At 71.9% G+C, this 230,686-nt stretch carries 102 protein-coding genes and 3 pseudogenes (1 of these 105 running past the window's edge); 44 read left to right on the top strand and 61 right to left on the bottom strand.

Annotation, left to right across the window (positions count from 1 at the left end):
• The 11 genes and pseudogenes from KHP12_RS00740 to KHP12_RS00690 all read right to left on the bottom strand — a co-directional run.
• Positions 1–4,118, bottom strand: the 5' portion of a protein-coding gene (locus KHP12_RS00740) for an SDR family NAD(P)-dependent oxidoreductase (protein ID WP_372455150.1). 2,794 nt of this gene lie to the left of the window's left edge; only the first 4,118 of its 6,912 coding nucleotides appear in the window; the start codon lies at positions 4,116–4,118; the stop codon falls past the left edge of the window.
• A 139-nt stretch (positions 4,119–4,257) separates the two neighbouring features.
• Positions 4,258–11,988: pseudogene (locus KHP12_RS00735) on the bottom strand (SDR family NAD(P)-dependent oxidoreductase); the annotation flags it as partial.
• A gap of 53 nt (positions 11,989–12,041) precedes the next feature.
• The gene (locus KHP12_RS00730; RefSeq protein WP_211831238.1) at positions 12,042–27,017 is read right to left on the bottom strand and encodes a type I polyketide synthase; all 14,976 of its coding nucleotides are present in this window, start codon (positions 27,015–27,017) and stop codon (positions 12,042–12,044) included.
• A 71-nt stretch (positions 27,018–27,088) separates the two neighbouring features.
• Positions 27,089–36,709 carry a type I polyketide synthase gene (locus KHP12_RS00725; RefSeq protein WP_211831237.1) on the bottom strand — a complete coding sequence of 3,207 codons (9,621 nt, stop codon included), beginning with the start codon at positions 36,707–36,709 and terminating at the stop codon, positions 27,089–27,091.
• 45 nt (positions 36,710–36,754) lie between these two features.
• A complete protein-coding gene (locus tag KHP12_RS00720) occupies positions 36,755–61,522 on the bottom strand; it encodes a type I polyketide synthase (protein WP_211831236.1) in 24,768 nt (8,255 codons plus the stop codon).
• 77 nt (positions 61,523–61,599) lie between these two features.
• Positions 61,600–75,846 carry a type I polyketide synthase gene (locus KHP12_RS00715; protein WP_211831235.1) on the bottom strand — a complete coding sequence of 4,749 codons (14,247 nt, stop codon included), beginning with the start codon at positions 75,844–75,846 and terminating at the stop codon, positions 61,600–61,602.
• 25 nt (positions 75,847–75,871) lie between these two features.
• Complete coding sequence (locus KHP12_RS00710) at positions 75,872–90,664, bottom strand: type I polyketide synthase (protein ID WP_211831234.1); 14,793 nt, start codon at positions 90,662–90,664, stop codon at positions 75,872–75,874.
• Between the two features lie 85 nt (positions 90,665–90,749).
• Entirely contained in the window at positions 90,750–101,117 is a 10,368-nt protein-coding gene (locus KHP12_RS00705; protein ID WP_210608714.1) for a type I polyketide synthase, read from the bottom strand.
• 91 nt (positions 101,118–101,208) lie between these two features.
• Positions 101,209–113,070, bottom strand: coding sequence for a type I polyketide synthase (locus KHP12_RS00700; protein WP_211831233.1), 11,862 nt, complete (start codon positions 113,068–113,070; stop codon positions 101,209–101,211).
• 261 nt (positions 113,071–113,331) lie between these two features.
• Positions 113,332–113,538, bottom strand: a complete 207-nt coding sequence (locus KHP12_RS00695) for a ferredoxin (RefSeq protein WP_014057308.1) — start codon at positions 113,536–113,538, stop codon at positions 113,332–113,334.
• A gap of 110 nt (positions 113,539–113,648) precedes the next feature.
• On the bottom strand, positions 113,649–114,494 hold the full coding sequence (locus tag KHP12_RS00690; RefSeq protein ID WP_241788046.1) for a cytochrome P450: 846 nt from the start codon (positions 114,492–114,494) through the stop codon (positions 113,649–113,651).
• 587 nt (positions 114,495–115,081) lie between these two features.
• Between KHP12_RS00690 and KHP12_RS00685 the strand changes: the two are divergent.
• Positions 115,082–115,540 (top strand): annotated as a pseudogene (locus KHP12_RS00685) (hypothetical protein); the annotation flags it as partial.
• A 222-nt stretch (positions 115,541–115,762) separates the two neighbouring features.
• Here KHP12_RS00685 and KHP12_RS00680 read toward each other — a convergent pair.
• Positions 115,763–115,909 (bottom strand): hypothetical protein, encoded by a 147-nt coding sequence (locus KHP12_RS00680; RefSeq protein WP_167442519.1) that lies wholly within the window; start codon positions 115,907–115,909, stop codon positions 115,763–115,765.
• A 220-nt stretch (positions 115,910–116,129) separates the two neighbouring features.
• Between KHP12_RS00680 and KHP12_RS00675 the strand changes: the two genes are divergently transcribed.
• The 5 genes from KHP12_RS00675 (at position 116,130) to KHP12_RS00655 (ending at position 125,232) form a co-directional block, all read left to right on the top strand.
• Entirely contained in the window at positions 116,130–117,542 is a 1,413-nt protein-coding gene (locus tag KHP12_RS00675; protein ID WP_211831231.1) for an acyltransferase, read from the top strand.
• Between the two features lie 226 nt (positions 117,543–117,768).
• Complete coding sequence (locus KHP12_RS00670; RefSeq protein WP_211831230.1) at positions 117,769–118,452, top strand: DUF4158 domain-containing protein; 684 nt, start codon at positions 117,769–117,771, stop codon at positions 118,450–118,452.
• Positions 118,437–119,735, top strand: a complete 1,299-nt coding sequence (locus KHP12_RS52695; protein ID WP_211831229.1) for a Tn3 family transposase — start codon at positions 118,437–118,439, stop codon at positions 119,733–119,735. The genes KHP12_RS00670 and KHP12_RS52695 overlap by 16 nt, the downstream gene beginning before the upstream one ends.
• A gap of 278 nt (positions 119,736–120,013) precedes the next feature.
• Positions 120,014–124,588, top strand: a complete 4,575-nt coding sequence (locus KHP12_RS00660; RefSeq protein WP_244202832.1) for a hypothetical protein — start codon at positions 120,014–120,016, stop codon at positions 124,586–124,588.
• Positions 124,585–125,232 (top strand): hypothetical protein, encoded by a 648-nt coding sequence (locus KHP12_RS00655; protein ID WP_211831227.1) that lies wholly within the window; start codon positions 124,585–124,587, stop codon positions 125,230–125,232. The genes KHP12_RS00660 and KHP12_RS00655 overlap by 4 nt, the downstream gene beginning before the upstream one ends.
• Before the next feature lie 57 nt (positions 125,233–125,289).
• Here KHP12_RS00655 and KHP12_RS00650 read toward each other — a convergent pair whose 3' ends face one another.
• Genes KHP12_RS00650 through KHP12_RS00550 form a run of 21 tightly spaced genes read right to left on the bottom strand, consistent with a single transcriptional unit; the run spans position 125,290 to position 149,746 of the window.
• Positions 125,290–125,601 (bottom strand): hypothetical protein, encoded by a 312-nt coding sequence (locus tag KHP12_RS00650; RefSeq protein ID WP_211831226.1) that lies wholly within the window; start codon positions 125,599–125,601, stop codon positions 125,290–125,292.
• A gap of 5 nt (positions 125,602–125,606) precedes the next feature.
• Positions 125,607–127,709: an ATP-binding protein gene (locus KHP12_RS00645; protein WP_211831225.1), complete on the bottom strand. Its 2,103-nt coding sequence runs from the start codon at positions 127,707–127,709 to the stop codon at positions 125,607–125,609.
• A gap of 5 nt (positions 127,710–127,714) precedes the next feature.
• The gene (locus KHP12_RS00640) at positions 127,715–129,610 is read right to left on the bottom strand and encodes a hypothetical protein (RefSeq protein WP_208653014.1); all 1,896 of its coding nucleotides are present in this window, start codon (positions 129,608–129,610) and stop codon (positions 127,715–127,717) included.
• Positions 129,607–130,137 carry a hypothetical protein gene (locus tag KHP12_RS00635; RefSeq protein ID WP_078559394.1) on the bottom strand — a complete coding sequence of 177 codons (531 nt, stop codon included), beginning with the start codon at positions 130,135–130,137 and terminating at the stop codon, positions 129,607–129,609. Before KHP12_RS00635 ends, KHP12_RS00640 begins: the two co-directional genes overlap by 4 nt.
• Before the next feature lie 2 nt (positions 130,138–130,139).
• Positions 130,140–131,276: a hypothetical protein gene (locus KHP12_RS00630; protein ID WP_086882111.1), complete on the bottom strand. Its 1,137-nt coding sequence runs from the start codon at positions 131,274–131,276 to the stop codon at positions 130,140–130,142.
• Positions 131,273–133,288 carry a hypothetical protein gene (locus KHP12_RS00625; protein ID WP_086882112.1) on the bottom strand — a complete coding sequence of 672 codons (2,016 nt, stop codon included), beginning with the start codon at positions 133,286–133,288 and terminating at the stop codon, positions 131,273–131,275. Before KHP12_RS00625 ends, KHP12_RS00630 begins: the two co-directional genes overlap by 4 nt.
• A 2-nt stretch (positions 133,289–133,290) precedes the next feature.
• Complete coding sequence (locus tag KHP12_RS00620) at positions 133,291–134,550, bottom strand: hypothetical protein (RefSeq protein ID WP_211831224.1); 1,260 nt, start codon at positions 134,548–134,550, stop codon at positions 133,291–133,293.
• A 12-nt stretch (positions 134,551–134,562) separates the two neighbouring features.
• The gene (locus KHP12_RS00615) at positions 134,563–136,524 is read right to left on the bottom strand and encodes a phage tail protein I (RefSeq protein ID WP_210608716.1); all 1,962 of its coding nucleotides are present in this window, start codon (positions 136,522–136,524) and stop codon (positions 134,563–134,565) included.
• Positions 136,521–138,584 (bottom strand): putative baseplate assembly protein, encoded by a 2,064-nt coding sequence (locus KHP12_RS00610; protein WP_086886103.1) that lies wholly within the window; start codon positions 138,582–138,584, stop codon positions 136,521–136,523. The genes KHP12_RS00615 and KHP12_RS00610 overlap by 4 nt, the downstream gene beginning before the upstream one ends.
• Positions 138,581–140,521, bottom strand: a complete 1,941-nt coding sequence (locus KHP12_RS00605) for a baseplate J/gp47 family protein (RefSeq protein WP_086886104.1) — start codon at positions 140,519–140,521, stop codon at positions 138,581–138,583. The genes KHP12_RS00610 and KHP12_RS00605 overlap by 4 nt, the downstream gene beginning before the upstream one ends.
• A complete protein-coding gene (locus tag KHP12_RS00600) occupies positions 140,518–140,940 on the bottom strand; it encodes a GPW/gp25 family protein (RefSeq protein ID WP_037957285.1) in 423 nt (140 codons plus the stop codon). The genes KHP12_RS00605 and KHP12_RS00600 overlap by 4 nt, the downstream gene beginning before the upstream one ends.
• The gene (locus tag KHP12_RS00595; RefSeq protein WP_241787876.1) at positions 140,937–141,632 is read right to left on the bottom strand and encodes a phage baseplate assembly protein V; all 696 of its coding nucleotides are present in this window, start codon (positions 141,630–141,632) and stop codon (positions 140,937–140,939) included. Before KHP12_RS00595 ends, KHP12_RS00600 begins: the two co-directional genes overlap by 4 nt.
• Before the next feature lie 2 nt (positions 141,633–141,634).
• Positions 141,635–142,816, bottom strand: coding sequence for a phage late control D family protein (locus KHP12_RS00590; protein ID WP_086885839.1), 1,182 nt, complete (start codon positions 142,814–142,816; stop codon positions 141,635–141,637).
• Between the two features lie 10 nt (positions 142,817–142,826).
• Positions 142,827–143,498, bottom strand: coding sequence for a CIS tube protein (locus tag KHP12_RS00585; protein WP_037957275.1), 672 nt, complete (start codon positions 143,496–143,498; stop codon positions 142,827–142,829).
• Complete coding sequence (locus tag KHP12_RS00580) at positions 143,495–143,671, bottom strand: putative phage tail protein (protein WP_245009810.1); 177 nt, start codon at positions 143,669–143,671, stop codon at positions 143,495–143,497. Before KHP12_RS00580 ends, KHP12_RS00585 begins: the two co-directional genes overlap by 4 nt.
• A 14-nt stretch (positions 143,672–143,685) precedes the next feature.
• The gene (locus tag KHP12_RS00575; RefSeq protein ID WP_037957270.1) at positions 143,686–144,204 is read right to left on the bottom strand and encodes a phage tail protein; all 519 of its coding nucleotides are present in this window, start codon (positions 144,202–144,204) and stop codon (positions 143,686–143,688) included.
• On the bottom strand, positions 144,201–145,694 hold the full coding sequence (locus tag KHP12_RS00570; protein ID WP_211831223.1) for a phage tail sheath family protein: 1,494 nt from the start codon (positions 145,692–145,694) through the stop codon (positions 144,201–144,203). The genes KHP12_RS00575 and KHP12_RS00570 overlap by 4 nt, the downstream gene beginning before the upstream one ends.
• Position 145,695: 1 nt before the next feature.
• Positions 145,696–146,151: a phage tail protein gene (locus KHP12_RS00565; protein WP_037957264.1), complete on the bottom strand. Its 456-nt coding sequence runs from the start codon at positions 146,149–146,151 to the stop codon at positions 145,696–145,698.
• 19 nt (positions 146,152–146,170) lie between these two features.
• Entirely contained in the window at positions 146,171–148,435 is a 2,265-nt protein-coding gene (locus KHP12_RS00560; protein ID WP_211831222.1) for a phage tail sheath C-terminal domain-containing protein, read from the bottom strand.
• A gap of 10 nt (positions 148,436–148,445) precedes the next feature.
• Entirely contained in the window at positions 148,446–149,171 is a 726-nt protein-coding gene (locus KHP12_RS00555; protein ID WP_086885843.1) for a carboxypeptidase-like regulatory domain-containing protein, read from the bottom strand.
• Positions 149,168–149,746 (bottom strand): Pvc16 family protein, encoded by a 579-nt coding sequence (locus KHP12_RS00550; RefSeq protein ID WP_037957257.1) that lies wholly within the window; start codon positions 149,744–149,746, stop codon positions 149,168–149,170. Before KHP12_RS00550 ends, KHP12_RS00555 begins: the two co-directional genes overlap by 4 nt.
• Positions 149,747–149,926: 180 nt before the next feature.
• Between KHP12_RS00550 and KHP12_RS00545 the strand changes: the two genes are divergently transcribed.
• Positions 149,927–150,124 carry a hypothetical protein gene (locus KHP12_RS00545; RefSeq protein WP_086885844.1) on the top strand — a complete coding sequence of 66 codons (198 nt, stop codon included), beginning with the start codon at positions 149,927–149,929 and terminating at the stop codon, positions 150,122–150,124.
• A 175-nt stretch (positions 150,125–150,299) separates the two neighbouring features.
• The gene (locus tag KHP12_RS00540) at positions 150,300–151,196 is read left to right on the top strand and encodes an AfsR/SARP family transcriptional regulator (protein ID WP_086885845.1); all 897 of its coding nucleotides are present in this window, start codon (positions 150,300–150,302) and stop codon (positions 151,194–151,196) included.
• Between the two features lie 32 nt (positions 151,197–151,228).
• On the opposite strand, the gene KHP12_RS00535 is transcribed toward KHP12_RS00540, so the two are convergent.
• Positions 151,229–153,064 carry an ABC transporter ATP-binding protein gene (locus KHP12_RS00535; protein ID WP_086885846.1) on the bottom strand — a complete coding sequence of 612 codons (1,836 nt, stop codon included), beginning with the start codon at positions 153,062–153,064 and terminating at the stop codon, positions 151,229–151,231.
• Positions 153,065–153,203: 139 nt separating this feature from the next.
• Between KHP12_RS00535 and KHP12_RS00530 the strand changes: the two genes are divergently transcribed.
• A complete protein-coding gene (locus tag KHP12_RS00530) occupies positions 153,204–153,644 on the top strand; it encodes a MarR family winged helix-turn-helix transcriptional regulator (RefSeq protein ID WP_037957250.1) in 441 nt (146 codons plus the stop codon).
• 39 nt (positions 153,645–153,683) lie between these two features.
• Here KHP12_RS00530 and KHP12_RS00525 read toward each other — a convergent pair whose 3' ends face one another.
• Positions 153,684–154,424 carry a L,D-transpeptidase family protein gene (locus tag KHP12_RS00525; RefSeq protein WP_208653256.1) on the bottom strand — a complete coding sequence of 247 codons (741 nt, stop codon included), beginning with the start codon at positions 154,422–154,424 and terminating at the stop codon, positions 153,684–153,686.
• A 159-nt stretch (positions 154,425–154,583) separates the two neighbouring features.
• Between KHP12_RS00525 and KHP12_RS00520 the strand changes: the two genes are divergently transcribed.
• Both KHP12_RS00520 and KHP12_RS00515 read left to right on the top strand, forming a co-directional pair.
• Positions 154,584–156,575: an ABC transporter transmembrane domain-containing protein gene (locus tag KHP12_RS00520; protein ID WP_211831221.1), complete on the top strand. Its 1,992-nt coding sequence runs from the start codon at positions 154,584–154,586 to the stop codon at positions 156,573–156,575.
• Positions 156,572–158,353, top strand: coding sequence for an ABC transporter ATP-binding protein (locus KHP12_RS00515; protein WP_211831220.1), 1,782 nt, complete (start codon positions 156,572–156,574; stop codon positions 158,351–158,353). Before KHP12_RS00520 ends, KHP12_RS00515 begins: the two co-directional genes overlap by 4 nt.
• Positions 158,354–158,445: 92 nt before the next feature.
• On the opposite strand, the gene KHP12_RS00510 is transcribed toward KHP12_RS00515, so the two are convergent.
• On the bottom strand, positions 158,446–159,237 hold the full coding sequence (locus KHP12_RS00510; protein ID WP_037957242.1) for a metal-dependent hydrolase: 792 nt from the start codon (positions 159,235–159,237) through the stop codon (positions 158,446–158,448).
• A 136-nt stretch (positions 159,238–159,373) separates the two neighbouring features.
• Between KHP12_RS00510 and KHP12_RS00505 the strand changes: the two genes are divergently transcribed.
• The gene (locus KHP12_RS00505; RefSeq protein WP_086885041.1) at positions 159,374–161,902 is read left to right on the top strand and encodes a DEAD/DEAH box helicase; all 2,529 of its coding nucleotides are present in this window, start codon (positions 159,374–159,376) and stop codon (positions 161,900–161,902) included.
• Between the two features lie 61 nt (positions 161,903–161,963).
• The gene (locus KHP12_RS00500; protein WP_211831219.1) at positions 161,964–162,854 is read left to right on the top strand and encodes an acyl-CoA thioesterase; all 891 of its coding nucleotides are present in this window, start codon (positions 161,964–161,966) and stop codon (positions 162,852–162,854) included.
• Here the strand turns inward: KHP12_RS00500 and KHP12_RS00495 are convergent.
• Positions 162,761–163,918, bottom strand: a complete 1,158-nt coding sequence (locus KHP12_RS00495) for a DUF6397 family protein (protein WP_211831218.1) — start codon at positions 163,916–163,918, stop codon at positions 162,761–162,763. The two genes, KHP12_RS00500 and KHP12_RS00495, sit on opposite strands and share 94 nt — an antisense overlap.
• Positions 163,919–164,016: 98 nt before the next feature.
• The gene (locus tag KHP12_RS00490; RefSeq protein WP_020865999.1) at positions 164,017–164,421 is read right to left on the bottom strand and encodes a roadblock/LC7 domain-containing protein; all 405 of its coding nucleotides are present in this window, start codon (positions 164,419–164,421) and stop codon (positions 164,017–164,019) included.
• Positions 164,422–164,540: 119 nt separating this feature from the next.
• Here KHP12_RS00490 and KHP12_RS00485 point away from each other — a divergent pair, with 119 nt between their 5' ends.
• Positions 164,541–164,969 (top strand): PPOX class F420-dependent oxidoreductase, encoded by a 429-nt coding sequence (locus tag KHP12_RS00485; protein ID WP_086885039.1) that lies wholly within the window; start codon positions 164,541–164,543, stop codon positions 164,967–164,969.
• Between the two features lie 53 nt (positions 164,970–165,022).
• Here KHP12_RS00485 and KHP12_RS00480 read toward each other — a convergent pair whose 3' ends face one another.
• Entirely contained in the window at positions 165,023–166,216 is a 1,194-nt protein-coding gene (locus tag KHP12_RS00480) for a zinc-dependent alcohol dehydrogenase (RefSeq protein ID WP_037957230.1), read from the bottom strand.
• A complete protein-coding gene (locus KHP12_RS00475; protein ID WP_211831217.1) occupies positions 166,185–166,706 on the bottom strand; it encodes a roadblock/LC7 domain-containing protein in 522 nt (173 codons plus the stop codon). The genes KHP12_RS00480 and KHP12_RS00475 overlap by 32 nt, the downstream gene beginning before the upstream one ends.
• A gap of 242 nt (positions 166,707–166,948) precedes the next feature.
• On the opposite strand from KHP12_RS00475, the gene KHP12_RS00470 reads away from it, so the two are divergent.
• The 3 genes from KHP12_RS00470 (at position 166,949) to KHP12_RS00460 (ending at position 169,214) form a co-directional block, all read left to right on the top strand.
• Positions 166,949–167,569, top strand: coding sequence for a class I SAM-dependent methyltransferase (locus KHP12_RS00470; RefSeq protein ID WP_211831216.1), 621 nt, complete (start codon positions 166,949–166,951; stop codon positions 167,567–167,569).
• A 214-nt stretch (positions 167,570–167,783) separates the two neighbouring features.
• Positions 167,784–168,323, top strand: coding sequence for a PadR family transcriptional regulator (locus KHP12_RS00465; protein WP_037957324.1), 540 nt, complete (start codon positions 167,784–167,786; stop codon positions 168,321–168,323).
• Between the two features lie 99 nt (positions 168,324–168,422).
• Entirely contained in the window at positions 168,423–169,214 is a 792-nt protein-coding gene (locus tag KHP12_RS00460; protein WP_037957222.1) for a hypothetical protein, read from the top strand.
• A 308-nt stretch (positions 169,215–169,522) separates the two neighbouring features.
• Here KHP12_RS00460 and KHP12_RS00455 read toward each other — a convergent pair whose 3' ends face one another.
• Positions 169,523–169,705, bottom strand: coding sequence for a tail-anchor membrane protein (locus KHP12_RS00455; protein ID WP_037957219.1), 183 nt, complete (start codon positions 169,703–169,705; stop codon positions 169,523–169,525).
• A gap of 141 nt (positions 169,706–169,846) precedes the next feature.
• Between KHP12_RS00455 and KHP12_RS00450 the strand changes: the two genes are divergently transcribed.
• From KHP12_RS00450 to KHP12_RS00440, 3 genes are all read left to right on the top strand, one after another.
• Positions 169,847–172,810: an SCO1167/SCO6262 family helicase gene (locus tag KHP12_RS00450; protein WP_210608717.1), complete on the top strand. Its 2,964-nt coding sequence runs from the start codon at positions 169,847–169,849 to the stop codon at positions 172,808–172,810.
• Entirely contained in the window at positions 172,807–174,096 is a 1,290-nt protein-coding gene (locus tag KHP12_RS00445; protein WP_210608718.1) for an SWIM zinc finger family protein, read from the top strand. The genes KHP12_RS00450 and KHP12_RS00445 overlap by 4 nt, the downstream gene beginning before the upstream one ends.
• A gap of 433 nt (positions 174,097–174,529) precedes the next feature.
• The gene (locus KHP12_RS00440) at positions 174,530–175,618 is read left to right on the top strand and encodes a pectinesterase family protein (protein WP_208653078.1); all 1,089 of its coding nucleotides are present in this window, start codon (positions 174,530–174,532) and stop codon (positions 175,616–175,618) included.
• Between the two features lie 96 nt (positions 175,619–175,714).
• Here the strand turns inward: KHP12_RS00440 and xylA are convergent, their stop codons facing one another.
• Positions 175,715–176,887, bottom strand: a complete 1,173-nt coding sequence (xylA, locus tag KHP12_RS00435; protein WP_037957206.1) for a xylose isomerase — start codon at positions 176,885–176,887, stop codon at positions 175,715–175,717.
• 118 nt (positions 176,888–177,005) lie between these two features.
• Between xylA and xylB the strand changes: the two genes are divergently transcribed.
• Entirely contained in the window at positions 177,006–178,463 is a 1,458-nt protein-coding gene (xylB, locus tag KHP12_RS00430; RefSeq protein ID WP_244202950.1) for a xylulokinase, read from the top strand.
• Between the two features lie 69 nt (positions 178,464–178,532).
• Positions 178,533–179,831, top strand: coding sequence for an ROK family transcriptional regulator (locus KHP12_RS00425; protein WP_086882906.1), 1,299 nt, complete (start codon positions 178,533–178,535; stop codon positions 179,829–179,831).
• Here the strand turns inward: KHP12_RS00425 and KHP12_RS00420 are convergent.
• A complete protein-coding gene (locus KHP12_RS00420; protein ID WP_208653079.1) occupies positions 179,812–180,300 on the bottom strand; it encodes a GNAT family N-acetyltransferase in 489 nt (162 codons plus the stop codon). The two genes, KHP12_RS00425 and KHP12_RS00420, sit on opposite strands and share 20 nt — an antisense overlap.
• A 490-nt stretch (positions 180,301–180,790) precedes the next feature.
• Between KHP12_RS00420 and KHP12_RS00415 the strand changes: the two genes are divergently transcribed.
• Together KHP12_RS00415 and KHP12_RS00410 are read left to right on the top strand one after the other, a co-directional pair.
• Entirely contained in the window at positions 180,791–181,573 is a 783-nt protein-coding gene (locus KHP12_RS00415; protein WP_086882908.1) for an inositol monophosphatase family protein, read from the top strand.
• A gap of 35 nt (positions 181,574–181,608) precedes the next feature.
• Positions 181,609–182,895: pseudogene (locus KHP12_RS00410) on the top strand (1-deoxy-D-xylulose-5-phosphate synthase N-terminal domain-containing protein); the annotation flags it as partial.
• A 504-nt stretch (positions 182,896–183,399) separates the two neighbouring features.
• Here KHP12_RS00410 and KHP12_RS00405 read toward each other — a convergent pair.
• Positions 183,400–184,317 (bottom strand): phosphatidylinositol-specific phospholipase C/glycerophosphodiester phosphodiesterase family protein, encoded by a 918-nt coding sequence (locus KHP12_RS00405; protein WP_210608720.1) that lies wholly within the window; start codon positions 184,315–184,317, stop codon positions 183,400–183,402.
• 393 nt (positions 184,318–184,710) lie between these two features.
• On the opposite strand from KHP12_RS00405, the gene KHP12_RS00400 reads away from it, so the two are divergent.
• Both KHP12_RS00400 and KHP12_RS00395 read left to right on the top strand, forming a co-directional pair.
• The gene (locus KHP12_RS00400) at positions 184,711–186,123 is read left to right on the top strand and encodes a family 2B encapsulin nanocompartment shell protein (protein WP_211831215.1); all 1,413 of its coding nucleotides are present in this window, start codon (positions 184,711–184,713) and stop codon (positions 186,121–186,123) included.
• A 91-nt stretch (positions 186,124–186,214) separates the two neighbouring features.
• Positions 186,215–187,603: a family 2B encapsulin nanocompartment shell protein gene (locus KHP12_RS00395; protein ID WP_210608722.1), complete on the top strand. Its 1,389-nt coding sequence runs from the start codon at positions 186,215–186,217 to the stop codon at positions 187,601–187,603.
• A gap of 36 nt (positions 187,604–187,639) precedes the next feature.
• Here KHP12_RS00395 and KHP12_RS00390 read toward each other — a convergent pair whose 3' ends face one another.
• Positions 187,640–187,834, bottom strand: a complete 195-nt coding sequence (locus KHP12_RS00390) for a hypothetical protein (RefSeq protein ID WP_020866016.1) — start codon at positions 187,832–187,834, stop codon at positions 187,640–187,642.
• Between KHP12_RS00390 and KHP12_RS00385 the strand changes: the two genes are divergently transcribed.
• Positions 187,833–187,979 carry a hypothetical protein gene (locus tag KHP12_RS00385; RefSeq protein ID WP_157857019.1) on the top strand — a complete coding sequence of 49 codons (147 nt, stop codon included), beginning with the start codon at positions 187,833–187,835 and terminating at the stop codon, positions 187,977–187,979. The genes KHP12_RS00390 and KHP12_RS00385 overlap by 2 nt on opposite strands.
• A 19-nt stretch (positions 187,980–187,998) precedes the next feature.
• On the opposite strand, the gene KHP12_RS00380 is transcribed toward KHP12_RS00385, so the two are convergent.
• The 4 genes from KHP12_RS00380 to KHP12_RS00365 all read right to left on the bottom strand — a co-directional run bounded on the left by KHP12_RS00380 (position 187,999) and on the right by KHP12_RS00365 (position 193,010).
• Positions 187,999–189,537 carry a GMC family oxidoreductase gene (locus tag KHP12_RS00380; RefSeq protein ID WP_210608723.1) on the bottom strand — a complete coding sequence of 513 codons (1,539 nt, stop codon included), beginning with the start codon at positions 189,535–189,537 and terminating at the stop codon, positions 187,999–188,001.
• Between the two features lie 121 nt (positions 189,538–189,658).
• Complete coding sequence (locus KHP12_RS00375) at positions 189,659–190,810, bottom strand: acyl-CoA dehydrogenase family protein (protein ID WP_211831214.1); 1,152 nt, start codon at positions 190,808–190,810, stop codon at positions 189,659–189,661.
• Positions 190,807–192,012: an acyl-CoA dehydrogenase family protein gene (locus KHP12_RS00370; protein ID WP_086883334.1), complete on the bottom strand. Its 1,206-nt coding sequence runs from the start codon at positions 192,010–192,012 to the stop codon at positions 190,807–190,809. The genes KHP12_RS00375 and KHP12_RS00370 overlap by 4 nt, the downstream gene beginning before the upstream one ends.
• Positions 192,009–193,010, bottom strand: coding sequence for an NADPH:quinone oxidoreductase family protein (locus KHP12_RS00365; protein ID WP_086883333.1), 1,002 nt, complete (start codon positions 193,008–193,010; stop codon positions 192,009–192,011). Before KHP12_RS00365 ends, KHP12_RS00370 begins: the two co-directional genes overlap by 4 nt.
• A gap of 241 nt (positions 193,011–193,251) precedes the next feature.
• Here KHP12_RS00365 and egtA point away from each other — a divergent pair, with 241 nt between their 5' ends.
• The 5 genes from egtA (at position 193,252) to KHP12_RS00340 (ending at position 199,047) form a co-directional block, all read left to right on the top strand.
• Positions 193,252–194,514, top strand: a complete 1,263-nt coding sequence (egtA, locus tag KHP12_RS00360) for an ergothioneine biosynthesis glutamate--cysteine ligase EgtA (RefSeq protein ID WP_086883332.1) — start codon at positions 193,252–193,254, stop codon at positions 194,512–194,514.
• Positions 194,511–195,839 carry an ergothioneine biosynthesis protein EgtB gene (gene egtB, locus KHP12_RS00355; RefSeq protein ID WP_086883331.1) on the top strand — a complete coding sequence of 443 codons (1,329 nt, stop codon included), beginning with the start codon at positions 194,511–194,513 and terminating at the stop codon, positions 195,837–195,839. The genes egtA and egtB overlap by 4 nt, the downstream gene beginning before the upstream one ends.
• Positions 195,839–196,594: an ergothioneine biosynthesis protein EgtC gene (gene egtC / locus KHP12_RS00350; RefSeq protein ID WP_086883330.1), complete on the top strand. Its 756-nt coding sequence runs from the start codon at positions 195,839–195,841 to the stop codon at positions 196,592–196,594. Before egtB ends, egtC begins: the two co-directional genes overlap by 1 nt.
• Entirely contained in the window at positions 196,591–197,556 is a 966-nt protein-coding gene (egtD, locus tag KHP12_RS00345; RefSeq protein ID WP_037957181.1) for an L-histidine N(alpha)-methyltransferase, read from the top strand. Before egtC ends, egtD begins: the two co-directional genes overlap by 4 nt.
• A 267-nt stretch (positions 197,557–197,823) precedes the next feature.
• Positions 197,824–199,047 carry a transglycosylase family protein gene (locus tag KHP12_RS00340; RefSeq protein WP_086883329.1) on the top strand — a complete coding sequence of 408 codons (1,224 nt, stop codon included), beginning with the start codon at positions 197,824–197,826 and terminating at the stop codon, positions 199,045–199,047.
• On the opposite strand, the gene KHP12_RS00335 is transcribed toward KHP12_RS00340, so the two are convergent.
• Complete coding sequence (locus KHP12_RS00335) at positions 199,037–200,659, bottom strand: phytoene desaturase family protein (RefSeq protein WP_211831213.1); 1,623 nt, start codon at positions 200,657–200,659, stop codon at positions 199,037–199,039. The genes KHP12_RS00340 and KHP12_RS00335 overlap by 11 nt on opposite strands.
• A gap of 272 nt (positions 200,660–200,931) precedes the next feature.
• Between KHP12_RS00335 and KHP12_RS00330 the strand changes: the two genes are divergently transcribed.
• Positions 200,932–201,924 (top strand): patatin-like phospholipase family protein, encoded by a 993-nt coding sequence (locus tag KHP12_RS00330; protein ID WP_086883327.1) that lies wholly within the window; start codon positions 200,932–200,934, stop codon positions 201,922–201,924.
• Positions 201,925–202,563: 639 nt separating this feature from the next.
• On the opposite strand, the gene KHP12_RS00325 is transcribed toward KHP12_RS00330, so the two are convergent.
• Positions 202,564–203,478: an SDR family oxidoreductase gene (locus KHP12_RS00325; protein WP_086883326.1), complete on the bottom strand. Its 915-nt coding sequence runs from the start codon at positions 203,476–203,478 to the stop codon at positions 202,564–202,566.
• A gap of 1 nt (position 203,479) precedes the next feature.
• The gene (locus KHP12_RS00320) at positions 203,480–204,295 is read right to left on the bottom strand and encodes an SDR family oxidoreductase (protein ID WP_086883325.1); all 816 of its coding nucleotides are present in this window, start codon (positions 204,293–204,295) and stop codon (positions 203,480–203,482) included.
• Positions 204,296–204,374: 79 nt separating this feature from the next.
• On the opposite strand from KHP12_RS00320, the gene KHP12_RS00315 reads away from it, so the two are divergent.
• The 6 genes from KHP12_RS00315 to KHP12_RS00290 all read left to right on the top strand — a co-directional run bounded on the left by KHP12_RS00315 (position 204,375) and on the right by KHP12_RS00290 (position 210,445).
• Positions 204,375–205,130 carry an enoyl-CoA hydratase family protein gene (locus KHP12_RS00315; RefSeq protein WP_211831212.1) on the top strand — a complete coding sequence of 252 codons (756 nt, stop codon included), beginning with the start codon at positions 204,375–204,377 and terminating at the stop codon, positions 205,128–205,130.
• 21 nt (positions 205,131–205,151) lie between these two features.
• Positions 205,152–206,000 carry a CoA transferase subunit A gene (locus tag KHP12_RS00310; RefSeq protein WP_086883339.1) on the top strand — a complete coding sequence of 283 codons (849 nt, stop codon included), beginning with the start codon at positions 205,152–205,154 and terminating at the stop codon, positions 205,998–206,000.
• The gene (locus tag KHP12_RS00305; protein ID WP_086883323.1) at positions 205,997–206,752 is read left to right on the top strand and encodes a CoA-transferase subunit beta; all 756 of its coding nucleotides are present in this window, start codon (positions 205,997–205,999) and stop codon (positions 206,750–206,752) included. Before KHP12_RS00310 ends, KHP12_RS00305 begins: the two co-directional genes overlap by 4 nt.
• Positions 206,752–207,810, top strand: a complete 1,059-nt coding sequence (locus KHP12_RS00300) for an NAD(P)H-dependent flavin oxidoreductase (RefSeq protein WP_211831211.1) — start codon at positions 206,752–206,754, stop codon at positions 207,808–207,810. The genes KHP12_RS00305 and KHP12_RS00300 overlap by 1 nt, the downstream gene beginning before the upstream one ends.
• Before the next feature lie 38 nt (positions 207,811–207,848).
• Positions 207,849–209,351: a glutamate synthase subunit beta gene (locus tag KHP12_RS00295; RefSeq protein WP_086883321.1), complete on the top strand. Its 1,503-nt coding sequence runs from the start codon at positions 207,849–207,851 to the stop codon at positions 209,349–209,351.
• A gap of 95 nt (positions 209,352–209,446) precedes the next feature.
• Entirely contained in the window at positions 209,447–210,445 is a 999-nt protein-coding gene (locus KHP12_RS00290) for an MBL fold metallo-hydrolase (RefSeq protein ID WP_211831210.1), read from the top strand.
• An 8-nt stretch (positions 210,446–210,453) separates the two neighbouring features.
• Here KHP12_RS00290 and KHP12_RS00285 read toward each other — a convergent pair whose 3' ends face one another.
• Both KHP12_RS00285 and lpdA read right to left on the bottom strand, forming a co-directional pair.
• Positions 210,454–213,111, bottom strand: coding sequence for a SpoIIE family protein phosphatase (locus tag KHP12_RS00285; protein WP_244203011.1), 2,658 nt, complete (start codon positions 213,109–213,111; stop codon positions 210,454–210,456).
• Between the two features lie 66 nt (positions 213,112–213,177).
• Positions 213,178–214,578 carry a dihydrolipoyl dehydrogenase gene (gene lpdA, locus KHP12_RS00280; protein WP_086883319.1) on the bottom strand — a complete coding sequence of 467 codons (1,401 nt, stop codon included), beginning with the start codon at positions 214,576–214,578 and terminating at the stop codon, positions 213,178–213,180.
• Between the two features lie 30 nt (positions 214,579–214,608).
• On the opposite strand from lpdA, the gene KHP12_RS00275 reads away from it, so the two are divergent.
• The gene (locus KHP12_RS00275; RefSeq protein ID WP_037957154.1) at positions 214,609–214,998 is read left to right on the top strand and encodes an RNA-binding S4 domain-containing protein; all 390 of its coding nucleotides are present in this window, start codon (positions 214,609–214,611) and stop codon (positions 214,996–214,998) included.
• A gap of 7 nt (positions 214,999–215,005) precedes the next feature.
• Here KHP12_RS00275 and KHP12_RS00270 read toward each other — a convergent pair whose 3' ends face one another.
• The 3 genes from KHP12_RS00270 to KHP12_RS00260 form a co-directional block, all read right to left on the bottom strand.
• Positions 215,006–216,259 (bottom strand): NAD(P)/FAD-dependent oxidoreductase, encoded by a 1,254-nt coding sequence (locus tag KHP12_RS00270; protein ID WP_086883318.1) that lies wholly within the window; start codon positions 216,257–216,259, stop codon positions 215,006–215,008.
• Entirely contained in the window at positions 216,256–217,683 is a 1,428-nt protein-coding gene (locus KHP12_RS00265) for an NAD(P)/FAD-dependent oxidoreductase (RefSeq protein WP_086883337.1), read from the bottom strand. The genes KHP12_RS00270 and KHP12_RS00265 overlap by 4 nt, the downstream gene beginning before the upstream one ends.
• A gap of 64 nt (positions 217,684–217,747) precedes the next feature.
• The gene (locus KHP12_RS00260; RefSeq protein ID WP_086883317.1) at positions 217,748–219,244 is read right to left on the bottom strand and encodes an FGGY family carbohydrate kinase; all 1,497 of its coding nucleotides are present in this window, start codon (positions 219,242–219,244) and stop codon (positions 217,748–217,750) included.
• 266 nt (positions 219,245–219,510) lie between these two features.
• Between KHP12_RS00260 and KHP12_RS00255 the strand changes: the two genes are divergently transcribed.
• Positions 219,511–220,518 (top strand): hypothetical protein, encoded by a 1,008-nt coding sequence (locus KHP12_RS00255; RefSeq protein WP_086886088.1) that lies wholly within the window; start codon positions 219,511–219,513, stop codon positions 220,516–220,518.
• Between the two features lie 59 nt (positions 220,519–220,577).
• Positions 220,578–222,098 (top strand): amino acid permease, encoded by a 1,521-nt coding sequence (locus KHP12_RS00250; RefSeq protein WP_086886089.1) that lies wholly within the window; start codon positions 220,578–220,580, stop codon positions 222,096–222,098.
• 59 nt (positions 222,099–222,157) lie between these two features.
• Here the strand turns inward: KHP12_RS00250 and KHP12_RS00245 are convergent, their stop codons facing one another.
• A complete protein-coding gene (locus KHP12_RS00245) occupies positions 222,158–223,411 on the bottom strand; it encodes an FAD-dependent oxidoreductase (protein WP_086886090.1) in 1,254 nt (417 codons plus the stop codon).
• A 183-nt stretch (positions 223,412–223,594) separates the two neighbouring features.
• On the opposite strand from KHP12_RS00245, the gene KHP12_RS00240 reads away from it, so the two are divergent.
• Positions 223,595–224,338 (top strand): peptidoglycan-binding domain-containing protein, encoded by a 744-nt coding sequence (locus KHP12_RS00240; protein ID WP_244203453.1) that lies wholly within the window; start codon positions 223,595–223,597, stop codon positions 224,336–224,338.
• Positions 224,339–224,374: 36 nt separating this feature from the next.
• On the opposite strand, the gene KHP12_RS00235 is transcribed toward KHP12_RS00240, so the two are convergent.
• The 3 genes from KHP12_RS00235 to KHP12_RS00225 all read right to left on the bottom strand — a co-directional run bounded on the left by KHP12_RS00235 (position 224,375) and on the right by KHP12_RS00225 (position 228,746).
• On the bottom strand, positions 224,375–225,787 hold the full coding sequence (locus tag KHP12_RS00235) for a CAP domain-containing protein (protein ID WP_086886139.1): 1,413 nt from the start codon (positions 225,785–225,787) through the stop codon (positions 224,375–224,377).
• Positions 225,788–225,925: 138 nt separating this feature from the next.
• The gene (locus tag KHP12_RS00230; protein WP_086886140.1) at positions 225,926–227,398 is read right to left on the bottom strand and encodes an NAD-dependent succinate-semialdehyde dehydrogenase; all 1,473 of its coding nucleotides are present in this window, start codon (positions 227,396–227,398) and stop codon (positions 225,926–225,928) included.
• Between the two features lie 88 nt (positions 227,399–227,486).
• Positions 227,487–228,746 (bottom strand): aspartate aminotransferase family protein, encoded by a 1,260-nt coding sequence (locus KHP12_RS00225; RefSeq protein ID WP_037957403.1) that lies wholly within the window; start codon positions 228,744–228,746, stop codon positions 227,487–227,489.
• Positions 228,747–228,948: 202 nt separating this feature from the next.
• Here KHP12_RS00225 and KHP12_RS00220 point away from each other — a divergent pair, with 202 nt between their 5' ends.
• Positions 228,949–230,634 (top strand): PucR family transcriptional regulator, encoded by a 1,686-nt coding sequence (locus tag KHP12_RS00220; RefSeq protein ID WP_086886141.1) that lies wholly within the window; start codon positions 228,949–228,951, stop codon positions 230,632–230,634.
• Positions 230,635–230,686: the final 52 nt, after the last annotated feature.

Here is a 230,686-nt window from a genome sequence, read left to right as displayed (position 1 = left end):
AGCAGCCCGGCCACCCGCGCCCGGTCGGCGCCGATCACCGCCGTGGACGTGCCGTCCACGGTCCGCTCGCCGTCCCGCGCGGCGGCGAACTCGTCCCAGTTGGCCCGGAGCAGCGTTCCGTCGCTGCCGGCGGCGCGCGGCCCGGAGGCGAACCGCTCGGCCGCCACCTCGCGCATCACCAGCGACTCCACCGAGGCGACGGGAGCGCCCGTGGCGTCCGTCACCAGCAGCGCGACCGTGTCCTTGCCCTGCGGGCGCAGCCGCACCCGCACCCGTCCGGCGCCCGCCGCGTACAGGGTCACCCCGGTGAAGGAGAACGGCAGGGTCACGCGCCCGCTCTCGCCGCCGAAGTCGCCCATCTCCATGGCGTGCAGGGCGGCGTCGAGCAGGGCGGGGTGCAGGCCGAACCGTCCGGCTTCCTGGGCGGCCGAGTCCGGTAGCGCCACCTCGGCGTAGACGTCGCCGTCCAGCCGCCAGACCGACTCCAGCCCCTGGAAGACCGGCCCGTATCCGTAACCGACCTGGGCCAGGCCCTCGTAGAAGCCCTCCATCGGCACCCGCTCGGCGCCCGGGACGGGCCACCGCAGCAGGCTGTCGGTGACCGCGGCGCCGCTGTCGGCCTCGAGGACGCCCTGGGCGTGCCGCACCCACTCCTCCCCCGGCTCGTCGCTGTCGGAGCGGGAGTACACGCCGAGGGACCTTACGCCGGACTCGTCGGCGGGGCCGACCACGAGCTGGACGCGGACGCCGCCCTGCTCCGGCAGGAGGAGCGGGGTCTCGAGGGTGAGTTCCCCGAGCCGTCCGGCACCGGTCTCGGTGCCGGCGAGCAGGCCCAGTTCGACGAAACCGGTGCCGGGGAAGAGCACTCCGCCGGCCACGGCGTGGTCGGCGAGCCACGGGTGGGTCTGCAGCGACAGGCGCCCGGTCAGCACCGTGCGGTCGCCCTCGGCCAGTTCGGTGATCCCGCCGAGCAGCGGGTGGTCCACCCTGCCGAGGCCGACGCTCCGGGCGTCGCCGGTCCCGGCGCCGCCCGACTCGAGCCAGTACCGCTTGTGCTGGAAGGCGTAGGTCGGCAGGGCGACCCGGCGGGCGCCGCGCCCGGAGTACACCGCGTCCCAGTCCACGCCCACGCCGTTCGCGTACAGGGTGGCGACCGCCTCCGCCAGCGTCTGGGCCTCGGCGCGCCCGGAGCGGGCCAGGGGCACGAAGGCCGCGTCGGCGCCGACGGCGTCCAGGCAGTCCTGGCCCATCGCGGTCAGCACGGCGTCGGGGCCGAGCTCCACACAGGTCGTCACGCCCTGGTCGGCGAGGCGGCGCATGCCATCGTCGAAGCGGACCGCCTCCCGAACGTGGCGGACCCAGTACTCCGGGGTGGCCAGTTCGGCGCCCGCGACATCGCCGGTGACGTTGGAGATGACCGGGATCGCCGGGGCCGAGTACGCCAGGCAGGCGGCGATCTGGCCGAACTCCTCCAGCATGGCGTCCATCCGGGGGGAGTGGAACGCGTGGCTCACCCGCAGCCGCTTGGTCTTGCGGCCCTGGGCCTCCCAGTGGCCGGCGAGTTCGAGGACCGCGTCCTCGTCGCCGGAGAGCACCACCGAGGTGGGGCCGTTCAGCGCCGCCAGCGACACCTGGTCCTCGCGGCCCGTCAGGCTTCCGGCCACCTCCTCCTCCGACGCCTGGACGGCCACCATCGCGCCGCCCTCGGGCAGTTCCTGCATCAGCCGCCCGCGGGCCGCCACCAGGGCGCACGCGTCCTCCAGGGACAGCACCCCGGCGACGTGGGCCGCGGCGATCTCGCCCACCGAGTGCCCCATCAGGAAGTCGGGGCGCACGCCCCAGGACTCCAGCAGGCGGAACAGGGCCACCTCGAAGGCGAACAGCCCGGCCTGGGCGAACATCGTCTGGTTGAGCTCGTCACCGGTGGCGGCGGCCGCGTCGTCGTCCTCGGGGCCGAAGACCACGTCGAGCACCGAGGTGCCCAGGCGCACCTCCAGATAGTCGCACGCCTCGTCGAACACGTCGGCGAAGAGCGGGTAGGTCTCGTAGAGCTCGCGGCCCATGCCCAGCCGCTGGGCGCCCTGTCCGGTGAACAGGAACGCCATCCGCTGCGCGGTGGACCTGCCCAGCACCAGGCCCGGCGCGTCGGTGTCCTCGGCGAGGGCGGCGAGGCCGCGCAGCAGCCCCTCGCGGTCGGAGGCCACCACCACGCCCCGGTGCTTGAGTGCGGCACGTGTCACGGCGGACGACCATCCGATGTCGACCGGCCGCGCGTCGGGGTGGTGCACCACGTGCTCGCGCAGCCGCGCGGCCTGCGCCCGCAGCGCCTCCTCGCTCCTGGCGGACACCAGCCACGACACGGGCTGGGACGCCGTGTCCTCGTCGGCGTCGTCCGTCGCGGGGGCGGGCTCCACCGGCGGTGCCTGCTCGATGATGGCGTGTGCGTTGGTGCCGCTCATGCCGAACGAGGAGATACCGGCACGGCGTGGCTGCCCGGTCTCCGGCCAGGAGCGCTGCTCGGCGAGCAGCGCCACGCCGCCCGACGACCAGTCCACGTGCGGGGTCGGCACCTCCACGTGCAGCGTCTTGGGCAGGATGCCGTGGCGCATGGCCATCACCATCTTGATGACGGCACCCACACCGGCCGCCGCCTGGGTGTGGCCGATGTTCGACTTGAGGGACCCCAGCCACACCGGCTGTCCCTCCGGTCGGCTCTCTCCGTAGGTGGCGATCAGCGCCTGCGCCTCGATGGGGTCGCCGAGCGAGGTTCCGGTGCCGTGCGCCTCGATCACGTCGATCTGGTCCGCGGTCAGCTCGGCGTTGGCCAGCGCCTGCCGGATGACACGCTGCTGGGAACGGCCGTTGGGGGCCGTCAGACCGTTGCTGGCGCCGTCCTGGTTGACGGCGGAGCCACGCACGATCGCCAGCACCTCGTGGCCGTTGCGCCGGGCGTCCGAGAGCCGCTCCACCAGGAGGACGCCGACGCCCTCGGCCCACGAGGTGCCGTCGGCCTCGGCGCCGAACGCCTTGCAGCGCCCGTTGGAGGAGAGCCCGCGCTGGCGGCTGAAGAGGATGAAGTCACCCGGGGTGGGCATCGTGGCGACACCGGTGGCGAGCGCCAGATCGCACTCCCCCTGGCGCAGCGACTGCGCCGCCTGGTGCAGGGAGACCAGCGACGAGGAGCACGACGTGTCCACGGTCCACGCCGGGCCCTCGAAGCCGAAGGTGTAGGCGATGCGCCCGGCGGCGAGGCTGCCCGCGGTTCCGGTCAGCGCATAGCCTTCGAGGCCGCTCTTGGTGCTTTGCAGGTGGGGCCCGTAGTCGTGGTGCTCCGCGCCGGTGAAGACGGCGGTCCTGCTCCCCCGCAGCTTGGTCACGTCGATGCCGGCCCGCTCGAAGACCTCCCAGCTGGTCTCCAGCAGCAGCCGCTGCTGCGGGTCCATGGCGAGCGCCTCACGCGGCGATATGCCGAAGAACTCCGCGTCGAACTCGGGCGCGTCGTGGATGAACCCGCCCTCGGTCGCGTAGCTGGTGCCGGGCTGGTCCGGGTCCGGGCTGTAGAGCGCCTCCAGGTCCCAGCCCCGGTCGGTGGGGAACGGGGTGATGGCGTCCACGCCCTCGGAGACGACCTTCCACAGGTCCTCGGGGCTGTTGACACCGCCGGGGAAGCGGCAGCTCATCCCGACGATCGCGATGGGGTCGTCCGAGCCCACGACAGCACGCGCGGGGGCGGTGTCGTCCGTGGCCACGGGGAAGATCTGCCGGTGGAGGTGGTCCACCAGCTCGCTGGGCGTCGGGTAGTCGTAGGCGAGCGACACCTCCAGCGTGAGGCCGGTGGCCGCCACCAGTCCGCGGTGCAGATTGACCGCCGCCAGCGAGTCAAGACCCAGGTCGAGGAACGAGCTCTCCGCGTCGAGCGTACGCGGCGACTCGGACCGCAGCGCCGCGGCAACATGTGCGCGCACCAGGTCGAACAGGACCCTTCGCTGCTCGTGGTCCAGCAGTTCTCGGAAGTCCGGTGCGAGTGATGGAAGTTCGCCTGGGCCCTCGCCGTGATCCGGCCCAGCCTGGATTCCGGACTCGTCTGAGTCGCTGGACCCGCGCAACATGCTGCTCACCTAACTCCTGCTTCGTGGAAGACCTTGCGTCAAAGCTGTGTGCCGCGCTGAACGCGGCTTCGGCGTGGGGCGCCCGCCCGCCATTCATCGGTGCCGGGCGGGCGCGTGGCCGCTAAAGGTTGGCCACCCAGTCCTCGACGGCTTGGGCGGTGGTGTCCGCGTGCTTCTCCATCATGGTGAAGTGATCTCCGGGCACGTCGATGGCGGAGTCGGCGGGCCAGTCCGCCTGCCAGCTCTGCGCATCCGCGTCCGGAGCCGCCGCCAGCACCCGCTCCGTCGCACGAACCTGGAGGCTGGGAACCGAGATCTGCGGCGGCTTCCACCCCTCGAGCAGATGCACGTACCAGCCCATGGCGGACATCCGGACACCGTCCATGGAGACGAGTTCCTCCCGCTCGTACATTTCGTTCGTCCAGGCGTCCTCGAACTGGCCGAGCTTCGTGGTGTACGGAAGGTAGGTGTCCATCAGGACGACTCCCGCGGCCGGTGTGCCCTGGCCCTCCATGGCGGCGGCCACCGAGTGGGCGAACATTCCACCGGCCGAGGAGCCGCACAGGACGACCGGGTCGCCCTGGGCATACTCGGCAACGAGCCGCGCCTGCAAGCGGAACAGCGCGTCCAGGGTGGCCGGAAGGCTCTCACCCGGGACGGACCCCACAGTGCCGAGGGCCGCCACGTCCCGGTTGCCACGGAACGGCGCGGCGAACCGCGCGTACTGGTGGACGCCGCCCAGGGCGACGTGGGAGGAGAAACACACCAGCCGGGGACGTCCAGGGCCCCGGGAGAGCCGCGCGGGCCTGATGGTCCCCTCGAAGTCGGCGGGGTCCTCGAAGGTCGGACGGAGCCTTGCCGCGTTCACCAGCAGATCCATGCCGACCTTGTGCTTACCCTGCTGCGCCGCCTGCCGGTAGAGAGAGCCGAGGGTGTCGTCCGCCTGCGGCGCCGCGGGAGCGGGCTCGGTCACGGGCGCGGGCGCGGCGACCGGAGCGGCCGGGGCGGTCCGCTCCTGGACCTGGCGGTTGACGGGGCTGGACGGGACCTCGGCCGCGAGCCGGGGCCGCAGATGGGCCACCATCTCGCCCGGGCTCGGGTAGTCGAAGACGACCGTGGTGTTCAGCCGGAGGCCGGTAAGGGCAGCGAGCTGGTTACGGAATTCCACCGCGGTAAGGGAGTTGAAGCCCATCTCCATGAACTCGTGGCTCGTGTCGATGTCATTGTGCGATGCGAACCCGAGCACCGCGGCGGCGACGGTACGCACCAGTTCGAGAAGCACCTCGTCCGTCTCGGCCTCCGACAGCCCGGCCAGCCGCTGCCGCAGCTGGGTGGGCTGGTCCACCTCGGACTCCGCCGCCCGAGCCGCACGGCGGACGGGGGCGTCCGGGACGACGGAACGGAACACGGCGGGCATCGCGGCGCCCTGGGCGCGCAGCACACCGATGTCCAGCCGGGCGGGAACCACCACGGCCGTGTCGGAGACGACGCCCGCGTCGAAGAGCTCCAGGCCCTCCTCGGAGGAGAGGGGCACCAGACCGGTGCGCGCCACATCGTTCCATGCCGTGTCCAGCCGCTGGACCTCGTAGAGATCGCTCAGGAACCGGCTGGGCCGGACCGAGGTGAACGAAGGCGCGAACCGCTCCCAGTCCACGTCCACGACCGTCACCACGCCGTCGCCGCCCGCTACCGCGCGTTCCAGACCGGCGATCGCCGGCTCCGGCGCCATCCGGGGCAGCCCACGTCGCGCCAGCTGCTCCCCGGAGACGTCCCCCGCCGCCATGCCGCTCTCGGCCCAGGGGCCCCAGACCACGGACGTGCCGACGAGACCCCGTCCACGACGCTCCTCCACCAGCGCGTCCAGATAGGCGTTGGCCGCGCTGTAGGCGGCCTGGCCACCGCTGCCCCACATACCGGAGACCGACGAGAAGAGCACGAACGCGTCAAGCTCCCGGTCGCCCAGCAGCTCGTCCAGGTTGCTGGCGCCCGCCACCTTGCCCGCTACCAGGGCGGCGGCATCGGCCAACCCGGTCTCCATCAGTGGCACCACCCCGGTGGCCCCCGCCACGTGCACGACCGCCGTCAGCGGATGCTCCCGCTCCACCGCGTCCAGCACCGCGGCCAGCTGCTCACGGTCGGCCACATCGCAGGCCGCCACCGTCACCCGGGCTCCCAGCGCCTCCAGCTCCTCGCGCAGTTCGGACGCGCCCGGCGCGTCAGGACCACGACGGCTGGTCAGCACCAGATGTTCGGCACCGCTACGCGCCAGCCAGCGGGCCGTATGAGCGCCCAGCCCGCCCGTGCCACCGGTCACCAGCACGGTGCCCCGCGCCCGCCACGTCGCCTTACCGGTGGTCGCGGCCGACCGCACCAGACGGCGTACGAAGACACCGGAACCACGCACCGCGACCTGGTCCTCGCCGCCCTCGACGGACAGCACGCCGGCCAGCCGCGCCGCACCGCGCTCATCCAGCGACTCGGGCAGATCGACCACACCGCCCCACAGCGGCGGCAGCTCCAGCGCGGTCACCCGGCCCAACGCCGACACCATCGCCTGCACCGGGTTGGTGAGCCGGTCCGAACCGCCCACCGAGACGGCCCCTCGCGTACCGCTCCACAGCCGAGCCGGAATCTTCGCCTCGACCATGGCCCGCACCAGCGCCAGGCTCAGCGCGTAGCCGCCCGGCAGGGCCGGGTGCCCCGGGCAGGGCTCCTCGTCCAGGGCCAGCAGCGACAGGACACCGCCTAGCTCGGGCGCCTGCTCGGCGACCTCGCGCAACCGCTCCGCCAGCACGTTCGCGTCCAGGTCCCGCTCGTCCACCACGACCGAGACCACATCCGCACCATGCCGCTCGAGCCCGGCGACAACGCCCGAGACCAGCTCGTCCCCCGCCCGGGACGCCGGAACCACCACCGGCCAGGTCCCTGACAGCGAGCCCCCGGCCACGTCCGGGACCGGCTTCCACGACACCTGGTAGCGCCAGTTGTCGATCTCCTCCTGCTGTGTCACTCCGCTGTCCTGGGCCCACCGGCCCCACGCCAGCGAGACACCCGGCAGTCCCTGAGCACGACGCCATGACGCGAGGCCGTCCAGGAACACATTGGCCGCGGCGTAGTTGCTCTGCCCGGCCGCGCCGAGCAGACCCGCGGTCGATGAGAACAGCACGAACGCCGACAGGTCCATGCCCGCGGTCAGCTCATGCAGGTTCCAGGCCGCGTCCACCTTCGCCCGCAGCACCGCGCTCGCCCGCTCGCGTGTCAGCGATGCGAACAGCCCGTCATCGAGCACCTCGTCCGCATGCACTACGGCGCTCAACGCGAACTCCTCGGACAGTCCTGCCAACACCGCGGCAAGCGCTTCACGGTCCGCGGCGTCACAAGCCGCGACCACCACCTCGGCGTCCGCGGCCTCCAAATCGGCCCGCAACTCGACCGCGCCGTCCGTCTCCGCACCACGGCGGGACAGCAGCACCAGCTTCCTGACACCGTGCCGGGCCACCAGATGCCGGGCCACCAAACCGCCCAGAGCTCCCGTGCCCTCCGTCACCAGCACGGCGCCGGAACCGAACACCTCCGGCTCGGGAGCGTTGCCCGCGGGCAGCGAGCGGGCCAGACGTGGCACGCGGACCTCGCCCGAACGCACCACCACCTGCTCCTCACGAGCGGTTACCACGCCCGCGAGCAGTTTCACCGCACGCTCGACATCATCCGTGTCGACCAGCACGACCCGTCCCGGGTGCTCCGACTGCGCCGACCGCACCAAACCCCATGCCGCCGCAGCCGCCAGATCCCGCACACCGTCGCCAGTGTCAACGGCCCCCTGTGTCAGCACCACCAGCGGGGTGCCCACGAACCGGTCGTCCGCCACCCATGACTGAACGGTCTCCAGCACCTCACCGACCCGTGTGTGGACCTCGTCCACCACAGCGGGGCCGTTCGAAGCCACCGGCAGTACCACCATTCCGGGCATGCTCGTGCCCGCCGCCACGGTGTCACTCAGCGCCGCGGGGTCCGGGTACACATCGGCGGGGTAGGTGCCCGCCGCCTCCAGAGCGGCGCCCACGCCAAGGCAGTCGTCGACCAGCACCGCCCACCAGCCGGGTGCCACGCCCTCGGCGGGCTTCACCGCGCCCGCTGTCCACTCCATGCGCAACAACGCGTCACCGGCCGTCCGGCCCGTGTTCTGCAACGTGGCGGCCTGCATGGGCCGGAAGAGGAGGGAATCGACGGAAGCCACCGGGCGGCCCGAGGTGTCGGCCATGGCCAGCGACACGGCCTGCCGTCCGTCCGGGATGATCCGGACGCGAAGCGCTTGGGCACCGACTGCTTCCAGGGAGAATCCCCGCCACGAGAACGGCATCAGACTGCCCGCGCTCGGCGCGTCGTCGCCGCCGCGCAACGCGTTGTTCGCGCCCATCGCCTGGATGGCCGCGTCGAACAGGGCCGGGTGCAGACCGAAGTACTTCGCGATGCCGCGCTGGTCCTCAGGCAGCTCGACTTCGGCGAACACCGCATCGCCGCGCTTCCAGGCGCGCCGCAACCCCCGGTACGCGGGGCCGTAGTGCAGCCCGTGCTCCTCGGCGTGCTCGTAGCCGCCGGAGATATCGACAGGCTTGGCCCCGGAGGGCGGCCACTTCGCGAAGTCGAAGGAGGCCGCGGGACCGGGCGGCGTGAGCACGCCGTGAGCGTGCCGCACCCACGGCTCCTCGAGGTCGGCCTTGTCGTCGGCCGGCTCCATCCGTGAGTACACGCTCACCTCGCGATGGCCCGAGGCGTCGGCCTCCCCCACCTCGACCTGGATTTGCACCCCTCCGCGCTCGGGCACCGCCAAGGGCGCCAGCAGCACCAGCTCATCGACCCGGCCGCACCCGACCTGGTCCCCCGCCTGCGCGACCATCTCCGCGAAGGCGGTCCCGGGCACGAGCGGCACCCCTTGCACCGCGTGGTCGGCGAGCCAGGCGTGCGTGGCCATCGACAGCCGCCCGCTGAGCACCACTCCGCCGCCGCCCGCAAGCGAGACCGCGGCGCCCAGCAGGGGATGCCACACCGCCCCGAGGCCCACCGATCCCACGTCGCCGACGGCCGCCACCGAGTTCAGCCAGTAGCGCTGACGCTGGAAGGCGTAGGTCGGCAAATCGACCCGGCGGGCACCACGGCCCTCGTACACCGTCCGCCAGTCCACGCCGACGCCACTGACGTGCAGCTCGGCGGCGGAGGTCAGGAACCGCTCCAGGCCGCCCTCATCCCGCCGCAGCGTGCCCACGACCACCGCCTTCTTCTCAGCGGCCTCCACCGTCTGCTGAACGGGAAGCGTGAGGACGGGGTGCGGGCTCACCTCGGCGAAGGCCGTATGACCGTCATCCAGCAACGTGCGCGTCGTGGACTCCAGCTCAACGGTCTGCCGCAGGTTCCGGTACCAGTACTCCGCGTCCAGACCTGCCGTATCGACCTGCGCACCGGAGACCGTCGAGTAGAACGGCACCTCCGACGAACGCGGCTGAAGGTCCGCCAGAACCTTCAGCAGCTCCTCGCGGATCGCCTCCACGTGGGCGGAGTGCGAGGCGTAGTCCACCGGAACCCGGCGAACCCGCACCTCCTCGCCCTCCAGCTCGGCCACCATCTCATCCAGCGCCCCCGGATCACCGGAGACCACGACCGAACCGGGGCCGTTGACCGCCGCCACCGAGATCGCACCATCCCAGGAGACGATGCGCTCCTTGACCTGGTCGACCGGCAGCCCGACCGACACCATGCCACCACGACCGGCAAGACTCGCCGCGATCGCCTGCGACCGCAGCGCCACCACCTTCGCCGCATCCTCCAGCGAGAGCGCACCCGCCACACACGCCGCCGCGATCTCACCCTGGCTGTGACCCATCACCGCGTCCGGCACCACACCCACCGAACGCCACAGCCTCGCCAACGAGACCATCACCGCGAACAACACCGGCTGAACGACATCCACCCGGTCGAAACCAGGAGCACCCTCAGCCTCGCGCAGCACATCCGTCAACGACCAGTCCACATACGCCGACAGAGCCTTCTCACACTCGCCGATCGCCTCGGCGAACACCGGCGAGGACTCCAGCAAGTCCACCGCCATCCCCGCCCACTGCGCCCCCTGCCCCGGGAACACGAAGACGGTCCTGGGCCGCTTCACCGTCTGTCCCTTGACCACGCCCGGAGCGATCTCGCCCTGAGCCACGGCCTGGAGACCGCGCAGGAGGCTGTCGCGGTCCTCGCCGATCACCACGGCACGGTGTTCGAGCGCCGACCGGGACACTGCCAGGGAGTAACCGATGTCCGCCACCGACGCGAGCGCGAGATCGTTGTCCTGAGAAGCACCCTGGGCCGTCAGACTCGCGTGCAGCCGCTCGGCCTGTGCCCGCAGCGCGGCCTCGCCCTTGCCGGAGACCAGCCATGGCACAACGGAGGAGGCGGCAGGCGCAGGCTCACCCCCAGCACCGGCCTGCGGATCGGCCGGCTCCGGCTCCTCGGCTTCGGGGGCCTGCTCGATGATGGTGTGCGCGTTGGTTCCGCCGATTCCGAAGGCCGAGATCCCCGCCCGACGGGGCCGGCCTGTCTCCGGCCAGGGCCGAGCCTCGGTGAGCAGCTCCACGGCCCCCGCCGACCAGTCCACATGGGGTGTCGGCTCGTCCACGTGGAGTGTCTTCGGCAGGATACCGTTCCGCATGGCCATCACCATCTTGATGACCCCGGCCACACCCGACGTCCACTGCGTATGGCCGATGTTGGACTTGAGGGCGCCCAGCCACAGCGGCTTGTCCTCCGGCCGCTCCTTGCCGTAGGTGGCGAGCAGCGCCTGCGCCTCGATCGGGTCGCCCAGCGACGTACCCGTGCCGTGCGCCTCCACCGCATCCACATCAGCGGGCGTCAGGTCGGCGTTCTTCAGCGCCTGGCGGATCACCCTGCGCTGCGAGGGGCCATTGGGAGCCGTCAGACCATTGCTGGTGCCGTCCTGGTTGATTGCCGAACCTCGGATGACGGCCAGCACCGGGTGGCCGTTGCGACGGGCGTCCGACAGCCGCTCCACGAACAGCACGCCGACGCCCTCGGACCAGTTGGTGCCGTCGGCGGCCGCCGCGAAGGGTTTGCAGCGGCCGTCGGTCGCGAGTCCTCGTTGGCGGCTGAACTCGGTGAACCCTCCCGGGAGGGCCATCACGGCGACGCCCCCGGCCAGAGCGAAGTCACACTCGCCCTGACGCAGCGCCTGCACGGCCATGTGCAGGGCGACCAGAGACGATGAACACGCCGTGTCCACCGTCACCGCGGGGCCTTCGAGGCCGAGCACATAGGAGATCCGGCCGGAGGTGACGGCAGGGTGCTGCCCTGTGAGCAGATGGCCTTCGACCTCTTCGGCCTCCATCGCCCCGGCCGCGCCGTACCCCGTGTTGGCACCGCCTATGAACACGCCGCCCGCGGCGCCCTTGACAGACAGCGGGTCGATGCCCGCCCGCTCCACGACCTCCCAGGACGTCTCCAGCAGCAGCCGCTGCTGGGGGTCCATCGCCAGCGCCTCACGCGGGGAGATCCCGAAGAACACGGGGTCGAAGAGCGCGGCGTCGTACAGGAACCCGCCCTCGTTCACATAGCTGGTCCCCTGGCTGTCCGGGTCGGGATTGAACAGCTCCTCGTGCCAGCCCCGGTCCTTCGGGAACGGTGAGAGCACGTCGATCTCGTCGGCGACGATGCGCCACAGCTCCTCCGGCGAGGTGACCCCACCAGGAAAACGGCAGCTCATCGCGACGATCGCGATCGGCTCCCGCTGCTTCGCCTCCACATCCCGAAGGCGCTGACGGGTGCGGTGCAGATCAGTCGTCACCCTGTTCAGGTAGTCGCGGAGCTTTGTCTCACTCATTGTTTGCCGCTACTTTCTTCGCAGTCACAAGTTCACGAGGTCTTGGGCAGGATTCAGGAAAGGCCGAGTTCCTGGTCGATGAAGTCGAACAGCTCGTCGTTGGAGGACGATCCGATCCGTTCGGCCACATCCGCGGTGGCGTCGACGCTCTCGGGGGCGTCATCCAGCTTGTTCAGGAACTCCCTCAGCCGTTCGGCCACCTTCGCCCGTACCTCACCCTCGGAGCCGAGCGCCGACAGGGTGGACTCCAGTCGGTCGAGTTCTCCGAAGACGGGCTCGGTCACGGGCCCGTCGGCGGGGGTGACCTCCTCGAGCAGAACCCGTGCGAGCGCCGTCGGGTTCGGGTAGTCGAACACCAGGGTCGCCGGCAGCCGCAGCCCGGTCTCCGCGTTGAGACGGTTCCGCAGTTCCACCGTGGTCAGGGAGTCGAATCCCATGTCCTTGAACGCGTGTTCCGGCTCGATCGCCTCTCCCGACGGGTAGCCGAGGACAACGGCCGTCTGGTCGCACACCAGGTCCATGAGGACGCGCTCGCGCTCCGCTTCGGACTTCCCGGCCAGGTGCTGCTTGAGCGCGGCGGCCGGATCGGCGACCGGCTCCACGGCCCTCCGCGCGCGTGCGCGCACCAGTCCGCGCAGCAGCGCGTGTACCGGCTCGCCCATCGAGGACATGTCCATGGTGATGGGCACCAGGACGGCGTCGTCGAGATAGCGGGTCGCGTCGAACAGCGCGAGTCCGGCCTCGGGGGTGAGGGCGACCATGCCGTTCCTGGTCATCCGGGTGATATCGCTGTCGGCCAGTTCGGTGGTCATGCCGCCGTCCTGCGTCCACGGCCCCCATGCGAGCGAGGTGGCCGGGAGCCCCGCGGCCCTGCGGTGCTGGGCCAGGGCGTCCATGAACGCGTTGGCCGCCGCGTAGTTGGCCTGGCCGGCGCTGCCGAACGTACCGGAGGCGGAAGAGAACAGGATGAAGGCGGCGAGGTCCAGGTCGCGGGTGAGCTCGTGCAGGTGCAGCGCGGCGTCCACCTTCGGACGCAGCACCTTGTCCACCCGCTCCGGCGTCAGCGACTCCACCACACCGTCATCCAGCACACCCGCCGCATGCACCACCGCCGACAGCGGATGCTCCGAACCGATCCCCGCCAGCAGCTTCTCCACCGCGGCCCGGTCGGCGACATCACACGCCACCACCCGCGCCTCGGCACCCAGCCCGGCCAGCTCCGCCACCAACTCCGCCGCACCCGGCGCCTCCACGCCACGACGACTCGTCAGCACCAGACGCTCAACCCCGTGATCCACCACCAGATGACGGGCCAGCAACGCACCCAGACCACCCGTACCACCCGTGATCAGCACCGTCCCCGGACCATCCAGCGTCCGCGGGGCGTCGCCGCCCGAGGAGACCCGCGCCAAGCGCAGACCGAGCACCGTTCCCTCGCGGACCGCGACCTGCGGCTCCTCGGAGGCGAGCGCCGACCGTAGCGCCGAGGACACGTCCCCGTGCTCCTCCGGGTCGAGGTCGACCAGGAGGAACTTCCCGGGATGCTCGCTCTGCGCGGAGCGCAGCAGACCCCACACGGCTGCCTCGGCAGGGGTGCGCACGTGGTCGGAGGGTCGGACACCCATCGCGCCGCGGGTCACGAACACCAGGTAGGAGTCGGCGAACCGCTCATCGGTGACCCACGACCGCACCAGGTCCAACGCCCGATAGGCGACGCCACGCACCCGCCCCGCCAGGTCGTCGTCGTCATCGATGCCAACCGCCTCCGCGGTGCCCGTGACCATGACGACGTCCGGTACGGCGGCGCCGGACTCGATCGCCTCGCGCATCGCGGTCAGATCCGCGTATGCCTCCACGTCGGCACCCGCCGTCTCCAAGCCGGAGCGCACCCCCAGACCGTCCGTGCCCAGCACGGCCCACGTCCCTTCGGACGCGGGAGCCGGCGCGGCGACGGGAACGGGGGTCCACTCCAGACGGAAGAGCGAGTTATGCACGGCCGTCGTGGAACCGGGCGCCTGGATCTGCCCGTCCGCCACCAGTCGCAGCGCCAGGGAGTCGACGGAGGCCACGTGACGGCCGGTTCCGTCGGCGACCTGGAGGCGGATCGAGTCAGGCCCGAGCGAGCTGAGGCGCACCCTCAACTCCGGGGCGCCCACGGCCCGCAGCGAGACACCGGTCCAGGAGAACGGAAGCCTCGCGGGCATCGGCTCCTCCCGCGGTACGAACATGACGGCGTGAAGCGCCGCATCCAGCAGAGCCGGGTGCAGCCCGAACTCCTCGGCGTCCGCGGCGTTCTCCTTGGGCAGACGGACCTCGGCGAAGACCTCGTCACCACGGCCCCACACGGACCGCAGCCCTTGGAAGATCGGACCGTAACCGAAGCCGCCCTCGTTCATCCGGCCGTAGACGTCCCCGATGTCGATCGGCTCCGCGCCCTCCGGGGGCCATACGGTGAGATCGGCCTGCCCGGTCTCCTGCCGTGCGCCGCCCGGCGACAGCAGACCGAAGGCGTTCTGTGTCCACGGCTGTGTCACGGTGCCGTCTTCCAGCCGCGAGTAGACGTTCAGCGCACGCGCGCCGCTCTCGTCCGGCCCGCTCACCGCGAGTTGGAGGTGCACCGCGCCCTGTTCGGGCAGCGCGAGGGGCGCCGTGAGGGTCAGCTCCTCGACCCGATCACAGCCCACCTTCTCGGCAGCGTGCAACGCCAGTTCGAGGAAGGCGGTGCCGGGCAGGAGAATCGTGCCCTGAACCATGTGGTCAACGAGCCACGGATGGGTCTGCGGCGAGAGACGGCCGGTGAACAGGAAGCCGTCCGTGCCGGGCAGTTCGACGGCAGCGCCCAGCAACGGGTGCACCGGCGGGGTGAGCCCCACGGCGGTGACATCGCCGACGAACGTCGTCGGGGCCTCCAGCCAGTAGCGATCCCGCTGGAAGGCGTACGTCGGCAGGTCGATCCGGCGGGCGCCGTATCCGGCGAACACCTTCGGCCAGTCGACGTCGGGCCCGTTGACATGAACCTCGGCGATCGAGGTCAGGAACCGTCCCAGACCGCCCTCGTCGCGGCGCAGCGTGCCCACGACCACGGCCCGGGCCTCGGCGGCCTCGACGGTCTGCTCAACGGGAAGGGTGAGCACCGGATGCGGGCTCACCTCGATGAACACACCGTGGCCGCTGCCGAGCAGGGTACGGGTGGTGGCCTCCAGCTCAACGGTCTGCCGCAGGTTGCGGTACCAGTACTCCGCGTCCAGACCGGCGGTGTCCATCAGCTCACCGGAGACCGTGGAGTAGAACGGCACCTCCGAGGAACGCGGCTCGAGGTCCGCCAGAACCTTCAGCAGCTCCTCGTGAATCGCCTCCACATGCGCGGAGTGCGAGGCGTAGTCCACCGGAACCCGGCGAACCCGGACATCCTCACCCTCAAGCCGCGCGACCATCTCGTCCAGCGCCCCCGGATCACCGGAGACGACCACCGAGCCGGGGCCGTTGACCGCGGCGACCGAGATCGCGCCGTCCCAGGCGGCGATACGGTCCTTGACCTGGTCGACCGGCAGTCCGACGGACACCATGCCACCACGGCCGGCCAGACCCGCGGCGATGGCCTGCGAGCGCAGGGTCACCACCTTCGCGGCGTCCTGGAGCGAAAGCGCACCCGCCACACAGGCCGCCGCGATCTCGCCCTGGCTGTGACCCATGACGGCGTCGGGCTCGACGCCCATCGAACGCCACAGCTTCGCCAGCGACACCATCACCGCGAACAGCACCGGCTGGACCACATCCACCCGGTCGAATCCGGGAGCGCCGTCGGCGCCACGCAGCACCTCGGTCAGCGACCAGTCCACGTAGGCCGACAGGGCCGTCTCACACTCGCCGATCGCCTCGGCGAACACCGGCGAGGACTCCAACAGCCCCACCGCCATGCCCATCCACTGCGCACCCTGGCCGGGGAAGACGAACACCGTCTTACCGGCCCTCCCCGCCACACCGCGCACCACACTCGGCGCGGTCCCGCCCCGCATGACGGCCTCAAGGCCGCGCAGGAGCTCCTCATGGTCCTCACCGACCAACACGGCCCGGTGGTCGAAGAGCGATCGGGTCGCCGCCAGGGAGTAGCCGACATCCACAACGACCGCGGAATCGTCGACAGCCGAGGCCAGCTGACCGAGCAGCCGTTCGGCCTGGCCCCGAAGAGCCGCCTCGGTCTTACCGGACAGGACCCAAGGAACCGGGCCCGCGGTGGAGCCCGCGACATCCCCCGCCTGCTCCGTACCGGGCCCGTCAGCGGTCGGCGCCTGCTCGATGATCACATGCGCGTTGGTGCCACTCACCCCGAACGCGGACACTGCCGCCCTGCGCACACGGCCCGTCTCCGGCCAGGGCGTCGCCTCGGTCAGCAGCTCGACATCACCCGCCGACCAATCCACATGCGGCGACGCCTCATCCACATGCAACGTCTTGGGAAGCTTGCCCTCCCGCATCGCCATGACCATCTTGATCACACCAGCCACACCGGAGGCGGCCTGGGTGTGCCCGATGTTCGACTTCAACGCGCCCAGCAGCAGCGGCTGCCCCTCGGCGCGCTCCTGACCATAGGTGGCCAGCAGCGCCTGAGCCTCGATCGGGTCACCCAGCGAGGTGCCCGTACCGTGCGCCTCCACCGCGTCCACCTCGGCGGCCGAGAGACGAGCGTTGGCCAGCGCCTGGCGGATCACCCGCTGCTGCGACGGACCGTTCGGCGCGGTCAGACCATTCGACGCACCGTCCTGGTTCACCGCCGAGCCCCGCACCACCGCAAGCACCTGGTGGCCGTTGCGCTCCGCGTCCGAGAGCCGCTCCACGAGCAGCACATCGACACCCTCGCTCCAGCCCGTACCGTCCGCCGCGGCCGAGAACGGCTTGCACCGGCCGTCGGGGGCGAGCCCGCCCTGCCGGCTGAACTCGACGAACGCCATCGGAGTCGCCATCACGGCCACACCGCCGACCAGCGCCATGGAGCACTCGCCCTGACGCAGCGACTGACAGGCCAGATGCAGGGCCACCAGCGAGGAGGAGCAGGCCGTGTCCACCGTGACGGCGGGGCCCTCCAGACCGTAGGTGTAGGAGAGACGGCCGGAGACGACACTGCCGGAGTTACCGGTCAGCAGATGGCCCTCGACGTCCTCGGGCACCGTCTCCAGGTTGGCGCCGTAACCGGAGCCCGAGGAGCCGACGAACACGCCGACCTGGCTGCCCTTCAGCGACGCGGGGTTGATGCCCGCCCGCTCGAACGCCTCCCAGGAGGTCTCCAGCAGCAGCCGCTGCTGCGGGTCGGTCGCCAGCGCCTCACGCGGCGAGATCCCGAAGAACCCGGGGTCGAACTCGGCCGCGTCGTACAGGAATCCGCCTTCACGGACGTAGAACCCGCCCGACTGCTCCGGGTCCGGGTCGTACATGCCCAGGTCCCAGCCGCGGTCCGACGGGAAGGAGGAGATGGCGTCACTGCCGCTCTCGACCAGCTGCCACAGGCCCTCCGGGCTGCGCACCCCGCCGGGGAAGCGGCAGCTCATGGAGACGATCGCGATGGGTTCGTCGGCCGCGCCGGAACCGGCGGGCGCCCCGGACCCGGCGGCGATCGCCGGGGACGACGCCCCCAGCGCCTCGGTCCGCAGATACGCCGCGAGCACCGTGGCGCTGGGGTAGTCGAAGACCAGCGTGGCGGGAAGGCTGAGACCGGTCTCCGCGGCCAGCCGGTCGCGGAACTCCAACGCTGTGAGCGAGTCGAAACCCAGCTCCTTGAAGGCCCGCCCGGGCTCAACCGCCTCCGTGCCGGTGAATCCCAACACCGCGGCAGCATGGTCCCGGACCAGATCGAGCAGGACCCGGTCGGTCTGGGCCCCGGTCAGCCCCGCCAGCCGCTCCCGCAACGCCGCACCCGCACCGAGCCCGGCGTCCTCGGTCTCCCCGGCCTCCGCCAGCACCCGCTCGACCTCGGGCAGATCACCGATCAGCGGACTCGGCCGCCCCATGGTGAACGAGGGGGCGAACCGCTCCCAGTCCACATCGGCGACCGCCACCACACCGTCATCACCCGCGACCGCCCCCTGCAACGCGGCGATCGCCAGGTCAGGCGCCATCGCGGGCAGACCACGCCGCGCCAACTGCTCGCCACCATCGCCCTCCGCCATACCGCCCTCGGCCCAGGGGCCCCAGGCCACGGCGGTACCGGCAAGATCCCGCCCGCGACGCTCCTCCACCAGAGCGTCCAGATAGGCATTGGCCGCGCTGTACCCGGCCTGACCGCCACTGCCCCACACACCCGCGATCGACGAGAAGACCACGAACGCGTCCAGCTCGCGGTCGCCGAGCAGCTCATCCAGGTTGACGGCGCCGGCCACCTTGCCGGAGACCACGTCGGCGACGTCGGCCAACCCGGTCTCCATCAGCGGCGCCACCCCGTTGGTGCCCGCCGCGTGCACGACCGCCGTCAGCGGATACTCCGCAGGAACGGCGTCCAGCACCGCGGCCAGCTGCCCACGGTCGGCCACATCACAGGCCGCCACGGTCACCCGGGCACCCAGCGCCTCCAACTCATCGCGCAGCTCGGACGCGCCCGGCGCGTCAAGACCCCGACGGCTGGTCAGCACCAGATGCTCGGCACCACTACGCGCCAGCCAGCGCGCCACATGACCACCCAGCGCACCCGTACCACCGGTCACCAGCACCGTGCCGCGCGCCCGCCACGAGGTCCCCTCACCGACAGCCGCGGCCGACCGCACCAGACGACGCGCGAGCACACCCGAGCCGCGCACCGCCACCTGGTCCTCGCCGCCCCCGGCGGACAGCACACCCGCCAGCCGCGCCACCGCACGCTCATCCAGCGACTCCGGCAGATCGACCACACCACCCCACAGCTGGGGCAGCTCCAGCGCGGCCACCCGGCCCAGCGCCCACACCATCGCCTGCGTCGGATGGCTGAGCTTCTCGGAACGGCCCACCGACACGGCGCCACGCGTTCCGGACCACACCAAAGCCTCGACACGCGCCTCGACCATGGCCCGCACCAGGGACAGCGTCAGGGCGAGGCCGTTCGACAGCGCCGGGTGCGCCGGGCAGGGGTCCTCGTCCAAGGCGAGCAGCGACAGCACACCACCCGGCTCGGACACCTCCGCGACCGCCTCGCGCAGCCGCTCCGCCAACGCGTCCGTGTCAAGGTGCCGTTCGTCCACCACGACCGGCACCACACCCGCGCCATGCCGCTCGAGCCCGGCGACAACCCCCGAGACCAGCTCGTCCTCCGCGCGGGACGCCGGAACGACCACCAGCCACGTCCCCGACAGCGAGCCGTCGGCGGCGTCGGGGACCGGCTTCCACGACACCCGATAACGCCAGCCATCGACAATGGACCGGTCACGGCTGTTGCGGTGGTACGCCGACAGAGCCGGCAGCACCGCGCTCAGCGGCGTCTCGGCATCGACGTCGAGCGTCTCGGTGAGCGTTTCGAGATCCTCACGCTCGACCACCTCCCAGAACCGCGTATCCACCGACGGGGCGAACCCCGCGGCGGTGAAATCGCTGGGGAACGTCAGGCTCTCCAGCCAGTAGCGCTCCCGCTGGAAGGCGTACGTGGGCAGGTCGACCTTCCGCGCGCCACGTCCCGCGAAGGCCTGTTCCCAGTCCACTCCGACGCCGTTCACGTGGAGCTCGGCCAGCGCCGTCGTCAGCGCCCGCGTCTCGGGACGGTTCTTGCGCAGCACCGGCACCACGACGGGAGCCGAAGTCTCCTCCGCCGTCAGGCACTCCCTCGCCATCGCGGTCAGCACTCCATCGGGGCCGACCTCGACGAACCGGGAGACGCCCTGCTCCTCGAGCGCCCGCACGCCGTCCGCGAACCGCACCGCCTCCCGCACATGGCGGACCCAGTACTCCGCGGAGCACACCTCATCGGCGGCGGCCGGCTGACCGGTCACGTTGGATACCAGGGCGATCCTCGGCGAGGCGAAGGACAACTCTTCGACGACCTTGCGGAAGTCGCCGAGCATCGCGTCCATGCGGGGCGAGTGGAAGGCGTGGCTGACCCGCAGCCGGCGGGTCTTGCGGCCCTGCCGCTCCCACTCGGCGGCGATCTCCAGCGCCGGTGCCTCGTCGCCCGCGATGACCACGGAGGTCGGGCCGTTGACGGCGGCGATGCTCACCTCGGCCTCACGGCCGGTGAGCGATCCGGAGATCTCCTCCTCCGACGCCTGGACCGCCACCATCGCGCCGCCCTCGGGGAGCGCCTGCATCAGCCGGCCACGGGCCGCCACCAGGGCGCACGCGTCCTCCAGCGAGAACACCCCGGCCACGTGGGCGGCGGCGATCTCACCGATGGAGTGGCCGATGAGCACGTCCGGGCGGACACCCCAGTGCTCCAGCAGCCGGAACAGCGCCACCTCGACGGCGAACAGCGCGGGCTGGGTGAACGCCGTCCGGTCCAGCAGCTCGGCGTCCGCGCTCTCCTCCGCCGCGAACACCACCTCCCGCAGCGGGCGGTCGAGCAGACCGTCCAGGTGGGCGCACACCTCGTCCCACGCGTCGGCGAACACCGGGAAGGCGTCGTACAGCTCCCGGCCCATCCCGAGGCGCTGCGCACCCTGGCCCGAGAACAGGAACGCCGTCTTGCCGGCCGCCCCCGCCACGCCGCGTACGACGCCGGGCGCGGTCTCGCCCTTCGCGAGGGCTTCGAGGCCGCGCAGCATGGCCGCGCGATCCTCGCCGACCAGGGCAGCCCGGTGGTCGAAGAGAGACCGGCTCGTCACGAGGGAATAGCCGATGTCCACGGTGGGCATGAACTCTTCGGTGGCCGTGGCCAGTTGGTTCCGCAGCCGCTCGGCCTGATCCCGGAGGGCGGCGTCGGTCCTGCCGGACAGGATCCACGGCACCGGGACCGCGGTGGCGCCCGGTGCCTCTTCGGCCCGTGGCGCCTCCGGCTCGTCGGAAACCGGCGCCTGCTCGATGATGGTGTGCGCGTTGGTGCCGCTCACGCCGAAGGCGGAGACCGCCGCCCTGCGCGGGTGGCCCCGCTCCGGCCAGGGCACCGCCTCGGTCAGCAGTTCCACGTCGCCCGCCGACCAGTCCACATGCGGCGACGCCTCGTCCACGTGCAGCGTCTTGGGAAGGGTGCCTTCGCGCATGGCCATCACCATCTTGATGACCCCGGCGACACCGGCGGCGGCCTGCGTATGACCGATGTTGGACTTGATGGCGCCCAGCAGCAGCGGCTGGCCCTCGGGGCGGCCCTGGCCGTAGGTGGCCAGCAGCGCCTGCGCCTCGATCGGGTCACCGAGGGGAGTGCCGGTGCCATGGGCCTCGACCACGTCCACGTCGGCGGAGACCAGCCGGGCGCCGGCCAGCGTCTGCTCGATCAGCCGCTGCTGCGACGGGCCGTTCGGCGCCGTCAGACCGTTGGACGCACCGTCCTGGTTGATGGCCGAACCCCGGATGACGGCCAGCACCTTGTGGCCGTTGCGCTGGGCGTCCGACAGCCGCTCCACGAGCAGCATGCCCACGCCCTCGGACCAGCCGGTGCCGTCGGCCGATGCGGCGAACGCCTTGCACCGCCCGTCGAAGGACAGCACGCGCTGGGCGCTGAACTCGACGAACGTGCCCGGTGTGGCCATGATCGTCACACCGCCGGCCAGCGCCACGGAGGACTCGCCCTGCCGCAACGACTGGCAGGCCAGGTGCAGGGCGACCAGCGACGAGGAGCACGCGGTGTCCACCGTGACGGCCGGCCCCTCGAAGCCGAAGGTGTAGGAGATGCGGCCGGACGAGACGCTGGGGGCGCTGCCGAGTCCGAGGTACCCCTCCACTCCCTCGGTGTCGCTCAGGATGCGCGAGCCGTAGTCGTGGTAGTTGGAGCCGACGAAGACTCCGGTCTGGCTTCCGCGCAGCGCCACGGGGTCGATGCCGGCGCGCTCGAACGCCTCCCAGGAGGTCTCCAGCAGCAGCCGCTGCTGCGGGTCGATCGCCATGGCCTCACGCGGCGAGATCCCGAAGAAGCCCGGGTCGAAGTGGCCGACCTCGTCGAGGAAGCCGCCCGCCTGGACGTAGCTGGTGCCGGACTTCTCGGGGTCCGGGTCGTAGAGACCGTCGATGTCCCAGCCGCGGTCCTCGGGGAACGCCGAGATCACGTCCCCTTCGGCCATCAGCAGGTTCCACAGATCCTCGGGGCTGCGCACCCCGCCGGGGAACCGGCAGCTCATGCCGATGATGGCGATGGGCTCATCGGTGGCCATGGGCTTGTCGTCCGGCCGCTGGGGTGCGGCGGCGGTGCCGCCCGACGTGACCGGCTGGTCGCCGAACATCTCGGTGTACAGGTACCGGGCCAGAACCGTGGCGGTCGGGTAGTCGAAGACACAGGTGACCGGCAGCCGGAGGCCGGTGACCACGCCGAGGCGGTTGCGCAGCTCGACGGCGGTCAGCGAGTCGAAGCCGAGGTCGCGGAAGGCACGGTCGGCATCCACCGCGTCCGCGCTGTCGTAACCGAGGACGTCGGCGGCCTGGTTGCGTACCAGCTCCAGGAGGAGCCCCGGCTGCTCGGCAGGGGACAGCTTCGCCATCTCCCGGCGCAGCACGGAAATGGCGTCGTCGCCGTCGCCGGTGTCCGCGCCGGTGGCGGCAGCGGGGCGGTTCAGCTCGGGCAGCTCACGGAACAGCGCGCTCGGGCGTGAACCGACGAACTCCGGCCGGAAGCGATCCCAGTCGATCTCGGCGATGACCAGGAAGGTCTCGTCCAGTTCAAGTGCCTGCTGCATGCCGGAGATCGCCAGCTCTGGCACCATTCCGACCATGCCGGAACGGTCCATCCGCTCGCCGACCTCGCCGGATCCGAGGCCGCCTCCGGCCCAGGCGCCCCAGGCGATGGACGTGGCCGGTAGCCCGTCCGCGCGCCGCTGCAACGCCAGCGCGTCGAGGTAGGCGTTACCCGCCGCGTAGCTGCCCTGGCCGGGGCCGCCCAAGGTGCCCGCCCCGGAGGAGAACAGCACGAAGGCGGACAGGTCCATCCCGGCGGTCAGCTCATGGAGGTTCCGCGTGGCGTCCACCTTCGGGCGCAGCACCCCGGCCGCCCGGCGCACCGTGAGGGCGTCCACCACGCCGTCATCCAGCACACCGGCCGTGTGCACCACGGCGGTCAGCGGGAACTCCGGTGGGATCGCCTGCAGCACCGCGTCCAGCGCGTCACGGTCCGCCGCGTCACACGCCGCGATCGTCACCCGGGCGCCCATGGCCTCCAGCTCCGCCTTCAGCTCGGCGGCGCCCTCGGCCTCCATACCACTGCGGCTGGTCAGCACCAGATGCTCGGCACCCGTACGCGCCAGCCAGCGGGCGACATGACCGCCCAGCGCACCCGTACCGCCGGTGACCAGCACGGAACCGCGGCTCTGCCAGGACCCCCGACCCTCGACGTCCTCAGCCGCCGAGGCCCGCGCCATGCGCTTGGCGAACACACCGGAGCCGCGCACCGCGACCTGGTCCTCGCCGTCCGTGCCCGCCAGCACTCCGGCCAGACGGGCCACCGCGCGGCCGTCCATGGTCTCGGGCAGATCGACCGCGCCGCCCCAGCGCTGGGGGTACTCCGCCCCCACGATCCGGCCCAACCCCCACACCATCGCCTGCACCGGGCTCACCAGCCGGTCGGACCGCCCCACCGACACCGCACCCCGGGTGCCGCACCACAGCGGAGCCACCACACCCGCGTCACCGAGCCCCTGGACCAGCGCCACCGTGGCCGCCAGGCCGGCGGGCACCACCTCGAACGTCGTGTGCCCCGACTCGTCCAGCCCCAGCAGCGAGAAAACGCCCGCCACGTCCGAAGACTCCGCCTCGGCCTCGTCGAGCGCCGCCCGCAGCCGCTCCGCCACGGTCCAGCGGTCGTTGCCCGATCCGTCCAGCACCACCTGGACGACGTCGGCACCGCTTGTCCCCAGCCCGTTCACCGTGGCGGTCACGAGGGCATCGTCGGCGTGCGACGCGGGGAGGACCACGAGCCAGGTGCCCGAGAGGGCCGCCTCGGTGGAGGACGGCAGTGGCTTCCAGACCACCTTGTAACGCCAACCGTCCACCGTGTTCTGCTCACGCCGCTGACGCCGCCAGGACGACAGCGCCGGAAGCAACGCCATCAACGACGACTGCTGCTCCTCGTCCTCCACCGCCAGCGTGCGGACCAGCGCCTCCAGATCCTCGCGCTCCACCGCCTCCCAGAAGCGGGCGTCCACCGCGTCCGCGGCCAGACCGTCGGCGGCGGACATCTCCGCGGCCGACACATCCAGCCAGTACCGCTGGCGCCGGAAGGCGTAGGTCGGCAGCTCCACCCGGCGGGCGCCACGGCCCTCCAGCAGGGCGGGCCAATCCACCGCGACGCCCCGCACGAACACCTCGGCAGCGGAGGTCAGGAACCGCTCCAGGCCGCCCTCGTCGCGCCGCAGTGTGCCCACGACCACGGCCTGGGCCTCAGCGGCCTCCACCGTCTGCTGAATCGGAAGCGTGAGCACCGGGTGCGGGCTGGCCTCGATGAACACGCCGTGGCCGTCATCCAACAGCTTTCGGGTGGTGGCCTCCAGCTCAACGGTCTGCCGCAGGTTGCGGTACCAGTACTCCGCGCCCAGGCCGACGGTGTCCACCAGCTCACCGGAGACCGTCGAGTAGAACGGCACCTCCGAGGAACGCGGCGCGATGTCCGCCAGGACCTCCAGCAGCTCCTCGTGAATCGCCTCCACATGCGCGGAGTGCGAGGCATAGTCCACCGGAACCCGGCGAACCCGGATCTCCTCGCCCTCCAGCCGCGCGACCATCTCATCCAGCGCACCCGGATCACCGGAGACCACGACCGAACCGGGACCGTTGACCGCCGCCACCGAAATCGCGCCGTCCCACGCGGCGATGCGCTCCCGCACCTGATCGACCGGCAGCCCGACCGACACCATGCCACCACGGCCCGCGAGACCCGCCGCGATCGCCTGCGACCGCAACGCCACCACCTTCGCCGCATCCTCCAGCGAGAGCGCACCCGCCACACACGCCGCCGCGATCTCACCCTGACTGTGACCCATCACCGCGTCCGGCACCACACCCACCGAACGCCACAGCCTCGCCAGCGACACCATCACCGCGAACAACACCGGCTGAACGACATCCACCCGGTCGAAACCAGGAGCACCCTCAGCCTCGCGCAGCACATCCGTCAACGACCAGTCCACATACGCCGACAGAGCCGACTCACACTCGGCTATCGCCTCGGCGAACACCGGCGAGGACTCCAGCAGCCCCACCGCCATACCCACCCACTGCGCCCCCTGACCGGGGAACACGAACACCGAACGGCCGGCGTCTCCGGTCCTCCCCCGCACCACTCCGTTCGACGTGGTGGCGTCCTCGGCGACCGCCTCCAGCCGCTGCAGGAGCTCCTCGCGGCCGGTCCCGGTCACCACGGCACGGTGCTCGAAGGCGGACCTGGTGGTGGCCAGCGAGAGCGCCACGTCCGCCGTGCCCAACTCCGGGCGCTCGGTGAGGAACGCGCGGAGCTGCCCGGCCTGCGCCCGCAGCCCCTCGGCGCCACGGCCCGACACGACCCATGCCACCGGACCGTCAGTGACCTCGCCCTCGGCGACCTCAGCCGCCTCGGACTGCGGGGCCTGCTCCAGGATGGTGTGCGCGTTGGTGCCGCTCATGCCGAACGAGGACACGGCGGCGCGACGCGGGTGGTCCCGGTCCGGCCACGGGGTCGACTCGTGCAGCAGGGACACGGCGCCGCCGGTCCAGTCGATGTGCGGCGAGGGCTCCTCCGCGTGGAGCGTCTTGGGCAGCACACCCTCGCGCATGGCCATCACCATCTTGATGACCCCGGCGACACCGGCTGCGGCCTGTGTGTGCCCGATGTTCGACTTGATGCCGCCCAGCCACAGCGGCTGATCCGCAGGCCGGTCCTGCCCGTACGTGGCCATCAGCGCCTGCGCCTCGATCGGGTCACCCAGGGTGGTGCCCGTCCCGTGCGCCTCCACCGCGTCCACCTCGGCGGCCGACAGCCGGGCGCTGGTCAGTGCCTGCCGGATGACCCGCTGCTGCGAGATGCCGTTGGGAGCCGTCAGACCGTTGGACGCGCCGTCCTGGTTGATCGCCGAACCCCGGACGATGGCCAGCACCTCGTGGCCGTTGCGCCGGGCGTCGGACAGCCGCTCCACGAGCAGCATGCCGACGCCCTCGCCCCAGCCGGTGCCGTCGGCCGCGGCCCCGAACGGCTTGCACCGGCCGTCGGCCGCCAAGCCGCGCTGCCTGCTGAACTGGACGAACGCCGACGGAGTGGACATCACCGTGACGCCACCGGCCAGCGCGAGTGTGCATTCGCGCTGACGCAGTGCCTGAACGGCCAGATGCAGGGCCACCAGGGAGGACGAGCACGCGGTGTCCACCGAAAGCGCGGGTCCCTCAAGACCCATGGTGTAGGAGATACGGCCGGAGACGATGCTCGCCGCGTTGCCGGTGCCCGAGTGGCCCTCGACGTCGTCGAGACTCTCGGAGGCACCGAGCATGAGCATGGAGTAGTCCTGGCCATTGGTCCCGACGAAGACGCCGGTCCTGCTGCCACGCAGGGACATCGGGTCGATACCCGCCCGCTCGACCGCCTCCCACGACGTCTCCAACAGCAATCGCTGCTGCGGGTCCATCGACAGCGCCTCACGCGGCGAGATTCCGAAGAACGCCGGATCGAACTGGTCGGCCTTCTCCAGGAATCCGCCTGCGGTCGTGTAGCTGGTGCCGGGGCGGTCCGGGTCCTCGTGGTAGAGGGCATCGATATCCCAACCCCGGTCCGTGGGGAATTCCGAGATGGCGTCGGTACCGTCCGCCACCATGCGCCACAGATCTTCGGGGGAGCTCACGCCTCCAGGGAACCGGCAGCTCATGGCGACGATCGCGATCGGTTCCTGGTCGGCTGACTCGGCCTCGAGAAGGCGCTGGCGAGTCTGCTGGAGGTCCGCGGTCACCCGCTTGAGATAGTCGAGAAGCTTTTCTTCGTTCATTGCGATATCACCCAGTAAGTAGTAAGGAGCGATCCTCGGGAATTGACCGAGGCTCAGTCAAAAAACCCAGCTCAGGAAATCCCGAGCTCCTTGTCAATGAAGTCGAAGATCTCATCGGATGTCGCCGACTGAATCTTGTTCGCGACCGCCTTCTTGCCGGTGTTGCCCGAATCCTGTTCCGCTTCTCCCCACTTCAGAAGCAGCGTCTGCAAGCGCGTCGTGATCCTCGGCCGGTCCACGTCCTCGGCGGAGATCGTGGCCATCGCCGCCTCGATCCGGTCCAGCTCGCTGAGGATCGGCGCGGCCGCCGAGACCCCGTCCCGGACGACGTCGGTCCGCAGTCGGCGGGCCAGCGCCACGGGCGTCGGGTGGTCGAAGACGATCGTCGCGGGCAGGCGAAGGCCCGTCGCCGCGTCCAGCCGGTTGCGCAGTTCGACAGCGGTCAGCGAGTCGAAGCCGAGTTCGCGGAAGGCCCGCTGGGACTCGACCGACTCCGCCGACGGGAAGCCCAGCACCATCGCCACCTGCGTGGTGACCAGTTCGAGCAGGGCTCGTTCCTGCTCCGCCTCGGACATTCCGGCGAGCCGCTCGCGCAGCTCCGAGCCACCGGTCTCGAACACCGCGGCGGTCCCGCCGCCGAGCGCGGCCTCCAGGATCCGCCGCGCCTCGGGCACCTCGTCCAGCAGCCGGCTGGCCCGTACGGCGGTGTAGGCGGGTACGAATCGCTCCCAGTCGAGGTCGGCGATGGCCAGGTGGGTCTCCTGCAGGTCAAGGGCCTGCTGGAGGGCCTTGACCGCCAGCTCCGGGGTCATCGCGGCCATGCCGCCGCGCCGCAGCCGGTCCTCCAGCGCCCCGTCGACCGCCATGCCGCCCTCGGCCCACGGGCCCCAGGCCACCGAGGTGGCCGCCAGGCCCTGGGCCCGGCGCTGCTGCGCCAGGGCGTCGAGGTAGGCGTTGGCCGCCGCGTAACTGCCCTGCCCGGCGCCGCCGATGGCTCCGGCCAGCGAGGAGAACAGCACGAAGGCCGAGAGGTCGAGACCCTCGGTGAGCTCGTGCAGGTTGCGTGCCCCGTCCACCTTGGGACGCAGCACGCCCGCGACCCGCTCCACCGACATCGCGTCCAGCACACCGTCGTCCAGGACGCCCGCCGCGTGCACGACGGCGCTCAGCGGGTACCGCTCCGGGATGGCGGCCAGTACGGCGGCCAGGGCCTCCCGATCGGCGGCGTCACATGCCGCGATGGTCACCTCGGCGCCCAACGCGGTGAGCTCGTCGCGCAGTTCGGCGGCACCGTCGGCCTCCGGGCCACGGCGGCTGGTCAGCACCAGGTGCTCGGCACCGGCGCTCGCCAGCCACCGGGCCACCTGGCCGCCCACTCCCCCGGTGCCGCCGGTGACCAGCACCGAGCCCCGTGCGGTCCACGGCCGGGCCGTGGACCGCGGCGCGGTGGCCCGCACCAGGCGCCGGGTGAACACGCCGGACGTACGCACCGCCACCTGGTCCTCGAACTCGCCCGCGCCGCCGCCCAGCACACCGGACAGCCGGGCCGCGGCCCGCTCGTCGAACGTCTCCGGGAGGTCGACCAGACCGCCCCAGAGCCGGGGGTGTTCCAGACCGGCGACCCGGCCGAGGCCCCACATCTGCGCCTGGGCGGCGCTGCGCAGGGTGTCGGATCCGGTCACCGACACGGCACCGCGCGTCGCCACCCACAGCGGGGCCTCGACACCGGCGTCCACGAGCGCCTGGAGCGCGACGAGGTTGAGCGCGAGCCCGCGCGGCACCACCGTGTGCTCGGCGCAGGGGTCCTCGTCCAGGGCCAGCAGGGAGAGCACCCCGCCGACGGCCCCGTCCGGGGCGCCCTCGGCCGCCGTGCGCAGCCGCTCGGCGACCGCCGCGCGGTCGATGTCCGCGGCGCCGTCGAGGACGATCCGCGCCACGTCGGCGCCCTGCCGCTCCAGCATGGTCGCCGCGGAGGTGACCAGTTCGTCGTCGGCGTACGCCTGGGGGACCATGACCATCCAGGTCCCGGTCAGCGCCCGCTCCGAGAGCTCGGACACCGGGGTCCAGGCGATCTGGTAGCGCCAGCCGTCCACCGTGGACCGCTCACGGTGGCCCTTGCGGTAGGACGACAGGGCGGGGAGCACCTCGGTGAGTGAGGCGCTCCCGTCCACCTGCAGCGCGGTGGTCAGCGCCTCCAGGTCCGCACGCTCGACCGCGTCCCAGAAGCGGGCGTCACCTTCGTCCGCGGAGGCGGGGGCGGCGGAGGTGTCGCTCTCGGGGGCGTCCAGCCAGTAGCGCTGCCGCTGGAACGCGTACGTCGGCAACTCGACCCGCCGGACGTCCTGGCCCGCGAACAGGGCCTCCCAGCCGACGGTGACCCCGTGGACGTGGAGTTCGGCCAGCGCCGTCGTCAGCGCCTGGGCCTCCGGGCGGTCCTTGCGCAGCGCGGGCACGACGACGGGGGCCGAAGTCTCGTCCACCGTCAGGCACTCGCGTGCCATCGCCGAGAGCACCCCGTCGGGGCCCACCTCGAAGAACCTGGTCACTCCCGCGTTCTCCAGGGAGCGCATCCCGTCCGCGAAGCGCACCGCCTCGCGGACGTGGCGCACCCAGTACTCCGGCGAGCACACCTCGTCGGCGCCCGCCGGCTTGCCCGTCACGTTGGACACCAGGGCGATGGCCGGCGGGGCGAACGAGAGCCCCTCGACGACCTTGCGGAAGTCGTCCAGCATCGCGTCCATGCGGGGCGAGTGGAAGGCGTGGCTGACCCGCAGCCGGCGGGTCTTGCGGCCCTGCTCCGCCCACTGTCCGGCGATCTCCAGCGCCGCCGCCTCGTCACCGGCGATGACCACGGAGGAGTGGCTGTTGACGGCGGCGATGCTCACCTCGGCCTCACGACCGGTGAGCGACGGCGCGATCTCCTCCTCCGACGCCTCGATGGCGACCATCGCGCCGCCTTCGGGCAGCGCCTGCATCAGACGGCCACGGGCGGCCACCAGGGTGCAGGCGTCCTCCAGCGAGAACACCCCGGCCACCTGCGCGGCGGCGATCTCCCCGATGGAGTGGCCGATCACCACATCCGGTGCCACGCCCCACGCGGACAGCAGCCGGAACAGCGCCACCTCGACCGCGAAGAGCGCGGGCTGGGTGAACGCGGTCTGGTCCAGCAGCTCGGCGTCCGCGCTGCCCTCCGCCGCGAACATCACGTCCTTGAGCGGGCGGTCCAGAGTGACGTCCAGGTGGGCGCACACCTCGTCCAGCGCCTGGGCGAACACCGGGAAGGCGTCGTACAACTCCCGCCCCATGCCGAGGCGCTGGGCGCCCTGGCCGGAGAACAGGAACGCGGTGATCCCGGTCGGAGTGGCGACCGAGCGCACGACCCCGGGGGCCTCCTCGCCGGTGGCGACGGCCTCGAGCCCGCGCAGCAGCTCCGCACGGTCCGCGCCCGTCAGCACGGCACGGTGTTCGAACACCGCCCGGGTGGCGACCAGGGAGTAGCCCACGTCCTTCAGGCTCAGCTCCGGCTGTGCGGTCAGATGGGCCCGCAGCCGCCGCGCCTGGGCGCGCAGTCCGTCCGCGCTCCGGGCGGAGAGCGCCCAGGGGGCCGCGCCACGGTCGTCGGGAGCCGTCACCTCGGCCGGCCGCTCCTCGTCGGCCTCCGACGGGGCCTGCTCGATGATGGTGTGCACATTGGTGCCGCTGACGCCGAACGCGGAGACGCCGGCCCGGCGCGGCTGCCCCGTCTCCGGCCACGCGGTGGCCTCGGTCAGCAGCCGCACCTCGCCCGCCGACCAGTCCACCTGCGGCGACGGCTCGTCCACATGCAGCATCTTCGGCAGTACGCCGTGCCGCATCGCCATGACCATCTTGATGACGCCGGCGAGTCCGGACGCGGCCTGGGTGTGCCCGATGTTCGACTTGAGCGCACCCAGCCACAGCGGGCGGCCCTCCGGCCGCTCCTGGCCGTAGGTGGCCAGCAGCGCCTGCGCCTCGATCGGGTCGCCCAGCGACGTACCCGTGCCGTGCGCCTCCACCGCGTCCACCTCGGCGGCCGACACCCCGGCGCTGGCCAGCGCCTGGCGGATCACCCGCTGCTGCGAGGGGCCGTTGGGGGCCGTCAGGCCGTTGGACGCACCGTCCTGGTTGACGGCGGAGCCCCGCACGATGCCGAGCACCTGGTGACCGTTGCGCCGGGCGTCCGACAGCCGCTCCACGAGCAGCACATCGGCGCCCTCGCTCCAGCCCGTACCGTCCGCCGCGGCCGAGAACGGCTTGCAGCGCCCGTCGGGGGCGAGCCCGCCCTGCCGGCTGAACTCGACGAACGCCATCGGGGTGGCCATCACCGTCACACCGCCGACCAGCGCCATGGAGCATTCGCCCTGACGCAGCGACTGGCAGGCCAGGTGCAGGGCCACCAGCGACGACGAGCAGGCGGTGTCCACCGTGACGGCGGGACCCTGCAGGCCGTAGGTGTAGGCGAGACGGCCGGAGACGACGCTGCCCGCGTTGCCGGTCAGCAGGTGGCCCTCGACGTCCTCGGGCACGGTCTCCAGATTGGCGCCGTAACCGGAGCCCGAGAAGCCCACGAACACGCCGACCTGGCTGCCCCGCACCGACGCGGGGTTGATGCCCGCCCGCTCGAACGCCTCCCACGAGGTCTCCAGCAGCAGCCGCTGCTGCGGGTCGGTCGCCAGCGCCTCACGCGGCGAGATCCCGAAGAAGCCGGGGTCGAACTCGGCCGCGTCGTACAGGAATCCGCCTTCACGGGCGTAGAACGTGCCGGGCCGGTCCGGGTCCGGGTCATACATGCCCGACAGATCCCAGCCGCGGTCCGACGGGAAGGAGGAGATGGCGTCACCGCCGCTCTCCACCAGCTGCCACAGGTCCTCCGGGCTGCGCACCCCGCCGGGGAAGCGGCAGCTCATGGAGACGATCGCGATGGGGTCGTCGTCCGCGCCGGACCCGGCCACGGCCCCGGACCCGGCGACGAGCGCCGGCGACGACGCGGTGCCCAGCACCTCGGTCCGCAGATACGCCGCGAGCGTGCCGGCGCTGGGGTAGTCGAAGACCAGCGTGGCGGGCAGGCTGAGACCGGTCTCCGCGGCCAGCCGGTTGCGCAGGTCGACCGCGGTCAGCGAGTCGAAGCCCAGATCGCGGAAGGCCCGGTTCGGCTCGACCATCTCGGCGGAGGCGTAACCGAGCACGGCGGCGGCGTGCTTGCGCACCAGATCGAGCAGCGCCCGGTCCCGCTCCCCCTCGGTCAGCGGCTTCAGCCGCTCGCGCAGCTGCGCCCCGGCGGCCTCGGCGCTCTCGCCACCGTCGCCCTGCGTCTCCAGCGCCCGGACCTCGTCGAGGTCGCTCAGCAACGGACTGGGACGGACCGCGGTGAACGAGGGCGCGAACCGCTCCCAGTCCACGTCCACCACCGTCACCAGACCGTCGTCACCGGCCACCGCGCGCTCCAGAGCGGCGATCGCCAGCTGGGGTGCCATCGCGGGCAGACCACGCCGCGCCAGCTGCTCCCCCGCGTCGTCCCGGGTCGCCATGCCGCCCTCGGCCCACGGGCCCCAGGAGACGGCGGTACCCGCGAGACCCCGCGCCCGGCGCTGCTCAACCAGCGCGTCCAGGAAGGCGTTTCCGGAGCCGTAGACGCCCTGGCTGCCGCCGCCCCACACACCGGAGATGGACGAGAAGACCACGAACGCGTCGAGCTCACGGTCGCCGAGCAGCTCGTCCAGATTGACGGCACCCGCCACCTTGCCCGACACCACCCGGGCCGCGTCCGCGAGCTCCGTCTCCAGCAGGGAAGCCGCGATCGTGACACCCGCCGCGTGCACCACCCCGGTGAGCGGCTGGTGCTCCGGTACGGCGTCCAGGACGGCGGCGAGCGCGTCACGGTCCGCCGCGTCGCACGCGGCCACCGTCACCTCGGCGCCCATGCCCTCCAGCTCCGCCTTCAACTCGGCGGCGCCCTCGGCCTCGAGACCGCGGCGGCTGGTCAACACCAAGTGCTCGGCACCGCTGCGGACCAGCCAGCGGGCCACCTGGCCACCGAGCCCGCCCGTACCACCGGTCACCAGCACCGTGCCACGCGCCCGCCACGAGATCTCCTCGCCGGCGGCCGGGGCGGACCGCACCAGACGACGTACGAAGACACCGGAGCCGCGCACCGCGACCTGGTCCTCGCCGCCCTCGACGGACAGCACCCCGGCCAGCCGCGCCGCGCCGCGCGCGTCCAGCGACTCGGGCAGATCGACCAGACCGCCCCACAGCGGGGGGAGCTCAAGACCGGCGACCCGGCCCAGCGCCCAGACCATCGCCTGCGTCGGGCTGGTGAGCCGGTCCGAACGCCCCACCGACACCGCGCCCCGCGTACCGCACCACAGCCGGGCCGGGATCTCGGCCCGCACCATGGCCCGCACCAGCACCAGGGTCAGCGCATAGCCGCCCGACAGCGCCGGATATCCGGGGCAGGGCTCCTCGTCCAGGGCGAGCAGGGACAGCACACCACCCAGCTCGGGCGTCTCCGCGGCCGCCTCGCGCAGCCGCTCCGCCAGCACGTCCGCGTCGAGGTCCCGCTCGTCCACCGCGACCGGGACCACACCCGCGCCGTGCCGCTCGAGCCCGGCGACAACCCCCGCCACCAGCTCGTCGCCGACACGGGACGCCGGAACCACCACCAGCCAGGTCCCCGACAACGACCCTTCGGCCAGGTCGGAGACCGGCTTCCACGACACCTTGTAGCGCCAGCCGTCGATCGTGGACTGGTCGCGGTTGTTGCGGTGGTACGCGGACAGGGCGGGCAGCACCGCGCTCAGCGGCGCCTCGCTGTCCACCGCCAGCGTCCCCGCCAGCGACTCCAGATCCTGGCGCTCCACCACCTCCCAGAACCGCGCATCGACAGAACCGGCGCCATCGGCCGCACTTCCGCCGGGCGGCAGACCGAATCCATCGAGCCAGTAGCGCTCGCGCTGGAAGGCGTAGGTCGGCAGCTCGACACGACGGGCGCCACGGCCCTCCAGCTCGGTGAGCCAGTCCACCTTGGTGCCACGCGCGAACACCTCGGCGGCGGAGGTCAGGAAACGCTCCAGACCGCCCTCGTCGCGCCGCAGCGTGCCCACGACGACGGCTTGCGCCTCAGAGGCTTCAACCGTCTGCTGGACGGGAAGGGTGAGAACCGGGTGCGGGCTCACCTCGATGAAGGTGACATGGCCACTGTTGAGGAGGGTGCGGGTGGTGGCCTCCAGCTCGACGGTCTGCCGCAGGTTGCGGTACCAGTACTCCGCGTCCAGACCGGCCGTGTCGACCAGTTCGCCGGACACCGTGGAGTAGAACGGCACCTCCGACGGGCGCGGTGCGATGTCCGCCAGCACCTTGAGCAACTCGTCGCGGATGCCTTCCACGTGGGCGGAGTGCGAGGCGTAGTCCACCGGGACCCGACGGACGCGGATCTCCTCGCCCTCCAGCTGGGCCACCATCTCGTGCAACGCCTTCGGGTCACCGGAGACCACGACGGAACCCGGTCCGTTGACCGCGGCGACCGAGATCGCGCCGTCCCAGGCGGCAATGCGCTCCTTGGCCTGATCCGCCGGCAGTCCGACCGACACCATGCCACCACGGCCCGCAAGGCCCACGGCGATCGCCTGCGAGCGCAACGCCACCACCTTGGCGGCGTCCTCCAGCGAGAGCGCGCCCGCGACGCACGCCGCGGCGATCTCGCCCTGGCTGTGGCCCATGACGGCGTCGGGCTCCACGCCCACCGAACGCCACAGCTTCGCCAGCGACACCATCACCGCGAAGAGCACCGGCTGGACCACATCCACCCGGTCGAAGCCCGGAGCACCCTCCGCGCCACGCAGCACATCCGTCAGCGACCAGTCGACGTACGCCGACAAGGCCGTCTCACACTCGCCGATCGCCTCGGCGAACACCGGCGAGGACTCCAGCAAGTCCACCGCCATACCCACCCACTGCGCCCCCTGGCCGGGGAACACAAAGACCGAACGGCCACGGACATCCGCCACGCCACGCGTGACACCCGAGGCAATCTCGTCCCCGGCCAACGCGCCCAGCCGCTCCAGGAGCTCCTCGCGATCGGCCCCCGTCACCACCCCGCGGTGCTCGAACACCGACCGCGTCGCCACCAGCGAGTACGCCACGTCGGCGGCGTTCAGCTCCGGGCGCTCGGCCAGGAAGTTCCGCAGCGTGCCCGCCTGTGCGCGCAGGCCGGCCGCGCTGCGGCCGGACACCACCCAGGCCACCGGACCGTCGGCGACCTCCGCCTCGGCCTCCTCGGCCGCCTCGGGCTCCGGAGCCTCCTCCAGGATCGCGTGGGCGTTCGTGCCGCTGATGCCGAACGAGGACACACCGGCCCGGCGGGGCTGCTCGGTCTCGGGCCAGGGGGTCGACTCGTTGAGCAGCCGGATGTCGCCTTCGGACCAGTCCACCTGGGTGGACGGCTCGTCCGCGTGGAGCGTCTTGGGCAGCACGCCGTTCCGCATGGCCATCACCATCTTGATGACCCCACCGACACCGGCGGCGGCCTGGGAGTGGCCGATGTTGGACTTCAGCGAGCCCAGCCACAGCGGCTTGTCCTCCGGCCGCTCCTTGCCGTAGGTGGCGAGCAGCGCCTGCGCCTCGATCGGGTCGCCCAGCGACGTACCCGTGCCGTGTGCCTCCACCGCGTCCACATCGGCGGGGGTCAGGCCCGCGTTCTGGAGCGCCTGGCGGATCACCCGCCGCTGCGAGGGGCCGTTGGGGGCCGTCAGACCGTTGGACGCGCCGTCCTGGTTGATCGCCGAGCCCCGGACGACGGCCAGCACCGGGTGGCCGTTGCGCCGGGCGTCGGAGAGCCGCTCCAGGAGGAGCAGACCCGCACCCTCCGCCCAGCCGGTGCCGTCGGCGCCCGCGCCGAACGCCTTGCACCGGCCGTCGGGAGCGAGCCCGCCCTGCCGGCTGAACTCGACGAACATGCTGGGGGTGAACATGACGGCGACGCCACCCGCCAGGGCCAGCGAGCACTCCTCCTGACGGAGCGCCTGGCAGGCCCAGTGCAGGGCGACCAGCGACGACGAACACGCGGTGTCCACCGTCACGGCGGGCCCCTCGAGGCCCAGGGTGTAGGCCACCCGCCCGGAGACCACGGAGGTGGCGTTGCCCGCGAGCAGCAGCCCCTCCACGCCTTCGGGCATCTCGCTCACCCCGGCGCCGTAGCCGGAGGGCGAGGCACCGACGAACACACCGGCCTGGCTGCCCCGCACCGACGCCGGGTCGATTCCGGCGCGCTCGAACGCCTCCCAGGCGGTCTCCAGCAGCAGCCGCTGCTGGGGGTCGGTGGCGAGCGCCTCCCGCGGGCTCATGGAGAAGAAGCCGGGGTCGAAGTCGCCGGGCGCGTCCAGGAACCCGCCCTCACGGACGGAGAAGGTGCCGGATCGGTCCGAGTCCGGGTCGAAGAAGCCATCGACGTCCCAGCCCCGGTCGGGCGGGAACTCGGTGATCGCGTCGCCGCCCTCGGCGACGAGCCGCCACAGCTCCTCCGGAGTCCTCACACCCCCCGGGTACCGGCAGCTCATCGCCACGATGGCGATGGGCTCCCGGTCCCGCTCCTCCACCTGTCGAAGTCGCCGACGAGCCTGACGCAGGTCAGCCGTCACCTTCTTGAGGTAGTCAAGGAGTTTTTCGTCTTCCGCCACTATCCCCAGCCCCTTGAAACACTCTGTGAGTTCCAGCTCGCCACGTCAGGACATTCCGAATTCGTCGTCAATGAGTTTGAAGATCTCGTCGGCGGTGGCCGATTCGATCTCGCTGTCGTCATCCGCGTCGTCGTCCAGCGCCGTCGCGGTGCCGGACACCGGCCCGGTGCCGCCGGCGGACCACTTCGCCACCAGGCCCTGGAGCCGCTCCATGACCCGGCGTTGCGTCTCGCTGTCGGAGTCGAGCGCCGACAGGGTGGATTCCAGCCGGTCGAGTTCTCCGAAGACGGGCTCGGTCGCGGGCCCGTCCGCGGGGGTGACCTCTTCCCGCAGGAATCGTCCGAGTGACACCGGGGTCGGGTAGTCGAACACCAGGGTCGCCGGCAGCCGCGTTCCGGTGATCGCGTTGAGCCGGTTGCGCAGCTCGACGGCCGACAGGGAGTCGAAGCCCAGGTCCTTGAAGGCGTGTCCGGGTTCGATCGCCTGCCCCGACGCGTAGCCGAGGACGACGGCCACCTGGTCGCACACCAGCTCCACCAGGATGCGCTCGCGCTCCGTCTCGGACTTCCCGGCCAGGTGCTGCTTGAGCTCGGTGGCCGGGTCGGCCGTGGTGCTCGCGGCGCCCGACTCGGCGGTCCGGCGCGCGGGGGCCCGCACCAGTCCGCGCAGCAGCGGGGGTACCGGCTCGCCCACCGACGCCATGTCCATCGTCATGGGCACCAGGACGGCACCGTCGAGATCGCGGGTCGCGTCGAACAGCGCGAGCCCGGCCTCGGGGGTGAGGGCGACCATGCCGGTCCGGGTCATGCGGCTGACGTCGGCGTCGGCCAGCTCGGTGGTCATGCCGCCGTCCTGCGTCCACGGCCCCCAGACGAGCGAGGCGGCCGGGAGCCCCGCGGCCCTGCGGTGCTGGGCCAGGGCGTCCATGAACGCGTTGCCCGCCGCGTAGTTGGCCTGGCCCGAGCCGCCGAACGTACCGGAGACGGAGGAGTACAGGATGAAGGCGGCGAGGTCCAGGTCGCGGGTGAGCTCGTGCAGGTGCAGCGCGGCGTCCACCTTCGGACGCAGCACCTTGTCCACCCGCTCCGGCGTCAGCGACTCCACCACACCGTCATCCAGCACACCCGCCGCATGCACCACCGCCGACAGCGGATGCTCCGAACCGATCCCCGCCAGCAGCTTCTCCACCGCGGCCCGGTCGGCGACATCACACGCCACCACCCGCGCCTCGGCACCCAGCCCGGCCAGCTCCGCCACCAACTCCGCCGCACCCGGCGCCTCCACGCCACGACGACTCGTCAGCACCAGACGCTCAACCCCGTGATCCACCACCAGATGACGGGCCAGCAACGCACCCAGACCACCCGTACCACCCGTGATCAGCACCGTCCCCGGACCATCCAGCGTCCGCGGGATGGTCAGCGCCACCTTGCCGGTGTGCCGGGCCTGGCTGATGAAGCGGAAGGCGTCGGGTGCCCTGCGGACATCCCAGGTGCGCACCGGCAGCGGCCGCAGTACCCCGCTCTCGAACAGGGAGATCAGGTCGCTCCACATCTCATGGATGCGGTCGGCTCCCGCCTCCATGAGGTCGAACGCCCGGTAGGAGACTCCGGTGTATTCGGCGGCCACCTCGTCCGGGATCCGGATGTCGGTCTTGCCCATCTCCAGGAACCGTCCGCCGCGCGGCAGCAGACGCAGACCCGCGTCCACGAACTCCCGCGCCAGCGAGTCGAGCACCACGTCCATACCGCGCCCGCCGGTGACATCGAGGAAGCGCTTTTCGAAGTCCAGCGTCCGCGACGACGCGATGTGCTCGTCGTCCAGACCCAGCGACCGCAGGGTGTCCCACTTGCCCTCGCTCGCCGTGCCGAAGACCTCGGCCCCGAGGTGCCGCGCCAGCTGGAGCGTGGCCATGCCCACACCACCGGCCGCCGAGTGCACCAGCACCGACTGGCCGGGCTGGAGACCTCCCAGGTCCACCATGGCGTAGTAGGCCGTCAGGAACACGATGGGGGTGGAGGCCGCCTGCTCGAACGTCCAGTCCTCCGGGACCCGGGCGACAACCCTCCGGTCGGTGATCGCGACCGGGCCGAACGACCCGCTGAAGATGCCCATCACCCGGTCGCCGGGGGTCAGGTCCGTCACTCCGGTGCCGACCTCGGTCACGATGCCGGCGCCCTCACCACCGAGCGGCCCGGCCTCTCCGGGGTACATCCCCAGGGCGTTGAGCACATCGCGGAAGTTCATCCCCGCCGCGCGCATCTCGACCCTGATCTCGTTCTCGCCCAGCGCTTCGGTGACCTCGGGGCAGGGCAGCAGCGCCAGGTTCTCCAGGGTTCCCTTGGCGTGCATGTCCAGGCGCCATTCGCGTATGCCCGCGGGGGGCAGCAGCGCGGTGCCCGAGGAGACCCGCGCCATGCGCTGGCCGAGCACCGTGCCCTCGCGGACCACGGCCTGCGGCTCGTCGCCGGCGAGCACCGCGCGCAGTGCCGCCTTGGACGCCTCGGCGGGCTCCTGTGGGTCCAGGTCCACCAGGACGAAGCAGTTCGGATTCTCCGACTGCGCGGACCGCACCATGCCCCACAGGGGTGCGTGGATCAGGTCCGGGGTCTCGTCGCGGTCCTCGGTCGCCATGGCGCCCGACGTCACGAAGACCAGTCGGGAGGAGTCGAACCGGCGGTCGCCGAGCCAGCCCTGGATCATGCCGAGCGTGTGGTGCGTCACCGCGTGGATGGCGCCGGCCGGCTCCAGTCCCCGCTTGGCCTTGCTCTTGCCCTTGGCCTTGCCCTTCGCCTTGCTCCTGGGCTTGCCCTGAGCCGCCTCGTCGTCGAGGCCCGGTGCGTAGGAGACCAGCACGGCCTCCGGGGCAGCGGCGCCTCCGTCGATCGCGGCGCCCAGCGCGTCGAGATCGGCGTAGGCGGTCACCTCGGCTCCGGCGATCGCGCCGGCGGCCAGTCCGTAGTGGTCGGTGCCCACCACGGCCCACTTGGCCGTTGCCGCCTCGGCCGGAGCGACGGCCGGAACGGCGGTCCAGTCCAGCGTGAACAGCGAGTCGCGGAACGCCGACGTCCTGGCCGAGTCGATGTGTTCCACCGACACCGGGCGCAGCACGAGGGATTCGATCGACGCCACCGGGCGGCCGGTTCCATCGGCCACCGCGAGGGAGATGGAATCCGGTCCGAGCTGGGTGAGCCGCACCCGCAGGGTGGACGCGCCACCGGCGTGGAGCGACACCCCGCTCCAGGAGAACGGGAGCCGGGAGAGGCCGACGTCCTCCAGGGCGACGAAGGTCACCGCCTGTACGGCGGCGTCCAGCAGCGCCGGGTGGAGGCCGAAGTCGGCCGCGTCCGACGCGTGCTCCTCACCGAGGCCGACCTCGACGTAGACCTCGTCGCCGGAGCGCCAGGCGGCCCGCAGGCCCTGGAACACCGGGCCATAGGCGAAGCCGGTGGCGGCGAAGCGCTCGTAGAAGTCGCTGATGTCCAGGGCTTCCGCATCCGCCGGGGGCCATGCGCTCAGGTCGAACGACGGCTCGGGGCCGGCCGGGGCGAGCGCACCGGCCGCGTGCTGCGTCCACGGCTCGTCCGAGGGCGCGTCGGCCGGGCGGGAGTACAGGCTGAGCGAGCGGTAGCCCGTCTCGTCCGTGTCACCCACCCAGAGCTGCACCTGGACCGGTTCGTTCTCGGGCAGGACCATCGGGGTGGCCAGGGTGACCTCCTCGACCCGGCCGCTGCCGACCTGGTCGGCGGCGCGAATGGCCAGTTCGAGGAATCCGGTCCCGGGGAACAGGGCCATGCCCCCGATCGCGTGGTCGGCCAGCCACGGCTGACTCTGCACCGACAGCCTGCTGGTGAACAGGAATCCATCGCTGCCCGCCAGCTCGACTCCGGCACCCAACAGCGGGTGGTTGGGAGAGCTGAGCCCGGCGGAGGCGACGTCCCCGGTGATCGGGCCGGGTGCCTTCGGCCAGTAGCGCTGACGCTGGAAGGCGTAGGTGGGCAGTTCCACCCGCCGCGCATCGCGTCCGGCGAACGCCGTCGACCAGTTCACGGTGGTGCCGTGAACGTGGAGTTCGGCCAGCGCCGTCATCAGCGACTGCGTCTCGGGGCGGTTCTTGCGCAGCGCGGAGACGAGGGTGAGAGTGCCTCCGGCCTCGTCGGCCGTCAGGCAGTCCTGGGCCATCGCGGTGAGCACACCGTCGGGGCCCACCTCCAGGAACGAGGTCACCCCGAGCTTCTCCAGGGCCCGTACCCCGTCCGCGAAGCGCACCGCCTCCCGCACATGCCGCACCCAGTAATCCGGCGAGCAGACCTCGGCCGCTCCCGCCGACGCGCCCGTGAGGTTGGAGACCAGAGAGATCGACGGTGCCTGGAAGGACAGGCCCGCGACCACGTCACGGAAGTCGTCCAGCATCGCGTCCATGCGCGGCGAGTGGAACGCGTGGCTGACCCGCAGCCGGCGGATCTTACGACCCTGGCGCTCCCACTCCCCGGCGATCTCCAACGCCGCTTCCCGGTCACCGGCGATGACCACGGCCGTCGGGCCGTTGACCGCCGCGATGCTCACCTCGGCCTCACGACCGGCCAGCGACCCTGCGATCTCCTCCTCCGACGCCTGCACCGCGACCATCGCGCCGCCCTCGGGCAGCGCCTGCATCAACCGGCCACGCGCCGCGATCAACGTGCAGGCGTCCTCCAGGGAGAGCACCCCGGCCACGTGGGCCGCGGCGACCTCTCCCACCGAGTGGCCGATCAGTACGTCCGCGGTGACGCCCCAGCGCTCCAGCAGCCGGAACAGCGCCACCTCGATGGCGAACAGCGCCGGCTGGGTGAACGCCGTCTGATCCAGCAGCTCGGCGTCCGCGCCGCCCTCGGCGGCGAACATCACCTCCCGCAGCGGCCGGTCGAGCAGCACATCGAGATACGCGCACACCTCGTCCAGGGCGCGGGCGAACACCGGGAAGGCGCCGTACAGCTCCCGGCCCATGCCGAGCCGCTGCGCACCCTGACCCGAGAACAGGAACGCCGTCTTACCGGCCGTGCCCACGGATCCCTGGACGACTCCGGGGACTGTGGCACCCGAGGCGATGGCGTCGAGACCGCTCAGCAGTCCCTCCCGGTCGCCGCTCAGGAGCACGGCGCGGTGGTCGAAGGCGGACCGGGTGGCCGCCAGCGAGTAGCCCACGTCGTCGAGGTCGAGTTCGGGGTGGGCCGCCACGTAGTCGTGAAGGTTCCTGGCCTGGGCACGCAGCGCCTCGGCGCCCTTGCCGGTGACCGTCCAGGGCAGTGCCTCCGAGCCGGTCGAGGAGGTGTCGTCCGTACGGACCCGCTCGGCCGCCTCCAGCTCCTCCGGCTCCGGAGCCTGCTCAATGATGGTGTGGGCGTTGGTGCCGCTGATGCCGAACGAGGAGATGCCCGCCCGGCGCGGCTCGCCGTTGTCCGGCCACGCGGTCGACGCGGTCAGCAGCCGGACCTCGCCCGCCGACCAGTCCACATGCGGCGTGGGCTCATCGACGTGGAGCGTCTTGGGCAGCACGCCCTCGCGCATGGCCATCACCATCTTGATGATCCCGGCGACGCCCGCGGCCGCCTGCGTGTGGCCGAGGTTCGACTTGATGGAGCCCAGCCACAGCGGCTGGTCCTCCGGCCGCCCCTGGCCGTAGGTGGCCAGCAGCGCCTGCGCCTCGATCGGGTCACCGAGCCTGGTGCCGGTGCCGTGCGCCTCGACCGCCTGTACCTGGTGGGCGGCGAGGTCCGCGCTGGCCAGCGCCTGGCGGATCACCCGCTGCTGCGACGGGCCGTTGGGCGCCGTGATGCCGTTGGAGGCACCGTCCTGGTTGATCGCCGAGCCGCGCACGATGGCCATCACCGGGTGACCGTTGCGCCGCGCGTCCGAGAGCCGCTCGAGCAGCAGCACACCGACGCCCTCGGACCAGCCCGTGCCGTCCGCCGACGCGGCGAACGCCTTGCACCGCCCGTCCGACGACAGCCCCTTCTGGCGGCTGAAGTCCACGAACGACCCCGGGCTGGACATGATCGTGACACCGCCGGCCAGCGCGAGGGAGCACTCGCCCTGGCGCAGCGACTGCACGGCCATGTGCAGCGCCACCAGCGACGACGAGCACGCCGTGTCCACCGTGACGGCCGGTCCTTCGAGGCCGAAGGTGTAGGAGATACGGCCCGAGACGACGCTGGCCGCGTTGCCCGTTCCGAGGTACCCATCCGGTCCGCCCGGGGCGGTCAGCAGCAGGCCGATGTAATCCTGGCCGTTACTTCCCGCGAAGACACCCGTCCGGCTCCCCTTGAGCGACGTGGGGTCGATGCCCGCCCGCTCGAACACCTCCCACGAGGTCTCCAGCAGCAGCCGCTGCTGCGGGTCGATGGTCAGCGCCTCGCGCGGGGCGATCCCGAAGAACGCCGGGTCGAACTCGTCGGCGTCGTAGACGAAGCCGCCGCCGCTCGCATAGCTGGTGCCCGAGTTCTCCGGGTCCGGATCGTAGAGGTCATCCAGATTCCAGCCACGGTTGGTCGGGTAGGCGCTGATCACGTCGCTGCCCTCGGAGACCAGTCGCCACAGGTCCTCCGGAGTGCGCACCCCGCCGGGGAAGCGGCAGCTCATGGACACGATCGCGATCGGGTCGTCGTCCACGACCGTGCCCGTCACCACCGGCAGGTCATCGGCCGGCGCGGGCGCGGTGCCCACCACCTCACCGAGGATGAACCGGGCGAGCACCGTGGGCGTCGGGTAGTCGAAGGCCACGGTGACCGGCAGATTCACACCGGCCACCGTGCTCAAGCCGTTCCGCAGCTCCACGGCGGTCAGCGAGTCGAACCCGATGTCCCTGAAGGCCCGGTCCGGCTCCACCGCGTCGGCGCTCGGGTACCCGATCACCTCGGCGGCGTGCGACCTGACGAGGTCGAGCACCTCCGCCTCGCGTTCGGCGGCCGACAGCCCTTCGAGGCGCTCGGCCAGCCCGGAGAGGGCCGCACCGAGCTCGGTCTCCGCCGCCTCCAGGGCCTCCCGCACCTCCGGCAGTTCGTTCAGCAGGGGACGCGGCCGGGCCGAGGCGAACCCGGGGGCGTAGCGCTCCCAGTCCACATCGGCGACGGTGACGTCCACCTCGTCGTGGTCGAGCGCCTGCTGGAGGGCGTCGACGGCGAGTTCGGGCTCCAGCGCCGGCATACCGCGCCGCTTCAGCTGGGCCGCGGTGGCGTCGTCGACCAGACCACCGCCGCCCCAGGCGCCCCACGCCACCGAGGTGGCCGCCAGCCCCTGGGCCCGGCGCTGCTGCGCCAGGGCGTCGAGGAAGGCGTTCGCGGCGGCGTAGCTGCCCTGACCGGCGCCACCGACGGTTCCGGCGTACGAGGAGAAGAGGATGAACGCGGACAGGTCCAGGTCCTGGGTCAGCTCGTGGAGGTTCACCACGGCGTCCACCTTGGGCCGGAAGACCCCTTGCGTCCGGGAGACGGTGAGGGTGTCGATGAGGCCGTCGTCCAGCACACCGGCCGCGTGCACCACCGCGGTCAGCGGGTACTCCGCGGGCAGCCCGTCGAGGACCTCCCGCAGGGCGCCGCGGTCGGCGGCGTCACAGGCCGCGACGGTGACCCGCGCGCCCAGTGCGGTCAGCTCGTCCCTCAGCTCCGCCGCGCCGGGCGCGTCGAGGCCGCGGCGGCTGGTCAGCACCAGGTGCTCGGCACCGCCACGGGCGAGCCAGCGGGCGAGGCGGCCGCCGAGGGCGCCGGTACCACCGGTGATCAGGATGCTGCCGCGAGGCTCCCAGGTACGGACCGGCCGGGTGTCGCCCAAGGGCGCCCGGACGAGCCGTCGGCCGAAGACCCCGGAGGCGCGCACCGCGACCTGGTCCTCGTCACCGGAGCGCCCGATCAGGCCGACCAGGCGGTTGAGCGCCCGCTCGTCGATCGCGTCCGGCGACTCGGGCAGGTCCACGAGACCGCCCCACCGCTGTGCGTACTCCAGGCCGACCACCCGGCCCAGACCCCACACCAGGGACTGCTTGACGCTGCCGACCCGGTCGGAGCGGCCCACGGACACGGCTCCGGTGGTGGCGAGCCACAGCGGCACATCGATGTCGATGTCGCTCAGCGCCTGGACCAGTGCCACGGTCGCGGCGAAGCCGCGCGGAATGCCCGAGTGGCCGGCGAGCGCCTCCTCGTCCAGCGCGAGCAGGGAGAGCACTCCGTCGATCGCGGGCGTTGCCTCCTGCCCGGATCCGTCCGTGGTGGGCGTGTTGGGCGCCGCGGCCCGCAGGAGCCCGGCCAGCGAGGACCGCTCCGGCTCCGTCTCGTCCAGGTCGACCCGCACCATACGGGCACCGTGGCGCTCCACGTCCCGCGCGATGCGCTCCGCCAGTTCACGGGCGCTGTCGACCGGCGGGACGACGACCGCCCACGTACCGGTGATCGGGGCGCCCTGCTCCAGGTCGGAGCCGGACGACGACTGGTCGATGAGGGGCTTCCAGTTGATCCGGTAGCGCCAGTTGTCGACCGTCGAACGGTCACGCCTGCCTCGCCGGTACGACGACAGGGCGGGCAGCACCGCGCTGAGCGGCGCCTCGCCGTCGAGATCCAGGGTCTGCGCCAGCCCTTCGAGGTCCTCACGCTCGACGGCCTCCCAGAACCGGGCGTCCACCGAGTCGGCCTCGGACGCGGGGCCGTTGCCGAGCCCGCCGTCCTCGGCCGGCTGCGGCCAGTACCGCTGCCGCTGGAAGGCGTAGGTCGGCAGCTCGACCTGACGGCCGCCCTGCCCGGCGAATACCTTCCGCCAGTCGACGTCGGCCCCGTTGACATGGAGTTCGGCGATCGAGGTCAGGAACCGCTCCGGGCCGCCTTCGTCGCGGCGCAGCGTGCCCACGACCACGGCCTGGGCCCCGGCGGCCTCGACGGTCTGCTCAACGGGAAGGGTGAGCACCGGATGCGGGCTCACCTCGATGAACACACCGTGGCCACTGCCGAGCAGGGTACGGGTGGTGGCCTCCAGCTCAACGGTCTGCCGCAGGTTGCGGTACCAGTACTCCGCGTCCAGACCGGCGGTGTCCATCAGCTCACCGGAGACCGTGGAGTAGAACGGCACCTCCGAGGAACGCGGCGCGATGTCCGCCAGGACCTCCAGCAGCTCCTCGCGGATGGCCTCCACGTGTGCGGAGTGCGAGGCGTAGTCCACCGGAACCCGGCGAACCCGGACATCCTCACCCTCAAGCCGCGCGACCATCTCGTCCAGCGCCCCCGGATCACCGGACACCACGACCGAGCCGGGGCCGTTGACCGCCGCGACGGATATTCCACCGTCCCAGGCGGCGATGCGGTCCTTGACCTGGTCGACCGGCAACCCGACCGACACCATGCCACCACGGCCGGCCAGACCCGCGGCGATGGCCTGCGAGCGCAGGGTCACCACCTTCGCGGCGTCCTGGAGCGAAAGCGCACCCGCCACACAGGCCGCCGCGATCTCGCCCTGGCTGTGACCCATGACGGCATCCGGCTCAATGCCGACCGAACGCCACAGCTTCGCCAGCGACACCATCACCGCGAACAGCACCGGCTGGACCACATCCACCCGGTCGAATCCGGGAGCGCCCTCGGCGCCACGCAGCACCTCGGCCAGCGACCAGTCCACGTAGGCCGACAGGGCCGTCTCACACTCGCCGATCGCCTCGGCGAACACCGGCGAGGACTCCAACAGCCCCACCGCCATGCCCATCCACTGCGCCCCCTGGCCGGGGAAGACGAACACCGAACGGCCCGGCTCCTCGACGGCGCTCGCGCGGACCACGCCCGGTGCCTTGGCGCCCTCGGCCACCGCCGCCAGGCGCTCCAGGAGCTCCTCTCGGCCGGTTCCGGTCACCGCGGCCCGGTACTGGAACGCGGACCTGGTCGTCGCCAGGGAGTGGGCCACATCGGCGGCCCTCAGCTCCGGGCGCTCGGCCACGAACTCCCGCAGCTGCTCGGCCTGGGCCAGCACCGCGTCGTTGCTCTTGCCCGCCACGACCCACGCCACCGGGCCGTCTGCCACCTCGGTCTCGGCGGTCTCGTCCGCCTCGACCTCCGGAGCCTGCTCCAGGATGGTGTGCACATTGGTGCCGCTCATCCCGAACGCCGACACACCCGCACGCCGCGGATGCCCGGTCTCGGGCCACGGCCTGGCCTCGGCCAGCAGCTCGACGTCGCCCGCCGTCCAATCGACGTGCGGTGAAGGCTCGTCGAGGTGCAGGGTCTTCGGCAGCACGCCGTGACGCATCGCCATCACCATCTTGATGACGCCGCCCACGCCCGCCGCCGCCTGCGAGTGGCCGATGTTCGACTTGATGGCGCCCAGCCACAGCGGCTGGCCCTCGGGGCGGCCCTGGCCGTAGGTGGCCAGCAGTGCCTGCGCCTCGATCGGGTCACCCAGGGTGGTACCCGTGCCGTGCGCCTCCACCGCGTCGACCTCGGCGGCCGACAGGCGGGCGTTCGCCAGCGCCTGCCGGATGACCCGCTGCTGCGAGGGGCCGTTGGGCGCCGTCAGGCCGTTGGACGCGCCGTCCTGGTTCACCGCGCTGCCCCGCACCACGGCGAGGACGGGGTGGCCGTTGCGGCGGGCGTCCGACAGCCGCTCGAGGACGAGCATGCCCACGCCCTCGGCCCAGCTGGCGCCGTCCGCGGCGGCCGAGAACGGCTTGCTGCGGCCGTCGGAGGCGAGCGCGCGCTGCCGACTGAACTCGACCATCGACATCGGGGTGGACATCACGGTCACACCGCCGGCCAGCGCCAGCGAGCACTCGCCCTGGCGCAGCGCCTGCCACGCGAGGTGCAGGGCGACCAACGACGACGAGCACGCGGTGTCCACCGTCATGGCGGGCCCTTCGAGGCCCAGGGTGTAGGAGATGCGGCCCGAGAGCACGCTCGGCGAGACACCGGTGCCGACCAGGCCCTCGACGCTCTCCTGGGATCCGGCGAGGACACCGCCGTAGTCCTGGTAGGTCACACCGGCGAAGACGCCGGTCTGGCTGCCCTTCGTGGAGACCGGGTCGATACCGGCCCGCTCCAGCGCCTCCCATGAGGTCTCCAGCAGCAGTCGGTGCTGCGGGTCCATCGAGATCGCCTCACGCGGCGAGATCCCGAAGAACGCCGGGTCGAACTGGCTGGCATTGTGCAGGAAGCCACCTTCCTGCGTGTAGCACTTGCCCGGCTCGTCCGGGTCCGGGTCGTAGAGGTTCTCGATGTCCCAGCCGCGGTCCGTCGGGAAGGGGGAGATGCCGTCCCGGCCCTCGGCGACCAGGTTCCACAGGTCCTCCGGAGTGGCCACCTCTCCGGGGTAGCGGCAGCTCATCCCCACGATCACGATCGGATCGTCGTTGGCCGCCACCGCGACCGGCACCGGCACCAGCGCGCCGGTCCGCGCGCCGAGCACCTCGGCACGGGCGAACTTCGCCAGTTCGGCGGGGGTCGGGTAGTCGAACACGGCCGTCGCCGGGAGGCGCAGGCCCGTGGCCTTGCTCACCCGGTTACGGAATTCGACGGCGGTCAGCGAGCTGAAGCCGAGGTCCTTGAACGCCTGCGATCCCTGGACCGCGTCGGCCGAGGAATGTCCCAGCACCGCCGCGACATGCGTGCGGATCACATCGAGCAGTACCCGGTCCTGCTCGGGCTGGGAGAGCCCGGTCAGCCGCTCTCGCAGCGCGGCGAGCGGTCCGGACTCCGATCCGGCGGCGCGCTTGGCGGTGCGTCGTGTGGTTTTGCGCCGGCGGGCGGGCTTGGCGGACGCCTCCTCGACGGGGGTGTCGGTGGCCGCCTCGGCGGAGGTGGTGGTCTCGACCGTATCCGACGCCGGGATCTCCGGCTGCTCCGTGGCGACCTGACGCAGCGTCAGTGTCTCGGCGGAGAGCACGGCTTCGCCGGCTCCGTCGACCGCGGCCAGGGAGAGGGTCTCCGGACCGGTGCGGGCGAGCCGCACGCGCAGCGCGGAGGCACCGGAGGCGTACAGCGACACCCCAGCCAGGCTGAACAGGATGCGGCCGCGCCCCACGCCGTCCAGCACTCCGAGGCCGAGCGACTGCAGCGCCGCGTCCAGCAGGGCGGGGTGCAGCCCGAACCGCTGGGCGTCCACGACGGACTCCTCGGCCAGGCTGACCTCGGCGAACACCTCGTCATCGCGCTGCCAGACGGCTCGCAGGCCACGGAAGGAGGGTCCGTAGACCAGGCCGTCGTCGGCGAGCAGCTCGTACAGGCCGTCCACCTCGACGCGCTCGGCGCCGGGCGGGGGCCATGCGGCGGAGTCGAAGCGCACCGCTCCTTCGCCGGTCGCGGCGTCGTCCGGCTCCGGGGCGAGCACACCGCTGGCGTGGCAGATCCACTCGTCCTCGCCCAGCGGCTCGGCCGCCCGTGAGTACATCTCCAGCGAGCGGGTGCCGGACTCGTCCTCCTCACCGAGGACGAGCTGGATCTGGACGCCGCCCCCTCGGGGGAGGACCAGCGGCGCCTGGATGACGAGCTCTTCCACTTGGCCGAGGCCGACCTCGTCACCGGCGCGGATGGCCAGTTCGACGAGGGCCGTGGTGGCCAGGACCGCCTCACCGCGCAGGACGTGGTCCGCCAGCCAGGGCTGGGTGTGCAGCGAGAGCGTTCCGGTGAACACCAGGCCGTCGGCGCCCGCGAGCGGGACGGCTCCGCCCAGCAGCGGGTGGTCGGCCGGGTCGAGGCCGAAGGCGGCGGCGTCTCCCGCCGCGACACCGGGCTCCAGCCAGTAGCGCTGGTGCTGGAACGCGTAGGTCGGCAGGTCCACGCGGCGGGCGCCGCGCCCGGCGAAGAAGGCCCGCCAGTCGACGGTTTCGCCGTGGACGTGCGCCTCGGCGAGGGCCGCGACGAGTGCCTGCGTCTCGGGGCGGTCCTTGCGCAGCACCGGAACCAGCAGCGGGGCCGGTGTGTCCTGGGCCGCGATGTCGTCGACCGGTTCGGTCAGGCAGTCCTGGGCCATGGCGGACAGTACGCCGTCCGGGCCCACCTCGATGTACGCGGTGACGCCCTGCGCTTCGAGGGTCCGCACCCCGTCGAGGAAGCGGACGGTCTGCCGCACGTGCCGCACCCAGTACTCCGGCGAGCACACCTCTTCGGCACCGGCCTGCTCACCCGTGACATTCGAGATGAACGCGATGGACGGGCCGTGGTAGGTGAGCGTCCCCGCGACCGCGCGGAAGTCGTCCAGCATCGCGTCCATGTGCGGGGAGTGGAAGGCGTGGCTGACCCGCAGTCGGCGGGTCTTGCGGCCCCGCTCCGCCCACTGTTCGGCGATCTCCAGCGCCGCTTCCTCGTCACCGGCGATGACCACGGAGGTCGGGCCGTTGACGGCCGCGACGCTCACCTCGGCCTCACGACCGGCCAGCGACGCCGCGATCTCCTCCTCCGACGCCTCGATGGCGACCATCGCCCCACCGGCCGGCAGGGCCTGCATCAGACGGCCACGAGCCGCCACCAGCGTGCAGGCGTCCTCCAGCGAGAACACCCCGGCCACATGGGCGGCGGCGATCTCACCGATGGAGTGGCCGATCAGCACATCCGAGGTGATGCCCCAGTGCTCCAGCAGCCGGTACAGCGCCACCTCGACGGCGAAGAGGGCGGGCTGGGTGAACGCCGTCTGGTCCAGCAGTTCGGCGTCCGCACTGCCCTCGGCCGCGAATATCACATCCCGCAGCGGCCGGTCAAGCAGCACATCGAGGTGTGCGCACACCTCGTCCAGGGCGCGGGCGAACACGGGGTGGGCGTCGTACAACTCCCGCCCCATGCCGAGGCGCTGGGCACCCTGACCGGTGAACAGGAACGCGGTCTTTCCGCGGGCGGCCGCCAGCCCCTGGACGATGCCGGGGGCGTCGTCGCCCGCGGCGACGGTCTCCAGGCCGCGCAGCAGCGTCTCGCGTCCGGTGCCCAGCAGCACCGCGCGGTGCTCGAACACCGACCGCGTGGCGACCAGCGATTCGGCGATGTCCAGAACGCCGGACTCGGCCCCTTCGAGCAGGTGGGCCCGCAGCCGTGCGGCCTGGTCGCGGAGGGCTTCCGAGCTCCGGGCGGAGAGCACCCAGGGGGCCATGCCCCGGTCGTCGGCGGGTGCCGCCGGAGCGGACTCCGCCTCGTCCGGGAGCGGGGCCTGCTCGATGATGGTGTGCGCGTTGGTACCGCTGACGCCGAAGGCCGAGACACCGGCCCGGCGCGGCTGCCCGGTCTCGGGCCACGCGGTGGCCTCGGTCAGCAGCCGCACTTCACCCGCCGACCAGTCCACCTCGCGCGACGGCTCGGCCACGTGCAGCGTCCGCGGCAGCACCCCGTGCCGCATCGCCATCACCATCTTGATCACACCGGCCACACCCGCGGCGGCCTGCGTGTGGCCGATGTTCGACTTGATCGATCCGAGCCACAGCGGCAGGTTCTCCGGGCGCTCCTGTCCGTAGGTGGCCAGCAGCGCCTGGGCCTCGATCGGGTCACCCAGCGTCGTTCCGGTGCCGTGTGCCTCGATCGCCTGGACGTCGGCGGGCGTCAGCTGGGCGTTGGCGAGGGCCTGGCGGATCACCCGCTGCTGGGACGGGCCGTTGGGCGCCGTCAGACCGTTGGACGCACCGTCCTGGTTGACGGCCGAACCCCGCACGATCGCCAGCACCTGGTGACCGTTGCGCCGGGCATCCGACAGCCGCTCCACGAGCAGCATGCCCACACCCTCGGACCAGCCCGTGCCGTCCGCGCCCTCGGCGAACGGCTTGCACCGGCCATCCGGCGCCAACCCACGCTGACGGCTGAACTCCACGAAGGCCACCGGGCTGGTCATCACGGTGACGCCACCGGCGAGCGCCATGGAGCACTCGCCCTGGCGCAGGGCCTGCGCGGCCTGGTGCAGGGCGACCAGAGACGACGAGCACGCGGTGTCCACCGTCAGCGCGGGTCCCTCGAGGCCGAGGGTGTAGGAGATACGGCCCGACACCACAGAAGTGGCACTGCCGGTCAGCAGCTGCCCTTCCAGCCCCTCGGGGATCTCGCTCAGCCCCATTCCGTAGCCGGAAGTCGCGGCTCCCACATAGACGCCGATCTGGCTGCCGCGCAGGGACGCCGGGTCGATACCGGCCCGCTCGAACGCCTCCCACGACGTCTCCAGCAGCAGCCTCTGCTGCGGATCCATCGCAAGCGCCTCACGCGGCGAAATCCCGAAGAACGCCGCGTCGAACTCGCCCGCCCCGTCCAGGAACCCACCCTCGCGGGCGTAGAACGTCCCCGAACGGTCCGGATCGGGGTCGTACATCCCCTCGACATCCCATCCACGGTCGGAGGGAAAGTCCGTGATGGCGTCCGTACCGGCCGCCACAAGGTTCCACAGCTCCTCCGGACTGCGCACACCGCCCGGGAAGCGGCAGCTCATCCCGACGATCGCGATCGGATCGTCATCCACCCGATCCACCACCGCCGACGGCACGGCCACCGCACCCCGCGTACCCAGCACCTCGGCACGCAGATAGCCCGCCAGCACCGCGGCGCTCGGGTAATCGAAGACCAACGTGGCCGGCAACACCAACCCAGTCTCCGCGTTCAGCCGGTTACGGAACTCCACCGCCGTCAACGAGTCGAAACCCAACTCCTTGAACGCACGCGCGGGCTCCACCGACTCCGCGCCCGCGAAGCCGAGGACCGCGGCGGCGTGGGCGCGCACCAGGTCGAGCAGGGTCCGGTCGATCTCGGCCTCGGTGAGCCCCGCGAGGCGTTCCCGCAGTGCGGAGCCGGTGCCGGTGCCTTCGGTGTTTCCGGCGTTCGCCAGCGCCCGCTGGACCTCGGGCAGGTCGCCGAGGAGCGGGCTGGGCCGCCCGATGGTGAACGCGGGGGCGAATCGCTCCCAGTCCACGTCGGCGACCGTCACCACACCGTCGTCGCCCGCGACCGCTCCCTGTAGTGCGGCGATCGCCAGGCCCGGCGCCATGGTGGGCAGACCGCGGCGCGCCAGGTGGTCGCCCTCGTCTCCGGCCGCCATGCCGCCTTCGGCCCAGGGGCCCCAGGCAACGGCGGTGCCGACAAGGCCCCGGGCACGGCGGTCCTCCACCAGCGCGTCCAGATAGGCATTGGCCGCACCGTAGGCGGCCTGGCCACCACTGCCCCACACACCGGCGATCGAGGAGAACACCACGAACGCGTCGAGCTCGCGGTCGCCGAGCAGTTCGTCCAGGTTGACGGCGCCCGCCACCTTGCCGGAGACCACGGCGGCGGCGTCGGCCAGCCCGGTCTCGGCCAGCGGCGCGGCCGCGTTGGCGCCCGCCGCGTGGACCACCGCAGTCAGCGGAAGCTCCTCCGGCACGGCGTCCAGGACCGCGGCCAGTTGCTCACGGTCGGACACATCGCAGGCCGCCACGGTCACCCGGGCGCCCAGGGCCTCCAGCTCCTCGCGCAGTTCGGGCGCGCCCGGCGCCTCGATGCCACGACGACTGGTCAGCACCAGGTGTTCGGCGCCATTGCGCACCAGCCAGCGGGCCACCTGGCCGCCGAGCGCGCCCGTACCACCGGTCACCAGCACCGTGCCACGCGCCCGCCACGTCGTCCCGTCGGCGGTCGGCGCGGCCGAACGGGTCAGGCGGCGTGCGAACACTCCGGAACCGCGCACCGCCACCTGGTCTTCGGCGGTCTCGGCGGCCAGCACACCGGCCAGCCGCGCGACCGCACGCTCGTCCAGGGACTCGGGCAGGTCGACCAGACCGCCCCACAGCTGCGGCAGCTCCAGCGCGGCCACCCGGCCCAGCGCCCACACCATCGACTGCGTCGGGTGGCTGAGCCGTTCGGAGCGGCCCACCGACACGGCGCCGCGCGTACCGCACCACAGCGAAGCCTCGATGCCCGCGTTCGCCATGGCCCGCACCAGCGTCAGCGTCAGGGCGAGACCGTTGGTCAGCGCGGGGTGTTGCGGGCAGGGCTCCTCGTCCAGGGCGAGCAGCGACAACACGCCACCCAGGGCGGGCGCGTCGGCCATCGCCCCGCGCAGCCGCTCCCCCAGCGCCTCGGTGTCGAGGTCCCGTTCGCCGGCCACCAGCGACACCGCGGCCGCGCCGTGCCGCTCGAGCCCGGAGACGACCTCCGCCACCAGCTCGTCCTCGGCACGGGCCGCCGGAACCACCACCAGCCACGTCCCCGACAACGACCCCTCGGCCGCATCCGGAACCGGCTTCCACACCACCCGGTAGCGCCAGTTGTCGATCGTGGACTGGTCGCGCCGGTTGCGGTGGTACGTGGACAGCGCGGGCAGCACCGCGCTCAGCGGCGTCTCGCCGTCGACGTCGAGCGTCTCGGCGAGCGCTTCGAGGTCCTCGCGCTCGACCGCCTCCCAGAACCGCGCGTCCACCGAGTCCACGGCGCCCGGCGCGTCCCAGCCGCGCAGGGAGAGGGACACCTCGGGCCAGTACCGCTCGCGCTGGAACGCGTACGCCGGCAGCTCCACCATCCGCGCGCCGCGCCCGGCGAACACGGACTCCCACTCCACCGAGGCTCCGTGGACGTGGAGTTCGGCCAGCGCCATCGTCAGCGCCTGGGCCTCGGGACGGTCCTTGCGCAGCACCGGCACCACGGCCGAGGCCGCGGCCTGGTCCTCCGTCAGACAGTCTCGCGCCATCGCGGACAGCACACCGTCGGGGCCGACCTCCAGGAACCTGGTGACGCCCTGGGCGGTGACCGCCCGCATTCCGTCCGCGAAGCGCACGGCCTCGCGCACATGCCGCACCCAGTACTCGGGCGAGCACACCTCGTCCGCGTCCGCCGCCTCGCCCGTCACATTCGAGACCAGGGCGATGGACGGCGCCTGGAAGGACAGGCCGGAGACGACGCCACGGAAGTCGTCCAGCATCGCGTCCATGCGGGGCGAGTGGAAGGCGTGGCTGACCCGCAGCCGGCGGGTCTTGCGGCCCTGCTCCGCCCACTGTCCGGCGATCTCCAGCGCCGCCGCCTCGTCACCGGCGATGACCACGGCGGTCGGGCCGTTGACGGCCGCGACGCTCACCTCGGCCTCACGACCGGCCAGCGAACCGGAGATCTCCTCCTCGGAGGCCTCGATGGCGACCATCGCGCCACCCTCGGGCAGGGCCTGCATCAGACGGCCACGCGCCGCGACCAGCGTGCAGGCGTCCTCCAGCGAGAACACCCCCGCCACATGCGCGGCGGCGATCTCACCGATGGAGTGACCGATCACCACGTCCGGGCGGACGCCCCAGTGCTCCAGCAGCCGGTACAGCGCCACCTCGACGGCGAAGAGCGCGGGCTGGGTGAAGGCCGTCCGGTCCAGCAGCTCGGCGTCCGCGCCTCCCTCCGCCGCGAACACCACCTCCCGCAGCGGACGGTCCAGCACCACATCCAGATGCGCACACACCTCGTCCAGGGCGCGGGCGAACACCGGGAAGGCGTCGTACAGCTCCCGCCCCATGCCCGGGCGCTGCGCACCCTGACCCGAGAACAGGAACGCCGACTTGCCCCCCGTCACGGCCTGCCCCTGGACGGCTCCCGAGGCGATTCCGCCCTCCGCGACGGCCCGCAGGCCACGCAGAAGGGTCTCCCGGTCCTCACCCACCAGCACGGCACGGTGCTCGAACACCGTCCTGGCCGCCAGCGTGTGTCCGGCGTCCAGCACTCCGATGTCTTCCCGCCCCGCCAGATGCCCGTACAGCCGCTCGGCCTGCGCCCGCAGCGCCTCCCGGCTCTGCCCGGAAACCAGCCACGGCACCACGGCCGCCGACACCGACGTCTCGGGTCCGGCCACCTCGGAGGCCACGGCCTCTTCCAGGTCGGGAGCCTGCTCGATGATGGTGTGCGCGTTGGTTCCGCTCAGTCCGAACGAGGAGACACCCGCCCGGCGCGGCTGACCCGTCTCCGGCCACGCGGTGGCCTCGGTCAGCAGCCGCACCTCGCCCGCCGACCAGTCCACCTGCCGCGACGGCTCGTCCACGTGCAGCGTCCGCGGCAGCACGCCCGCGCGCATGGCCATCACCATCTTGATGACCCCGGCCACGCCCGCGGCGGCCTGCGTATGACCGATGTTGGACTTGATGGCGCCCAGCCACAGCGGGCGGCCCTCCGAGCGGTCCTGTCCGTAGGTCGCGAGCAGCGCCTGCGCCTCGATCGGGTCACCCAGCGTCGTCCCCGTGCCGTGTGCCTCCACCGCGTCCACCTCGGCGGCGGACAGTCCGGCGCTGGCCAGGGCCTGCCGGATCACCCGCTGCTGGGACGGGCCGTTGGGCGCCGTCAGACCGTTGGACGCACCGTCCTGGTTGACGGCCGAACCCCGCACGATCGCCAGCACCTGGTGGCCATTGCGCCGGGCGTCCGACAGCCGCTCCACGAGCAGCATGCCCACACCCTCGGACCAGCCCGTGCCGTCCGCGCCCTCGGCGAACGGCTTGCAGCGGCCATCGGGTGCCAGCCCGCGCTGGCGGCTGAACTCCACGAAGGCACCCGGTGTCGACATCACCGACACACCACCGGCCAACGCCAGATCGCACTCACCCTGGCGCAGCGCCTGTGCCGCGAGGTGCAGCGCCACCAGCGACGACGAACACGCCGTGTCCACCGTCATGGCCGGCCCCTCGAGGCCGAACGTGTAGGAGATGCGCCCGGACACCACACTGGCCGCGCTGCCCGTGCCCACATGGCCGCCGAAGTCCTCGGGGGCGTCGAGCATGATCGTGGAGTAGTCCTGGCCGTTGGTGCCCACGAACACACCGGTCCGGGTACCGCGCAGCGAGGCCGGTTTGACGCCCGCGTACTCGAACGCCTCCCACGACGTCTCCAGCAGCAGCCGCTGCTGCGGGTCCATGGCCAGCGCCTCGCGCGGCGAGATCCCGAAGAAACCGGGGTCGAACTGGGGCGCCCCGTAGAGGAATCCGCCCTCGCGGGCGTAGAAGGTGCCCGGGTGCTCGGGGTCCGGGTGGTACATGCCCTCGACGTCCCAGCCACGGTCGCCGGGGAACCCGGCGATGGCGTCGCCGCCCTCGGCCAGCAGTCGCCACAGGTCCTGCGGGGTCTCGACGCCACCGGGGAAGCGGCAGCTCATCGCCACGATCGCGATGGGGTCGTCGTCATCGGGCCGCACGCGGTCCGCCACCGCCGAGGTGGCCGCCGCCGCGTGGGCCCCGCCCAGCTCCCGCCGCAGGTGGTCGGCGAGCACATCGGCGGTCGGGTAGTCGAAGATGAGCGTCGCGGGCAGGCTCAGGCCGGTGGCCAGGTCGAGCCGGTTGCGCAGCTCGATGGCGGTGAGGGAGTCGAATCCGAGGTCCCGGAAGGCGCGGCCCGGCTCGACGGACTCCGCCGAGAAGTGGCCGAGAGCCGAGGCCGCGTGGGTGCGGATGAGGTCCAGCAGGAGGAGGCGCTGCTCCTCGTCCGGCCGTCCGGCCAGCTGGTCCCGCAGCTCGTGGCCCGGTGCCGACCGGCCGGTGGTCCCGGCCATGTCGGTCAGGAGTTCGCGCGCCTCGGGGATGTCGCTGACGAGGGCGGTGAGGCCCGCGCTCAGCAGCGAGGCCATGCCGGTCCAGTCGATGTCGGCCACGACCAGCGCGGCCTCGTCCTGGCTCGCGGCCCAGCCCAGCGCGTCCACGGCCAGCGGGGGAGCCATGGGGGGCAGTGGCCCTCCGCGCATCCGCTCCCCGGCGCGGCCGTTCGCGGCCATGCCGCCGTCGGCCCACGGGCCCCAGGCGACCGCGGTGGCGGCCAGGCCCTGGGCCCGGCGCTGCTGCGCCAACGCGTCCAAGTGGGCGTTGGCCGCCGCGTAGGCGGCCTGGCCCGCACTGCCGACGACACCGGCGAACGAGGAGAACAGCACGAACGCGTCGAGTGACAGTTCCGCGGTCAGCTCGTGCAGGTGCCGCGCGCCCTCGACCTTCGCGGCCAGCGTCCCGGCGAGCCGGTCGACGGTCAGGCCGTCCAGCACACCGTCGTCCAGAATGCCCGCCGCGTGCACGACCGCGCTCAGCGGATACCGCTCCGGGATGGCGGCCAGTACCGCGGCGAGGGCATCGCGGTCGGCGGCGTCGCAGGCCGCCACGGTCACCGCGGCGCCCAGTTCCTCGAGTTCCGCCGTGAGTTCGGCGGCCCCTTCGGCCGCCGGGCCACGACGGCTCGTCAGCACCACGTGTTCGGCGCCCTCGCGCACGACCCAGCGCGCCACGTGCGCGCCCAGAGCGCCGGTGCCACCGGTGATCAGCACCGAGCCCCGGGGTCGCCACGCGCGTTCGGCCGACTCGTTGCCCACCGTGACGCGGTGGAGGCGCCGGGCGTACGCTCCGGAGCCGCGCAGCGCCACCTGGTCCTCGCCGCCTTCGGCGGACAGCGCCCACGCCAGCCGCGCGGCGGCGCGCTCGTCCAGGGTCCCGGGCAGATCGACCAGGCCGCCCCAGATCCGCGGGTGCTCCATGGCCGCCACCCGGCCGAGACCCCATATTTCCGCCTGCACGGTGCTGTCGAGCTGGTCGGAGCGGCCCACCGACACGGCACCCCGGGTGCCGCACCACAGCCGGGCCTGGATGTCCGCCTCGGTCAGGGCCCGCACCAGCATCAGTGTCAGCGCGAGGCCGCGGGAGACCTCCGGATGCTCCGTGCAGGGCCGCTCGTCCACGCCCACCAGGGACAGCACACCGCCGATCCCGGACGGATCGGTGGCGATCTCGCGCAGCCGTGCGGCCAGCGCGCCGGGGGCGAGGTCGGCCTCGTCCGCCACCACGCGAACGACGTCGGCGCCGTGCCGCTCGAGCGCGGCGGACGCCGACTCCGCGAACGCGTCGTCGACACCGGAAGCGGGGACGACCACGAGCCACGTCCCCGACAGCGTGGCCGCGGGGGTCTCCGAGACCGGCTTCCAGGAGATCCGGTACCGCCAGCCGTCGACCGTGGCCCGGTCGCGCTGCCGGCGCCGGTACGAGGACAGCGCGGGCAGCAGCTCGCCGAGCGAACCACCGCCGTCGACGTCCAGCGCCTCGGCCAGCGCCTCCAGGTCCTCGCGCTCCACCGCGTCCCAGAACCGCGCGTCCACGCTGTCCCCGGCGGAACCGCCGGACACCGCGCTCGAGCCCTCCAGCCAGTAGCGCTGACGCTGGAAGGGGTACGTCGGCAGCTCGACCTTGCGGGTGCCCCGCCCGTCGAAGACCTGCTCCCAGTTCACCGTCACACCGTGGACATGGGCCTCGGTCAGCGCGGTCACCAGAGCCTGTGCGTCGGGGCGGCCCTTGCGCAGGACCGGTACCACGACCGGAGCCGAAGCCGACTCTCCCGTCAGGCAGTCCCGCGCCATCGCCGAGAGCACGCCGTCGGGGCCCACTTCGAGGTAGGCGGTGACGCCCTGGGCCGCGAGGGAGCGCATGCCGTCGGCGAAGCGCACGGCCTCCCGCACATGCCGCACCCAGTACTCCGGCGAGCACATCTCGTCTGCCGCGACCGGCTGCCCCGTGACGTTGGAGACCAGCGCCAGGGTGGGGGTCTGGAAGGACAGCCCCCGCACGACACGGCGGAAGTCGTCCAGCATGGCGTCCATGCGCGGGGAGTGGAAGGCGTGGCTGACCTTCAGCCGACTCGTCTTGCGTCCTTGTTCCGACCACTGGGCGGCGATCTCCAGCACAGCGGCTTCGTCACCGGCGATGACCACGGCGGTCGGGCCGTTGACGGCCGCGACGCTCACCTCGGCCTCACGGCCGGTGAGCGATCCGGAGATCTCCTCCTCGGACGCCTGCACCGCCACCATGGCGCCGCCCTCGGGCAGCGCCTGCATCAGCCGGCCACGGGCGGCCACCAGCGTGCACGCGTCCTCCAGCGAGAACACCCCGGCCACATGGGCCGCGGCGATCTCACCGATGGAGTGGCCGATCAGCACATCCGGGGTCACGCCCCAGTGCTCCAGCAGCCGGAACAGCGCCACCTCGACGGCGAACAGCGCGGGCTGGGTGAACGCCGTCTGATCCAGCAGCCCGGCGTCCGCGCTCCCCTCCGCCGCGAACACCACCTCCCGCAGCGGACGGTCCAGCACCGTGTCCAGCCGCGCGCACACCTCGTCCAGCGCCTGGGCGAACACGGGGTGACGGTCATACAGCTCCCGGCCCATCCCAAGGCGCTGCGCGCCCTGGCCGGAGAAGAGGAACGCCGTCCTGACGTCCGTCCCCGCAACGCCTTGGAGCACGCCAGGAGCGACCTCGCCCGCGGCGACGGCTTCGAGTCCGGCGAGGAGTTCCGCACGGTTCGCACCCGACACCGCCGCGCGGTGGTCGAACATCGACCGTGTGGCCACCAGCGAATGGCCGACATCCGGCGCGCTCAACTCGGACCGCTCCAGCAGGAACGACCTCAGCCGCCCGGCCTGGGCCCGCAGAGCGTCCGGGCCACGACCCGACAGCAGCCACGTGGCCACCCCCGTGTCACCGTCGGAAACCGGGCTTTCCTCGGCCTCCTCCTCAACCGGCGGCGCCTGCTCGATGATGGTGTGCGCGTTGGTGCCGCTGACACCGAAGGCCGAGACACCGGCCCGGCGCGGCTGCCCGGTCTCGGGCCACGCGGTGGTCTCGGTCAGCAGCCGCACCTCACCCGCCGACCAGTCCACCTGCCGCGACGGCTCGTCCACATGGAGGGTCCGCGGCAGCACCCCGTGCCGCATCGCCATCACCATCTTGATGACCCCGGCGACACCGGCGGCGGCCTGCGTGTGACCGATATTCGACTTCAGCGCGCCCAGCCACACCGGACGGCCCTCCGGGCGGTCCTGCCCGTACGTCGCCAGCAGGGCCTGCGCCTCGATCGGGTCACCCAGGGACGTACCGGTCCCGTGTCCTTCCACCACGTCCACATCGGACGGGGCCAGTCGGGCGCTCGCCAGCGCGTCGCGGATGACCCGCTGCTGCGAGGGGCCGTTGGGCGCCGTCAGACCGTTGGACGCACCGTCCTGGTTGACGGCCGAACCCCGCACGACCGCCAGCACCTGGTGACCGTTGCGCCGCGCGTCGGACAGCCGCTCCACGAGCAGCATGCCCACACCCTCGGACCACCCGGTGCCGTCCGCCGCGTCCGCGTACGGCTTGCACCGGCCGTCAGGGGCCAGACCGCGCTGCCGGCTGAACTCGACGAAGGCGGCCGGGCTGCTCATCACGGTGACGCCACCGGCAAGCGCCAGGTCGCACTCGCCCTGCCGCAGCGCCTGGACCGCCAGGTGCAGCGCGACCAGCGACGAGGAACACGCCGTGTCCACCGTGACCGCGGGTCCTTCAAGACCGAAGGTGTACGAGATACGACCTGAGACGACGGAGGTCGACGTGCCCGTCAGCAAGTGGCCTTCGACATCCTCCGGGAACTCGTCGACGTCCGCCCCGTAGCCCGAGGTCGAGGCCCCCACGAAGACACCGCCCCGACGGCCCTTCACCGACCCCGGAGCGATGCCCGCCCGTTCGAAGACCTCCCATGAGGTTTCCAGCAGCAGCCGCTGCTGCGGGTCCATGGCAAGGGCCTCGCGCGGGGAAATCCCGAAGAAGTTCGCGTCGAACTCGGCCGCGTCGTGAAGAAATCCACCCTCACGGGAGTAGAACGTGCCCGAGCTCTCGGGATCGGGGTCGTACATCCCGTCCACGTCCCACCCGCGGTTGGACGGGAAGTCGGAGATGGCATCACCACCGTCGGCCACCAGCCGCCACAAGTCCTCGGGGCTCCCCACACCGCCCGGGAAACGGCAGCTCATCGCCACGATCGCGATGGGTTCCTGCTCTCCTGCCTCCAGCTCGCGCAGGCGTTGGCGCGTTTGGTGCAGATCTGCTGTTACCCGCTTGAGATAGTCCCGAAGCCTATCTTCGTTCACCATGAAAACCTTGCCTATTACGAGTCATAGAAGACTGAAGAATGAAAGGAGGCCAGAGAGCTGCACCTCGGCGTTCACATTTAGCTGAGCTCATTTTCGATGAAATCGAAGAGATCGTCGTCCGACGCATCGTCAAGCCGCTGCGTAATGTTCTCAGCGTCCGTCGCTCCGCCCTCGCCACCATTCAGTTTGGCAAGGAGCACCTGGAGTCGGGATGCGATGGCCATGCGCTGGGCATTGTCCGGCTCAGCCGTGGAGAGTGATGCCTCGAGTTTTTCCAGATCCGCGATCAGCGGAGTGGCGGAAGTCCCTTCTTCGGGGAGGACGCCCGCTCGTACGTGTTCCGCGAGAGCCCTTGCGTTGGGATAGTCGAAGACCAGTGTGGTCGGCAGCCGCAGCCCCGTGTCCGCGTTCAACCGGTTTCGGAATTCTACCGCCGTGAGCGAGTCGAATCCCAATTCCTTGAACGCCCGGTCCGATTCCACGCCTTCCATTCCCGAGAAACCGAGAACCGCGGCCGCGTGACCCCGCACCAGATCCAGCACGGCGCGCTCCCGCTCGCCAGGAGCCAGTGCGGAGAGCCGTTCCCGCAACCGCGATCCGGCCTCGGCGTTGCCTTCTTCGGCGACACGGTCCTGTTCCAGAACCGATACGACCTCGGGCAGCTCGCCAATGAGCGGGCTCGGCCGCTCCATCGTGAACGCGGGGGCGAATCGTTTCCAGTCCATGTTCGCGACCGTCACCACACCGTCGTCACCCGCGATCGCGCCCTGCAAGGCGGCGATCGCCAGGTCGGGCGCCATGCTGATCAGTCCGCGACGCGCCAGCTGCTCGCCTCCGCTCCCGGCCGCCATACCGCTTTCGGCCCAGGGCCCCCAGGCCACAGCGGTACCGGCGAGACCCCGGGCACGGCGGTCCTCCACCAGCGCGTCCAGATAGGCATTGGCCGCACCGTAGGCGGCCTGGCCACCACTGCCCCACACACCGGCGATCGACGAGAACACCACGAACGCGTCCAGCTCACGCTCACCCAGCAACGCGTCCAGGTGGCCGGCTCCCGTGGCCTTCCCCGAGACCACCGAGGCGGCGTCCGCCAAACTCATCCCCGCCAGCTCGGCGGCCTGCTCCACACCCGCCGCGTGGAAGACCGCCCTCAGCGGGAACTCCTCCGGGATGGTGTCCAGCACCGCGGCCAGTTGCTCGCGGTCGGCCACATCACAGGCCGCCACCGTCACCCGGGCACCCAGGGCTTGGAGCTCATCGCGCAACTCGGACGCGCCCGGCGCGTCAAGGCCGCGACGACTGGTCAGCACCAGATGTTCAGCACCCTGGTTCGCCACCCACCGCGCGATCCGCGCACCCAGCGCACCCGTACCGCCGGTCACGAGCACCGATCCGCCGACCCGCCAGGACCGCTCCGTACCCTCACCAACCCCGGCCTCAGCCCTCACCAGACGCCGGACGAACACCCCCGAACCGCGCACCGCGACCTGGTCCTCGCCGCCCTCGGCCGACAAGACCCCCACCAACCGGCTCACCGCACGGTCGTCCAGCACCTCGGGCAGATCGACCAGACCACCCCACACCGCCGAGTGCTCCAACCCCACCACCCGACCCAGACCCCACACCTGCGACTGCACCACACCAGCCAGCCGATCCGAACGCCCGACCGACACCGCACCCCGCGAAGCACACCACAACAGCGCCTCAACACCCACCTCAACCAACGCCTGCACCAACGTCAACGTCGAGGCGAAGCCACTGGACAACGCCGGATGCCCAGGGCAGGGCTCCTCATCCAAAGCCAGCAGCGACAACACACCGCCCAACTCAGGCACGTCGGCGACCGACTTACGCAGCCGCTCCGCCAGCGCCTCGGCGTCGAGGTCCCCCTCGTCCACCACCAGCGACATCACGCCCGCACCATGCCGCTCGAGCCCGGACACCACTCCCGCCACCAGCTCGTCCTCGACACGCGACGCCGGAACCACCACCAGCCACGTCCCCGACAACGACCCCTCGGCCGCATCCGGAACCGGCTTCCACGACGCCCGATAACGCCAGCCATCAATCGTCGACTGATCACGACTGCTGCGGTGATACGCCGACAGAGCCGGCAACACCGCGCTCAGCGGGGCCTCGCCGTCGATGTCGAGCGCGTGTGCCAGCGCTTGGAGATCCTCGCGCTCCACCGCCTCCCAGAACCGCGCGTCCACCGAGTCCACGGCCGCCGAGGCACCACGGCTGCCCAGGGTGAGGGACACCTCGGGCCAGAACCGCTCGTGCTGGAAGGCATACGTCGGCAGCTCGACCTGCCGTGCGCCACGACCGGCGAAGAACGACTTCCAGTCCAACGAGACACCGTGGACGTGGAGTTCGGCCAGCGCCGTCGTCAACGCCCGTGTCTCGGAGCGGCCCTTGCGCAGCACGGGAACGAGGACCATGTCGGAGGTGTCCTCGGTCCCTTCCGCCAGGCAATCCTGGGCCATCCCCGTGAGTACACCATCGGGACCCACCTCCAGATACCTGGTCACACCCAACGCCTCAAGCGCGCGTACCCCATCCGCGAACCGCACCGCCTCACGCACATGCCTCACCCAGTAATCGGGTGAGCACACCTCTGCCTCGGAAACCGGCCTACCAGTGACATTGGACACCAGTGTCGTGGTCGGCGGCTCGAAGGAGAGCTCGCGGACCACCTGGCCGAACGCGTCCAACATAGTGTCCATAAGGCAAGAGTGAAACGCATGCGAGACCCGCAAACCCTTAGTCTTTCGACCCCTCGCCTCCCAGACACCCGCGACTTCCTGGACCGCGTGTGCATGACCAGAGACCACTACGGACGACGGGCCGTTGACCGCGGCGATGCTCATCTCGTGCTCGCGGCCGGAGATTGAGTCGGCGGCCTCCTTCTCGGTCGCTTGGATGGCCACCATGGCGCCGCCGTCGGGAAGGGCCTGCATCAACCGGCCACGGGCGGCGATCAGCGTGCAGGCGTCCTCCAGCGAGAACACACCCGCCACATGCGCGGCCGCGATCTCACCGATCGAGTGGCCGATCAGCACATCCGGGGTCACACCCCAGTGCTCCAGCAACCGGAACAACGCCACCTCGACCGCGAACAACGCGGGCTGCGTGAACGCCGTCTGATCCAGCAACTCCGCATCCGCACTCCCCTCCGCCGCGAACACCACCTCCCGCAACGGACGATCCAGCACCACATCCAGATACGCGCACACCTCGTCCAGCGCACGGGCGAACACCGGGAACGCCTCGTACAACTCCCGCCCCATGCCAAGACGCTGCGCACCCTGACCAGAGAACAGAAAAGCCGTCTTGCCAACCGCTACCGCCTGTCCCTGGACGACTCCCGAGCCGATTCCGCCCTGAGCCATCTCCTCAAGGCCGCGCAGCAGGGCTTCGCGGTCCTCGCCGACCAGCACGGCCCGGTGCTCGAACACCGAGCGGGTCGCCAGCGAGTGCCCCACGTCCAGCGCGCCGAGGTCGGCCCGGGCCGCCACATGTGTGTGCAGCCGCTCGGCCTGCGCCCGCAGCGCCTCCTGGCTCTTCCCGGAGAGCAGCCACGGCACCACGGTCATCGGCTCGACCGTTCCGGAGGCCACGGTGTCCGAGACCACGGACTCCTCCACAGCGGGGGCCTGTTCGATGATGGTGTGCGCGTTGGTGCCGCTCAGCCCGAAGGAGGAGATACCGGCCCGGCGCGGCCGGTCCGTCTCCGGCCACGGGGTGGTCTCGGTCAGCAGCCGCACCTCACCCGCCGACCAGTCCACCTGCCGCGACGGCTCATCCACATGCAGCACCTTCGGCAGCACACCGTGCCGCATCGCCATCACCATCTTGATCACACCAGCCACACCCGCCGCGGCCTGCGTATGACCGATATTCGACTTGATGGCCCCCAGCAACAGCGGCCGACCCTCCGGCCGGCCCTGCCCGTAGGTGGCCAGCAGGGCCTGTGCCTCGATCGGGTCACCCAGGGTGGTACCCGTACCGTGCGCCTCCACCGCGTCCACCTCGGCGGCCGACAGCCCCGCACTGGCCAGCGCCTGCCGGATCACCCGCTGCTGCGACGGACCGTTCGGCGCCGTCAGACCGTTGGACGCGCCGTCCTGGTTGACCGCACTCCCCCGCACAACCGCCAGCACCTTGTGGCCGTTGCGCCGCGCGTCCGACAGCCGCTCCACCAGCAGCATGCCCACACCCTCGCCCCAGCCCGTGCCGTCCGCCCCGTCCGCGAACGGCTTGCACCGACCGTCGGAAGCGAGTCCGCGCTGACGGCTGAACTCCACGAACGCACCCGGCGTCGACATCACCGACACACCACCGGCCAGCGCCAGGTCACACTCGCCCTGCCGCAACGCCTGCATGGCCATGTGCAGGGCCACCAGCGACGACGAACACGCCGTGTCCACCGTCACCGCGGGCCCCTCGAGACCGAAGGTGTACGAGATACGCCCCGACACCACACTGGCCGCGCTGCCCGTGCCCAAGTGGCCCTCGAGGTCACCCTGCGCGTCCGCCCACAGGCCGGTGTAGTCCTGGCCGTTCGTCCCGACGAACACCCCCGCTCGGGTGCCCTTCAGCGACTCCGGAGCGATACCGGCCCGTTCGAACGCCTCCCAGGACGTCTCCAGCAGCAACCGCTGCTGCGGGTCCATGGCCAGCGCCTCGCGCGGCGAGATCCCGAAGAACCTCGCGTCGAAGTTCGGGGCACCGTAGAGAAAGCCACCCTCGCGTGCATAGGACGTGCCGAGCCGCTCGGGGTCGGGGTCGTACAGCCCGTCGAGATCCCAACCGCGGTCGGCGGGGAACCCCGCGATGGCGTCACCGCCCTCGGCGACCAGCCGCCACAGCGCCTCCGGGGTGTCCACATCCCCGGGGAAGTGGCAGCTCATCGCCACGATCGCGATCGGGTCATCGGCCACGCCAACGGCCGTCGGTCCGGCGGTGGCCACGGCCGGCTGGGCGGTGCCGAACGCCTCGGCGTCCAGGTGGTCGGCCAGTTCGGCGGCGCTCGGATAGTCAAAGACCAGCGTGGCCGGGAGACGCAGCCCGGTCGCGATGTCCAGCCGGTTGCGCAGCTCGACCGCTGTGAGGGAGTCGAACCCGAGGTCGCGGAAGGCCCGGCCGGGCTCGACCGCCTCCACCGAGGTGTGGCCGAGTACGGCGGCCGCGTGGCCTCGCACCAGGTCCAGCACGGCCTGGTTCCGCTCGGCCGCCGAGAGTCCTACGAGCGTCTCGGCGAATGTGGCCGCCTCCGTTGTGGCACCGCCGTTGACCGTGGCCAGGTGCTTGCGCACCTCGGGGATGTCACCGAGGAGAGCGCCACCGCCGGCCCCGGCCAGTCCGGGAGCCAGACGCTCCCAGTCGACGTCCGCGACGACGAGTGATGCCTCGTCATGGCCGACGGCCCAACGCAGGGCCGCCACAGCCAGGGAGGGGGCCATGGGGGACACCATGCCGCCCCGCAGCCGTTCCTCGGCACGGCCCTCCGCGGCCATACCGGCCTCAGCCCATGGTCCCCAGGCGACCGCCGTACCAGCCAGCCCGACCCCACGACGCAGGGCCGCGAGCGCGTCCAAGTAGGCGTTCGCCGCCGCGTAAGCCCCTTGGCCGGCGCCGCCCACGACGCCGGCGAACGATGAGAACAGCACAAACGCGTCAAGATCCAGATCTGCCGTCAGCTCGTGCAGATGCCAGGCGCCCTCCACCTTCACACCGAGCACCCCGGCGACCCGGTCGACGGACAGACCGTCCAGTACACCGTCGTCCAGCACACCGGCCGCGTGCACCACCCCGCGCAGGGGGAACCGCTCGGGGATGCCTGCCAGCACCTCGGTGAGCGCTTCGCGGTCCGCGACATCACACGCGACCACCGAGACCAGCGCACCCATGGCCTCGAGTTCCGCCTTCAGCTGGGGCGCACCGTCGGCCGCCAGGCCGCGACGGCTGGTGAGGACGACGTGCTCCGCGCCCTCGGCCACCACCCAACGGGCCACATGCGCGCCCAACGCCCCCGTACCGCCGGTCACCAGAACCGAGCCGCTCGGCCGCCAGGCTCCACCACCCGACGACACGACACGCACCAACCGCGGAACGAACACTCCGGAGCCCCGAACCGCCGCTTGGTCCTCGGCGCCCTCGGCGGACAGCACACCGGCCAGCCGCCCAACGGCGCGCTCGTCGAGTACCTCGGGCAGATCGACCAGTCCGCCCCACATTCGCGGATGCTCCAGGGCCGCGACCCGGCCGAGGCCCCACACCTCCGCCTGCACCGGGCTGGTGAGCCGGTCCGAACGCCCCACCGAGACCGCGCCCCGCGAAGCGCACCACAGCCGAACGTCCATGTCCAGCCCCGCCAGGGCCTGCACCAGCCGCAGCGTCAGCGCGAGTCCCGCCGCGACCGCCGGCTGCCCGGCGTACGGCTCCTCATCCAGAGCGAGCAGCGACATCACGCCGAACTCGGACTCGCCGTCGAGCGCGCCGAGCAGTGCCCGGGCGAGCCCGTCGGTGTCCGCGTCCGCGGCCACCGCCACCGGTACCACCCGGGCGCCGTGCTTCTCGAACCCCTGGCTGATCGACGTGGTGACGTCGCCATCCGCCAGACCAGTGGGCACGACCAGCAACCAGGTCCCCGGAAGAGAGACGGTGGCCAGGTCCGGGGCCGGCTTCCAGGAGACGCGGTAACGCCAGCCCTCGACCGTGGCCCGGTCACGCTGCTGCCGACGGTACGACGACAGCGCGGGCAGCAGTTCGCCGAGCGAGCCCGTCCCGTCGATGTCCAGCGCCTCGGCCAGCGCCCCCAGGTCCTCGCGCTCAACGGCTTCCCAGAACCGGGCGTCCACGCTGTCGGCGGCGGAGCCGCCCATCGCCCTGCCCGAGTTCTCCAGCCAGTAGCGCTGTCGCTGGAAGGCATAGGTGGGCAGCTCGACCTTCCGCGCGCCGCGTCCGGAGAAGAGGTGTTTCCAGTCGACGGTGACGCCGTGGACGTGGAGTGCGGCGAGCGCCGTCGTCAGCGCCTGGGGCTCAGGGCGGTCCTTGCGCAGCGCCGGCACGACGACCGAGGCCGATGCCTCCTCCGCCGTCAGGCACTCTCGTGCCATCGCCGAGAGCACACCATCGGGGCCCACCTCCAGGAAGGTGGTCACGCCCTGAGCCTCCAGTGCCCGTACTCCATCCGCGAACCGCACGGCCTCCCGTACGTGCCGCACCCAGTACTCCGGCGAGCACACCTCGGCACCCGCCGACTTGCCCGACACGTTGGAAACCAGCGCGATCGAGGGCGGGGTGAACGACAGCCCGTCGACGACCTTGCGGAAGTCGTCCAACATCGCGTCCATACGCGGCGAGTGGAAGGCGTGGCTCACCCGCAGCCGACGCGTCTTACGCCCCTGCTCCGCCCACTGCGCGGCAAGTTCCAGCACAGCGCCCTCATCACCGGCGATCACGACAGCGGTCGGGCCGTTGACAGTGGCGATGCTCACCTCGGCCTCACGACCGGCCAGCAACGGAGCGATCTCCTCCTCCGACGCCTGCACCGCCACCATGGCGCCGCCGTCGGGAAGGGCCTGCATCAACCGGCCACGGGCGGCCACCAGCGTGCAGGCGTCCTCCAGCGAGAACACACCCGCCACATGCGCGGCCGCGATCTCACCGATCGAGTGGCCGATCAGCACATCCGGGGTCACACCCCAGTGCTCCAGCAACCGGAACAACGCCACCTCGACCGCGAACAACGCGGGCTGGGTGAACGCCGTCTGATCCAGCAACTCCGCATCCGCACTCCCCTCCGCCGCGAACACCACCTCCCGCAACGGACGATCCAGCACCACATCCAGATACGCGCACACCTCGTCCAGCGCACGGGCGAACACCGGGAACGCCTCGTACAACTCCCGCCCCATGCCAAGACGCTGCGCACCCTGACCAGAGAACAAGAACGCCGTCGAACCCGAAGTGCGCGCGACGGACTGAACCACTCCCGGGGTGTTGTCACCGGCCGCGACAGCCTCGAGTCCGCGAAGCAGTTCCGCGCGATCCGCGGCCGTGATCACCGCACGGTGTTCGAGGGCCGAGCGCGTCGCCACCAATGAGTAGCCCACATCCAGCGCGCCCAGTTCGGTGCGCTCCATCAGATACGACCTCAGCCGTTCGGCTTGGGCGCGGAGGGCTTCCGGGCTCCGGGCGGAGAGCGCCCAGGGAAGGACGCCGTGGTCCTCGGCGGGAGCCTCGTCCCGCACCGCCTCCTCGTACACCGGGGCCTGTTCGATGATGGTGTGCGCGTTGGTGCCGCTCACACCGAACGCCGACACACCGGCCCGGCGCGGCTGACCCGTCTCCGGCCACGGGGTGGCCTCGGTCAGCAGCCGCACCTCACCCGCCGACCAGTCCACCTGCCGCGACGGCTCATCCACATGCAGCACCTTCGGCAGCACACCGTGCCGCATCGCCATCACCATCTTGATGACCCCGGCCACACCCGCGGCGGCCTGCGTATGACCGATGTTCGACTTCAGCGCGCCGAGCCAGAGCGGGCGGCCTTCCGGCCGGTCGTCGCCGTACGTCGCCAGCAGCGCCTGCGCTTCGATCGGGTCACCGAGCATGGTGCCGGTGCCGTGGGCCTCCACCGCGTCCACCTCGGCGGCCGAGAGGCGAGCGTTCGCCAGCGCCTGCCGAATCACCCGCTGCTGCGAGGGACCGTTGGGGGCCGTCAGACCGTTCGAAGCGCCGTCCTGGTTCACGGCGGAGCCCCGCACGATCGCCAGCACCTGGTGACCGTTGCGCCGGGCATCGGACAGCCGCTCCACGAGCAGCATGCCCACACCCTCGGACCAGCCCGTGCCGTCCGCCGCGTCCGCGAACGGCTTGCACCGGCCATCCGGCGCCAACCCACGCTGACGGCTGAACTCCACGAAGGCGTCCGGTGAAACCATCACCGTCACACCACCGGCGAGCGCCATCTCACACTCGCCCTGGCGCAGGGCCTGCGCGGCCTGGTGGAGGGCGACCAGCGACGACGAGCACGCGGTGTCCACCGTCAGCGCGGGTCCCTCGAGGCCGAGGGTGTAGGAGATACGGCCCGACACCACGGAGGTGGCACTGCCGGTCAGCAGCTGCCCTTCCAGCCCCTCGGGGATCTCGTTCAGCCCCATTCCGTAGCCGGAAGTCGCGGCTCCCACATAGACGCCGATCTGGCTGCCGCGCAGGGACGCCGGGTCGATACCGGCCCGCTCGAACGCCTCCCACGACGTCTCCAGCAGCAGCCTCTGCTGCGGATCCATCGCAAGCGCCTCACGCGGCGAAATCCCGAAGAACGCCGCGTCGAACTCGCCCGCCCCGTCCAGGAACCCACCCTCGCGGGCGTAGAACGTCCCCGAACGGTCCGGATCGGGGTCGTACATCCCCTCGACATCCCATCCACGGTCGGAGGGAAAGTCCGTGATGGCGTCCGTACCAGCCGCCACGAGGTCCCACAGCTCCTCCGGACTGCGCACACCGCCCGGGAAGCGGCAGCTCATCCCGACGATCGCGATCGGATCGTCATCCACCCGATCCACCACCGCCGACGGCACGGCCACCGCACCCCGCGTACCCAGCACCTCGGCACGCAGATGGCCCGCCAGCACCGCGGCGCTCGGGTAATCGAAGACCAACGTGGCCGGCAACACCAACCCAGTCTCCGCGTTCAGCCGGTTACGGAACTCCACCGCCGTCAGCGAGTCGAAACCCAACTCCTTGAACGCACGCGCGGGCTCAACGACCTCCCCACCGGCGAACCCGAGGACCGCAGCCACATGGCCACGCACCAGATCGAGCAGGACCCTGTCGGTCTCCGCCTCGGTCAGCCCCGTCAACCGCTCCCGCAGGCCCGCCGCAGTATGTGCCCCGCCGGACGCACTCACAGCCTCAAGTGCCTTCGCGACCTCGGGGAGGTCACCGATCAACGGGCTCGGTCGCCCCAGGGTGAACGAGGGGGCAAACCGCTCCCAGTCCATATCCGCGACCGTCACCACGCCATCGTCACCCGCGATCGCGCCCCGCAAGGCGGCAAGGGCCAAGGCCGGATCCAAGGCGAGCAGGCCACGACGGGCGAGTTCCCTTTCCACCCCCTCCGCTGCCGCCATACCGCCCTCGGCCCAGGGACCCCAGGCCACGGCGGTACCGGCGAGACCCCGGGCACGGCGGTCCTCCACCAGCGCGTCCAGATAGGCATTGGCCGCACCGTAAGCGGCCTGGCCACCACTGCCCCACACACCGGCGATCGACGAGAACACCACGAACGCGTCCAGCTCACGCTCACCCAGCAACGCGTCCAGGCACGCCGCCCCCGCGGCCTTCCCGGACACCACCGCCGCCGCGTCCGACAGACTCATCCCCCGAAGCTCAGCCGCCTGCTCAACACCCGCCGCATGGAACACCGCACTGAGCGGAAACTCCTCCGGAACCGACGCAAGAACACCAGCCAACGCCTCACGATCGGTCACATCACACGCCACCACGGTCACCCGCGCGCCCAGCGCCTCGAGCTCATCCCGCAGTTCGGTAGCGCCCGGAGCGTCGAGGCCACGACGACTGGTCAGCACCAGATGCTCGGCACCGCTGCGCGCCAGCCAACCGGCCACCCGGCCGCCCAGCGCCCCCGTGCCGCCGGTCACCAGCACGGTGCCGCGCGCCCGCCACGGCCGCTCCGCTCCCTCACCCGCGTCAGCCCGCACCAGACGCCTGGCGAACACACCCGAGCCCCGCACCGCGACCTGGTCCTCACCGTCCCCGGCCGACAGCACACCAGCCAGCCGCGCCACACCACGCTCATCCAGCGACTCCGGCACATCAACCAGACCACCCCACACCGCAGAGTGCTCCAACCCCACAACCCGCCCCAGACCCCACACCTGCGACTGCACCACACCAGCCAGCCGATCCGAACGCCCCACCGACACCGCGCCACGCGTACCGCACCACAACCGAGCCGGAACATCCACCTCAACCATCGCCTGCGCCAGCACCAAACTCAGCGCATAACCACCCGACAGCCCCGGATACCCCGGGCAGGGCTCCTCCTCCAGAGCCAGCAGCGACAACACACCACCCAGCTCGGGCACCTCCGCGACCGCCTCACGCAGCCGCTCCGCCAGCACACCCGCGCCCAGGTCCCGCTCATCCGCCACCAGCGACACCACACCCGCGCCATGCCGCTCGAGCCCGGCCACAACCTGCGACACCAGCTCATCCCCGGCACGGGACGCCGGCACCACCACCAACCACGTCCCCGACAACGACCCCTCGGCCGCATCCGGAACCGGCTTCCACGACACCCGATAACGCCAGCCATCAATCGTCGACTGATCACGACTGCTGCGGCGATACGCCGACAGAGCCGGCAACACCGCGCCCAACGACGCCTCGTCGTCGAAGTCCAGCGTCCTCGCGAGCGACTCGAGATCCTCACGCTCCACGGCCTGCCAGAACCGCGCGTCGACCTCGTCCCGGAGTCCGGCATCCGCGCCGACCGCGGCGGTGGACTTCTCGATCCAGTAGCGCCGACGCTGGAACGCGTAGGTCGGCAGGTCGACCCTGCGGGCCTCGAGGCCGTCGAAGGCCGACGCCCAGGCGACATCGGCCCCGTGCGCATGCAGTTGTGCCAGCGCCGTGATCAGGGCCGCTGCCTCCGAGCGGTCCTTGCGCAGCACCGGCACGGTCACGGGCGCCGAGGCAGGCTCGGCCCGTTCCGTCAGGCAGTCCTGCGCCATCGCCGAGAGTACGCCATCGGGGCCCACCTCCAGGAAGGTGGTCACACCCTGCCTCGTCAGTGCCCGCACCCCATCCAGGAAGCGCACCGCCTCCCGCACGTGCCGCACCCAATACTCCGGGGAACACACCTCAGTGTCCGAGGCCACCCCACCGGTGACGTTGGAGATCAGATCGATGGAGGGCGGGGTGAACGACAGCCCCTCGACGACCTTGCGGAAGTCGTCCAGCATGGCGTCCATACGCGGCGAGTGGAACGCATGGCTGACCCGCAGCCGGCGCGTCTTGCGGCCCCGCTCCGCCCACTGCCCGGCGATCTCCAGCGCCACCGCCTCATCACCCGCGATGACCACGGCGGTCGGACCGTTGACCGCGGCGATGCTCACCTCGGCCTCACGCCCGGCCAGCGACGGAGCGACCTCCTCCTCCGACGCCTCGATGGCCACCATCGCCCCACCCTCGGGCAGTCCCTGCATCAGACGGCCACGAGCCGCCACCAGCGCGCAGGCGTCCTCCAGCGAGAACACACCCGCCACATGCGCGGCCGCGATCTCGCCGATGGAGTGACCGATCACCACGTCCGGGGTGACACCGAAGTGCTCCAGCAGCCGGAACAACGCCACCTCGACCGCGAACAGCGCGGGCTGCGTGAACACCGTCTGGTCCAGCAAGTCGGCGTCCGCGCTGCCCTCCGCCGCGAACACCACCTCCCGCAACGGACGATCCAGCAGACCATCCAGACGCGCGCACACCTCGTCCCACGCGTCAGCGAACACCGGGTAGGCGTCGTACAGCTCCCGCCCCATGCCAAGACGCTGCGCACCCTGACCCGAGAACAAGAACGCGAGCGTGTCCTCGCTCCGTACCACACCCTGAACGACCCGAGCGGAACTCTCGCCGTTGGCCAGGGCCTCCAGGGCGCGGAGGAATTCGTCTCGGTCCCCAGCGACCAGGGCTGCGCGGTGCTGGAAAGCCGAACGCGTCGTGGCCAGGGAGAAGCCGACATCCGCCACATCCAGCTCTGAGTGAGCGCTCAGATGGGCGTGGAGCTGACCCGCCTGGGCGGCGAGCGCCTCCGTGCTCTTGCCGGACACCAGCCATGGCAGGACAGCGGGCCGCTTGCCCTGGCCCACCTTGGGGCCCATCGCCTCAGACTGTCCATCACGGTCGGCTTCCGGGGCATGCTCGATGATGGTGTGCGCGTTGGTGCCGCTCACGCCGAAGGAGGAGATACCGGCCCGGCGCGGCCGGTCCGTCTCCGGCCACGGGGTGGTCTCGGTCAGCAGCCGCACCTCACCCGCCGACCAGTCCACCTGCCGCGACGGCTCATCCACATGCAGCACCTTCGGCAATACACCGTGCCGCATCGCCATCACCATCTTGATCACACCAGCCACACCCGCCGCGGCCTGCGTATGACCGATATTCGACTTGATGGCCCCCAGCAACAGCGGCCGACCCTCCGGCCGGCCCTGCCCATATGTCGCGAGCAGCGCCTGCGCCTCGATCGGGTCACCCAACTTCGTACCCGTACCGTGCGCCTCCACCGCGTCCACCTCGGCGGCCGACAGCCCCGCACTGGCCAGCGCCTGCCGGATCACCCGCTGCTGCGACGGACCGTTCGGCGCCGTCAGACCGTTGGACGCACCGTCCTGGTTCACCGCCGAGCCCCGGACCACGGCCAGCACCTTGTGGCCGTTGCGCCGCGCGTCCGACAGCCGCTCCACCAGCAGCATGCCCACACCCTCGCCCCAGCCCGTGCCGTCCGCCCCGTCCGCGAACGGCTTGCACCGGCCATCCGGCGCCAGCCCACGCTGCCGGCTGAACTCCACGAAGGTACCCGGCGACGACATCACCGTCACGCCGCCGGCCAGCGCCAGCTCGCACTCACCCTGGCGCAGCGCCTGCACCGCCAGATGCAACGCCACCAGCGACGACGAACACGCCGTGTCCACCGTCACCGCGGGCCCCTCGAGACCGAAGGTGTACGAGATACGCCCCGACACCACACTGGCCGAACTATTCGTCAGGTAGCCGTCGAGTTCACCCCCTACCTCATAGACATGACTCGCGTAGTCCTGGCCGTTCGTGCCCACGAAAACCCCGACCGGCCTGCCACGCAGAGACAGCGGGTCGATCCCGGTTCGCTCGATCACCTCCCACGACGCTTCCAGGACCAATCGCTGCTGCGGGTCGGTCGCCGCAGCCTCACGGGGAGACATACCGAAGAACTGCGGGTCGAACTGGTCGGCCTCGTAGATGAAGCCGCCTTCTCGGGCGTAGCTCGTCCCCGGGTTGTCCGGGTCCGGGTGGTACAGCGCCTCGGTGTCCCAGCCCCTGTCCGCCGGGAACCCGGAGATGGCGTCGACGGCATCCGCGACCAGCCGCCACAGTTGCTCCGGGGTGCGCACGCCTCCGGGGAAGCGGCAACTCATGCCGACAATGGCGATGGGCTCTTTCGATGCCGCGACCAGGCGCTCGTTCTGCAGCTTAAGGCGGTCGTTCTCCCGCAAAGAAGCACGCAGCGCTTCGACAACTCTTTCGGAGGACGTAGCCATCAGTATCTCCACACTTCCAAAAACATCAAAGGTCCGCGCCGCCCAGTGCCCTCTGGACGAGATCATCGACATCCATCGCGTCGAGCGCGCTATTCGTTCCTTCTTGCGGCGCCGACTCAGAAACGTTCTCTGAGGTGTGGGCGAGTTCCAGCAGGACATCCACTAGTCCGGCTTCACGGAGACGCGCGAGCGGAACAGAGGCCAACGCCTCGCGTATCCGGTCCTCTTCTGGGTCGCTCTGCTCGACCGCACCACCCTGCGGAAACATGCTCGTCTCCAGATGCGCGGCCAGTGCGGTGAGGTTCGGGTAGTCGAATACCAACGTAGTCGGTAGGTCCAGGCCAGTGATCGCGCCCAACGCGTTACGGAGCTGAACGGCCGTCAGCGAGTCGAACCCGAGCTCCCTGAACGACCGGTCGCTCTCGATGCTGTCAGGCGTCGTGTGCTCCAGGACCGCGGCGACGTGCTGCCGGACCAGCTTGCGGAGGGAACGCTGACGCTTCGCCGAGGAGAGCCCCTCCAGACTCGTACGCAGCTCCGCCGCGGCCGACTCGGCCGATGCCGGGTCCGAGGGCACCAGTGATGCGGGGGAAGGCGCCGTCTTGAGCAGTTCACTCAGCAACGGTGCCGGCCGAGCCCCCTTCAGCTCTTCCGCCAGGCGCTCCCATGCGGCATCGAAGACAAGGGCGAAGGTGTCGTCCACGTCAAGAGCGCGCTGCAGTGCGCAGATGGCCAACTCCGGGTTCATCGGGACCATGCCGCCCCGCCTCATGTGCTCTTCGAGGTCCCCGTCGATCGCCATGCCGCTTCCGGCCCAGGCGCCCCAAGCGATGGAGGTGGCCGGAAGACCATCCGCACGCCGCTGCAGCGCGAGCGCGTCCAAGAAGGCGTTACCCGCCGCGTAACTTCCCTGGCCGGGACCGCCCAACGTAGCCGCCACCGAGGAGAACAGCACGAACGCCGACAGGTCCATCCCGGCGGTCAGCTCATGCAGATTCCGCGCCGCGTCCACCTTCGGGCGCAACACCCCGGCCGCACGTCCCACCGTCAGCGCGTCGATCACACCGTCGTCCAGCACACCCGCCGTATGCACCACCACATCCAACGGGAACTCCGCCGGAATCCCGTCCAGCACCGCGGCCAGCGCCTCACGGTCCGCCGCGTCACACGCGGCCACCGTCACCCGGGCGCCCAGAGCCTCGAGTTCCGCCTTCAACCCGGCGGCACCCTCGGCCTCCATACCACGGCGACTCGTCAGCACCAGATGCTCGGCACCACGCCCCGCCAGCCACCGCGCCACATGACCACCCAGCGCACCCGTGCCACCGGTCACCAGCACCGAACCACGCGGACGCCAGGACGCCCGGCCATCCGCTTCCTCGGGCAAGGACGCACGCACCAGCCGCTTCACAAACACCCCGGAGCCACGCACCGCTACCTGATCCTCACCGTCCGCACCGGCCAACACCCCGGCCAGACGCGCCACCGTCCGAGAGTCCACGGTCTCGGGAAGGTCGACGACGCCACCCCAGCGCTGCGGATATTCCGCCGCGACGATCTGCCCCAGCCCCCACACCGTGGCCTGGGCAGGACTCACCAGCCGGTCGGAACGCCCCACCGACACCGCACCCCGCGTACCACACCACAGCGGTGCCACCACACCGGCGTCGCCCAGCCCCTGAACCAACCCCACCATCGCCGCCAGTCCGGCCGGCACCACCCCGAACGCGCCATGCCCCGACTCGTCCAACCCCAGGAGCGAGAGCACACCCACCGCCTCGGACGGCTTCAGCCCCGCCCCGTCAAGCCCCGCGCGCAGCCGCTCCGCCACCGTGCCACGATCGTCTTCAGACCTGTCCCACACCACCGGCACGACATCGGCGCCGCTCGCCTCCAGCCCCTTCACCGTGGCGGACACGAGAGCGTCATCGGCATGCGACGCGGGAAGGACGACGAGCCAGGCACCGGAGAGCGAGGCCTCGGCGGCGGACGCCATGGGCTGCCAGACCACCTTGTAACGCCAGCCGTCCACCGTGGCCTGCTCACGCTGCTGACGCCGCCACGACGACAGCGTCGGAAGCAACGCCATCAACGACGACTGCTGCGCCTCGTCCTCCACCGCCAGCGTCCGCGCCAGCCCCTCCAGGTCCTCGCGCTCAACGGCTTCCCAGAACCGGGAGTCCACGCTGTCGGCAGCGGTGGGGCCGTCTGCCACCTCTGCCTTGTCCTCCAGCCAGTAGCGCTGTCGCTGGAAGGCATAGGTGGGCAGCTCCACCCGCTGGGCGTCACGTCCGGCGAACAGCCGCTCCCAGTCGATGGTGACCCCGTTGACGTGCAGCTCGGCCAGCGCTGTGGTCAACGCCTGTGTCTCGGGACGGTCCTTGCGCAGCACCGGCACCACGACGGGAGCCGATTCCACCGCCGTCAGACAGTCCTGCGTCATCGCCGAGAGCACGCCGTCGGGCCCCACCTCCAGGAAGGTGGTCACACCCCGCGCCTCAAGCGCTCGCACCCCGTCCGCGAACCGCACCGCTTCCCGTACGTGCCGCACCCAGTACTCCGGGGAGCGCATCTCGTCGCCCTTGGCCGCCTCACCCGTGAGGTTGGAGACCAGGGCGATCGACGGTGCCTGGAAGGACAGCCCCTCGACGACCTTGCGGAAGTCGTCCAGCATCGCGTCCATACGCGGCGAGTGGAAGGCGTGGCTCACCCGCAGCCGACGCGTCTTACGGCCCCGCTCCGCCCACTGCCCGGCGATCTCCAGCGCCGCGGCCTCATCACCGGCGATGACGACCGCGGTCGGGCCGTTGACGGCGGCGATGCTCACCTCGGCCTCACGACCGGCCAGCGACGGAGCGACCTCCTCCTCCGACGCCTCGACGGCGACCATCGCGCCGCCCTCGGGCAGCGCCTGCATCAGACGGCCACGGGCGGCCACCAGCGCGCACGCGTCCTCCAGCGAGAACACACCCGCCACATGCGCGGCCGCGATCTCACCGATGGAGTGACCGATCACCACGTCCGGGGTCACACCCCAGTGCTCCAGCAACCGGAACAACGCCACCTCGACCGCGAACAGCGCCGGCTGGGTGAACGCCGTCTGGTCCAGCAAGTCGGCGTCCGCGCTGCCCTCCGCCGCGAACACCACCTCCCGCAACGGACGATCCAGCAGACCATCCAGACGCGCGCACACCTCGTCCCACGCGTCAGCGAACACCGGGTAGGCGTCGTACAGCTCCCGCCCCATGCCAAGACGCTGCGCACCCTGACCCGAGAACAAGAACGCCTTCAGTCCCGAAGCGTTCGCAACACCACGGACCACTGCCGGGGCGACCTCACCAGCGGCGACAGCCTCCAGGCCGTGCAGCAGCTCCGCACGGCCCGCGCCCGTCAACACGGCGCGGTACTCGAACACCGACCGCGTCGCCACCAGCGAATAACCTAGATCCAGCGTGCTCAGTTCCGGCCGGGCATTCAGATGTGCCAGCAGTCGCCGCGCCTGGGCACGCAAGCCGTCCGAGCTCCGGGCGGAAAGCGCCCACGGAGCCGTACCACGGTCGTCGGGCGCCGCCGCGTCGGCCGGTCGCTCCTGTTCGATGTCGGAAGGGGCCTGCTCGATGATGGTGTGGGCGTTGGTACCGCTCACACCGAACGCTGACACCGCGGCCCGGCGCGGCCGCCCGGTCTCCGGCCACGCGGTGGCCTCGGTCAGCAGCCGCACCTCACCCGCCGACCAGTCCACCTGCCGCGACGGCTCGTCCACATGCAGCGTCTTCGGCAGCACGCCGTACCGCATTGCCATCACCATCTTGATGACCCCGGCGACGCCGGCGGCGGACTGGGTGTGGCCGATGTTCGACTTCACCGCGCCCAGCAGCAGCGGCCGGCCCTCGGGGCGCTCCTGACCGTAGGCGGCCAGCAGCGCCTGCGCCTCGATCGGGTCACCCAGCGACGTACCCGTGCCGTGCGCCTCCACCGCGTCCACCTCGGCGGCCGACAGGCGGGCGTTCGCCAGCGCCTGCCGGATCACCCGCTGCTGCGACGGACCGTTCGGCGCGGTCAGACCATTCGACGCACCGTCCTGGTTCACCGCCGAGCCCCGGACCACGGCCAGCACCCGGTGCCCCTTGCGCCGGGCGTCCGACAGCCGCTCCACCAACAGCAGACCGACGCCCTCGGACCAGCCCGTGCCATCCGCGGCGTCCGCGAACGGCTTGCACCGGCCATCCGGCGCCAACCCACGCTGCCGGCTGAACTCCACAAAGGCGCCCGGCGTGATCATCACGGTCACACCACCGGCCAGCGCCATCTCACACTCACCCTGACGCAACGCCTGCGCGGCCTGGTGCAGAGCGACCAACGACGACGAACACGCCGTGTCCACCGTCACCGCGGGCCCCTCGAGACCCAACGTGTAGGAGATACGGCCCGACACGACCGATGTCGCGCTGCCGGTCAGCAACTGTCCCTCAAGACTCTCGGGGATCTCCCGCAGCCCGGTTCCATAGCCGGAGGTCGTGGTTCCGACGTAGACACCGATCTGGTTGCCACGCACGGATGCCGGATCGATACCGGCCCGCTCGAACGCCTCCCACGAGGTCTCCAGCAGCAGCCGCTGCTGCGGATCCATGGTGAGCGCCTCACGGGGCGAGATCCCGAAGAACCCGGGGTCGAACTCCCCCGCGTCATAGAGGAACCCACCCTCACGGGCGTAGAACGTCCCCGAACGGTCAGGGTCCGGGTCATACATCCCCTCGACATCCCAGCCGCGATCGGACGGGAAGGAGGAGATGGCGTCACCGCCGCTCTCCACCAGCTGCCACAGATCCTCCGGGCTGCGCACCCCGCCGGGGAAGCGGCAGCTCATGGAGACGATCGCGATGGGGTCGTCGTCCGCGCCGGACCCGGCCACGGCCCCGGACCCGGCGACGAGCGCCGGCGACGACGCGGTGCCCAGCACCTCGGTCCGCAGATACGCCGCGAGCGTGCCGGCGCTGGGATAGTCGAAGACCAGCGTGGCAGGCAGGCTGAGACCGGTCTCCGCGGCCAGCCGATTGCGCAGGTCGACCGCAGTCAGCGAGTCGAAGCCCAGATCGCGGAAGGCCCGGTTCGGCTCGACCATCTCGGCGGACGCGAAACCGAGCACGGCGGCGGCGTGCTTGCGCACCAGATCGAGCAGCGCCCGGTCCCGCTCCCCCTCGGTCAGCGGCTCGAGCCGCTCGCGCAGCTGCGCCCCGGCGGCCTCGGCCCTCTCGCCGTCGTTCCCCTTCGTCTCCAGCCGCTGGACCTCTTCCAGCTCGCTCAGGAACCGGCTGTGCCGGACTGCGGTGAACGCCGGAGCGAACCGCTCCCAGTCCACGTCCACCACCGTCACCAGACCGTCGTCACCGGCCACCGCGCGCTCCAGAGCGGCGATCGCCAGCTCGGGTGCCATCGCGGGCAGACCACGCCGCGCCAGCTGCTCCCCCGCGTCGCCCTGGGTCACCATGCCTTCCTCGGCCCACGGACCCCAGGCGACAGAGGTGCCCGCCAGACCCCGCGCACGCCGCCGCTCCACCAGCGCGTCCAGGAAAGCGTTTCCGGAGCCGTAGACGCCCTGCTCAGCACCGCTCCACACGGCGGAAATGGAGGAGAAGACCACGAACGCGTCGAGCTCACGGTCGCCGAGCAGTTCGTCCAGATTGACGGCACCCGCCACCTTGCCGGACACCGCCCGGGCCGCGTCCGCGAGCTCCGTCTCCAGCAGGGAAGCCGTCATCGTGACACCCGCCGCGTGCACCACCCCGGTGAGCGGCTGGTGCTCCGGTACGGCGTCCAGGACGGCGGCGAGCGCGTCACGGTCCGCCGCGTCGCACGCGGCCACCGTCACCTCGGCGCCCATGCCCTCCAGCTCCGCCTTCAACTCGGCGGCGCCCTCGGCCTCGAGACCGCGGCGGCTGGTCAACACCAGATGCTCGGCACCGCTGCGGACCAGCCAGCGGGCCACCTGGCCACCGAGCCCGCCCGTGCCACCGGTCACCAGCACCGTGCCACGCGCCCGCCACGAGATCTCCTCGCCGGCGGTCTCGGCCGACCGCACCAGACGACGCGCGAACACACCCGAGCCGCGCACCGCCACCTGGTCCTCGCCGCCCCCGGCGGACAGCACACCCGCCAGCCGCGCCACCGCACGCTCATCCAGCGACTCCGGCAGATCGACCACACCACCCCACAGCTGGGGCAGCTCCAGCGCGGCCGCCCGGCCCAGCGCCCAGACCATCGCCTGCGTCGGGCTGGTGAGCCGATCCGAACGGCCCACCGACACCGCGCCCCGCGTACCACACCACAGCGAGGCTTCGATGCCCGCCCGGACCACGGCCCGCACCAGCACCAACGTCAGGGCGTAGCCGCCCGACAGCGCCGGATATCCCGGGCAGGGCTCCTCGTCCAGGGCGAGCAGGGACAGCACACCACCCAGCTCGGGGGTCTCCGCTGCCGCCTCGCGCAGCCGCTCCGCCAGCACGTCCGCGTCGAGGTCCCGCTCGTCCACCGCGACCGGGACCACACCCGCGCCGTGCCGCTCGAGCCCGGCGACAACCCCCGCCACCAGCTCGTCGCCGGCACGGGACGCCGGGACGACCACCAACCAGGTCCCCGACAGCGAGCCGTCGGCGACGTCGGAGGCCGGCTTCCACGACACCTTGTAGCGCCAGCCGTCGATCGTGGACTGGTCGCGATTGTTGCGGTGGTACGCGGACAGGGCGGGCAGCACCGCGCTCAGCGGCGCCTCGCTGTCCACCGCCAGCGCATCCGCCAGCGACTCCAGATCCTGGCGCTCCACCACCTCCCAGAACCGCGCATCGACAGAACCAGCGCCATCGGCCGCACTTCCGCCGGGCGGCAGACCGAATCCATCGAGCCAGTAGCGTTCATGCTGGAAGGCGTAGGTCGGCAGCTCCACCCGCCGTGCACCACGGCCCTCGTACACCGTCCGCCAGTCAACGCCGACCCCGCTGACGTGCAGTTCGGCGGCCGAGGTCAGGAACCGCTCCAGGCCGCCCTCGTCGCGCCGCAACGTGCCCACGACCACCGCCCGCGCCTCAGCCGCCTCCACCGTCTGCTGCACCGGCAGGGTCAACACCGGATGCGGGCTCACCTCGACGAACACGCCATGCCCACTGCCGAGCAGAGCGCGCGTCGTGGCCTCCAGCTCAACGGTCTGCCGCAGGTTGCGGTACCAGTACTCCGCGTCCAGACCGGCGGTGTCCACCAGCTCACCGGACACCGTCGAGTAGAACGGCACCTCCGACGAACGCGGCGCGATGTCCGCCAGAACCTTCAGCAGCTCCTCGCGGATCGCCTCCACATGCGCGGAGTGCGAGGCGTAGTCCACCGGAACCCGACGGACCCGCACCTCCTCGCCCTCCAGCTGGGCCACCATCTCATCCAGCGCCCCCGGATCACCGGAGACCACGACCGAGCCGGGGCCGTTGACCGCCGCGACGGAAATCGCGCCGTCCCAGGCGGCGAGACGCTCCTTGGCCGCGTCCGCCGACAGGCCGACGGACACCATGCCACCACGGCCCGCGAGACCCGCCGCGATCGCCTGCGACCGCAACGCCACCACCTTCGCCGCATCCTCCAGCGAGAGCGCACCCGCCACACACGCCGCCGCGATCTCACCCTGACTGTGACCCATCACCGCATCCGGCACCACACCCACCGAACGCCACAGCCTCGCCAACGACACCATCACCGCGAACAACACCGGCTGCACCACATCCACCCGGTCAAAACCAGGAGCACCCTCAGCCTCGCGCAGCACATCCGTCAACGACCAGTCCACATACGCCGACAGAGCCGACTCACACTCGCCGATCGCCTCCGCGAACACCGGCGAGGACTCCAACAACCCCACCGCCATACCCACCCACTGCGCCCCCTGCCCCGGGAACACGAACACCGACCGGCCACGAACATCCGCCACACCACGCGTCACACCGGAGACCACCTCGTCCCCGGCCAGCGCGCCCAACCGCTGCAGGAGTTCCTCACGGTCCCCACCCGTCACTACACCGCGATGCTCGAACACCGACCGCGACGCCACCAGCGAGTAACCCACGTCCAGCGTGCTCAGTTCGGTGCGGTCGAGCAGGTACGACCGCAGCCGCTCCGCCTGGGCGCGCAGGGCTTCCGGGCTCCGGCCGGAGAGGACCCAGGGGGCGATGCCGTGGTCGTCGGTGGGAGCCTCGTCCCGCTCCGCCTCGGCAGGTACCGGGGCCTGCTCGATGATGGTGTGCGCGTTCGTCCCGCTCACGCCGAACGACGACACGGCAGCCCGACGCGGACGCCCCATCTCCGGCCACTCCGTGGCCTCCGTAAGCAGCCGAACCTCGCCCGCCGACCAGTCCACCTGCCGCGACGGCTCATCCACATGCAGCGTCTTCGGCAGCACGCCGTGCCGCATCGCCATCACCATCTTGATGACGCCACCGACGCCCGCCGCGGCCTGGGTGTGGCCGATGTTCGACTTCAACGCGCCCAGCAGCAGCGGCCGGCCCTCGGGACGTTCCTGGCCGTAGGTGGCCAGCAGCGCCTGCGCTTCGATCGGGTCACCCAGCGGGGTACCGGTCCCGTGTGCCTCCACGGCGTCCACGTCAGCCGGCGACAGACGAGCGTTCGCCAGCGCCTGCCGGATCACGCGTTGCTGCGACGGGCCGTTCGGAGCCGTCAGGCCGTTGCTCGCGCCGTCCTGGTTGATCGCCGTACCCCGGACCACGGCCAGCACCGGGTGGCCGTTCCGCCGGGCGTCCGAGAGCCGCTCCAGGAGAAGCATGCCCACGCCCTCCGACCAGCCGGTGCCGTCCGCCGCGTTCGAGAACGCCTTGCACCGGCCGTCGGCGGAGAGTCCTCGCTGACGGCTGAACTCCACGAACACGTTCGGCGACGACATCACCGTCACGCCACCGGCGAGTGCCAGCTCGCATTCACCCTGACGCAGTGCCTGAGCCGCCAGATGCAGCGCCACCAGGGACGATGAACACGCCGTATCCACCGTCACCGCAGGTCCCTCGAGACCGAACGTGTACGAGATACGACCGGACGCCACGCTGCCCGCGCTGCCGGTGCCGATGGAGCCCTCGAAGCCTTCCGGAGCGTTCCCCTGGAGACGAGTGGCGTAGTCGTTGTACATGACACCGACGAATACGCCGGACCGGCTGCCCTGGTTGGCGACCGGATCGATCCCGGCCCGCTCGAACGCCTCCCAAGAGGTCTCCAGCAGCAACCGCTGCTGCGGGTCCATCGCCATGGCCTCACGCGGCGAGATCCCGAAGAACACCGGGTCGAACTGGTCCGCGTCATGCAGGAATCCGCTGTTCCGGACGTAGTACGTGCCCTCCCGGTCGGGGTCCGGGTCGTACATCCCCTCAAGGTCCCAGCCGCGATTGGACGGAAACTCGGACACCGCGTCCGTACCCGCCATCACCAGCTGCCACAGTTCCTCGGGCGTCCGCACCCCGCCCGGGAAACGGCAGCTCATGCTCACGATCACGATGGGGTCGTCGTCCACCGGTGCACCGGGTCCGGCCACCTCCCCCAGGCCTGCCGACGAGACGACGCCGTCCCCGCCCAGAAGTTCGTCGCGCAGGTGGCCGACGAGTGCCATCGGGGTCGGATAGTCGAAAATCAGCGTGGCGGACAGTCGCAGGCCGGTCTCCGCGGTGAGCCGATTCCTCAGATCGACGGCCATCAGTGAGTCGAAGCCGAGTTCCTTGAAGGGCTGCCGCGTGCTCACCGTCTCGGGGGTGGCGTGCCCAAGGGCCGCCGCGATCTGAACGCGGACCAGCTCCAGCAGCATCTCGTCCTGCGCCGTCTGCGGCAGACCCACGAGGCGCCGGCGCAATTCGTCGGGAAGACTTGCGCTCTGCTCCGATCGCGCGGTACGGCGCGTCATCACGTGGGGCACGACGTTGCGGAAGACAGTGGGGAGTTCGGCGCCCTGCGCACGCAGCGTAGGGATGTCCAGCCGCAGCGGGACCGGCACGCTTTCGTCCGACACCAACGCGGCGTCGAACAATTCGAGCCCTTCCTCGGAGGTGAGCGGCACCAGACCCGACCGCGACACCCTGCGCAGGTCCTCCTCGCCGAGGTGTCCGGTCATGCCGCTGGCCTCGGCCCACAGACTCCACGCCATCGACACACCCGGCAGCCCCCGCGTCCGGCGCCAGGACGCCAGGCCGTCCAGGAACACGTTCGCCGCCGCGTAGTTGCTCTGCCCGGCACCGCCCAGCACACCGGTGGCCGAGGAGAACAGCACGAACGCCGACAGGTCCATTCCCGCGGTCAGCTCATGCAGATTCCACGCCGCGTCCACCTTCGCCCGCAACACCGGCTCAACCCGCTCACGCGTCAACGACGTCAGCAGCCCATCGTCGAGCACACCCGCCGCATGCACCACACCACTCAGACCAAAACCCTCCGGCAACCCCGACAACACCCCCGCCAGAGCCACACGGTCCGCGGCATCGCACGCCACGATGACCACCTCCGCGCCGGCGGCCTCCAGCTCCGCCCGCAATTCCGGCGTGCCCTCGGCCTCCGCACCACGACGGGACAGCAGCACCAGCTTCTCGACGCCGTGCCGGGCCACCAGGTGCCGAGCCACCAGGCCGCCCAGCACGCCCGTGCCACCCGTCACCAACACCGCACCCGAACCAAACCCAGCCGATTCCGGACCGGCCACAGCCGGCACCCGCCCCAGGCGCGGCACCCGCACCACACCGGACCGCACCACCAGCTGATCCTCGCCCAAGGCCAGCATCCCGGGAAGGAGATCGGCCACCCCCTCCACATCATCGGTATCCACCAGCACCAGGCGGCCGGGATTCTCCGCCTGCGCGGACCGCACCAGGCCCCACGCCGCGGCCCCCGCCAAATCCCTCACGCCAGCGCCATCACCCACGTCCACCGCGCCCCGCGTCACCAACACCAACCGCGCGTCCGAGGACTCCTGATCGGTCACCCACGACCTCACCCACTCAAAAGCCTCAAGCACCTCCCTATGAACCTCACCCACCACGTCCGCACCGCTGGAGACCACCCGCACAACCTCCACGTCCGGCACGGGCACCGCCCGATCCGCCGCGGGCGCGTTCACCCATTCCAGCCGGAACAACGCGTCCCGGGCCGCCCCACCCGCAACCCGCAGCTGACCAGCCTCGACCGGCCGCAACGCCAAAGACTCCACCGACGCCACCGCACGCCCGGACTCGTCCCCCACCACCACCGACACCGCACCCGAATTGCCCTCCGTCGCCGGCGCCAGCCTTACTCGCAGCGAGGAGGCACCGACCGCGCCGAGCGAGAATCCACGCCACGAGAACGGCAGCAGACTGCCCGAACCACCCGCCAGAGCCTCACTCACGCCCATCGCGTGCAACGCCGCGTCGAACAACGCCGGGTGCAAACCGAACTCACCCGCACGCTCCCGCTCCCCCTCCGGAAGCGACACCTCCGCGAACACCTCGTCGCCACGCCGCCACGCACGCTTCAGCCCCTGGAAAACCGGCCCATACTGCAAACCGTTCTCCGCGGCCCGCACATACTGCCCCGACACATCCGCGACCTCAGCCCCCGCCGGAGGCCACGCCCCGAAATCAAAGGAGGCCCCATCAGCGCCTTCGGCCGGCGCGAGCGCCCCACGGGCATGGCACGCCCAAGCCGCGCCCTCTCCCTCCGCCTCGTCCCGCGAGAACACACTCACCTCGCGGTAGCCGGAAGCATCCGCCTGGCCCACCTCGACCTGAAGGTGCACCCCGCCCTTCTCGGGCACGATCAGCGGCGTTTCCAGGATCAGTTCCTCAACCCGGCCACAACCGACCTGGTCGCCCGCCTGCAGCGCCAACTCCACGAGCGCCGTTCCCGGCAGCAACACGACGCCGTGCACGGCGTGATCGGCCAGCCACCCATGCGTGGCCAAAGACAACCGCCCACTCAGCACCACGCCGCCACCACTCGCCAGCGACACCACCGCACCCAGCAACGGATGCCCCAGCGAGCCCAACCCCACCGAAGCCACATCGCCCGCACCCGCGGGCACATCGAGCCAGTAACGCTCCCGCTGGAAGGCATACGTCGGCAACCCGACCCGTCGGCCACCACGCTCCTCCAACGCGGCGGCCCAATCCACCCGGACGCCATGGGTGAACAGCTCAGCGGCACTGATCAAGAATCGCTCAAGTCCACCGTCGTCACGCCGCAGCGTGCCGAGAACCACGGCCTCTGTCTGGGCGGCCTCGATGGTCTGCTGCACCGGCAGCCTCAGCACCGGATGGGGACTCACCTCGACGAACACCGAGTGCCCGTCGGCGAACAGCCTGCGGGTGGTGGCCTCCAGCTCGACGGTCTGCCGCAGATTCCGGTACCAGTACTCCGCGTCCAGCCCAGCCGTGTCCATCGGTTCACCGGTAACCGTCGAGTAGAAAGGCACCTCCGACGAGCGCGGCTCGATGTCCGCCAGGACCTTCAGCAGCTCCTCATGGACCTCCTCCACCAAGACGGAGTGCGACGCATAGTCGATGGCAACCCGACGGACCCGGATCCCCTCGCCTTCCAACGCCGTGAACAGCTCATCCAGCGCCTTCCCAGCACCCGCCACCACTACCGAACCGGGACCGTTGACCGCGGCCACGGACACGGCGCCGTTCCAAGCGGCGATACGTTCCCGCGCCTGGTCGATCGGCAGTCCGACCGACACCAGCCCACCACGGCCGGCCAGCCTCGCCGCGATCACCCGCGACCGCAACGCCACCACCTTGGCCGCGTCCTCCAGCGAGAGGGCACCCGCGACGCACGCCGCGGCGATCTCGCCCTGGCTGTGGCCCATCACCGCGTCCGGCTCCACACCCACCGAACGCCAGAGCCGCGCCAGCGACACCATCACCGCGAACAGCACCGGCTGAACGACGTCCTCCCGGTCATACCCGGGAGCACCGTCGACACCACGCAGCACCCCGGTCAGCGACCAGTCCACGTAAGGCGCCAACGCGGCCTCACACTCGGCCATCGCCTCCGCGAACACCGGCGAGGACTCCAGCAGTCCGACCGCCATGCCCACCCACTGTGCCCCCTGGCCCGGGAACACGAAAACGGAACGGCCGGGAGGCGCGCTCTCGCCCACCACCACGCCCGGATGAGCCGACTTCTCCGCCACCGCGGCCAAGCCCGCCAGCAGTTCGTCCCGGTCGCGGCCCACCACCACCGCTCGGTGCTCCAGCACCGACCGGGTCGTCACCAACGACAGCGCCACATCGGCCACACCGTACTCCGGGCGCTCCGCCACGAAATCCCGCAGCCGCCCGGCCTGGGCCCGCAATCCCTCCGCACCACGTCCGGACACCACCCAGGCCACCGGACCATCGACGCCCTCGGCCTCGGCGGCATCGACCACCTCGGCCTCCGGAGCCTGCTCCAAGAGCACATGTGCGTTGGTCCCGCTCACCCCGAACGAGGACACACCGGCCCTGCGCGGTGCCCCCGTCTCCGGCCACGGGGTCGGCTCGGTCAGCAGCGACACCGCTCCCGCCGACCAGTCCACGTGCTCCGACGGCTCCTCCACGTGCAGGGTCTTCGGCAGCACACCGTGCCGCATCGCCATCACCATCTTGATGACGCCACCCACGCCGGCGGCCGCCTGGGTGTGCCCCATGTTCGACTTCAACGACCCCAGCCACAACGGCCGGTCCGCCCCGGGGCGCTCCTTGCCGTAGGTGGCCAGCAGCGCCTGCGCCTCGATCGGGTCACCCAGCGTCGTACCCGTGCCGTGTGCCTCCACCGCGTCCACATCGGCCGCCGACAGGCCCGCGTTCCGCAGCGCGTCGCGGATCACCCGCTGCTGCGAGGGACCGTTCGGCGCGGTCAGCCGGCTGCTCGCCCCGTCCTGGTTGACGGCGGCGCCCCGTACCACGGCCAGTACCTGGTGCCCGTTGCGCCGCGCGTCGGACAGCCGTTCCAGCAGCAGCACACCGGCGCCTTCGGACCATGAGGTGCCGTCGGCCGCGTTCGAGAACGACTTGCAGCGCCCGTCGACGGCGAGTCCGCGCTGCCGGCTGAACTCGATGAACACCCCTGGTGTCGCCATCATGGCCACGCCTCCGGCGAGCGCCAGCGAGCAGTCGCCCTTGCGGAGGGCCTGCACGGCCAGGTGCAGCGCCACGAGCGACGAGGAGCACGCCGTGTCCACGGTCACCGCGGGACCTTCGAAGCCGAAGGTGTAGGAGATGCGGCCGGAGGCGACGCTTCCCGCGCTGCCGTTGCCGAGGTGGCCTTCGAGGCCCTCGGGGATCGACTGGATGCGGGAGCCGTAGTCGTTGTACATCACACCGACGAACACGCCGGTGCGGCTGCCGCGCACGGACGCCGGGTCGATTCCCGCCCGCTCCAGCGCCTCCCATGAGGTCTCCAGCAGCAGCCGCTGCTGCGGATCGGTCGCCAGCGCCTCCCGCGGGCTCATGCCGAAGAACGCGGCGTCGAAGCCGTTCGCGTCGTGCAGGAACCCGCCCTCACGCGTGTAGCTCTTGCCCGGCTTCTCCGGGTCCGGGTCGTACAGGTCCTCGTCCCATCCCCGGTCCACGGGGAAGGTGGAGATGGCGTCAGTGCCCGAGGCGACCAGCTCCCACAGGTCTTCCGGCGATTCCACGCCACCCGGATACCTGCATCCCATGCCGACGATCGCGATGGGTTCCGTGTCCCTGTCCTTGAGTTCCCGCAGCTCTTGACGAGTCTCATGCAGACTGGCCGTCGCGCGCTTGAGGTAATCGCGCAGTTTGGTGTCGCTCACTGCCTCTTGTCACTCCTCTGAGAACCCCGGGACAGGGGGTTGAAAGCCTTCGGCCGGTAACTTCCAGGGACGGGGTGCGTTCCGCTCACGACGTTCCGAGCTCCTCGTCGAGGAAGTCGAAGATCTCGTCGTCGGTCGCCGACTCGAACTTGTCGGCGGCAGCGACCCCACCGTTCGTCGTCTGGGTCCGCTGGCCTGCGGTCAGCTTCGCCAGCACCTGCTGCAAGCGTGATGTGAGGTGTGTCCTGGCGGCTTCGTCCGCCACCACCTCGGCGAAGGAGTTCTCCAGCTTCTCCAGCTCCGACAGCACCGGCAGCACCACCGACGCGTCCGGCTCTTCCGCGACGAGTTCCTCCGCCAGATACCCGGCCAGCGCCCTGGACGTCGTGTAGTCGAACAGCAGGGTGGCGGGCAGCCGAAGGCCGGTCACCGTGCCCAGCTGGTTGCGCAGTCCGACCGCGGTCAGCGAGTCGAAGCCGAGCTCGAGGAATCCACGGTCCGGGACGATGGCGCGAGTGTTGTCGTGGCCCAGCGCCATGGCCGCGTGCTCGGTCACCAGTTCCAGGAGCGCCTGCTGCCGGGCGGCAGGCTTCATCGAGCCGATGCGGCGACGCAGGTCGGCGGGGTCGGCGCCGGAACCGGCCGTGGATGTCCTCGCGGGGCCGCGCCGAGCCGTGGTCCGGATGATGCCCCGCAGCAGGGCCGGGATCGGCCCGTCCTGGGCTCGCCACGCCGAGGCGTTGAGCCGTGCCGGGACCAGGGTGGCCGCGTCGATGCCGCAAGCGGCGTCGAACAGGGCCAGGGCCTCCTCGGAGGCCATCGGAGTCACGCCGTCCCGGGCGATGCGCCGCGTATCGGCCTCGTCCAGCTTGCCGGTCATGCCGCTGCGCTCCGCCCACAGCCCCCATGCCTGTGACTGGGCGGGAAGGCCCTCGGCCCGGCGCCGGTGCGCGAACGCGTCCAGGAAGGCGTTGGCGGCGGCGTAGTTGGCCTGGCCCGGGCCGCCGAGCGTCCCGGAGAGCGAGGAGAAGAGCACAAACGCGGACAGGTCGAGCCCGGCGGTCAGCTCGTGCAGGTTGAGCACCGCGTCGGCCTTGGGCCGCAGCACGCGGTCGATGCGCTCGGGTGTGAGGGCCTCGACGACGCCGTCGTCCAGCACTCCGGCCGTGTGAATCACGGCGGTGAGCGGGTGCTCGTCCGGCACGGAGGCCAGAAGCGCGGCGAGGGAGTCGCGGTCGGCGGTGTCGCAGGCGGCGACCGTGGCGTGGGCGCCGAGGTCCGCCAGCTCCGTCCGCAGTTCGGCCGCGCCGTCCGCGGCGAGGCCGCGGCGGCTGGCCAGCACGAGGTGGCGCACGCCGTGCTCGCCGACGAGATGCCGGGCGACCAGGCCCCCGAGGCCGGACGCCGCTCCGGTGACCAGGACGGTGCCCTGCGGGTCCCAGGTGATGCCGGTCGTGGCCGTGTCCTGCTCGGGCGCGTTGCCGCGAGCCGGGACCCGGGCCAGCCTGCCGGCCAGAACCGTGCCGTCGCGGACCACGATCTGCGGTTCATCGGCGGTGAGCGCCGCCGGGAGGACCCGGCGTGAGCCGTCCTGCTCGTCCAGGTCGGCCAGCACGAACCGGTCGGGGTTCTCGGACTGGGCCGAGCGCACCAGGCCCCAGACGGCCGCGCCGGCGGGGTCGGCGACATCGGTGTCGTCGCCCGCCGCCATGGCGCCCCGGGTGAGGAATACCAGCCGGGAGGCGCCGAAGAGGTCGTCGGCCAGCCAGCTCTTGAGCAGGTCGAGGGCGCGGTGGCCGACTTCCCGTACCATCTGCGCCAGGTCGCGCGTCCGGCGGCTGCGGGACACGCAGGCGGCCAGGACGACGTCGGGCGCGGTGGCGCCCGCGTCGATGGCCCCGGCCAGGGCCGCGAGATCCGGGTAGGTGTCCACCGTGACACCGGCCGATCGGAGGGCGCCGGTCACCTCGGCCTGGTCCGGTCCGACGAGCGCCCAGGGTCCGGCCACCGCGTCATTCGGGGCGCGGGAGGTGTCCGGGGCGGTCGGCACCCACTCGACCTGGTACAGCGACTCGTAGCGCTGGGCGGAGTTCACCTGCTCCGGGGCCACGGGCCGCAGGACGAGGGAGTCCACCGAGGCGACGAGCGCGCCGGAGGTGTCGGTGGCGTGCAGCGAGACCGTGTCCTCGGCGACGCTGCCGAGCCGTACGCGCAGCGCGGACGTGCCGGCGGTGTGGAGGGTCACCCCGTTCCAGGAGAACGGAAGGGTGCTGCCGTCGGTGCCGGACGGCTTGAACGCCACGGTGTGCAGCGAGGCGTCGAGCAGTGCCGGGTGCAGACCGTACCGCGCGGCCTCGGCTTCCTGCGCCTCGGGCAGGTCGACCTCGGCGAAGATCTCGTCGCCACGGCGCCAGGCGGCTCGCAGCCCCTGGAAGGCCGGGCCGTAGGCGAAGCCGACGTCGACGAACCGGTCGTAGAGGTCGGCCACCTCGATCGGCTTCGCGTCCGCGGGCGGCCACACGGCGAAGTCGGCGGCCACGGACTCCGGTGCCGTGGTGGCCGGGTCCCTGGTGAGCAGGCCGGTCGTGTGGCGGGTCCAGGGGTCGTCCGGCTGGGCGTCCTCGGACCTGGAGTACAGGTTGAGCGAACGGGCTCCGGACTCGTCCGGCTCGCCCACGGTGAGCTGGATCTGGACCGCGCCCCGTGCGGGCAGGACCAGCGGCGTCTCGATGGTCAGCTCGTCCAGCCGCTCGTAGCCCACCTGCTCGGCCGCGCGCAGGGCGAGCTCCACGAAGGCCGTGCCGGGGAAGAGGACGGTGTCCGCGAAGGCGTGGTCGGCCAGCCACGGCTGGGAGGAGACGGACAGGCGGCCGGTGAACAGGTACGTGTCGGTGTCGGCCAGGGCGACGGCGGCGCCGAGGAGCGGGTGGTCGGGCGAGTTCAGCCCCGCCGAGGTCACATCGCCACTGGCGGCCGGCGCCGATTCGAGCCAGTAGCGCTGCCGCTGGAAGGCGTAGGTGGGCAGCTCCACCCGCCGGGCGCCACGCCCGGCGAACACCGCCTCCCACTTCACCGTGGTGCCGTGGACGTGCAGTTCGGCCAGCGCCATGGTCAGCGACTGGATCTCGGCGCGGTCCTTGCGCAGCACGGGGACGAGGGAAGGAGCGGGCCCGCCATCCGACTCCCCAGCCGTCAGGCAGTCCTGGGCCATCGCGGTGAGCACACCGTCCGGGCCCACCTCCACGAACGACGTCACGCCCAGGTTCTCCAGGGCCCGTACCCCGTCCGCGAACCGCACCGCCTCCCGCACATGCCGCACCCAGTACTCCGGCGAGCACAGCTCATCCGCGTTCACCGACGTGCCGGTGACGTTGGAGACCAGGGAGAGGGTCGGTGAAGCGAACGACAGCCCCTCGACGACCTTCCGGAAGTCACCGAGCACCCCGTCCATGCGCGGGGAGTGGAAGGCGTGGCTCACGCGCAGGCGGCGCGTCTTACGGCCCTCCCGCTCCCACTGTCCGGCGATCTCCAGCACGGCGGGCTCATCGCCCGCGATGACCACGGCGGTCGGGCCGTTGATCGCGGCGATGCTCACCTCGGCCTCACGACCGGCGAGCGACGCGGCGATCTCCGCCTCGGGCGCCTGGACGGCCACCATCGCGCCGCCCTCGGGGAGCGCCTGCATCAGACGGCCACGGGCCGCCACCAGCGCGCACGCGTCCTCCAGCGAGAAGACGCCCGCCACATGCGCGGCGGCGACCTCGCCGATGGAGTGGCCGATGAGCACATCCGGGGTGACGCCCCAGTGCTCCAGCAGCCGGAACAGCGCCACCTCGATGGCGAACAGCGCGGGCTGGGTGAACGCCGTCTGGTTCAGGAGTCCGGCGTCCGCACTGTCCTCGGCCGCGAACATCACCTCGGTGAGCGGACGGTCGAGCAGCACATCGAGATGTGCGCACACCTCGTCCAGTGCCTGGGCGAACACCGGGAAGGCGTCGTACAGCTCCCGGCCCATGCCCAGGCGCTGCGCACCCTGGCCCGAGAACAGGAACGCCGTCTTGTGCTCGGCCCGCGCCACGCCCTGGATCAGGGTGGCCGCGTTCCTGCCCTCCGCCAGCGCGTCGAGTCCGGACAGGAACTGCGCGGGCTCCTCGGCGACCACAACGGCGCGGTGGGTCAGGGCGGAACGGGTCGTCGCCAGCGAATAGCCGATGTCGGCGACGTCAGCGGCGTGCGCGGTACGCACGCCGTCGAGCTCGCGCAGTCGCCGGGCCTGAGCGCTCAGCGCCTCAGGGCTGCTGCCGGAGAGCAGCCAGGGAACCACCGCGGTGCCGACCGGCGAACCGGTGGCCTCGCCGCCCGTTTCCGGCGTCGGCGACGCGACGGCGTCAGCCGCCTCGATGATGGTGTGCGCGTTGGTGCCGCTGATCCCGAAGGACGACACGGCCGCCCGGCGCGGGCGGTCCGTCTCCGGCCACGAGGTCGGCTCGCGCAGCAGGGACACGGCGCCGCTGGTCCAGTCGATGTGCGGCGAGGGCTCGTCCGCGTGGAGCGTCTTCGGCAGGACGCCCGTACGCATGGCCATCACCATCTTGATGACCCCTGCCACACCGGCGGCCGCCTGCGTGTGCCCGATGTTCGACTTGACGGAGCCCAGCCACAGCGGCCGGTCCTCCGGCCGCCCCTGGCCGTAGGTGGCCAGCAGTGCCTGGGCCTCGATCGGGTCACCGAGCGAGGTGCCCGTGCCGTGGGCTTCCACCGCGTCCACATCGGCGGTCGACAGGCCCGCGTTCTCCAGGGCCTTGCCGATCACCCGCTGCTGCGCCGGGCCGTTCGGGGCGGTCAAGCCATTGGAGGCACCGTCCTGGTTGATCGCCGAGCCTCGGACGACAGCCAGCACCTCGTGGCCGTTGCGCCGGGCGTCCGACAGCCGCTCCACCAGCAGCAGGCCCACGCCCTCGGACCAGCCCGTGCCATCGGCCTCGGCGGAGAACGGCTTGCACCGTCCGTCCGGCGACAGCACACGCTGGGCGCTGAACTCGATGAACGTGCCCGGCGTGACCATGATGGTCACACCGCCGGCCAGCGCCATGTCGCACTCGCCCTGGCGCAGGGACTGGCAGGCTAGGTGCAGGGCGACCAGCGACGACGAACACGCGGTGTCCACCGTCACGGCCGGGCCCTCGAAGCCGAAGGTGTAGGAGAGGCGGCCGGAGGCGACGCTCGAGGCGCTGCCGAGTCCGAGATAGCCCTGCACACCGTCCGGTGCGCTGATGGCCCGCCCGCCGTAGTCCTGGTAGTTCGAGCCGATGAAGACGCCCGCCTGGCTGCCACGCAACGCCGCCGGGTCGATCCCGGCACGCTCGAACGCCTCCCAGGAGGTCTCCAGCAGCAGCCGCTGCTGCGGGTCCATGGCCAGGGCCTCACGCCGCGAGATACCGAAGAAGTCCGGATCGAAGTCGGAGACGTTGTCCAGGAATCCGCCGGTGCGTGCGTAGGTCTTACCCGGCTTGTCGGGGTCGGGGTCGTACAGCCCGTCGAGGTCCCAGCCACGGTCGTCGGGGAACCCGGAGATCGTGTCGACTCCGGCGTTCACCACGTCCCACAGCTGCTCCGGGGTCCGCACGCCGCCCGGGAACCGGCAGCTCATCGCCACGATCGCGATGGGCTCATCGAACGAGTCCGAGCGGGTCGGCGCCGTCTCGGCGGAACCGCCCTCCTCGGTGCCGAACATCTGGCCGTTCAGGAACCGTGCCAGCACCGTGGGCGTGGGGTAGTCGAAGACCAGGCTGACCGGCAGCCGCAGCCCGGTCGCCGCGCCGATCCGATTGCGCAGTTCAACGGCGGTCAGCGAGTCGAAGCCGAGGTCGCGGAAGGCACGGTCCGACGCGACCGCGTCCGCGCTGTCGTGCGCGAGGACATCGGCGGCCTGGGCACGCACCAGGTCCCGCAGCGCCCCTTCGCGCTTCTCCGCGGGCAGGGCCGCCAGCCGGTCGTGGAGTTCCCCCCGCCCGGGGGCGGCACTGCCCTCCGTGAGCTGCTTCCCGGTGGTCGTGCTCCGCGCGCTCCGCAGCTGGCGGAAGAGAGGAGTGTCGACGGAGTCCGCTTCGAAGCGTGTCCAGTCGATGTCCGCGACCGCGAGGAACGTCTCGTCGTGGTCCAATGCCTGCTGCAGCGCTGAAATCGCCAGCTCGGGGGGCATGGCCAGGATCCCCGACCGGCTCATCCGCTCGCCGACCTCGCCCGTGGCGAGGCCGCCTCCGGCCCAGGCACCCCAGGCGATGGAGGTCGCCGGAAGCCCATCCGCGCGCCGCTGCAACGCCAACGCGTCGAGGTAGGCGTTACCCGCCGCGTAGCTACCCTGGCCCGGACCGCCCAACGTAGCCGCCGCCGAGGAGAACAGCACAAACGCCGACAGGTCCATCCCGGCGGTCAGCTCATGCAGATTCCGCGCCGCGTCCACCTTCGGACGCAGCACCCCGGCCGCCCGACCCGCCGTCAGGGCGTCCACCACACCGTCGTCCAGCACACCGGCCGCATGCACCACGGCCGTCAGCGGGAACTCCTGCGGAATCGCGTCCAGCACCGCGGCCAGCGCCGCACGGTCCGCGGCGTCACACGCCGGCACCGTCACCCGGGCACCCAGCGCCTCCAGCTCCGCCTTCAACTCGGCGGCGCCCTCGGCCTCCATACCACGACGGCTCGTCAGCACCAGATGCTCAGCACCGGTACGCGCCAGCCAGCGGGCCACATGGCCACCGAGCGCACCCGTACCACCGGTCACCAGCACCGAACCACTCGGACGCCAGCCATCCGCGGCCGTGGCCTCAGGCGCGGAGGCCCGCACCAGCCGCTTGGCGAAGACGCCGGACCCGCGCACCGCGACCTGATCCTCGCCCTCCGCGGCGGTCAGCACTCCGGCCAGACGGGTCATCGCGCGGTCGTCCATGGTCTCGGGCAGGTCCACGACGCCGCCCCAGCGCTGGGGGTACTCCGCCTCAAGGATCCGGCCCAGGCCCCACAGCATCGACTGCACCGGGCTCACCAGCCGGTCGGAGCGTCCCACCGACACCGCGCCCCGGGTGCCGCACCACAGCGGAGCCACCACATCCGCATCGCCCAGCGCCTGAACCAGGCCCACCGTCGCCGCCAGCCCGGCCGGGACCACCTCGAACGACTCATGTGCCGACTCGTCCAGCCCCAGCAGCGAGAACACACCCGCCACGCCCGACGGCTCCACCGCTGCGCCATCGAGGGCCACGCGCAGCCGCTCCGTAATCACCTCACGGTCATCCGACGCCCCGACGGCTACGCGAACCACATGCGCACCGCGCCCGGCCAGCCCGTCCAGCACGGTGGCGACCAATACATCGTCACCACGGCCTTCCGAAAAGGCCACGAGCCAGGTGCCCGAGAGCGTGGTCTCGGACGCGGACGCCAGGGGCTTCCAGACCGCCTGGTAACGCCAGCCGTCCACCGTGTTCTGTTCACGCCGCTGACGGCGCCAGGACGACAGCGCCGGAAGCAACGCCGTCAACGACGACTGCTGGTCCTCGTCCGCCACCTCCAACGTCCGTGTCAGCGCCTCCAGGTCCTCGCGCTCCACCGCCTCCCAGAAGCGCGCGTCCACCGCATCCGCGCTCAAGCCGTTACCGGCAGCCGCCTCGACAACCGGGTTGGCGTCCAGCCAGTAGCGCTGGTGCTGGAAGGCATAGGTGGGCAGGTCGACGGGGTGCGCACCGGTTCCGGCGAACACCGTCCGCCAGTCCACGGCGATGCCGCCGACGTGGGCTTCGGCCAGGGAGGTCAGGAACCTTTCCGGGCCGCCTTCGTCGCGGCGCAGCGAGCCGACGGCCGCCACGGGGGTGCCGTGGCCCTCGGCCGTCTGCTCGATGCCCATGGTCAGCACCGGATGCGCGCTGGCCTCCACGAACGTCTGGAAACCCTCATCGAGAAGCACCCGCACGGTCTCGTCGAAACGCACCGTCTGACGCAGATTCCGGTACCAGTACGCGGCGTCCAGACCGGCCGTGTCCAGCACCCCGCCGGTCACCGTCGAATAGAACGGCACCGACGACGAGCGCGGGGCGATTCCCGCGAGGATCTGCTGAAGCTCGTCCTCGATGGCCTCGACATGAGCGCAATGCGAGGCGTAGTCCACGGGAATCCGGCGGGCCCGGATCTCCTCCGCCTCGCAAACCGCCAGCAACTCCTCCAGCGCGTCGACGTCACCGGAGACCACGACCGCCGAAGGACCGTTCACCGCCGCCACCGACAACCGCTCACCCCACGCCTCAAGCCGCTCCCGCAACGCCTCCACCGGCAGCGACACCGACACCATGCCCCCGCGCCCGGACAACGCCCGAATCGCCTGGCTGCGCAGCGCCACCACCTTCGCGGCATCCTCCAACGACAACGCACCCGCCACACACGCCGCCGCGATCTCACCCTGCGAATGACCGATGACCGCCGCCGGCTCCACACCGTACGAACGCCACAACTCCGCCAACGACACCATCACCGCCCACAACACCGGCTGCACCACATCCACCCGCTCCAACGCCACCGCAGCACCCTCACCGCCGCGCAACACCTCCACCAGCGACCAGTCCACATGCGGCGCCAGGGCCGCCGCACATTCCTCGATCCGCTCCGCGAACACCGGCGAGGAATCCAGCAGCCCGGCCGCCATCCCCACCCACTGCGACCCCTGACCAGGGAAGACGAACGCAACCCCGGCACTGCGCTTGGCAACGCCTTCGACCAGCCCGGAGCCGCCCCGGCCCGCAAGGTGATCAGTCAGCGCCCGTACGGCCCCCGCACGATCGGAGGCCAGCACGACCGAACGGTGCTCGAAGGCGGTCCGCGTCGTGGCGAGGGAGAATCCGATGTCCTCGGCCGCGACCTCCGGGTGCCGCTCCACATGCTCCAGCAGCCGCCTGGTCTGGGCGCGCAGCGCCGCCTCGGACTTGCTCGACAGCAGCCAGGGGACGAGCGGCAACGCCGTCCGGGGCACCGCCGCCCCCTCCGCCACGCCCGCGTCAGAAGCGGTGTCGGCAGCGGCCGGCGACGGCGCCTCCTCGATGATGGCGTGGGCGTTGGTGCCGCTGATGCCGAACGAGGACACACCAGCCCGGCGCGGCTCCTCACCCCCGGGCCACGCGGTGGCCTCGGCGAGGAGCTCGACAGTGCCCGTCGCCCAGTCCACGTGCGGGGACGGCTCCTCGATGTGCAAGGTGGGCGGCAGCATGCCGTGCCGCATCGCCAGCACCATCTTCATCACACCCGCCACACCGGCGGCCGCCTGCGTATGACCGATGTTCGACTTCACCGACCCCAGCCGCAGCGGATCATCCGCCGTACGCTCACGGCCGTACGTGGCCAGCAGCGCCTGCGCCTCGATCGGATCACCCAGCGACGTCCCCGTCCCATGCGCCTCCACCGCATCGACCTGCCCGGCCGTGAGCCCGGCGTTGGCCAACGCCTGACGGATCACCCGCTGCTGCGACGGTCCATTGGGAGCGGACAGCGCACTGCTCGCACCGTCCTGATTGATCGCCGTACCCCGCACAACCGCCAACACACGATGCCCATTGCGCCGCGCATCGGACAGCCGCTCCAGGAACAGCATGCCCACACCCTCAGCAGGCCCGAACCCGTCCGCCCCCGCCGCGAACGGCTTGCACCGCCCATCCGCCGCAAGCCCACGTTGACGGCTGAAGCCAATGAACGTGCCAGGGGTGGCCATGACGGTGACACCACCGGCCAGAGCCAGGGAACACTCCCCCTGGCGCAGCGCCTGCACCGCCAGATGCAGAGCCACCAGCGACGAGGAACACGCGGTGTCCACCGTCACCGCCGGACCCTCCAGACCCAGGGTGTAGGCCACACGCCCGGACACGACACTGATGGCGCTGCCGGTCACCAGATGACCCTCGACACCATCGGGGGCCTCGTGCACCCGCGGCCCGTAGTCAGGGGCCACCGCCCCGACGAAGACCCCGGACCGACTGCCCTTGAGCGAGGCCGGATCAATACCCGCCCCCTCGATCGCCTCCCACGAAGTCTCCAGCAGCAGCCGCTGCTGGGGGTCCATCGCCATCGCCTCACGTGGCGAGATCCCGAAGAAATCGGCGTCGAAGTCGCCGACGTCGTGCAGGAACCCACCCTCACGCGCATACGAGGTACCCGGCCGATCAGCGTCCGCGTCATAGAGCGAGTCGAGATCCCAGCCGCGGTCCTCGGGAAACGGTGTGATGGCGTCCTCGGCCCCGCTCAGCAGCCGCCAGAACTCCTCGGGGGTGCGCACCCCGCCGGGGAAGCGGCAGCTCATCCCGACGATCGCGATCGGCTCCCGGGCCGCCGACTCCACATCCTGGAGACGCTGCCGCGTCTGGTGCAGATCAGCCGTCACCCGCCGGAGGTAGGCGAGCAGCTTTTCTTGTTCCGACATCAGAACCTCTCGGAGTCAGCGCTTCGGGGGCGGGTGGGCGGCGGGCAGGTGTGGCTTCGTGGATGCGCCGTGGTGGTGGCCGCTGGTCGGATCACGACGTCCCGAACTCCTCGTCGATGAAGGCGAAGAGTTCGTCGGCCGCCGCCGTCTCCAGGTGGTCGGCGACACCGTCCGCATCGCCGGAGCCGTTGGTCGCTCCGCCGGCCTGGCCGTCCGGCACCGGGCCGCCACGGCCGCCGTCCCACTGGGACAGCAGGCGCTTCAGTCGGTCGGCCACCATCGTGCGGGTGGCGTCGTCGGCCGAGGTGTCCGTGCCGAGCAACGCGGCTTCCAGCCGGTCGAGTTCGGCAGCCACATCGGGCGCGTCGTCCGCCGCCACGGGGGCGATCTCCGCACCCAGGTGTCCGGCCAACGCCGCGGGCGTCGGGTAATCGAAGATGAGCGTGGCGGGCAGGCGTAGCCCGCTGGCCGCGTTCAGCCGGTTACGCAGCTCGACCGCGGTGAGCGAGTCGAAGCCCAACTCCAGGAAGCCACGATCGGTATCCACCGCGGACGCCGTCCCATGACCGAGCACCGTGGCAGCGTGCTCCTGGACCAAACGCAGCAGCATCCGCCGCCGCTCCCCCTGGCCAAGCCCGGCCAGCCGCCGCGCCAACGACGCCTCCTGCGAACCAGCCTCTTCCTGGGCCGAGGCGCGCCGGGGTGTAACGGACCGCCGTACGAGCCCACTCAGCAACGGAGGCATGGGCGAGGTATCGGCGGCGGCCGCCAACTGGCCGAGGTCGAGCCGGGCGGGCACCACCACACCCTCGGCCAGCCGACCCGCCGTGTCGAACAGCCGCAACCCCTCCTCGGAGGAGAACGGCACCAATCCGCCCCGCGTCATCCGCGAGATGTCCGCCTGATCGAGATGGCCGGTCATCCCGGAGCGCTCAGCCCACAGACCCCAGGCAAGCGACACTCCCGGCAGACCCATCGCCCGACGCCGCTGAGCCAGCCCGTCCAGGAACGTATTGGCGGCAGCGTAGTTCGCCTGCCCCGCGGCCCCCAACACACCGGCGGCCGACGAGAACAGGGCGAACATGGCCACATCGAAACGGCGTGTCAACTCGTGCAGATGCCACGCCCCGTCGACCTTCGCCCGCAGCACCGCGTCCAGCCGCTCCGGCGTCAGCGACGTCACCGTGCCGTCATCCAGGAGACCCGCGGCGTGAACCACACCGGTCAGACCGTGTCCGCCGGGGAGGTCGGCCAGCAGATCGGCCAGCGCGTCGCGGTCGGCGACATCGCAGGCGGCGATCGTGACCGAGGCACCCAGGGCCGTCAGCTCCGCCTCGAGCTCTGTCAGGCTCTCGGCCGCGCGGCCACGACGGCTGACCAGCAGCAGCCGGCGCACGCCGTGCTCCGCCACCAGATGCCGGGCGACCAGACCACCCAGAACACCACCGGCACCGGTGATCAGCACCGTCCCCTCCGGATCCAGCGCGGCCGGGACACTCAGCACCAGCTTGCCCACATGGCGCGCCTGGCTCATGAACCGGAACACCTCAGGAGCCCTGCGCACATCCCACACCCGTGCGGGCAACGGCTCCAGCCCGCCGCCCTCGAACAGGGCCACGATCTCCGCGAGCATCTCCCCGATGCGCACCGGACCCGCCTCGGCCAGGTCGAACGCCCGGTACATCACCCCCGGATGCGCCGCGGCCACCTCCTCGGCCGACCGCACATCCGTCTTGCCCATCTCGATGAACCGCCCGCCCTCACTGAGCAACCGCAGCGAGGCGTCCACGAACTCACCGGCCAGGGAGTCCAGGACCACATCCACACCACGACCACCCGAGGCGGCCCTGAACCGCTCCTCGAACTCCAGCGTCCGCGACGACGCGATATGCGCATCGTCCAGCCCGAGGCCGCGCAGGACATCCCACTTGGCCTCGCTCGCGGTCGCGAACACCTCCACACCCCACGCCCGCGCCAACTGCACCGCGGCCATCCCCACACCACCGGCGGCGGAATGCACCAACAGCGACTCACCGCGCCGCAGGCCCGCCAACTCCCGCAGTCCGTACAAAGCCGTTCCGAAGACGACGGGGATGGGTGCGGCCTGGGTGTAGGACCAGCCGTCCGGGATGCGCACCAGGCTGCGGTGGTCCGCCACGGCCAGCGGTCCGAAACCACCGGTCCACGACCCCATGACCCGGTCACCGACGGCGAGAGAAGTGACACCGGAACCGGTGGCCACGACCACACCGGCTCCCTCGCTCCCCATCATGGCCCCGGGGTCCGGGTACATGTTCAGGGAGATCAGGACATCGCGGAAGTTCATGCCCGCGGCACGCACGGCGACCCGGACCTCGTGCTCGCCGAGCTCCCCGGTGACATCCGGGGCCGCGGCCAGCCTCAGCCCCTCCAACGTGCCCGCTCCCGACGACTCCAGCCGCCACGCCTCCCCGCCATCCGGCGGCGTCAGCACGCCCTTCGCGGCGCCGGGGGCCAGACGCGGCACCAGCACCTCGGCACCGCGCACCACGAGCTGCGGCTCCCCGATGGACACCGCCTGATGGACCACGGCCAGCGATGCCTCGGCGCCGTCCACGTCCAGCAGGACGAACCGGTCCGGATGCTCGGCCTGCGCCGACCGCACCAGCCCCCACGCCGGGGCCGCCGCCAGATCACGCGGATCCGCACCGTCCTCGGTCGCCAGCGCGCCCCGGGTGACCAGCACCAGCCGTGCCCCGGCGAACATGTCCTCCGCCAACCACGTCCGCACCACATCCAAAGTCCGGTGGGCCACCGCCCGCGCCGCCGGGACGACGTCCTCACCGGGGCCGGAGGACACCGTCACGAACACCAGATCCGGCATCGGAGCGCCCGATCCCACATGCGCCGCCAGAGCGGCCAGGTCGGTGTGTTCCTCCACCGACCCGTCGGCCGCCTTCAACGCCCGGGCCAGGCCGAAGACATCCGGTCCGGCCACGGCGCACGGTCCGGTGGCGGGGGCGGGGTTGGTAGTGGGGGCCGCGACCCACTCCAGCCGGTACAGCGACTCGTCGTCGCCGGCGGACGACGCGAGCTGCGCTTCCGAGACCGGCCGGGTGACCAGCGCGTCCGCCGACGCCACCAGCGCACCGGCGGCATCCGCCACGAGCACCGACATCCCCTCGGCGCCCGTACGGGCCAGCCGTACCCGCAGGGACGTCGCGCCGGTGGCGTACAGCGACACTCCACTCCACACGAACGGCAGCTGGATCCCCTCCACCTTCCCGCCTCCCTCGGCGGCGGCGGACACCAGCCAGGCGTGCAGCGCCGCATCGAGCAGCGCGGGATGCAGCCCGAACCGGGCCGCCTCCGCCCGCGACTCCTCCGGCAGCGCCACCTCGGCGAAGACCTCATCGCCCTTGCGCCAGACGGCACGCAGCCCCTGGAACACCGGCCCGTACGCCAGCCCGGTGGCCGCCACGTCCTCGTAGAAGCCCGCGATCTCGAGCGCTTCCACCCCCGCCGGCGGCCACGCCTCCAGGCCCACCGGGCCCGTCGCCCTGTCGGCCGCGGACGCCGGGGCCAGCGCACCCTTCGCATGGCACGTCCACGACGCGTCCGGGCCATCGCCACGGCGGGAATACACGCTGAACTCGCGCAGCCCATCCTGTGCCGGCCCGCTCACCACCAGCTGCACCTGGACCGCCCCCTCGTCGGGCAGCACCAGAGGCGCCTCCAGCGTCAGCTCCTCCAACCGGTCACAGCCCACCGCGTCACCGGCCCGCGACGCCAGCTCGACGAACGCCGTACCGGGCAGGATGACCCGGCCCAGCACCGCGTGGTCGGCGAGCCAGGGATGGGTACGGAGCGACAGCCGACCGGTGAGCAGGAAACCGTCCGAGTCGGGCAGCGGTACGGCGGCCCCCAGCAACGGATGCCCGGCCGAGTCCAGCCCCACCGACGCCACATCACCGGCGCCGTTGATGGCCTCGGGCTCCAGCCAGAAGCGCGAGCGCTGGAAGGCATACGTCGGCAGCTCCACACGCTCCGCGCCCGTCCCGGCGAACACCCCCGCCCAGTCGACGGACACACCGCCCACATACGCCTCGGCCACAGAGGTCAGAAAACGCTCCAGGCCGCCTTCCTCACGGCGCAGCGAACCCACGGCGGTGACCTGCGTGGCGTGGTCCTCGGCCGTCTGCTCAACCCCCATGGTGAGCACCGGATGGGCACTGGCCTCGATGTACACCTGGAAACCGTCTGCCAGCAGGACACGGACGGTCTCGTCGAAACGCACCGTCTGACGCAGATTCCGGTACCAGTACGCGGCGTCCAGACCGGCCGTGTCCAGCACCCCGCCGGTCACCGTCGAATAGAACGGCACCGACGACGAGCGCGGGGCGATTCCCGCGAGGATCTGCTGAAGCTCGTCCTCGATGGCCTCGACATGAGCGCAATGCGAGGCGTAGTCCACGGGAATCCGGCGGGCCCGGATCTCCTCCGCCTCGCAAACCGCCAGCAACTCCTCCAGCGCGTCGACGTCACCGGAGACCACGACCGCCGAAGGACCATTCACCGCCGCCACCGACAACCGCTCACCCCACGCCTCAAGCCGCTCCCGCAACGCCTCCACCGGCAGCGACACCGACACCATGCCCCCGCGCCCGGACAACGCCCGAATCGCCTGGCTGCGCAGCGCCACCACCTTCGCGGCATCCTCCAACGACAACGCACCCGCCACACACGCCGCCGCGATCTCACCCTGCGAATGACCGATGACCGCCGCCGGCTCCACACCGTACGAACGCCACAACTCCGCCAACGACACCATCACCGCCCACAACACCGGCTGCACCACATCCACCCGCTCCAACGCCACCGCAGCACCCTCACCACCCCGCAGCACATCCGCGAGCGGCCAGTCCACGAACGGCGCCAGCGCGGCCGCGCACTCACCGATCCGCTCCGCGAACACCGGCGAAGACTCCAGCAACCCCGCCGCCATCCCCACCCACTGCGACCCCTGACCAGGGAAGACAAGCACTGCCCGGTCCCGGGCGGCCGCCACCCCCCGTACCACACCAGGCGACGCGTTCCCCTCGGCCAACGCACCCAGGCCGTTCATGAGGCCGTCCCCGTCTCCCGCCAGCACCACCGCGCGGTGTTCGAAGACACTGCGCGTGGTCGCCAACGACAGCCCGACATCGGCGGGCGACAGCTCTCGGCGCTCACGCACATGCGCCAGCAGCCGCTCCGCCTGCGCCTCCACCGCGGTCTCCGACCGTCCGGAGAGCACCCACGGCGTGATCTCCGGAAGTTTCCCGGCCGGGGCCTCGTCACCGGCGGCAGGGCTGGGAGCGTCGTCGAACGGGGCCTGTTCCAGTACGGCGTGGGCATTGCTGCCACTCATTCCGAAGGAGGAGACCGCCGCACGCCGCGGCCGTCCCGTCTCCGGCCAGGGCATATCGTCCGTCAGCAGGCGCACTCCGCCCGCGGACCAGTCCACGTGTTGCGACGGCTCATCGATGTGCAGCGTCTTCGGCAGCGCGCCGTGCCGCATTGCCATGACCATCTTGATGACACCAGCCACACCGGCCGCCGCCTGCGCATGGCCGATGTTCGACTTCACCGAGCCGAGCCACACCGACTGGTCCGCGGGCCGGTCCTGGCCGTAGGTGGCCAGGAGGGCCTGCGCCTCAATGGGATCGCCCAGCGGGGTGCCGGTGCCATGTGCCTCGACCGCGTCCACCTCGGCCGCCGACAGCCCGGCGTTCGCCAGCGCCGCGCGGATCACCCGCTGCTGAGACGGGCCGTTCGGGGCGGTCAGGCCGTTGGACGCACCGTCCTGGTTTGTCGCCGAACCCCGGACGAGGGCCAGCACCTCGTGCCCGTTGCGTCTGGCGTCCGACAGCCGCTCCACCAGCAGCAGCCCGACACCCTCGGCGAATCCGAAGCCGTCGGCGCGATTGCTGAACGCCTTGCACTTGCCGTCCGCGGACAGCGCGCGCTGACGGCTGAAATCCACCAGCGCCACCGGTGTGGACATCACCGTCGCACCACCGGTCAGCGCCATGTCGCACTCACCCTGGCGCAGCGCCTGGACCGCCAGGTGCAGCGCGACCAGCGACGACGAGCACGCCGTGTCCACTGTCACGGCGGGCCCCTCGAGACCGAAGGTGTAGGAGATCCGGCCCGAGGCCACGCTGGCCGCGCTGCCCATGCCGAGGTAGCCCTCAAAGCCGACGGGGGCGTTCCCTTCCAGACGGGCACCGTAGTCGTTGTACATGACGCCGACGAAGACGCCAGTCCGGCTTCCCTTCGCCGCCTCCGGAGCGATACCGGCCCGCTCGAACGCCTCCCACGACGTCTCCAGCAGCAGTCGCTGCTGCGGATCCATCGCCAGCGCCTCACGCGGCGAAATCCCGAAGAACTCCGGGTCGAATTGGTCCGCCTCGTAGAGGAAGCCACCGTTGCGGACGTAGTACGTGCCCTCGTGCGAGGGGTCCGGGTCGTACGTGGACTCGAGGTCCCAGCCACGGTTGGACGGGAGCGGCGACGTGGCATCGGTGCCCTCCATCACCAACTGCCACAGCTCCTCGGGCGTCCGCACCCCACCGGGGAAGCGGCAGCTCATGGCCACGATCGCGATCGGCTCCTCGTCGGTGCGAGACGGGGCCCCGAAGGACCCGCCCCCCGGTGCCGCGATGGTCCTGTCGTGGGAGCCGAGGATCTCCGAGCGCAGATAGCCCGCCAGTACCGTCGGGTTCGGGTAGTCGAAAACGAGTGTCGCCGGGAGGCGCAGACCCGTTTCCGCGCTCAGACGTGCCCGCAAGTCCACGGCGGTGAGCGAGTCGAAGCCCAGGTCCTTGAAGGGGCGTCCCACCTCCACAGCGTCCGACTTGGCGTGGCCCAGGACGGCGGCCACATGGACGCGGATCAGCTCTTCGAGCAGGAACTGTTCCTGATCCGCCTCGGACATGCTGACCAGTCGCCGCCGCAGGCGGGCAGCGATCTCGTCCGCGTCCGCGTCTCCGGCGCCCGCGACACGCCGGACGGCCATCCCCGGTACGACGTTGCGGAAGAGGGCGGGGAGCTCGGCACCCCGCGCGCGCAGCGCCGCGATGTCCGGCCGGAAGAGAACGGGTACCACCACGTCCGAGACCAGAGCGGCGTCGAACAGCTCAAGCCCCTCGTCCGTGGCCAGTGGCAGCACGCCCGAGCGGGATATCCGCCGGATGTCATCCTCGCCGAGGTGTCCGGTCATGCCGCTGGCCTCGGCCCACAGACCCCACGCCATCGACACACCCGGCAGCCCCCGCGTCCGGCGCCAGGACGCCAGGCCGTCCAGGAACACGTTCGCCGCCGCGTAGTTGCTCTGCCCGGCACCGCCCAGCACACCGGTGGCCGAGGAGAACAGCACGAACGCCGACAGGTCCATCCCCGCGGTCAGCTCATGCAGATTCCACGCCGCGTCCACCTTCGCCCGCAACACCGGCTCAACCCGCTCACGCGTCAACGACGTCAGCAGCCCGTCGTCGAGCACACCCGCCGCATGCACCACACCACTCAGACCAAAACCCTCCGGCAACCCCGACAACACCCCCGCCAGAGCCACACGGTCCGCGGCGTCACACGCCGCGATCACCACTTCGGCGCCGGCGGCCTCCAACCCGGCGCGCAGCTCGGCCGCACCCTCGGCCTCCGCACCACGACGGGACAGCAGCACCAGCTTCTCGACGCCGTGCCGGGTCACCAAATGCCGCGCCACCAACCCGCCCAGCACACCTGTACCGCCCGTCACGAGCACCGCTCCGGAACCGAACACCCCCGACTCCGGAGCGTCTCCCGAAGGCAGCGACCGGCCCAAACGCGGCACCCGCACCGCACCCGACCGCACCAGCACCTGCTCCTCACCCAGAGCCAGCACCCCGGGGAGAACGTCCGCGACTCCCTCCACGTCATCGGTGTCCACCAGCACCAGGAGCCCGGGATTCTCCGACTGAGCGGACCGCACCAGGCCCCACACCGCAGCCCCCGCCATGTCCGCCACGCCATCGCCCGCATCGACAGCGCCCCGGGTCACCACCACCAGCCGCTCACCCGCACGGTCCTCGTCCGCCAACCACCCCTGGACCCGCTCCAAGACCTCAAGGACCCGCCCGTACACCTCGCCCACCACGTCCGCACCACCGGAGGCGACCCGCACAACCTCTGTCCGCGGCGGGACCTCACCCGCCATGCCAGCCCCGGGCGCGTCCACCCACTCGACCCGGAACAACGCATCCCGCGCCACCCCGCCCACGGCGTTCAGCTGAGCCGCGTCAACCGGACGCAACACCAGCGACTCGACCGACGCCACCCCACGCCCCGACTCATCCCCCACCAGCACCGACACGGCGTCCGACCCGGCACCCGCCGACGCCAGCCGCACGCGCAGCGATGTCGCACCAACCGCCTCCAGAGCGAACCCACGCCAGGAGAACGGCAGCAGACTCCCCGAACCACCCGCCAGGCCCTCGCTCACACCCATCGCGTGCAACGCCGCGTCGAACAGCGCCGGATGCAGCCCGAACTGGCCTGCCCGCTCCCGCTCTCCTTCCGGGAGCTCGACCTCCGCGAACACCTCACCATCACGCCGCCACGCACGCTTCAGCCCCTGGAAAACCGGCCCATACTCCAACCCGTGCTCCGCGGCCCGCACATACTCACCTGACACATCAACCGACTCGGCCCCCGCCGGAGGCCACACACCAAAGTCGAACGGCACCTCGGAGCCGGCCACGGCCGAACCCAGCACACCATGGGCATGCCGCACCCATGCGGCGCCCTCACCGTCCGCTTCCGCCCGCGAGAACACACTCACCTCACGGAAGCCGGAAGCGTCCGCCTCCCCCACCTCGACCTGAAGTTGTACGCCACCCTTCGCGGGCACGATCAGCGGCGCTTCCAGGATCAGTTCCTCAACCCGACCACAGCCGACCTGATCGCCCGCCCGTACCACCAGCTCCACGAACGCCGTCCCCGGCAGCAACGTCGCCCCGTGGACGGCGTGATCCGCCAGCCACCCATGCGTGGCCAGCGACAGCCGCCCGCTCAGCAGCACTCCGCCACCACTGGCCAACGACACCACCGCACCCAGCAACGGATGCCCCAGCGAGCCCAACCCCACCGAACCCACATCGCCCGCACCCGCAGGAGCGTCAAGCCAGAAGCGCTCCCGCTGGAAGGCATACGTCGGCAATTCCACGCGGCGGGCACCATGACCGGCGAACGCCTTCGGCCAATCGACGCCGACCCCGCTCACATAGAGCTCGGCGGCAGAGGTCAGGAACCGCTCGGGCCCGCCCTCATCCCGCCGCAGCGTGCCGACGACCACCGCCTGGGCCTCAGCGGCCTCCACGGTCTGCTGCAACGGCAGCATCAGTACGGTATGCGGGCTGGCCTCGATGAACACGGTGTGGCCGTCGTCCAACAGCTTCCGAGTGGTGACCTCCAGCTCAACGGTCTGCCGCAGGTTCCGGTACCAGTACTCCGCGTCCAGACCGGCGGTGTCCACCAGCTCACCGGTCACCGTCGAGTAGAACGGCACCTCCGACGAACGCGGCTGAAGGTCCGCCAGGACCTTCAGCAGCTCCTCGTGAATCGCCTCCACATGCGCGGAGTGCGAGGCGTAGTCCACCGGGACCCGGCGGACCCGCACCTCCTCGCCCTCCAGCTGGGCCACCATCTCATCCAGCGCACCCGGGTCACCCGACACCACGACCGAGCCGGGGCCGTTGACCGCCGCGACGGAAATCGCGCCGTCCCAGGCGGCGAGACGCTCCTTGGCCGCGTCCGCCGACAGGCCGACGGACACCATGCCACCACGGCCCGCGAGACCCGCCGCGATCGCCTGCGACCGCAACGCCACCACCTTCGCCGCATCCTCCAGCGAGAGCGCACCCGCCACACACGCCGCCGCGATCTCACCCTGACTGTGACCCATCACCGCGTCCGGCACCACACCCACCGAACGCCACAGCCTCGCCAGCGACACCATCACCGCGAACAACACCGGCTGCACCACATCCACCCGGTCAAAACCAGGAGCGCCCTCGGCACCGCGCAGCACATCCGTCAACGACCAGTCCACATACGCCGACAGAGCCGACTCACACTCGCCGATCGCCTCCGCGAACACCGGCGAGGACTCCAACAACCCCACCGCCATCCCCGCCCACTGCGCCCCCTGCCCCGGGAACACAAACACCGACCGGCCAGGCGTCTCGGCGTCCTTCCCCCAGACCACACCGGGAAGTTTCACTCCCTCGGCCACCGCCTCCAGACGCTCGAGGAGCTCCTCCCGGCCGGCCCCGGTCACTACGGCGCGCTGTTCGAAGGCGAACCTGGTCGTCGCCAGCGAGAGAGCCACATCGGCGGCGCCCAGCTCCGGACGCTCCGCCACGAACTCTCGCAACCGCCCGGCCTGCGCCCGCAACGCGGCGTCACTCTTGCCCGACACCACCCACGCCACCGGACCCGCGATACCCGCGACACCACCGTCAGCGGGCTCCTCGGCCTCGACCTCGGCCACCTCGACCTCGGGAGCCTGCTCCAGGATCACATGCGCGTTGGTCCCGCTCACACCAAACGACGACACACCTGCTCTGCGCGGCTCGCCCGTCTCCGGCCATGCCCGCGCCTCGGTCAACAGCTCGACCTGGCCCTCGGACCAGTCCACGTGGCTCGACGGAGCGTCGATGTGCAGCGTCTTCGGCAGCACACCATGCCGCATCGCCAGCACCATCTTCATGACGCCGGCCATACCGGCAGCGGCCTGCGTGTGGCCGAGGTTCGACTTCAACGAGCCCAGCAACAGCGGCCGACCCTCCGGCCGGTCCTGCCCGTACGTGGCCAGCAGCGCCTGCGCCTCGATCGGGTCACCCAGCGTCGTACCCGTACCGTGTGCCTCGACCGCGTCGATCTGGCTGGGGGTCAGCTCGCAGTTTTCCAGGGCCTGCCGGATGACGCGGCGCTGTGACGGACCGTTGGGGGCCGTCAGACCGTTGCTCGCGCCGTCCTGGTTCACGGCGGAGCCGCGCACCACCGCGAGTATCTGGTGCCCGTTGCGCCGCGCGTCGGACAGCCGCTCCACCAGCAGCACACCGATGCCCTCGGACCATGCGGTGCCGTCGGCTCCGTCGGCGAACGCCTTGCACCGGCCGTCGACGGCCAGACCGCGCTGCCGGCTGAAGGTGACAAAACCCTCGGGACTCACCATGACCGTCGCACCGCCGACCAGCGCCATGGAGCACTCGCCCTGGCGCAGCGACTGAGCAGCCAGATGCAGGGCGACCAGCGCCGATGAGCAAGCGGTGTCCACGGTCAGGGCGGGACCTTCGAAGCCGAAGGTGTAGGAGACACGGCCCGAGGCGATGCTGGTGGTGGCGCTGTTGTGGAGGTACGGCTCGATCTCGTCCGGGATCCGCGCGGCCTCGGATGCGTAAGTGGTGTGCATGGCACCGGTGAAGACGCCTGTCTGGCTGCCACGCAGTGACGCGGGGTCGATGCCCGCCCGCTCCAACACCTCCCACGACGTCTCCAGCAGCAGCCGCTGCTGGGGATCCATGGCCAGGGCCTCACGAGGCGAGATGCCGAAAAACGCGGAGTCGAATTGGTCCGCGTCGTGGAGGAAACCGCCTTCGCGAACGTAACTGGTACCCGGACGTTCCGGGTCCGGATTGTAGATCCCCTCCACGTCCCAGCCACGGTTTGTCGGGAAGGGCGAGATCGCGTCCGATCCGTCGGCGACCAGCTGCCACAACGCTTCCGGAGAATTCACTCCACCCGGAAATCGGCAGGCCATACCGATGATCGCAATGGGCTCGGTGGCCGAACTGGTCAGCTGGCGGTTCTGACGCCGGAGCCGCTCGATTTCCTTGAACGACTTGCGCAGCGCTTCAACAGCCTTGTTCTGGTTGGATGCAGCAGGCATCAAAAACTCCACACTAAACACGTCGTTCGCTGGAAGAGCGCAACGGCCCTGAAAGTAATGAAAACACGGTTCGCCAGACGGACACCGACCACGCTAGCTCTGCCCCCATAAGAGAAACCCTAGAAACCCACCCAGACGTGGTCGACACCCCGGGGCGTGTTCCCGGGTTTTGGTTTCAGTAGCGTTTCACCAGCCGTGTGACTCTTGCCACTCTGCGGTTCTCCGGCGCTATTCATGCCCCCGAAATTTCATGCGCTGTTTTCACACGCCAGGGTCTTCTTCCACACGGATCGCACCGGTCGGGCAGCGGGATACGACCTCTCGCAGAACGTCCAGCCGTCCGGTGTCGGGCTGTGCGTCGAGCAGAACGACGGAGCCGTCCTCGTCGCTCTGGTCGAACAGGTCAGGCGCGATCAGCGCGCACTGACCAGCCGAACAGCACACCTCACGGTCGGCGGTGATCCTCATCGGGTCTCAGTCCTACCTTGTTGTTCGTGGCATGTCTTGTGGGCCAACTTGCTTGACGGACGATGCGAGAACTCCACATCGTCCGTCACATCCACCGCTTGGTATCTCGATCAGTCGTCCCAGGTGACGGGCAGCGACCTGGGGCCGTAGTGCACGAAGTCGTCGCGCATGGGGACCTCGTCGCCCGGCACGGCCAGCCGCAGCGTGGGGAACCTGTCGAACAGGGCCTCATAGCCGACGCGCAGGATCGTGCGGGCGAGGTGCTGGCCGAGACACTGGTGGACGCCGTGGCCGAGTGCCAGGTGACCGTGGTCCGTACGGCCGATGTCCAGCTGATCGGGGTTGTCGTAGCGCTCGGGGTCGCGGTTGACGGCGGGGAGGGCGACGGTGACCACCTCGCCCTTCTTGATGCTCTGGCCGGCGAACTCGACGTCTTCCAGCGCCCACCGGCTGGCCCCGAGGTGGGAGATGGTGAGGAAGCGGAGGAGCTCCTCGACGGCGGTCCCCATGAGCTCCGGGTCCTCGCGGAGCTTGGCGAGTTGATCGGGGTGCTCGAGCAGGGTAAAGACGCCCATGGCGAGCATGTTGCCAGTGGTGTCGAAGGCCCCGGTGATCAACGTGGCGGTCATGCCCATGAGTTCTTGCTCATCGAGCTGTCCGCCCCGGATCAAATCTCCGAGGAGGTCGTCTCGGGGGTCGTCCATCCTGACGGGGACGAAGCGCGACAGGAATCCACTCATCCCGGACACCGCGGCGAGCGCCTCGGGAACGGTACAGGAGAGCCGTCCGAGCGTCTCCACGTGCCGCTGCAGGGTCTTCCGCTCCGATTCGGGGACGCCGATCATCTCGCACATCACCCGGGAGGGAACGGATTCGGTGAAGACCTCCACCAGATCGGCGCCCGGTCCGGCCTTTTCCAGGTCGTCGAGTTGTTCGTGTACGATTCGCTCGATCATGGGGGCGAACTGACGCGTGCGCCGAACCGTGAAAAAGCCGGTGACCAGCTTGCGATACCGGCTGTGGATCGGGTCATCCGTCTTCGCAAAGGCGCCCGGATCGGCCGGGCCAGCGTACCCCAGCTCCGTGGGGACAGGAGAGATTATCCCCTCCTGGCGCGCGCTGAAGCTCTTATGGGTGAGCAGTTCCTTCGCTTCCGCGTGGCGCGTGATGAGCCACCCGGTCGTCCCGCCGTGATAACTCATGCGCGTTATCCGCTCCCGCTCACGCAGGGGGGTGTAGCCATCCGGAGGGTTGAAGGGGCGGCTCCGCTCGGTAGGCATTGACACAGGGGGGTGCGGGGCGTCGACCAAGACTCCTCCATCGATTTATAACCCATGTATCGAGGTCGTCGGCGGCTGCACCGGCTGACTCGATGTCGATGCTAGCTTCGCGGTCGGCTCAAAAGCGCACCCAAAGGTCCCCGCAGACAACATCTGCGAATTTCCTTAGACAAAGGCGGGAGCTGTTGACCCCGTGCGCGCGGGTGGACTCACCGCGCCGTCCGCGACGTCCGAGCGTCGCGACCCCATCGCTCGCCTCCCTCCTTCCCCGGACTCGGCTTCTCCAACCCCTTGCCTCACCCCTGCCCATCGCGTGAGTGACGGCGGACGCTCTCTACGGCCAGGACCGGCACTTCCGCCGCATGCTCGAGGAGGCCGGGCTGGGCTACGTCGTCGCGGTACCGAAGTCACAGCAGATCAAGTCGCCGGCCGGCTGCTGGCGCATCGACCAGCTCATCCGTGACGCCCCCGACGATGCCTGGGAGCGGCTCTCCTGCGGCGACGGAGCCAAGGGCCCGCGCATCCACGACTGGGCACACATCACTCTCGCGATGCTCGCCCACGCCTTCCTCGCCGCCGTGCAAGCCCAGGCCCAAGACGCAGAGGGGGCCACAGAAACGGATCTTTCCTCCTCCCGCTCAGCCTGGCAGAGATCCGCAGGCTCCTGGCGACTTGCCGCCCCAGAACAAGCCACTACGGCCAAGACACCCGCCATGCCCTGAGGTGGTCCTGCTTCCGACGCCAACACCAGGCCACCGCCATGCGCTGCCACTACAAACGCCGCACCACCGGTCACGAACTTCCGCCACATGACGAGACGTTAGCTGAGTATGCTCAGAAACCAGCCTCTGACGCGTAAATAAACCGCAGGTCAGGGCGGTGTTGCGCAGGGCTGGGCGCCCGGTGGCTTCAGAGGGCCGCCAGGTGTCCGGGCCGTGCGGTGGTCAGGCCGCGCCCTCGACCGGGTTGAGGGTGACGGTGTAGCCGAGCTGGTTCAGCGCATTGATCGCGCGGCGGGTGGCGCGTTCGGGGCCGCGCTGGGCGCGGGGCGACGGACCGTGACGCCTGCGGCGGGCCGCTCCCCTTCCCACCCCTGCCCTGGCCCCGGGAAGGGGCGTGCGGGGGCGTGCAGGGGAAAGATCCGGACGCGCCGTAACACGCTCACGGCCGCCGAGAAAGATCGAGGCCGGACGGAAGTTGGGGAATTTCCCTAAACCCGGTTCCCCTTCAGGAGGCCGCTCGCGCCCGTGGGGTTAGGGTCAACTCGTCGAGATGACAGCGCGTTTGGGCCCGACGAAAGAGCGTGTGAGTATGACGGCTTCCGCCACCGAGAGCGGCGCCAAGCGATCGTTCACCGTATGTGCCGGAGAGGCGACCGGTGACCGCGTACGGCTGAGCGTCTACGACATGCTCTTCAGCACGGTCTACACGACCCGCGCCTTTTTCTACCGGGAGACGCTCGACGGCGAGGCGCTCCGCGCCTCCCTCGTCCGGACGCTGCGTAACTTCCCCGTCCTTTCGGGCCGTATGAAGAAGGATCCCGACGGCGGTCTCAGCGTGCTCTGCGACGACTCCGGGGTGCGCTTCGTCGAGGCTCAGGCATCCGTGCCCATGCCGGACTACGGGCCCCGCCACACGGCGAAAAAGGGACTGGATCGCTATCTCAGTCACGCCATGCCGTTCTGGGTGGTCGACCGCGACACGCCGCTCTTCACAGTGAAGCTCACCCATATGAAGGGCGGCGGCTCCATCCTGGGGCTCACGATGAACCACGCGGTGGGCGACGGGTCCAGCTATATGAGCTTCCTGGAGGCCTGGTCGCACGAGCACCGGGGCCTCGGCTACGCCAAGCCCAGCCATGACCGCGGGGTCATCGACGCGCTCGGCGCCCCGGCCTCCGATGACGCCCACACAGGCGGCCTCACCGGCGGCGCCCATTTCACGGTCACCGGGCGCGGCCAGAAAACCGCCTTCGTGGGCCGCGCCCTGAAGGGCAGCTTCGGCGGTGTGACGACTGTGACCACCCGTTTCACCGCCGCCGAGCTGACCGCCATGAAGGACGCCGCGATGGCCGACCTCGCGGGCACGGATCGGTGGGTGTCGACCAATGACGCGCTCACCGCCCATCTGTGGAAAGTGCTCGGCGCATTGCGGGACCGCCCCGACACGAGCGAGGAACGGCTCGGCCTCATCGCCGACTTCCGTTCGTTCGTCGGCGCGGCCGTTCCGGATGACTACTGGGGCAACGCCGTCACCAACACCCGGCCCGGAATGACCGCCGCCGCACTGCGCTCCCGCCCGCTCGGCGAGGTCGCCGCGGCGATCCGCGCGGGCTACGCCGAGAACACGGAGGAGCGAATCCGCGAGGAAGTGGCGTTCCTGTGCGCCGAACGCGACGCGGGGCGCCTCAAGCGCGTCATGACCACCATGGCGCTGGACTCGTTCGACACCACCATCGCGATCAACAACTGGTCGAAGCTGCCCTTCTATCGCATCGACTTCGGGCAGGGCGCCCCCTTCTGGTACGACTTCTCCCCCACCCCCATTCCGTGGACCGTGCATATCGCGCCGACCGCGGCCGACCAGAACGGCGGCCGCGATGTGCACATCGCGCTGCCCCGCACCCACGTCCGGGCCCTCAAGGAGCCGTCCTGGGTCGGGCGGTTCCACCGTTACGCGGATTCCGGCCAGGCATTTCCGCTGACCTTTGCCGCGGCCGGCTAGAACCGGAGATGTGATCTTGCTGGTGGGAGCCGGTGGGGAGACAGGTGCGGCCGCCGCTGATCATCGTCAGGTGTGTGGACTGAAGACGAAGCGATGGTCGGGGTGCCGGTAAGAACACTGTCACCAGCCGCAAACGGCGGTGATCTTGTGGGAACGTCACCCGTGTGGGTGAGTCGAGGGCCGTACAGCTGCGCGGGGTGATGCCCCGAGAGGATGATCGGCGACCGTGGCCCGTACCCCTTTGGACCTGGACGACTTGGTCGAGCACTGGACGCTGTTGAAGAACGAGCAGGGACTCGTGTCCGGCAAGCGCGGTGCGACGCGACTGGGCTTCGCGGTGTTGCTGAAATTCTCCACGCAGTACGGCCGGTTTCCCCGGGGCCGGTTCGAGCTGCCGGGCGAGGCGGTGGAGTTCGTCGCCCGGCAGGTACAGGTGCCTGCTTCCGAGCTGGACGCGTATGAGTGGAGCGGCCGGACGGTCGAGTACCACCGTGCGCAGATCCGCGGGCACCTGGGCTTTCGTGAGTGCAGTGTCGCGGACGCGGACAAGCTGTCCGCCTGGCTCGCCGAGCATGTCGCCTGCAAGGAGCGGCGGCCGGAGCAGGTGCGGGTGGAGCTGTTGGCCCGTTGTCGTACGGAGTGCATCGAGCCGCCAACGGCGGGGCGGTGTGGCCGGATCGTGGGGGCGGCGCTGCGGGTCGCCGAGGAGACGCTGACGGCGCGGATCTCGGCGCGGCTCACGGTGGAGAGATTCAAGCTCGCCGAGGCGTCGATCGGCGAGCCGGAGGGCACGGTCCGGGAGGTCGTTTACCCGGCGGTGTCCGGCGGTGAGCAGACGCTGCGGGAGCTGGTGCACGAGTTCAAGACTCGTGGCCCCCGGCGTACCGGCGCACGGTGCAGACGACGTTGAAGGCGTCGTACACCAACCACTACCGGCGCGGGCTGATCAGGTTGCTGGACGTGCTGGACTTCCGTTCGTCCAACCACGCTCACCGGCCGGTGATCGAGGCCCTGGCGTTGGTGGCCCGGTACGCGGCGGTGGGCAACACCACGTACTACCCGTTGGGTGAGATGGTGCCGGTGCACAAGGCGATGGGCGGGGACTGGGCGGAGGTCGTGCACCGTGCCGACAAGCGGGGCCGGCGCCGGGTGGTGCGGATGGTCTACGAGGTTGTCGCCTTCCAGGCCCTGCGCGACCAGCTCAAGTGCAAGGAGATCTGGGTTGTCGGCGCCGACAAGTGGCGCAATCCGGATGAGGATCCGCCGCAGGACTTCGCCGAGCGGCGCGAGGAGAACTACCGCGAGCTGCGCAAGCCCCTGGATGCCGCGGTGTTCGTCGACGAGCTGCGCGAGCAGATGACCACCGAGCTGACGCTGCTGAACGACGGGATGCCGAAGCTGTCGTGGCTGGACACCGCCGAGCGGAAGTCCGGGGCGATCCGGCTCACCCCGGCCGAGGCCCAGCCCGAGCCGAAGAACCTGCGCCGGGTCAAGGGCGAAGTACAGCGGCGGCGGGGCATTGTGCCGCTCGTCGACATGCTGAAAGAGGCCGTGCTGCGTACCGGGGGTCTGGACGCGGTCACCTCGGTCTCCGGCGGCGGCAGCCTCTCGGCGGAGGTCCTGGCCGAGCGCCTGCTCCTGGTGATCTACGCCTACGGCACGAACACCGGGATCACGGCGGTCGCCTCCGGCGGCCACGGCCATACCGAGGACGAGCTGCGCCATGTCCGGCGCCGCTATCTCTCGGCGGAGTCCGCCCGCGCCATCGCCGTGAACATAGCGAACGCCACTTTCGCCGCTCGCAGCGCCGAGTTGTGGGGCCGGGGCTCGACCGCGGTCGCCTCCGACTCCACCCATGTGCGTGCCTACGACCAGAACCTCTTCACCGAGTGGCACTCGCGCTACGGTGGTCGCGGGGTGCTCATCTACTGGCACGTGGAGAAGAAGTCGCCGGCCATCCGCTCCCAGCTGATCAACTGCACCGCCTCCGAGGTCGCCGCGATGGTCGAGGGCGCGATGCGGCACGGCACCACCATGGACGTCGAGGCCAACTACACCGACTCGCACGGCCAGTCGGAGATCGGGACTCATCGCCCAGCAGTACGACCAGATGATCAAGTATGCGACCGCGATCCGTACCCGCACGGCGTCGGGGAATTACGTGACCGCCGACAGGTGTCGACGGTCACGTAATTCCCCAGGGAGGCTTTCCCACGCTCGTGGAGACGCCGGGAGAACACGGGAGTGACGGCCTCGTCACGCCCGTGCTGCCACCCTCGTCGGGGAGTGTCAGCGGGACGCCACATTCCTGTCGGCACCGACACGCGTGGGAGGGGTTCCGTCCGATGCCACCGCCGAAGGCTCTCGCCCCGCGGCCCAGGGCGTCGAAGACGGTATCGGCCCCCACACATGACCGGCCAGAGGTACGCGCCCCCGGTCGCTCCCGGGCACACGACTTCGGTCATCCCCAGGTGCCCCTGTCCAACGCGGCGGTGACCGCGGCCTTGTCCGGCGGACGCGGACCCGCGGCGCCGCCGCCTTCCTCCACCGGAGTGCGGCCCGCCGGACAGGACACGGTCGGCAATGGCGCGGTCGCGGCGGCCCGCCGCACCGAAACCGCCTCTCGGCAGCAGCCGCCCACGGCCGAAACGGCGCGGGCGGACACGGCGGAGGCAGCGCCCGCCGCCGCCCCCGAGGTCAGGGCCCGTCCGGGCCCGGGAGCGGACCCGAAGTTCGCGACGCTCAAGAAGGACGTACGGCACAAGAAGCGCTCGGTGGCGGCCTCGCACCCGCCTCCGAAGGCGGAGGCCGGCGCCGCGCAGGACGCCGCCCGGCCGCCCAAGGACGACGAAGAGGCCCAGGGCAAGACCGCCAACGCCGAGAAGATGAACGAGGCCAAGCCGAAGGACTTCGACAAGGACGCGTTCATCAGGGCGGTCGAGAAGGCGATCGCCGAGAAGGCGCCGAAGAATCTCGACGAGGCGGACAAGTTCGCCGACTCCGGCAAGGCCGATGAGGTGCGGCAGGAGGTGCGGGGCAAGGTCGGCGAGGGCAAGGCGGACTCGGCCGAGCAGATCGCCACGACGACCGCGGCCCCGCCGGACACCTCGGCGGCCGTGCCCAAGAAGGTCGTACCCCTGACGCCGGACCGGCCCCCCGGGACCCCGGGCACACCCAACCCGGCGAACGCCGTACCGGACAAGCTGCCGCCGTCGGCCACAGACCTTTCCGCCGGCCCCGCACAGGTCGACCGGCAGATGGCGGACGCGCAGGTCACCGAGGCGCAGTTGAAGAAGTCCAACGAGCCGACGTTCGAGAACGCCCTGGGCGAGAAGAAGGCCGCCGAACGGCACTCCGAGGCGGCTCCCGGCCGGATGCGGGGGCATGAGAAGAAGGAGCTACACGCGGCCACCGCTCAGGCGAGGCGGCTCGGCGCCGCCGCCATGGGCGCGATGGGTGCCCAGCGGGTGCGCACCGGCCAGCAGGTCGGGACGGGCAAGTCCGGCGCCAAGGGGCGGGACGAGGAGAAGCGGGCCCAGGTCACGACGCTCCTCCAAGGCGTCTTCGACACGATGAAGAAGGAAGTCGAGGCGATCCTCGACGGCCTCGACAAACTCGTCGACGAACAGTTCGGCAGAGAGGAGAAGGCGGCCCGGGACGCCTTCACCGCCGAGCACAAGCGGAAGATGGAGGAGTACAAGGACCGGCGGTACTCGGGCTGGACAGGCAAGGCGCGCTGGGTCCGGGACCTGTTCGCCGGGCTGCCCGCCGAAGCCGACAAGATCTTCGAGGAGGCCCGCGACAACTACGTCCGCCGGATGCGGCAGGTGATCTCGGACGTCGCCGACACCATCGGCACGGAGCTGAACCGGGCCAAGCGCCGTATCGCCCAGGGCCGGACCGAGATGCGGGACGCGGTGCGCAAGCTTCCGGCCGATCTTCGGTCCATCGGACAGCAGGCGGCCGCCGAGTTCACCGACAAGTTCGACGAACTCGCCCAGTCCGTGGACGACAAGGGCACCCAGCTCGTCGACACGCTGGCCACCAAGTACACCGACGCCCTCAAGTCCGTCGACGACGAGATCGCCGCCGAGAAGGAGAAGAACAAGGGCCTCGTGGCCAAGGCCGTGGACACGGTCAAGTCCGTCATCAACACCATTCTGGAGCTCAAACGGCTTCTGCTGTCGGTCCTCGCCAAGGCCGCGTCGGCGGTCATGCTGATCCTCAAGGACCCGATCGGCTTCCTGCGCAACCTGGTCTCGGCCGTCGGCGCCGGCCTGCGGCAGTTCCTGGCGAACATCGGACGCCATCTGCAGCAGGGCATCATGTCCTGGCTGCTGGGCAAGACGGCCGAGGCCGGCATCGAGCTGCCGTCGAAGTTCGACGCCCAGGGCGTGCTGAAGATGCTCGCCTCCCTGCTCGGGCTGACCTGGCAGAACATTCGCTCCCGGATCGTCCGCAAGGTCCCCAGGATGGAACCGGCGGTCGCGGCGGCCGAAACCGCGGTACCGCTGGTCGCGGAGGTCCGCAAGCGCGGCGTCGCGGGGATGTGGAACGACCTCAAGACGCGCGTGGGCGACCTGAAGAAGGACCTGCTGGACAAGGTCATCGCCTACGTCACGCCGACGATCGTCGTCGCCGGGATCATGTGGGTGATCTCGCTGCTCAACCCGGCGTCGGCGTTCGTCCGGGCGGTGAAACTGATCATCGACATCGTGCGCTTCATCGTCACTCAGGCGCGCCAGATCATCGAGTTCGTGAACGCCGTGCTCGACGCGGTCATCGCCATCGCGCGGGGTGGCAGCGGCGGCGTACCCGGCCTCATCGAAAGCGCCCTGGCCCGCTCCATCCCGGTCCTCCTGGGCGTCCTGGCCGCGATCCTGGGCGTGGGCGGCATCGCCGCGAAGGTCAAGCAGATCGTCCAGGCCCTGTCCAAGCCGGTGAACCGGGCCGTGGACTGGGTGATCGACAAGATCGTGGGGCTGGTGAAGAAGCTCTGGTCCAAGATCAAGCTGAAGTTCGAGAAGAAGAAGCCGAAGCCGAAGCGCCGCCCGGACCGGAAGCGCCCGGGCAGGCCACGCCGGCGGAAGCGTCCGGACCAGCGGCGCCGCCCCGACCGGCGCAGGCCCAAACGCAGGCGCGACCCGAAGAAGAAGCGGCCGGACAAGCGGCCTGACAAGCGGACCGAGGCGGACAAGAAGCGCGCCCTGGACGCCGCCGTGCGCGATGCGACGCACTTGCTCAACGAGGAGGCGGCCACGGTCAAGACGGTGCGGCGCGGCCTCGGTCCGATCAAGCGGCGACATGGCCTCACCCGGATCCAGCTCAAGAAGATCGCCGAGGGCAAGTACCGCATCAGGGTGACCATCAACCCGAGCGAAGACACACCGGTGGAGACCCTGTCGGAGGACGAGTTCCCGTACAAGATCGCCAGGGCGCAGGGTCGTATGGAGGTCAACAGGTACGGACCGACGGTCGCGCAGTTGCACGAGGTCAGGCCCGCCGGGCAGAGCGACGACCCGTTCATCGGCTTCGTCGTCAACATGGCGGCCATTCCCTCCGAGATCGAGGCCAACCCCTCGGTGGCCTCCCGGTATCTGAGTACGGCGTGGGACGTTCCCGGGGGCGGGTCGGAGGACATGGCCGTGGCCAGGACCGCCGTCGTGATCGGCGTCAACGCCTTCGAGGGCCTCAAACCCGAGAAGAACAAGAGCGAGTTGAGCGCGGCCATCGGCATGGTCAATCCACCGAGCAAGCTCGTCGCGGCCGTCTTCGGCTTCGTCTGGACGCCCCGTTGGGTCCGCGTCCAGGGCGGGAAGGAGCAGGGCAACGCCCCTCTGGCCGAGGTGCGCGCCAAGTACCGGGGCCTCGAAACGGACGGCAAGCGGAAGCTCGCGGAGGAGAACGAATCCGGCCTGCGCGACAAGAAGGCGCTTCCCTATGGCGTCTTCCGCCAGCAGGTGCTCGGCTCCTCGTACACCAAGAAGGCCGTGGACATCCTCAGCAAGGCCAACAAGCAGGTCCACATCGTCAGCCAGGACGCCGATACCAGTGTCTCGACCACCAAGGGGATGGGCGTCCTGGCCGCCTACACCAAGGTGCTGGGCGAGATGCGGGAGCATCCGCTGCTCACCATCGGGGGCTACACCTTCGAGAACTTCGACTGGAAGAAGGACGCCGACCCCCGCACCGTCCAACTGACGACGCTCTCCAACCAGGTGGACCGGGCGATCCGGGAGGCCATCGACAAGCGGCACACCCAGATGCTCTACCCGACCGAGCCGAACATGCTCATCAAGGCGTGGGACAAGGAAGGCTCCCCGGGCATCTTCCAGGATCCCCGGACCCAGGGCCTGCTCGGGGCCCAGGGAGAGCTGTACCCCATCGGCGGTGCCGAGGGCCGGAAGCTCAAGATCAAATTGATGGAGCTGTTCGGCGAGGGGTTCTCCATCGTCTACGCGCCCCTGGCCAGCACGACCACGAGCCCGGCCCCGGGCGACGACAAGCGCGGTCTCTCCGTGACCCCGAGCAAGGTGGTCGGCGCCGAGCGCGGCGAAGGTCTCGATCCGAGGCTGGGCGCGGAGGAGATCGCCCGCCGCAGCCACCGGGCCTACGCCCTGGTGCTCCAGTCGCAGTCCACGGCCAGCGCCACACGGCTCGCCCAGGAGTTCATCCTGTCCACCCCGAAGCCGCAGGGCATGAGCAAGAAGGCGTGGGCGAGGCTGCAGGCCCAGCTCCAGGACGTCGTCTTCGTCCATGTCGAAGAGGTCGTCAAGCTGATGGCCGACGATCCTCGGCGGACCGTGCACAGCGTGGTGATCAGAAATCGCGCCAAGAAGCTCAGAGCGGACGCCAAGCGCCTGGCCCAGAGCCTGGAGGAGGCGGGCACGCCGCAGGCCGGGCAGGTGGTCGAGCAGGCCCGGAAGGTGACGCGCCGGATCATCACCGCGCTGACCGCCGACGCGCTCAAGAATGTCTGGGGCGAGCTCGCCCCGCTGCTGAGGAGCATCATGGAGGCCGAGCGGACCGGAGAGGGGCCGGAGTGACCGAGGACGCGCCGCGGCGTATGCGCGCCGAGCCGTCACGCGACGACTACGCGTCGCTGGCCGGCCTGGCCAGAGCGCTCTACGCGCAGGGGCTCGGGCCCCGCGAGGTGGTACGGGAGTGCTACGGCGTCGGCTTCCCCGAGGAGTTCTTCGTACTCGCCGACGCGGGCCCCCACTCCCTGGACCTCATGGTGGACTTCCCCCTGCTGCCCTGGCGTCTGGCCGTACCCCCCGAGCGCGGTGGCCTGCCCGAGCGGCCCGATCCGATGGCGGACATCACGCGCAGGGTCTTCGCCCGCGACCCGGACCTGGTCCCCCTGTTCCTCGGCGTCAACGTCAACCTCGAGCACGGCGGCCGGGTGCACTGCTACAGCCTCGCCGAGCTCGGGGCGGGCCGGACGACCGTATTCGGGATCTGGAGGGACGTCGAGCCGCACAACGAGGTAGAACGCTGCGGCGATTCCCTGCTCGCCGTCCTGCGCGAGCACCACACGCAGTACGTCGACTGGCTGGAGAACGAGTCATGGGACCCCGCGAACGTGCGGACCGACCCGGTCGACGAGGAGACCGTGGCCGAGATCCGCGAACTGATCCCGCTGATCGAGGGGTTCCAGCGCCGGGCCGCCGCGCATGGGGGCGGCTGAAGCACCCGGGATTGTCGTGTGTGACCCGCCGGTCCCCGGGGGACCGGCGGCCGGGGCTCACGGGCTCGGGGTCGTGGTCTGCGGCGCGGGTGCCATGAGCGGCACCGCGCCCGGCACCGCCCGCAGCGCGGCATGGGCCACGGCCGCGTTCCCCGACTGGTCCTGACCGGCCAGCAGCGAGGACCCCACCGTGGCCGGAGGGTGCGCCGCACGGGCCACCGTCGCATTGCTCACGGGCGCCGGAGCGGGAGTCGGGGCCGGGCTCGGGGCCGCCCCCTGCCGGACCGCCGTCGCGACCTCCTGCGGGCGGACCGGCGGGACCGGCGCCAGCAGGCGGTGGAGGGAGAGCGGGGGTTCGGTGGGCAGCATCGGCTTCACCCCTGGGATGCGTCGTCGAGCAGATGGGCGTGCGGGCCCAGTTCGGTCGGGCGGAGCAGGCGGGCCTCGCGTTGGAACTGGCGTACCACACCACGGACGACATGGCGCATGGCAATCGTATCGCCGCCCCCGTCCGCCGCCGCCAGTGCGGCCGTGCGGGCCGCCGCGGTGATGGCGGCGCCGGTCATGTCCAGGCGGGCCAGGGCGTCCAGGTCCACGTCGGGGGCGAGGGGGGCCTCCTGGGGGAAGGCGAGGCGCCACAGCCGACGGCGCTCGGCGGCGGCCGGGCGGGGGAAGTGGACGACGAAGTGGAAGCGCCGGGTGAAGGCCGGGTCGATGTTGTCCTTCAGATTGCTGGTCAGGATGACCAGGCCGTCGCTGGCCTCCAGACGCTGGAGCAGATAGCCGACTTCCAGGTTGGCGTAGCGGTCGGTGCCGTGCTTCACCTCACCGCGCTTGCCGAACAGCGCGTCGGCCTCGTCGAAGAGCAGCACCGCGTGGCTCTCCTCGGCCTGCCGGAACGCGGTCTCCATGTTCTTCTCCGTCTCCCCCACCCATTTGGAGACGACCTGGGCGAGGTCCACCTTGAGCAGTTCCAGGCCGAGCATGCCGGTGACGATCTCGGCGGACATGGTCTTGCCGGTTCCGGGCTCACCGGTGAAGAGCGCCTTGACCCCGCCGTGCCCGGAGCGGCGGGCGAAGCCCCAGCCCTCGGCGATCCGGGGCCAGGCGCGGAAGGCCGAGGCGATCTCCAGGATCTGGCGGAACTGGACATCGGGCAGGACCAGGTCGTCCACGGTGCGGCGGGGCGTGATCGAGTGGACGGCGCTGCCGCCGCGGCCGCGGGTGACGGTGGCGATCGCGGGCTCGACGTGGGCGGCGACCGGCTCCGGGCGTCCGTTTCCGGCCAGGCGCGCCCCGGCGTCCGCGACCGAGGCGACGGCGCGCAGTTCGCCGCCGCTCATCCGGTAGCGGACGGCGAGGTCTTCGAGGAGAGTTCCGGTCAGCTCCGGCAGGGCGGCCGACCACATCGCCCGGCGATCGGTGAACCCGGGTACGGGCACGGTGAGTTCGGCGTAGGCGCGGGCGGCGAGCAGGCCCGCCGGGCGCCAGGGCTTGAGGCCGGTCAGGCACACCGGTACGCGCGAGCGGAGCAGCGCGGCGGACACCGGGTCGGCGGTGGCCCGCCGCTGCTCGCCGTGCAGCTCGTCGGTGGGGATCCAGAGCACCGCGCCCAGCACGGCGGCCGTCCGCAGATCGTCCTCGGGGTCGTCGGTCAGGGTGCGCAGCGGTGCCCCGGCGGCCCGGGCCAGCGCCTGTACGGCGTCGAGCTGGCCGTCGGGCGGGCAGCCCCACAGCCCGGCCAGGTCGATGTCGCCGGAGCCCAGCGCCCGGCCCAGCCGGGTGAGCCGCTCGGAGGAGAGGTACGGGGACAGCACCCGCGGCTCCGGCGGGGCGACCTCACCGGGGTCGTGGCCGAGCAGTCCGACATCGCCGCCCCAGCCCAGCAGGAAGTCCAGCACCCCGGGTGCGGGGAGGAGTTCCTGGGCGAGTTCGACCGCGGCCGCGCCGTGTGCGCGCAGCAGTCCGTAGCGGCGCAGCGGTCCGGCCGGGCCGAGGGAGCGGCGCAGCGCGAGGCGCGCCGCCGCGCAGTCCGCGCCCACGGCCATCAGCAGTTCCACGCTGGGCAGCCGCCGGTTGAGGTTGTCCACGATGTAGGCGTAGATCCGCTCGTAGCCGCGGTCCAGCTCGGGCGCGGCGGCCAGCAGCAGGGCGTCCTGCTCCGCGCGGGTCAGGCCGAAGCGGGTGGCGAGCGCGTCCAGCGGCAGGGCCCGGCCCTCGGCGGACGCGCGCCGCCTCAGGTCGCGTTCGGCTTCCGGTTCCGGCGGCGGGGGCGGGTAGGGCTCGGCCATGGTGTCGGTGAAGGTGTGCACCTCGCCGAGCAGTACGTCGACCTGTTCGTCGGTCACGCAGTACGGGGTCAGATCGGGCCTGGTGAGCCGGGCGGCGAGCCGGGCCTGCCGCTCGACGGCGGCCCTGAGCGCCCCGTGCAGCCCGGCCAGCCGGATCCGCAGGTGCTCCACCGCGGTGACGCCCATGGGTCTCACCCGGCCGAGAAGGTCAGGGTCCGGCCGCCCAGCCAGGCCACATCGGGCACGTCGGCGAGCAGTCCGCCGTTGTGGAGGTCCATGTGGCGCCGTCCCATCGGGACGCGCACCCGGACGGCCGTGGCCTCGAACCGCACGGTGGCCTCCAGGTCGGCGAAGCGGCGCAGGGACACCACCGGATCCGGCGTCTCGCGGTCGCGCCAGAGCGTCCAGGCGATCGTGGCCAGGCCGAGCGCGGCGGCCAGGGTGACGGTGCGCTCCAGACCGCCGTCCCGGGCGAGCGGCACCGCCCGGCGCCCGGTGACCAGGGCGGTGGCCAGGTCCGCGCACCGCTCGGCGTGGGCGGGCAGTTCGGCGGCGAGGCGCAGGTCCGGTGCCGCGCCCTCGGCGGACCACAGCGGGGTGCGCCAGGGCAGCCGCGCCACCGGGTCGCCGCGCAGCGGCCGTACGGAGGTGAGGAACGGCACGCCCGCCGAGGCCAGGTCGCGCAGGGCGCCGGGCGGCAGCGGCCCGTCGCAGAGCAGCACGGGCGGCCGCCCGCAGGTCTCCCAGTGCGGCAGCAGTCCGGCGGCCTCCGAGGTCCAGGCGATCGGGAACATGCCGTGGGCATCGAGGAGGAGCAGTCCGTCGTCGGCCCCGATGAGCAGCAGCGGGTCGGCGGGGTCGTGGCCCCGGCACACCGACAGCGCCAGGACGCCGTCGAGGACCGGGAGCGCGGGGCCCGCCCGGCGGGCGAAGTCGGTCAGCCGCTCCTCGGCGACGGGTGGCGGGAGGCCCGCGAAGGCGGCCGCGGCCTCGACGTCGCGCTCGGCGCGGCGCCAGCCCCGCGTGGTCTCGCCGAGCACCTTGTACGCCAGGGCGGCGGCGAACAGTGGTGCCTCCTCGGCGAGTTCGACACCGGCCAGGGCGGGCCCGATCGCGTCGAGGTACCCGATGCGTGCCAGTGGCCCGGCGAGCAGGAAGGGCAGGGCGGACCACAGCCGCACCTCGCCACTGGTCCGCGCTCCGGCACTCGTGCTCGTTCCTGACGCGGTACCCGGCGCGGTGGCGCCCGCTGCCGCGCCCGGCGGCTCCTTGGGCCCCGGGTCGTACGGCCCGGCCAGGGACCGGACCAGGCGTACCGCCTCCTCGCGGTCGGCCGATGTCAGGAAGTCGGTGAGCAGCCGGGGCAGCTCCGTCGCGTCGGCGTTCGCGACCACGGCACGCAGGGGCTCGGGCAGCGGCACGGCGGGCCCGGGGCGGGCGGCCTCGCCGGGCGGCGCGTGCGCGGGCGGAGGGTCGGCCGCGAGGGCGCGCCCGACGAGTTCGGCGAGCAGCCGTGCGGCGGCCGTGTCGTCCACGCCGAGCAGGGCGAGGAAGTACGCCCGCACCGACGCGTCCGGCAACAGCGCGAGCAGCGCGTCCAGTTCGCCGCGCTCGGCGAGTTCGGTGAAGAGAGCGGCGGCGCCCGGGGCGGTCCACGGCTCGGGGGCCGCCGCGAACGACTCCTCGAAGGACCGCGCGAACGACTCGGCGTCGCTGCCGGGTTCGCCGACGGGGTGTGCCACGACCGGCACCGGCGCGAAGTGGACCTCGACCGGCGGGCCGCCCGCCGTCGAACGGCCGGAGCGGCCCGGCCGGACGGTGACGGTCAGCGGCTCGGTGATCTCCACATCAGGACCGTCGGCCGCCAGCCGCTCGGCGAAGTGGTCCGCCAGCAACTCCGGCAGGGCCTCCACCACATGGCGGATCAGCCCGCGTGGCTCGGGTCCCCAGCTCCACCCACCGCGCCGGACCACCGTAACGGTGCACCGGCGCACCGTGATCTCGCCGGGCTCACCGCCATCGCCGGTCCGGCCGATTCCGCCGGACCCGCCGGGCCCCTCGGCGGGCGGCGCGGTGGGCGCGTTCACGTCACCCCCAGCCTCTCCAGGCGGCCCGCCCAGCCGACCGCGAGCACCAGCACTCCGTGCGCACTGCCCGCCACGAGCGTCACCGGCAGTTTCACCTGGGTCTGCTGGGCGGGGATCTCCCCGGTGAGCACATGGGTGTCCTGCTCGTCGGAGACCAGGGCGACCACGGGGGTGGCGCGGGCCGAGGCGACCTTCACGGTGACCGTGACCCCGTCCGTGGCCAGCGCGATGCCGTCGGTCCACGACGCGAGGCGCACCAGCCCCGGTTTGGGTTTGCCCTCGGGGGTCAGCTCGACCCCGTGGGCCAACGGCTGGGCGAGGGCGCCCGGTTCGTCGTCGACGGCCGCCACGTCGAGGTCCCTGGCGTTCAGCGGAAGGGTCGCGACGCGGCCCTCGCCCAGGGAGACGCGCAGCGGCAGCGCCCGTCCGACGAGCGACGCCACATCGGCCGGGGCATCGGCGCCGGTCAGGGCGAGCGCGCCCACGACATGGCCGGTGTCGTGGGCGTACACCACGGAAAGAGCCATCGTCAGCCACCGCCGTTCGTTGCCGCGACCGTCGCCAGGACGAGGAAGTCGACCGCCCCGGGCTGTTCGACCGGCTGCTTCCAGTTCACCGAGGGGTTGTACACGCGCACCCGGCAGCGGACCCGGCGGTCGGCGTCCACCGTGGCCTCCACCGGACTGAACAGCGCCGAATCCGCCAGGGGCGGGATGCGCGGGGTCAGCTGGACGTGGATCACGACCCGGCCGTCGGCGACCTGTTCCGGGGTGACGCCGGACGGCAGCGGCAGCAGCATCCCGTCGGTGGCGGTGCCGGAGGCCACCAGCGTGCTGCCGGCCGACATCCGGCCGCCGAAGCTGCCCTCGATCGTGAGGTTGCCGTTGGCCGCCACGGTCATCAGCGGAGCGACCGCGCCACCGCCCTGGTACAGGCCGAAGACCAGGTTGGGCGTCTCGCCGCCGGTCAGAACCAGCGCCGGCCCGCCCTCCTGGATCTCCGTGCCCGTCCGCAGGGTCAGCGCGCCCGACCGGGCCGAGACGGTGTCCGCGCGCACTCCGGCGAACCGCGCCGCGACGCCGCGCGCCACCGTCTCGACGCCGCTGAAGTGGCCGTCCGCCCAGTGGACATAGCCCAGCAGGACCAGCCAGCGGACGGGCGGATCGGCCGGTGGGTCGCCGATCGCGGGCGGCTGCTGCTCGGCGGCCAACCGCTCGTCGCCGAGCCGCCCGAAGAGGATCTGGTACGACTCCTCCACCCGGGTCTTCGTGGCGCTCCCGGAGCAGGAGACGGGACCGGCGGGCTCAGCCGGTTCCCGGTCGGCCGCGGTGAGGAAGACCGGGTAGGGCTCGTCCGTCGCCTGGTCCGCGCCGTTGACCTCCTCGAAGTCGCTCTCGCGCAGCACGACCGGCTCGGTGACGACCACCTCGCGGCCCGTACCGTCGACGGCGATCCCCGCCGAGACGCTCACCTCGACGTGGCGGACGCCCGTCAGCGGGTCGGTACGGGGCTGGGTGACGAGGCCGAGCCCTTCGACGATGCCCCACTCGTGCAGATGCCGGGCGTGCCGGGCGGCCCCGCCGCGCGCGTACTCCACCGTGGCCGACAGATCCGCGGCGGCCAGCACCTGCCCCTCGTGGAAGGCGGGGCGCAGCGGGCCCGTCACGGCGTCTCACCGGGCTTCCGGGTACGGGACGACCGGGTGCGCTTGGCCGGGGGCTTGGCGGGCTCGGCCCCCTGCTCGGCCTCCTGCCCGGGCGGCTGGTCCAAGGTCGGATCCGGCTCCGGCGCGGGCTCGCCGGACGGCTCCGGGGCCCGGCTCGACACCCGCTCCTCCAGATGGCTCACCTGCGTCTGGGCGCTGCCCAGTTGGGCGCGCAGCCCCTCCACGGCGGCGGTGAGATCGGCCACCCGCGTCCTGAGCCGGGCGAGCTCCTGCATGCTGTCGGTGACCTCGCTGGGGGTCGTGTAGACCTGTTCGTGCAGGGCCTTGGGTGGTGTCTCGCCCGGCGCGGGGGTCAGCAGCAGGGACAGCATCTCCTCCAGGTCCCCGGTGCGCGGCCAGTCGCCGAGCAGTCCGTCCGCGTACGGGCGCGCCACCGGGCCCTCGGACGGCAGGGTCGGCTTCTGGTAGCGCGGCACGGGCCGGCAGCACACCCGCTCGGCGAGTTCGCGCAAGCGGTAGAGCTTGGGCAGCCACTCGCCGTACGCCGATCCGCCCGGCAGCACCTGCTCCCGGGTGGCCGAGCAGACCCGTACGACATCGCAGCCGTCCAGCTCCAGATGGGCGAGCAGGACATCGGTGTCGGTGCAGTCGCCGCACGGCGGGTTGAGGGTGGCGCACGCCGCGTCGGTCAGGAACCGGCGCAGCGCGGTGCCCAGGGCGGCGGCCGCCTCGGCGATCTGCTGCACCTCGGCGATGGTCGCCTTCTCGGTGCTGTCCGGCGGCGGGGACGGCAGCAGCGGCGGTACGTCGACGGCGGCGGTGTCCTGGCGCAGTGCGCAGTCGGCCAGGTCGGTGGCCTGGTCCAGCCGGCACAGCAGCCACTCCCGGATCAGGCCGAGGTCCGCGCGGAACTCCACCCGCAGCGCGTGACCGAGCGGGGTGCCCTGGGCCAGCATGCGCACCTCCAGCGGCGCGTCCGGGTCGCCCCGCTCGGGGACGACGCGGGCGGCGGTCTCGGTGACGACGGCGCGGGCGATCCCGGCGTGCAGCGGGTCCGGCCACGCCGCTTCCAGGTCGGCGCCGCCGAGCCGCCCGCACGCCGTGCCCAGGGTGCTCCGCGCCTCCCGCACGGTGGCGAGGTCCGGGTAGTCCCGTGCGAGCTGGGCCTGCCCGGCCGCGTCGTAGGTGTCGTACCGGGCGACGGCCGCGGCCAGCGCGCGGACGTGCTCGGTCATCTCGCGGGCCGTCGGCGGGGCGGGCGGGCCCTCCCCGCCCGCGTTCTCGCGCAGCCACGCGAGGGCGGTGGTGTACCGCTGGGCGTCGGCGGCGTCGAAGCGGAAGGCCCGGCCGGTGCCGAGCGACGCCACGGTCAGGGCGTCGGTGTAGAACCCGAGCCGCCGGTCGCGGGTGCGGGCCTGGTCGGCGCGGGCGAGGTCGCCGAGGGCCATGAGGAGGCGGGTGCCGGGGTTGTGGCGGTGGTCCTCGAAGTCGTCGCACTTGACCACGAATTGGTACCCCTCCTGGATCCTGGAGGGCACGCATCCCGGTGCGGGGCAGGGCTCCTCGGTGGCGTACGGCGCCACCGGTTCGACGGGGAGCTCGCGGTAGCGCACATAGAGCCCGTAGCGGCGCCCGCCGTCGTCGCCGTTGTTGTCGCAGTTTTCCCCGCAGTCCACGCCGAGCGCGCTGATGCGGCGCTCCCGCACCAGTGCGGTGATGTCGACGCGCTCGGTGCAGGGCACCACGATGTCGTTCCCGGCGCAGTCCAGCGCGTGTCCGGGGTGGACCGCCACGGTTCCGCCGCCGCACGGATCGCAGGTGACGCCGAGGCCGCAGATGACTCCCGGCCCGTACAGGGACCGGTTGTGCAGTCTGGCCTTCGCCGTCGTGTACTCCACCAGCAGGCTGAGGTCGTCCTCGGTCAGCAGTTGCCCTGCGAAGAAGCGAGGACGTACGAAGGCGGAGGTCCGGGTGGCGTCGCCACCGCAGCCGCATCCGCAGTCTGTTCGCATGATCAGCGCTCCTTCACGAAGAACCAGCTCTCGAAGACGTCCCCGCCCGCGCCGGTGCCGGACGTCCAGGGCCCGATGCCCGAGGGCGGGAGGTCGCAGCAGTCGTCACCGCCGTGCTCGGCCGACAGCGTCGAGCCGGTGCGGATGAGCGGGACGCACCCGCCCACATGGGTGCCGTCGACCGGGCGGCAGCAGCGGTCGAGGAGGAACGCGGCGCGGACGGTGATCAGTACGCGGTCGCCGTCCTGGAGCGTCTCGCGCGTGGTCTGGCGGTAGCGGAACTCCTGGGTGAACTCGTCGCACTCCTCGGACTCCAGGTCCGGATCGGCGAAGGTGCCGCCCATGTACCAGGTGGAGGCGTTACGGCCGCTGCCGCCCTCGATCACCTGGAGCTCCACCACACCGGGCCGCAGCGTGTCGGACCGTACGTCGGCGGAGAACCGCACCACGAGCCCGCCGTCCTCGTCCAGGGTGCCGAGGAGGTTCTTGGCCTCGTCGATGGTGTAGGTGTGGCCGTGGATCCAGTTGATACCGGTGATCACCGTGGGCAGATGGCGGCCGAACGGGCGGCGCACGTTCATGTGGATGTGGTTCCGGCGCACCGGCTCGTACCAGTCCACACAGTCGATCCTGGCCAGCCACAGCACCGTGTGCTCGCACGGCTCGCAGCAGGTGTCACAGCGCTCGTCCACCGGCGGCTCGCAGCCGGTGACCCGCACCGTCCAGCACTCCTCGGTCCAGCCGAACTCGCAGTCGGAGGTGTCGGCGCAGGCGTCGTTGTAGACGGCGCGGGTGGGCTCGACGGGCCGCTCGGCGTACTCGACGCCGATCCAGACGGTGTCGGTGTCCCGTTCGTGCGGGGGCAGCGCCTTCCACAGGTCGATCTCGCAGCCGCCGCGCACCACGACCTCGTTGCCCTCGCAGTCCACGGCGAGACCGGGAGTGATCCTCACCTTGGCCCTGCGCCGGGTGCGCTCCGGCTCGGTGCCGCCCTCCTCCGCAGTCTGTTCGGGCCGCGCGGACTCTTCGGCGGGGTCGTCCGGCGGGCAGTCGTCCTCGTCCCGTGGCACCGGTTCCACGTGGAGGCCGCACACCACGCCGTAGCCGAGCAGACAGCGCATGCGCAGTCTCGACTTCTCGCGGTAGTACTCCTGTTCGCGCTGGAAGTCACGCGCGCCCAGCATCTGGCCGTGGAAGTACCGCAGCCGGCGCAGTGGTGGCGCGTGGAACTCCTCGGTCCTCGATGGTCCTGTCTCGGTCATCGCCCCGTCCTCTCACGACACTCGCGTATGCATGCCGACGGCGGAGACGACTCCCACGCCCACCCCTCGGCGCAACCCTCTCGGTCCCGGCCTCAGTACTCCGTCGCGGTTCAGCCGCACCGGATTCGCTCCGCCCAGTACGGGCGCCGGCAGCGGGACGAACGCGGTGTCCACGCCGACCGTGGACCGCGAACCGACCACGAAGCCCGCGCCGCCGGTGCGTACCGACCCCACCGTGTGCGCGGGCGCCTGCCGCTCCACCAGCCGCCGCAGCGCCGTCGCGTCCGCCGATCCGGCGGGCAGCAGCAGCCGGAACCGGTGCGCGTGCGCGGTGAACGGGTCGCTGTCCGGCGCGCCGAAGGCGCGCAGCGGCGCCGCGCCGAGCGCCGTGCCGCCGACGCGGAAGCGGCTCGCCGAGCGGCCGAACAGCCTTATGGCGCCGAGCCCCTGGTCCGTCCCCCGGCCTTGGTCCCGCGCCGCGCGCAGATGGGCCCAGCGGCGGTCCGCCGCCAGCTCGTCCACGACCGGGGCCGCCCCGAACACGATGCGCACCGCCTCGCGCAGCGCCCATGGCGTGCCCCGGCGCCGGTAGAGCTCCGGGGCGGCGGCCAGCAGCGCGCGCCGGGTGCGGGCGTCCCAGCCCGCCTCGAACGACAGGCCGAGCAGCCCGGCCAGCCACGGCAGCGCCCGGTCCGGGACGCCCGCCGGGTCGAGGAGCGACGGATACCGCTCGATCACCCGGTCGAGCTGGGCGAGCGTGGCGTCGAACAGCGACAGGAAGCGCTCGGTGAAGTCGTCGGCGGCGGGATCCTCACGGAAGGCGGGCGGCAGCAGGTCGGCGCTGGTGACCCGGGGGAAGTCCAGCCGGATCCGGCGCAGCACCGGAGTCGAGCCGCCGTCGCCGGACAGCCGCAGCCGTAGCCGCAGGAAGCGGCCGGGCGGCTGGTCGACGAGGAAGTCCGTGATCCCGGGGGCGGACCTCTGCCAGTCGCTGTCGTCGTACCGGCCGTCCTCGCTCACCACGATCTCGACGGCGGCCGCCGTCCCGGCGGGCACCTCGGCGTCCAGCCGCACGCGGTGCCAGCGGCACCGCGAAATGCCGCTGTCGATGAGGGTGGTGAGGTACGAGCCGCTGGTGACGTACGCGTCGGTGGCGGGCGGCGCGGGGTCCCGGGGCAGGCCCTGCCAGGTGAAGCAGCGGGTCTCGGGACCCTCCGCGCCCTTCTCGGTCAGGCAGAACCCGCCCTCGTCGGCCGCGGTGAGCGTGGACGGGGGCAGCTCCGCGGCCAGTTCGTCCACGGTGACGGGGCGGAACGGGCCGCGGTGACCGCCACGGTGGATGCCGAGCCGTCCGCCCTCGTCGGTGAGCAGCCATATGGTCCGCTCCGGCCCGGTGCGCAGGCCGATGATCTCGCCGCGTACACCGGTGCGCAGCACGCCGCGGAAGCCGCCGGTCGAGTCGAACCGCCGCAGGTCCGTACTGCCCTGACGGGCCACCAGGACGTCGTCGCCGGGGCCCAGGGCGGCCCAGCGGGGCCGCTCGGCCCGGATCACACCGGCCAGTTGCCCGCCCTCGCGGCGCCACACCAGGACCCGGTCGGACTCCACCACGGCCAGCCGGTGTCCGCGCGCGGCGACGGAGACCGGTTCGCACAGCGGGTCGGGGTCGCAGCCGGGCGGCCAGACGGGGGCGAAGGCACCGCCGCACCCGTCACGGCGCAGCAGCCGCCGCTCGCCGGGGACGAGCAGATACCAGCCGCACGGCCCGCATCCGGGCGCGAGGCGGGGATCGGGGAACCACGGCAGCAGCCGGTCCCTGGTGGGGCCTTCCGGCGCGGCGCCCCGATGGGCGAGCCGGAGTCCGGCCGGATCCTCGAAGCCGACGATGCCGTCAGCCTGCTGGAGGTCCGACTGGTCCCAGCCGACGTAGGCGTCCAGGAGGCGGAAGGTCGCGGGGTGCGGGGTGCACGTCATGGCTGGTCTCCTACCGGGATCAGCAGCGGGCGCTCCGGCCAGACGAGGGTGTGGGGCGGGAGGGCGTGGTCGGTGCAGGGCGGTCGGCGCACTCCGTCGACGGTGAGCGACAGCCGGGTGACGGCCAGCACGCCCTCGACCGCCAGGAGCCGCCGGACCAGCGCCGTATGGCGCAGCGCGCCGCCGAAGGGCCACCCCGCGCCGTCCTCCCCGCCGCGCAGCGGATCGAGGTAGGTGCGCACCGCGTCCCCGGCCCTGGCCAGGACGGCGGCCCGGTCGAGGTCCGGGTCGAGGGCCACCCAGGACTCCACTCCGACGCGGCGGTACGGCGCGGGGGCGGCGACCACCGTGACCCCGGCGGGGGCGGCTTCGCGGATGAGGAAGTCGGCGACGGCCTTCAGGGTCGCGGCCGTGGCGACCGGCGGTTCGTCCGGGTCGCCGCCCGGAGTTGCGGGCGGTACGACGAGGACGCCCACCACGCCCGGGATCGGCACCCCCGCGAAGTCGGGATGCAGACCGGGCACGCCCCGGGCGCGGGCCACCGAGGCGCCGGGCGCGCGGGTGGCGAGCTGTCCGTAGTCGGCCGGGGCCACGGCCCGGCCGCGGGCGCGCAGTTCACCGGCGCCGCGGCGCATGGCCTCGGCGTCGGGCTCGGCGTCCGTTCCGCCGGAGGCCGGGAAGGGGTTGCTCACGCCGGTGACGAACGGCAGCGCGGTCACCACCCCGTTGACCGCGCCCGCCGCCACGGCCCCGGCGCTGCCGCCGCCCACGCGGTAGCGCACGGCGCGGACGTTGCGGAAGCCGGGCGGGACGGCCGCGCCGCTCACGCCGTCCCCGAAGGTCACCTCGCCGCTCTCGTGGTCCACGGTGAACACCCGGTCGTCGGCGCCGTATCCGGCCAGGCTCTCCACCTCACGCCACCGGGACGAGGTTCCGGCCGATGTGCCCGCCGTGGTGCCGAACACATCGCCGCCCGTGTCGTCGTCCACGTCGATGACCACCGATCCGGCGAGGATGGGCACCTGGCTGAGCTTCATGCGCCGCAGCCCGGTCGTCGCCGGGTCCTGGACGGGCTGGAGCGGCTCGTCGCGGATGGTGCGGGCGGCGGTGGCGGCGACCACGTTCAGCCGCAGCCCGGACAGCACGGGCGCCGGTCCGGCGAAGGCGCCGTGCGCGATCCGCAGGCGCAGCCAGCGCAGCCGGGGCCGGGTGCCGGACGGGCTGCCCGGCTCCCATGACCGCGGGACCCGCAGCTCGACGGTTCCACTGGCGCCGAACCCGGCCGTGGAGTCCCCCATCAGCTCGGCGGGGACGAGCCGGTTGCCGTCCAGCACGTCCCAGCGCAGCAGCGGCGCGGGCGGCAGCGGCAGCGGCGCGGTGCCGCCGGAGGCCGCGGGGGCGGGCGGAGCGGCGACGACCACGAAGCCGAGCGACAGCCGCGGGTAGGGGGCGGCCGGTCCGGCGAGTCCGATCCACAGCGCGTTGCCGGGCCGCGGATCGCGGCCGAAGGGCTCGAAGGGACGGCTGGGACCGGCCGGTCCCAGCGGCAGGGCCTGGATCGTTCCGGCCTCCTGGACGGCGAGATCGGCGAGGGTGGCCGGGGTGGCGTACAGGTCCTGGTCCGTCTCGTAGACGACCTGGCCCGCCGGGGTCGAGGCGGCGCTCTGGAACCCGGTGGGGACGAGCACCGAGGCGCCGTCCGGCGGGTTGACGGTGAACTCCAGCAGCGTCGCCGCCGCACCGGCCGGCCGGCGCCGCACGCCCGCCGTCGCCAGGTGTTCGGCCAGCACCTTCTCCGGCAGCCGGTTGACGCGGCCGAGTACGGGTTCGGTCTGGGTGCCGAAGAGGCGGACGAGGGCGACACCGGCGTCCTGCCGGTCGGGGTCGGTCCAGTCCGGGGTGTAGCCCGCGATCCGGGCGCGGACGTCGGCGCGTACGGCCTCGCGGGTGGCGTCGACCAGTTCGGGCTGGACTCCGGTCGGGCCGGGGCCGGGCACGATCCGCCCGTCCTCGCGCTCCCGTTCCCGCGCGTCCCTCTCCCACCACACCTCGCCGGTCATACCAGCCCCTCCCCCGGTTCGACGGCGGGCACGATCCGGGTGTGGACCGTCCGCAGGACGGGAAGTTCCCCGGCGCCGAGCGGCACCTCGTCGCACTCCTCCACCGCGTCGGCCCCGTCGAGGCCGATCGCCACGGCGGCGATGTCCGCGAGGTCGCCCAGCGCCCGCTGTGCGGCCCGCAGCAGGGCCGAGGGCCGCAGCGGCTGTCCGAACGGCCAGCCGTCCTGGTCCTCACCGCCCACGAGCGGGTCGAGGAAGCGGCGCAGCGCGGCGGCGAGCGCGGTGGACACACGGGTGACGTCCGCCGGGTCGCCCGACAGGGTGACGCGCAGCGTCACCTCGCGGTAGCGGGGCGCGCGGACGAAGACCTCGGAGGTGAGCAGCCGCGCCTGTTCGAGGTGGGCGGCGGCCGCGCGCAGCATGCCGGGGTCGGGGAGCGGCGCGGCCACGAAGTCCTCGCGGGTGAGGTCGTCGCGGGGCGCGGCCGGGACGATATGGACGGTCACCGCGCCGGGCACCGTGGCGCACGGGAAGCCGGGGTGCGCGCCGACGGCCGGGTAGGCGCGGGCGATGGCGACGCCGGGTGTCGCACGCGCCAGGGTGACGTAGTCCTCGGCGGTGACCGCACGGGTCACCTCCCCCAGGGAGGCGGCGGCGCGGCGGCGCGCCTCGGTGACGGTCTCGGGGTCGGTGCCGCCCTCGGCCCGTACGAGATTGGCGGCCGAGACCGCTCCCGGAAGGTCCTGGGCCGGCAGCCAGTTGCCGGTCATGCCGCCGTTGCCGATCCGGCCGCCGCCGGTCGCGTAAGTGATGTGCGCGTCCGGGTCCGGGTGGGGGATGCGCCCGGTGAGTCCGTCACCGAACACCAGCGCGCCCTCGGCCCGGTCGAGAACGAAGATCCGGTCGGCCGGGGAGCCGAAGGTGAAGTCCGGTGCCGGCCGCCACTCCTGGCCCGCCAGGCGCAGCGTCGCCTCCAGGAGGCGGTCGGCGGCGTCCGGCAGGACGAGATGCTGGCCGGGCAGCCGGAGCCAGGCGCCGATCTGGTCCTGGAGATCGGCGCCGCTCACGGTGCGGTGCCGGCGGTGGTGTGCGGCGGAGGCGTTGACGGCGAGTTGGAGCAGGCGGGGCGGGGCCGCGTAGGTGGCGGCCGGGGTGGACACCAGGAGCCCGGTGTCCCGTGTGGACCAGTCGGCCGGGGGGTGGAGCCGGACCACACCGGACCGTCTGAGCCCGCCCGTGCCGTCCTCCACCTTCTGATACGCACCGGAGATGTCCGTGCCCGGCCGGAACCAGGACCAGGTCAGCTCGGCCGGAGGCGGTACGTCGGCGACCGCGCCCGGCAGCCACGACGGCGCGGACGCGGTGGGCGCGTCCAGCTCCACGAGCAGTCCGATCGGGCCGGGCGCGGGGTGGTCCCCGGTGAGCGGCAGGGTGAACCGGACCTGTGCCGGGGCGCCGTCGCTCGCCAGGAGGGCGATACCGCGCCGGGCCCGCAGATCCGCCGTGCGGTCGCGGTCGGTCCACACGGTGACCTCACCGTCCTCGGCGAGCGGCAGCACGGCCACGTCGTCGTCGAGGGTGAAGACGACCTGCCCGGTGGGATCCCGGGTCAGCGCCGTCCCGGCCGGGACGACCGGGACCGCGGTGCCCTCCTGCCGGGCGGCGAGGCGCAGCACGGTGGCGGCGGGGCGGGCGGGGCGCGGCGGTTCGAGGCCGAGCAGCCGCAGTATGGCGACCACGAGCGCGTCCGGCACCTGGTCGAGCCAGTACAGCCGCTGTTCGAGGAGGTAGGCGAAGAGTTCGAGGAGGGTGACGCCGGGGTCGACGGGCGCGTGCAGCGTCCAGGTGCCGTCGGACTCGGCGGGGATCCGGCGGCGGATGGCCGCCATCATGTCGGCCCAGGTGAGGTCGTCCAGCTTCGGCGGGGGCAGGGTCATGGGGTGCCCCCGGTGGATCCCGTGGGTCCGGTCAGCCCGGTGTAGAACGGGAACACCAGGTTGGCCTTGGTGTTGCTGCGCCGGATGCGGTAGACGACCGAGACGGTGATCCGGGACTCGTCGGCCGGGTCGGCCTCCGCGCGGACCTCCTCCAGTTCCACCCGCGGCTCATGGTCGCGGACCGCGACGGCGATCGACTGCTCCAGGTCGCGCAGGTTCTGCACACTGCCGGGCGCGAACACCAACTCCTGGGCGCGGGTGCCCAGTTCGGGGCGCATCACCCGCTCGCCGGTGCCGGTGAGCAGCAGCGCCCGCAGACAGTGCTCGATGCTCTCCTCGCCGACGGCGTAGCCGAGCCGCCCGGACGCGTCGGGCAGGATCGGGAACCGCCAGCCGGTTCCGAGGAACTCCTCGCTCATGCCGTCCTCGCCTTCTTGGCCAGCACGGCGGGGGTGAGCGGCGGGGCGGGCGGGCCGGTGGGCCCGGCGGCGGAGGGGTGGGTGTGGGTGTTGAACGCCTGGAGCAGCGCGTTGCCGAGCACAAGCGGCTCGGTGGCACCGCCGCCGAGGTCGATGGACGGGGAATCGACCGTCAGCTTGGGTGCCTTGAGGGTGATCTCGCCCTGCGCGGTCACGGTGACGCTGCCGCCCTCGGCGGCGGTGATGCGGATGGCCTTGCCCTGGTCGTCCAGTTCCACGACGTGTCCGGCGGCGGAGGTGATCCGCACGGCGGCCTTGGACTGGGTGTCGTCCAGGAGCACCTCATGGCCGTGCCGGGTCCGGATGACCTTCTGGTCGCGGCCTTCGGTGCGGGCGGTCGGCGGCTTGTCCTCGCCGTTGTAGAGGCCGCCCAGCACGATCGGGTACCGCATGTCCCCGTGCACGAAGGCCACGAGCACCTCATCGCCCTTCTCGGGGACGAACACCGAGCCGTAGCCGCCTCCCGCGTACAGCTGGCTGACCCGGACCCAGTCGGTGACCGTGGTGTCGTCGAACCACGGGAACTTCAGCTTGACCTGGCCCTCGTCGTCGCCCTCGTTCTCCACGACGAGCGCCTCGACCACGCCGTAGTAGCGCTTGTCGGTGGAGCGGGCGCGTGGCGTGCCCCTCATGGTCACTGGTCCCCCTGATGGATCCGCCGTCCGGTGAACTGGGTGAAGAAACCACTGGTGTTGAGGGTGTGCTCGACCCGCTTGACGAAGTAGGTGCCCGAGAAGCGGTGGCCGAGGCCGTAGATCTCCAGGTTGTCGCCGGGCCGCAGCTCGGGCAGGCCCGCCACCTTGCCGGTCGCGGTGATGAACTCATACGCCCGCTCGCGCAGCAGGCTGATCGCCAGTTCGCGGGCCTCCTGGTCGCTGCCGACCGGTGCGTCCACCACGACCTCCTGGCGGCCCTGGAGGGTGGACTCGGCGACCTGCGGCCCGCTCTGCCCGTCGGCCGTGTTCTGCCCGGCCGGGAGGTTCTCGGCGGTCGCGGTGAACGCGATCGCCTGTTTGGTGCGAGGGTCCCAGCCGCGCACGGTGACCTTGCTGACCTGCTGGGAGACGGTCAGGGTGGGGGTGAACTCCATCAGGTTGGGGACCAGCCCCTCGGGCCGGCCGGTGGGGCCGGTGCTCAGCCCCGGTGCGTACGCCAGCCGGTACAGCCGGATCGGGCGGCCGTCGCGGCCGTCGGTCGGCTTGGTGAAGTACAGCGTGTCCTCGCCGGTCCTCGCGTCCGGCAGGATGTAGCAGTCGAAGTCCAGCCGCTTGGCCCGCTCCAGCAGGAACGTCGCGTCGTCCTGGTTCTTCTGCACCACCACGTCATGGGTGGGCCCTTCCCGGGTGACCTCGATGCGCAGGTGGTTGCGCTGGGCGATCTGCTCGGCGATGCGCCAGTCCGGCAGATTGCGGTAGATCTTGGTCTCGTTCTCGGTGGGCTTGCGGTCCTTGAGCCGCAGCAGCCCGTCCACGCCACTGACCTGGACGGTGGGCGACGCGCCGTCGGTGAACTTCGGGCTGAGCGTGGAGATGGTCCCGGTGGCGACGGTGAGCAGCTTGTCGGCGTAGCCGAGCCGGACCGAGACCCGGCCGCCGAGCCGGAAGCGCGGCGAATCGCTGTGCTTGAACCGCAGATTGGCGTCGTCCCAGTTGTTCAGGGTGAGATCGAAGCCGGACAGCTCGTCGATGTCCCGGTTCACCTTGATGTCGATGATGTCGTTCTTGGTGGACGGGTCCATCTCCAGGCCCTCGATGCGCACATCGAACTCGGGCGCGTACCGGTCGGGCGAGGCGACCTCGGGGGTGGGGGTGCTCATCGCGCGCTCCTCACGCCAGCCGGGGCACGGTCAGCACCCGGCCCGGCCGCAGGTCCCGTGGGTCGCTGATGCCATTGGCGCGCGCCAGCTCCCGCCAGGCGTCGGGCCGCCGGTACAGCGCGGCGGAGATGGAGCTGAGGGTGTCGCCGCGGCGCACCACATAGCTCTTCTCCACCGTGGGCGACGAGCGGGGCGTCTCGGCGACCTGCGCGGCGGCGGTGCGGAACTCCTTGAGCGAGAGGTCCAGCATGGCCCGCAGCGGCACGCCGTCCGGCCGGAACAGCTGGTAGTTGACGTCCAGCTTCTCCACGACGCCGGTGAAGACCTCCTCGTCCCAGACGAACCGCACGACCGGTGGCGCGTGTTCGCGGCTGTCGGGCCGCAGCAGGTTGCGCACCGCGTTGACGTAGGACTTCCGTACGTTCTCCAGGGTGTCGGAGGTGTCCACCAGCGCCTGCACGGTGAGGGTCTCCGTGCCGCCGCGGACGTATTGCAGGGGCGGTGTCTCCAGGCCGGGGATGGTGATCTCGGCGAAGGTGTTGCTCTTGCTCAGCTTGTAGTCGGTGGGGTTGAACCGCAGCGGGATCCGCCGCTGCCGCTCGTCGGCGATCACCGGCCGGACGATCTCCAGCCGGGCCCGGGCGGCACCCTGCCGGGCGAAGGACACGGGCGTCACACTCATGAATCGCCCTCCGCGTCGCCGAAGCGCCGTTCGGTCTCGGTGTGTTTGGCGCGTGCGCACTGGTCCTCGTACAACTTCGCCCACGCCTGGATGTGCTGGTTGAACAGGCGGGTGAACACGGCGCCGTCGTCGCCGTCCACCTGGAACCGGACCTCGAGGTGGTGAATGGTCACCTTCGGCACCTCGGTCACCTCCCTTGGATCTGGCGCGGCAAGGCGCTCGCCGCGGCGTCCTGCACGACCTTCGTCAGCCCCTCGTGCGCGATCTCCAGCGACTCGATGGCGATCGCGTTCTGCTCCCCGTGCAGATCCGGGCCGGTCCACTTGGCGGCGAGCCCGCCGTGGAAGGCCCAGGCCGCACCGGGCGCCCCGTCCGGGCCGAGCACGATCACCGCGCCGTCGCGGCGGGCGCCCAGCGAGTCGGCGAGCCCGGCCTGGTACCAGGACCACAGCCCCGGGTCGCGCACCACGCCGCGCTTGAGCGTGATCCGGTTCCAGGAGTGGCGCAGCGGCAGTTGGTGGACCGAGTCGTTGCGCCCGCCCTCCGGGTAGCTCGTCACCTCCAGCTGCGCGCCGAGCCCGGTGACCTCCTGGAACGCGCCGGAGGCGGCCAGTGGCAGCAGCAGCGCCTGCGCGGCGGGCAGATACGCGTCGCCGGGGTCGAGGGTGACCAGGAAGCGGTATTTGGGCAGCGGATCCAGGCTCACGCCTCGATCACCTCCAGACCTCGGTCCTGGCCGAGTACGAGACGCAGCCGGATGAACTCCATGGGGACGGCCGGGGCCACCGCGATCTCGCAGACCAGGTGCCCCGGGTCCTGCTCGGGCGGGTTGTTGGTGTCGTCGCACACCACCCGGAACGCCTGCTCGGGCCGGGCCCCGGCGAGCGCCCCGGCCCGGAAGGCCGACAGGAGCACGGAGGTCAGCGCCCGTACCAACGTCAGCCGCAGCTCTGCCGAGTTGACGTCGAACACCAGCGGGCTCGCCGCCCGCCGGATCGCGCGCACCAGCAGATGCACCAGCCTGCGGTGGGCGATGTAGCGGGTGCCCGGGTCGGCGGACAGGGTGCGCCCGCCCCACACCATCAGCCCTCGCCCCCGGGTGCACCGGATCAGGTCGATCCCCGCGTCGAACAGCCGGACCTGCTGCGGCTCGGGGTATTCGGTGGCGAGGTCGACCGCCTCCAGAAGCACGGCGTTCGCGGGTGTGTGGTGCGCCCCGCGCTCGCCGTCGAGGCGCGCGATGACGCCCAGGACGTGCCCGGACGCCGGGACGGTGCGCAGGTCCTGCCCGTCGGGGGTGCGCAGCGGCGGGTGGTAGACGGCGGCGCAGCCGAGCAACTGGCTGTCGCCGGTGGCCGCCAGGGAGCCCACCCAGTCCACCACCTGGTCCACGGAGGACAGCGCGGACGGCACGTCCAGAACGGCGAGGCGGTCGTGCGACGGCTCCACGCTCCGCAGCAGTTCGAGCACCATGTCGGTGTGCGCGGCGCCGGACAGGTCCGTACCCAGGTCCGGCAGCGCCACCAGCGCCGGTTCCGGCAGTTCGGCCTGTACGGTCACGGCGTCCGAGTACGCCGCGCGGGTGGGCGCGGCGTCGGCGCCGCCCGCGAGCGTCAGGTCCCAGGACATCGAGATCGGGCCGGGCCGCCCCGGCGGCGGTGGCGGCCCGTCCGGGACCAGCCGGATGTAGCGGGATCCGGTGAGCCGGTCGGCCAGGCCGGCGAGCGGCAGCCCGGGAAAGGTCTCGGGCGGCTCGCCGGGCATCATGATCCGTACGCCCACGGTGGGCGGTCCGGCGACGGTGCTGGCCTGGTAACGGACGGCGACGCGCCCGCCGTTGGCCCAGGCTCCCGGGCTGGTGGCCACCACCTGGTAGCCCGTGGCGTCCCATCCGCTCAGCGGCCCGACCGTCCACGCCGTCCGGGCCGTGGTGGCCGGCCCGGACACGCGGAGCACCCAGGCGGTGCGGCCGCCGTTCTCGAAGAAGCCGCGCAGTGCGTACGGGGTGGCGAAGGCGCCCTCCGGCGGCCCGAAGGTGCCCACGACGTCGTTCCAGCTCTCCACGCGCACGGGAGTGCCGACCGGGCCGCGGCGGAGCCGGCCGAGGAACGCCGCCACGTCGGTGCGCAGCGGCTCGGTGTCGGAGCCGCGTGGCGGACACGCGAGGGATACTCCGGGGAGCGCTTCGCCTGCCATGTCAGGTTTCGATCTCCAGCTTCTCGACCGCCAGGACGAGCGTCTCCATGGCGATCTCGTTCTTGGTGGCGCTGAGCGTCGGGCCGGTGTACTTGGTGGGCCAGCCGCGGTCGAAGTTCCAGCGCATCACGTCGTTGCGGTTCTCGTCGCACAGCACGATGGAGCCGTGGGTGCGCTTCACCGTGCCGTTGAGCGCGTCGGCCACCCACTTCCAGAAGGCGGCGTGGCCGGTGATGCCGCGCTTGAAGGTGAGGTTGGTGAACTTCTTCAGCCCCGGGATCTTGCGGACGGTGATGTCCTCGCTGCCGTTGCGGTACTCGATCGGCGGGATCTCCAGCTCCAGCCCGCTGGCCTCGGTGAAGGACCCGCTCACCGCGAGCCCGTCGTCGCTGACGTTGAACACGAAGATCTTGAAGTTATAGGACGCGTATGGATCGTCCCTGGTCACGGGCGGCATGATGGACTCCCTCGGGCACTCAGGCGAGTTGGGTCTCGCGGGTCTTCTGCTGGATCCGGAAGATCACGAACTCCGCCGGGAAGACCGGCGCGACGCCGATGACACAGATGAGCCGGCCGTTGGCCAGGTCGTCCTCGGTCATCGTGGTGCGGTCACAGGCGACGAAGAACGCCTCGTCGGCGGTGGTGCCGGCGAGTGCGCCGGTGCGCCAGACCGTGGTGAGGAAGTTCGTGACCGTCTGGCGGACCAGGGACCACAGCGCCTCGTCGTTCGGCTCGAACACCACCCACTGGGTGCCCTCCTCGATCGACTCCTCCAGATAGAGGAACAGCCGCCGGACGTTGACGTACTTCCACGAGCTGTCCGAGGAGAGCGTGCGCGCGCCCCAGACCCGGTGGCCGAGCCCGGGGAAGAACCGCAGCGCGTTGATGCCCTTGGGGTTGAGCACGTCCTGATGGCGCTTGGTGATGTCCTGGGCGATGCCGTCGGTCAGCCGGATGCCCCGGATGACCGCGTTGGCCGGTGCCTTGTGCACCCCCCGCTCCACATCGACACGCGCGTAGATCCCGGCCATGTGGCCCGAGGGCGGCACCTCGACGTCGCGGTCCGCCGACAGGTCGCGGGTGACCAGCCACGGGTGGTAGAGCGCGGCGTACTTGGTGTCGAACCGCTCGCGGAACGCCTGGACGTCCTCGATGTCCAGGCCGTCCTGCGGATCGAGGATCGCGAACCGGTCCTTGAGCAGCTCGCAGTGGGTGACCAGGGCCGATTCCACCGTCCCGGACCACATGCCGGGCACGGCACAGACGGCCACCTCGTCGATGTCCTCGAGCGCCGCGATCCCGGTGCGCTTGCCGCTGCCGCCGTCCTCGCCGACGAAGTCGGCCACGCTCAGGGTCCCGTAGGCGTCGTCCCCGTCTCCCAGCGTCAGCCAGGATCCGACGGCGGGCAGGGGGAACTTCGTCGGGTCGGTGGACAGGGCGCCCAGCGCGGTCGCCCGCACCAGCCGGGAGCGGCCGGCCAGGGTGGTCACCAGGTTGGCCGGTGTGTCGCCGGTGAGCCGGAGGTTGCGGTGGGTCTCGGTCTCCACGGCCCCGGACGGATCGGTGAACCTGGCGTCCACCTGCGCCTCGATCAGCTGCACCCGATCGGTCTCGAACAGCGTCCCGGGCACGTTCGCGTCGAGGGTGACGACATCCGCGGCGACCGATTCGACGGTGCGGATGGTCAGATGGGTGCCGTCGTCGAGCTGGACGACGGCGCCCTCGTAGAGCCGGCTCGCCCCGCCGACCCGCAGCGTTGTCCCCGCCGAGGTGTTGCCCCGGCGCACCCGGCGCACCAGCAGTCCACCGCGCCACGCCTCATGGGTGGCGCCGGACGGCAGGGTCAGCGTGACCTTTCCGTCCGCCGGCTGGCTGACCTGGACCTTGAAGCGGCCCGAGCCGATCTGCACCCACACGTCGGACGGCAGCTCATCGGGGTCGAGTCCGGTCACCGCGGCGACCTCGACCGTCTCGCTGTCGGCGGCGGCGTCCGCGGCCAGCCGGGTGACGAACAGCCCGCCCTCCTGCGGATCCGGCAGCACCGGCAGCGCGGCGGAGGCCATCGGCTGGATCCGCACCTGCACCGCGTCGCCCCATGAGCCGGGGCTGACGGCGGCGAACTCCAGTGTCTGCTCCGCGCTGCGCGCCCCGATCTGGACGTAGTCGCCGCGGCCCGCCCTGACCTCGGCGGGCAGCTGGGCGTCCAGCTCGATCCGGTGGGTGGTGGCGTCATAGGCGGCGACACCGGCGGTGTGGATCGACTGCTGGTCGTCGCCGCGGAGAATCTGGATCTGCTGCCCGACGCCGGAGAACCCGATGAGATGGCCGAGTTCCAGGCGGGTGGCGCCCTTGGCGGCATCGCCGGTGACAGGGCTCACCAGGCCGTGGCCCAGCACCCCCGAGGACGGGCTCGCCTGCTTGCTGGCGACCCGCTTGATGTACAGCCGCTGGCCGCCGTTGTCGAAGAACCCCTTGACGGCCAGCGGGAACAGCCACCAACGGCCGCCTTCCGCCGGGTCGTTCGCCCAGGTGTCCCGGATCAGCGGATCCGGCTCGCGGAGGAATCCGCCGAAGGTGTTCTGGAACTCCAGGAAGTTGGTGACCAGTTTGGGCTTGCCGGTGTACGGACCGCGCGCGGTGACCCCGGCCATTCCGGCCGTACTGGTGCTCACCCCCGCGATCGGCCGTGGGCCCGCATCGATCTCCTCGATGTAGACCCCGGGGCTCAGATACTCCGCCATGGACGGCTCCTTAACTCTCGCGGATCTCTATGACGTGCCGGCGCTCGATGTCCTGGGGCAGCCGCACGACCAGCGATCCGGACCGGCCCGGCCGCTCGGTGGCCTGGAGGCGGAATGTCTCCTCGACGGCGTGCTCGTCGGCCTTCTCGCCCTCCCACCGCAGGGCCAGCCGGAAGGCGCCCGCGGCGTCGGACAGGGTGCGCTCGTGCCATGGCGTCAGGTCCCGGCTGGTCTGCCCCCTGGCCTCGACCAGCGCATTGGCGATCGGCGCCCTCGTGGCCGCGTCGACCACGGCGCCGTGCACCGTGCGCAGCCCCGGCGGGTACGGGAAGGAGACGCTCGGCAGCAGCCGGACCAGCCGGGGCTCGGTCACCACCGGCGGCGGGTGGCCGTCGTCGTACGGGTGCACCAGGAACTCGACGCCCACCAGGGCGGCCGAGAACGGCTGGCCGTCGGCCGGGTACAGCGGCTGGTAGCCGGGGGCCGTGAAGCGGGCCCGGTGGCGCCGCGGCCGGGCCGCCCACGGCTCGGCGCACCGGCCGAGCCCCGGATAGACGAAGGCGGCGCTGGGGGTGCGCACCGCCGTGTCGTCCAGCGGCAGCCAGTCGCCGTCGTCGTAGCGGTCCAGCTGGACGGTGACCCCGGCGGCGCGCACCCGCCGGGCGTGGTCGTCGAAGGGTATGAACCAGGCCGGGCTGTAGAGCGTCGACCGCTCCAGCGGCAGGAAGCGGCTCATGGCAGCCCCGCCCCGCTGATGACCCGGCTGTGCACCGGGTGGACCGGTGTCTCGACGGCGGAGTCCAGGTTGACCACGCGGACCTCGTAGTTGAGCGACAGCCGGTACGGCTTCTGGATCGCGTACCAGACCCAGGACTTCTGGTCCAAGGTGAGCGGGGTGAGGCTGAGGTGGAGCGCGTCGGTGCTCGCCGCCAGGCTGCCGGACAGCTGTGCGCCGTCCAGGATCGCGTCGTCGTAGAACGTCTGGAGGGCCCGTCCGAGCATCCGGTGCTGAGTGGCCTGGTCACCGCCCCAGGGAGTGACCAGATAGCGCAGCAGCAGGGCCATCGGCGGCTTGCGGGTGGTCAGTGGGTCGGGTGGCTGGGAGCGCACCGGCGGCCGGTTGCGCGAGGTGGGGTCCTCGGCGATCTCGTAGAGGAACACCGTGAGTTTGGGCGGTGGTGTCTGGACCGTCTCGGAGAGGTCGTTGAGTTCCGCGATCGGCGGTTCCACCTGGCTGAGCCCGCGCAGGGCCTGGGTCAGGCTGTCCACGATGACCGTGGAGACGTCGGCGATGACGCCGAAGTCGCCCATGCCAATGCTCCCCCTCTCCGCGCTCGAAAGCGTGCTCCGAGAGGATGCCGGGACCGGCGTGGCCGGACCGCGATACGCACATCACACGAACGTCACCGGTCCGTTTTCACGGCCGGCGATGACGAACCCGGACACACATCGACAACGCCGAGGTGACACCGACGAGCATATTGTCCTTTCATGGAAATCCCCTCAGAACGGACCGGTGTCCTGATCCTCCGGGTCTGGGTGGAAGACGGCAGGCCGGATGGATTCCGTGCGCGCATCGTGCCCACCGGGGACCGGCATCCGACGGCCCCCTGCGCGGTGAGCGCGGTCGACGATGTGCTCACCGCCGTGCGCGCCTGGCTCGACCAGTTGCTCGAGCCGGAGGGGTGACGTTGCCGCGACGTTCCGGTGATGGCCGGCCATATAGCGTCCTTTGGCGGGAAGACCGGACACACGATCATGATCTGCTCGTAACATGGCTTTAGGGCATCCCGACGGGACGCGCGGGATGGGTCACTGGAGCCAATATCGCCCCGGGGGGCCGATGAGCGCAGAAGGCCACGTCATGACGTTGAGACTGCTCAAGAGTTTCGCGTTGTCGGTCGATCAGAATCGCGTTCCCATATCCTCCAGCGCCCAGCGCCTCCTCGCGTTCCTCGCCCTCCAGAACATGCCACGCAGCCGGACCTATGTGGCCGGGATGCTGTGGCCGGATGTCACGGCCTCCCGCGCCAACGCCAATCTCCGGTCCTCGTTATGGCGCGCCACGCGCACGGGGCATCAGGTCATCGACGCCTCCGCGCAGGAACTGGCGATCTGCAAACACATCGACGTGGATATCCACGTGGCGGCGACGCGCGCGCACCGGCTGCTCGATATGTCGCGGCCGTGCGATGACATCCTCACCGCGCAGACCCGGGAGGATCTCTCGGCCGATCTCCTACCGGAGTGGTCGGAGAACGAGTGGGTGCTGGTCGAGCAGGAGCAATACCATGAACTCCGGCTGTATGCCCTGGAGGCGATGACCGAACGGCTGACGGCGGCGGGCCGCCATGGCGAGGCCGTCGCCGCCGGACTCGCCGCCGTACGCGCGGAACCCCTGCGGGAGAGCGCTCATCGCGTCCTCATGAACGCGCATCTCGCCGCCGGCAACAGGGGCGCGGCGCTGCGGCAGTACGAGCAATGCCGCCGGGTGCTGCTCGAGGAGCTGGGCCTGGAGCCCTCCCAGACGCTGAGGAACCTGGTGCCGGCTCACTCCGGGGGCGGGGACGCCGCCATACCGGCACCCTCCGGGAGCGGGGGCGCGGCCACACCGACGCCCTCCGGGAGCGGGGGCGCCGCGCCGGAGCTCCCGACACGTCGGATCGTCTGCCATCCGGCGAGCGAGGTCCACCATCCGGCGAGCCAGACCCCGGCGCAGGGCACGGACACCTCGGCTCCGGCCGGCACCGTGCCCGCGTGACCCATGGCTCGTTCAGGAGGTTCCACAGAGGGCTAGACGGCGGGGACCACCGGCGCCAGATGGGCGTCGCGCCGCACCAGTGCGGCGTAGCGTCCGTCCTTGGCCAGCAGTTCCTCATGGGTGCCCCGCTCGGCGATCCGGCCTCCGTCGAGGACGACGATCTGGTCGGCGTCGCGCACGGTGGAGAGCCGGTGGGCGATGGTGATCGTGGTGCGGCCGGCCGAGAGGGAGTCGATGGCCTCCTGGACGGCCTGCTCGGTGCGGGTGTCCAGGGCGCTGGTGGCTTCGTCGAGGATGAGGACGGGCGGGTCGCGCAGAATCGTGCGGGCTATGGCCAGACGCTGCTTCTCCCCACCGGAGAAGCGATAGCCGCGCTCTCCCACGAGGGTGTCATAGCCGTCCGGGAGCGAGGCGATGTGATCATGGATCTGGGCGGCCTCGGCCGCGGCCACGATCTCCTCATCGGTCGCGTCGGGCTTGGCGAAGCGCAGATTCTCGGCGACGGAGGCGTGGAAGAGGTAGGTCTCCTGGGAGACGACGCCGACGGCCCGCGCGAGGGAGTCGAAGTCGAGGTCGCGCACGTCCACACCGTCGATCAGCAGCCGGCCGCCGGTCACGTCGTAGAGCCGGGGCACCAGATAGCTGAGGGTCGTCTTGCCGGAGCCGGTCGGCCCGACGACCGCCAGGCTGCCGCCCGCGGGGACGGTGAGATCGATGCCGCGCAGGGTGCCCTTCGACGCGCCCTTCGAAGGGCCGGGGGGCGTGCTGTCGTAGTCGAAGTCGACGCCGTCGAAGCGGACTTCGCCGCGCACCTTCTCCAGGCGCACCGGGTCGGCGGGCTCGGTGATGTCGATCGGCAGGTCGAGGTATTCGAAGATGCGGGCGAAGAGGGCGAGGGAGGTCTGCACCTGCACACCGGTGGACAGCAGGCTCACCGTGGGCCGGAGCAGCCCCTGCTGGAGCGAGACGAAGGCGACCAGCGTCCCGATGGAGACGGCGGGGCCACCGGCCTGGAGGGCGATGCCGGCCGCCCAGTAGATCAGCGCGGGCATGGCGGCCATGACGATGCCGATGGTGGACATCCGCCAGCGGCCGGCCATGTTGGAGCGGACTTCCAGGCCCACGAGGCGCTCGGACTCCTGGGCGAACTGCTGGGTGAGCGATTCGGACCGGCCCATGCTGCGGCCGAGCAGGATGCCGCTCACCGACAGGGACTCGGTGACCATCGCGGACATGGCCGCCATCTGCTTCTGGCGCTGCGAGGTGATCTTCTTGCGCTCGGCACCGACGCGACGGCTGATCCAGACGAAGACCGGCAGCAGGAGCAGCGAGACCACGGTCAGCCGCCAGTCGAGCGCGAGCATCGCGACGACGCTGGCGACCACGCTGGTGAGGTTGGAGACCAGGGAGGTCGCGGTGGAGGTGACGGTGGCCTGCATACCGCCGATGTCATTGGCGATACGGGACTGCACCTCGCCGGTGCGGGTCCGGGTGAAGAAGGCGAGCGGCATGCGCTGGAGCCGGTCGTAGACGGCGGTGCGCAGATCGTGCATGACGCGCTGGCCGACGGTGGTGGAGATCAGGGTCTGGAGAACGCCGAAGACGCTGTTGACGACAGCCGCGGCGATCATGCCGAGGGCGAGCAGGGTGAGCAGCCCGGTGCGGCCGTCGGGGATGGCGGTGTCGAGGATCTCACGGAGGAGGAACGGCGAGGCGACCGAGACCAGCGCGGAGGCGGCGACCAGCAGGCCGACCACGGCGAGGCGGCCGCGATAGGGACGGAAGAGCCGGAGGATGCGGCGCACCTGGGCGGGCCGCTCGGGCTCCTGTGCGGACGGGGTCCATGACGGAGGTGTGTCGGGGCGCATGGGCTCCTTCTGGGGGTCAGGGAAGCCGACGCGGATGATGACGGCATGGTCGGGCCGTGGCCGCGTCGGAGCGGATTTTGAGAGCATAGCTCATTGTTACCTATACTCACAATGAACCCGGTCCTGATAAACTGCGATCATGCCCACGTCCGAGACATCCGGCCTCCTCGCGGAGCAGCTGCTGCGCCTGACCCGCAGACTGCACCGCGCCCAGAAGCGCTATATGGAGCCGCTGGGCATCACGCCCGCCCAGTCCCGCCTGCTGCGCACCGTCGCCCATGACGACCAGCCGCCGCGGATGGCGGACCTGGCCCAGCGCCTGGAGGTGGTCCCGCGCGCCGTGACGACGCTGGTGGACGCCCTGGAGGCGCATGGCTCGGTGCGCCGCGTACCGGATCCGACCAACCGCCGGGTGGTGCGCGTCGAGCTCACCGACACCGGGCGCTCGACGCTGCGCTCGCTGCGCGAGGCGCGCCGGGCCGCCGCGGAGGACATCCTGGCGCCGCTCAGCGATCAGCAGCGCGAGGTGCTGGGCGAGCTGCTGGACACGCTGTCCGGCGCCCCGGACCACCGCTGCTGACCTCTGCGCGACCGCACCGGCGACGTCTTGGTACCGCGCTCAGGCGGCCAGGTGCGCCTTGTCCCCCATGACCACGACCGGGTGCAGCGTGGGGTCGAGGTTCTTCAGCAGATACTCCATACCGGACTTGGGGAGGCTGACACAGGCCGAGGTGCCGCTGCCGTGGTCCATGTGCAGCCAGATGCCGCCGCCCTTGCTCTGCCCTTCGGGCCGGGTCTGGTCCAGCGGCGAGGTGCCCTTGACGCGGTTGTAGTCAATGGCGATGACGTAGTTGAAGTCCGTCCAGTGGGACTTGGGCCAGTAGTGCGGCGCGGCGAAGGAGCCGGACGCCGTGTACGGCAGCCGGGCGCCGGGGTCGGGCAGCACACCGCCCGCGTCGCTGAGCGTGTAGACCCCGACCGGGCTGCGCTTGTCGCCCTCGTGATGGCTCGTCGTCCAGCCGCGCTTGCCGTTGTGCGCGGTCCAACTGCGCGTCCGCTCCCATGTCTTGCCCTGCTTGGTGTAGAGGACCACGGTCGCGTCTCCGGAGTTCACCCCTTTGCCGTAGACCGCCACGACCTGACGGGACTGGTCCGGGATCCGGGACTGGAGCTTGTCCCCCACATCCGGGATACGCGTGGGATCCGACGTGGGCGCCCCGCTGCGCAGCGCTTGTTTGCCCTGGCCCGCGCCCTTGTCACCGCCGCTGTCACCGCCGCCGTCGCCGCAGGCCGTGAGGAGGACGAGGGCCGCGGCGGCCGCGGCCGCCGCACGCATGGACATCGTGCCGGAAATTCGCATGTCCCCATGGTCCCACCCCCATAGGACAGTGCAGTATGCGGGATTGGCGTGTTCCGGCCGGTCGCGGGAAAACCAGTTGAATTCCGCACCGTGAGAACGTCAGCCTTGCACGTCTCCTGCCCTCCCCTCCCTCCGCCGCCCGCCCGACCTTGGGACGTCATGCGCATTCGCGATCTTCCGTACCCCGATCCCGGCCGACCCGACGTGCGGTCAGGTCCGAGGTTTCTCTTCTGGCTGGGCAGGAATCAGCTGGGCGGGCAGGTCAAGGCGGCCCTCTGGGGTCTGGTGCACATGGCCGCGCTGGTGTCCTTCCCGCTCGCCATCGGCTTCGGTGTGCAGGCGGTGGTGGACCGCTCCGGCTCCCGGCTCGCGATGGCCGGGGCGCTGATGGTGGGACTCACCGCGCTCACCGCGCTGGGGGACTCCATGCTGCACCGCGCGGCGGTCACCAACTGGATCACGGCGGCGGCACGGGTGCAGCAGCTGCTGGCCCGCAAGGCGGTGGAGCTGGGGTCCACGCTCACCCGGAAGGTGGCGGCCGGCGAGGTCGTCGCCGTCTCCACGGGCGACGTCGAGAAGATCGGCTGGTTTGTGGAGGCTCTTTCCCGCTTCACGGCGGCCGCGATCACCACCGTCGCGCTCTGCGTGGCGCTGGTGCTCTATCAGCCGGCGCTGGGAGTGGTGGTGGCGGTCGGTGTGCCCGCGCTGGCGCTGGCCGTGCTGCCCCTGCTGCCGCGCGCGGCGCGCCGGGCCGACGACCAGCGGGAGAAGGCGGGCCGGGCGACCGAACTGGCCTCGGACACCGTGGCCGGGCTGCGGGTGCTGCGCGGCATCGGCGGCGAGGAGCTGTTCCTGGGCCGCTACCGGAACGCCTCGCAGGAGGTGCGGGTCGCGGCGGTGCGCAGCGCGCGGATGTGGGCGCTGATCGCGGCCGTACAGGTGGCGCTGCCGGGGCTGCTGCTGATCGGTGTGGTCTGGTACGGGACGTCGCTGGCCCGCCAGGGGCGGATCGAGGTGGGCGAGCTGGTCACCGTCTACAGCGCGGTCACCTTTCTACTCTTCCCGCTACGGCACTTCGAGGAGATCGCCATGGCGTACTCCTTCTCCCGGCCCTCCGCGCGACGCGCGGCCCGGGTGCTGGCACTGCGGCGCTCCTCCGCCGACGGCGAGGGTACGGCCACCGTGGCCACCACAGACACCGCAGACACCACAGACACCGCAGACACCGCAGCATCCGCGGCCACCGCGGCATCCGTGGACGGGGGCGAGCGCGCGGAAGCGCGGGAGGCCACCGGGCCGCTCGGCGGGGATCTGTACGACCCGCTGAGCGGGATGCTGGCGCCGAGCGGGGTGCTGACCGCGGTGGTGTGCGGCGACCCGGACGCGGCCGGGCGGCTGGCGGACCGGCTCGGCGGACACCCCGCAGACGGCGGCCCGGGCGACGGGGACCACGGCGGGGCGCCGTCGGCGCTGCTGGGCGGGGTCGCCCTGAACGAGGTGGCGCTGACCTCGGCGCGCACGGCGGTGCTGGTGCAGGACAAGGACCCGGTGCTGCTGTCGGGGACGCTCGCCCAGCTGCTGGATGTGCCGAGGTCCGGGGAGGTCTCGGCGGAGAAGGCCCTCGAGGCGGCCCAGTGCGGCGATGTGCTGGAGGCGCTGGCGCAGGCGTCGGCGGCCGACGAGGGTGACGCCGACCCCATGCGCGCCCGGATCACCGAGCGCGGCCGCTCGCTGTCGGGCGGCCAACGGCAGCGGCTGGCGCTGGCCCGCTCGCTGGTGACCGATCCGGAGGTGCTGGTGCTGGACGAGCCGACCTCCGCCGTGGACTCGCACACCGAGGCGCGGATCGCCGACGGGGTGCGGCGGCTGCGGACGGGCCGGACCACCATCGTGTTCACCTCCAGCCCGCTGGTGCTGGACCGGGCCGACCGGGTGGTGTTCCTGGCCGACGGCGAGGCGGCGGGGGTGGGCACCCACCGCGAGCTGCTGGGCACCGACCCGGCGTATCGCGCGGTCGTCACCCGCGAGACGGACGGCGAGTCCGCCGCGCGGAGTGCCGGACGGTCCACCGGGCCGACCGGCCACGGCCTTGCGGACATCGCGCGCGAAGACATCGGGCGGATCGAGGAACAGATCGAGGAGTCGGCATGATCGGCGTGGCACCGCCCGCCTATGACCCGGCCGCACCGGAGTCGGCGACGACGCTGCCGGTCGGCACACCCACCACCGTGCGGGCCTATGTGCGTGAGCTGCTGCGGCGGCACCGGACCGCGTTCACCGTGCTGATGGTCGTGAACGCGACCGCGGTGCTCGCCTCCATGGTCGGCCCGCAGCTGCTGGGCGGCGTGGTCGAGGATCTCTCCCAGGGCGAGAAGGATCTCCACATCGGGCGCACCGTGGCGCTGTTCGCGGTGGCGCTGGTGGTGCAGACCGTGTTCGTCCGGCTGGTGCGGCTGCGCGGGGCGGTGCTGGGCGAGCAGATGCTGGCGGATCTGCGGGAGGACTTTCTCGTACGGTCGGTGGGTCTGCCCCCGGGGGTGCTGGAGCGGGCCGGGACCGGGGATCTGCTGTCCCGGATCACCACCGATATCGACCGGCTGGCGAACGCGATGCGCGAGGCCGTGCCGCAGCTCGCCATCGGTGTGCTGTGGACCGGACTGCTGCTCGGCGCGCTGACCCTGACCGCTCCCCCACTGGGCCTCGCGGTGCTGGTGGCGCTTCCGGTGCTGGTGATCGGCTGCCGGTGGTACTTCCGGCGCGCGCCGAGCGCCTACCGCTCGGAGGCGGCAGGCTACGCGGCGGTGTCCGCGTCCCTCACCGAGAGCGTGGACGCCGGGCGGACCATCGAGGCCCACCGGCTGGGCGACCGGCGGATCGCCCAGTCCGAGCTGCGCATCCGGCAGTGGACGGCATGGGAGCGCTACACCCTCTGGCTGCGCTCGGTGCTCTTCCCGGTGATCAATGTGAGCTACACGCTGATCACCGGTTCGGTGCTGATGATCGGCGGCCTGTGTGTGATGCGGGGCTGGATGTCGATCGGCGAACTGACCACCGGCGCGCTGCTGTCGCAGATGCTGGTCGAGCCGATCGGGCTGATCCTGCGCTGGTACGACGAGCTTCAGGTCGCGCAGGTGTCGCTGGCCCGGCTGGTGGGGGTGCGGGAGATCGAGGAGGGCCCGGCCGACGAGGGGGTGGTCCCCGGTGGCCGTGAGGTGCGGGCGGACGAGGTGCGGTTCGGCTACCACGAGGGCAGCGATGTGCTGCACGAGGTGTCCATGAAGGTGGCCCCGGGGACGCGGCTGGCGTTGGTGGGCCCGTCCGGGGCGGGGAAGTCCACCCTGGGGCGGCTGCTCGCCGGGATCTACTCCCCCCGCACCGGCCGGGTGACCCTGGGCGGTGCGGAGCTGGCGCGGATGCCGGCCGAGCGGGTCCGGGAGCATGTGGCCCTGGTCAACCAGGAGCACCATGTCTTCGTGGGCTCGCTGCGGGACAATCTGCTGCTGGCGCGTGCCCACGCCGAGGACGCCGAGCTGTGGGCGGCGCTGGGCGCGGTGGACGCCGACGGCTGGGCCCGCGCGCTGGACGAGGGCCTGGACACCGAGGTCGGCTCGGGCGGTCTCGCGCTCACCCCCGCGCAGGCGCAGCAGATCGCGCTGGCCCGGCTGGTGCTTGCCGATCCGCATACGCTGGTGCTGGACGAGGCCACCTCGCTGCTGGACCCGAGGGCGGCGCGCCATCTGGAGCGGTCGCTGGGCCGGGTGCTGGAGGGCAGGACCGTGGTGGCGATCGCCCACCGGCTGCACACGGCGCATGACGCGGATGTGATCGCCGTGGTGGAGAGCGGCCGGATCACCGAGCTGGGCAGCCATGACGAACTCGTCGCGGCGGACAGGGCGTACGCCGCGCTGTGGCGCTCCTGGCACCAGTGACAGGAGGGGTGGCCGCGCCCCGGCGTGGCCACCCCGAGGCACTCCGGAATCACCCCGGCCCGGTCCGGGACCGCTCCGGCCCCGGCCGGGGTTCAGATCACGCCGAGGGCGGCCAGCCCGCCCATGCCACCGAGCAACATGAAGACCGGCATCAGCACCTTCAGCTCGACCCAGCTGCCGGCCCGGAACCGCATCCCCTTCGGCGGACCGATCGGGTACCAGCGCTTGCGGCCGATCGGGATGGGCCACAGGATCGGGCAGCCGGAGACGGTGAGCGCGTCCCCGATGTCGTGGACCAGGGCGCCGAGCACGATCGGCAGGCCCAGCCAGAGGTACTCCTGGCCAGGTGCGCTGAACAGCCAGTCCGAGCCATTGCCGGGCTTGTGCAGCACATCGGCGAGGATCCAGGCACTGGCCGCCCCGAGCAGCCACACCAGGACATCGCTGGAGACCCGCGCCGCCCGCCACAGCAGACCCTCGACGGCCAGCACCATGTGTACGAAGAGGATGCCCAGCACCGCCCAGCGACCGCCGATCATCGCGAGCGCCGAGGCTCCGGCGCCGATCAGCACCGCCCATACCCAGGTGTGGGTCAGGGTGCGGTGGCCGCCGGAGCGGCGCGGGTCGCCCGCCTTTCTGGTCGACTTGTAGACGGAGTACGAGATCTTGTCGATCACCTCGCACAGAGCCCTCGAGATGGGCCCGAAGGCGCGCGATATGGTCGCCGCCTTGTGGTCGAGGTCGGGGGCGAGCGCCGCTCCCGCGCAGATCAGCGCGCCGGCGACCAGCACCGGCCAGGGCATCGCGTGGCCGGCCGCCGCGGCCGCCGCCCCCACCCCCAGCCAGGCCGCCGCCCCGGACAGCGAATGCGCCGGTCCCATCATGGTCGTACCCCGCCCCTGTTCTTTCCCGCTTCCGAGCGGGAGTTGACTGCTTCGGCCCGGCACAGCCTAGCGGCGGACGATCTTCGCACGTACAGCCGGTTCCCGCCCCGACGGGGAAACCAGGCAGTATAGGTGCGTGACTCTTATCGATCAGCTGCCGAGCGACGCCGACCCCGACGCACTTTTCGAGGCGTTCTCCACCTGGGTCGAGGAGCGGGGCATCTCGCTGTACCCCGCCCAGGAGGAAGCGCTGATCGAGGTGGTGTCCGGGGCGAATGTGATCCTCTCGACCCCCACTGGCTCGGGCAAGAGCCTGGTGGCGGCGGGCGCCCACTTCGCCGCCCTCGCCCGGGACGAGGTCACCTTCTACACCGCACCGATCAAGGCCCTGGTCTCGGAGAAGTTCTTCGAGCTGTGCAAGCTCTTCGGCACCGAGAACGTCGGGATGCTCACCGGCGACGCGTCGGTCAACGCGGACGCGCCGGTCATCTGCTGTACGGCCGAGGTGCTGGCGTCCATCGCCCTGCGGGACGGCAAGGACGCCGATATCGGCCAGGTGGTGATGGACGAGTTCCACTTCTATGCGGAGCCGGACCGGGGCTGGGCGTGGCAGATCCCGCTGCTGGAGCTGCCGAGGGCGCAGTTCATCCTGATGTCGGCGACGCTCGGTGATGTGAGCCGGTTCCAGGAGGATCTGACCCGGCGCACCGGGCGGCCCACCGCGGTCGTGCGGTCCGCGACCCGGCCGGTGCCGCTGAGCTACGAGTACCGGACGACGCCGCTGACCGAGACGCTGACCGAACTGCTGGAGACCCAGCAGGCGCCCGTCTACATCGTGCACTTCACCCAGGCGGCGGCCGTCGAGCGGGCCCAGGCGCTGATGAGCATCAATATGTGCTCGCGTGCCGAGAAGGACGAGATCGCCTCGCTGATCGGCAATTTCCGGTTCACCACCAAGTTCGGCCGCAACCTGTCCCGTTACGTCCGGCACGGGATCGGCGTGCACCATGCGGGCATGCTGCCCAAGTACCGGCGGCTGGTGGAGAAGCTGGCGCAGGCCGGGCTGCTCAAGGTCATCTGCGGTACGGACACCCTGGGCGTGGGCGTCAATGTGCCCATCCGCACCGTCCTGTTCACCGCGCTGACAAAGTACGACGGTCAGCGGGTGCGGACGCTGCGGGCCCGGGAGTTCCACCAGATCGCGGGCCGGGCCGGACGGGCCGGCTTCGACACCGCGGGCTTTGTGGTGGCCCAGGCTCCCGAGCACGTCGTCGAGAACGAGAAGGCGCTCGCGAAGGCCGGGGACGATCCGAAGAAGCGCCGCAAGGTGGTCCGCAAGAAGGCGCCGGAGGGCTTCGTCAACTGGGGCCAGAACACCTTCGAGAAGCTCATCGCCTCCGACCCCGAGCCGCTCACCTCCCGGTTCCGGGTCACCCATGCGATGCTGCTGTCGGTCATCGCCCGTCCAGGCAACGCCTTCGAGGGAATGCGCCGCCTGCTGGAGGACAACCACGAGCCGCGCAAGAACCAGCTGCGGCACATCCGCCGGGCGATCGCGATCTACCGCTCGCTGCTGGACGGCGGGGTGGTCGAGCAGGTGAAGCCCGGGGACGCCGACGGCGAGGACGGGAGCGCCCCGATCGTCCGGCTGACGGTGGATCTCCAGCAGGACTTCGCGCTCAATCAGCCGCTGTCCACCTTCGCGCTGGCCGCCTTCGAGTTGCTGGACCCCGAATCGCCCTCCTACGCCCTGGACATGGTCTCGGTCGTGGAGTCGACGCTGGACGACCCCCGGCAGATCCTGGCGGCGCAGCAGAACAAGGCGCGCGGCGAGGCGGTGGCCGCGATGAAGGCGGACGGCGTCGAGTACGAGGAGCGCATGGAGCGGCTCCAGGACATCTCCTACCCCAAGCCGCTGGAGGAATTGCTCTTCCACGCGTACGGGCTCTACCGCAAGAGCCATCCATGGGTCGGCGACCATCCGCTCTCGCCCAAGTCGGTGATCCGCGACATGTACGAGCGGGCGATGACCTTCACCGAGTTCACCTCGTTCTACGACCTGGCGCGGACCGAGGGCATTGTGCTGCGCTACCTGGCCAGTGCCTTCAAGGCCCTGGACCACACCGTGCCGGACGATCTGAAGTCCGATGACTTCCAGGACATCATCGCCTGGCTCGGCGAGATGGTGCGGCAGGTCGACTCCAGCCTCCTGGACGAGTGGGAGCAGCTGGCCAACCCGGAGGAGGAGTCGGCGGAGGAGGCGCAGGAGCGCGCCGACCAGGTCAGGCCGGTCACCGCCAACGCCCGCGCCTTCCGCGTGCTGGTGCGCAACGCCATGTTCCGCCGGGTGGAGCTGGCCGCGCTGGACAAAGTCGCCGAGCTCGGGGAAATGGACGCCGACTCCGGCTGGGACGAGGACGCCTGGGCCGAGGCGATGGACGGGTACTGGGAGGAGTACGAGGAGCTCGGCACCGGAGCGCAGGCCCGCGGGCCGAAGCTGCTGCGGATCGAGGAGGACCCCGAGCACGGTCTGTGGCGGGTGCGGCAGACCTTCGACGACCCGAACGGCGACCACGACTGGGGCATCTCGGCGGAGGTCGATCTCGCCGCCTCCGACGAGGAGGGCCGGGCGGTGGTCCGGGTCACCGACGTGGGCCAACTGTAGCCTCCTGGACGCGATCCACGCCGGGGAGCGGCCCGGCCCCCTCAGTGAAGGAGCACCAGCGATGACCAATCCCGCCGAGCGCCTGGTCGATCTGCTCGATCTGGAACGGATCGAGCTGGACATCTTCCGTGGCCGCAGCCCCGATGAGTCGCTACAGCGGGTGTTCGGCGGGCAGGTGGCGGGCCAGGCGCTGGTGGCCGCCGGGCGGACCACCGACGGGCAGCGTCCGGTGCACTCGCTGCACGCGTACTTCCTGCGGCCGGGTCGGCCGGGCGTGCCCATCGTGTACCAGGTGGAGCGGATCCGGGACGGGCGCTCCTTCACCACCCGCCGGGTCGTCGCCATCCAGCAGGGTCGCACGATCTTCAATCTGACGGCCTCCTTTCATTCTCCTGAGCCGGGTATCGAGCAGCAACTGCCGATGCCGGATGTGCCCGGGCCGGAGGGTCTGCCGACCCTCGCCGACGAGGTCCGCGCCCATCTGGGCACGCTCCCCGAGGCGTTCGCCCGTATGGAGCGCCGGCAGCCCTTCGACATCCGCTATGTGGAGCGGCTGCGCTGGACGGACGAGGAGCTCAAGGGCGTGGAACCGCGCAGCGCCGTATGGATGCGCGCGGTGGGGGCGCTCGGGGACGACCCGCTGGTGCACACCTGTGCGCTCACCTATGCGAGCGACATGATGCTGCTGGACGCGGTGCGGGTGCCGGTCGAGCCGCTCTGGGGCCCACGGGGCTTCGACATGGCCTCGCTGGATCACGCCATGTGGTTCCACCGGCCGTTCCGCACCGATGAGTGGTTTCTCTACGAGCAGGAGTCGCCCGTGGCCACGGGCGGCCGGGGACTGGCGCGCGGCCGGATCTACGACCGTGCGGGTCGGCTCCTGGTGTCCGTGGTGCAAGAGGGGTTGTTCCGCCCGCTGCGGCCCGCCGAAGGCGCCGCGGACGACGGCTGAGCCCCACCGTGGTGTGCCCCACCGTGGTGTGCCCCGCCGTGGTGTGCCGCGCCGTGGTGTGCCGCGCCGTGGTGTGCCCCACAGGGCTGTGCCGCACCGTGTCTCATCGTGCCGATCAGCTTCTGCCACAGGCTCCGCGGGCGGCCCGGAACCGGGGTGCGGTCTCCGAGCGCCGGCTCCGGCCCGGCGTCCGGGCGTGGCGCGGACCGGGCCAGGCGGGCATCGTCCAATGACGAGGCGAGGGCGGCCCGATAGCGCCGGATCTCCCGTGGGTCGTCCGCCGTGACCACCTTGTCGATGACATCCCGGACCGCGCCCGCGTCGGGGCGCATCCGGACGAGTGCGGGGCGGAGCTCCCGCAGATGGGCCCGCTCATACGGATCGGCCACGGCCGAGGCCAGCTCGACGGAGCCCAGCACCGAGGCCAGCACCGCGGCCCGCTCCCAGGGGTCCTCGGTCTGGGCGAGCAGCTGGCCGATTCTGCGGCTGCGCCATTTGGCGGCCCGCCAGTCCTCCCCCGCGGCCAATGCGGCGCTCAGCCCCGGCGGGGTGCGGCCGCTCAGCAACTCCGGCTGCCTGACGGCGAACTCGGTCAGATCCGACGCCAGATAGAGCCATACGACAGCCCGATAGCGATTGACATAGAACCGGACCGGGGCGAAGAAACCCCCGCGCGCGAGGCGGGTCAGCCGCCCCTGGGTAATGCCGAGCAGCTCCGCGCTCTCCGCGGTGCCGACCACGCGGAGACGGGCGATGAGCGCTTCCGGGAAGCCCTCGGCGGCGGTCACCCGCCTCAACTCCTCGCACGCCACCCGCCGGCCCAGACCGGTGGTGACGGTGCGCACTTCCCCCAGCTGAACGGCCAGCTCGAACTCCCGCGTGTTGAGCCCCAGCGCCCGGGCCGCCGCGCCGAACCCGACGCTCTCGCCCGATCCGCCAGGCCCCGCAGGCCCGCCAGGGTCTCCCGGCCCGCTCGCCCGTCCCGGTACGCTCGGCTCGCCGAGCCACTCCGGGCTCCACGGCCCCTGGCTCTCCCGCGACTCCTGCTCCACCCGCACTGCCATGCGACATCCTCCCCCGCACTGCCTCAATCACTGACAGTGACGACGATAGCCGCGAAGCAAGATGCCCGGTCAGGCCTGTGGATAACTTCCGCGCGGCATCAGCTGGGCGCGCCGCTCTCCTGCCTGGCCTCGACTCCCAGGTGCTCCCCCACCCGGTTGACCAGCAGCGCCATCTCGTAGGCGACCTGCCCCACATCCGCGTCCGGCCCGGTGAGCACGCACAGACAGCTGCCGTCTCCCGCCGCCGTGACGAAGAGGACGCCCTCGTCGAACTCGACCATCGTCTGCCGCACCCGGCCCGTCCGGAAGTGATGCCCGGACCCCTTGGCGAGGCTGTGCAGCCCGGACGCCACCGCGGCCAGGTGTTCGGCGTCCTGGCGCACCAGCGTGGAACTCGCCCCCGTCACCAGCCCGTCGTTGGACAGCACCAGCGCGTGCCGTATCTCGGCGATCCGCTCGGTCAGGTCGTCCAGTAACCAGTCGAGTCCCTTGTTCACTGCCATATCGGCTTCCTCCCCGATTCCCCTTCAGCTGCGTGCCAGCCTTTCTCACTGCCGCCGTCTGGGCAACCCGCCCCGCCCGGCACCCCACACTTGTGCGCTGATTGACGCAGGATGGGGACATGGCTCAGAACATGACCAAGGATCAGTGGCAGAAGTTCGTCACGGAGGGCACCCGCACCGCGAAGCTGGCGACCGTGCGGGCCGACGGAAGTCCGCACCTCGCGCCCGTGTGGTTCCTGCTCGACGGTGACGACCTCGTCTTCAACACAGGTCAGGAGACGGTCAAGGGACGCAACTTGGCCCGGGACGGCCGACTCAGCATCTGCGTGGACGACGACAGGCCGCCGTTCGCCTTCGTCACCCTGCGGGGACGCGCGGAGCTGATCGACGATCTGGGTCAGGTCCGCGACTGGGCCACCCGGATCGCCGCCCGCTACATGGGCGAGGACCGGGCCGAGGAGTACGGCGCCCGCAACGGCGTGCCGGGCGAGCTGCTGGTCAGGGTGCGCATCGACAAGGTGCTCGCGCTCTCCGGAGTCGCCGAGTAGCGAGATTCGACCGAAATCCATCCCTTCATGACGCACCTCCGCCCATCCGACGTTTACGGGCGCATGAGGACCTTTATCGCACCGTCCTCCTTGCGCTGGAACATCTCATAGGCCTGAGGTGCCTCCTCCAGCGGCACACGGTGGGTGGCGAACCCGTCGACACCCAACGGGTCGTCGTCCGTGAGCAGCGGGAAGATGTCGTCGGCCCAGCGCCGCACGTTCGCCTGGCCCATCCGCAGCTGGATCTGCTTGTCGAACATGGTCATCAGCGGCAGCGGATCGGCCATCCCGCCGTAGACCCCGCTGAGGGAGATCGTTCCGCCGCGCCGCACCAGCGCGATGGCCAGCCGCAGCGCCGCCAGCCGGTCGACCCCGGCCTTCTCCGTGAGCTTGGCGGCCCATTCCCGTGGCAGCAGACCCGTGGCCCGCTGGGCGGTCCGGCCCAGCGGGCTGCCGTGGGCCTCCGTGCCCACCGCGTCGATGACCGCGTCCGGTCCACGGCCGCCGGTGGTCGAGAGGACGGCCTCGACCAGGTCCTCCTGGCGGGAGAAGTCATTGAGGTCATGGACCTCGACGCCGTCGGCGCGCGCCCGGCGCAGCCGTTCGGGGACAAGGTCCACGCCGATGACCCGGTCGGCCAGCCCCTGGACCTTCGCCACCCGGCAGGCCATGAGTCCGATGGGCCCCAGCCCCAGGACCGCGAGCGTGCCGCCGCGCGGCACCTCCGCGTACTCGACCGCCTGCCATGCCGTGGGCAGTACGTCGGACAGATAGACGAAGCGGTCGTCGTGGACTCCTTCGGGCACCTTGATCGGGCCGTACTGGGCCTGCGGCACCCTCAGATACTCCGCCTGGCCGCCGGCCACCGCGCCGTAGAGCTTGGTGTAGCCGAAGAGCTCCGCCCCCATGCCGTGCTCGGCGACCTGAGTGGTCTCGCACTGCGTCGGCAGACCGGAGCGGCACATCCAGCAGTGCCCGCAGGCGATCTGGAACGGGACCACCACGCGGTCGCCGGGCTTGATGTGCGTCACCTCCGGGCCGGTCTCCTCCACGATGCCCATCGGCTCGTGGCCGAGGATGTCGCCGGGGGTCATGAATGGCGTGAGCACCTCGTACAGATGCAGATCGGACCCGCACAGCCCCGTGGTGGTGATCCGGACGATCGCGTCCGTCGGCTCCTTGAGGATGGGATCGGGGACCGTCTCGACCCGCACATCATGTCGGCCCTGCCAGGTCACTGCTCGCATCACCGCATCCCTTCGCCGTAGTCGTCGGAATGATCTTCCGAGGGCCGTTGCGGGTACCCCGGCGCATCCGGCCGAACCGCCGACGGGACCATGGGCGGCGCCGCCGCCGGTCAACCAGGTCCACGAGCCGGGCCGTCTCCTCGGCGATCGCGGCCGGCTCGGCGCCCGCGGTGCCCAGCACGGCCAGGCACGCGCCATCGGCCAGCACCGCGACGAAGAGGGTGCCCGCCGCCATCTCAATCATCGTCCGCCGGGACGGGCCGCCGCGCCCCCGGCGCCCGGCGCTCGCGGCGATGCCGTGGAATCCGGAGGCGACGGTGGCCAGGTGCTCGGCCTCATGGCGGGAGAGCCCACCGGACGCGCTGACGGTCGCCCCGTCCCGGGAGAGCACCACGGCATGGCGTACGCCTAGGGCCCCGGCCACCAGATCGTTCAGGATCCGGTCGAGATCGGCCATGGAGCGTGCGGCGGTGCTGCGCGGCTTGGTCATGGGCGGTCTCCCTCGGTCGGGATGCGCCGCGCCGGGCGGCGCTCCAGGTGTCCCCCCTGAGCCAGGGACGCTAGACCCGGCGGGGGCGCACATTGAGGGCGCATTTCGGAACCTGTTGAAAATTGACAGAGTCAGATGCCAGAGCGATCGATGAGCGTCCGAATCTGCACTCAAAGCGGGCGTAGGCTGCTTGCCCAGCGCAGTGCTTCACCGTCGTATCCAAGGTGTCCCGAGGAGTTTCCGTGCCACATGAGTCCTCCCGTGGAAACAGTGCGGCCGACGTACGGGACTTCTTCACCCCCAGGGCGGCCGACTGGGACCGCCGCTTCCCGGGCGACGGCCCCGCATACGCGGCCGCCGTCGCCGACCTCGGGCTCCGCCCCGGGGACGCGGTACTCGACGCGGGGTGCGGAACGGGGCGTGCGCTGCCCGCGCTGCGCGCCGCGGCCGGCCCCGAGGGGACCGTTCTCGGCGTGGACCTCACGCCCGCCATGCTGGACGCCGCCCTGCGCGAGGGCCGGGACGGCTTCGCGGGCCTCGCCCTCGCCGATGTGGCACGGCTGCCGCTGCGCGACGGCTGCCTGGACGCGGTGTTCGCCGCCGGGCTGATCTCCCATCTCTCCGACCCCCGCGAGAACCTGCGCGAACTGGCCCGGGTGGTGCGCCCCGGCGGGCGACTCGCGCTGTTCCATCCGGTGGGGCGGGCCGCTCTCGCCGCCCGCCACGGCCGCGCTCTCACCCCCGACGACCTGCGGGCGGAGCCCCAGCTGCGGCCGTTGCTGGCGGGCTCCGGATGGCGGCTGGAGTCGTACACCGACGAGGACACACGCTTTCTGGCACTCGCCGTCCGCGAAGCCGGCTGAGGACCGGTCCGGCCGGCCGAACGGCCGGCCCGAGCGGACCGCTCAGGGCCGACCCGCGACCGCCGCCGCGACCCCGGGGGCGTTGTCGAACATCACGTTGTGCCCCGCTCCGGGTCCGAGTGCGGACCGTCAGGATCGCACCGGACACCGGTAATACATCGGGAGCGATGTATTGCGCTTACGAGGTACAGCGGTCATGCGGCACAATGCGGCCATGCTCGAACTCGCCATCCTGGGCTTCCTCCACGACGCCCCGCTGCACGGCTATGAGTTGCGCAAGCGCATCGCCGCGCTGACCGGACATGGGAAACCCGTGGCCGAGTCCACCCTCTACCCGGCGATCAAGCGGCTGGAGAAGGCCGGTCTGCTGGCCCGGCGGACCCAGCCGGGCGCGGGGGCCGCGCCCCGGCACGTGCTCACGCTGACCGCCGAGGGGCAGACGGAGCTGCGCCGCCGTCTCGCGCATCCGGCGGACGTCGACATCACCGACGAGAACCGCTGGTTCACCGTGCTGGCGTTCCTGCGCCACCTCGACGACCCGCCGGCCCAGGCGGAGGTGCTGGAGCGCCGGATGGCCTTTCTGCGGCAGCCGTCGAGCTTCTTCTACGAGGGCGGCCGTCCGTTGCGGGCCGAAGAGGTCGAGGATCCCTTCCGGCGCGGCATTCTCACCATCGCCCGGGCCACCAGCCAGGCCGAACTGTCCTGGCTGCGGCGCACACTGGACACGCTCCGGGCGGCGACCGACGACCGATGACCGACCGCCTCCCGATGTCTCGACTCCGTGGCTACTGGGTGGTTAAGGTGCGCGACGACGGATCGCTCATCGGATCCGCATGCGCAAGAGGAGGCTGTCGTGCCCGCCACGGAGGAGTCACGCGACGAGGCGCTGTATGTGCTGACCGCGGTACTGCTGACACCCGCTCAATTCCCGAGCGTGCTCGGCGACGACTATCCCGAGGCATGTGCCGCGCTCGGGCTGGAGCCGTACGACACCGGCTACGGACTGGTGCTGGGGCAGGACGGCGGCGGCGCCCGCTGGACGGTGGTCACCGACGATGTGTCGCTCGTGGCCATCGCCATCGCGACCTGGGACTGCGGTATGGAGTACGCCCTGGCCATCGAAGACCGTACGGTGGTCGCCTCGCTTCCCGGCTGGCCGCTCGCGGTGGCCGTGGCCGCCCCGGGCGTACCGGCTCCTCATGATCCCGCGCCCGGCCCCGGGGAAGACGTCTCCCGGGCGCCGCTGTCGCCGCCGGACTCCGAGCGGTGGGGCCCGGCCCAGCGGCGGCTGGGGGCCGATGAGATCGCGCTCCAGTGGGCGATCTGGCGTGAGCAGGTCGACAGCGATGTGACGTTCGTTTCTCCGGGCGAGAAGCCGCACGGGGGCGTGCGGCGGGTGCTCGAGGAGGCGCGCGGCTATCTGGACTCGCCCCCGCCGCTGGGGCGGATCCGCTCGGCGTTCGCCTCCGGTGACGCGCGGACGCTCCGGGCCGACGGGCCGGGCTGGAGCATGGTGGCGCGGACCGACGACATCGCGTTCGTGCTGCTGGACGACGCACCGGGCGAGGTGCTGCCGGTCGGCCGCGGTCCCGAGCTGCCGGGGCTGCTGACGGCTCTGGACAAGCTGGCCGTACGGCCGCACTGAGAGCTCGACGCCCTGCCCCTCCCGTACGGGGTCGCTCAAGGGCGCCGTACGGGGTCGGTCAGGCACGCCGACCCTCGTGACCGCGCACCCTTACGGTCGCTGCGGCCCTCTCCGTCCGGGCCGGGACGCCGCACCGGGCCTCAGCGGAGCCCCCAGGGGGCATGGCCGCTCCCCCGGCCGGCCGGGCCCGGATCGGGGTCGCGGGCGGTCCGCGATCGGTACTGCACGGTCACTCCCGGGTGCGCTCCGCCCACGGCCCCTGGCCCAGCCGACCGCCTTGCGCGGCCGCGCTCGGCGGCCCGGCCGCTTCAGCGGCCCAGCTGCTTACGGGTGACCCTGTTCAGCCTGCGGCGCTGGGAGGGGTCCAGCAGCAGATAGGCCGCCGCCGGCACTCCCACGATCACCAGCAGCGCCGCCCAGAGGGGCAACACCCAGAGCAGGATCACACCTGCCACCACACCACCGGTGGCAACCTTCGCGCGTGTGGACATGTCACCCGCCTCCTTCACGGCCCATAGCCGCACTCACTCCACACAACGGACACCGACGGCGCCCGGTTCCTCCCCGCGCCGTGATCCTGTACCCTCGGGCGGCCGGGCTCGACTAGTCAAATTTGAGGAACGCTCAGCGCTGTGACACCACCCTCCGCGGCAACACCCTCCGACATCGCCGAACTCTCCCGCCGCACCGCCGTTTTCCTTCCCGGTGACCCGGCACGCACCGGCCGGATGGCCTTCTGGCGGCCGGACGGCACGCCTCCTTCCGGCCCCGCCACCGACTCCGCCATCGGCTCCGCCGAGGAGCTGACGGTCGTCGTCCCGGTGGACGGCGCCGATGACGGTCCCCATGACGACCCGACCCACCCCGGCCCCACCGGCCTCGACGTCCGGACGCGCACCGTAAGGGCGCTCGTGCTGCCCCTGGGCGAGGCACTGCCGGTGCTCACCCGGGCCCGGGCGCGGGCCGCGCAGGCCGCTCCGGGGCAGTGCGACCCCGCCACGGCCTTCTGGGGCGCCGCTGCCGTACTCGCCCTCCAACTCGCGGCCCGCGGAAGGCTGCTGCCCGGGCTCAGCGCCACCGACCACGACGCCTGGCGCGTCGGCCCGCTCACCCCCGACGATCTGGCGCGGGTGCGCGAGCTGGCCGCCGCCATGCCGCCCACCGCGCACGCGACGCCGCTGCCCGTCTCCGGCCCGGTGCTGCTGCCCGAGCCCGAGCGGCATCTGCGGGCATTCCTGGACGCGGTGGCGGACGGGCTGCCGCGCTCGCCCGCGGCGGCGCTGGCCGCGGGCGGCCCCGCCTTCGCCGCCCCGGCACCACGGCGGCTGCCCGAACAGCGTGCCTGGGCCGCCGACGTGGCCGCCGGGCACGACGCGGGGGTGCGGCTCTCGATCCGTATCGAGCTGCTGCACGGCGTCGGTGGGAACGGTAAGGCGGACGGGCCACACTTCCGCGCCGTCCTCCAGCTGCACAGCCTCACCGATCCGGCGCTGGTCGCGGACGCCGCCGAGGTCTGGGCGGGCACCTCGCCCATCACCCCGGCCCTCGGTCCGCGCGCCCGTATGGACGCCCTGCTGACCCTGCGGCGCGCGGCCCGCGCCTGGGCGCCGCTCACCCCGCTGCTGTCGGCGGCCGTGCCCGACGCACTCGACCTCGCCGACGAAGAGGTCACCGAGCTGCTCGGCCCGGCTGCCGGGGCGCTGGACGCCGCCGGGGTCCAGGTGCACTGGCCCAGGGAGCTGGCCCGCGGGCTCACCGCCCGCGCCGTCATCGGCCCGGACGGCGACGACGAGGCTCCTGACGACGCCGGGCCCCGGTTCCCCGCCTTCCTCTCCGCCGACGCGCTGCTGCGGTTCAGCTGGCGGTTCGCCGTGGGCGACCAGGAGCTCACCCGCGCCGAGCTCGACGGCCTCGCCGAGGCCAGCCGGCCGGTGGTACGGCTACGCGACCAATGGGTCCTCCTCGACCCCGAGGCGGCGCGCCGCGTCCGGGACCGGCAGGACCGCAAGCTCACCCCCGCCGACGCCCTCGGTGCCGTCCTTACCGGTCGCACGGAGGCCGACGGCGCCGACGTGGAGGTGCGGGCCACCGGCTGGCTGGAGGCCCTGAGGGACCACCTCGCCGACCCCGAGGGGACCGCCGGTGCCCAGCGGGCGTCCGTGTCCCAGCCCTCCGCCCTGGCCGCCACACTGCGCGACTACCAGCTGCGCGGCCTGGACTGGCTGGTCCGGATGACTTCGATCGGCCTCGGCGGCTGTCTCGCCGACGACATGGGGCTCGGCAAGACCATCACCCTGATCGCCCTCCATCTGCACCGTATGGACATCCCCGAAGCCTCCGGGCCCACGCTGGTGGTCTGTCCCACCTCGCTGATGGGCAACTGGCGGCGCGAGATCGAGCGATTCGCGCCGGGCACCCCGGTGCGCCGCTACCACGGCTCCGCGCGCAGCCTGGACGGCCTTGACGACGGCGAGTTCGTCCTCACCACCTATGGCACGATGCGGCTCGACGCCCAGCGGCTGGCCGAGGCCGGGCCGTGGGGCATGGTGGTCGCGGACGAGGCGCAGCATGTGAAGAACCCGTTCTCGGCGACGGCGCGGCAGCTGCGCACCATCGGCGCGAAGGCCCGCGTGGCGCTCTCCGGAACCCCCATCGAGAACAACCTCTCCGAGCTGTGGGCGATCCTCGACTGGACGACGCCGGGCGTGCTGGGCACCCATGGCGCGTTCCGCAGGCGCTACGCCCAGGCCGTGGAGAGCGGAAGCGACCCCGAGGCCGCCGCGCGGCTGGCGAAACTGGTCCGCCCCTTCCTGCTCAGGCGCCGCAAGTCCGACCCCGGTATCGCCCCCGAGCTGCCGCCCAAGACGGAGACGGACCGGGCCGTCGCGCTCACCAAGGAGCAGGCCGGGCTCTACGAGGCGGTGGTGCGCGAGATCCTCGCCGAGATCTCCGGCACCGGCGGCCTCGTCCGGCGCGGGCTCATCGTCAAGCTCCTCACCGGTCTGAAGCAGATCTGCAATCACCCCGCGCAGTATCTGAAGGAGGACCGGCCGGTGGTCCCCGGGCGCTCCGGCAAGCTGGAGCTGCTCGACGAGCTGCTGGACACCATCCTGGCCGAGGGCGCGAGCGTCCTGGTCTTCACCCAGTTCGTCCAGATGGCGCGCATCCTCGAGGGCCACCTGGCGGCGCGCGGAGTGCCGGCCCAGCTGCTGCACGGCGGTACGCCGGTGGCGCGGCGCGAGGAGATGGTGCGGCGCTTCCAGGACGGCGAGGTCCCGGTGTTCCTGCTGTCGCTGAAGGCGGCGGGCACGGGGCTCAACCTCACCCGGGCCGGGCATGTCGTGCACTACGACCGCTGGTGGAACCCGGCCGTCGAGGCGCAGGCCACCGACCGCGCGTACCGCATCGGCCAGACCCAGCCGGTGCAGGTCCACCGCATCATCGCGGAGGGGACCGTGGAGGACCGCATCGCCGCGATGCTGACGCGCAAGCGGGAGCTGGCGAACGCCGTGCTCGGCTCCGGCGAGGGCGCGCTGACCGAACTGACCGACTCCGAGCTGGCGGAGCTCGTGGAGCTGAGGGGGGCCGAACGATGAGCGGTACCGAGTCCGAGCGCACCTTCGCCGCACTGCCGCCCGCCCGTGGCCGCGGCTTCGCCCGCACCTGGTGGGGGCAGGCGTGGCTGAAGGCCCTGGAGGACACGGCGCTGGACGGCGAGCAGCTGAGGCGCGGCCGCAAGCAGGCGCGCGAGGGAGCGGTCGGCGCGGTCTGCGTACGCCCCGGCCGGGTCACCGCCGTGGTGCGGGACCGCGACCGCACGCCTTACCGGTCCGATGTACTGCTGCGGGAGTTCACCGGCGCGGAATGGGACCGGCTGCTGGAGGTGGTCGCGGACCGCTCCGGCCATATAGCCGCCCTGCTGGACCGCGACATGCCCCCGCAGCTGGCCGAGGACGCGGCGGCCGTGGGCGTCGAACTGCTGCCGGGGATAGGCGATCTGGAACCGGAGTGCGGCTGCGAGGCGTGGGACCACTGCCCGCACACCGCGGCGCTGTGCTACCAGCTCGCCCGGCTGCTGGACGAGGATCCGTATGTGCTGCTCCTGATGCGCGGACGCGGGGAGCGGGAGCTGCTGGACGAGCTCCAGGTGCGCAGCGCGGCGCGGGCCGCCCGGCACCTTCCACGGGTGGCGGAGGACGCCGCTCCGCCGGCCGCTCCCCCGGCCCCGGAGGGCGTACCGGCCCGGGAGGCGTTCGCCGCCCCCGGGCCGCCCCCGCTGCCCGAGCCCCCGCCCGCCGTCGCCGCGCCCGGCCGCCCTCCGGCGCTGGCGGGCGGCACGGAGCCGGCCGAGGGGCTGGACGTGGCCGCGCTGGAGTTCCTGGCGGCGGACGCCGCCGTACGCGCCCAGCGGCTGCTGGCCGAGGCGCTCGCACCCGCCCACGCCACCGCCCCGGTCCCGGCCGCGCTGACGGTGTGGGAGGACACGGTGCGGCTGACCGCCGCCGGTCCCCCGGCCCCGATCGCCGCCCGGCTCGCGGTCGGCTGCGGGCGCGACCGCACCGATCTGGCGCGGGCCGTCCGCGCCTGGGAGCACGGCGGGGCCGCAGCGCTCACCGTGCTGGAGGAGGAGTGGACGCCGGACGCGGAGGCCCTCGCGCGGGCCCGCGCCCAGCTCGCGACGGCTTGGGAGGGGGACGAGCGGGCGCCCCGGCTGCGCGCCGTGACGAACCGCTGGACGGTGGTGGGCGCCGATCTCCAGGTGCGCTACGGACACGACGGCCGCTGGTGGCCGTACCGCAGGGAGCGCGGCCGCTGGTGGCCCGCGGGCCCGGCCGGACTCGATCCGGCGGCGGCGCTGGCCATGCCCGGCTCCGACGGCTGACGCGGCGCACGGCCGGTACCGGTGGCGGTATCCCTCCGCCACCGGTACCGGGCCTCGGGCCTCGGGCCTCGGGCCACACAGGAGGTTCGCCCGATCCCGATGGTGCTGCCGGTGGTAAGGAAGGCACGAGGCCCGGCCTCAGGGAAGTAGCGGGCCCGGCTGCCCGTACGGAAGGGGTGAGGTCCGGGCCGTCGCCCCGGCTCGCGGGGCGGCCGAATACGCCTCGCGGGCCAGCCCGTACGAGCTGCCGGCCACGGTTCGGCGTTGCCCCGTCCGATGCGGCCGGTGACCGTGAACGAGACAAGCCGAAGATCCAGCCGGAGCGAGGAGCCGGCCACGCCGAAGGCAGCCGGGCGGCAACCTTTGGGTGGGCCGTGGAGACCGTAAGGCGTCAACCCCCTCGGCACGCCTCCACGGGACGGAGTCACCGACCATGACCCTCAGTCCACGGCGCCCCCGGCGCCGCCGCCCCGCTCCGCTCATCGGCTCCCTGGCCCTGGCCACCGGCGTCGGGCTCGTCGTCGCCCCGGCCCACGCCGCCACGCCCACGGCCGACACGCCCACGACCGCGGCGGCCACCCTCGTGGTGGCCAAGGACGGCAGCGGCGCCCACACCACCGTGCAGGCGGCCGTCGACGCGGTGCCGGCGAACAACCCGTCCACCGTCACCATCTCCGTCAAGCCCGGTACGTACCGCGAGACGGTGAAGGTGCCCGCCAACAAGCCGCACATCCGGCTGGTGGGGACCACGAGCAGCAAGAACGACGTGACGATCGTCTACAACAACGCCTCCGGCACCCCCAAGCCCGGCGGAGGCACCTACGGCACCAGCGGCAGCGCGACCGTGGCCGTCGAGGCCGACGACTTCCAGGCCCGCAACCTCCAGTTCGTGAACGACTTCAACGAGGGCAACACCAGCATCACCGACAAGCAGGCGGTCGCGCTGCGCACCGCGGGCGACCGGATCGTCCTGGACAACATCGGCGCGGTCGGGGACCAGGACACCCTGCTGCTGGACTCGGCGAGCAAGGACAAGGTCGGCCGGGTGTACGTCAACAACGCCTGGATCCAGGGGAATGTCGACTTCATCTTCGGCCGGGCCTCCGCCGTGATCAACAAGTCGGCGATCCGGCTCGTCAAGCGCTACGACGGCAGCTCCGGCGGCTATGTCGCGGCGCCCTCGACGGCGGCCGGGAAGAAGGGCTTCCTGTTCATCAACAGCAACATCACTGGGGATGTCAGCTCTCGGTCGTTCTCTCTCGGCCGTCCCTGGCACGCGGGCGGCGACGCCAGTCTCGATCCGCAGGCGATCGTTCGCAATACGGATCTGTCAGCGGCGATCAAGACCACACCGTGGACGGACATGAGCGGCTTCTCCTGGAAGGATGACCGCTTCTCGGAGTACAAGAACACCGGCGCCGGTTCCGGTGCGGCGAGCACGGACCGTCCGCAGCTGACCGACGCCCAGGCCGCGGACTACGAGATCGCCGACTGGCTCGGCGGCTGGCAGCCGTCGTCCTGAGCGGTCGGCTGCCGGAGTCCTGAGCCGGTGAGAGCCCCGGCCGCCGGTCCCGTCGGGGGGCGGGACCGGCGGCCGGACACGGTCAGCCGGGCCCGGTCAGCCGCGTGCGGCCAGCAGATGGTCCATGGCCAGCTGGTCGAGGCGCTCGAAGGCCATACCGCGCTCGGCGGCCGCCTCGACGTCGAAGTCCTCGAAGGCGGTGCGGTCCGCGAGCAGCGCCGCCGGGGTCTCGCCCTCGTCGAGGGTCGGCAGGCCCAGCTGGTCCAGGCGCGAGGCGCGCAGCGCCTCCTGGACCTCGGGGTCGGCGCGGAAGGCGGCCGCGCGCTCCTTGAGGATGAGGTAGTTGCGCATGCAGCCCGCCGCCGAGGCCCAGACGCCCGAGATGTCCTCGGTGCGCGGGGGCTTGAAGTCGAAGTGGCGCGGGCCCTCGTAGCCACCGGTCTCCAGCAGGTCCACGAGCCAGAAGCCGGCCCGCAGATCGCCCGCGCCGAACCGCAGGTCCTGGTCGTACTTGATGCCGTTCTGGCCGTTGAGGTCGATGTGGAAGAGCTTGCCCGCCCACAGCGCCTGCGCGATGCCGTGCGGGAAGTTCAGCCCGGCCATCTGCTCGTGGCCGACCTCCGGGTTGACCCCGTACAGCTCGGGCCGCTCCAGCCGCTCGATGAAGGCCAGGGCATGGCCGACGGTGGGCAGCAGGATGTCGCCGCGCGGCTCGTTGGGCTTGGGCTCGATGGCGAAGCGCAGATCGTAGCCCTGCTCGGTGACATACGCGCCGAGCAGGTCGAACGCCTCCTTCATCCGGTCGAGCGCGGCGCGCACGTCCTTGGCGCCGCCGGACTCGGCGCCCTCGCGGCCGCCCCAGGCCACATAGGTCTTCGCGCCCAGCTCGGCGGCGAGGTCGATGTTGCGCATGGTCTTGCGCAGCGCGTAGCGGCGCACATCGCGGTCGTTGGCGGTGAAGGCGCCGTCCTTGAAGACCGGATGGGTGAAGAGGTTGGTGGTCGCCATGGGCACGGTCATTCCGGTGGCGTCCAGGGCCTGCCGGAAGCGCTTGATATGCGATGCGCGCTCGGTCTCCGAGGCTCCGAAGGGGATGAGGTCGTCGTCGTGGAAGGTGACGCCGTACGCGCCGAGTTCGGCGAGCCGGGTCACGGACTCCACGGGGTCGAGCGCCGGGCGGGTGGCGTCCCCGAACGGGTCCCGGCCCTGCCAGCCGACCGTCCACAGTCCGAAGGTGAACCTGTCCTCGGGGGTGGGGTTGTAGCTCATCGCGGCTCCCTCGCCTATTTCGTCATGGCGCTTTACAAATTAGTATGCGCGAGCATTCCGGGGAAGCCCCGTACAGTCCGCACACCGCACGACCCATGAACGCAAGGGAGAGGGCGAGATGGCAGCAGCAGCCGTGCCCGTGCCGCAAGGACCGCTCGTCGTCGGCGTGGACAGCTCCACGCAGTCGACCAAGGCGCTCGTCGTCGACTCCGCGACCGGTGCGGTCGTCGCCCGAGGACAGGCCCCGCACACCGTCGGCGGCGGCAGCGACGGCACCGGTAAGGAGTCCGTCCCCGAGCAGTGGTGGGAGGCGCTCACCGAGGCGCTGCGCCAGTGCGGGACCCCGGCCCGGGAGGCGGCCGCGGTCTCCGTGGGCGGCCAGCAGCACGGTCTGGTCACGCTGGACGCCTCGGGCCGCTCGGTGCGGCCCGCGCTGCTGTGGAACGATGTGCGCTCCGCGCCGCAGCGCGACCGGCTCATCGAGGAGCTGGGCGGCCCCAAGACCTGGGCGGAGCGGATCGGCAGCGTGCCCCCGACGTCGTTCACCGTCACCAAGTGGGCCTGGCTCATGGAGAACGAGCCGGAGGCGGCCCGCGCCACCGCGGCCGTCCGGCTTCCTCACGACTACCTCACCGAGCGGCTCACCGGCTACGGCACCACCGACCGCGGCGACGCCTCGGGCACCGGCTGGTGGGCCTCGGGCACCGAGTCCTACGACGAGGAGATCCTGGACCTGGTCGGGCTCTCCCCCGAGCTGCTGCCGCGTGTGCTGCGCCACGGCGAGGCCGCCGGGACCGTGCGGGAGCTGCCCGATCTGCCGCTGCCCACCGGCGCCCTGGTGGCCACCGGCACGGGCGACAACATGGCGGCCGCCCTGGGGCTCGGCCTGCGCCCGGGACAGCCGGTGCTGAGCCTGGGCACCTCCGGCACCGTCTACGCGGTCTCGGTGCACCGGCCCGCCGACCCCACCGGGGTGGTCGCCGGCTTCGCCGACACGCGTGACGCGTGGCTGCCGCTGGCCTGCACGCTCAACTGCACGCTCGCGGTCGACCGGATCGCGGCGCTGCTGGGCCGCGACCGGGAGGCGGTGGAGCCGGGCGGCTCGGCCGTGCTGCTGCCGTTCCTCGACGGTGAGCGCACCCCCAACCTGCCGCACGCCTCCGGGCTGCTGCACGGTCTGCGCCACGACACCACACCGGGTCAGGTGCTCCAGGCCGCCTACGACGGCGCCGTCTTCGCCCTGCTCACCGCGCTGGACCAGGTACTGGACGAGGACGCGCCGCCCGACGCCCCGCTGCTGCTCATCGGCGGCGGCGCCAAGGGCACGGCGTGGCGGGAGACGGTCCTGCGGCTGAGCGGACGCCCGGTACGGGTGCCCCGGGCCGAGGAGCTGGTCGCCCTCGGGGCCGCCGCCCAGGCCGCGGGGCTGGTGCTGGGCGAGGACCCGGCGGCGGTGGCCCGGCGCTGGTCCACCGCCGAGGGCCCGTCCTACGATCCGGTACCCCGCGACGAGGCGGCGCTGGAGCGGCTCTCCCGGGTGCTGTCCGACGCGGACGGACTGCTGCGCCGCGCGTGAACGCCGCCCCACGCGTGAGCGCCACGCGGCGGCGGCCGGGCGGCCCCGGTGTCGTACCGGCCCGGCACAATGAGCGGATCGGCCGAGAGGAGACGGATTCAGGTGGCAGCGCCACTGCCCAACACCCAGCAGGCGATGCGCCGGCGCAATCTCTCCCTCGTGCTGCACGCCGTGGCCGCCCACGGCCCGCTGTCCCGTGCCGCGGTGGCGGCGCGGGTGGGGCTCACCCGGGCCGCCGTCTCCACGCTCGTCGACGAGCTGATCCGGGACGGGCTGCTGGTCGAGCTGGGCCCCTCCCGGCCCGGCACGGTCGGCCGCCCCGGCAGCGCCCTCCAGCTCAACGAGCGCGGTCCGGCCGGGCTGGGCGCGGAGATCGGGGTGGACCATCTCGCGGTGTGCGCGGTGGACCTCGCCGGGCGGATACGCGCCCGTACCGAGCTCGCGTCGGCGAACCGCGACCGCTCACCGGCCCCGGTGCTCACCCAGCTCGCCGGCCTGGTCCGGCAGGTCGCGGCGGAGGCGGAGCTGGGCGGGCTGCGACCGGTGGGGCTCGCGGTGGCGGTGCCCGGCCTGGTGGCGCGGGACTCGTCGCTGGTCGTCCGCGCCCCCAATCTGGGCTGGGAGGGGGTGGACATCGGCCCCGAGCTGCGCGCGGCGCTGCCCGGTCTGCCGGTGACCGTGGACAACGAGGCGAATCTGGGCGCGCTCGCCGAGCTGTGGCGGGGCGGCCACGACCCGGCGCCCCGGGACTTCGTCCATGTCTCGGCCGAGATCGGCATCGGCGCCGCAGTCGTGCTCGACGGGCAACTGCTGCGCGGCACCCACGGTTTCGCGGGCGAGCTGGGCCATGTGCCGGTGCGTCCCGAGGGGCCCGAGTGCGCCTGCGGCGGGCGCGGCTGTCTGGAGCAGTACGCGGGCGAGGAGGCGGTGCTGCGGGCGAGCGGCCTGACCTCGGAGGAGGCCACGGCCCAGCACCCGGGCCCCGGCGGCCGTATCGCCGTACTGGCCGTGCGGGCGGCGAGCGGGGACCAGCGGGCGCGGCGCGCGCTGCGCGGTGCGGGCTCGGCGCTCGGGATCGCCCTCGCGGGCGCGGTGAACCTCCTGGACCCGGAGAAGGTGGTGCTCGGCGGCGCGCTGACGCCGCTGGCGCCCTGGCTGCTGCCCGCCCTGGAGCGGGAGTTGGGCCGGCGGCTCACCGACCCGGCCCGTCCGGGCAGCGGGGCGGTGACCGTCTCCCGGCTCGGCCCGGACGGTCCGCTGCTGGGCGCGGCCAGCTCGGTGGTGCAGGCGGTCCTCGACGATCCGGCGGGGTTCCGGGACCCCGCCGGGGCCGGTGCGCCGACCGGGATCAGAGGAAGCGATGCATGATGTGCAACCCCACATAGCCGTTCGTGGGGTGGGCGAACGCCCTGGGGACGGTGCCGATGACCTGGAAGCCGAGTGAGCGCCACAGCGCCACCGCCCGGGTGTTGCTCTCCACCACGGCGTTGAACTGCATCGCCTGGTAGCCCTCGGCGCGCGCCCAGTCCAGGACATGCTCGCCCAGGGCGCGGCCCACACCGCGTCCGCCGTGCTCGGGGGCCACCATGAAACTGGCCCCCGCGATATGCGCGGCGGGCCCCATGTGGTTGGGGTTCATCTTGGCCGAGCCGAGGACCGTGCCGTCGGGGTCGGTGGCGACGACGGTACGGCCCGGGGGCTCCAGCATCCAGATCTCGCGGGCCCTGCCCTCGTCCAGGTCGCGGGGGTAGGTGTAGGTCTCCCCCGCGGCGACGATGCGGCGCAGGAAGGCCCACACGGCGGGCCAGTCCTCAGCGGTGGCGGTCCTGATCATCATGCGGCCCAGGATGGCGGCGGGCCCGGCGGACCGCGAACGGTTTTTCAGGGCCGCGCCTGCTCAGGGCACCGCTGCCGCTTCGACCCGCGCGGAGACCCCCGGCCAGGCGACAGCACCGCCTGCCATGGCGAGAGGCAAAGGCGTGCAACCCCATCGGCATCCAGACGTGAAATCACCGCAGTGACACCAGAAAACTCGATGGCCGATCGGCACCAGAACATATGAGGCAAAATTCCATGCACCGGGCGTGAACCCGCCGGCGCGCGACCCGGGGCAACGTCCACCATCCCCTGGCAAGCTCAATCGTCACGCCGGGAGTGCTCGCGAGCCGGGAAAACAGATCGAGACAATCACGGCAGTTTTACGGTGACGTAACCCGGAGTAGCTGTGCGCGATCATTCCGCGAGCAAGGATGGCCCCGGAAAGGAATCATTCGGTCACACGCCGATTCCGGGGGTATTGATGCGAGAAAACAAAACGCTGGTCACTTCTGCGCGGGGGAGCGTGGACTTACCGTACGCGGCCCTGGCACTGGAGGCGGCCGAGGAAGGCGCCAAGGTCCATTGATGAGCACGCGGCGGAATTCCTCCAGTCGGTGACAAGCAAGGGAGCCCGCTACGACCTCGTGACGCGCGCCGACAAGGAAGCGGAGCGCGCGATCATCAGCCACCTCTCGAACCGAAGCCCGAGCGACGGGATCCTCGCCGAGGAGACCGGATCGCGGGAGGGGACCTCTGGGTTGCGGTGGGTGATCGACCCGATCGACGGGACCACGAACTTCGTGCACGGGCGACGCGACTTCGCCGTCTCGGTCGGGCTCGAGTCACGCGACGGGATCTTCGCGGGTGCCGTGGTTCGGCCTGCTCACGGCGACTGGGCCGCGGCGGAAGGAGACCGGGTCTTCTCCAGCGCCGGACACCAGATGTCGGTCTCCTCGGTCCGGGTGAACGAGGCCCTGGTCGCGGTCGGCCTCTGCCACGACGCCACCGCACGGGCGTTCACCCTGCGGCAGATCGTGCCGGCCCTGGTCGCCCAGGTCCAGGACTGGCGCTGGGTGGGATCCGCCGCCTGCGACCTCTTCTCGGTGGCCGACGGCTCGCTCGACGGCTACGTCGGAATCAATCTCAGCATCTGGGACATCGCAGCCGGTATCGCTCTGGTGAAGGCCGCCGGAGGCCAGTGCGAAACCATTCGGGCCGGGCAGATCGACGCCTTCCTCGCGGGATCTCCCGAAGTCGTCGCGGGGCTGAAGCACGCCCTCATCAACCTGTGAACTCCCGGGAAACGGTGCAGAAAGGGAATCCCATGGTGCAACTGCTCAACGAGATCAGCTCCCCGGAAGACCTGCACAATCTGTCCGAAGGGGAGTTGGAACGCCGTGCCTCGGAAATACGCACCTTTCTCATCGAGCAGGTCTCACAGACCGGCGGTCACCTGGGTCCCAATCTCGGCGTAGTAGAACTGACACTGGCACTGCACCGGGTCTTCGATTCTCCCAAGGATTCCATCGTCTGGGACACCGGGCACCAGTCCTATGTCCACAAGATCGTCACGGGGCGCCGGGACATGTTCGCCACGCTCCGCACGAAGGGCGACCTCTCGGGCTATCCGTCACGAGCGGAGTCCGCACACGACCTGGTCGAGAACTCTCATGCCTCCACGGCGCTCGCCTACGCCGACGGGTTGTCCAAGGCGTACGCGCTGTGCGGCGTCGGACGGTTCCCAGAGCTGGACGTCCGTCTTCTCCGCGGAAATCGCCGAGATCGGTGCGGAGAACCCGAGTGTCACCGCCATCACGGCGGCCATGCAAGGTCCGGTCGGACTGGGTGAGTTCGGCACACGCCACCCGGACCGGTTCTTCGACGTCGGCATCGCGGAACAGCACGCGGTGACCTCGGCGGCCGGCATGGCGATGGCCGGTCTGCATCCCGTCGTCGCCGTGTACTCCACCTTTCTGAACCGGGCCTTCGACCAGCTCCTCATGGACGTCGCCCTGCACCGGTGCGGCGTGACGTTCGTACTGGACCGCGCCGGCATCACGGGCAGTGATGGTGCCAGCCACAACGGCATGTGGGACCTGTCCCTCCTCAACGTGGTTCCCCACCTGCGCGTGACCGTCCCCCGGGACGCCGACACCCTTCGTGAGGAACTCCGCGAGGCCGTCGACGTCACGGACGCGCCGACAGCCCTGCGCTTCCCCGAAGGCGCGGTCGAGCCCGCCGTGCCCGCCCTCGAACGCAGGCACGGCGTCGACGTGCTGTACGAATCCGAGCAGCGCGCCGTACTGATCGTCGGTGTGGGCGCCATGGCAGGCCCGTGCGTACGAGTAGCGCACCGGCTCGCCGACGACGGTGTCGGCGCCACGGTCATCGACCCACGGTGGGTCAAGCCGGTTCCCGAGGGACTCATCCGGCTGGCCCGTGGATATCGTCATATCGTCACCGTGGAGGACAGTGGACGCATGGGGGTGTGGGGACAGCCGTGACGCAGGCACTGCGCGATGCCCGCGTCTCCGTTCCGGTCGACGTCATCGGGATTCCCCAGCAGTTCCTCGACCACGGGTCGCGTGGTGAACTCCTCGCGGAACTGGGACTCGCCGAGGATGCCCTGCACAAGGCCGTCTACGGCGCCGTGGACCTCGGCCCGGGCAAGAACGGGGGCTTTCGCCGGGGCGGGGGGACCCCGAGCAACCTCGTGCCGATCGCCGACAACGCCTGAGGAAGCGGCCACCGGGCATCGTACGCCGCCGCGACGGAGCGGAGTCCTCGTCACGGACCACGTCAGGTGCGACACCCGCGCGTTCCTACGTCGGGTCGGTCGCAACCTGGGCCACGCACGCCGTTCAACGAGGTGACACAGCCTGCTCAAGATGAGACAGGTTTTCCTGCGGAAATGAGACAGGTTTTCCTGCGGAAGGGGTGCTCCTCGATCAGGGGCACCCCTTTTCACCAGCCAGGTTGGTGACATGCGCGGAAGTCGGGAGCTGAACGTGCGGGGACATCGCCGCCACGGCATCTTCCGCGGGTCCGCCGGGTCCGCCCGGGAACCCGTCGCGTCACCGCGTGTTCCGCCGGTGGCCGCCGGGAGCCGTACGGCGCGTCAGTGGGCGCCGCGCAGGAACGCCTCCAGGCCCGCCAGGTCGTCGGTGTTGAGGTAGTCCACGTCGGCGGCCAGGAGCTCACGCCACAGGGCGTCGCGCTCCGGACCCGCCACGTCCGGGGTGGCCCAGAAGCGCACGGTCTGCCGGGCGTCGTGCGCGGAGGCGACGAGGCGGCGCAGCGTCTCGCGCTCCGCCGCCGGTATCGGACCGGCTCCCGTCCAGGTGAAGGTCTTGGTCCAGTCGGTGCTGATCAGCGGGATGAAGGAGGCGGGCACGCCCGAGCCGAGGTCCTCCAGCCGTCCGTCGTAGAACGCGTGGCGGACCTTCTCGGCCTCCATGGGGGCGCGTGCCCCGCGGTCGCCGGAGATGACGGCGGTCACCGCGCCGCGGCGCACCCGGCCGCCGACCCCGCCGTAGGCGGCGCTGAACAGGTGGCCGTAGCGGCGCAGCCGCTTGGCCAGCTCCAGGTAGGTGGGCTCCCCGGCGGTCTTGAGGTCGATCAGCAGTTGCAGCGACAGGTCGTAACCGCCGTAGACCCGGCCGCCGTTGGCCTTCACCCGCCGGGCCAGCGGGTCGAGGTAGAGCGACTCCAGGGTGCGGGTGGGGTCGAGGTCCGTGGCGTCGTGCGCGACCAGCAGCTGGCCGTCGACCAGCCAGATGTCGGCCTCCACACTGCCGAAGCCGTGGGAGAGCGCGTCGAGGAGCGGACGCGGGTGCTCGTAGTCGTTGTGGGCGTGGGCTCTGGCCAGCGGCCGCTTGCCCTTGGCGCGGTCTCTCGAGCCGTCCTTCGAGTTGTCCGTCGCGACGGCGGTGCCGCCGGACGAGGCGGACGTGCCCGCGAACGCGGGCGCGGCCGCGCCGCCCGCCAGAGCGGCTCCGAGGGTGACGACAAAGGCACGGCGTGTACGGCGGTCCATGGGGCCTCCCGGCTCTCGTCCCGGCGGGGTGCCGGATACGCAGCATCGACGCCAGTGAGTATCGGGCGGACGTATGCCCAAAGGGCAGTACTGAGCGAAGAGTTCCACGGGTGGTCCCCGGCCATTTCCTCGCCGTTCCCGAGGTGCCGGGGCGGTTGCGGCGGTGCCCGTGGGGGGCGCGGGGCGGATACGCGCGCCGGGTGAACGGGCGGGAGCGCGGGGCCGTCGACCCACGACGCATTCGGAATGTTTACCCGTCGGCAGCGGCCGCCATAACCCTCACTCGGGCACTCTTTTGAGTGAATGCAAAAGCCCAAAGTCCGCTGATAGCTTGGCAGTTGCTCGAGCGGAATTTTTCTTCAAGGTCCGTACAGGGATGGGTGAGCATTCACGATGACGACGTCCGTTGAACCGGGTTCCGGTACCGACATTTCGCAGCCACAGTTGAGCCTCGGCACGGCGGCCGCGCGGAATCTGGCGACGACGACCAAATCCGTTCCGCAAATGCAGGGCCTCACCTCGCGGTGGCTGCTGCGCATGCTGCCGTGGGTGCAGGTTCCGGGTGGTTCCTACCGGGTGAACCGCCGGGCGTCCCATACGCTCGGCGACGGCCGGGTGGAGTTCACCACCACCGGATCACAGGTGCGGGTCATCCCGGTCGAGCTGCGCGAGTTGCCGCTGCTGCGCCGGTTCGAGGACACCGCGGTGCTCGAGGCCCTGGCGGACCGCTTCGCCCAGCGGGAGTTCGCGCCCGGCGATGTGCTGGTGGAGGCCGGGCGCCCGGCCGATGAGCTCCTCCTCATCGCCCACGGCAAGGTCGACAAATTGACCGAGGGCGCGTTCGACGAACCCTCGGTGATCGGCTCGGCCGCCGGTGGCGACCACATCGGGGAGCCGGAGCTGACCGCCGCCGAGGCGGGCACCTGGGGCGTCACCGTGAAGGCCGTGACGTCCTGCACGGTGCTGGCCCTGCCCCGGCAGGAGTTCGAGGAGCAGCTGGACCGCTCACCGGAGCTGCGCGCGCATGTGGAGGCGGTGCGCTCGGCGCCGGAGACCGAGCGGAACGAGCATGGGGAGGCGGCCATCGCGCTGGCCTCGGGACACTCGGGCGAGCCGGTCCTGCCGGGCACCTTCGCGGAGTACGAGCTGACGCCTCGGGAGTTCGAGCTGAGCGTGGCCCAGACCGTGCTGCGCGTCCACACCCGCGTCGCCGACCTCTACAACGAGCCCATGAACCAGGTCGAGCAGCAGCTCCGCCTCACCATCGAGGCCCTGCGCGAACGCCAGGAGCACGAGCTCATCAACAACCCCGAGATCGGCCTGCTGCACAACGCCGACCTGTCCCAGCGCATTCACACCCGCAGCGGTCCGCCCACCCCCGACGACCTCGACGCGCTGCTGGCCACCGTCTGGAAGGACCCGGGGCTGATCCTGGCGCATCCGCGCGCCATCGCGGCGATCGGCCGGCAGTTCAACAGCCGTGGCATCTCCCCGCAGCCCACGGAGGTGAACGGGCACGCGCTGCCGGCCTGGCGAGGGGTGCCCATCCTGCCGTGCAACAAGATTCCGGTCTCCGGGAGCGGGGTGAGCTCGATTCTCGTTCTGCGCACCGGGGAGGAGAACCAGGGGGTCATCGGACTGCACCGCACCGGAATTCCCGACGAATACCAGCCGAGCCTCTCGGTGCGCTTCATGGGAATCAGCGAGCAGGCCATCATCTCGTATCTCGTCAGCGCCTACTATTCCGCGGCCGTGCTCGTCCCGGACGCGCTCGGAATTCTGGAGAACGTGGAAGTCGGGCTCTGAATCCGCCCGGCGGACTCTGACGTCCACCCGACCGGGCCTGTGGCCTTCGCATACCTTCCCGAAGATCTACCGAAATGGGTGATGAGCACTTATGACCACCTCCGTGGAGTCCGGTGAGCAGCCGCTGAGTCTGGGCACGGCCGCCGCACGGAATCTGGCGACCACCACCAAGTCCGTTCCGCAGATGCAGGCCATCTCCTCCCGGTGGCTGCTGCGCGTCCTCCCCTGGGTCCAGGTGTCGGCCGGTACGTACCGGGTGAACCGCCGGCTGACCTACACGGTCGGGGACGGGCGGGTGGAGTTCATCACCACCGGATCACAGGTGCGGGTCATCCCGCCGGAGCTGGGCGAGCTGCCGACGCTGCGCGGCTTCGGGGTCACCTCGGTGCTGGAGTCGCTGGCCGACGGCTGTGTCCAGCGCGAGTACGCGCCGGGGGATGTGCTGGTGGAGGCGGGCCGCCCGGCCGACCAGGTGTTCCTGATCGCCCATGGCAAGGTCCGCCAGATCGCCCCCGGCGCGTATGACGAGGGCAGCACGCTGGCGGTGCTGGCCGACGGGGAGTACTTCGGCGACGCGGTCCTGACCGGTCCGGAGCGCACCTGGGAGTTCACCGCCCGGGCCATCACCCGGACCACGGTGCTCACCCTCCCCCGCCGCGTGGTCCAGGAGGCCGCCGACCGCTCCGCGGCGCTGCGCGACCATCTCCAGGGGCTCGCCGAGCGGACCGCGCCCGCTCAGAACCGGCGCGGTGAGGCCGATATCGCCATCGCGTCCGGCCACGCGGGCGAGCCGACGCTGCCGGGCACGTTCGTGGACTACGAACTGGAGCCTCGGGAGTACGAGCTGAGCGTGGCCCAGACCGTGCTGCGCGTCCACACCCGCGTCGCCGACCTCTACAACGAGCCCATGAACCAGGTCGAGCAGCAGCTCCGCCTCACCATCGAGGCCCTGCGCGAACGCCAGGAGCACGAGCTGGTCAACAACCGGGAATTCGGTCTGCTGCACAACGCCGATCTGTCCCAGCGCATTCACACCCGCAGCGGTCCGCCCACCCCCGACGACCTCGACGAGCTGCTGGCCCGGCGCCGCAAGACCCAGTATCTGCTGGCGCATCCGCGCACCATCGCCGCCTTCGGGCGGGAGTGCAGCAACCGTGGTCTGTATCCGCAGGGCGTGGAGGTGGCCGGGATCGCGGTGCGGGCGTGGCGCGGGGTTCCGCTGCTGCCCTGCAACAAGATCCCGATCAGCGAGTCCGGCACCAGCTCGATCCTGGCGATGCGCACCGGGGAGGAGAGCCAGGGGGTCATCGGTCTGCATCAGACCGGTATCCCGGACGAGTACGAGCCCAGTCTGAACGTCCGGTTCATGGGCATCAGCGAGCAGGCCGTGACGTCCTATCTGGTCTCCGCCTACTACTCGGCGGCGATTCTGGTGCCCGATGCCGTCGGTGTGCTGGAGGACGTCGAGATCGGCCGCTGAGCCCGGCCGTCGGAGACCGGTCGCCGCGGGCGTGGATCAGGGACGGACGCTGCTGACCACGTCCGCGGTGGCCGCCAGCCCCTCGGAGATGGTGGGCGCCACGCTGCTGCTCGCCAGGTAGAAGCCGAGCGTCACACAGACCAGCGCATGCGAGATGCGCAGTCCGCCGCTGCGGAGAAACACCACTGTGAGGATCAGAAGCAGCAGGACCACGGAGATGGAAATGGCCATGGGGAGCCTCCTCGGCCACTACGGAGCATCGGAATCCGGCCGTCAGTGTGGCCCAGAATCGCCCCTGGACCGCCGTCACCTGGTGCTCCATACGGGTGCCGATCTGCTGTTCGGTTACCTCCAGGCGGTCGCCGCCGCGCGGTGAGCGGGCGCGGTGAGCCCCGTCAGGCGTCGGCGCGGATCAGTTCGGCGGCCATCTCGCCGATCATGACGCAGGCCGCGTTGGTATTGGCCGAGACGATCGACGGCATGATCGATCCATCGGCGACCCGCAGCCCGTCGACGCCGCGGACGCGCAGCCGGGGGTCCACCACCGATTGCTCGTCCCCGCCCATCCGGCAGGTGCCGACGTGGTGGAAGTAGGTGCCGGTGTTCTCGCGGACGAAGTCGGCCAGGCCGTCCCGGTCGGTCACCCCGGGGCCGGGCAGCAGTTCGCGCGGCTGCCATGCCTCGAACGCGTCGGTGGCCGCCAGCGACCGGGCCAGTTCGACCCCCTGGACCAGGGTGGCGAGGTCCCTTCCGTCGCTGAGATAGCCGGGGTCGATCAGCGGCCGGTCCTCGGGGTCCGCGCCGGAGAGCCGGACCGTGCCCCGGCTGTGGGGCTGCATCGCGGCGACGGTCAGGGTGAAGCTGTTCGGCGGGAACGGCAGCAGCCTGGGGTGGAACGGGATGTGAAAGAGGAACACCTCGAGGTCGGGGCGGGGCACCCCGGGGGCGGTCCGGGTGAACAGGGCGGCCTCGGCGGTGGTCGGCGGAGGCGGCGGCAGCGGAGTGCCCGCCTCGTGGACCAGCCCGACCAGGGGGTGGTCCTGGAGATTGGCCCCCACCTCGGGGGCGTCCACCAGCACCGGGACGCCCACCTCGCGCAGATGGCCGGCCGGGCCGATTCCGGAGAGCATCAGCAGCTTGGGCGAGTCCACCGAGCCCGCGCACACGATGACCTCACGCGCCGCGCGCACCCGACGTGCCACACCGCCGGAGCCCGCATAACCGCCGGAGCCCGCGTATTCGACCCCGACGCAGCGGGTGCCCTCGAAGAGCAGCCGCTGTGCGTGGGCCTCGGTGCGCACGGTGAGGTTGGGGCGGTCCATCGCCGGATCGAGATAGGCGACCGCCGTGCTCTGGCGGCGCCCCTCGTGGATGGTCCACTCATGGCGTCCGGCGCCGTCGCTCTCCGCGCCGTTGAAGTCGTCGTTGTAGGGGTAGCCGAGTTCCTTGGCGGCGTCGAGGAAGGCGGTGCTCAGCGGGTTGGGCGTCACGGCCCGGCTGAGCCGCAGCGGGCCGCCGGTGCCGCGGAAGCGCGGGTCGCGGTCCTCGGCGTGCTCCAGGGCGCGGAAGGTCTCCAGCACCGAGGCGGCGTCCCAGCCGGGGCAGCCGTCGGCGGCCCAGGCGTCGAAGGTGCCGAGGTGGCCCCGGACGTAGGTCATCACATTGATGCTGCTGGAGCCGCCGAGCACCTTGCCGCGCACGGCGGCCTGCGGATGCCCGGCCAGCCCCGGCTGCGGGACGGTGGTGTAGCCCCAGTCGTGCTCGCCCCCGATGAGGCTGAACCACGCGGTGGGGTCGTGGATCTGCGCTGCCGCGTCGTCCTTCCCGGCCTCCAGCAGCAGCACCCGTACGTCCGGGGCTTCGGTCAGCCGGGCCGCCACCACGGCGCCCGCCGACCCCGCCCCCACCACGATGTAGTCGAAGTCGCTCACCATGTGCCCCCGTTCCGGACTCACCCGACGTGCCGCACAGCTGTTCGGCACTCTAGTGGCGTGATCGCGGAGCGGGGGCGGGTTCGCCGGATCCGGCGGGTCGGCCGGTGGGGCCGCCGGCCGGTCAGCCGGTGGGGGCCGGCAGATCCACCAGCCCGGCGAGCGCCTGCCGGTGGCGGCCGGGGGTGCCCAGCGCGAGCTGGTCGCTCTTGGCCCGCTTGAGATACAGATGCGCCGGGTGCTCCCAGGTCATGCCGATGCCGCCGTGCAGCTGGACGCACTCCTCGGCCGCGTGCACCGCCACCTCGGCACAGTGCGCCTGGGCCACCGCCACCGCGACCGCCGCGTCCGGGCTGTCCGTGGCCAGCGCGTCGGCGGCGTACCGGGCGGTGGCGCGCGCCGAGACCAGCTCCAGCCACAGCGCGGCCATGCGGTGCTTGAGCGCCTGGAACGAGCCGATGGGGCGCCCGAACTGATGGCGCTCCTTGGTGTGGCGGACGGTCTCGGTCAGACACCATTCGGCCACGCCCAGCTGCTCGGAGGCGAGCAGTCCGGCCCCGGTCAGCAGCGCCCGCCCGATGGCCGCCTCGGCCCGGCCGGGCCCGGCCAGCCGGCGGGCCGGGGCGCCGGTGAGGGTCACCGCGGCGAGCGGGCGGGTGAGGTCGAGCGAGGTGAGGGGTTCGACGGTGACACTGGTCTCGGCGGTCTCCACGGCGTAAAGACCGTAGCCGTCCGCGCCGGTGGCGGGGACGAGCAGCAGATCGGCGCCCGCCGCGCCCGCGACACCGGAGACCTGGCCGCTGAGCGTGGAGTCGCCATCGGCCCGCACGGTCGCGGCGGGCGCGCCGGACCCGCCGCCGGGCACCACGGCCACGGTGGACAGCGGCACCGCGAGGGCGCCGACCGTACGGCCCTCGGCGACCGCGCCGAGCAGCCGGGCCACGGCCTCCTGGTCGGTGTCGCAGCCGAGCAGGGTGGCGGCGGCGAGGACGGCGCTGGTGAGGTACGGCACGGGGGCGACGGCGCGGCCGAGCTCCTCCATCACCACCGCCGCCTCCCGCGCGGTGGCGCCCTGGCCGCCGAGCTTGTCCGGCACCAGCAGCCCAGCGGTGCCCATCTCGGCGCCCAGCGCGCGCCACAACGCCACGTCGTACGCCCGGCCGCTCTCGGCCTCGGAGATCACCGCGGCGGGCGGGCAGCGGTCGGTGAGCAGCGACCGTACGGCCGCGCGAAGATCGTCCTCCGCCTCGGAGTAGAGCAGGTCGGCGGTGCTCATCGGGGCAGGTCCTTCCACGGGACGTCCTTGTCGGTCCGCGGCTCGGGCGGCAGGCCCAGGACGCGTTCGGCGATGATGTTGAGCAGCACCTCCGAGGTGCCGCCCTCGATGGAGTTGCCCTTGGCGCGCAGATAGCGGTAGCCGGCCTCGCGCCCGGTGAAGTCCACCAGTTCGGGGCGGCGCAGCGTCCAGTCGTCGTAGAGCAGCCCCTCCTCTCCCAGCAGCTCGACCTCCAGCGCGCTGATCTGCTGGTTGAGGCGGGCGAAGGCGAGTTTCATGGCCGAGCCCTCGGGGCCGGGCTGGCCGACCGCGAGCTGCTGGCGCAGCCGCTCGCCCGCGAGCCGGGCCGCCTCGGACTCCACCCACAGCCGCAGCAGCCGCTGGTGGAGGTCGTGGGTGCGCAGTTCGGGCCGCTCGCGCCAGGTGTCGGCGACGAGGCCGATCATGCCGCCCTCGCGGGGGACGCGGCCGCCGCCGATGGCGACCCGCTCGTTCATCAGGGTGGTCTGGGCGACCCGCCAGCCCTCGCCGATCTCGCCGAGCCGCCGGCTGTCGGGGATGCGCACACCGGTGAGGAAGACCTCGTTGAACTCCGCCTCGCCGGTGATCTGGCGCAGTGGCCGGACCTCGACCCCGGGGTCGGTCATATCGCAGATGAAGTAGCTGATGCCGCGGTGTTTGGGCTGGTCGGGGTCGGTGCGGGCGATGAGGATGGCCCAGCGGGCGAGATGGGCGCTGGAGGTCCAGACCTTCTGTCCGTCGACCACCCAGTCGTCGCCGTCGCGCACCGCCCGGGTGGCGAGCGCCGCGAGGTCGGATCCGGCGCCGGGCTCGCTGAACAGCTGGCACCACACCTCCTCGCCGGTCCACAGCGGGCGCAGCAGCCGCTCCCGCTGCTCGTCGGTGCCGAAGCCGAGGATGGTGGGGGCGGCCATGCCGAGGCCGATGCCGATGCGGCGGGGGTCGTTGTCGGGCGCCCCCGCGGCCGCCAGCTCGGCGTCGACGACGGCCTGAAGGGAGCGCGGGGCGTCCAGGCCGCCGAGTCCGGCCGGGTAGTGCACCCAGGCGAGCCCGGCGTCGAAGCGGGCGCGCAGGAAGTCCAGCCGGTCGGTGGTGGCGGGCGGATGGGCGTCCAGGAGTTCGCGGACGCGGCGGCGCAGCTCGTCGGCGTCCACGGCGGGGCGGTGCCGGGTGGTGCTCATCGGTCCCCTCCGGCCTGCCCGGGGACGACGACCACACGGCCGGTGGTCACGCCGTCGGCGACGCGCTGGACGGCGTCGGCCGCGCCCTGCAGCGGGACGCGCTCGCTGACCAGCGGTTTGACGGTGCCCTGTGCGGCGAGCTTGGTCAGCTCCTCGTGGCAGGCGCGGATCGCGGCCGGGTCGTGGGTGTTGTACAGGCCCCAGTGGAGGCCGAGGATGGCGTAGTTCTTGACCAGGGCGTGGTTGAGGGCGGCCTGGGGGACGACGCCGCTGGCGAAGCCGACGACCACGATGCGGCCCTCGAAGGCGACGCATTTGACGGACTTGACGAAGGCGTCGCCGCCGACCGGGTCGTAGACGACGTCCGCGCCGCGTCCGCCGGTGGCCTCCTTGACGGCCGCCACGATGTCGTCGGCGCGCCGGTCGAGGACGAGGTCGCAGCCGAGTTCGCGGGCGACCCGGGCCTTGTCCTCGCCGCCGACGACGCCGATCACGGTGGCCCCGGCCGCCTTGCCGAGCTGGACGGCGGCGCTGCCGACCCCGCCGGCGGCGGCGTGCACCAGGAGCGTCTCGCCGGACTGGATGCGGGCCCTGCGGTGCAGGCCGAACCAGCCGGTCTGGTAGCCGATGTGCAGCGCCGCGGCCTCGGCGTCGTCCAGGGCGTCGGGCGCGGGCAGCGCGGCCGCCGCCGCCACGGGCACCAGCTCGGCGAAGCCGCCCGCGGGAAGCGTGGGCGTGGCCAGGACGCGGGAGCCGACCACGCCCTCGACACCCTCGCCGAGGGCGACGACCTCGCCGCACACCTCGACGCCGGGGGTGAAGGGCAGGGGCGGCCGCACCTGGTACTGGCCGCGGCACAGCAGGGCGTCGGGGAAGTTGACGTTGACGGCCCTGACCCGCAGCAGCAGCTGTCCCGGGCCCGCCTGGGGGTCCGGCACCTCGTCGAGGCGCATGACCTCACCGGGCTCGCCATTGTCGTGCACTCGCCATGCCTGCATCCGGTGGCCTCCACAAACGGATCGTCGGAACGCGGTACCGCGCCGGGTCGAACATACTAACCAGTCGGTACGAGGAGCGGAACCGCCACCACCGTCAGCCATCCTCACCTGCCCACCCGGCGGCGGATGAACTCTTGTGCAACTCTGGAGGCACCCTTGAGCCCGGCGCGTCGGCAGTTAAGAGTGGACGGCGACATATCGGTTCGTTTCCCAGCGAGCCGTTGCCGGAACGGGACGGGAGATGACTGTGCCCGACGACAAGGCGATCAGCGAGGCCGAGATGGAGGCCAGGCTGCACGGCATCTGTTTCAAGACCGGGCCGCCGCGCCGCATCGGAGTCGAACTCGAATGGCTCCTGTACGACCCGCACGACCCCGCACGACCCGTCGAGGCGGCCCGGCTCGAAGCCGCCGTCACCGCCCTGCGCGGACTGCCACTGCGGTCCGCCATCACCTTCGAACCCGGCGGTCAGGTGGAGCTCAGCTCCCTCCCGGCCGACTCCCTCACCGCGTGTGTGGAGTCCGCGGCCGCCGATCTGGTTCTCGTACGTTCCGTACTCACCGGCCTGGGCCTCGGGCTCGCCGGCCACGGACATGACCCCTGGCGCCCACCGAGACGCTTCCTCACCACGCCCCGGTACGAGTGCATGGAGACCTACTTCGACCGCCGGGGGCCGGCCGGGCGCTCCATGATGTGCAACACCGCCTCCGTGCAGGTCTGTGTGGACGCCGGGCACGAGGAGCCCGGACCGCTCGGCATGGCACGGCGCTGGCGGCTCGCCCATCTGCTGGGCGCGGTGCTCACCGCCGCGTTCGCCAACTCACCCCTGCGCCAGGGCCGCCCCACGGGCTACCGCTCCACCCGGCAGGCGCTGTGGACGGCGATGGAGCCCGGACGCACCCACGCCCCGGCCGACGGCCGCGATCCCCGCACGGCCTGGGCCCACTACGTGCTGGACGCGCCCGTGATGGCCATCCGGGACGAGAAGGCGCCCTGGACGGTGCCGTCCGGGGTGACCTTCCGCCAGTGGGCCCGCACGGGGCTGCCCCGGCCACCCACCCACGACGACCTCGACTTCCACATCTCCACGCTCTTTCCCCCCGTCCGCCCGCGCGGCCATCTGGAACTGCGCATGATCGACGCGCAGAGCGGCGAGGACGGATGGATCGTCCCGCTCGCCGTCACGGTCGCGCTCTTCGACGATCCCGAGGCTGCTGAAACGGTTTACCGGGTGGTGAAACCGCTCGCCGAGACGGCCGGCGCCCGCCCCGCGCCGGGCAATCCGCTGTGGCGCGCCGCGGCCCGCCACGGTCTGGCCGACCCCGAGCTGCGCACCGCCGCCGCCAGCTGCTTCACCACGGCGCTGGACGCGCTGCCGCGTCTCGGCGCCTCCCCCGCCATCACCGCCGCCGTCGCCGCCTTCACCGACCGCTATGTGCTCCGCGGCCGATGTCCCGCCGACGATCTGCTCGCTCCCCTCACCGGTAAGGAGGGACGGTCATGACCGCCCCCGGCTCCGATCCCACCATCGATCCCGAGGCGCTGCGCCGGCGCGCCGAGAAGGCGCTGCGCACCGCGCGCGACCGCACCCACACCCTCACCACCTGCGTGGACGAGCCCGACCTCACCGCCCAGCACTCCCCTTTGATGTCCCCGCTGGTGTGGGATCTGGCGCACATCGGCAACCAGGAGGAGCAGTGGCTGCTGCGCGCGGTCGGCGGACGTGACGCCCTGCGCCCCGAGATCGACTCGATATACGACGCCTTCGAGCATCCGCGTGCCGAGCGGCCCACCCTGCCGCTGCTGGCGCCCGCCGAGGCCCGCGGCTATGTGCACGAGGTGCGCGGCCGGGTGCTGGACATCCTGGAGCGGATCGAGCTGCGCGGCGCCCCGCTGGTCGACGCGGGCTTCGCCTTCGGCATGATCGCGCAGCATGAGCAGCAGCACGACGAGACGATGCTCATCACCCACCAGCTGCGCCGCGGACCCGCCGCGCTCACCGCCCCGCCACCGCCCGACGCGGGCGAAGGCGCGGCGCTGCCGGCGGAGGTGCTGGTCCCGGGCGGCCCGTTCACCATGGGCACCTCGGCCGAGCCCTGGGCCCTGGACAACGAGCGGCCCGCGCACCACCGGCTGGTCCCGGCCTTCCACATCGACACCACTCCGGTGACCAACGGCGCGTACGAGCGGTTCATCGCGGACGGTGGCTACACCGAGCAACGCTGGTGGACGGCCGACGGCTGGGCGTACATCCAGGAGCACGGCCTCACCGCCCCGCTGTTCTGGCGGCGCGAGGGCGGGCAGTGGCTGCGCCGGCGGTTCGGGGTGACGGAGCCGGTGCCGCCGGAGGAGCCGGTGGTGCATGTGAGCTGGTACGAGGCGGACGCCTACGCCCGCTGGGCGGGGCGGCGGCTGCCGACCGAGGAGGAGTGGGAGAAGGCCGCCCGCCACGACCCGGAGAGCGGCCGGTCCCGGCGCTATCCGTGGGGCGACGAGGACCCCACGCCCGAACACGCCAACCTGGGCCAGCGCCATCTGCGGCCCGCGGCGGCCGGAAGCTATCCGCGGGGCGCCTCCCCGCTGGGGGTGCGGCAGCTGATCGGCGATGTGTGGGAGTGGACCTCGAGCGACTTCCTGCCCTACCCGGGGTTCCGCGCCTTCCCCTACCGCGAGTACTCGGAAGTGTTCTTCGGCCCGTCGCACAAGGTGCTGCGCGGCGGTTCCTTCGCGGTGGACGAGGTCGCCTGCCGGGGCACGTTCCGCAACTGGGACCTGCCGGTCCGCCGCCAGATCTTCTCCGGCTTCCGCACCGCGCGGGACGCGTCCTGATGTGCCGCCACCTGGCCTACCTCGGGCCGCGGACCTCCATCGGCGAGGTGGTCGTTGCGCCCGCGAACAGCCTGTTCCGGCAGTCGTGGGCGCCGCGGCGGCAGGCGCACGGCACGGTCAACGCCGACGGGTTCGGCGTCGGCTGGTACGCGTCGGACGACCCGGTGCCCGCGCGCTACCGCCGCGCCGGGCCCATCTGGGGCGATCTGTCGTTCGCCGACCTGGCCCGCGTGGTGCGCACGGGGGCGCTGATGGCCGCCGTAAGGGATGCCACCGAGGCGAGCGCGGACGGCGAGGCGGGCGCCTCGCCGTTCGCCTCCGGGACCTGGCTGTTCAGCCACAACGGGGCGATCCGCGACTGGCCGCACGCGGTCGCGGACCTCACCGCCGCACTGCCCCCGGCGGATCTGCTCGGCCTGGAGGCGCGGTGCGACTCGGCGTTCGTCTGGGCGCTGGTGCTGCACCGGCTGCGGCTGGGCCACGCGCCGCCGGAGGCGCTGGCCGAGACCGTCGAACAGTTCGCCGCCGCCTCCCCCGGCTCACGACTCAACCTGCTGCTCCTGGACGGCGAGACCATCGCCGCCACCGCCTGGGGCGACACCCTGTGGTACCTGGCCGATCCGGACCGGGGCGTGGTGGTGGCCTCCGAGCCGTACGACCAGGACCCCGGCTGGACCGAGGTCCCCGACCGCACCCTGCTCACCGCCACCCGCACCGATGTACTGCTCACCGCACTCAAGGAGGCTTCCCGTTGAGCCCCTTCACCGTCACCCGCACCCTGCCCGCCGATGCCACCACGGCCGCGCTGCGCGCCGATGTGGCCGACGGGCTGACCAGCACCCCCAAACAGCTTCCGCCCAAGTGGTTCTACGACGCCCGGGGAAGCGCGCTCTTCGAAGAGATCACCCGGCTGCCCGAGTACTACCCGACCCGCGCCGAGCGGGAGATCCTCGTCGCCCGCGCGGCGGAGATCGCCGACGCCACCGGGGCCCGGACCCTCATCGAACTGGGCTCCGGCTCCTCCGAGAAGACCCACCACCTGATCCGGGCGCTGCCGGATCTACGCGTCTACGTCCCCGTCGACGTGAGCGAGAGCGCGCTGGAACTGGCCGGGGAGGCCCTGCTGGCCGAGCATCCACGGCTGATGGTGCACGCGCTGGTGGCCGACTTCATGAACGGGCTCGCGCTGCCCGACGACACCCCGGGGCCGAGGCTGCTGGCCTTCCTCGGGGGCACCATCGGAAATCTGCTGCCGGCCGAGCGCGCCGCCTTCTTCGCCTCGGTGAGCGAGCTGCTCGCGCCCGGCGACGCGCTGCTGCTCGGCACCGACCTGGTCAAGGACGAGGCCACGCTCGTCTCCGCCTACGACGACGTCCAGGGCGTCACCGCGGCGTTCAACAAGAACGTGCTGACGGTGCTCGACCGCGAGCTGGGCGCCGACTTCGACCCCTCCGACTTCGACCACGTGGCGGTGTGGAACGCCGAGGAGGAGTGGATCGAGATGCGGCTGAGGGCCCGTAAGGAGCTCACCGCGAAGATTCCCGCCATGGATCTCGCGGTGCACTTCGCGGCCGGGGAGGAGGTCCGCACCGAGGTGTCCGCCAAGTTCCGGGAGGAGAAGGTGCGGGACGAGCTGGCCGCCGCGGGGATGGAGTCGCGGCGCTGGTGGACCGACGCGGAGGGCCGCTTCGCGGTGTCGCTCGCCGTGCGCCGGTAACTCCTCGCCAGATCGCGGCGGACCGCCGCCCGGGACCATCGGTCGCGGGCGGCGGCTCGCTTTGCGGAAGCGAAGGAGCGACGCGGTACGAAGTCCGGGCCGTGAGCGAGCGTGTGATGCACATCACATAAACGGAAGAGGGCCGCAGCACAGCGCGCTGTGGCCCTCTTTCCAGGTGAACTCCCTCTTGTTGTGGCCAAATCGGCCCCCTTATCTTTGGCCCGCCCGGCAGCTCGCCGCACCCGGCAGCACGAGAAGGAGCCGTCCATGCCCTTACGGGGACGCCACCGCCGCTACAAGCCCAACCGCATCTCCCGTGCCTCGCTGAGCGTCACGGCGGGCGGCGCCGGAATCGCCCTTCCACTCGTCGGCGCCGCGGGCGCGTCCGCGGCCTCTGGCGAAACCTGGGACAAGGTGGCCCAGTGCGAGTCCACCGACAACTGGGCCATCAACACCGGCAACGGCTTCTACGGCGGGTTGCAGTTCACGCAGAGCACATGGGAGGCGTACGGCGGCACGGCGTACGCGGCACGGGCCGATCTGGCCACCAAGGACCAGCAGATCGCGATCGCGGAGAAGGTGCTCGACGGCCAGGGCCCCGGCGCATGGCCGGTCTGTTCGGGCAAGGCCGGTCTGACGCGGGGCGACGCGGCGCCGCAGAGCGCCGAGAAGGTCGTCAGGACGGCCGCCGCCCCGGTCAAGCAGACCCATCGGCCGGAGAAGGCCCAGCAGGCGGTGGCGAGCAAGCCCACGCCCACCAGCCTCCCGGGGGGCGCCGCCACGAAGTCCGGCCGCTATGTGGTCGTCAGCGGCGACTCGCTGTCCCGTATCGCCGACACCCACGACGTCAACGGCGGCTGGGAGGCGCTCTACAAGACCAACCGCGAGACGATCGGCGGCGATCCCGATCTGATCTACCCCGGTCAGAAGCTCTCCCTCAAGGGCGGTAAGGCCACCGCCAAGCCCAAGGCGGAACCCGAGCCCCACCACAAGGCCAAGGCGAAGCCGAAGCCGAAGCCCGCGCCGCACCCGAAGGCCGAGAAGCACACCAGCCGGGAGCGGGCCGCCAAGCCCGTCGTCTCCTCGGGCTTCACCGCCCCCGTCAGCGGGGTCAGTCCGAGCACCGCCTACCGGGCGGCCGGCTCGAGCTGGTCGAGCGGCTATCACACGGGGGTGGACTTCCCCGTGGGCATCGGCACCTCCGTGAAGGCCGTGGGACCGGGCCATGTGGTCTCGGCTGGCTGGGGCGGCGCGTACGGCTATCAGGTGGTCATCCGGCATCCGGACGGCAAGTACAGCCAGTACGGCCATCTCTCGCAGCTGTCGGTGCGGGCCGGGCAGAGCGTCAACGGCGGCCAGCAGATCGGCCGTTCCGGCTCGACGGGCAATGCCACCGGACCGCATCTCCACTTCGAGATCCGCACCGGCCCCGGCTACGGCTCGGACATCAATCCGCTCGCCTATCTGCGGTCACACGGCGTCAGCCTCTGACCCTTCTCCCTGGTGAGAGCCGGGTCAGACGGGCGAATCGCGGCCCTCTGGTGAGCGTGGTGGCGACCATGTGCCCGGAGACGCCGCCCAGCCCGGCCCCCGGGTGAGTGGACGCGCCGATGTGCCAGAGCCCGTCAATATCGGTCGCGTGCCGTCCGGAGGCGGGCAGAGGGCGCCAGACAAAGCTCTGGTCGAGTTCGAGGGAACCGCCGTACGGGTCGCCATCGACCGCGTTGGGGTTCCGGCGAGCGAGATCCGGGGGCGCGATGACGTCGACGGCGAGCACCTTGCCGGGCAGATCGGGTGCGTGCCGGGCGATCCGGTTCAGCACCCGGTCGGCGTAGCCCCGGGCCAGCTCCGGGACCCAGCCCTGAGCCGTGTCCAGTTCACCGGCCGCGTCGCCGCGCGGAGTGGACGGCACCTCCTGCAACTGGAGCCACAGCGTGGCGGCCCCGGGCGGCACCCGGCCGGGGTCCAGGACGTACTGCTGCCCGACGACCACCGTGGGCCGCCGGGGCAGCAGACCCGCCTCGGCCTCGGCGCAGGCGATACCGGTACTGCCCGAACCGTCGGTCAGATGCACCAGCGGGATCGTGTTCAGCCGTGCGTCGCGCCAGCCGGGCGGCTCGGACAGCGCCACATGGATCTGCATCGCGGCGCGGCCGTAGCGGAATCGCCGCGCCTCGTCGCGCAGTTCGGGGCGCACCGAGCCCTCCGGCAGGAGGGTGCCGTACAGGGCGGTGGGGGTCACCGAGGCGAGGACCGCGCGGCGGGCACGGAAGACCCGGCCGCCCGCCGCCACTCCCACGGCGCGGCCCTGCTCGACGAGGATGCGGTCGACCCGGGTGCCGGTCTCCACCCGTACGCCCGTCGTCGTCAGCAGCGACCGGAAGGCGTCGAGGAACCGGCCCGCGCCCCCGGCCACCACGGGCACCCCGGCGCCGTGCAGGGTGGCGGCGAACAGCGTCACCAGGAAGCCGCCCGACGCGTGGTCCGGCGACAGCCCCGCGTGCAGCAGCCACGGGGCGAACAGGTGGTCCACCTCGTCCCCCCGGAACTCCGCGCGCAGGTATCCACGACCGCTGGTGGCCACCGAGCGCACCCATCGCTCCACCCCCTGCCGCCCGCCGCCGCGCAGCAGGGCGACCGCGTGGCGGAGGACGGCCGGGGACCGGAGCTCGCCGCCCATCAGGCCGCCGATCGCCTCCATATCGGCGCCCAGCCGGCCGAGCGCGGCCAGATACGCGGCCCGGTCCGCATCGTGCGCGAAACCCTCGGCGGTGCGCTCCGGATCGCGGTGCGCGAGGGTGACCCTGCCGTCGTCGGCCACGCTGGCGATGACCCACTCATCGGTGTTGCGGTACTCCAGCCCATGCCGCCGCAGGGGCTCCCCCAGACGCGCGTACGCCGGGCCGGAGACGAACAGCGGATGCCAGGAGGAGTAGGTGTCGTGGAGGTAGCCCGGCAGGGTGCGCTCCTCAGTGGCGATGAACCCGCCGATGTCCGGTTCGCGCTCCACCAGGATGACGGACCATCCGGCCAGGGCCAGCTCCGCGGCGGCGACCAGGCCGTTGACACCGGACCCGACGACTACGGCGTCTGCCTCGGCCATCCGGTGTTCCTCCTGCCATCGCGCAATGTGACGCATTTGTCTGGTTTTCGCATGCTACGCGAAGAGCGCACTGAAGGTACTCAATGACGGGTTGTCGTCCGTACGGCGGGGACGCCGAGTTCCGGTGCGAGGGGCTGCCGGGCCTCTCCTCGCCTCGCGCTTCAGCACCCTTCTGCGCCCGGCCGACTGTGTGCCCATACTGATGGCCGCGGCCGAGTAGCGGCCATGACACCGGCCCCTTCAGCCCGTATCACCCCTCAGGGAGAAGAGAAGTGACGGAGCAGTCCCAGCGCGGCCTCGACCGCCACCGGCTGATGAAGGTCCTCGCCGACCGGACGGAGGCGGGCAGCCGCCCCGGGGCGCGTGCGGACGGATACCGGGTGGCGCTGGCGATCGAGGGCGGCGGGATGCGCGGCACGATCTCGGCCGGTATGGCGCTGGCCGTGCATGAGCTGGGGCTGCTGAACGCGTTCGACGCGGTGTACGGGGCCTCGGCGGGGGCCATCTCGGCGGCCTGGCTGATCAGTTCGCGGCCGGAGGGCCTGCGCGGCTGGGCCGACCCCCGTTTCGCCAGTGCTCTCATCCGGAAGCGCAATCTGCTGCGCGGGCGCCCCATGGTCGATATCGAGACCCTGATCGAAGAGGTCTACATCCGCCAATTCCCGCTGGACTACGCCTTGGTGCTGGCCGCGCCCCTCGCCTTGCATCCGCTGGCGACGGATCTCGAGACCGGCCAACCGGTCGACCTGCACGGGGAGTTGGCGGACGAGGTCGCCCTCCGTCTGGCGCTGCGGGCGAGCGCCGCGCTGCCGATGCTGGCGGGCGGCCCCGTCACCATAGGCGGGCGCCGCTTCTACGACGCGGGCCTGGCCGAGTCGATCCCGTTCCGCCAGGCGCTACGGGACGGCGCGACCCACGTCCTCGTCCTGCGGAGCAGGCCGCCGGTCCGGGACGCGGCGCTCCGGGCCACTCCGTCGGTGGGCTCCCGGCTGGTCGCCGCGGTCGCCTTCCGCCAGTACTCCCCGCAGTTCCGCGCCGCCTTCCTGAACCGGCCCGCCCGGCTCGCCGACGACGACCGGCTGCTGGCGGACTACGACACCGACACCGCGGAATCGCCGACGGACCCCGCGGTGCTGTCGGTCCGCCCCGATGCCACGGCGCCGTCCATCAGCCGTCTGGAGACGGACAGCGCCCTGCTCGAGGAGGCTCTCGAGGCGGGGCGCCGGGCCGTCCTGGCCCAGTTCGCCCCGGCGGCCCGTTCCTGAGGGTGTCCGGCGGTTCTTTCCCCTCCCCGCCCCTTCCCGCAGCATGCCTGTGCGGCTCCGCCGCGTGGCCCGCCGCAGGCGGCACGGTCCGTCGGACGCCTCCTGGGGGAGGACGGGGCTCAGTCGCACAGGACCGCCGTCTGTGCCTTCAGCAGCCCCTTGCTCCGCGGCACGGGCGCCTCGCCCCTGAGCTCCGCGGCGAGGTCGTAGACGGTGGCGGCCAGGTCACCGGGAAGGAGGTGTCCTTCAGCCCCAGCGGGGCGAGGATCCTGCGGCCGATCTCGGCGGGCGCGGAGCGGTGGGTCACCGCCTCAAAGGGGACGCCCTGCTCCCGACGCCTGGCACGGCCGCTCGCCGCGTTGTCGCATCACCCGAGTACGCCCGGTACGAGGGCGACGCTCCGCCTTGCGATCGACCGCACCGGCCTCCCCCAGCTACCGCTGGGAGGTGCCCCCTGCTCGCGGCCGGGCGCCCCCTTTGACGACAGACCCTGGCCCGAACTCCCACGAACCCGCTCCTTGCCTTGTTCCCCTGTGCCGTTCGCGGATCATCGTGCCGTCGCGGCATACCGGGCTCCCATCCCGCTGCCGCCCGTCCCGTCCGGGGGTTTTCCCCACCCCACAGGGGCCGGACGGCCCGTCAGGTCGCCCCGTACACCGGCCCCGGCGGTTCGGCCCCGGCGAGGAGTTTCCGCGTGGCCTCGCCCGCCTCCGCCGGTGTCCAGCGGGCGCCCTTGTCGGCGGTGGGGCCCGGCCGCCAGCCCTCCATGACGGTGATCCGCCCGGCCTCGGCCTCGAAGACCCGGCCCGTGACCCCGGCGCAGGCGGCCGAGCCGAGCCAGACGACGAGCGGTGAGACATTCGCGGGGGCCATCGCGTCGAAGGCGGCGGGGTCTTCCGGTGCGGCCATGTCACCGGCGAACGTCGTCTCCGTCATCCGGGTACGGGCCGCCGGGGCGATGGCGTTGACCTGGACGCCGTAGCGGCCGAGTTCGGCGGCGGCCACCGAGGTCAGGCCGAGGATACCGGCCTTGGCCGCGGAGTAGTTGCCCTGTCCGACGCTGCCCAGCAGCCCGGCCCCGGAACTGGTGTTGACCACCCGGGCGACCGGGGTGCGGCCCGCCTTGGCCTCGGCGCGCCAGTGGGCGGCGGCGTGCCGCAGCGGCAGGAAGTGGCCCTTGAGGTGGACGCGGATCACCGCGTCCCACTCGTCCTCGCCGAGGTTGACGAGCATGCGGTCGCGCAGGAATCCGGCGTTGTTGACGAGGGTGTCGAGCCGGCCGTAGGTCTCGAGGGCGGTGGCCACGAGGGAGGCGGCGCCGTCGGTGGTGGCGATGTCGCCGCCGTGCGCCACCGCCTCCCCGCCCGCGGCCCGGATCTCCTCGACGACCCGCTGGGCCGGGCCCTCCGACGCCCCGGCGCCGTCCGGGGCCACGCCGAGGTCGTTGACGACGACCTTCGCGCCCTCGGCGGCGAGGGCGAGCGCATGCGCCCGCCCGAGGCCGCGGCCCGCTCCGGTGACGACGGTGACGCGCCCGTCGCACAGTCCGCTCATCTCAGTCCTCCCGTGGTTCTGCCCGGCCGGTGCCGGGGGCCGGCTGGTTGACGTTGGCGGCGTCGAGGAACGCGGGGCGCTCCCCGCCTCCGTGGATGGCGATGCTGGCGCCGCTGATGTACCCGGCCAGCCCGGAGGCGAGGAACACACAGGCGTCTCCGGCCTCGACGGGCTCGGCCATCCGCCCGAGCGGCACGGTCCGGCCGACGGCGGCGATGCCCTCCTCGTCCCCGTAGTGCAGATGCGACAGTTCGGTGCGGACCATGCCGAGCACGAGCGTGTTGACCCGAACCGCGGGGGCCCACTCCACGGCCAGGGTGCGGGCCAGGTTCTCCAGGCCCGCCTTGGCGGCTCCATAGGGTCCGGTGCCGGGGGACGGCCGGGTGCCGCTGACGCTGCCGATCATCACGATCGAGCCACCGCCCTCCTGTTGGCGCATCAGCTCGTACGCGCTCAGGGAGACGGTCATGGGAGCGATCAGATTGAGTTCGACGACGCGGGCCGCGCGCCGCTGCCCGGCCTCGGCGATCAGCCCGTAGGGGCTTCCCCCGGCGTTGTTGACCAGCAGGTCGAGCCGCCCGTGGGAGCGGCGCAGCCGGGCGAAGAACGCGGCGACCGCGTCCACGTCCCGGATGTCGAGCGATTCGAAGCGCGCCGTGCGCCCGTCCACCTCGATGGGTTTCTCGGGCGCGCGGCGCGCACAGATCACCACCTCGGCCCCGGCGGTGAGCAGGGCCCGGGTGATCCCCGCTCCGACGCCGCGCGTGCCGCCGGTGACCACGGCGACGCGCCCGGCGAGATCGATGGTGACGGCCACAAGACACCTCCCGCTGCGCGATGAGCGCTGCTACCTTCTCACCTAACAAATGTTTGGTGGAAAGGTAGCGGATCTGCTCATGGGTGTCTCCACCTCCGCCCCCGCGGCCGGTGTCCGACTGGTCACCATGGACTTCCCCCCCGTCAACGCCCTGCCCGTGCGGGGCTGGTACGAGCTGGCCGACGCGCTGCGCACCGCGGGCGCCGACCCGTCGGCGCGCTGTGTGGTGCTGGCCGCCGAGGGCCGGGGCTTCAACGCGGGCGTGGACATCAAGGAGATCCAGGCGGCCGAGGGCCATTCGGCGCTCATCGGCGCCAACCACGGATGTGCCGAGGCGTTCGCCGCCGTCTACGACTGCCCGGTCCCGGTCGTCGCCGCCGTCCACGGCTTCTGCCTGGGCGGTGGCATCGGTCTGGTCGGGAACGCCGACGCGATCGTGGCCGCTGAGGACGCCACGTTCGGCCTGCCCGAGCTGGACCGCGGCGCGCTGGGCGCGGCCACCCATCTGGCGCGGCTGGTCCCGCCGCATCTGATGCGCGCGCTGTACTACACCGCGCGCACCGCGACCGCCGAGGAGCTGCACCGCCATGGCTCGGTGTGGCGGGTCGTGCCGCGCGCCGGGCTGCGGGAGGCGGCACTGGAGCTGGCCGGTGAGATCGCCGCCAAGGACGGTGCGCTGCTGCGGCTGGCGAAGGCGGCCGTCAACGGCATCGATCCGGTCGATGTGCGCCGGAGCTACCGCTTCGAGCAGGGCTTCACCTTCGAGGCCAATCTGGCGGGCCTGTCCGACGGGCACCGCGACGCGTTCGTCGCCAGGAGCACCGGGAAGGGGTGAGCGGCTTTGGCCGACAAGACGATGACGGCCGAGGAGGCCGTCGGCCGGATCCGCAGCGGTATGACGGTCGGCATCGGCGGCTGGGGGTCGCGGCGCAAGCCCATGGCGCTGGTCCGCGCCCTGCTGCGGTCGGAGGTCACCGATCTGACCGTGGTCTCCTTCGGCGGCCCCGACGTCGGACTGCTGACCGCCGCCGGGAAGGTCCGCAAGCTGGTGACGGCGTTCGCGACGCTCGACTCGATCCCCCTGGAGCCGCACTTCCGGGCGGCGCGCGAGCGGGGGGACATCGAACTGACCGAGCTGGACGAGTCGATGATGATGTGGGGGCTGACCGCCGCCGTGCACCGGCTGCCGTTCCTGCCCGTCCGCGCGGGCCTCGGCTCGGACGTGATGACGGTCAACCCCGGGCTGCGGACGGTGACATCGCCGTACGAGGACGGTGAGGAGCTGATGGCGGTGCCCGCGCTGCGGCTGGACGTGGCGCTGGTGCACCTCAACCGGGCGGACGCACAGGGCAACGGTCAGTACCTCGGGCCCGATCCGTACTTCGACGACCTGTTCTGCGAGGCGGCCGCCGAGGCGTATCTCTGCTGTGAACGCGTCGTCGCCACCGCCGAGTTCGCGGACGCGGGCGGCCCGCAGACGCTGCTGGTCAAGCGGCATGCGGTGACCGGTGTGATCGAGACCCCGGGCGGCGCGCACTTCACCTCCTGCGTCCCCGACTACGGACGGGACGAGGCGTTCCAGAGCGCGTACGCCAAGGCCGCCGCCGACCCGGAGGCGTGGCGGGAGTTCACGAGGCGGTTTCTGTCCGGGGACGAGGAGCGGTACCGGGCCGCGGTGGCGGCGTTCGGGAGGGAGGGCATATGACCGGAGGGGTGACCCGGGCCGAGTACTGCGTGGTGGCCTGTGCCGAGGCTTGGCGGGGCGACGGGGAGATCCTGGCCGCCCCGATGGGCGCGGTGCCCAGGATCGGCGCCCGGCTGGCCAAGCGAACCTTCGCGCCCGGGCTGATGCTGACGGACGGCGAGGCGATGATCGTGTACGGCGATCCGGAGGTGGGCGGTCCCGAGGTGGTGGAGGGGTGGCTGCCGTACCGGGCGCATCTGGCGCTGGTCACCGGCGGCCGGCGGCATGTGATGATGGGCGCGAGCCAGCTCGACCGCCACGGCAACCAGAACATCAGCTGCATCGGCGACTGGAAGCGGCCCAAACGGCAGCTGCTGGGGGTGCGGGGAGCACCGGTCAACACGCTGAACAACCCCACGAGTTACTGGGTCCCCCGGCACTCGCGGCGGGTCTTCGTCGAGCGCGTCGACATGGTGTGCGGGGTGGGTCACGACCGGGCGGCGGCCGCGGGGCCGGCCGCCACCCGCTTCCATGACCTCCGGTGTGTGGTGACCGATCTGGCGGTCCTCGACTTCGCCACGCCCGACCGCACCCTGCGGGTGCGGTCCCTGCATCCGGGGGTGACCGCCGAGGCGGTGCGGGAAGCCACCGGCTTCCCCCTCGACATCGCCGACGACGTCCCGTCCACCCGGGAGCCGACCCCCGCCGAGCTGCGGCTGATCCGGGAGGTCATCGACCCGGAGGGGGCCCGCGAGCGGGAGGTGCCGTCCTGATGGACACCCCGCTGACCCGGCTCGTCGGGGTGCGCCATCCGATCGTCCAGACGGGCATGGGGTGGGTGGCCGGGCCCCGGCTGGTGTCCGCCGTGGCGAACGCCGGGGCGCTGGGCATCCTGGCCTCCGCGACCATGTCGCCCGAGCGGCTGCGCTCGGCCGTGCGCGAGGTCGCCGCCCGCACCGACGCCCCCTTCGGCGTCAATCTGCGCGCCGACGCCGGGGACGCCGGGGAGCGGGTGCGGATCATCGTCGAGGAGGGGGTACGGGTCGCCTCGTTCGCGCTGGCCCCCAGGCGTGAGCTGATCGACCGGCTGAAGGACGCGGGCGTGGTGGTCATCCCGTCCGTGGGCGCCCGGCGCCACGCGGAGAAAGTGGCGGGCTGGGGCGCGGACGCGGTGGTGGTGCAGGGTGCCGAGGGCGGTGGTCACACCGGGCAGGTGGCCACCACCGTGCTGCTCCCCCAGGTCGTGGACGCGGTGGACATCCCGGTCGTGGCCGCGGGCGGCTTCCACGACGGACGGGGGCTGGCGGCCGCGCTCGCCTACGGAGCGGCGGGGATCGCCATGGGCACCCGCTTCCTGCTCACCTCCGACAGCACGGTCCCCGACGCGGTGAAGGCGCGCTATCTGGCGGCGGCGGTCACCGACGTCACCGTCACCACGGCGGTGGACGGACTCCCCCACCGGATGCTCCGCAGCGAGCTGGTCGACTCCCTCGAGCGCTCCGGCCGCGCCGCCGCGCTCCTGCGCGCCGTCCGCCACGCGGCCGCGTTCCGGCGGCTGGCCGGGCTGAGCTGGCCGCGGATGGTGCGCGACGGGCTGGCGATGCGGCACGGCAAGGACCTCACCTGGAGCCAGGTGCTGCTGGCCGCCACCACCCCGATGCTGCTGAAGGCGTCGATGGTGGACGGCCGCACCGACACGGGGGTGATGGCCTCCGGTCAGGTGGCCGGGGTGATCGAGGATCTGCCGTCCTGCGCGGAGCTGGTGGACCGGATCATGGCCGAGGCCGCGGCGACCCTGGACCGGCTGGCCAGCGGTCGTACAGTGGGGTGAAAGCGGCCAGACCATGACACGGGTAATGGGAGGTCGTCATGGCCGACCCCAAGGGTTTCCTCACCACACCCCGTCGTCTTCCGCCCCGGCGTCCGGTGGACGAGCGGGTGCGGGACTGGGACGAGGTGCCCGCGCCCGGCGGACTGCTGCCGATCATCAATGCCCAGGCGGACCGCTGCATGGACTGCGGCATCCCGTTCTGCCATGAGGGCTGCCCGCTGGGGAACCTCATCCCGGAGTGGAACGACCTGGTCTCCCGTGACGACTGGCTGCGCGCGAGCGAGCGGCTGCACGCCACCAACAACTTTCCCGAGTTCACCGGCCGGCTCTGCCCGGCCCCCTGCGAGAGCGCCTGTGTGCTGGCCATCAACCAGCCGGCGGTCACCATCAAGAACGTCGAGGTGGCCATCGCCGACCGGGCCTGGGAGAGCGGCCATGTGACCCCCAAGCCGCCGGAGCGGCTGAGCGGCCGCACGGTCGCCGTCATCGGCTCGGGCCCCGCGGGCCTGGCCGCGGCCCAGCAGCTCACCCGCGCGGGGCACACCGTGGCGGTGTACGAGCGCGACGACCGGGTGGGCGGACTGCTCCGCTACGGCATCCCCGAGTTCAAGATGGAGAAGCGCCATCTGGACCGGCGGCTGGAGCAGATGCGCGCGGAGGGCACCAGGTTCCGTACCGGCGTGGACGTCGGCACCGATATGGACGCCGCCGAGCTCCGGGCGCGCTACGACGCGGTCGTGATAGCGGTGGGCGCCCGCGCCTGGCGCGAACTCCCCGTGCCGGGAAGGGAGTTGGCCGGGATCCATCAGGCGATGGAGTATCTGCCGATGGCCAACCGGGTGCTGGCGGGCGACTACGCCCGGCCGCCGATCACCGCCGAGGGCAAGCATGTGGTCATCGTCGGCGGCGGGGACACCGGCGCGGACTGTCTGGGCACGGTGCTGCGGCAGGGCGCCGCCTCCGTGACCCAGCTGGACATCCACCCCCGGCCGGGCGACGAGCGGACCGAGGGCGAGCCCTGGCCCACCTACCCCAAGATCTACCGGATGTCCGCGGCCCATGAGGAGGCGCGGGAGCTGGCGGCCTCCCCGGAGGCGGACGTGGACGCGCGGGTCTTCTCCGCGACCACCGTCCGCTTCGAGGGGACCGCGCCGGACGCGGAGCGGCCGCACGGCGGCGTCCGGGCGCTCCGTCTGATCGGGGCCCGTGCCGATGGAGAGCCCGGGCCGGGCACGGAGCGGGTGCTGCGGGCGGATCTGGTGCTGCTGGCCCTCGGCTTCCGCGGCCCGGAGCGGGGTGGTGGGCTGCTGGACCAGCTCGGTCTTGAGCTCGACGAGCGCGGCACGGTCGCCCGCGACGCGTCCTTCGCCACCGGCGCGGACGGGGTGTTCGTGGCGGGTGACGCGGGCCGTGGCCAGTCGCTGATCGTCTGGGCGATCGCCGAGGGCCGCTCGGCCGCGGCCGCCGTGGACCGCTATCTCGCGGGCTCCACGACGCTCCCGGCGCCGGTCGGGCCGACCGATCTGCCGATGACGGCGTGACGCGGCGGGGTCCGGTGGCCGACACGGCTTCGGACACCTGTCCCGGAGGGCGGGCTGCCTGCCGAGGACGTCCGGCGCGGGCATAGTGTGCGTCCATGATCTCGCAATCCCCCCTCCTCACCGTGGCCGACGGTGTGCACATCTGGTCCCCGACCCCGAGCGCCGGCTGGGGTCTGGCCAACTGCGGTCTGATCGTCTCGCCCGACGGCCACGCCGCCTGGATCGACAGCCCCTACGACCGCCGGATGGCCGGTGAGTTCCTGGACCACAGCCGTGCCCTGCTGCCCGACGGGGGCCGGATCGAGCGGGTGATCGTCACCCATGCCAACGGCGACCACCTGTGGGGCGCGGAGGTCGTACCGGACGCGGAGATCGTCGCCACCCGCGAGGCGCTCGGCCACATCGAGTACGAGCCCTCGCCGCAGCAGCTGCACGGCCTGGTGCACGGCAGCGATCCGGCGACTCCGCTCGGCTGGTACCTCAAGCGGCACTTCGGGCGGTTCGACTGGTCCACCACCGAGGTGGTCGAGCCGACGCTCACCTTCGTGGGCGAACTCGACCTGCGCGTGGGCCAGGTGCCGGTGCGGCTGTTCAGCCTGGAGTCCGCGCACACCGCGGGCGATCTGGTGGCGTATCTGCCGCGGCAGAAGGTGGCGTTCACCGGCGATGTCATCTTCGCCTCCGGTCCGCAGGCCCCCGGCGACCACGCGGTGCACTGGGCGGGCCCGCTGGACAATGTGATCTCCGCGTGCGAGCGGGTGCTCGCGACCGGGGCCGAGGTGATCGTCCCCGGCCATGGCCCGGTCCTCGACCGGGAGGGGGTGCGCGGCCACATCGGCTATCTGGAGCATCTGCGGGACCGCACCCGGGAGCTGCACACGGCCGGGGTACCGGCCCTGGACGCCGCCCGCACCCTGATCGCCGAGAACGCCTATCCGTCGCTGGGCCTGCCCGAGCGGCTGGTGATCACGGTGGGCTCGGAGTACCGGCATCTGAACGGCACGGAGGAGGCGGCGGACCTCGTGGCCACCATGGCCGATCTGGCCCAGGTGGCATGGGAGCGGCGCGAGGGCGCGTCGGCGGCCTCAACCTGACCACCTGGTCACCGCGGGGCGCGCGCCGCGGCCGGGAGGTCCTGTTCGGTCCAGATGATCTTGCCCTGGCTGGTGTAGCGGGTGCCCCAGCGCTGGACCATCTGGGCGACGAGGAACAGCCCGCGTCCCCCCTCGTCGGTGGTGGCCGCCCGGCGCAGATGGGGCGCGGTGGTGCTGCCGTCGGCGACCTCGCAGATCAGCGCCCGGTTGCGCAGCAGCCGCAGCCGTACGGGGCCCACCGCGTGCCGGATGGCGTTGCCGAGCAGCTCGCTGACCACCAGCTCGGTGGTGAAGGCGGCCTCCTCCAGGTTCCACTCGGCCAGGGTGCGGGCGACGGCCGCCCGCATCCGGGCCACCACCTCGGGGTCCGCCGGGAGGTCCCACGAGGCCACCCGGCTCGGGTCCAGCGCGATGGTACGGGCGATGAGCAGGCAGACGTCGTCGGTGCGGCGCGGCGAGAGCAGGGCGGCCATCACGGTGTCGCAGGCCCGCTCCGGGTCGGGGTCGGCATCGGTGAGGGCGTCCCGCAGCCGGTCGAGCCCGGTTTCGATGTCGCGTTCGCGGTCCTGGACCAGCCCGTCGGTGTAGAGGACGAGGCGGCTGCCCTCGGGCAGCTCCGTCTCGGCCGCCTCGTAGAGCCGTCCGGCGAGCCCCAGTGGCGGGCCCGCGGGCAGGTCGAGGAAGGTCGCCGAGCCGTCGGGATGGACCAGGGCCGGGGGCGGATGCCCGGCCCGCGCCAGGGTGCAGTGCCGGGAGACCGGGTCGTAGACCGCGTACAGACAGGTGGCCCCGGCGGCCCCGGCGCCGCCGCCCGTGTCGGTCTCCTCCCGGTCGAGCTGGTCGACCACGTCGTCGAGCCGGGCGAGCAGCTCATCGGGGGGAAGGTCCACGACGGAGAAGTTGCGCACGGCGGTGCGCAGCCGGCCCATGGTCGCGGCGGCGTGCAGTCCGTGGCCGACGACATCGCCGACGACGAGGGCGACCCGGGCCCCGGACAGCGGAATGACGTCGAACCAGTCGCCCCGCACCCTGCCGGGGGCGGGCAGATAGCGCTGGGCGGCGACGACGGCCTGCTGCTCGGGGCGGCCGCGCGGCAGCAGGCTCTCCTGGAGGGCCAGGGTGGTGGCGTGCTCGCGCGCGTAGCGGCGGGCGTTGTCGATGGCGACGGCCGCCTGACCGGCCAGCTCCTCGGCGAAGGTGCGGTCCTCCTCGTCGAACGGCGGGGTGTCGCCCGAGCGCCAGAACACCGCCTGGCCCAGCCGGACGCCGCGCCCGCTGAGCGGCACGGTCAGCAGCGAGTGGATGCCGTACTCCCTCACCCAGCCCAGCCGCTCCGGGTCCTGGGGCGTCCAGTCGGGGTGGGACGGCAGGTCGCCGACGGCGAACACGCGCGCCTGGCCGGTGCCGCCGGCCCGCTGGGTGACGGGGAAGGCCGAGACGCGCTCGCCGACCCGGCGCAGCGGGGGGTCCTGCCGGATGCCGCTGAAGGCGGCCCGGCGCAGCGGTGAGTCCCGGTCGCCCGGTTCCCCGCCGCCCAGCACGGCCTCGTGCAGATCGACGGTGGCGTAGTCGGCGAAGCGCGGCACGGCGACCCGGGCCAGTTCCTGGGCGGTGCCTTCCATGTCGAGGCTGCTGCCCACGCGGACACCGGCCTCGTACAGCAGCCGGAGGCGTGCGTAGGCCCGGTCCGCCTTGTCCGTCAGGGCGCGCAGCTCGGTGGTGTCCCGCAGGGTGGCGACGCTCCCCCAGGGCTGTCCGCCGCGCTCCGCCGGGCGCTGGTTGACCGCCAGCAGCCGGTTCCCGACCTCGTACACCTCGTCGGTGGCCTCGCGGCCGGAGGCGAGCAGCCCCGTGATCTCCGGGGGCAGTCCGATGTCGGTGATCCGCCGTCCGCGCGCGTCGGGTGCGAGGCCCAGCAGGAACAGCGCCTCGTCGTTGGCGAGCAGCAGCCGTACCTCGTCGTCGACGATCAGCACCCCCTCCCGGACCGAGCGCAGCACGGCGTCGTGGTGTTCGTACATCCTGGTGATCTCGGCGGGGCCGAGCCGGTGGGTCTGCCGCCGCAGCCGCCGGGCCACGAGCGCCGCGCCGCCCCCGCCCAGGAGGAGGGCGAAGGCCGTGGAGCCGTAGATCACCGGCAGTTGACGGCTGACCGTGCGGGCCACGGAGGGGATGGAGACCCCGGCGTTGACGATGCCGATCACCCGGCCCCGGGCGTCGGTGACCGGCACGGCGGCACGGATCGAGGGGGCCGAGTGGGTGATGCCCGGGAGCCTGTCGGTGAAGGTCCGTCCCGCCGTGGCCGGATAGAGGCTGCGGCCGATGTGCTTGCCGAGCAGTTTCGGATCGGGGTGGGTCCAGCGGATGCCAGCGGGGGAAGTCACCACGATGTAGTCGACACCGGTCCGCCGCCGGACCCTCTCGGCGTAGGGCTGGAGGGTCCTGGCGGGGTCGCGGGACTCCAGCGCCCGCTGGACGCCGGGGGCGACGGCCACGGCCCGTGCGACGGTCAGGGCACGGGCCCGGGCCTGGCTCTCCCGGCTGCCGCGCGCCTGGAGGGACAGCGTGGTCCCCGCGGCGAGCACCAGGAGCGTCACGATGATCAGCATCAGGGCGAACACCTGCCCGCCGACACTGCGCGAGCCCAGCGCCGAGCGCACTTTCACATGCTCTGTCTAACGCACATCCGCGGGTCGCACACCTGGTGGCGGCCGGGGTGGGAGCATCCGCGGTCAGAAATTGATCATGTGTCCGGCGAGCCCGTGGACGGCCTCCTTCACCGCCTCGCTGAGAGTCGGATGGGCGTGAACATTGCGGGCCACCTCGTGCACGGTGAGGTCCCACTGCTGGGCGAGGGTGAGTTCGGGCAGCAGCTCGGTGACCTCGGGGCCGATGAGATGGCCGCCCAGCAGTTCGCCGTGGCGGCCGTCGCTGATGAGCTTCACGAAGCCGACGGGGTCGCCGAGCCCCTGGGCCTTCCCGTTGGCGGTGAACGGGAACTTCGCCACCCGGACGTCGAAGCCGCGCTCGCGCGCCTGGGCCTCGGTCCAGCCGAAGCTGGCGATCTGCGGCTGGCAGAAGGTGGCGCGCGGGATCATCACATAGTCCAGCTCCATGGACTCCGCCCCGGCGATGGTCTCCGCCGCGACGATGCCCATGGCCTCGGCGGCGTGCGCCAGCATCAGCTTGGCGGTGACGTCGCCGATGGCGAAGATGTGCGGCACAGTGGTGCGGCACCGGCCGTCGATGTCGATGGCGCCCCGCTCGGTCAGCCGGACGCCGGTGTGCTCCAGCCCGTACCCGTCCACCCGCGGCCGGAACCCGATGGCCTGGAGCACCCGGGCGGCCTGGAGGGTCTGCCGCTGGCCGCCCGTGGTGACCATGACCTTGACCGCGGGGCCCGCGTCGTTGATCGCCTCCACCCGGGTGGAGGTCAGGATGTTCATGCCGAGCCTGCGGAAGCGCCGGGTGAGCTCGGCGGAGACCTCCTCGTCCTCCAGGGGCACGATCCGGTCCATGAACTCCACCAGCGTCACCTGCACCCCGTAGCTGTGCATGATGTACGCGAACTCCACGCCGATGGCTCCCGCACCCGCGATCAGGACGCTGCCGGGCAGGGTGGGCGAGAGGATCTGCTCCTCGTAGGTCACCACCCGCTCGCTGAGGGAGGTGCCGGGCAGCAGATTGGTGATCGAGCCCGCGGCGATGACGCAGTGGTCGAAGGTGAGCGTCTCCGTGCCGCCGCCGGAGCGGGTGACCAGCATGTCGTGGGGCCCGGTGAAGCTGCCCCGCCCCTCGAACTGGGTGATCTTGTTCTTTTTCATCAGATAGTGGACGCCCTTGACGCGTCCGTCGGCCACCTTGCGGCTGCGCTCGAACGCGTCGCGGTAGTCCACGGTGACATCGCCGTTCACCCGGATGCCGAAGTCCTTGGCCTCGTGGATGAACAGATGGGCCAGCTCGGCGTTGCGCAGCAGGGCCTTGGACGGGATACAGCCCACATTCAGGCAGACACCGCCCCAGTAGCGTTCCTCGACCACGGCCGTGGTCAGGCCCAGCTGAGCGGCGCGGATCGCGGCGACATAGCCACCCGGCCCGGCTCCCAGGACCACCACGTCGAAATGTGCGCTCATGCGTCGCACCTTAGACATTAGAGTCGGGGTATGGCTTCAGACGAGGGGTCCGTACGGGTGGACAGCTGGATCTGGTCCGTGCGGCTGACGAAGACGCGCTCCATGGCGTCCTCGGCCTGCCGCGCGGGGCACGTCCGGGTCAACGGCGAGCGCGTCAAGCCCGCGCACACGGTGCGATCCGGGGACGAGGTGCGGCTGCGCCATGCGGGGCGCGACCGGATCGTGGTCGTCTCGCGCATCGTGCGCAAGCGGGTCGGGGCGCCGGTGGCGGTGGAGTGCTACATCGACAACAGCCCGCCTCCGCCTCCGCGCGAGCACACCGTGCCGATCGGGCTGCGCGACCGCGGGACGGGCCGCCCCACCAAGCGCGACCGGCGCGATATGGAGCGGCTGCGCGGTATGCCCGGGGGCCTCGGCTGAGAACCGGTCAGTCCGCGGTGATACGCACGGGGCCGCCGTGTGCGTCGGCCCCGGCGATCCAGTCGGCGGGCAGGTGGAACGGCCGGTTGGGCGCCGCCGTGTGAGGAAGGCGCCCGCGGTGCAGCGTCCGGCCGTCCTGGCTGACGGTGAGCACCGGCCGGGTGAGGAACCGCGTGGTGCGCAGCGTGAACCGGCCGCGCGGCGGACGGGGCCCGTCCGGGGTGAGCCGGTTGGGTGAGATCCACAGCAGCGGCGCCTCGACCCGCACCGGCAGCGGTCCCGGGGCCCATGGCACACCCGCGAGATGGCGCAGTACGGGCGCGGCGGCGAACCGGCCGTCGAGGGCGGCGATATCGGCGGTCTCGACCGGGTGCAGCAGATTGCCCACGGCGAAGACCCCGGGGGCCCCGGTGCGGAACTCGGGGTCGGTGGCCGGGCCCCGGGTGCCGGGGTCCAGGGCGATCCCGGCGCTTCTGGCCAGTTCGTGGTCGGGGATCCAGTCGCCGGTGAACACCACGGTGTCGCAGCCGATGGCCGCGGTCCTGCCGTCCCGGTGCCGCAGCCGTACGCTCTCCAGCCGCTCCCGGCCGGTCAGTTCGGTCACGGTGGCGTCGGTGACCAGGGATACGCCGTGGCGCAGCCGGGTGCCGAGGTGGCGCGCCGGGTGGGTCTGATGGCGGGGCTGGTCGGTGACCATGGCGGCGACCTCGGCCCCGGCCCGGCGCAGAGTGGTCACCGCGGAGTAGCTGACCCGTTCCGCGCCGACGATGACGGCGCGGTGGCCGACGCTCTGGTGGTGCACATGGACGGCCTGCTGCAACTGCCCGGTGGTGAAGACACCCGCCGGCCGGGTGCCGGGCACCAGCCGGGCGCTGCGCGGGCGTTCCCGGGCGCCGGTGGCCAGGACGACGGCCGTGGCGGTGATCCGCTCCAGGCCGGTCGGTCCGGTGATGTCCACGGTCCGCGGCGCCGCCCAGCCGGTGGCCGTGACACCGGTGCGCAGCACGGCTCCGGCGCGGATGGCGGCGGCGATGTGGTGGCGGGCGTAGTCCGGTCCGGTCATCACCCGGCGCAGATCGCGCAGTCCGAATCCGGTGTGGTCGCAGTGGCGGGGGATGCCGCCCGCGCGCTGTTCGCGGTCGAGGACCTCGACCCGGTCCACCCCGGCGGCGGCCAGCCGCGCGGCCACCGCGAGTCCGGCCGGTCCGGCCCCGATGACCAGGACATCGACGGTGCGGTGGGTACGGTCGGTGGGGGTCATCGCCGGGCCTCCGTCCGGTCCTGGGCCGCGGTGGCCGCCTCGAACTGGGCCCGCACCGCGGCGCCGCAGAAGAATCCCTGGCAGCGCCCGGCCAGGGCCCGGGTGCGCCGCCGGATCCCGTCCAGCGAGCCCGGTGGCACGGTCGCGGTCAGCGCGTCGCGGATCTCGCCCCGGGTGACGCGTTCGCAGTGGCAGACCACGGTGCCGTACGCGGGGTCGGCGGCGATGAGGTCGGCGCGCTGGTAGGGGCGCGGGAACGCCTCGCCGATGGTGGGCATCCGCACGGGCTCGATCTCCCGCTCGGGCCCGGGGTCCAGACCGCAGTCGCCGAGGAGTTCCGCCACATGCGCGGCGATCGCCATGGAGGCGGTGAGCCCGGTGGAGCGGATGCCGCCCACGGCGACATACCGCCGTCCGGGGTCGGCGTGGATCTGGTAGTCGCCGTGCTCGGTGGCGGCGCGCAGTCCGGCGTAGACGGCGGTGACCTCCTCCTCCAGCAGCTCCGGCAGGATCCGCGCGCCCTTCTCGCGGAGCGAGGCCAGTCCGTCGGCCGACGATCCGGTGGCCGTCTTGTCGTCGAGGTCCTCGGCGGTGGGGCCGAGCATCACATTGCCGTACACGGTCGGCGACACCAGCACCCCCTTGCCGAGCGCGGTGGGCACCGGCAGCAGGATGTGGTCGACCAGGCCGCGGGCGAACTTGTCGAAGACGATGAGCTGGCCGCGGCGCGGGGTCACGGTGAACTCCTCGTGGCCGAGCCGCCGGTTGATCTCGTCCGAGTACAGCCCCGCGGCGTTGACCAGATGACGGGTGCGCAGCACCCCGCGCGGGGTGGCGATCTCGTGGTGGTCCGCGCCGGTGGTGATGGCCCCTGCCGGGCAGTTCAGATGCAGGTCGACACCCGCGCGGACCGCCTGGGTGGCGTAGGCGAGCGTCGTCGTCCAGGGGCAGATGATGCTTTCGCCGGGGACCTCGAGCGCGCCGAGGGCGCCCGGTCCGAGGTGGGGTTCGCGGGCGTGGACGGCGTCCGCGTCGAGGATGACCGTCTCGTCGTAGCCGTTGCGCGCGGCCTTCTCGGCGAGTGACGGCAGCGCGGCGAGCTGCTCCCGGTCCCAGGCGACGAGGAGCGCGCCGAGCGGTTCGAGCGGGATGCCGGTCTCGGCGGCGTAGGCGGTCAGCCGCTGGTAACCCTCGCGCACCAGGCGGGCCTCCAGGGTGCCCGGGGTGGCGTCGAAGCCGGTGTGCAGGATCGCGGTGTTGGCCTTTGACGTGCCGTTGCCGACGTCGTTCGACGCCTCGACGAGGGCGATCCGCAAGCGGTACCGGGCCAGTTCGCGGGCGATGGCGGCGCCGACCACCCCGGCGCCGATGATGGCCACGTCGTAGACCTCGTCGGGGAGGTCACCCGTGGTCGTAACGGTCATGCTGGTCCCTTGCTCGGTGGTGGACACGGCTGCTCGGTGGTGGACACGGCTCCTGGTGCCCGGGTCAGTCGTGGGCGGCGGCCGTCGGCGCGTGGTCCAGCAGCGCGGCCACGGCCGAGCGGAAGGCGGCCAGCCGCTCGGCGGCCCGCTCCGCGGTGATCCGCGGTTCGTAGACGGCGGCGGGCTCCCACGTGGGGACCGCCTCCTCCACCGTCAGGCCCGGGTCGAGCCCCATCCGCGCGGCGGCGCCCACGCCCAGCGCCGTGGCGTCCGGCAGCGCCGACACCTCCACCGGCCGCTGCAACAGATCGGCCTGGGTCTGCATCAGCAGGCCGGAGCGGGTCAGTCCCCCGTCGACGCGCAGGACGGTCAGCGGCGCGCCCAGGTCGGAGGCGGCCGCCTCGGCGATCTCCACGACCTGGGCGGCGATGCCCTCGCACAGGGCGCGCACCAGATGTCCGGCGGTGGTGTCGAGGCCGAGCCCGGTCAGCGAGCCCTTGAGGTCGCCGCGCCACCACGGCGCGGCGAGTCCGGCGAGCGCCGGTACGAAGGTGACGCCCCCGGTGTCGGGCACGGTTCCCCCGACCGGGTCGAGGTCCTGGGGCCCTTGGATCACCCCCAGGTCGCTGAGCCAGCGCACCGCGGAGGCGGCGGTGTACACCTGCCCGTCCAGGCAGTAACTGGTGCGCCCGGCGAACCGCCAGGCCACGCAGGAGACCAGGCCATGGGGGCCGCGCCGGGGCTGGTCGCCGGTCTGGGCGAGGAGGAAGGCGCCGGTGCCGTAGGTGCACTTGGCGGTGCCCAACTCGGTCACCCGCTGCGCCAGCAGGGCGGCCTGCTGGTCGACGAGGAGTCCGGTGAGCGGGGCCTCGCCGCCGAAGGCCGTGGTGGTGCCGACCGGCCCGGCGGCGTCGACGACACGCGGCAGCCGTTCGGCGGTCAGCCCGTAGAGCTCCAGGGCCTTCGGGGACCAGGCGACGCGGTCGAGGTCGAGCAGTCCGGTGCGCCCGGCGGTGGCGGCGTCGGTGACGAACGCGCCGGTGAGCCGGTGGACCAGCCAGGCGTCGCTGGTGGTGACCACGCCCTCGCCGGTCAGATGGCGCCGGATCCACGCCATCTTGGGCGCCGCGAAGTAGGGATCGAGGGGCAGCCCGGTGAGTTCGCGCAACGTCTCGGCGTGCGGCGCGAGCCGCTCGCACACCGTGTGGGCCCGTCGGTCCTGCCAGACCAGCGCGTCCGTCAGCGGCTCTCCCGTGACGGGGTCCCAGGCCAGCACGGTCTCGCCCTGGTTGGCCAGACCCACCGCCACGACCGGCTCCCCCGCGGCCGTGAGAGCCTGGCGCCCGGCCTCGATGACCGAGGTGAGCAGCGCGGCCGGCTCGACCTCGACCAGTCCGCCGGGCAGATAACGGGGCCGTACGGGCACCTCTGCGGAGCCGATCACCCCGCGCTCGGGGCAGAGCACCAGCGCCTTGGTGCCCGAAGTGCCTTGGTCGATGGCGAGGACCGGGCCGGTCGCGGGGTCGGCCGGGGGGCGGTGGCGACGCTCTGGAGGCAGCATGTCCGGTTCTTCGCTCGGGACGGGCGGATCGCTTCGGGCTCGGAGGACGGTGGGTTCGGGGGGGCGGCTCGCTCGCGGGACGGGCGCGGATCTTGCCGGAAAGCCTGGTGCAGGCGCGGGGCGGGCGTCAAGACGGCCCGTTCGGGCACTGACCGGAGTCCCCCGTTCCCGAATCGTTGCACCGGGACTATAAGATCCCTGAAACCATCCCCCAGGCCCCTCGTTTTCCCGCGTCCGGTACGTCAGCTCCGTACGAAAGTCATCCGATGCCCGAGGAAGAGTTCCGCCCCGTGTACCACCCTGCGGGCTATGACGGCGGGCTGCGCGTCGCGTTGCAGGATCTGCGCACCGGACGCTGGATATCGATGCGCAATCTGCTCGCGGAGACCCCTACCTGGTCGCTGTGGACCCAGCGCACCCAGGTGCTGGCCACGGCCGCCGCCGGATCCACTGTGGTGGACGCGTGGCGGACCGAGGAGCCGCAGAGCGTGGCGGCGCTGGTGATGCACACCCGGGTCGGGGTGGAGCGCGCGGTGCGCGCACACCGCGAGGGGCATCCCCGCACCCGGGAGCTGTGGCGGGAGGCGTGGCAGTCCTGCCAGCTGGCCGCGCATCACTCCCCGGCGGATCCGGTGCCCTGGGTGTGTCTGCTGGCCCTGGCCCAGCTGGACAAGAAGCAGCGGCAGGAGGAACACCGGGTGGCCCCGCCGGGTCCGCTGCTGTTCCCCGGGCCCTGGGGACTGCTGGCGGAGGCCCACCGGCGCGATCCGTACAACCGCGAGGCGTACCACCGGATGCTTCAGTTCGTGTACGCCCGGCGGGCCGGGGGTTCGCTGGCCGAGGCGGTCAACTTCGTGCAGTGGGTGGTCCCGGGCGCGCCCGAGGGCTCCGCGCTCCAGGTGCTGCCGCTGTACGTGCATGTCGAGCGGTACCGCGAGGAACGGGGCTACGAGAAGGCCCTCGACCTCCACTGGGCCACCGAGGACGCCACCCGGGACGCGAAGAACGCGCTGAACGGCTGGTTCGACCACGCCGATGTCACCACGAGTTCCCTGCTCGATCTCAACCATCTGGCACACGCCCTGTGGGGCGCGCTGCTGTTCCCCGACGCGGCCCGCGTCTTCGAGGCGCTGGGGCCGTACTTCACCCCGGTCCCCTGGGCCTACCGCACCCGCGACGCCGCCGACCGCGCCCTGGCTGAAGAAATGTTTCTTCGCGCCCGGGTCCGCTCGCTGGCCGGCGCCCGTGGGTCAAGACCCGGGGCCGGCGGCTGAGCCGACTTCCCCCCACCTGTACCACCCCTCGCCCGCCCCAGCATTCCGGAGGTACATTCATGTCCACGGCATGGTCGAGTTCACGTCCCGCCCCCCACCGGGACGACGAACAGCGGCTGCGTGAGCTCGGCTATCAACCCGTCCTGGCCCGCCGCATGGGCGGCTTCGGCAATTTCGCCATCAGTTTCTCGGTCATCTCCATTCTCTCCGGATGCATGACGCTCTACGGCTTCGGGCTGGACACCGGAGGCCCCGCGGTGATGATGTGGGGCTGGGCCGGAGTGGGGCTCTTCGTGCTGTGCGTCGGGCTCGCCCTGGCCGAGGTGACCAGCGCGTACCCCACCTCGGGAGCGCTGTACTACATGGCCGACCGGCTGGGTGGACGGACCTGGGGCTGGTACACCGGCTGGCTCAATCTGCTGGGGCTGCTCGGGGCCATCGCCGGAATCGACTACGGCGCCGCCCTGTTCACCGGCGCGCTCTTCAACCTCCAGTGGGGATTCGATCCCACACCGGAATCGACCATGCTCATCTTCATCTGCATTCTGCTGCTGCACGCGGCGCTGAATCTGTTCGGGGTGCGGCTGGTCAGCGTGCTCAACTCGGTCAGTGTGTGGTGGCATCTGGCGGGCGTCGCCATCATCGTCGGCGCGCTGGCGATCGTGCCCTCCCACCACCAGTCGCCCGAATTCGTCTTCACCGAATTCGTCAATGACACCGGCTGGTCGAATCCGCTGTACGTGACCGCGATCGGACTGCTGCTCGCCCAGTACACCTTCTCCGGCTACGACGCCTCCGCGCATCTGTCCGAGGAGACCTCCAACGCCTCCGTCTACGCCGCCCGGGGAATCGTCCGCGCCATCTGGGTGTCCTGGGTGGCCGGATTCGTGCTGCTGGCCGGGCTCACCTTCGCCATCCAGGACTACGCCGGTACGCAGGGAAGCGCCACCGGGGTGCCGCCGGCGCAGATCCTGATCGACGCCCTGGGCACGGGCGGTGCCACCGCGATGCTGCTCATCGTCATCGTGGCGCAGCTGTTCTGCGGGAACGCCGAGGTGGCGGCGGCCAGCCGGATGGTGTTCGCCTTCAGCCGGGACGGCGCGCTGCCGGGCTCACGGCTGTGGCAGCGGGTCAGCTCCCGTACCCAGACCCCGGTGCTCGCGGTCTGGCTGTCGGTGACGGTGGCGTGTGTGCTGGCCCTGCCGTCCCTGTACTCCGAAACCGCCTACGGCGCGGTGACCGCCATCAACGTCATCGGGATCACCCCCGCCTACGCCATCCCGATCTTCCTGCGGCTGCGCGCCGGGGACCGGTTCCAGCCGGGCCCGTGGAGCCTGGGCCGCTGGAGCAAGCCGGTGGGCTGGATCGCGGTGGTGTGGGTGGCGGTGGTGACGGTGCTGTTCTGTCTGCCGCAGTCCAGTCCGGTGACGGCGGACTCGATGAACTACGCCTCGATCGCGCTGGCCGTGGTGCTGCTGCTGGCCACCATCTGGTGGTTCGTGGCCCGTCGCTCGTACAACACGCCGTCCGCGTACGGCACGGCGCGTGAACAGGCGGAGATCGCCGAAGGCATCGTCTGAAGGTACTCCGTATGCGTGAAGCCGGGTGCGGAAGACTTGCCGCACCCGGCTTCAGCGGTTCATCCGGAACGGCGCAGCGACTCGGCCGGCGGCCGCTCGCGGCCCGCACCGTAGGCGAGGAAGTACGCGGGGGCCCGCTTCAGCCAGGGCGCCTTGGTGAGCACCTCGGCCAGCCGCAGCGGCTCCCGTCCGGCGGCCGGTGAACGCCCTTGCAGCAGCGGCCCGATCACCCGGGCGTGGGCGATCCGCTGCAACCCCTGCGTGGCCACGGTGGTCGGCCACCGGCGGCGCTGGACGGCGCGTACGTCGGCGAGGCCCACGGTGCCCTCGCGCAGCGGTCCGGCCAGATGGCGGGCGGCGGCGACCGCGTCCTCGACGGCGAGGTTGATGCCGATCCCGAACACGGGTGACATCGCGTGGGCCGCGTCCCCGATGCACAGCAGTCCGGGACGGTGCCAGCGGCGGAGCCGGTCCATCCGTACGTCCAGCAGCTTCACCTCGTCCCAGGACCGCGGGCCCGGGCCACGGTCGGCCGGCCCCCGCCGCATCCACGGGGTGGCCTCCGTGAACGCGGTGAGGAACCGGTCGAGACCTTCGGCGCGGCACTTGGCGTCGGCACCCTTGGGGATCAGGGCCGCGCACTGCCAGTAGTCACCACGGTCGATCATCGCGCTGAGGAAGCGCTCGCCGGCATTGGCCACCAGACCCTGGGGGTCGCTCTCCTCGCGCGGCAGCCGGAACCACCAGACGTCCATCGGGCAGGCGAACTCCTGGAGTCCGAGCTCCGGCAGGTTACGGGCGAGCGATCCCCGGCCGTCGCAGGCCACGGTGAGGGTGGCGCGCAGTTCGCCGGTGGAACCGCTCGTACGGTCGCGGTAGCGCACTCCGGTGACCCGGCCGCGCTCCATGAGGAAGGAGGTCACCTCGGTGTTCGTCCGCAGCTGGAAGCTGGGTTCGCGGTTGGCCTCGTCCGCCAGCAGATCGAGCAGGTCCCACTGCGGCACCATCGCCACGTAGTTGTACTTCCCCGGCAGTGAGCCGATCTCGCCGACCGTGAACAGTTCGCCGCCCCGTCCTATGGGCAGCTGGATGGAGTGCACATGCCGCTGCGGCAGCGCCGCGAACCGGTCGGCGAGGCCCAGGTCGTCCAGGAGCCGCAGCGTACTGGGGTGCACCGTGTCGCCGCGGAAGTCGCGCAGGAAGTCCCCGTGTTTCTCCAGGACGGTGACCTCCACCCCGGCCCGGGCGAGCAGCAGGCCGAGGACCATCCCGGCCGGCCCGCCGCCCACCACACAGCATGTGGTCCGCTCCATCTCATGGGCTCCCTTCGACGTCCCCGAGGCCATGGGCACCCTCTCAGGACGGGTTACCCCGCGGCGCCGCGCCACACCGGCGCCGCGGGGGCTCCGGGGCCTCCGGTTCACGATCGGCTTGAATCTTCCCGCGCCCGCGTCCGTATCCCCGCCTGATGGTGTGGGGCGTACAAGGAGGTCTGTATGGCAGCCGAACCCGATCCGGACCGACCAGCCGGGCGTCAGGTGATCGAGCCGACCGCCGTCTTCCCCGCGACACCCGAGTACGACGATGCCTCGGAGGGGCCGGTCGAGGGGTGGATGGAGGAGCTCGACCTCTTCCGGCCGCCGGGTACCGAGCTCCCGCCCGAGGCGCCGCCCATGGCGGATGACGACACCCAGGAGATGACGGGCGGCCCGTCCGCCGCCGACGCCTGGACCCCGCAGGAGGCACCGCCCGCACCTGAGCAACCGCCCGCACCGGCCGCACCGGCCGGGCGGCGCCGTCCCAGCGCCGCCCTGCTGGTGCTGGCCGGGCTCGGTGCGGGGGTCGCCCTCTCGCTGGTGGTGATGGTGGACCGGGACTCGGCGTCCGGCGCGGCCGGGGGCGGCGCGTCGGCCACACCGACCGCGCCCACCGCGCCCGCGACCTCCGGCGCGCCGCAGACACCGAGCGCCCCCGCATCGCAGGCCCCGGACGACCAGCTGCCGCCGCCGGGTGACCCGGGCGATGTGCTGACCCTCGGGAGCACCGGCCCGGAGGTCACCGAGCTCCAGAAGCGGCTGCTGCGGATCCCGAACGTGTATCAGAACGGGGAGGTCAACGGCGAGTACGACCAGACGCTGGCCCAGGCCGTCTCCCGGTTCCAGGTGTGGTACGGGATCCGGGGCGACGCGAACGGGGTGTACGGGAGTGCCACCCGGCGCAGTCTGGAGTCGCGCACCTGAGGTGACGGCCGATCGACGGTCAGGGGCGGGGTGCCATCAGACGGCGCCGAAGACCTGGGTCCAGTACGTGCCCGCGCGGCTGCCGGTGGCATGGCCGACGCCTATGTGGGTGAAGTCGGGCTTCAGGATGTTGGCGCGGTGGCCCGGGCTGTTCATCCAGCCGCGCACCACCTCCTCCGGGGAGCGCTGGCCGCATGCGATGTTCTCGCCGATGCCGCGGTGGGTGGCCCCGGCGGCCTTGGCCCGGTCCCAGGGCTGATGCCCTTCGGGGCCGGTGTGGGAGTAGAAGTCGCGGGCCACCATGTCGTCACTGTGCGCCTGCGCGGCCGCCGTCAGCCGCGGGTCCGGGGCGAGGGGCGCGAGCCGGGCGGCGGCGCGCTCCGCGTTGGTGAGGGCGATGACCTCTGAGGCCAGCCGCAGCAGCCCGTCCGGGGTGAACGGCCGGGCCCATACCGCCGTCCAGTAGACGTCTCCGGTGGTGGAGCCGTCGGCGCGGCCGATTCCGAGGTGGACGACGGCCGGGTCGTCGAACGGGCCCCGGCGCTCGGCACCTTCGAGGCAGTAGTCCACGAACTCGCGTGGGGTGCGCGGCCCGGAGACGATGTGCTCGGCGATGGTCAGCGGACGGTATCCGTGCGCGGCGATCCGGTGGAAGAGCGAGGTCCCGTCCGGGCTCTCCAGCGCCAGCGCACCGTGGGCGGCCATGGCCCGGGCATGCGCCTCGGCGGCCGCGGTCAGCCGTCCGTCCAGGGCCACGGGCGCGGCCCCGGACCGGGCCCGCGCCGCGTTCACCACGTCGAGGGCCTGCCGCGAGGCCCCGCCGGCGGGCGCGGGGGCGGCGGACGCCGGGGCGGGAGCAACGAGCGTGGGAGGCACGCGAGGCATGGGAGGCACGCGAGGCACCGGCACGGGAGGCGGGGACGCGGGAGGCGCGGGTGCGGGCGCGGGCGGCGCGGGCGCGGTGGCTCCGTCGTCGGCGACGTCGACCCCGAAGTCCCGGGCCACACCGGCCAGTCCGTCGGCGTACCCCTGGCCGATCGCCCGCACCTTCCAGCCGCCGCCACGGCGGTAGATCTCGGCCAGCAGCAGCACCGTCTCCTGCGAGGGGCGCGGCGGGGCGAACCGGGCCAGCGGCGATCCGCGCTCGTCCAGGACGCTCAGCACGGGCGCCGGGAGCCGCCCCAGCGGGGTGCCCGGGTCGGCCGGGCTGATGACGAGGGTGACCCGGGCGGCGCCGGGCCGCAGCGCCCGCGGCCGCAGGGTGACGGTGTCGCCGTCCAGCCGGGCGCCGGGCGCGGTGGGCTGGTTGAAGAAGACGAAGTCGCCGTCGCCCGCGACCTTTCCGTCCTCGCCGGTGATCAGCGCGGACAGGTCGAACGGACCCGGCACCCGGATGGTCAGCGCGCCGTCGGGCAGCGCCTGGTTCCCGCCGGGCACCAACTCGCCCATGTCCGCTCCTCATCGCCGCGTATCCGGAGGCAACGCGTCAATGAGGGCAACGCCCGGGCGCCCCCGGCGGTTCCGGTGAGCGCCGTGGGCCCTGTCCGGCGAATCGTCGCGGGACAGGGCCCAGCAGTGTGGCAGCCGTCAGACCGGCACCGCGACGTACTTGTACTCCAGGAACTCGTCGATGCCGACGCGGCCGCCCTCACGTCCGAGCCCGGACTGTTTGACGCCGCCGAAGGGAGCCGCGGGGTTGGAGACCAGTCCGGTGTTGAGGCCGACCATGCCGACCTCGAGCCGCTCGCTCACCCGCAGCGAGCGGTTGAGGTCCTGGGTGAACACATAGCCCACCAGGCCCCATTCGGTGGCGTTGGCGGTGGCGAGGGCCTCGTCCTCGTCGTCGAAGGTGAGCACGGCCGCGACCGGTCCGAAGATCTCGGTCTCCATCAGCCGGCTGGCCGGGGAGACGCCGGTGAGCACGGTGGGCGGGTAGAAGCAGCCGGGGCCCTCGGGGGTGCTGCCGCCGACCAGGACCTCGGCGCCGCGTGCCACGGCGTCCGCGACCAGTTCCTCGACCTTGGTACGGCCCGCCCGGTCGATGAGCGGCCCGACCTGGACCCCGGGGCGGCTGCCGGGGCCGACCTCCAGCGCGCCCATGCGGCGGGCCAGCCGGTCGGCGAACTCGGCGGCCACGGAGGAGTGGACGAAGAACCGGTTGGCCGCCGTGCACGCCTCGCCCATGTTGCGCATCTTGGCGGTCATGGCGCCTTCGACCGCGACGTCGAGGTCGGCGTCCTCGAAGACGATGAAGGGGGCGTTGCCGCCGAGTTCCATGGAGGTGCGGACCACCGCGGGCGCGCTCTGGGCGAGCAGGGTGCGGCCGACCTGGGTGGAGCCGGTGAAGGAGAGCTTGCGGATGTGTCCACCGGTCAGCAGCGGCTCCACGACCTCTCCGGCCCGGGAGGTGGTGACCACATTGAGCACCCCGGCCGGAAGCCCCGCCTCCGCCAGGATCCCGGCGAGCGCCAGGCTGGACAGCGGGGTCTGCGGGGCGGGCTTGAGCACCATGGTGCAGCCCGCGGCGATTGCCGGGCCGATCTTGCGGGTGCCCATGGCCAGCGGGAAGTTCCACGGCGTGATGAGCAGACACGGCCCGACCGGGCGGCGCATCAGCAGCATCCGGTTCTTGCCGTCCGGCAGTGTGGAGAACCCGCCCTCGATGCGCACCGCTTCCTCGGAGAACCAGCGGAAGAACTCCGCGGCGTAGGCCGCCTCTCCGCGCGCCTCGGCCAGCGGCTTGCCCATCTCGGCCGTCATCAGCGCGGCGAGCGCGTCGGCGCGCTCCATGATCAGCTCATAGGCGCGGCGCAGGATCTCGCTGCGCGCGCGGGGCGCGGTGGCCGCCCACTTCTCCTGGGCCTCCGCGGCCGCGGCCAGGGCGCGCTGCCCGTCGGCGGGGGAGGCGTCGGCGACGTCGCACAGCACCTCACCGGTGGCCGGGTCGTCGACCGGCATGGTCTGGCCGCCCGCCGCGTCGGACCACGACCCGGCGATGTAGAGCTGCTTGGGCACCGCGGCGAGGACCTCGGCGGCCGAGGGGTACGAGGGGGTGGACATAGGGGCAATCTCCTATCGGACCGCCGCCGGCCCGAGGGGTTCGGACCGGCGGACGGATCGGGCTCCCGTGGGTGGTGTGCGGTGCGCGTCAGGAGTCCGCTGTTCCGGCGCTGACGGCGGCGGACCAGGCGCGCAGACCCTCGTCGATCGCCGCTTCGTCGACGACGAGGGCGGGGATCATCCGGACCACATGGTTCCAGGCGCCGCACAGGAGCAGCAACAGCCCTTCGTCCACGGCGGCGCGCTGCACCCGGGCCGCGGTCGCCGGGTCCGGCTCGCCGTCAGCGGTGACGAACTCGCTGGCCAGCATGAGGCCGAGGCCGCGCACATCGCCGATGGCGGGGGTCTTGGCGGCCACGTCCTCCAGACCGCTGCGCAGCCGTGCCCCCATGGCCTCGGCGTTGGCCACGAGGTTCTCCTCGCGGACCACGTCGAGGGTGGCGGCGGCCGCGGCGCAGGCCACGGCGTTGGCGCCGTAGGTGCCGCCCTGCGAGCCGGGCCATGCCTTGCTCATCAGCTCCTCGGAGGCGGCGATGCCGGACAGCGGGAAGCCGCTGGCCAGCCCCTTGGCGGTGACCAGGATGTCGGGGCGGATGCCGAAGTGGTCATGGCCCCAGAACCGTCCGGTGCGGCCCACCCCGGTCTGCACCTCGTCCAGGATCAGCAGGAAGCCATGGCGGTCGGCCCGCTCCCGCAGGCCCTGGAGGAAGCCCTCGGTGGCGGGCACATAGCCGCCCTCGCCGAGCACCGGTTCGACGATGATCGCGGCGGTGTCGTCGGGCGGGGAGATGGTCTGTAGGACGTAGTCCAGCTCCCGCAGGGCGAACCGGGTCGCGGTCTCCTCGTCCCAGCCGTACCGGTAGGCCGTGGGGAACGGGGTCACCACGACACCGCTCATCAGGGGCGAGAAGCCGGAGCGGAAGCGGGTGCCGGAGGTGGTCATGGAGGCCGCGGCCACGGTGCGGCCGTGGAATCCGCCGTGGCAGACCAGGACGTTGGGCCGGCCGGTGGCCTGGCGGGCCAGGCGCAGGGCCGACTCCACGGCCTCGCTGCCGGAGTTGCTGAAGAACAGACTGTCGAGGCCCGTGGGAAGCACCTCGCCCAGCTTCTCGACCAGCCGCCGCAGCGGCGGGTGCATCACGGTCGTGTACTGGCCGTGGATGAGGGTGCCCACCTGCTCCTGGGCGGCGGCGACGACCCGCGGATGGCAGTGCCCGGTGCTGGTGACGCCGATGCCCGCGGTGAAGTCGAGGTATCGCCGCCCGTCCTCGCCGTCGATGTAGGCGCCCTCTCCGCGGACGGCGACCACCGGAGTGGCTTGACGGAGCTGCGGCGACAGATTGGTCATGTTCTCTCCCACACCCACGGGTCGGCGATGCGCTCGGACACTTCGAGGGTGAGGGGGCGGACCCGGTCAGGACAATGATCACTGTGTCGCGGGGTGGTGATCGCTATGGACGATCTGTCAACGACCTCGAGGACGGGTCCTGTCAAGAGACCGACCGGGATCGTGGTTGCGCCCGGCGCGCGGGCTTGCCAGAGTGAGCGGCATGAACGGCTTCGGCGGCACCGCGTACGACGCTGCCGGACGGCCGCCGGCCCGCCCCTCGGAGCCCCCGCGGATCCCGGGGCGTCCGCCGCTCAGCCTCGCCGAGGTGCTGCGGCTTCCGGTGCTGGCCGCCGGGGCGCCGGAGGTGGTCTCCGGCCACGGGCAGCTGGCCCGGCCGGTCCGCTGGGTCCACATCACCGAGCTGCTCGACCCGGCGTCCTTCCTCAAGGGCGGGGAGCTGGTGCTGACCACCGGGATGCCGCTGCCCGAGGACCCGGCGCTGGTCCGCCGGTATGTCGACGAGCTCGCGGACGTCGGCGCCGCCGGTCTGGTCATCGAGCTGGTGCGGCGCTACCACCGGCCGCCCTCGGAGCTGGTACGGGCCTGTCTGGCGCGGGACTTCCCGCTCGTCCTGCTCTCGCGGACGGTGAACTTCGTGGAGGTCACCCAGGTGCTCCACTCCCTGATCGTCGGCAGCCAGGTGGAGAGCCTGCGCCGGGCCCAGGACGTCCATGACACCTTCACCGCGCTGACCCTGCGGGGCGCCGGGCCCGAGGAGGTGGTGGACATGGCGGCCGAGATGAGCGGGCACCCCGTGGTGCTGGAGAACCTGGTGCACCAGGCCGTCATCTGCGGGTCGCCGGGGCGCGGGGTGGAGGGGGCGCTGTCCGGCTGGGAGCGGCGCTCGCGCGCCACGCCCTCGCCCGACCGGACCGGGCTGAGCGGCCCGGAGGACTGGCTGGTGACCGCGGTGGAGTACCGGGGCGAGCGATGGGGGCGGCTGCTGATGCTCCCGGACGGGGCCCGGGACCCGGCGGTCGGCCCCGAGGACGCGATGGTCCTGGAGCGCACCGCCACGGCCCTGACCATCGCCCGGCTCACCCATCACACCCGCTGGGAGCGGCGGGCCCAGCGCACCCTGCTGCTGGACCTGGTGGAGCAGCGCTGCCGGTCCAAGGGCGAGGCCCGGGCCAGGGCCGAGGCGCTGGGCGTGCCGGTCGCGGGCCGCCGGCTGATGGTGACGCTGGTCAGCCCCGGCCCCGGCGCCGGGGAGACGACCGAGCTGGAGGACCGGCTGACGGACGAGCTGGGGGCGGCCGGGGCCGCCGTACTGGTCGGCGCGGTGCCCGGTGACCACATAGGGGTGCTGCTGGCCCTGCCGGCCGCCACGCCGTGGCGGCCGCTGGTGGAGCGGCTGAGCCGGTCGGTGCGGGAGTCCCGGCCGGACGCCGTGATCAGCGTCGGCTCCGAGGTGTCGGACCTGTCGCAGACCGCCCGGTCGTTCCAGCAGGCGGCGCGGGTCGCGGACGCCGCCGTTCCGGGGACGCCGGACAAGGCGTTCCACGAGCTGTCCGACATCGGGCTGCGGCAGTTGCTGTACGCGCTGCGCGGCGATGTGCGGCTCCAGGAGTTCGTGGAGCGGCAGTTGGGCCGGCTGGTGGACTACGACGAGCGGCACGGCACCGATCTGCTGCCGGTGCTGCACACGTTCCTGGACGCGGCGGGCAACAAGACGGTGGCCGCCAAGCGCGCGAATCTGTCCCGGCAGGCGTTCTACCAGCGGCTGCACTCGGTGGAGCGGGTGCTGGGCTGCGATCTGGAGTCGGGTGAGCAGCGCACCCAGCTCCATGTGGCGCTCACCGCCTTCCGTCTGCTGCGGCTGTCCCGGGGCCCGGCCCCGTCCTGAGACGGCGACGCGCCACGGCCGGCCCGGATCGAATCCGGGCCGGCCGTGGCGC

This window comes from Streptomyces asiaticus (assembly GCF_018138715.1).
GTDB lineage: Bacteria > Actinomycetota > Actinomycetes > Streptomycetales > Streptomycetaceae > Streptomyces > Streptomyces asiaticus.
Note: the sequence above shows the minus strand (reverse complement) of the source record. Positions and strands in the feature narration are given on the sequence as shown.

Bases quoted from the DNA above. Each gene is read 5' to 3' on its own strand.
- KHP12_RS00325 (WP_086883326.1), bottom strand. From the start codon at position 203,478: ATGAGCGGACTGTGCGACGGGCGCGTCACCGTCGTCACCGGAGCGGGC.
- KHP12_RS00495 (WP_211831218.1), bottom strand. From the start codon at position 163,918: ATGGCAGTGCGGGTGGAGCAGGAGTCGCGGGAGAGCCAGGGGCCGTGG.
- KHP12_RS00555 (WP_086885843.1), bottom strand. From the start codon at position 149,171: ATGAGCCGCTTCCTGCCGCTGGAGCGGTCGACGCTCTACAGCCCGGCC.
- KHP12_RS00235 (WP_086886139.1), bottom strand. From the start codon at position 225,787: ATGGGCGAGTTGGTGCCCGGCGGGAACCAGGCGCTGCCCGACGGCGCG.
- KHP12_RS00700 (WP_211831233.1), bottom strand. From the start codon at position 113,070: ATGCCTGCTGCATCCAACCAGAACAAGGCTGTTGAAGCGCTGCGCAAG.
- KHP12_RS00595 (WP_241787876.1), bottom strand. From the start codon at position 141,632: ATGAGGGGCACGCCACGCGCCCGCTCCACCGACAAGCGCTACTACGGC.
- KHP12_RS00270 (WP_086883318.1), bottom strand. From the start codon at position 216,259: ATGACCCCCACCGACCGTACCCACCGCACCGTCGATGTCCTGGTCATC.
- KHP12_RS00225 (WP_037957403.1), bottom strand. From the start codon at position 228,746: ATGACCAATCTGTCGCCGCAGCTCCGTCAAGCCACTCCGGTGGTCGCC.
- KHP12_RS00445 (WP_210608718.1), top strand. From the start codon at position 172,807: ATGAGCGGTACCGAGTCCGAGCGCACCTTCGCCGCACTGCCGCCCGCC.
- KHP12_RS00490 (WP_020865999.1), bottom strand. From the start codon at position 164,421: ATGGCAGTGAACAAGGGACTCGACTGGTTACTGGACGACCTGACCGAG.
- KHP12_RS00715 (WP_211831235.1), bottom strand. From the start codon at position 75,846: ATGGCTACGTCCTCCGAAAGAGTTGTCGAAGCGCTGCGTGCTTCTTTG.
- KHP12_RS00565 (WP_037957264.1), bottom strand. From the start codon at position 146,151: ATGCCGCCCGTGACCAGGGACGATCCATACGCGTCCTATAACTTCAAG.
- KHP12_RS00530 (WP_037957250.1), top strand. From the start codon at position 153,204: ATGCCCACGTCCGAGACATCCGGCCTCCTCGCGGAGCAGCTGCTGCGC.
- KHP12_RS00230 (WP_086886140.1), bottom strand. From the start codon at position 227,398: ATGTCCACCCCCTCGTACCCCTCGGCCGCCGAGGTCCTCGCCGCGGTG.
- KHP12_RS00560 (WP_211831222.1), bottom strand. From the start codon at position 148,435: ATGGCGGAGTATCTGAGCCCCGGGGTCTACATCGAGGAGATCGATGCG.
- KHP12_RS00705 (WP_210608714.1), bottom strand. From the start codon at position 101,117: ATGTCGGAACAAGAAAAGCTGCTCGCCTACCTCCGGCGGGTGACGGCT.
- KHP12_RS00390 (WP_020866016.1), bottom strand. From the start codon at position 187,834: ATGGCCATTTCCATCTCCGTGGTCCTGCTGCTTCTGATCCTCACAGTG.
- KHP12_RS00465 (WP_037957324.1), top strand. From the start codon at position 167,784: ATGCTCGAACTCGCCATCCTGGGCTTCCTCCACGACGCCCCGCTGCAC.
- KHP12_RS00275 (WP_037957154.1), top strand. From the start codon at position 214,609: ATGGCTTCAGACGAGGGGTCCGTACGGGTGGACAGCTGGATCTGGTCC.
- KHP12_RS00515 (WP_211831220.1), top strand. From the start codon at position 156,572: ATGATCGGCGTGGCACCGCCCGCCTATGACCCGGCCGCACCGGAGTCG.
- KHP12_RS00590 (WP_086885839.1), bottom strand. From the start codon at position 142,816: ATGAGCACCCCCACCCCCGAGGTCGCCTCGCCCGACCGGTACGCGCCC.
- KHP12_RS00635 (WP_078559394.1), bottom strand. From the start codon at position 130,137: ATGGCTCTTTCCGTGGTGTACGCCCACGACACCGGCCATGTCGTGGGC.
- KHP12_RS00570 (WP_211831223.1), bottom strand. From the start codon at position 145,694: ATGGCAGGCGAAGCGCTCCCCGGAGTATCCCTCGCGTGTCCGCCACGC.
- KHP12_RS00255 (WP_086886088.1), top strand. From the start codon at position 219,511: ATGCCCGAGGAAGAGTTCCGCCCCGTGTACCACCCTGCGGGCTATGAC.
- KHP12_RS00260 (WP_086883317.1), bottom strand. From the start codon at position 219,244: ATGCTGCCTCCAGAGCGTCGCCACCGCCCCCCGGCCGACCCCGCGACC.
- egtA (WP_086883332.1), top strand. From the start codon at position 193,252: ATGACTGTGCCCGACGACAAGGCGATCAGCGAGGCCGAGATGGAGGCC.
- KHP12_RS00485 (WP_086885039.1), top strand. From the start codon at position 164,541: ATGGCTCAGAACATGACCAAGGATCAGTGGCAGAAGTTCGTCACGGAG.
- KHP12_RS00265 (WP_086883337.1), bottom strand. From the start codon at position 217,683: ATGACCGTTACGACCACGGGTGACCTCCCCGACGAGGTCTACGACGTG.
- KHP12_RS00405 (WP_210608720.1), bottom strand. From the start codon at position 184,317: ATGGACCGCCGTACACGCCGTGCCTTTGTCGTCACCCTCGGAGCCGCT.
- xylB (WP_244202950.1), top strand. From the start codon at position 177,006: ATGGCAGCAGCAGCCGTGCCCGTGCCGCAAGGACCGCTCGTCGTCGGC.
- KHP12_RS00245 (WP_086886090.1), bottom strand. From the start codon at position 223,411: ATGGAGCGGACCACATGCTGTGTGGTGGGCGGCGGGCCGGCCGGGATG.
- KHP12_RS00370 (WP_086883334.1), bottom strand. From the start codon at position 192,012: ATGAGCACCACCCGGCACCGCCCCGCCGTGGACGCCGACGAGCTGCGC.
- KHP12_RS00220 (WP_086886141.1), top strand. From the start codon at position 228,949: ATGAACGGCTTCGGCGGCACCGCGTACGACGCTGCCGGACGGCCGCCG.
- KHP12_RS00455 (WP_037957219.1), bottom strand. From the start codon at position 169,705: ATGTCCACACGCGCGAAGGTTGCCACCGGTGGTGTGGTGGCAGGTGTG.
- KHP12_RS00540 (WP_086885845.1), top strand. From the start codon at position 150,300: ATGACGTTGAGACTGCTCAAGAGTTTCGCGTTGTCGGTCGATCAGAAT.
- KHP12_RS00585 (WP_037957275.1), bottom strand. From the start codon at position 143,498: ATGAGTGTGACGCCCGTGTCCTTCGCCCGGCAGGGTGCCGCCCGGGCC.
- KHP12_RS00675 (WP_211831231.1), top strand. From the start codon at position 116,130: ATGACGGCTTCCGCCACCGAGAGCGGCGCCAAGCGATCGTTCACCGTA.
- KHP12_RS00650 (WP_211831226.1), bottom strand. From the start codon at position 125,601: ATGCTGCCCACCGAACCCCCGCTCTCCCTCCACCGCCTGCTGGCGCCG.
- KHP12_RS00305 (WP_086883323.1), top strand. From the start codon at position 205,997: ATGACCGGAGGGGTGACCCGGGCCGAGTACTGCGTGGTGGCCTGTGCC.
- KHP12_RS00310 (WP_086883339.1), top strand. From the start codon at position 205,152: ATGACGGCCGAGGAGGCCGTCGGCCGGATCCGCAGCGGTATGACGGTC.
- KHP12_RS00290 (WP_211831210.1), top strand. From the start codon at position 209,447: ATGATCTCGCAATCCCCCCTCCTCACCGTGGCCGACGGTGTGCACATC.
- KHP12_RS00395 (WP_210608722.1), top strand. From the start codon at position 186,215: ATGACCACCTCCGTGGAGTCCGGTGAGCAGCCGCTGAGTCTGGGCACG.
- KHP12_RS00375 (WP_211831214.1), bottom strand. From the start codon at position 190,810: ATGAGCACCGCCGACCTGCTCTACTCCGAGGCGGAGGACGATCTTCGC.
- KHP12_RS00545 (WP_086885844.1), top strand. From the start codon at position 149,927: ATGGAAATCCCCTCAGAACGGACCGGTGTCCTGATCCTCCGGGTCTGG.
- KHP12_RS00250 (WP_086886089.1), top strand. From the start codon at position 220,578: ATGTCCACGGCATGGTCGAGTTCACGTCCCGCCCCCCACCGGGACGAC.
- KHP12_RS00385 (WP_157857019.1), top strand. From the start codon at position 187,833: ATGGGGAGCCTCCTCGGCCACTACGGAGCATCGGAATCCGGCCGTCAG.
- xylA (WP_037957206.1), bottom strand. From the start codon at position 176,887: ATGAGCTACAACCCCACCCCCGAGGACAGGTTCACCTTCGGACTGTGG.
- KHP12_RS00380 (WP_210608723.1), bottom strand. From the start codon at position 189,537: ATGGTGAGCGACTTCGACTACATCGTGGTGGGGGCGGGGTCGGCGGGC.
- KHP12_RS00730 (WP_211831238.1), bottom strand. From the start codon at position 27,017: ATGAACGAAGAAAAGCTTCTCGACTATCTCAAGCGGGTGACCGCGGAC.
- KHP12_RS00300 (WP_211831211.1), top strand. From the start codon at position 206,752: ATGGACACCCCGCTGACCCGGCTCGTCGGGGTGCGCCATCCGATCGTC.
- KHP12_RS00525 (WP_208653256.1), bottom strand. From the start codon at position 154,424: ATGCGAATTTCCGGCACGATGTCCATGCGTGCGGCGGCCGCGGCCGCC.
- KHP12_RS00510 (WP_037957242.1), bottom strand. From the start codon at position 159,237: ATGATGGGACCGGCGCATTCGCTGTCCGGGGCGGCGGCCTGGCTGGGG.
- KHP12_RS00645 (WP_211831225.1), bottom strand. From the start codon at position 127,709: ATGGGCGTCACCGCGGTGGAGCACCTGCGGATCCGGCTGGCCGGGCTG.
- KHP12_RS00535 (WP_086885846.1), bottom strand. From the start codon at position 153,064: ATGCGCCCCGACACACCTCCGTCATGGACCCCGTCCGCACAGGAGCCC.
- KHP12_RS00550 (WP_037957257.1), bottom strand. From the start codon at position 149,746: ATGGGCGACTTCGGCGTCATCGCCGACGTCTCCACGGTCATCGTGGAC.
- KHP12_RS00420 (WP_208653079.1), bottom strand. From the start codon at position 180,300: ATGATGATCAGGACCGCCACCGCTGAGGACTGGCCCGCCGTGTGGGCC.
- KHP12_RS00335 (WP_211831213.1), bottom strand. From the start codon at position 200,659: ATGGCCGAGGCAGACGCCGTAGTCGTCGGGTCCGGTGTCAACGGCCTG.
- KHP12_RS00615 (WP_210608716.1), bottom strand. From the start codon at position 136,524: ATGACGTGCACCCCGCACCCCGCGACCTTCCGCCTCCTGGACGCCTAC.
- KHP12_RS00605 (WP_086886104.1), bottom strand. From the start codon at position 140,521: ATGACCCTGCCCCCGCCGAAGCTGGACGACCTCACCTGGGCCGACATG.
- KHP12_RS00365 (WP_086883333.1), bottom strand. From the start codon at position 193,010: ATGCAGGCATGGCGAGTGCACGACAATGGCGAGCCCGGTGAGGTCATG.
- KHP12_RS00480 (WP_037957230.1), bottom strand. From the start codon at position 166,216: ATGCGAGCAGTGACCTGGCAGGGCCGACATGATGTGCGGGTCGAGACG.
- KHP12_RS00425 (WP_086882906.1), top strand. From the start codon at position 178,533: ATGAGCGGATCGGCCGAGAGGAGACGGATTCAGGTGGCAGCGCCACTG.
- KHP12_RS00475 (WP_211831217.1), bottom strand. From the start codon at position 166,706: ATGACCAAGCCGCGCAGCACCGCCGCACGCTCCATGGCCGATCTCGAC.
- KHP12_RS00295 (WP_086883321.1), top strand. From the start codon at position 207,849: ATGGCCGACCCCAAGGGTTTCCTCACCACACCCCGTCGTCTTCCGCCC.
- KHP12_RS00500 (WP_211831219.1), top strand. From the start codon at position 161,964: ATGACCAATCCCGCCGAGCGCCTGGTCGATCTGCTCGATCTGGAACGG.
- KHP12_RS00315 (WP_211831212.1), top strand. From the start codon at position 204,375: ATGGGTGTCTCCACCTCCGCCCCCGCGGCCGGTGTCCGACTGGTCACC.
- KHP12_RS00600 (WP_037957285.1), bottom strand. From the start codon at position 140,940: ATGAGCGAGGAGTTCCTCGGAACCGGCTGGCGGTTCCCGATCCTGCCC.
- KHP12_RS00690 (WP_241788046.1), bottom strand. From the start codon at position 114,494: ATGATCGAGCGAATCGTACACGAACAACTCGACGACCTGGAAAAGGCC.
- KHP12_RS00625 (WP_086882112.1), bottom strand. From the start codon at position 133,288: ATGCGAACAGACTGCGGATGCGGCTGCGGTGGCGACGCCACCCGGACC.
- KHP12_RS00520 (WP_211831221.1), top strand. From the start codon at position 154,584: ATGCGCATTCGCGATCTTCCGTACCCCGATCCCGGCCGACCCGACGTG.
- KHP12_RS00240 (WP_244203453.1), top strand. From the start codon at position 223,595: ATGGCAGCCGAACCCGATCCGGACCGACCAGCCGGGCGTCAGGTGATC.
- egtB (WP_086883331.1), top strand. From the start codon at position 194,511: ATGACCGCCCCCGGCTCCGATCCCACCATCGATCCCGAGGCGCTGCGC.
- lpdA (WP_086883319.1), bottom strand. From the start codon at position 214,578: ATGAGCGCACATTTCGACGTGGTGGTCCTGGGAGCCGGGCCGGGTGGC.
- KHP12_RS00440 (WP_208653078.1), top strand. From the start codon at position 174,530: ATGACCCTCAGTCCACGGCGCCCCCGGCGCCGCCGCCCCGCTCCGCTC.
- KHP12_RS00610 (WP_086886103.1), bottom strand. From the start codon at position 138,584: ATGACCGGCGAGGTGTGGTGGGAGAGGGACGCGCGGGAACGGGAGCGC.
- KHP12_RS00340 (WP_086883329.1), top strand. From the start codon at position 197,824: ATGCCCTTACGGGGACGCCACCGCCGCTACAAGCCCAACCGCATCTCC.
- KHP12_RS00720 (WP_211831236.1), bottom strand. From the start codon at position 61,522: ATGGTGAACGAAGATAGGCTTCGGGACTATCTCAAGCGGGTAACAGCA.
- KHP12_RS00400 (WP_211831215.1), top strand. From the start codon at position 184,711: ATGACGACGTCCGTTGAACCGGGTTCCGGTACCGACATTTCGCAGCCA.
- egtC (WP_086883330.1), top strand. From the start codon at position 195,839: ATGTGCCGCCACCTGGCCTACCTCGGGCCGCGGACCTCCATCGGCGAG.
- KHP12_RS00620 (WP_211831224.1), bottom strand. From the start codon at position 134,550: ATGACCGAGACAGGACCATCGAGGACCGAGGAGTTCCACGCGCCACCA.
- KHP12_RS00695 (WP_014057308.1), bottom strand. From the start codon at position 113,538: ATGAGGATCACCGCCGACCGTGAGGTGTGCTGTTCGGCTGGTCAGTGC.